Consider the following 227,817-nt stretch of genomic DNA (forward strand, 5'->3'; position numbering starts at 1 on the left):
GCGAAAACGCCTGATTAATCAACGAATGGTTTCAATTCCTCACGCTCTCGAATTTGCGGGAAAAAGCGCGAAATTGAAACTTGCTTATCAGAACTCCTCGTCAACTCCGCGAGATATTAACTTTGATCGACGCATCCGCTGCTGCCAGCCTAGCGGCTGGACCGGGACAGACTGCTCCCGGCGACTTCTGGATCGGCTGGAGACGGCAGATCGATGCGCTCGCTTCCGCCGGATTCCGGGTCATCGTTCCCGACCAGAGGGGCTACAACACCAGTGACAAGCCGAAAGCCATCCGTGAACACGCTCCCGAAGCTCGTCGGCGATGTCGTTGCCATCGCCGACGCGCTCGGCATCGGAAGGTTTCACCTCCTCGGTCATGACTGGGGCGGTATCGTCGCCTGGGCGGCAGGCGCAAAGCTGCCGCACCGCCTGGAAAGGCTCGTCATCCTGAACGCGCCCCATCCCGAGGTGCTGCTTGCCCATTCCTTGCGATCTCCGACCCAGTTCCTGCGGAGCAGCTATGCGGCCTTTCTTCCAGTTCCCCTTGCTGCCGGAGGCTTTTCTGGGGGCGGGGCGCTCGGCTCTGCTGGCACGGGCGCTCATCAAATCCAGCCGAACAGATGCCTTCACGGCGGAGGAAATCGCAGAGTATCGGCAGGCCTGGGAACGGCCGGGGGCGCTGACAGGCATGCTCAACTGGTATCGGGCGCTGCGCTTCCGCCCAAGCCTGAAGGAGGATCACGACGCCGACCCTTGTACTGTGGGGGATGCAGGACCAAGCTCTGGAATATGGCCTGGCCGAGCGCAGTCTGGCCCTTTGCAACGATCGGGGCCTGCAGACGTTCGAGAAGGCGACGCATTGGGTACAGCGCGAAGAGGCCAGCGCGGTGAATGCCGCGCTTCTGGCGTTCCTGGACGGCTGAGATGCCGTTCCGTTCTGCAGGTGGCCTGACTCGCCGTGATCTCCTGACCGTGCTCGCTGCCGCGGTCACAACCCACCACCTTACCTCCTCTGCTGATGCAGCATTGGCAGAGGCCTCAACGGAGCATCCGATGCCACACGTCGTCCTTCTCGGGGATTCGATCTTTGACAACGCTGCCTATGTCGCGCGCGGGCCCGACGTAGTGCGGCAGCTGCGGGAGCGCTTGCCGGAGGGGTGGCGTGCAACGCTAAACGCCGTCGACGGCGCCGTCACAAGCGGCGTCGAGCGGCAGCTTGAACGGCTCCCCCAGGATGCTAGCCATCTTGTCGTCAGCGTCGGTGGCAATGATGCTCTTCGTCATGCAGGGATTCTGGAGCAGGGGGCCTGTTCGGTGGCCGAGGTTCTGGACAGGATCAGCGATATCCGGGAGGAATTCGAGCACGACTACTGTACGATGCTCGAGGGGGCGCTGGGCCAAAACCTACCCACCGCTGTCTGCACGATCTACGAGGCGCGCTTTCCCGACCCACAGCGTCGTAGACTTGCCGCAACTGCCCTGACGGTCCTCAACGACGTCATCACCCGGGCGGCGTTCTCGCGCGGTTTGCCGCTCGTCGACCTGCGCTTGGTATCGAATGAGGACGCGGACTTCGCCAATCCTATCGAACCGTCAGTGCAAGGCGGCGCGAAGATCGCGGCAGCCATCGCGGCACTTGTAGTCGAGCACGATTCAGCCGGACGTCGGTCGGTGGTCTTCGTCGGCTAAACGGCGTAATCGCGCCCGATCGTCTGCACTCCCGATGGTCGGTCGGACTGAAAGCAACAATTCAGACGGCCAGCACGATCTTGCCTTGAATACTGCCGTCGGCGGCGCGCTCATGTGCGCGCGATGCCTCGGCCAGCGGGAATGTGCTGTCGATGACGACACGCACAAGGCCGTCGTCGAGCAGGCGGGCGGCTTTTGCCAACTGCGCGCCATTGGATCGAACCTGTGTGGATGAGACCGTGATCCCCAGCCTCTCTGTCTCTTCGTGACCAGCGAAGCCCAGTGGGTTGACCAGGAACAGCGCGCCGCCCGGCTTCAGAACATGGAAGAAGCGCTCCATGTCCGCGCCGCCCACCGCGTCGAGGACAAGGTCGACGTCTCGAACGACATCTTCCGCCGCGGTTGTCTTGTAGTCGATGAATTGATCCACGCCGAGATCGCGCATCAGCGCCTCGTTCTTGGCCGATGTCACCGCGATGACGCGCGCGCCCCGCCATTTCGCCAACTGGACGGCCAGATGCCCGACACCGCCTCCGGCACCATTGATGAGCACCGTCTTGCCGTCGAGGGGCACCGGCTCATGCGGTAAGGGCTGGAACGGATTCGGCTCGTCGTGGCCAAGTTCGATCAAGAACTGCCATGCCGTCAGAAGCGACATCGGCGCACCAGCCGCATGAATATGGTCGATGCCGGCTGGTTTCAATGCAACATGCGATGCCGGCACACTGACATAATGCGCGTAGGCATTGCTACCCGTCATCAAGTTATCGGGGAAGCGAACCATTGCGTAGACCTCGTCACCGATGCTGAACTCAGCGACGTCAGCGCCAACCGCTTCAATGACGCCCGACACGTCCGTGCCGAGAATCAGTGGGAAGGACGCGTTGGGTCGCCATTCTGGCGGCAGTGCGCGATAGCCATCCCGCAGATACCAGTCGGGCGGATTAAGCCCGGCCGCCTGGACTCGGACAAGCACCTCGCCGGGCTTCACACCCGGCCTAGGCGCGTCTTCGTACACCAGCATCTCGGGACCACCGAATGCGTGCAGACGGACTGCCTTCATCTTATCGCTCATTGGTGAAATCTCCGCTCATCCATGTCATTGGAGCGAATCTAGCGGCATGACCGCCGGTTGATAATCGGTGCCGATGGCGGTTAAGTAATGCCATGGCGGAACATATCACTTTGGATCGGCTCACTGGCATCATCGCCTTCGCGCGTGCGGGATCGCTGGGCAGCTACACGGCAGCGGCGCGCGCGCTGTCGATTTCCCCTTCGGCGGTCAGCAAGAGCGTCCAGCGGCTCGAGCGGCATTTAGGAGTGTCGCTGTTTACCCGTACAACGCGCTCGCTCACCTTCACGCCCGAAGGGCGCGACCTGCATGAGCGCGCGCTGCGTCTGCTACGCGAGGCGGAGGAAATAGAGCAGGCGGCAATGACCGCGCGCTCCGAACCATCGGGCACGTTGCGCGTGGCCGCGTCGCTGCCGATCGGACTGCATCTGATCGCTCCGGCTTTACCGGCTTTCCGTCGGCTCCATCCGAACCTGATCGTCGATCTCAGGCTGGGTGACCAGATGGTGGACATGATCGAGGAAGGGATCGATGTCGCCATACGCATCGGTGATCTGGCTGATACCCGGCTACTATCACGCAAGATCGCACCCCATCGGCTTTGCTGCTTCGCCTCGCCAGCCTATCTCGAGGAACGCGGCACACCGACCCATCCCGATCACCTGGAAGGGCACGACACCGTCAACCTTCGATATCAGAGCACAGGCCAGGCCTTTCGCTGGCCCTTCCGGATTGGCGACCGTGAAATCGAGATCGTGCCCAATTCCGGTGTGGTCGCCGATGCCAGCGATGCCGTGCTCATCATGCTGGCAGCCGGCGGTGGGATAGGCATAGGCGCCTCCTTCATGGCGGCTCCCTATGTGAAGCGCGGCGAACTGGTCCCAGTGCTGTCCACGTTCGCGGTCGAGCGAAACAATGTCACCGTGCTCTGGCCGGCAAGCCGACGCGCCAACCCCGCCGTGCGCGCCTTTCTGACCATGCTCGACGCCGCTTTCACTCTGCGAATGGCAGCTTCAAGCATCGACTGATCTGGCGCGGAAGGGTCGCTAAAGGGCGAAAGCGGTCAATCCTGCTGATTGGCTGAACGGCAGCTATTCCGGGCACAACGTCCAAAAGCTGCTATTCCGTTTCGGCCCCACTACAGGCCGCCCCTCCTCGTCGAATAGCATTAGACTAGTTGATCGGCTACAACGACCTAGATTGCTAGCAACGGGGAGGGCACATGTCGGCGAGTGCTTACGCATTGACTGGCTTCATCTCGTGGGCGCTGGCCCTGCTGATCGTGATGGAAGTTATCCGGAGCTACCTGGTGATCTCTGGGCAAGTCCCGGCAAACGGCTTTACGCCAGATAACGGAGCCCTCTCCCCGTTTATGCGGAGGTTAGCCCGTGCCCACGCCAACTGCATTGAAGGGCTTCCAATCTTCGGAGGTCTGCTCGGAGTCGCGATCATCATTTCAAAGACAGATGTCACGGATCCCTTGGCCTCCACGATGTTAGGCGCACGTATAGTGCAGTCGGTGATCCACCTCGTCTCAACCAGCCAACTCGCGGTCAGTCTCAGGTTCACCGCGTTCGCTGTGCAAATGGTGATTGGTGCGTATTGGTGCTGGTTGCTGTTGATCTGAAGAGTGGCGGAGCCCCGACGCAAAAGTGGGCCACCTAACGCGCACGTCAGTCTAGTTATCTTTCGAGTCGCCGGGTCATGTGACCGCCAGGCTGGATTATGCTCAACAAATCTTGATAGGCTGCCGTTCTGGGGGTCGCACGATGAACGAGGTTGAAAAGATGGCCGTCGAGGTTGTCGCGACCGGCCTTGGCTGGCCCGAGGGCCCGACGGTGCTGCCCGATGGCCGAATTGTCATCGTCGAAAGCTATCGAAGCCAGCTGACGGCCATAGATCGCGACGGAAGTGCTCGCCAATTAGCGTATGTTGCCGGAGCGCCCAACGCCTGTGTTCTTGGATCGGATGACCTGCTCTATGTCTGCCAAAACGGCGGCACGACCGGACCTTGGCGGGCCGCGGAGATGACGACACCATCCATCCAGCGGGTTGCCGAAGGCGGAAAGCCGGAAATCCTGCTAAGCGAAGTCGCAGGCATTCGGCTCAATGGTCCAAACGATCTTGTATTTGCTGCTGACGGCCGGCTTATCTTTAGCGATCCCGGCACATACAACCCGGGGAACCCGGACCCCAGCTACATCTTTGCCGTCAACCCCGACGGCAGTGCGTACCTTGCTCTCGGTTTCGACAAGCCGACGTTCCCCAATGGTGTGGCGATCGAAGCCGACGGCTCGATCATTTGGGGGGAGTCCTATACGGGTCGCGTCAAGCGGCAGCGTCCGGATGGTTGCGTCGAAGACCTGGGCCGCTTGCCTGGGGCCAATCCGATCCCGGACGGGCTGAAGGTCGGAGCCGATGGCCGCCTTTATGTCACGGATATTGCCGCCAACGGCATTCACGTTCTGAAGCCCAACGGGACAGCGGAGGGTTTCTTCGTCTGCGGCAAGGCAACGACCAACTGCGTCTTCTCGGGCGAGATGCTTTGGGTGACAAATGCCGGCGTGCTGGCGACCGGCAGCGATCCCTCCTTTGAGGGAACACTCTCCTGCGTGCGTGTTCCGGGAGGCGGTGGACCGACGCATCATGGTCGCATCGGCGGAAAGCAACCGTGAGTAGCTCCTCGTCCGCCTCAAACACAGGCGATGACCGCGGTGCCGGCGGTGCGGCATCGTCTGCTTCGATGGCGGCGTTGAAGTGCCTGTACAGCGTGGCCGCGGTCCGCGTCGCCGCGCGGCGGACTTTGCCACGCCCGGTGTTCGACTTCGCCGATGGCGGTGCCGAGGATGAGCGAACGCTGCGCCGGAACGAGCAAGCTTTTAACGAGGTTGCCATTCTGCCGCGACCACTCAACGGTGCAACGACGCGAGACCTTTCCCTTGACCTCTTCGGCGCGAAACTTGCCATCCCGCTGGGCATCGCGCCAACCGGCCTGGCTGGGCTGTTCTGGCCCGACGGCGAGCGCGCAGCCGCCCGAGCCGCAGCGGCCGCAGGGACATTCTACTGCGCCAGCCACGGATCCGTCTGCACGCTGGAGGATATAGCAGCCACCGGAAGTAGCCCACGGTGGATGCAGGTGTTCGTCTATACCGATCGCGGCTTCACCCGAGAAATGGTGGATCGGGCGCGTGCCTCAAGCTACGACGCGCTGGTGCTCACCATCGACAACCAGATGCTTGGCAACCGTGAACGCGACATCCGCAACGGTTTTGCCATCCCGCCGCGCTTCGGTTTGGCCGGAACCCTCGCGGCCGCCACCAAGGCGGCGTGGCTTCTTCGTATGCGCACCCGACTCCCGAAACTGACCTTCGGCAACTACGCGCGCCCCGGGGATACGGCGACGGTCGGTGCATTGGCGGGCCGCATGGCCGCAATGCTCGATCCCGGACTCTCCTGGGCCGATGTCGACTGGCTGCGGACGCGGCGCCTTGCATTATGCGATCAAGCCACTGTCGCCAGCTACTGCGACGATGGTCGGCGTCGCCGTGACCTGTCACTGCGGCCCCGCCGACAACCTCGCCCTGTTTGGAGCACTGGATGCCGCAGCAAGTGGCGACGTCATCGTCGCTTCCACCGACAGCTTTGCCGGTACGGCGGTAACTGGCGATCTCGTGCTCGGCATGGCGCGCAACAAGGGCGTCGCCGGCTTCATCACTGATGGCCTCGTGCGCGACGTTGTCGGGATCGAGGCTGTCGGGTTGCCGGTCTACTGTGCCGGGGTCATTGCGAATTCGCCTGCGCGCAATGGTCCAGGCACGGTCGGATTCCCGGTGGTGCTTGGAGGAGTGACTATCTCGCCGGGAGACATACTGGTCGGCGACCGGGACGGTATCGCCGTGGTCCCCCGCCTGGAGGCTGAGACTGTGCTGGCGCGGCTCGCCGCCATCAGGGCGTCCGAGCAGGCACTTGATGCGCTCGTGCGCCAAGGTCTTGAAGTGCCCGACTTTGCCAAGGTCGTCCTCAAATCGAACAGGGCGCGCTTCGTTGACTGAGATGTGAGCTTCTCTAGCTGCGGGACATATGAAGCGCAACACGATTTCGTCCTTCCGATTTGGCACGAAACAGAGCCAAATCGGCGGCATTGACGAAATCGTTTGGCGTCTCGTTCTCGGTGGGCACCGCTGTTGCGACGCCGACGCTGATGGTCACGCGATCCGGGCCGTGGGGTATGTTCAACTCCCGCACGCTCTGGACGAGCCGCTCGGCGATCGCACTGGATTGTTCCAGTATAGTGTCGACCAACACGATGACGAACTCTTCGCCTCCGTACCGCGCAGCGAGATCGGTGGAGCGGCCGGAACCGCTCTGGATTACGCGGGCGATTTGCTTGAGCACATCGTCGCCGGCCATATGGCCATAGGTATCGTTGTATCGTTTGAAGTTGTCGGCATCGATCATCAACAGCGACAGTGGGGACTGTGCGCGAAAAGCGCGTTTCCATTCAGCCGCCAGATATTCGTCAAAATAGCGCCTGTTGCCGAGACCCGTCAGGCCATCGATCCGCGTCAGACGTTCAAGCTCTAGATTTGCACTGATCAGCTGTCGCTGGCTTTCCCTCAGCGCTCGGTGTGCCGAGTCTCGCTGGACGTGATCCAGATAGGCCCGCGTGTGATATCGAATGCGTGCAATCAACTCGATACGATCCGGCAGTTTGACGAGATAGTCGTTCGCGCCCGCAGCGAAGGCTTCGCCCTTGGTGGCTGGATCTTCCTTGCTCGACAGCACAATGACTGGCACCGCGCGTGTCGACGCATGCTTCCTGTATTCTCGCACCAGATGCAGCCCATCGACCCCTGGCATCACGAGATCCTGCAGGATAACGGTTGGCTTTACCTCATCCGCGACCGTCATCGCTCTCAACGGGTCGGTGCAGAAGTGTAAGGAAATATCGGGCTCGTTGGCTAGAGCGCGCCTGACCGCCTCGCAAACCATGATCTGATCATCGATGAGCAGGACCATGGATGAATAGTTATCTGCGAGTGGCGGGACCAACTCTGGTTCTTGCGTCATCGGAAGGGGCCTTTCACGTGGAGCGCTCGCAGGCTTCGATTATACGTGAGCCGATCGCACCCAAAGGAAGAATATCAACGGCCGCGCCGATGTCGGCGGCGGCCTTCGGCATGCCATAGACGGCACTGGTTGCTCTATCCTGCGCGATTGTGAGATGTCCCTTGTCACGGAGCTGTCTCAGCCCGCGCGCACCATCCCTGCCCATGCCTGTGAGCAGAACACCAATCACCGAGCCAGGCCACCATTGCGCCGCACTTTCGAAGAACACATCTACCGACGGCCGATAAACATTGTCCTTGGGGCTGGGCGTATAGCCAAGTTGCTGAGCTGACTTGAAAACCAGATGATCCGCAGAACTGGCAACGAGAACGGTGCCCGCTTGTGGACTATCCCTTTCCCCCGCCGGACGGATCGGGAGACGCGTATGCTGCCCTAGCCAATCAACAAGGCCTGGAACGAACTGAGCATCGAGATGCTGGACGAGCACAATCGCGCCGCCAAAATCAACGGGAAACGCGCTCAGGACTGCGGCAACGGCAGCCGGCCCGCCCGCAGAGGCGCCGATTGCTATCAGGCGTCGAGTTGACGGCTCAGCCGCACGTGACATCCGCCTTTTTGCCTGGGTAGGCGCATCACCGATCAACTTGCCTATCGTTCGTATCTTGTTCGTCAAAAGCCGGGCGGATTGCGAGGACGCGTTGCCTTCGATGCCCACCGACGGAATATCGACTGCGTCAAGCGCGCCATGACCCATTGCTTCGTAGACGCCGGCGAGGTTGGCTTCGATACTGGCGGTCACCAGCAAGATTGAGCACGGGGTTTCCGCCATGATTCTGCGCGTCGCTTCCACGCCGTCCATCTCTGGCATCGCTAGATCCATGAGTATCAGATCCGGCAGATCACGTCTGCAGACCTCGACCGCCTCACGCCCATTGGTCGCGATCCACGCGACCTGATGTTCGCCGGTCGACAGGACCAGTCGACGCAGAAGTTCAACCGCCATCGGCATGTCGTTGACTACGCCGATTCTCATTCGCTGGCTTCCAATCTCGATCTCATTCAGCCGCCTCGCCAATCATGTCCACGACGGCATGGATCAGCGCCTCGTCCTGAAAACTACTCTTGGTCAGATAATAGTCCGCACCTGCGTCGAGCCCGCGCGCGCGATCTTCTTCCCGATCCTTGTATGAAACGATCATAATGGGTGTGTTCTTGAGATCAGCGTCCTTTCTGATCAAACTCACCAGCTCGATGCCATCCATGCGAGGCATGTCGATGTCGGTGACGACGAGATCGAAAGGACCAGACCGGACGGCATTCCACCCGTCCATGCCGTCTACCGCCACTTCGACCTCATAACCGTAATTGCCGAGCATCTTGCGCTGGAGTTCGCGAACCGTCAGTGAATCGTCAATCACGAGCACGCGCTTGCGCCTGCTCGCTTCGGGACCGCCCGCGGCGCGCCGAAGAGCTCGAAATCCGCTGGACGATGCAAGCTTTTCCACCGATCGGATCAGATCGTCGACATCGAAGATCAGAACGGGCGAACCATCTTCCATCAGGGCCGCTGCGCTGATGTCCTTGATCTTGGCAAACCGTGGATCGAGAGGTCTGATCACTAACTCGCGTTCCCCGAGAAAACGGTCAACGATCAGGCCGTACGCATCGCCCCGACCCGCATCTACGACGACGACCGATAGTTCGTTCGGTTCCGATCCGGGCTCACCTCGATCGAGCACCTCGCGAGCGGTGACCAGCCCGATCTGTCGATCGTTCAATCGAAAATGCGGCCGGCCCTGCAGGACGTTGATCTCCGTCCGCTGCAGTTTCAAAGTCTTGGAAATGGCAGCGAGTGGAAAAGCATAGGGCTCTCCATCGACATCGACGAGCAGCGTGCGCAGGACCGACAGTGTCAGCGGCAATTGCAGTTGAAATCGGGTTCCGTGGCCAAATTCTGAGGAGACGCTTGCGACTCCCCGGACTTCCTTCGTCATGGCTTGCACTGCATCGAGCCCCACACCGCGACCTGAGACGTCGGTAAGGCCCGCTTTCATGGAAAAGCCTGGCAGAAACAGAAACGCGAGCAATTCGCTTTCGCTGAGTGTTTCAGCACTTTCCCTGGTTGCAAGTTGCCGGGCGACGACGGTCTCGCGCAGCTTCGAGAGCTCTATCCCCCTGCCGTCGTCCACCACGGCTATCTGCAGCAGCCCGGCATTGTGCCTCGCTTCGAGCCTGATGAGCCCCTCTTCGGGTTTGCCCATCGCGAGGCGCTCCTCAGGCGGTTCAAGCCCATGGTCTACAGCGTTGCGCAGAAGGTGCCCCAAAGGGGCATCGAGCTGCTCGAGGATATCGCGGTCGATGCCGGTCGAGCCGCCTACGATCTCCAGTCGCACCCGCTTGCCAAGGGTACGACCGAGGTCGCGGATCATTCTCGCATAGTGTCGCACGCCGTCCTCAAAAGGCCGCATCCGGCTCGCCAACGTTTCGTCGTACAATCTGTTGGCAAGATCGGTCGCTTTCCGATCCACTGAATCCAACTCATCGAAACGCTCCGCCAGGAACGCTTGGCTCAACCGAAGCTTTCGCTGCGCTTCAGCCAGCGCCTCCACCACCGCCGCATCGTTTGAAACCGGCGGCAGCACTGCATGAAGATTGTCGAACGCACTTGCGAGGTCCGATTGAAGTCGCTTCAGCCGTAGCAGCCCGTCAGCGAATGGCCTGAGCCGCCGAGCTTCCATCAGCGACTCGCCAGCCAGCCCGAGCAATCGGTTCAGGCTGTCTGCCGTCACCCGAACCATTCTATCAGAGCCGATGCTGCCGTGGGCTTGCGGTACCGCCCCAACGAGGAGGTTCGCTGAAGAGGTCGTCGCCAGTTGCTCCTGGGCATGATCTGGAGTTGCGAAATCAGCTGCAGAATCTTGGGGACCGGGCTTTGCCTGGGGGAGGGACAACCCCTCGAACTTCGCGAGAAAGGTTTCGACTTCTGAGTTGGCGCTCTCGCTCGATGATCCCGATGCGATCAATTTCAAAAGGTCAGAACCTTGCAGAAGCGCGTCTATATGCTCCCGTCGCACCCTCAGATGCCCGCGTTGCGCTGCGACCAGGCAGTCTTCCATCGCATTTGCAACTTTGACTGCGGGCATCAGGTCGATGATGCGGGCAGCTCCTTTCAGGGAATGCGCGGCACGCATGCATGCTTCCAGGGCGTCGGCGGCGATAGGATCGCGTTCGAGTGCCAGAAGTCCAGAGGTCAGAGCCCGTGACTGCGTCTCCAGTTCGGCCTGGAAGAGGCTGAGCATCGAAACCTGGCTGAAGTCTTCATCTGTCATGCGATGCTCCGATCCAGCATCGTGAGCAGTTGTCGTGGATCGAGACAGCCAACGGCTCGTCCTTGCCATGGCAGCACGGCAACCGTAGCGGCAGACAGTGCCTTCCCAATCATGGCCGGAACAGCGAGAGTGTCGCGTTCCTGGTACCGATGTAAGCCGTGGATCTCATCAACCATAAAAGCAACCCGCTTGTCGCGCTCGCCTACCACGACAAGGCGGCGAAATACCTTGGTTCGTGTGCCTTGTTCCCCTTCCTTGCGCTCGTCTATCCCGAGCAATTCGGCCAGGGAAAGGCAAATGAGCAATTCACCACGGACATTCGCAATGCCGAGCAGTGCACTGTTCCTGCGATGTGGAAGTGAATGAACGCGACGAGATTCAGCCACTTCATGAAAAATACCGACCGGAAGTGCCAGCCATTCCTCCCCCAAACGGAAGAGAACGGCCGTCTGCAGCGCGTCGCTGTCTGCCGAATCGATCCCTGCACGACCAGCGTTGTCAGGCCATTCGTCGCGAGATGCCGAGGGAGCTGCACGGTCGAGGAGGCGTCGTGCGATCTTCTTGTAGGTCGGGCAATTGCGGCAGTGGAGATGCTGCTCTAGTAGCGGACATGACTTGTCACCCCGTACGCCTATTTGCCGCCAGCAGTCGTTGATTTCGATCTCCTCCACCGGCTGAGCGATCCTTGTCGAAGCCGCCATCAACTGCCGCTCCTTTTCTGGACCCGACCCAGCCGGCCGGCCAGCGCCTCGGCGCCGTTATGGTCGCCTTGCTTGCTAAGCAGCAAGGCCAGATGGACAAGAGCTTCTCGATGATTTGGCGCGAGATAGAGCGCCTTGCGATAACTTTGCGCGGCTTCGGGTGCAGAACCATCCGCATCCTGGACGAGGCCCAGCAGGTAGAAGATTTCTGCGGAAGGACCGAACTCCTTGAGATGCGCCAGGGCGACCTCCTGTGCCTCCTTTACGCGTCCTGCATTGGCGATCCGTTCAACCGCGATGAGGCTTTCCGAGGCGCGTGCAAGCGGCTTGGCCGGAGCCTGCCCGCGGCCTTCATTGCCAATTGTCGGTCGGAACGGACGAAGAGGCTCGCTCTTGTTGACCTTAGGGCTTGGCGTCCGCACCGGGACGGCGGCCGAAACTTTCGGCGCCGTGGTCTTGACGGGCTCCGATTTCAGAAAGGCGAAGGCCAATGGCCATTCAGCGGAAATAAAGCCATGCACCCTTGGAAGAGCTGCTTCCGCCGGACCGACCAGAAGAAGTCCGTCTTTGGCCAGCAGGTCCTTCAGGCAGATCAATGCGCGATCCTGCAGCTCTCGATTGAAATAGATCAGCAAATTGCGGCAAAGCAGGATGTCATAGACCTCTTGCCCGAAAGGCGCGTGAGAACCGAACAAGTTTCCTACCATGAACCGAACCTGTTTCAGCACCCCAGCAACAGGCCGCAACCCGCCCTCGGCCGCTTCGAAATAGCGATCCTTGAATTCTAAATGGCTGCCGCGAAACGAATTGCGGCCATAGATGGCGTGTTCAGCCGTCGCGATATTGCGGCTGCTGACGTCCACGCCATCGATCTTGAACTCATGTGCCTCAAAGCCGGCATCGAACATGGCCATGGCGACCGAGTAAGCCTCTTCGCCGGTTGAACATGGCAGGCTCAGGATTCTTATCGGCTGAGCAGGCTTGTGCGCGCGCGCATGCCGCGCCAGCATCGTGAACGCTTCTCGGTCGCGAAAGAACCAGGTCTCTGGGATCACCACCGCATTGATCAGCTCCTGCAGCTCCTGCGAGGAACCGGCCAAGTGTTGCCTATAGGCCTGAGGGTTGGTTATCCGGCATGCTTCCATCCGTTCTCTGACCGCCTGACGAACCACTGTCGGACCAACGCTGGCACTGTCCAGTCCAATGGTTTCCGTCAGGAGCTTTTCTATTGCTCCGGTCATTGATCACCTATTGCCGCCTGGCGGAGCAAAGCGGTACGAATCTCTTCCGAAAGCAGCGCTTCCACTTTGACCCACTGAATGATCTCCAAACCATCGGAAGCCACCGGCCCAAGATATGGCGGGGTTCCTGGTTCCAGTCCGAACGGCGCGAAATCGGCCGGGTCTCGCTCGATCGTATCCGTCACCCGTTCCGCGATCAGCCCCAGCAGGCGTCGCTCGCCATCATCCGCCGGATAGCGCGTCACAACGATCCGGGTGCTCAACAGGCGCTCCGATGGTCGGCCAAGCGCAAGAAGGGTGACATCGATCAGGGGGATGGGTATTCCGTTATAGCTGACCAAACCCACCACACCAGTTGGCGCACCCGGAAGAACTTTCACGTCGATATAGGGCAGCACCTCTTCAATTTTGTGGACATCGATCAAGTAGCGATCCGGACCCATGCTGAAGGCGAGGAATAGCATTGTCACCTCCTACTGCCGGCTCGCTATGCTCGTAGCTTGAACCTCGATATGCTACTTCGCATGCCGCCTGAGACTTGATTGAGCTCGTCGATCGCGAGCGTCGATTGCTGAAGGGACTCGACTGTTTGCTGAGCTGCCTCGCTTAGCTGGGTTAGCGTGTCGCTGATCTGCCCCGCGCCGGTCGCCTGTGCTTGCATGCCTTCATTGGCGACTTCGAAACGTGGCACCAGCCCCTGAACCTGCTGAATGATCTCGAAGAGTTGCCCGCCGACCTGCTGGATGTCCTGCATACCCCGACGGACCTGCTCGGAAAACTTGTCCATGCCCATCACCCCGGCCGCGACTGCCGACTGGATGTCCTTGACCATTTGCTCGATATCGTAGGTGGAGACAGCTGTCTGGTCCGCGAGCCTTCGGATTTCCGTCGCCACCACTGCAAAACCCCGGCCATATTGGCCTGCCTTCTCCGCCTCGATGGAAGCGTTGAGCGACAACAGGTTCGTCTGATCGGCCACTTTGGTGATGGTCGTCACCACCTGATTGATGCTGCCGGCTTTCTCGCTCAGGATCGCCAGTTTGGAATTGATCGCGCCAGCCGCTTCCATGACCTGCTGCATGGTTTCTTCCATACGGGTCAGCCCCGCTTGCCCCCCGCCAGCCACGGCAGCGGTTTGTTCGGCAACTGTGGAGACCTCGTTCATCGTGCGGACCAGTTCGTTTGATGTGGCGGAGATTTCCTTGGCTGTCGCTCGGATTTCTGTTGTGGTCGCTGCGATTTCAGTCGCAGTTGCCTGCTGTTGCTTGGAGGTGGCGGCGATCTCAGTTATCGACGTGCCGACCTGTATGCTGGACCTTTGAACCTGACCAATGAGGGTTGTGAGATCGTCCGCCATTGCGTTGAAGCCGTCGGCAAGCACGCTGAATTCGTCTCGGCGCCTCAGATCGAGCCGTTCGCTGAAGTCGCCTTGCCGCATCAATTGAACCGCGTCGACCAAACGGGTGAGCGGACCTGTAATGGCGCGAAACAGCTGGTAACCCAAAAGAAGGGCTAGCCCGAGGGCTATCAACAAGCCAACGCTCAAACCGACTTCGGCCGTTCTGACGATCGAGCTGATCCGCTGCGTCGCGCTGTTTGCCTCGCCTCTGTGATCCTCAACCATGGCCTGCAGAGCGGACTGCAATTTTACAAAGATCGGCTCTACTTCGTTCTTGATAGCTGGGCTTTCATTGGGAGTTTCACCTTTCGACAAGGCAGCCCGGCTTGTTTCCAGCACAGCAGTTTCAGCCAGACGGAATTGGTTGGCGAGTTGTTTGACGGCTGCATAATTCTGCTTGTCGATATCGGAGACGATCGTTGCCTCATAGTCGTCCATCGACCGCTGCACCTGGTTGCGATTGGTCGTGATCGCGTTTGCAACCGTGCTTCTGTCTGACGGGTTGTCCTGAAGGGCATATTCCTGAAGCAGACTATGGGCCGCCATCTGGCCCGTCATGATCTCGGTACTGTGATAAAGGTCCGGAAGGATGCCCTTCTCGACCTCAGTCGCCTCCTCCCCCGCCTGAAGAAACCAGGCGTACGCGATGAGGGCTATCACGGACATGACCACCAGAACGGCTGCGAAACTGACGAGGATGCGGTGGCGTATTGTCAGACTCTTCATGGAACCGGTTCACCAATGGGGGGCATCGTGGGCTGCGCGACAAGCGCTCGTTCCGACATATTCGAAAAGGTGCGTCGAAAAGCGGTAGTCTGATGCTGAATGGTTTCTTTTCCGTTCCATAGCTAATGATGGCGAGGCGGCTCGCCAATCGGCGCCGCCAGAAGCGGTGGTCAAAGGACGACTGCCGTCCACGCACATCAGCCCGAGATCGGCTGGATGGCACGCCGCGTCAGGAGGAGCGTGGACGAGCTGCTTGAGGCCACGAATTGAATGACTGCTTAGGCCAGGTCGAGGCAAGAAAGCCGACGTCCTGCTTGCTGCCCCTAAGCTGCCAGGCGGGAACGCGCCTCATATCAGCCGTCCAGCATGATCGTCGCACTGAAAGCGGATCGCCGAAACCACATGTCGCAAACTGGCCAGCGCGTAGATTGGCGCCGAGTACGGGTTCGACATGCGCAGGTGACGATAACTAAATGGCAAGCGCCCCCGCCTGAGGCCCCTCAGGACTAAAATGATCTTGAGACAGTTTCAAATGCGCATCCTCAAGCGGCGGCCGCCAACCGCACAAGGATGAGCACAACGTGACGAGCGCAGATGGAGCAGGCGTATTGCCAAAGGGGTCCAGCAGCGAGAGTTCGCGTTTTCCGCCTCGGCTGTGAACCCGCTTCCATTCGCTGATCTTGCTCAGGTCGAGGTCTACTTGCCATCGAGGGCTCATGTCCCAGCTCATAAGCAGGCGGTTGGGTAGGTCTCGGCCAGCACACGGCCCGGTGGCACTCCTGGGGTCCACACCGCAGGTTCAAACTGACCACCGACCCAGGGTTCGAAGACCGTTCCCGATCGGAACACCGAGCAGATTGTGCTCGCTCTCCCTCAAGTTACTGAAATCTTCGTGAAGACATTGAAGGCGTCGCAAAGGACGCCTCGACAACGACGGAGTCGCTTTAAGGGCCCGGCCACCGGATGCTTAGATCTCGTTGACAAGGGGTGCTATGGGATCATAACGTACCTGATTGGTATAATAGGTATGCCACATGATCGGAGTTCTGATCAAACAGCGGAAGCTTTCGGACGAGGTGGCAGCGCACCTCGAGCGGATGATCCGAGAGGGAGAGTTGGCCGAAGCCGACCGTCTCCCATCTGAACGGGAACTCATGCGGCAGTTCGGGGTAGGGCGGCCTTCCATCCGTGAGGCGCTGCTGCATCTGAGCAAAATGGGCCTTGTCGAGGTAAAATCGGGGGAGCGTGCCCGCGTCACTCGACCCACTCCTCAATTCGTGATCGACGCCCTTTCAGGGCCGGCTCGGCACATGATTTCGGCGCCGGGAGGGGTTCACGACTTCCAGAGCGCGCGGTTGTTTTTCGAGGTCGGCCTTGCCCGCAACGCCGCTGTGCATGCTACCCCGGAAGACATTGAGAGCCTCAAGGAGGCGCTCGAACTCAACCGTCAATCAATCGGCGACCTGGCGCGCTTCGAGCGCACGGACGTAGACTTCCATTACGTGCTGGCGGTAATCACCCGCAATCGGATCTTTACAGCTATTCACGCGGCGTTGGCTGAATGGTTGCTCGAACAGCGTCGCACCACATTGGCCAAGGGTGAAGACCGCAAGGCTTACCAGGCTCATCGCGAAATCTTCGAGGCCGTCGCCGCGCGCGATCCAGACGCGTCAGAGACGGCCATGCGCAGCCATCTCGAATATGTGGCCAAGCGGTATCTGCAACTTGCGAGGCCCAAGTGATGACCGGATTTGTCGTCTGGGTCGATTTCCGCCTGAGGCCTGGTGCCCGGGACAGGTTCCGAGAACTTGTCGACGCCAATGCAACCGCGTCGATGCGCACCGAGGCCGGCTGCCGCCGCTTTGACGTGACGGAGGCGCGTGGCGAACCGGATCGGGTCCTGCTCTATGAAATTTACGATAGCGAGGCCGCATTCGAGGACCATTGCCGCACCGCTCATTTCGACGAATTCAATACGCGGAGCGCGCCGCTCGTCGTGACCAAGTTGGTGACGACCTGCGACCTCGTTCTTGAGGCCACGCATTGAAGAGAACGTAGGCGGATTGCCCCATTGGGGCGAACGGGAGGAAGTGCATGTCAGAGCCAAGTCTCAGGGCGTTAGCTTCTCACAGGCGGGTCAAGCTCGGTACGCTCGTCGCCGAGTTCGCCACGCCGGGAATCGGTCACATCCTGAAGTCCGCTGGCTGCGATTTCGTCTTTTTCGACATGGAGCATTCGGGATTTAGCTTGGAGACGCTGAAGAGTGCGATTCGCTATTTCGAGGCGGCTGACCTGCCGGTCATGGTGCGTGTGCCATCGCAGGACTACCACTTCCTTGCCCGCGCCATGGATATGGGCGCCGAAGGCCTGATCGCGCCGATGGTGAGCAGCGTCGAACAGGCGCAGCACATCATCAATTCCATGAAGTACCACCCTGCCGGCGCCCGCGGCGTGGCGCTGCAGATCGCTCATGACCGCTACCGGCCAGGCTCGGTCGCTGATAAATTCGAGGCCGCCAACAAGCGCTCGACGTTCATCTGCCTGATCGAGACCGCCGACGGCGTCAAGAACATTGACGGCATCGCGGGACTGGACGGGGTCGATTGTCTGTGGGTCGGACATTTCGATCTGTCCGTCTCGCTCGGCATTCCTGGCGACTTCGCCCACCCCACTTTCACTGCTGCAATGGCCAAAATCGTTGCCGCCGCCAAGAAGCACAACAAATCGCTTGGACGCTTGGTGCCCAACGTCGCCCAGGGACACGAGTTCTACGCACAGGGCTTCGATTTCATTTGTTATTCAGGCGACGTTTGGGTCCTGCACGACGCGATCGCCGACGCGGTTTCCAAGATCCGGGCCGGGTGCCAATAGGAGCGGAGGAGACGATGGACAGCGTGAAATTCAGGGTGGCGCTTTCCGGTGATTTCCGCAGGCCGGACGGCTCGCCGACCTACCCAGATTTCGATCTGGAGCCGCTGCGCAATGCGACAGGTGTCGAGATGGTGTTCCTGGAGTCAAACAGTCCGCTTCGCGCCGACCAACTTGAGGATTTCGATGCGCTGATCCTCCTCGCCCATCGTTTCGATGCCACGAGTGTCCCCAGGAGCCGCCGCCTGGCCGTCATTGCCCGCTTCGGGGTCGGCTACGACACTGTCGACCTTGAGGCATGCACCGCAGCCGGTATTGCCTTGGTCATCACGCCCGATGGCGTGCGACGGCCCGTCGCCGTATCCGTCATCACCTTCATGCTGGCGCTGACCGGCAAGCTGCTGACAAAGGACGCGCTCACCCGCAAAGGGTCTGTTGGTTTTGAGAAGCGCTCCGAACATATGGGGGTCGGCCTCGTCGGGCGTACGCTTGGGTCGCTGGGCATCGGCAATATCGGTGCCGAGGTCTTCCGCTTGGCGAAGCCCTTTGACATGCAATTCATTGCCCATGACCCGTTTGCCGACACGAGGGTCGCTGCCGACCTGGGTGTCGAGCTGGTCGGGCTGGAGGATCTGTTTCGCCGCGCCGACGTGCTGTCGGTGAGTTGCCCCCTGTCGCCCCAGACCCACCACATCGTCAATGCCGAGCGGATCGCCCTGATGAAGCCGACAGCTTACCTGATCAACACCGCGCGCGGCCCGATCGTCGACCAGAAAGCGCTGACGCAAGCGCTGCAGGAGCGCCGCATCGCCGGCGCCGGTCTCGACGTGCTGGAACAAGAGCCTCCCGAGGCAGACGATGCGATCCTCAAACTCGACAATGTCATCCTGGCGCCGCACGCGCTTTGCTGGACCGACCAGTGCTTTGCCGGCAACGGTGCCGCCGACGTCAAAGCGGTAATGGAGGTGCAGCGTGGTCGCGAGCCGCGCGGCGTGGTCAATCGCGAGGTGCTTTCGAGCGAGCTATGGAAGACCAGGCTGTCTGGGCTCGCCGCCCGCTTTGGAACCTAGGAGGACACTGATTTTCGGCGCGCCGCCGCGGCCTCTTTGCGGCGACCTTACGGCAGGAAATGCTTGACCGCTGCGCCGGCGGACGAGTGAAGCAAAAGGAAAATGGGAGGACCAAGCACTATGAACGATCGTGAAAAACGTGACTTTCAGGCAGGTCTCGAAGCAGAGGTCGACGCCTTCATGCGCGGCGAAACCACCCGCCGAACTTTCATCACCCGCTTCGGTCAGATGACCGGCATGTTGGCCGTGTCCGGCCCGCTGCTGGGGATGATGACCGATTGGGCGCTGGCGCAGCAAACATTGGAATTGGCGGACGCCACGTCGCCGCTCGGCCAGGCGCAGGCCGCAGCCCTGAAAGCATCGAAGGAAGGGCCTGCGGACGGTTCCGCCTTTCGCGCGGCGGAGGCGGCCAAGGCGCATTCGGGCGGCACCCTCAACATGACCTACGAGGCTGGCCTGCAGGCACTCGACCCGCGCAATTTCAGTGGGCCGATGTGGGAGCAGCTTACCGGGATGAAGTCGAATGTCGTCGAGCTGTCGAACCCGGACCAGTACTCCAAGGCAGTCGCCGAGCACATCGCAGGCTCGGGTGCCTATGACGTCCTCGACATCTCGCCGGCCTGGACGCCGTCGCTTGCCGATGGCGGCGTCATCGCCCCTCTAGACGACTACATCGCCAAATACATGAATCCGGCAGACCTCGAGGACTATCATCCCCTGTACAAGGCGCTGCCGACCTACAAGGGCAAGATCTGGGGGTTCTTCGACGACGGCGACATGTTCGCTCTCTACTACCGCAAGGACATTTTCGAGGATCCTAAAATGGTGGAGGCTTACCAGGCGAAGTTCAACGCCAAGCTTGGACCGCCCAAGACATGGGAAGAATATGCCCAGATCGCCCAGTTCATCACCGACCAGATGGCGCCAAAGGTCTATGGCGCGGGACATTTCCGCAAGGCGGGCAGCCCCGGCAATCAGTTCGACTTTCTGCAGCAGTACCGGGCCAACGGCGGAAAACTCTTCGGCGACGACATGAAGGCAGGTTTGGTTTCGGATGCCGGCGTGAAGACGCTGACAAACATGCTCGCCGCAAACAAGGCCTCGATCCCCGGCAACAACGAACTCGACGCCGTCTCCTTGTGGGCGGCTTTCCTGACCGGCAAAGTCGCGATGATCTATTCCTGGCCTCCTAGCGGCCGTATGGCGGCGAACTATTCGCAGTCGGCCACGGCAATCAACTTCATTCCGCAGTCCCAGATCGCCGGCAAGGTCGGCTATGCCGTGGTTCCGGGAAATCCGGAACATGCCACCGGCTACAACAAGGCACTGTCGGCCGACTCGCCCAACCCTGAGGCGGCGTATCTGTTCATGCAGTGGGTATGCTCGCCACCCGTCTCGCTGGCACGTTGCATGCTGCCCTACGCTCTACGCGACCCGTACCGCATCTCGCACTTCAAGTCCGAGCTCTACGGCGCGCTCTTCCCGAGTGCCAAGGAGTACCTTGCCAACCTCAACAACTCGGCAAATGTCGGTCTGCTCGACCCGATCATGCCAGGCGCGCAGGACTACTTCTTGAGCATCGATCGCATGTGCACGGCGGTGTGGGCTGGTGCGGATCCGAAGGCGTCGCTTGAAACGGCGGCCGCCGAGTGGAACGAGACGACCGACCGACTGGGTGTGGATTCGCAGAAGGGCTTCTACACCGAGTTCTTGAAACTGCCTGGCGCCACCGCCGACAACACGGTGGAAAAACTTGGCATGGCGGTCACCCTCTGAGGGCAGGCGGACTTCTCTGGAGCAATCGGTGTTGCGGGCGCTTGGCTCGCAACACCTCCCCGCTAAGCGGCGATTTTGGATAAGCCTATGCAGCCCACCGCCACGATCCGTCGTTTGAAGGCAGCCGGCGCACCGCCCCGGCTGTCTGCCTTTGCTCAATGGGCAGACCGTCATTTCAAGTGGCTGCTGGTCGGCCCCGCTGTGCTGCTGATATTGGCACTGTCGATCTATCCGCTTCTGTTCTCGCTGGTGGTATCCTTCATCAACTACGACTTCCAGGTGCCGGGCCACGCCTTTGTCGGATTGAAGAACTTCGAGCGGGTCGTGTTCGATCCCGTAGCACGTTGGTCCCTGTTGCTGACAGCATCGCTGTCGGGCATCAGCGTCGCTATAGAATTCGTTCTCGGCCTCTTGGTGGCGCTGACAATGGTGCGCAGCTTTCCGGGCCGCGGTGTGATCATGTCGATCCTGATCGTGCCGCTGTTCATCAGCCCGGTCATCGTCGGCCAAGCCTGGACGCTGCTTTTACAGCGGCCTTTCGGACCGACGAACTATATCCTGACGCAACTATTGGGGCAGGAGGTTACGATCGGCTGGATGACGGAGCGCCCGTGGCTCTACGTCTCGCTGATCATCGCCGATGTCTGGCAGTGGACGCCGTTCATGTTCGTCATCCTGCTCGCCGGGCTGACCGCAATCCCACCCAATCTCTATGAGGCGGCAGAACTCGACGGCGTCAACGCCTGGCAGGTTTTTTGGGCGATCACGCTCCCGCATCTCGGGCCGATGATGCTGCTGGCGCTGACCTTCCGTCTGCTCGACGCAATCCGTATGTTCGATACCATTTTCATCATGACAGGGGGTGGCCCGGGAACACAAACCTACACGGCCTCCTATTATCTTTATACCATCGGCTTCACACAGTTTCATCTGTCGCAGGCAACAGCAGGAAGTTGGCTGTTCCTGATCTTTACGGCGCTCATCGTGACGTTGCTGGTGCGTCGGCTCTTGAAGGTAGAACCGGTCTGATGGCCGCCCTCGCGCCCGCCCGCCCCAGGAAACGCCGGTCGTTGCCGATCGGCCGAATTGTGCTGCTGGGGTTCTTCCTGGTGTTCGTGCTGTGGCCGCTCTACTGGATGTTCAACACCTCCATCAAGCCCAGCGACGACTACCTCACCGTACCGCCTGTCTGGTTCCCCGCCGCTCCGACGCTTGTCCACTACAAAGCTGCGCTGTTCGCCTATCGTGGTCTCGACGGGCTCATCAACAGCCTGATTATTTCGCTTTCGGCCACGGTGCTTTCGGCGCTGCTCGGCACGCTGATGGCCTATAGCCTGGCGCGCTACGACACCGGCGGCAAGCATCTGTCTTTCTGGGTGCTGTCGCAGCGCTTTTTGCCGCCGATCGGGATCGTGCTGCCGGTGTTCCTGATCTATCGCCAGGTCGGGCTCTACGACACTCATGTCGGCCTGATCATCGCCTATACGGTCTTCACGCTGCCGGTGTCCGTTTGGATGATGTTTGCTTATTTCCGCGGCATGCCGAAGTCGATGGAGGAGGCGGCCCTCGTCGATGGCTGCACGAGATGGGAGGCGTTCTGGCGCGTTGCCGTGCCGCTCGCAGCACCAGGCATTGTCGCGGCGGCTGTCTTCGCCTTCATTGCATGCTGGACGGAGTTCTTCTTCGCTCTGATCTTGACCAGCCGAACTGCCTTTACGCTGCCAACGGTCTTCCGCGCCTTCATCGGCTTCCAGGGCGCGCAATATGGCGAAGCCGCGGCCCTTGCCATCGTCTCCCTTGTGCCGTCGATCGCCCTTGGAGTGCTTGCTCAGCGACATCTTGTGCGCGGGCTGACGCTCGGCGCCGTTCGCGGATAGGAAGGGAAGGCATGGCCGAAGTCAGAATTACCGGCTTGCACAAGCGCTACGGCGCATTCCATGCCGTGCGCGGCATTGACCTCCACATCCGCGACGGCGAGTTCACGGTCCTGGTTGGGCCCTCCGGTTGCGGCAAGAGCACTCTGCTGAGGACCATCGCAGGACTGGAGGAGAGCTCACAAGGCACGATCGAGATTGGCGGCGAGGTGGTTAATGATTTCCGGCCGCGCGATCGCGACGTGGCAATGGTGTTTCAAGATTATGCGCTCTATCCGCATATGAGCGTGGCCAAGAACATTGGCTTTGGCCTCAAGGCTCGCAAGATGCCGAAGCCAGAGGTCGAGGTGCGCGTGGCCGAGGCGGCACGCATGCTTGGCATCACCCCCTTGCTGGGGCGTTTTCCGCGCCAATTATCCGGCGGCCAGCGCCAGCGCGTCGCCATCGGCCGCGCCATAGTCCGCAACCCCCGCATCTTTTTGTTCGACGAGCCGCTGTCCAACCTCGACGCACAGCTTCGCGACGAAATGCGCGGCGAAATCAAACGCCTTCACCAGGACATTGCGACAACGATGATCTACGTCACCCATGACCAGATCGAAGCGATGACGTTGGCTGACCGCATCGTGCTGATGCGCGACGGGTTGATAGAGCAGCAGGGCGCGCCACTCGAGTTGTTCGAGCACCCGGCCTCAACGTTCGTCGCTGGGTTCCTGGGTTCGCCGCGGATGAGCTTCCTGCCAGGTACCCTTGCCTTGGACGCAGGCGCCGCTGCCATCCGGCTCGCGGATGCACTGCTGCCTTTAGCGCGCGGCAGGGGGCTGAAGGGCGTCGCGGACGGACAGCAGGTGCTGCTCGGGTTGAGGCCAGAACACCTCACTCGTGCGCACACTGCAACGCCGGAGCAGGGCACGTTTCGCTATGAGGCAACGATCGACCTGCTGCAGCCGACCGGCTCGCGCAGTTACGCGACATTCCGACTGGCCGGCGCGCCGGTGATGGCTGAGCTGCAGGCGCACGATGTCAGCCGTCCGGGCGAGAAGCTTGCGATCGACATCAACATGAACCGGGCCTCGATCTTCGACGCCACGACGGAGCGCGCAATTTGACCTCGGCAGCTTCCCTGGCAGTCCGCTTGTGTGGCACCGAAGAGCTCGAGGCACCGCTGCGCACACTGCGCGCCGGATCCTTGTCGGTCGCGTTCGACAATGGGGCGTTGCGTTACATCCACGTCGGGACGATCGAGATCTTGCGCGGAATCTCGTTTCTTGTACGGGACGAAAACTGGGGAACATGTACCACCGTTCTCGATGATCTCCGGATCGACGAGAGGCCGGATGCGTTCGCCATTGCATACCGTGCAACATGTGCCGCAACATCCGGCCGCCTGATTTACCGGGCGCGCGTCTCAGGCAGTGGCGATGGTGCGCTGTCGTTTGTGGCGGAGGCAGAGCCCGAGACTGACGTTTTGACGAATCGGACCGGCTTCGTCGTCCTTCATCCGATCGAGGGCTTCGCCGGCAAGCCGATAAAGGTGCTGCATGAGGATGGTCACGACGAGCTATCGTTCTTTCCGGACCACATCGATCCAAAATGTCCGTTCACCGACATCCGGGCGTTGTCGCACGAGATCGCGCCTGGGATCTGGGCGACATGCACCATGGAGGGTGATGCCTTTGAGATGGAGGACCAACGCAATTGGTCTGACGCCTCGTATAAAACATATGTCCGCCCTCTGCGTCGCCCGTGGCCTTACAGACTGCCCAAGGGCCAGAAATTCACGCAGGCCGTCCGGCTTCACGTGTCAGGAACGCTCCCTGCCGGGACGTCTGAAAATCGCAATCCACTCATCAACCTGACGATCGGCGGACCGGTCGGCCGAGTGCCCCGCACTGGCGTCGGCGTCGCCGCCGACGAGGCAAAGCACGCGCTCGAAACCCCCGAGCTCCTACGACGAATGGCTCCTCAGTGGATGGTCTGCCAAGTCGATCTCCGGATCGCACACGGCCAGGACGAACTAGAAAGCTACGCCGCGCTCGCACGGCTGACCGGCGCTGGAGTGGTCCTCGAGATTATCACCAAGGGCACGCGCGATCCATTCGGCGAATTGGCGCCGGTCGCGGATGCTGTCCACTCACTCGGCCTCAAACTAGAAGCTGTCTCCGTCTTTCCGGCGCAGGACATGACATCCGTACAGCCGGGAGCACCGTGGCCGACTATGCCCAGCTTCCACGAAAGCTACTCCGCCGCTCGCCGGGCTTTCCCGGGCATCGCGCTGGGCGGCGGCATGGCCGCTTACTTCACCGAACTCAACCGCAAGCGTCCGCCAGCCGAAGCGCTCGACTACGTGACCTTCACCACCTGTCCAAGCGTGCACGCCGCAGATGATGTCTCGGTGATGGAGACACTTCAGGCAATCCCCCATCTAATCCGCTCCGCGCATGCTTTCATGGGGGAACGCTTGCCACTGCGTATCGGTCCCATCCAGCTCGGCTGCCGTGAGAACCCATACGGAAAATCCACTGCGCCGAATGAAGCGAACGCTCGCGTCTGTCTATCGCGCATTGATCCTCGTCAGCGCGGGCTGTTCAATGCGGCTTGGACTGTCGGATATTTCGCGGCCTGCGCTCGCGAAGGAATCGAGGCCGTCGCGTTCGGTGACTTCGCCGGCCCCTTTGGCCAAATCCATAGGAAGGCTGATTTCGTGCAGCCATGGTATGATCAGCAGGATGGCCCAACGGTCTATCCCGCTTTCCATGTCTTGGCTGGTCTCTCAAAGCTCGGCGGAGCCACCTTGCTGTCCGTAGGAACTTCCGGCGCTGACGGCGTCGCCACGATCGCGGCTGAAAAAGATCGCCGCGTGACCCTGTGGGTCGCTAACCTTACCGCCAAGACGCAATCTGTGCGGCTTTCGGATTTGCCGAGCAGCGCCCGCATTGCTCTTCTCGGCGCCGAGCAGTTCGAGCGGGCGGCAACCGATCCCGACTTCATGGAAAGTTCCGCAAGACCGCTGGATGATCAAAGCATCTCGCTTGGCGCCTACGCCGTCGCGCGAGTCGACCTCGATCGATCGTCTTAGGCCTAGCCGATGTTCGCTGTTTGGCCAAACCCCCGTCAAAGATGAGGGTGGTAGTTCCATACTCTAAGGCAGCGCGTGGAATCCATCTCGCTTATACGTTGTACTATCGCGACGGCGACCAGGCTCGCTAGGTTCCGCCTGCCGAGACGCCAAGTTTTGAGGCCGCTCGCGCCGAAGCGATCCGTTGCGTAATTGGCCTGTTGGCTGATCTGGGCGATGACGATATGACCGGATGGTTAGTGCGCATGCGCGATCAGGCAGGCAACGAGCTTTGCACGATCAACGTCTGCGAGGCCGAAGCCGCACCGTAAACGGAAACAAGCCGGTTAGGCAGCACCGCTCACGTCTGTGTCGATACGCCAGCCCTTATTCAATTAGATCGTCGCCAGTCGGAACTTTTGTGATGTTGAGCCCTTGTCCATTGAACAGTGGAGGTACCAATGGCTAACCTGGGAAAATTGGCGATCGCGATGCTCGGCGTCTTGGCATACCAAAATCGCGACAAGATCGGCGACATGATCCGTGGAGCGGGTGATCGCAACCCAAATGATCCGCAAGGCGGGATTCTGGATCAGCTTTCAAAAGGCGTTTCGGGGACCGCGCTTGGCGATATTCTCGACCGGTTCAGAGGGGCAGGCGCCGGATCGAAGGTCGATTCGTGGGTAGGCACCGGGCCGAACGAGCCGATCCAGCCGAGCGATGTGGAAGCAGCCATAGACGAAGACACCCTGACTTCCCTCTCGATGCAGACCGGCCTTTCGCGCGAGGAGCTCATAAGCCGGATCACGCGAGATTTGCCTGAGGCCGTCAGCAAAATGACGCCTACTGGTGAATTGCCCGTTGAGGCGCCGAAAAGCTCCGGTGAGACGACCTTGCTCGACGACGTGCCATCGCACAGGACGCAAGCGAATTCAGGCGGTCAAAGCGATATCTAAGGTGACGGCTATCCATCAGGGAGAGATACCAAATCGTACTGGCGCGCGAGTTGGCATGATCGGGCAGGGCGGTCACGGTGGTGATACAGCAAACGTACTTGCCGAGTTGGATCTATTGGCCGCGCTACTCGATTCCCGCTGGCGCATTCCAGGCACATCAATTCGTTTTGGACTGGATGCGCTCGTAGGTCTGGTCCCCGTACTCGGAGATGCGGCGACGGGCATTGTCTCGGCCTACATCGTCTTGCGAGCTCGAAACGTCGGTGCCGGAAATGGGTTGGTCGCCCGCATGCTAGGCAACGTGCTGCTGGATACGCTCGTAGGAAGTGTCCCAATTCTCGGCTCGATCTTCGACGTCTATTTTAAGGCGAACAATCGCAACATCACTCTGCTGCGCCGCCACATCAACAAGTGAGGCGGATAACCAATCGTCGCGATGCAATTCTTCTAAAAGGCTCGGAACCGACAGGGGCGCTGGGGCTTGAGTCGCGATTCCTGGAGTCGCGAGCATATGACCAGTGCCATTGACCGGCTTTCGTTCATCGAGTTCCAATCGCCCACACTGGTCGAGAAAGCTCCCGAAGGCGGAGATTGGCTTCACGAGATCAAATATGACGGCTACAGGACGCAGCTGGTCGTTGAAGGCGGAAAGGCGCGAGCATTCACGCGTCGCGGCTACGATTGGTCCCACCGTTACAAGAGGATTGTTCAGGCCGCGGCAAGCCTGCCGGTCAAATCCGCTATCATCGATGGTGAAGCTGTCGTCCTGGGCGACACCGGCCTGCCGGACTATCAAGCCCTGGAACGTGAGCTGGGCAACCCAAGTTCGCTGCGGATGACTCTCTACGCTTTCGACCTCCTGTACCTCGATGGCCGTGATCTACGGGAACAACCGTTAGTGAAGCGCAAGGCTGCGCTGAAGAAGCTGCTGACCGAAACCGAGCCAACCCTGACTTATGCCGAGCATCTGGAGGTGAACGGCAAGGATATGCTCGACCATGCCTGCCGGATGGGCATAGAGGGAATCGTATCGAAGCGAGCGGATGCTCACTACCGCTCGGGCGTCCAGACCAGTTGGGTCAAGGTCAAATGTGTCAAGAGCGACACTTTTCCAATCGTGGCTTTCGTCGAGAAACTTGGCGCGCAGCCGCGCCGCATCGCATCGTTGTACATCGGCAGGCGAGAGGGCGACCGGCTGCTTTATGCCGGGAAGGCCCAGACCGGCTATACGCTGGACGCAGCCCGGCGCGTTAGGGAGCGGCTTAATCCGCTTGTTGTCGCCAAGTCACCGCTGTCGGAGCCGATCAAGAAGCCCAAGGCGACATGGGTCAAACCAGACGTTCTTGCCGAGGTACAATTCAGTGGCGTGTCTGACCGCGGCATCTTGCGGGAGGCGGTCTTCAAGGGACTACGCGAGGATCTTAAGGCAATCCCGCCCAAGCCTCCATCGCCCTCCAAGCGGAGGTCGGAAGGACAACACGGCGTCCCGCGCGAGAACATTCTCCAGCTGCTACCCGATGCGGTTGCACCTTCCAAGGAAGAGCTGGCAGACTATTGGCGGCGGGTCGCTGATCAAGTTCTAGTTCATCTGGTTCGGCGACCGCTGAAGCTGGTCCGCCACGCCTCTGGCGCAACCTTCTATCACAAGGGACCGCTACCTCGGATACCGGCGTCCGTGCACCAGCTCCGCGTTCAAAAGCGCGAAGGCGGCGAAGGCATTCGGGTATGGATAGATGACATGGATGGTCTGCTTGGCTTGGTCGAGATGGATGCCGTTGAGCTTCATCCTTGGAACGCGACGATTGAAGACATCGAACATGCGGACCGGCTCGTCCTCGACCTCGATCCCGGAGAAGGCGTGCCATGGGACGCTGTGATCGAGGCCACGCTGGCGCTACGGGGCATCTTGGAAGCGGCAGGCTTGGAGAGCTGGCCAAAGGTCACTGGCGGCAAAGGCATCCACTTGATGGCCCCGCTCGTTGCGAAGATGACCCATGACAGCGCCCGGAAACTGGCCAAGTCGCTCGCCCACCGTCTGGTTGATACCGATCCTGACCGATACCTGTTGTCAGCTGACCCCGCAGCCCGAGGAGGCCGGATCTTTCTCGACTATCTCCGCAACGGACGGGGCAATACCGCAATAGGCGCTTTTTCCCCGCGAGCGCGGCCCGGCTTCCCAATTGCCCACCCGGTCACATGGAAGCAAGTCGAGGCGGGCATCCGGCCAGACGTTTTCACGCTCGCGCAGCCTTTCAGACCCGCTCGTCGAAAAGCCGCGTGATGCGTCGCGACCATCAGCCGATATCAGCCCGTTTTCTTGCCTCGCGTTCGAGCCTCTTCCGGTCGTTGCCGTGTTCTCTGATTAGCTCGCGGACCTGTTCTGGCGTGATACGATGCTGTTTGGCGAAATAGCGAACCTCATAATCTTCATCGACTGATACACGATTGCGATCTCGAAAATCACGCTTGCTCTTATCGTCTGCCATTATCTTTCCTCCTGATCAGAGAAACAACGACCGACGTTGTATGTTCCCGGCGCCTCACTTCGGCCGCCAGAGGCGCGGGCTGTCTGACCGTACTGGGGCCGCAGGCATTGCGAAGGTGATCTGGCGAAAGTTGGTTGGCCAAAGGCGAGGGTGATTTCGTTTGCTGTTCGGGATAGCTGACCGTCGATCGAGCCTGCCTGCGGGCCTCTTGGTTTTTTACGACGCCAGTCGGAACCCCGACGGGTCGCAGATGATTCAGATGCGCATCCGGGCTATCAACGAGGATCGTGATCAAAATGGCGGGGGGTGACCACGAAGGCGACAAAGCTGCGCTCCGGGAGCCCAAAGTTTCGTCTAGGACGCATGACCCGGGTCACAGCGCCGCGGCACGAGTTCGACTTCATCACCAAGGTCGGCCGCATAGACCACGCCGGAGCTCTCGCAATGTTGCAGAGGCATATGGGAGATATAGAGGCGGTCTTTTTCGGAACTGATGTTTTGGCTAAAGCGCTAGACCAGCCTGCCGAGTGACGCTCAGTTAATGCCGATCGCGGTGCCCAGCCTGCCTCTCCGTTGCCGCTCAGTAGGCCGGCACAAGGCGCGTGTTTCGCAACGGCAAGGCCATGGTGAACTGCAAGCCGTCACGATGGTAGTTCAATTCGATCTTGGCGTTGCATTGCACGGTCACGACTTTTTCCAGAAGTGTCGTGCCAAACCCGCGGCGACTGGGCTGCTCGACTTTCGGCCCATCTCGTTCCCGCCAGTCAAGATTGACGATCTGTGTGTCGCCGGACCCGCCTAACGACCAGCGGACATCAAGGCGGCCTCCCGTTTGCGAAAGCGCGCCAAACTTCGACGAATTGGAGGCCAGTTCGTGGAAAGCCATCCCAACGGGGATCGCAATGTCGGCGACTAGCGCTACGTTCGGGCCTTCCAGAACGATACGCGGCCTGTCGCGCGTCTCATAGTGGTCAAGCTCGCTTTCGAGCAGCTTGTGCAGGGAGGCAGTCTGCCAATAATCGTCGGTAAGCATCGAATGGGTCTCGGCCAGGGAAACGAGCCTTGCTGAAAAATCGCGTACGAAATCGTCGATGTTGCCGCTCGACCTGGCCGTCGCGCCCATCATGGCGCGAACGTTGGCCAGCGTGTTCTTGACGCGGTGATGCAGCTCGCGGATGAGCAATTTCTGCCGATCGGCGACCTCCCGCTTCTGTTCGATGTAGGACTGGACCTCACGCTGGCGGGCGCGGGCACGCAAGGCGGAGCGCACCGAGTTGGCGAGGCTCGAAGCCAGAAATGGCCGTTCAAGCACGATCAGATAGCGGTCCAGAAATGCCATCCGCGTGTCGACTTCGTTCCCCCGCATCGTCAGAAGCACGATCGGAAAATCCGACCATGCGGGTTGGGCTTCAAGCCAGGCCGCAAACTGCGTTCGATCGGAACTGAGCAGGGCCTCCTCGGCCACGACAAGGCACTGAGCCTCGTCGAGAAGCGGCACTGCCTCTTCCAAGCTGCCGCACACACGCGAGGCAATCTGGTTTGTAGCCAGGATGGAGGCCGCGATCCTCGCGTCACGGCCAAGCGGCGCCAGCACGAGAACGGCGGGGCTGGACGACATCACAGCGCCTTATCCCTCAGAAGGTCTGTCGGCTTGCCTTCAAATTCCGGAGATCCCATCAGGATGCCGCGGAATTGTTCCAGTGGCTCACCTACGGCCACGCCGTTACCGCCGATTTTAAACTCACGAATCGTCTCTTCGTGGGGGCCGACACGTTTCTTGACAACCGAAATCGCGCGTCTCAACTGACCTGCGTTCTCGAAGAAGCGCAGAAGCATGATGGAATCGCAGAGATAGGTCATGTCGACCGGCGCTGCCGTTTGCCCAAACAGCCCGTGATTGGCCAACAGCAGGATCGTCGCCACTGCCTTCTGATTGAGATAGGTGAGGATCTCGTGCATCTGAAGCACCAGATGTTGTTCTTCGGACATGGCATTGAGATAGCCAGTTAGGCTGTCGATCACGACGATCCGCACATTGGATTCTTCGACGGCCGCTTGGATGCGCGAAGACAATTCGCCTGGTGAAAGCTCAGCCGGATTGACAGATTCAAGCATCAGCGTGCCGTCCTCGGCAAACGGCTCCAGGTGCATGCCGAGCCCGGCGGCGCGCGCCAAGAAAATGCGCCTTGTCTCGTCAAACAACAGCACCAGCACACGCTCGCCACGCTCGAGTGCGGCATAGCAATAGGTGCAGGCAATGGTAGACTTGCCAACGCCAGACGGCCCCATCAGCATCGTGCTGGTACCACGGGCCAGCCCGCCGCCAAGCAGGGTGTCGATCCGGTTGTTGCTCATGGCCGGCGTATCATGCTCGGCCACCTCATGCTCGGCTGCAACGAGCCTCGGATAGGCGATAACGCCGCCTGGGCGAATTACGAAATCGTGAAAGCCGCCCCGGATCTGCACGCCACGCATTTTGATCACGCGTAGCCGCCGGCGCTCTCCACCATAGACGGGCGACAGCTGCTCCATCCGTATGACGCCGTGACTGATCGAATGCAAATTGAGGTCATCCTGCTCAGCGGTCAGGTCGTCGAGCATAAGCACCGTCACATTGTTGAGCATGAAGAAGCTCTTCAATGCCAACACCTGGCGCCGATACCGCAATGACCCTTGCGATAAAAGTCGAATTTCAGAGAGCGAATCGAACACCACGCGATCGGGTCTGACGCGTCCGATCTCGGCCATGGCAGACTGCACGGTTTCGCCGAGTTCCAATTCCGAGGAATGGATCAATGTCTGTAGCTGCGCCGGATCGAAACTGAGCTCTGGCGGCACAAGTTCAAGAATTTGCACCCCCTTCAGGTCCCAGCCGTGACGGCCAGCAACCGAGAGCAGTTCGCGCTTGCTTTCTGACAAAGTGATGTAAAGGCATGTCTCGCCTTTCTTGGCGCCCTCGATCAAAAACTGGAGGCCAAGAGTGGTTTTTCCAGAACCTGGTTTCCCTTCGATAAGATGGGAGCGGTTCCTGGCGTAGCCGCCACGAAGAATGTAGTCGAGCCCACTAACTCCAGTTGCGATCGCTGAGGCGTCGTCTCTGTCCAACTAATCCCCCAATGTAATTTCGAGAACCAGATAACGACGGGCACCTTTGGCGGTTCCACGTCTCTCGGTGAGCGCTATTGTCGTGAGACGAAAAGGCGACAGGAAGCGCGGCAAAAAAGGGCGCCGTACCTCTCGGAGCCCTTTTTCAAGTTCAGTTTGGAACCGGCGACCTACCAGCCTTGCCGGCCGTACCAGTCATCGATGTCGCGCTGAGCGCGGTCCTTCTCAATGCCGTAGCGCTCCTGAATCTTGCCTTCCAACTGATCGCGGTTACCGGCAATACGGTCCAGATCATCGTCTGTGAGTTTGCCCCACTGTTCCTTGACCTTGCCCTTTACCTGCTTCCAATTGCCTTCGACACGGTTCCAGTCCATGGCACCTATCCTTGTTTGTTTCGGACTGAGAAAAACGCCGTAACGCTACCGGAGTTCCCGTCAAGTTTGAGCAGATCGACCGATCGAAGCGTGGCGAGGTAGGCGGCCCCGAAGCAACCCGCTCTGGAACGCGATGATGGCTTGCCGCGCCGGCTGTGTTCTCCACAGTCTTGGCCACAGTCGCTCGCGAGACCAGCTTCGTTGGACAAACAGCGACAGGGATAACGTGAAGCCAACTATGCTGCGTTGGTCATCCAAGCCTGGCGTCAGATACTAATTCTTGCTGTTGGGAGCCATGTTCCCTGCGGTTTTTGCCCTGAAGCGCCTTACCCGGCTGCGTGTGCCGCAGCTCTCATCCGAGCACCACCGCCTGCGCCCGCCACGCGAGGTGTCGATGAAAAGCCAACCGCAGTTCGGCCCGGTGCACTCGCGCACGCGGCGGCGGTCATTCCTGGACACCAAAAACTCGGCTGTCTCAAAGGCCACGCGGTGGCCGATCGTGTTCAGACTGGCTGCGTCGGTCCACTGCCAAGCGAGGCGGTCGCCGGACGGGAAAAGCGAGCGCTTCGGCAGGGCTAGGGCGACTGTATCGCGCACGATTTGCAAGGCATCGTCCGGCACCCGGGCGCCTGCCGCCTCGGCCTGGAGAGCCGCGTAAACGGCCTCGCGCAAAATCTTGGCCTTTTCCAATGCCGCCTCCGCAAGGAGCGGGCGGGCGGAAGCCTCCGCGAGCAGTGCTCGCGCCTCATCGACGTCGATCAAATCGGCACGTCCAGCCCAGACGACCAGGTCGGCATAGGTCTGCAAGAGGTCTGGCCCCCACACATCGCGTCGCGCGTCGACCGTGTTGACGAAGTCCAAGCAGGGGTGACCGCCAACCATGCGCATGTCGACGATAGTCTTCGCACCATCCATCCCGGAAACATCGGTTGGCGGAACCGTATTGGCAAGAGGCCGTTGTAACGAAATAAACGTCCTTTGGCCGTTACGACGAACCAACAACGCCCAGCGAAGGCTGCTTCCGATGAACCGCAACACAGCGACATTTCTGGTTTTATGTGTGATCTGGGGCACCACGTGGATCGGTATCAAGGCAGGGATCGCCACCGTGCCGCCTCTGATGTTCGCAGGCACGCGTTTTACAGTAGCCGGCTTGCTGATCCTCAGCGCGACGCGCCTAAGGGGCGCTGCTCTACCACGGGTGGCGAAAAGGAGTTGGCCGCGTCTTTTCGTTGTTACGTTGTTCATGATTCCGCTTTGCTATGGCCCACTCTTTTGGGGCATGCTCTATGTCGATACGGGCACCGCGGCTGTTCTTGAGCTTTCGCTGACCCCTGTCACGCTGCTTGGATTTGCGTTGCTTCTGGGGGACGAACGCTATGACGGCCGCAGGCTCTTTGCGATTTTGCTCGGTGCGGCCGGTCTGTGCATCCTGTTCGGGCCCGAGGCCTATGCTAGTTGGACACACGCAGACCAGCAGGGCAGGGGGCTCCGGCTGCTGGCGATGACAGCGGTGGCGTCGGCAGCTGTAATCTATGCATGGGGTTCGGTGCTCGCGCGGCCGCTTCTTGAGGTATATTCATCGGACTTCATCGCCGGCTTCACCACCCTTTTCGGGGGCGCATTCCTAATTCTCATCTCACTCGTTGTGGAGCCAGGCGCGGCCGCGGCTCTAAAAGGCGATTGGGGCTGGCCGGCCTGGGTCGGGTGGCTGTTCCTCGTGCTGTTTGGTTCGTTCATAGGCTACACACTCTTTATCCGGCTCCTGCACGAAATCGGCGCCTCGCGCGCCGGAGCATTTGCCTTCGTCTCACCCGTGATTGCCGTCGTGCTTGGCATCATCACCTACGGCGAGGAGGTTAGCCTGATCGACATCATCGGCATGGCTATCATGCTCTTCGCAGCGTTTCTTGCGCTACGCGAGCGCAAACAGGAAACATCATCCGCTTCCCCGCCGTTGATTCCACGCTCCGCGCGGGCCGATGGCAGAACATGAAAGACGGCGCGCGCATCCAGCCGCCAATCAGCCTTGAGATGGAAAAGAACAAGGTTCGCGTCTATGCGAAAAGAGGGCTTTCCCGGCAGCGTATCCCGCCTATACCGGCGGCGAGGAAAGCTCCAGCTCATATGAAAACACTAGTCGGCGAGGGATTTTGCCGAGTTGCTGTCAAGATTGTAGGCGGGATTTGATGGAAAAATCGCGAGGCTGCAATCAGCGACCTATTCGTTCCGATCGCGATGCAGGCTATCCGCCAACGCGTCGACAAAGTGTCAGCCGCATCGCTTCAGTTCCGCCACCTGAACGCCGAGACGGAATGCCTGACCATCGGCATAAGAACGTGCATAGCTTTCTGCTTCGAACGGAAACGTCAGGGTGCTGCCGTAGGCGGTGACGCGGACCGTCCACTTCTTGTCGCGAACGAGTTCGACCGAATTGTCGGGCGACGTCATGATTTCCTCCGGCACCAGCAAGGCGAAGGCACGGATAACGTCGCAAAGGTCGTTTGAATGCAAACAATCCGACACGCTCATGTCGCTTGTTCTATACGCCCAGACTTTCTCTCGATTAGAGCAGCGCCCGGCTGCAATGTCGGTGGCGTTAAGTCCCCTAGCTGCCAAGACCTTTCCCATTGGGTCGGTCCCCTTGCGGCCTCACGCAGCGACCTTTCTGAACCCAATCGCCGAGATCGTCAGCCCGCAGTGTCTTCGAGAGAATAGCCGGCAAGCCGCAGGGTGCGAATGGCAACTCTGCGACGACTGCTTCAACAACTTTCGCGACTGGCTCATGTGAACGTCGACCACCTGGGCGCTCACACTGGCTTTCTGCGACCAGCCAGCTGCGATGAATTCATCACGGCTGATCACCTTTCAGGATTCTCGAGCATGTGGCGCACCAACTTGAACTCGATCGGCCCAAGAGGAATCTCCCCGGTGCTGCAAATACGGTGGTATCGAGCTCCATCTCGAGGTCGCGATATGTCAGTGGTCTGCGCTTCTGCGCCAATTTCGTGACGGTAGCCCAATCGCGAGCCTTCGCAGGTGGTCGAGGAGCTATTGCGGCGCAAATGGTCTGATGAAGCGTTCGTCGAGGGAGATGCACCGGCCGCGGCTCCGTCGAACTCAACGAGGGAAACGGAAGTCAGACGTTCCTGGATTGGCCTTGGCACATTTGTGAACGGTCGATCCCAATGGCTGTCAAAGAGTACGGCGCGACATTGAGGGCGCCAGCGAACCAGCTCTAAACCGGTCGAGCTAGTAGCCGGGCCGGGTCAATCCGAGACAATTTCGTAGTGAAGAAGCTGGGCTTCGTCGAGTGCCGACTTCACTCCAGGCGAGATGACGCCGGAGCCGAAGAGGATAATATCTTCACGGCGTACGAATACTTCATGGCCCAGTCCCATGGACACAAACGTGCCCGAAGAGCTTCGTTCGAGAAGCCGAGCTCTGCCATTCAATATGGTGAAGGCGGCGTGGGACCTCGATACCCAGGGCCGCTCGACGATGATGTCGCATTCCGCCGATCTGCCGATTGTCACGGATTCGCCGTTTCGACAGGATCGCAGCTGATCTCTGTAGCGGATGACCAGATGAATCTGCCGCGGCAGGACCGAGCGTCTATCTGTAGTGGCGCCATGGCTGGTGATCTGCGTACCGGGGGCCCCATCGTCGCTCCACAGGGTATAGACATCGAAGAACTCTTGCTTCCCCTTCAAGGCCATTTTGTCGAGGAGCCGCAGGCCCTTGCGGCTTCTCGGGGAAAGGGCTTCGCAGAAGCTCTGGCTGATCAGCACCTCTCCGGGGTTCGCCGTGGTGGACAACCTTGCTGTGACATTGACAACGTCACCGAATATCGCCCCCCGCGCGCGAATGACCGCCCCGAAATGCAATCCGATACGGGCGCTCAACGGCCCTTTAGTCAGTTGATGGGTAATTTGGCAGACGGCCCTCAGCGCCATTTCCGGGCTCTCGAAGAGGCTGAGTATGTCATCGCCCTTCGAGTAAATGAAATCACCACGGTGCTTGGCGACAATCTCGCGCATTGTGTCCAGGCAATCCGAGACCTGCTGTAGAGCGGCATCGTCTCCGATCCGCTCATAGAGCGGCGTGCTGCCCACGACATCAGCTAAGAGGACTGCGGCAAGAAGCGTCTCCTGATCCATCGATCTCGTGTCCGACCCGAAAACTCAGCGTGCGTGTATAACACACGAGGTCGCCTGCAACATATCTGCTCGAGCGCCTTTGATCGGGGCGATGCTTCAGGTGATCGTCGCGGACGGACGGGCGTATGCCGGCGACATCCAGAACCTCTTCGCCCCAATCGTTCGCGACCTCGGTGCTATGAGTGGACTTGGTCTTTTTAGGTTCGGAAAGGCTGAACGAGTTGCAACGGGCGACGGCCTTCTCATGCACCATCAACCACGACCCGATCTCGTCCCTCCGACTTCGCGCGGAATAGTGCCAGATCGGCGGCTTTGACGAGATCATTCGGGCTCTCGTTCGTATTTGGGACCGGTGGCGACGCCAACGCTGTGCTTTGCGATAAGATCACGGATCCATTGATCAGATTTCAGGTATATTCTCTTTGAAGATCACCTGAAGTCGTGGTTGATGCGGTTCATAGTTCAGGTGCCTGACAGAGTGGCTTAAAATGTTGAGCGCTTCCCGCGCCTCGACGCGCGGATTTTGATCTATGACCGCATCGAGCGTCCCATCCAACAAAAGTTCCTTGGTGCCGTCTGTCACCTCGTGGCCGAGAAAGAGAATGTCTTTCGCGCGTCCACGCTCCTTGAGCGCCCGAGCGATGCCGGTGTTGCCGGCGCCGACATTGTAGATCGCGGCAAGATCGGGGTGCCGGTCCAGAAGCGCTGATGCTTCCGAATAAGCCTTCTCTCGGTCATCCAGCATTTCGCGCATCTCGACGATCTTGAGATTGGGCGACTCCTCGGTCAAGATGTGCCGGAATCCCATCTCGCGTTCCTCATGGCCGCGATAGGACAGCGAACCGGCGAACAGCGCCACCTTGCTTGGGCGTTCCGATCCCATGAAGCGGTTGAGCAGATAGCCGGCCAGCCGCCCCGCGGCGCGGTTGTCGATGCCGATATAGGCCACTCTCGGAACATGCAGGATGTCGGAGGCGATGGTCACCACCTTGACGTCATTGGCCGACAGCGAGCGGATCGCCTCGCGCACCGTCGGATGATCGAGCGCGATCACGCCGACGCCTTGTGTCTGTCCACGCAATTCTTGCAGCAGGCGGGCGAGCCGGTCGGGGTTGAAGCCCTCTATGGTGGCGATGTGGACGTCGAGATCGGGGCGCGCCAAGGCCTGCGCCTCGATGTGTCGATGCAGCATCTTGATGAAGGAATTGGTGCCGGCCGGCAGAGCGAAGTCCAGACGGATGACCTCTCCAGGTGAGGGCCTGGGCGGCGCTCCGTTCGGGCCCTCGGCGATGTAGCCGAGGCGCTGCGCCATTTCGAGCACGATCTCACGCGTGCGCGCCCGCACACCTGGCCTGTTGTTCAGCACGCGGTCGACGGTGGCGGCGGAAACGCCGGCTTCCCGGGCTATGTCAGTCAAGGTGGAACGCACCGTCTTCATCTCCTCAATGCATCAGATCGCACAATGCCGCTAGCCCGTCCGACGGCCACAGCTGCCAGCCATCAGCGATTCTGATGGGAAATGATGTATCGAGCCTTAGCCGATGCGCAAGGAGGTTGGGCTAAATCGCGTCGCCCGGCGTGATAGTCGCGTGCCAGAAAAGGCAGATTTCCCATCAAATCGAGGCATTGAGCCCGTGTGTCGACCTTTGCATCACGTATTTTCTCCGCAGTTGCGGTGTTACGATGTATTTTGAGTATTTATGATGTTGACAGCCTTCCGGTGCTGCCGTCAATATCCCTCAACGGGCTTGTGGAGGAAACATTGGCCCTGAGGGAGGAATTCCTATGTCTGATCTGATCCGCATATCGCGACGCGGCTTGTTGGCGTCCGGAGGAAAGGCGGCGGCGTTCGTGGCTGCGGCCGGTATCGCCCCGCAATTCATCCGTCCCGGCCGTGCCCTTGCGGCCGACGCGCTGGCGCCAGGCATGGTCGGCGGCCCCACCGGTTTCGAGGGCGCCGAGCGCTATCAATATGGCGCCGACACGCCGGAAGGCCGTGCCGTTGAGGCGGCCAAGGCCTTGAAGGGAGCTGGCAAGGCACCGGCCAAGATCGTACTTGGCCTGTCGGATGGCTCGATTGGCCAACTCACACAGCCTTTCCCAGCGGGTGCGCCGTCGATCAAGGAGCTGTGGGAAAAGGAAACCGGCATCCAGATCGAGATCGTCGGCCTGCCGAACGGCCAGGAATTCACCAAGACGATGCAGGACATCTCCACCAAGGGTGGGGCCTATGACATCTACTCGACGGAATGGAACCGCCTCGGCGACCTTGCCGAGACCGGCGGCATCGCCAAGCTCGACGACTTCGTCGCCCAGTACAAGCCCGAATGGGACGATCCCAAGACCGGCTATGTCGACGGCGCCAAGGGCGTGTCGCTGCTCAACAAATATCGCGGGTCCAACTATGGCGTGTCGCTGGACGGCGACTTCCAGACCTGGGTCTACCGCAGCGACCTGTTCGGCGACGCCGCCGAGCAGAAGGCGTTCAAGGACAAATTCGGCTACGATCTGGCGCCGCCGAAGACCTGGAAGCAGCACAGTGACATCGCGGGCTTCTTCCAGCGCCCCGACAAGGGCCTGTTCGGCTCCACCGACCTGCGCAACCAGGGCTGGGGCTACACCAACTGGTATCAGCGCTATGTCTCGATGGCATCGCCCAACCAGTTCCTGTTCGGCGACGACGGCAAGCCGCTGATCAATTCCGAGCACGGCATTGCCGCCACCAACGAATATGTCGGCTCGCTCGTTCATCACTCGCCGGACGCGATCTCCTGGGGCTGGCCGGAGCAGTATGGAAATTTCGCCAAGGGCGGCGCGGCGATGACCTGCGCCTTCTCGAACCTGCCGAAATTCCTCGACAATGCCGGCAACAAGGATTCCGCCGTCACCGGCAAGATCGGCTCGATGCTGCCGCCCGGCCGCGAAGTCGACGGCAAGCTGATCAGCCGTTCCGTGCTGTGGTTCTCGCTGACCGGCATGGTCTCGTCTCAGTCGAAAAACCAGGAGGTCGCCTACCTCCTGCTGCAGTGGCTGGGCTCCGCCCGCATCTATGCCTGGATGAGCGCCAATCCGGGCGGCTATCTCGATCCGTTCCGGCTCTCGGATTTCTCCGATCCGCTGGTGCGCCAGACCTACCACGCCTACCACATCGACGTGGTGCGCGAGACCGTCGCCCGCACGGTGCCGACGATCAACTATCCCGGCGCCACCGCCTTCCACAACGCATTGGACGAAAATCTGATGGCGTCGCTGACCAAGGCCAAGACAGCGGAACAGGCGATGGCCGACACGGAAGCGGAGTGGAAGAAGATCGCCCGCCGCATCGGCGAGGACAAATTGCTCGAAGCCATCAGGACGAACAAGGAGGCCTGGCCGACGGTTCTCGACCCGATCAGCTGATCCGTCTCCCTGGATCAGCGCTGGAGGGGAGGAGCATCTGTTCCTCCCCGCCGCAGTCAACGCCACCAGCAAAGCAGCCAGATGAAGCGTTCCGTCCCCTTCGAGATATTCCGCTACGCCGCGATCTTCGCGGCGATGGCGGTGACGCTGGTACCGATCCTGTGGATGGTGTCGATGGCCTTCAAGCCGATCGCCGAATGGTCGGCGACCGGCGCCGACCTGACATGGTGGCCGAAGAACCCGACGCTCGGCAATTTCCAGTTCGTCTTCGGCGAGTCCAACAACAATCTGATCGTGGCGCTCGACCGCACCGCGCTGAAGCCGATCCTGTCGTCGCTGCTGTCTTCGGTGTTCGGCACGGCGATCGCAATGTCGGCGGGCACGGCTGCGGCCTACGGGCTGTCGCGTTTCGGCTCCGGCCAGAACCTGCCGCTGGCGCTGATCCAGCTCAGGCTGTTTCCGCCAATGGCGGTGATGATCCCGGTCATGATCATGTGGGCCTTCCTGAACTTCACCGACAGCTGGTTTGGCCTGGCCCTGATCTACGGCATCGTCACCCTGCCGTTCGCTTTCTGGCTCATGAAGACCTTCTTCGACGACATGCCGCGCGAGATCGAGGAAGCGGCGCTTGTCGAAGGTTGTTCGCGGCTGCGCGTCTTCACGCGCATCACGCTGCCGATGATGCGCGCACCGCTGGCCAGCGCCGCCCTCTTCGTCTTCATCCTCAACTGGTCGGACTATCTGATCGCGCTGCTGCTGACGACGCGTGAATGGGTGACGATCCCGGTCTACATGGCCTCGCTGTCCTCCTCGATGACCGGGCAGCTCTATGGCGCCAAGGCCGCGCTCGGTCTTATCGCCGCGGTGCCGCCGGTCATCATGGGCATCGCCATCCAGCGCCATCTGGTGCGCGGACTGACGTTCGGCGCGCTCAAGCAATGAGCGCGGTGACCGTGACTGTCTCAAAGGACGCAAAGGCCGCGCTTGGCAAGCCCGCGCTGCGGGACGAGGGAGCGCGGCTGGGATTCCGGCTGACGCTGCCGGCGCAGGTTTTGGTGCTCTTCATCTCCGTCTTCCCGCTGCTGATGCAGCTCTACATCAGCGTCACCGACTGGTCGCCGCTCTCCGGCCTCGGCTGGTGGAACGCATGGGAGATGTGGAACAGCTTCGCCAACTACACCGACCTTGCCGCCGATGCGCGCTTCTGGAGCGCGCTGAGGCGCACGGCCATCGTCATGGTCGTGTGCGTGCCCGTCGAATTCCTGCTTGGCCTGGCATTGGCGACGCTGTTCGCGGACGATTTTCCGGGCAAGCGGGTCTTCTATTCGATCCTGCTGATGCCGATGATGGTGGTTCCGGCGGTGGCCGGCTACATGTTCTTCATGCTGTTCCAGTCGGGCGGGCCGCTGAACGACATCCTGTCGGCACTCAGCGGTTCCCGCGTCACCATCGCCTGGCTGTCTGACCCCACACTGGCGCTGATCGCGGTGATCATCGCCGATATCTGGCAGTGGACGCCGCTGATGTTCGTGATCCTGCTTGCCGGCCTGGTCGGCGTGCCGCAGGACCAGATCAAGGCGGCGACCCTGCTCGGCGCCAACCCGTGGCAGCGCTTCGTCACCATCGTGCTGCCGAAGATGAAGACGATCGTCATCATCGCGCTGGCGATCCGCGTCATCGAGAACTTCAAGATCTTCGAAACGCTCTACATCATGACCGGCGGCGGCCCCGGCGTCGCCACGGAGACGATCTCCGTCTACATCTACAAGGTCACGACGCAGGACCTGATCTGGGGCTATGTGGCGGCGATCGCGCTGGCCATCCTGGTCGTGCTTTCGATCGTTGCCGTATTCGCCATGAAGCGCATGGCGCGCGCAAGGCTGGTGCCGGCATGAGCGCGATCCAGCTGCGCAACCTGGTCAAGACCTTTGGCGAGTTCACGGCGCTGAAGACCATGGACCTCGACATCGCCGATGGCGAGTTCATGGCGCTGCTCGGGCCTTCGGGCTGCGGCAAGTCGACGACGATGAACATGATCGCCGGCATGGAAGAGCCGACCAGCGGCAAGATCCTGTTTGGCGAGCGCGACATGGCCGGCGTGCCCATGGGCCGCCGCGGCGTCGGCTTCGTTTTCCAGAACTACGCCATCTTCACCCACATGACGGTGCGCCAGAACCTTGCCTACGGGCCGCGGATGCGCGGTGCGGCGACAGCCGAGATCGACCGCCGCGTCGGCGCCGTCGCCGAGCTGCTGCAGTTGACGCCGCTGCTCGACCGCAAGGCCGACCGGCTCTCGGTCAACATCCTGCAGCGGGTGGCAATCGGACGCTCGGCGATCATGGAGCCGGCGATCTTCCTGCTCGACGAGCCGCTGTCCAATGTAGACGCCGCCTTCCGGGCGGTAATGCGGACCGAGCTCAAGCAGCTGCAGCGCCAGTTCAGGCAGACGATGGTCTACGTCACCCATGACCAGCTCGAGGCCATGACCATGGCCGACCGCATTGCCGTCATGGATCACGGCGTGCTGCAGCAGGTGGGAACGCCCCTGGAAGTCTACAACAATCCAGCCAATGTCTTCGTCGCCCGCTTCATCGGCGCTCCGGGCATGAACCTGCTGAAGGGAAGGCCGGCGGAGAGCGACCGGGGCCTGGTGGTCGATCTCGGGCCACTGGGGGTCACGCCGACGCTGCCGGATGCGCTGGCCGCCACCTTGCGCGGATCGCGCTCTGAGGTGCTTTACGGCTTCCGGCCCGAACAGGTGTCGCTGGTGCAGAGCGGGCAGGGCCTCGCCATGCCGGTGAGCTTCGTCGAGCGGATCGGCGCGAGGACCATCGTCCATCTCGGCGATGGCGAGACCGCCGTGAAGGCGGTGTTCGACAATGCTGTCGGACTGTCGATCGGCGAGCTTGCCGTCGTCGCCCCCGTGGCATCGTCCGTGCGTGTCTTCGATGCCCGCAGCGGCATTGCGATGAAGGCAGGTTGACATGGCCGATATCGTCTTTCGCAATGTCAGCAAGCGTTACGGCACGACGCTCGCCGTCGACGACGCCTCGTTCACCGTCAATGACAACGAATTCTTCTGCTTCTTCGGGCCGCCGCTGGCGGGCAAATCGACAATCCTGCGCCTGGTGCTCGGGCTGGAGACGCCTGACGCCGGAGAGATCCTGATCGGCGGCAAACCGGTCAACACCGTCTCGCCGGCCGAGCGCAATGTCGCCATGGTGTTCCAGAACCTGGCGCTGTTCCCGCATATGAGCGCGCGCGAAAATGTGCGTTTCCCGCTGGTCGAGCGCAAGGTCGCCGAGGCCCAGATCGAAACGCGTGTCGCCGATGTGGCCGCCAAGCTCCACATCGGCCATATTCTGCACAAGCCGCCGGCGCAGCTTTCCGGTGGCGAGCGGCAACGCGTGGCGATAGCCCGCGCCCTGGTGCGCGACCCGAACGCCTATCTGATGGACGACCCGATCTCTGCGCTCGATGCGCGGCTGCGCGAGGAAACGCGCGTCGAGCTCAAGCGCATCCAGCGCGAACTCGGCAAGACGCTGATCTACGTCACCCATGACCAGGAAGAGGCGATGTCGATCGCCGACCGCATCGCGATTCTGGAGAATGGCAGGATCCGACAGATCGGCGCCCCGTCCGAGATCTACGACCGCCCGGCGAACACCTATGTGGCGCGACTGCTTGGTTCGCCGATGATGAACATCCTCAAATCCGTTCGCGGCGAAGATGGCCTCGAGGCCGCCGAAGGCACGGTCAGCATCGACGATCGCGCTGCTCCGGCCGACGCGATCGAAATCGGGCTCAGGCCGGAGGACATCAAGGTCGGGCCCTGGGTCGAAGGGGGCGCTGGCCGCCCGGCGCGCGTATTCGAGGTCGAGCCCCTTGGCGGCTACACGGTGGTAACGCTCGCCGCCGGAGAGGCGCGGCTGAAGGCGCTGCTGCGCGGCCAGCCCGACATCAGGCCGGATGCGGTGGTAGCGATATCCTGCGAGCCGGCCCGGGTGCATTATTTCGGGCAGGACGGAGGCGCGTTGGCGAGATGATCGCGGCTGCGAAAACAGAATTGCGGGAGGAAGACATGGCGAGCGAAGGCTTCGAGCCGGACGTGAAGGTCCGCACGAAAGAATACCGTATCGGCTGCATCGGCGCCGGCATGATCATGGCCGAATGCCATCTTGCCGCCTATGCGCAGGCCGGTTTCCCAGTCGTCGCCATCGCTTCGCGCACCAAGGCCAGTGCCGAGAAGGTAGCTGCACGCTGGAGCATTCCGACCGTCCACGACACACCGGAACAGCTGATCGAGGATTCTGAGGTCGAGATCGTCGACCTTGCCTTTCCACCCGACCAGCAGCCGGCATTGATCCGCCATGCGCTGAAGCAGCCTCACATCAAGGCGATCCTGGCGCAGAAGCCGCTGGCGCTGTCGGTCGATGAAGCCGTGAAACTGCGCGACGAAGCCGCAAAGTCCGGCAAGATCCTCTCGGTCAACCAGAACATGCGCTACGACCAGTCGATGCTCGTCCTGAAGCAGATCATCGACAGCGGCGCACTGGGCGACATCGTCTTTGCGCAGATCGACATGCATGCGATCCCGCACTGGCAGACTTTCCTTCAGGACTACGACCGGCTGACGCTGGCCAATATGAGCGTGCATCATCTCGACGTGCTGCGCTTCCTGTTCGGCGATCCCTCGGAAATCACCACCCTGACACGCAAGGACCCGCGCACGACATTCGAGCATTCAGACGGCATCACCGTCTCGACGCTGCGCTTTCCCTCCGGCGTGCTCGCCGTGTCGCTGGAGGATGTCTGGTCCGGACCGCGCCAGGAGGGCTATCTGGACGACCAGCACATCAACTGGCGCGTCGACGGCACCAAGGGTGTCGCCAAAGGCACGATCGGCTGGCCGAAAGGCGTGGCCTCGACGCTGACCTATGCCTCGACCGAGACGACCGGCGGCGAATGGGTCAGCCCGAGCTGGGACACGATGTGGTTCCCGCATGCCTTCATCGGCGTGATGGAGCAATTGCAGCATGCGGTGAAGACAGGCGCGCCGCCGGCATTATCGGTGGCCGACAACGTCAAGACGATGGCGCTGGTCGAAGCCGGCTATCGCTCGATCGACGAGGGCCGCACCGTCAAGCTTTCCGAAATCTCGATAAAATCAGCCAACTGAATCGCTTACAGGGAGGAGTTCACATCATGATGCAGGCAGGTATTTTCACGGGCTATTTCCCGTACGGGCTCGAAGAGACGGCAAAGAAGATCCGCGGGCTCGGTTTCAACACGGTGCAGCTCGACCTGCATTTCAGGGATATCGATCTGTCGGCCGGGCAGATCACTGAGGAAAAGGCCAAGCAGGTGCGCGACGTCTTCCGCGACAACAACCTGCCGATCTGCTGCGTGTCGGGCTACACCAACATTATCCACCCCGATAAAGTCGAGCGCGACAAGCGCGTCGGCTATCTCAAGGAAATCATCCGCAATGCGCGCGCCTTCGGCTCGCCCTACGTGATCTCGGAGACCGGCACCTACAACACCGAATCCGACTGGGTGCATCACCCCAAGAACAAGACCGAGGAAGGATTCGAGGAATGCCGCAAGGTGATCTCGGAGCTTGCCCAGACGGCTTACGACCATGGGGCGGTGTTCCTGCTCGAAACCTATGTCAACAATGTCGTCGGTTCGGTCGAGGAGACGGTGAAGATGTTCGCCCAGGTCGACCATCCGGGCCTCGGCCTGCTGATGGATCCGACCAACTATTTCGAAACCCACAACATCGACCGGATGGACCAGATCCTGAATCAGGTGTTCGATACGCTGACCGACAAGATCAAGATCGCGCATGCCAAGGACGTCAAGCGTTCGGGCAGCGACAAGTCGGAAAAGCATGCCGACATCGGCGACGAGGATGCGATGGAGAGCCACACGTTCCGCGGCGTCGGCGAGATCGAGCTGCCGGCGCCCGGGCTGGGCTCGCTGAATTACGATCTCTATCTCCAGCGGCTGGCGGAAAAGCACCCAAACATCCCGGTCATCATCGAGCATCTCTCGGAAGACGACGTGCCGCGCGCGAAGAAATTCCTCGACGGGAAGTTCCGCGCCAACGGGCTGTGAGCGCCGGTTGCGCCGCCGGCGCATGGCGGCGCAACTCCAACCAAGGGAGGAATGAATGTTGAAATTCGCATTGAAAGTGGCTGCCGCGGCAACGCTGGTAGCCGGGGTCTCCTTGAGCCTGCCGGCATTCGCGCAGGACGGCCAGAAGACCTTCTATCTGCTGTCGCATGGTGGCCCTTCGGACGCGTTCTGGATCGACTGGAATGCCGGCGCGACCAAGGCCTGCGACCAGCTCAAGGTGACCTGCAAGATCTCGTTCAGCGGCGGCGACATGGCGGCGCAGAAGGAGGCTTTCAACTCGGCGCTCGCCGCCAAGCCGGACGGCATCGCTACCACCTCGGCTCAGCCCGGCCTGTGGACGGAGGAGGTGAAGGCCGCCAAGGCCGCCGGCATACCGATCGTGTTCTTCAACACCGATGATCCGGCGACCGGGCGGCAGGCCTATGTCGGGGCCGACCTCAGGGAAGCGGGCGTCATCTGGGCCAAGTATCTCGTCGACCACAAGATGGTGAAGCAGGGTGACAAGGTGTTCCTGCCGGTCGAAGTGCCGGGCGCCAGCTACCAGCAGCTCGAGACCGAGGGCATCGCCAGCGTCTTCGATCCGCTCGGCATCAAGTACGACGTGGTCGATTGCGGCACCGACCCGGCCGGCATCATCGCCAAGATGACCGACTACATGGTCGCCAACAATCCGCCGGCAATCATTGCACTGGGCAATTCCGTGGCAGCAAGCATCAAACGCGTCTTCGACGGGGCCGGTGTGTCGGCCGGCAAGGTCCCGGTCGTCGGCTGGGGCAACTCAAAGGAGACGGCCGAGGCGGTCAAGTCCGGCTTCGTCAATGCTGCGGCCTGGCAGTACCCGTCGGCGCAGGGCTTCATGCCGGTGGCGCTGCTCGGGCTTGCGGCCTCTGGCGAGCCGGTCGGCTACGACATTCACACATTCAGCCTCTACGACGCCTCGAGCGTCGAGCCGATCCTGAAACTCTACAACAAGTGACGACAATTGGCGCCCGCCCCGAAACGGCGGGCGCCGGACGAAACGCATGGTCCTGACAGATATGGCAATCACAGCAGACGACGACACGCAGCGAGCGAAGGGCAGGTCTGCGCTGCTGCGTTCGCCGCAATTCTCCTCGCTCATCATCCTCATCGTGCTGCTCGTGGTGTTCGCCATCGCCGACGGCAACTTCCTGTCGCCGCTCAACATATCCAACATGATGGCGTTCCTGCCCGAGCTCGGCATCATCGCTCTCGGCATGACGCTGCTGCTGACGGCGGGCGAGTTCGATCTGTCGGTCGGCGCCGTGTTCGGCCTTGCGCCCGTCGTGGTGATGCTGCTGGTGCAGAATGGCGGTATCGACATCGGCGTCGCCCTCCTGGCCGGGCTTGTGCTGTGCATCGCGATCGGCGCCATCAACGGGCTGATCGTCACCAAGATCGGCATTTCCTCGTTCCTGGTCACGCTGTCGATGCTGCTCGTCGTGCGCGGCGCGGCGCTCTACATCACGCAGGGATTCCCCCTGAAGTCGTGGGACCAGCCCGGCTTCTTCGTCACGCTGCTTGCCGGCAGCTTCAATGTAGGCTCGTTCCGGTTCTACACCTCGCTCTGGTGGTTCATCGGCCTGTCGCTGCTGGCGATTTACATCCTGCGCTACGCGAAGCTCGGCAACTGGATCAGCGCCATCGGCAGCAACCGCAACGCAGCGGTGGCGCGCGGCGTGCCGGCCGACGCGGTCAAGATCTGGCTGTTCATCCTGACCTCGGTGGTGGCCGGGCTGGCCGGCATGATCAGCGCGTTCCGGATCTCGGCCGCCTCGCCGGTGGCCGGCACCGGCTACGAACTCGAAGTGATCGCCATGGTGGTGGTCGGCGGCACGGCGCTCACTGGCGGGCGCGGCACCATCCTCGGCACCATCGTCGGCGCGCTGATGCTGCGCGCCATCCGCAACGGCATCGTGCTGATCGGCGTGCCGGGCTTGGCATACAACATCTTCGTCGGCGTCATCATCCTCGCCATGCTCATCCTGCACGCTTTGCTGCAGAAGAACGCCGCAAGGAGCTGACGATGGAAGTGCTGCGTCTGCAAGACCTGCAAAAGTCCTTCGGCAACGTGCGTGCGCTGAAGAACGCCTCGTTCACCCTCAACGAAGGCGAGGTGGTTGCCCTGCTCGGCGACAATGGCGCCGGGAAATCGACGCTGATCAAAGCGATCTCCGGCGTCTTCACGGCCGACCACGGCGACATCTTCGTGCGCGGCGAGAAGGCATCGATCCGCTCGACGCGCGACGCGATGGACCTCGGCATCGAGACCATCCATCAGGACACATCGCTCGCGCCGGACCTCAGCATCGCGCGCAATCTTTTCCTGGGCCGCGAGCCGGTCAATTTCGGTTGGCTCGGCGTGTTCGCGCCGCTCGATCTCGCCAAGCTTCGCAACGCCGCCTCGGCGCTGCTGAAGCGGGTCGGCATTTCGAAAAAGCTCGATGCAGATGCGCTGGTGAGCACGCTCTCGGGCGGTGAGCGGCAATCGATCGCGATCTCGCGCGCCATGCAGTTCGCCGCCAAGGTGATCATACTCGACGAGCCGACCAACAATCTTGGCGTCGAGGAAACCCACGGCGTGCTGCGCTTCGTCAAGGAGGTGCGCGACGCCGGCCACTCGGTGCTGCTCATCACCCACAACATCCACCACGTGTTCCAGGTCGCCGACCGCATCATCGTCATGCGCCGCGGCGAAATCGTCGCGGAACAGACGGTCGCCGACACCGACCTGTTGACGGTGGAAAGCATCATCACCGGCGCCGACATGTCGGCCTTGCTCAAGGAGGCGAGGGCAAAGTGAAGGACGTCGCATGGTAGAGCTTTACGGCAAGACGCTGTCGCGAAGGCAGGTGGCTGAGCGGTCCGGCATGCTGTCGCAGTTTGCCGGTGTGCGGCTGATGACGCTCGGCGACGGCGTGGAGCGCGGCATCCGGATGCTCGAGTTCCGCACCGGCTCCGGCCTGCGCTTCACGGCGCTGGTCGACCGGGCGCTTGATATCGCCGATTGCGACTTCCGGGGCCAGGCGATCGGCTGGCATTCGCCGAGCGGCTTTCGCCACCCCGGACTGCACGAGCATGAAGGGGAGGACGGTTTCGCCTTTGGCCGGTCGTTCTCGGGGCTGCTCGTCACCTGCGGCCTCGATCATATACTGGGCCGGCAAGACGTGCCGGCCGAAAGCTACAATTATCCTGGGCGCAAGCGGGTATTGCACTCGCTGCATGGCCGCATCGGCACCGTGCCGGCGCGGCTGACCGGCTACGGCGAGGCCTGGGACGGCGACCGCTGCGTGCTGTGGGCGGAAGGCATTGTCCAGCAGGCAACCGTGTTCGGCGAGGATCTCCATTTGCTGCGCCGCATCGAGGCCGATGTCGGCGGCAGCGAGATCCGGCTGTCGGACCGCGTCGTCAATCATGGTTTCAGCCGCACGCCGCACATGTATTTCTATCACGTCAATGTCAGCCATCCCTTGCTCGACGAGGGTTCGCGCTACCTGGCGCCGATCCGGGATGTCGTCTGGGCGGCGCACGCCGGCGATCGTTACGAGGCGCAGAAGGTCGGCTACCGAACCGTGCCGGCGCCGCAGCTGGGATTCAGCGAGCAGGTCTGGGAGCACGAGCTTGGCGCCGATGCGGCGGGCGAGGTGCCGGTGGCCGTCGTCAATGACCAACTGGGGCTCGGCTTCGAGGTCGTTACCCGCAAGGATCAGCTGCCCTGCACCTATCAGTGGCAGAACTTCCAGGCCGGCCTATATGCGTTGGGGATCGAACCCTCGACGCATCATGTTCTGGGCAATCTCGCCGCGCGCGAACGGGGCGAGATGATCTGGCTGGACCATGGCGAAAGCCGCTCCTATGACGCCGTGTTCCGGGTGCTCGACGGTGCCGGCCAGATCGCCGAAGCGGAAGCGAGGATAGGGTCGATCGCCCGGCAGCCGCAACAGGATTACCCTGCGCCGTCGGGCGCTTTTGCGAGACTGCAGGCGTGACCGGCTTGAAACACACGATCGGTTGCCGCGGCGGGCGGGAAGTGCGCCGGAATACGGAAGCAGGCGCGGCCCGGCCGACCCCAAGCGGCCCTTGCGGAGCGCAGGCGGGAAAGCGGAGATGACGATGACGGCAAGCAGGAAGCGTGACTACAGCCTGGTCGGTGAAAGCACCAAGCGCGCCATCGAGACCGGATTGGCTTCGGCCGAATGGTATCACACCGATGTCCCGCGCAAGGCGATCAAGGAGTTGATGCAACGCTCCGACGGGCCGGCGATCCGCGACACGATCATCTGGGTCGCGGCGATCCTGCTGTCGGCCGCCGGCATCGTATGGTTCTGGGGCACTTGGTGGGTGGTGCCGTTCCTGTTCGTCTATGGCGTGCTTTACGGCTCGTCGAGCGACTCGCGCTGGCACGAATGCGGCCACGGCACCGCGTTCCGGACGCGCTGGATGAACGATGTCGTCTACCAGATCTCAAGCTTCATGCTGATGCGCAACCCCGTGCAATGGCGCTGGAGCCATGCCCGCCATCACACCGATACTATCATCGTCGGCCGCGATGCCGAAATCGCCGTCATGCGCCCCCCAGATCTGCTGCGGGCGGCGCTCGCCTTCACCGGTATTCTCGATTTCCGCTATTCGCTGCCGGCGCTGGTGCGCCAGGCGTTCGGCAAGCTGTCCGATGAAGAGAAGAGCTATATCCCCGAGATGGAGCAGCACAAGGCGGTGATCGCTGCGCGCTGGCATGTGGCCATCTATGCGGCGACAGTCGGGCTGGCGTTGTTCACCTGGTCGCTGCTGCCGCTGGTGGTGATCGGCCTGCCGCGCCTCTATGGCAGCTGGCACATGGTCCTGACAGGGTTGCTGCAGCATATCGGCCTGGCCGACAATGTCGTCGACCACCGGCTGAACACGCGCACCGTCTACATGAACCCGGTCAGCCGCTTCATCTACTGGAACATGAACTATCACGTCGAACACCATATGTTCCCGATGGTACCCTATCATGCGCTGCCGGGGCTGCACGAGCTGATCAAGCACGACCTGCCGGTGCCGAACCCGTCGATGTGGCATGCCTATCGCGAGGTCTGGCCGGTGCTGCTTCGACAGCTGAAATATGAGGATTTTTATCTCAAGCGGAGATTGCCGCCGACAGCCAGACCCTATCGCGGCGAATTTCACCAGGTCGATATGTCGGCGGCGGCCGAATAGCGATCGCGAATTTTGCCGGACCGGAGATGGCCGACTGGATTGAAGCGTGCGCGGTGGACGACATCTCGGAAGAGGATGTCATCCGCTTCCATCTTCGCGGCCGCACCTTCGCGGTTTGCCGCTCGCCCGATGACGAGTTCTTCGCCACCGACGGATATTGTACGCATGAGAAGGCGCATCCGGCCGAAGCGCTGGTGATCGACGACGTCATCCAATGCCTTGAAGCATATTGGCCGCTTCAATTGCGGCCGGCCAGGCCAAGGGCGCGCCGGTCTGCGTCAATCTCGCGATCTATCCGGCGACAATCGAGGCCGGCAAGGTGATGATCCAAATCTGACGCGTGGTAACCCGGTCCAGCACCGCGTTTAGCAAAGCAGAGTGACGTTTTCATGAGCCGAAAGAGACCGACCGTCGCGATCTGCGCGCGATGAAGCGCCAGCTGACCATGCTGCGCGTGCTGACCATGGACGTAGCCGGGGCCGTCGAGCGGGAGTGGGTCGATCGACGTGGTGCCGCCGGAGCTGTGCTGAACCCTATATCGCGATGCGGCCCCCAGCCTGTTCACCGTGCCGGGCTAGAATTTTCTTCGAGATCGGCACCGCCGACGATTTTCTTAGTTGGGCTTTCCGGCTCCGGGCGCCGACGCCATCATTGCAGCGCCGGCTATGCCACGGTCACCGTGCCCAGACATATGTGCTCGGCCCTTTGGACCCTGATCGACAAGATCCTGATTCGCTGCTCCTTCTGCTGATCAGCTTTGAGGTGCTGATTGTGCGGTTTGATCCGCCAGCGTTGATACTGGGCGCTGCCGCGATCGAAGCGGAAGGACAGCGCCTGCCAGCGGCAAAACGACCGCCTGCGCAAGATCAGTTTGAGGGAAGGAGATGGAAATTATTGGTGCGCAGCGAGCGCGGCAAAGCTGCGCAGGTGATCGTGGGCTGGAAAGCGTCGCTACAAAGGCGGTGCGTTTGTCAGTTTGGAAGCCGACACGCGTCCGGCAGACGACGGTGATCTCGCTGGCTGACTGCGGCGCGGGATTATTATTGAACGACGGCAGGAAGTAGGCTCGGTGCTACGCCGTGCGTCCAGGACTCGGGTTGGAGTGGACTATGGTTCGGGGTCACGATAGGAGATCTGCGCAGCCTCCAACCTCCAGCGCTTTCCGCATGTTGGGCAGGGTAGAACAGCTGCGGCAACGTCCGCTACTGCCGATCAGCCGATCTGATGATCGTCTATGGCGGCGGTGTCGATCCGATGATGGATAGGGAAGATAGATCAACAAAATCAAATATTTATGAGGGTTCGTGTGCAAATACTGCACACGCAAGTTCCGCTTCTCTTCTTTTTTCGTTCCTACGAGGGAGCTGCTTTTCGGACCCTCTTTTGCCGACGATACTATCCGCTCCAATGCGAATGCTCACCAGGATGTCCGTGAACCTGATTGTTGTCTGCGGCGTCCAGTTTGCGTCGTTTGCGTCGTCCAGTTTGCCTGGGGAACCTGGATTCGAACCAGGACTACTCTAACAGAGTCAGAGACAGATTTTACCGTCCCTAGCAAAATTCGCCTCGTGTTGCAGTCGTGTTGCAATCTCCCGCTACAACAGCACGCGGGCCTCGATCTCGGCAACTGCCGTCTGATCGGCGGCATCTTCTTCGAACAAATCGCCGTTGTCGAACGTCACCGTGATCGAGCTATGCCCCATAATGGTCTGGACACGCTTCGGCGATAGCTTCTGTTCGATGAACAGGCTGGCCGCTGCATGACGCAGGCCATGGAAGTCGTACTTGGCGATTTTGAGAGGATCGCCTTCGGGATCGAGCCTTGTGGGGTGGAGCCGGAATATGCCGGCACCGACGAGCATCGGCGTCCAGACGCGCGCAAGGATGTTGTGATGGTCGAGCGGCGTTCCTTCGTCGGAGGGGAACACCAAGCCATCGGGACCGTTCGCAATGGCTAGGCGCTGCTGCTTCAGGGCGTTGATTGCCATGGGCGCCAGCGGCACGTCGCGCTCGCGGCCGAAGTCTTCGGAAACCCGAAATCACCCCATGCGTCCACGCGGCCTTTCACCGTGAGGACGCCGCGCTTCAGGTCGGCGGCGTTCCATCTGAGGCACGCAGTTCGGAGGCGCGCAAGCCGCTAAATAGCGCCGTGACTATCAGGGCGCGGTGCTTGCCTTGGGCGGCGTCCAGTAACGTCCGCAACTCGGGTTTGGTCGGATCTCGGGCCGCTTCAACTTTCGCCGATCGTTCGTCTTCACCTTGGCGTTCGACAGCGGATTGTCGCCGCCAAGCCACGCCGCCTTGCTTCAACGAAGATCGCGCCGAGCGAACGCACAACGCGCTTGACCATGGCAAGCGATCGATCCTTCGCCAGTTCGTCAGCGAAGGCGTGGGCGTGCGGCGTGTTGAACTGCGAGAGCTTTCTGGCGCCGATCAGCGGCACGATGTGGATGTTGACGTGTTGGGCGTAGGCATCGCGCGTAGAGCGCTCCAAGCCTTCGGCGTCGCATCTTTCCAGCCACAGCTTCGATGCCTCTTTGATCGTGATCGAGGTGCTGTCTGCGACATGAACGCCGAGCTGCAGGTCACGTCGCACCTTTACCAGATAGGCGTCGGCATCCTTGCGCTTGTCGAACTGCTTGGCGCGGCGATTGCCGCCGGCATCGAAGTAGTCTGCCAGCCAGCGAACTCACCGGAGGGCAGGGTGCGCTTGCGGACCTGAGCCATTCCTATTCCTCGCGGTACTTTGGATGCCGTTGCGTGGTGTGGGAGCGAGCTTGCCAGACCGGATAGCATTCCGCCTCTTTCGCCAACTCTCTATCATTTCTTTCCGCGACGCTCCGATGGCGTCGAAAACCTCTTGGCCAATGGGGACGTCTCCGGAGGCGTATTCATTCGCAAGCTTGATTGCTTCGCCCAAATTTGGATTGTTGGCGAATGGCGCAAGTTCAACCAAAAGATTGAACAGGTTATCCAGACCAGAACATTAGTGCCGACTAACGGTTAATGTCGGCAGTGTCCCGAATCATGATTGGCTGGAGCGATGGCGGTACCGGCGTTCGATCTTGTCTATTTTTCCCGCCTGACCCTAGGCGACCTGCTGGGCAGCGTCATTTCGTTGCTGGCGTGTTTGGTGCTCTACAACGCTTTGGCTACGGACCGCCCGAACCGATAGGTCGGGTCTAACCCGCGATTGCGATTCCAAAGCCAAGGCCCAGGCCAATTACGACGTCAAGGAACAGCTTGCCGGCCATGTCGATGCGAAGGCGCATACAGGGCGCCATGCGTCTGTGCGGGCGCTCTGAGGCCGTTGCCCATGTCATCGAAGATCGTTTCCATCGGTCGAGTCTCCGAATCTGTGAATCCCCTGTTTGATCCGTCAAAGTCTAACGATCAGGGAAGCGCCATGGAAAGCACGTGCAGTAACGGTTGATTCAACCATTGCTGGTATAAGTGTGGGGTGGGTGGCGGCTCCGACAGCTCGGGGGTGGAACTGAGTGCCGAAGCCGCCTGCGCAGCCAAGGTTGGGGTTTGACCGCGCCGTCCTATTCTGGGACAGCGCGGTCAACGATTCGTTAAAATGATCCGGACATAATTAAGTCGGTGCTAATTGCGCCCTTCGGCCTTTTTGCGTCAGCCGGGAACATCCTCGCTCCGAGGCTGTTCGGTCACACCCGGCTCGCGTTCTCAGCGGTCCTGCCGGTGACCAAGATGGCCCCTCACTCATCATGGTCGGCCCGCGCTCGGAAGCAGGCGCGGGCCATCCCTGAACAAGCCCGGCGTCTCCAGATGTCAGCGCCCTGGCGCGAGCCGGACTGCATAACGATTGCGGATGTGGCTGTTAAAATAGACGCCCTTGGCAAAGGCAGCTTTGAACGCAGCAACGGCCTCAGCAGGTACGTCCAAAAACTCGTAATGCTTCCCGCTCGCTACAAACCAAACCGAGAGAACCCTAGTGTTGGGGTCATAGTCGAACTTGCGTATCGAGGTCGACGGCATGGTATGCCATTCAAAAAACTCAGCTAGCCGAGTTGGCTAAAACTGTATTCGAATATGTGGCCGCGCTTTTCGTCGGCAACCCTGATCCAGATGGGCTCGCTGGTGCGCAGAGTGATGTCGCGCTCTGTCGCTTCCCGCGCCGCCCTGATCGGCGTTGTCGCGTGGACGATGTGGGTAGCCGTCACCGTATCGCCATTTCCTCAACGTGGTATTTCGGCACTTTTGGTCCTAAGCGTCCAGTTCGAGCGGCTCGTGCTCCGGATCGGCATGATAAGCGACCTGGCGAAAATCGCGCATGTCGATCTGTTGACCGCAAACAGGGCAAGGGAGGAAATGCGCGAGTTCGCTCGCGGGCGGGCCTTTATGTCGGTGCCCGACTAGTGGTCTGCCGAGATCAGATAGCCTGGTCATTATTTCCGCAGCGCCTTGGCTACCCGCTCCAAAGTCTCGCGTTGGTTGCCGTGCTTCGCGATCAGCTCTTTGACCTGCTGGGGTGTGATGCCGGTCTTTGTTGCGAAATATTCAACTTCATAATCCTCGTCGGCTGAGACACGGTCCCGATCGCGAAAACCCCGCTTGCTCTTGTCATCGGCCATATCGTTTTCTCCTTCCTCATCCCGCAACGCCGAGTTGACGTGTTTGTTGCACCAAAAGGCTGATTTCCGGTTTCGGAACTATTTTAGCTTAATCTTATTGCATCGCCGGAGGGTGGGTCAGTGCATGCGTTTGAAGTTCATCGAGCCGTTGATGCCGACCCTTGTGGAGAAGCCTCCCGAAGGGTGAAGGCTGGACCCACGAGGTCAAGTTCGACGGCTACCGATCGCAGATGATCATTGATGAAGTCGGCACACGCATTTATACGCGCAACGGCCACGACTGGACTGCGAAATATCGCGACCTGGTGAGAGAGGCCAAGCGCCTTGGTGCCGAAAGCGCCATTGTCGAGGGCGAGATCCTCGTTCTGAACGACAAGGGCCTTTCGGACTTCGCAGCGCTGCGCAAAGCCATCACCCGCCGGCAACACGACTTGTATTTTGTTGCCTTTGATCTGCTTCATCTTAACGGCCACGATCTGCGCGATAAGGCGCTAGAGGAGCGGCGCGAGATCCTGGCCAGCATGATCAAGCCGGGCGGGCGCATTCAATTTCGGCGAGCCCCTGCCGGGCGAAGCGAAGGCCATCTTTCACTTGCTCGACAAGGCCGGACTTGAAGGCATGGTGTCGAAGCGGAAGGACAGCAAATACCGAAGCGGTCCGTCGACCAACTGGCTGAAGGCCAAGTGCTATGCGATCGACGAGTTCGATCTGCTCGGCGTCGAGCGTGAAGCGGGCAAGCCGGCTTTCGCTCTGATGGCTCAGCGCGGCACCGGGCGTTATGTCGGAAGCGCATTCGTCACCTTGAACCGGGAAATGCGCGAGAGGCTATGGAAACGCGTCCAGGAGCACTCAGGCACGGCGCCCAAGGGCATCATGAAGCGGCCGGCCACGCAATGGGTAAAGCCGGGAGTCATTGGACGCGTGAAGCATCTGCGCGGCGAGGATGACCTGCGGCATGCATCGCTGCAGGATTTCCGCGAGGATGAGGATCAATAGGAATTTGCTTTTTTGGCGGAACTGAGGGTTTGATTCCGCGTTCCTGCAGACTTAAGTTCCTATCTGGGTAGGACCTTAGTCTGATTCGATGATTTCAAGAAACCTTGCCGCCAGTGCCAAAACCGTCTCCGCCTTTCTCAACTTGATGGGAAATGAGAAGCGGCTTTTGATCATGAACCACCTGGCCGGCGGCGAACTTTCGGCCGGTGTCCTCGCCGAGAAAGTTCAACTCAGCCAGTCGGCTTTGTCGCAGCATCTTGCCAAGCTCCGCGCCTTCGGCCTTGTCGGCACCCGACGCGACGGTCAAGTAATCTACTACTACTGCTCATCCGGCGCAGCGCGCGAATTGCTAGCTATGCTGGACGGCTTCCTGATGACCGGACGACCGCTCGCGGGGCCAGGTCCGCACTACGTCGCCCATAGACTTCGCCGGCTGCGAATGGCCTGAGAAGGCAAATCTAAGACCTAAACGGGGGCGACCCGAACCAGGTGGATCGCTAAGTTCGATGGACCTAACGGGGCACGAGCGGCCCGCGCCAGCCTGTAAAGCACAGCACGGGCCTCAACCGTCGACATCGGTTGGCAGCGGGAGACGCTGCAACCACCCAACTCACCCGCCTGACGCCTGTTCCCCGGACAGACAAAAAGCCCGCCGCCTATGCGTTTTGCGCGCAATTAGTTCGCGCAGTTCACTGGCGCTAGTTGACCATCTCGCGCAGCGGCTTTTTTCGCCTCGGCAGTACATAGGGCGGCCCAGCAGCTTGTTGCGGGGGGGCGCTAACGGGCGGCCACTGGGCCTGACCGGTGATACTTAGCGCCGGCTGGCAAACATATGGGCACTGCTACCAATGCCCACGAAACATACAAACGAAGGAAGGACGCGATCTAACCCACGATCGCCATTCCAAAGCCAACACCAAGGCCGACTGCGAGGCCCAGGAACAGCGTGGCGGCAACATCGAAGGCGAAGGCGCGGACGGGCGCCACAAGTCCGGCGGGGCTCCCTGAGGCCTGGCCGGTATCATCGGAAACCGTGTCCATGCCTTCATAGAAACGCCCGCACTGTGAATCCCCCTGGAACATTGTAGGCTCGAAACACTTGGGGCGATCGCACTGTTCCCATATCAGTGTCTCCCAAAACTGCCCACTACCTGAACGGTGGTGGGCTTTTTTGTACATTAGCGGAACCTGAAATTTGGGGGCATGTTGATAGAACGGCAGCGAGTGGGTGTTCGCTGCTGGTCGAGGTCGCGCAAGACTCGGCCGGGCTCGCATCACACCTGCCCCGGTACGGTGCGAGCCCACCGTCGCGACCAAGCGAGATCCCGTGTGTCGGTCTCTATTTGATACTCGGGGACGGCGGTTCATCATCACGATGGTTTATGGCACGTTGTTCGACATGCCGAGCGCCGGGCTCGGGCTGCAGCAAGTGCTGGTCGATAGCGGCGGCCTTGAACGCCGCAAATGCTACGGCCGGACTGCAGCTTCCATCCTTGGCCTCCGCGATCAATCGGCACGCATCCCTATAGGCCGCCGCACCCTTATTTGGCCACTGCCCCTGGAGCGCTTGCTCGGCCTCACAAATAGAGGAAACCGTCATTGATTTCCGGTCTACCAGCTTAACGAATAGCGGTAAAAAGGTGCCCATGGGCACAACCTCCCGGTCTTTAGTGCGCCGAACGCAACAAGAGCTTTTTGGTTTCCATGCCTATTTGATTTTTGACCCCATTTCAGCACAAGCCAATTGAATCGACGGATTGGGACGACCCAGCCATAGGGAATGGCTTTCTAAAATTGTATGGAACGTAGCGAGAACCGCACATTTCCTAATCTGAGCGGTCGATTCTTCGGATGTAGCCGTGACTATGGAAACCCGCTGTTGCGCGCGGATGGCGGGTTTTCTTGGCGTTGATCCGCTACCGGTAAGAGAGGCTAAGTCCCATGAAAGACCGGTGGGAACCTGACCACCAGTTCATTGAAAGCGCCCGCCGTGGCCAGCGCCGAGCGGAGAGCCAGCTGGAATCCCTACAATCGACCATCCAAGAGACACGCCGCGTACTAGAGGCTTCACGGAAGCTCTTGGAAAAGATTGCCGAACGCAAAGACCATCCCCAGCCATAAGGGAATGGCCGGTGCAGTTGGGCAAGCTTGTGGGGGGCTTAACTGCACCGGCCACTGCGGGAAGACAGGAAGCCCCGCGCTGCCGAAGATATATGCGTATTAGGAACCGAGCGAATTATCTCGCAATGCCATCTTGAAGGCTCAACCGCGAAGCCAACTTAGTTCCGAGAGAATGGGCGGATTGGTGAACGCAATGTCGCACCCGGTAGCAGTGAGCATCTTTGGGCTTTGGACCTTGCCGACCTGCGCAAGGCGTTTGGAAAGTTCGCTCAAGAGCACGGGACAACGCCTCTTGAGCGGAACGAGCACACCAAGCTGTTCCTTGAAGAACGCAGGGAACGCTGCCAGGAACCGGACCCTACGGGCATTAGGACAATCATTAGATCGTCAAGAGATGGAAGCCGAGGGCGACGAAGCCGCCGTCGAGCGCCCCTGAGAAATAGCCATTTTGCCGTATGAATCCGTTTTTGATTGAAGGAAGGGTTTCGACGCCTATAAAGATTGTGGTTACCATTGCCTTTTGGGAGGATGCGATGGTTGCAACGCCCATAGATATCGCTCAAGCGGCCACTGCGACTACCGCCACCTTGCTAAAGTGGCAGAAGTCCATGGAGGAACGCGCCACGTGCCAGAACATGGATCAATCGCGCAGGGCGATCCAAGCCTCTCGCGAACTGCTGAAGCGCCTTCGTCAACATCATCGCGATGACATGGCGCAAAGTTGGGAAGATGCCGACCCATCGTCGGCAGCTAGCGCGAGGCGACCAGAGCCGATGTGAAGGGAAAAGTTTCAGTGGCCTGTGCTTTGGGTCGGCTGTGCCGTTAGGCTTTGTCAACAAGCCGCGTTTTCCCCTTCGGCGCCACATAGCTCTCAACCAGCCGCACATACTCGGCGTCCACAGTCACCAATGGCCGGAGGCTCACGGTCACCTTGTCTCCATCGACGCGCGTGACCGTGCCGGTGACCTCCATATTCTGGCCGATCACGGCTTTCAAAGTCGAATCGACAACCGAATGCGGGAAGTTATAGGACGGGATCGTCACGCTTACGCGATCGGGCGTCACCCGGCCGCGCACAACCGCAGTGACGGCGACCTCATCGCCAACTTTGATATTGCCTCGAGCCATGTGCAAGACTCTGGGGTGGGCGGCTGCGGCGTCAAGATGAGAGGTTGCTAATAAACGAGCACACGCGGCATGAAGTTTCTCGACAAGTGGGTGGCCAAGCAGCTGCCCATTGTGGCGCTGGGGGATCCGATCACCATCGGTGACTTGAAAGATCAGTTGATGACAGCTGCCGAGAAGGCCGGCATCGGCGCCGACGAAATCAACGGCGAGGTTGAAACCGTCTTTGAACTGCTTGTGGAGGTGATGCGGCGGCGAGAGGTGCGCGAGGCTGGGCATTAGCCCGGAGGCTTCTCCCAAGCCTGTGCCGGTCCTGTCCCGTTCCATTTTATGAACTGCGTCTTCCTGCCGGTGATGGTCTCGATCGACTTCAACAAGGGCCGCTGGACCTCACGAAGAGCTTTGTAGTGCTCGCTGTGGTACGCCAGGAGCGGCCGACGATGCTCTTGTGCAGCGCCTCGGCTGCCGCCAGGAAGCGGTCAATTTCCGCCTGTGAAAGCTGTTCGGAAGGTTTGGTTCTGGCCATTGGCGATCTCAGGTCATGGAGCTTCGCCGCAACAAGGACTATAATCCTACATGCCGAGCCGGCTCGCAAGCGCGTCGCTGGCTTACCCGGAAGGAAGAGGTAGGACCACGGCGCCAAGCGCAGCCATCAGGAGCAACCACCCGAGCAACGGCAGGCCCGGCGACCTCCTTTAGACACACACACTGGGAACGAAAAGAAGGGCGCCGAGCCTTACCGGCGCTGCTTTGTGAGGGAGACGACGCCGGATGAGATGAGAGTATGCGATCATGCCAATCTCCGCGAACCATGCGAATGAACGAAAGCCGTGTGACAGCGCGGTTGAGACCAAGGTAGGCGGTGCGATCAGCTACGGTGCTGAAGGGCGGGTGCGGCTTCAGTCGCAATCTCTGCCGGTGGAGTTATAGCCGGACTTGATGACGCGCTCTGATCTTGTGATTTCATCCCGCAAGTTTGGCAGAGCCGATTTTCTGTTATGACTTCAGACGACAATAGTCGTGCCCAGCGTGTGATCGCGGATTTGGCCAGGGCGCAGACGTCATCAATACCCGCTTACGGCCGCTACGACCTCGGCGACAATGCCGCCCGGATCAGTGGGGTTCCTCGCCGAACTGCACCACGATGTAGTGGGGCAGGTGGGTGCGGCGCCGGCTGAGTGAAGGGTGATGCCAGGCACCGTTGCGGGCGTTGGCGCCGCTTGCGCTGGCGGTTCTCTAGGTGACGGCGGCGTGCCGCCGGAAGCCGCGTCGGCGCCGCTCTGGCCATAACCCATTCTTCAAACAGTTCCATCTTGCGTGCAGAGTGCGGTGATCTGGCTGACGAGCACCAGGCAGCGGCATCGGGACAGCGAACGGTGCCACCGACGTCCGGTACGGTCCGGTGCACTAGCCTGGCAGCTCGCGCACAAGGGCCAATGATGAATCGGCCGTCGTTGGTGAAAATCCAACAGAAGGATGCTACCAGCCAAATAGAAATAGCTAGAACCGCATGCGCCGGCCGACAGTTCCTTCAGGTCCGGCGAAGCTAAAGCAGCTGATTCGTTGCGTCAGGGGAGCTGGCGCGGCCAAGTATTCTAGTTGGATCTCATTGCCAGACGGCTCGCAAGCACCTCAAGTTCATCAAGCGTCAACTCAATCTGGTACCGGTATTGCGAACCGCTTGCATAAATGCCGCCGGCATCTATCGACATGATGACCGCCCCCGTTTCGGATCTGATATCGGCATCGCCCAACGGTCGATGGAAAATCGTTCGAGAAACACCTTCTCGTTTAGCAGGTCCCACTAGGATGCGCATTGCCTACCTCGCCCTGTTGCTTCGCCAACCAGGAAGCAGCGCCCTCGCGCCACGACAAAGCTTTAGAAGCAATTGCGGTGCCAAACCAAGGGTGTCCCAATATGAGCCAAAGATAGACGGCGCCATTCGGCGTTGGGGGACTGCGGCTTGGCTTCCGCTTTCGCACGCAGCTCAACAAGACCGACGCGTCGGCGTCGCCAAAATCCTGCGCACTTGCTGGTCCCGCTGGGGCTATATCAAGTCGGAAAGGTGCAACCGAACGCACCTGCTGCTAACGCACCGGCGAAGCTGAAAGCCAAGCTGCTCTATCTGGAGAACGCCGTCCGCCACTCGTTAAAGTCGTTCGGCATCCGCATGGGGCAAGGTCGGAGGCGGCGCCTTCGCGCAGGCGGTGCGCAGGCTGCGGCCGAGTTGATAGACGACATGCTCACCGGCCCGCGCGCGCTGTGGCGACAGTACTGCCGGCTGCATGATCTGGTCATGAGGACCGTCGCGCGCTGCGAGGCATGCTGGCGCTTTATGGCGATCCGCGGCGTCAGCCCGGTGACGGCAACTTCTTCATGACAGCGATCGAGGACCCGACGCGCATTCGTCCCTCAGGCGACTCGCCGCCTACTTCGGCCTAGTCTCGCGGCCCAGGCACTCGGGCGCTTCGATCGATGTTCGAGGTCCCTATCTCAAAGGCTGGCGACGCCGACGTGCGGCGCGCGCTCTCCGAGGCGGGTGTCGGGACGGATGACGCGCTTCAAGGCAAGGACAAGATCAAGAGCTGGGGCCTGGAGATCGGCAACGCTCTTGCCATCGCTAGGCCTGCGATAGCGCGCAAGCTGGCTGCGTTCATTTACGCCATGTGGAGCGACTGCACATTCTACGTCGCGATGGGCGGCGGGTGAGGGTGACGCCGCGGGGCGCGCCCATGTCAAGGATCGCACGCTTCTGCCATGTAGGGGCAAGCCTACCAGGAAAGATTTCGTCGTCGCGCGAGCGGTTCGTCAGGTCACCTGCCCGCGTGTGGCTCGCCACCAGTCGACCAGGCGGGTGAGGCCCTCATCGAGGTCGATGCTCGCCTTGAAGCCCAGCATCTTTTCCGCCTTGCACGTGTCGGCAAGGCGCCGCGAGACGGGGTTCACTTTGCGCTCGGGCCCGTACTCCGGCTGAAGGTCGGAGTCCATCACGCGCAGGAGTGAGGCGGCCAGTTCGTTCAGGCTGGTCTCCACGCCGCTGGCGACGTTGAACACATCGTCCTCCACGTCAGAAAGCAGGGACAGGATGTTCGCTCGGGCGATGTCCTCGATATAGACGAAGTCCATGGTGGTGGAACCGTCGCCGAGAATCAGCGGCGGCTGGCCGGCGTCGATGCGGTCCATCCAGCGGATTAGAACCTCGGTATACTTACCATGCAGGTCCATGCGCGGGCCGTACACGTTAAAATAGCGCAAAGCCACGTAGGGAAGGCCGTACATGTCATTGAACGAGCGCAACAGGCCTTCCAGCATGACCTTGCTGGCGCCGTACCAGGTGCGGTTGTTGTACGGGTGGTGGCTCTCTTCTGTCGGGAAGAGGTCGGCCAGGCCGTAGACCGAGGCCGAGGAGGCCGCGCAGATCTTCTTCACGCCCTTAGCCTGGGCGGCCTCAATGACGTTGTAGCTGCCGTCGCACATGACGCCCAGGGCTTCGCGCGGCTCGGCGGCGCAGGCGATGACCCTCAGGGTTGCCATGTGGATGACGGCGTCCATGCCGTCGGTGGCCCTGTGGACAGTTGCCACGTCGCGAATGTCGCCTTCGACGAGTTCGATGCGCGGGTCTTGCAGGGCGTCCTTGACGTTTTGCAGGCTGCCGCGGACCAGGTTGTCGAGGATCACTATCTTTTCCGGCGCGTGCTCCTTAAGCAGCAGGTCGATGGTGGTCGAGCCGACCAGACCGCAGCCGCCGGTCACCAGGATGCGAGAGCCTTCAAGTTTCATCGTATTCCCTGTCATCGGTTCGAGGCGTGTTTCCGGTTGAGTGGGGCCCGCTCAACGCTTGCTTGCAATTCGATGACCGCGGCCACGACCGCGTCCTGCTGCTGCTCCGTCAACTCCGGGAACATAGGTAGGGAGAGAACCTCGGCGGCGGCCTTTTCGGCGTGCGGGAACTGGCCCTGCTTGTAGCCGAGATCGCCGTAGGCGGGCAGCAGGTGAACCGGAATGGGATAGTGGATACCCGACTGGATGCCTTGAGCGTTCAGCGCCTCCCCCCAGCGCGCGCGGTCGGGCGTACGCACGGCGTAGATGTGGTAGACGTGGCGCACATCGTCGCGGACGAACGGGGTCGACAGGCCGATGCCGGCGAACATGGCGTCATAGCGGGCGGCCGTGGCGCGTCGCTGCTCGGTCCATCGGTCCAGATGTTTGAGCTTCACACGCAGGACAGCGCCCTGAAGGCCTTCCAGGCGATAATTATAGCCTTTGACTTCGTGATGGTACTTCCGCTCGGCGCCCCAGTCTCGCAGCATGCGAACCGCACGGTTGTGGTCGGCGATGTTGGTCGTCAGCATCCCGCCCTCGCCATAGGCGCCGAGGTTCTTGCCGGGATAGAAGCTGAAAGCTGCCATGTCGCCAATGGCCCCGACGCGCTTGCCCTTGTATTCCGCGCCGTGGGCCTGGCAAGCGTCCTCCAGCACCATCAGGCCGTGCTTCCGGGCGATGGCCATGATCGGATCCATGTCGGCGGGCTGGCCGTAGAGGTGGATCGGGATGATCGCCTTGGTGGCCGGCGTGACCGCGGCTTCGATCTGGGCCGGGTCGATGGTGTAGGTCGCAGGATCGATATCGACGAGCACGGGGGTCGCGCCTGTGTAGTAAATGGCCGCAACCGTCGCCACGAAGGTGAAGGGGGAGGTGATCACCTCGTCGCCCGGTCCAATCCCGGCGGCCAGCAGGCCCAGGTGCAGGGCGCTGGTGCCGGTATTGACGCCGACGCCGAAGGCCGCTTGCGAATAGGCGGCGAATTCCTTTTCGAATTCAGCGACGTCAGCGCCCAGGGTAAACTGACAGCTCTCCAAAGTGCGCTGAATGGCGGCATCTACCTCGAGCTTGATCGTGGTGTACTGGGCTTTCAGATCTACGAACGGGATCATATTAGGCTGCATCTTTGCGTCGCAGGTGCACGGTTTCGCCACGCCCGCGCATGGAACTGGTGGCGGCTTCGATGATCTCCACCACGCGCAGGCCAAGCCGGCCATCTGCGATGGGAACCCTCTTTTCGACGATGCAGTCGATCCACTCCTGGCCGGCGATACGCAGGGCCTCGGTGGAGTCGAGCTTGGGCGCCCACATGTCGCCCGTCCGGTAGCCGACGCGCATCTCGTGGATCTTGGCCGGGTCGTCGGTGAAGGAGACGCCCTTGTCGTAAACCTTGACCTTCTCGGACGGCTCCAGATCGTCGTAGGTGATCATCTTGTTGGAGCCGCCGACCAGTATGTTACGCACCTTCACCGGAGCTAGCCAACTCACGTTGATGTGCGCCATCATGCCAGAGTCGTAAAACAGCGAAATGTAGGCCAAATTTTCCGGGGTGCCGGGGAAGTGGTTGATACCGCTGGCCGAAACGGCGGTCGGATGTTCTTCGAACAGACGGTCGATGATCGCGAAGTCGTGGACCGCCAGGTCGGATATGACGTTTACGTCCCTCTGAAAGAGGCCCAGGTTCACCCGGGTGGCGTCGTAATAATAGATCTGGCCGAGGTCGCCGGCGGCGACGATGTCGCGCATCTTCCGGACTGCACCGGTATAGATGAAGGTGTGATCGACAATCAGGGTCAACCCGCGCTTGTCCGCTTCATTAACCAGCATCCTGGCCTGTAGCGAGGTTTCGGTCATAGGCTTCTCGAGCCAGAGATGCTTGCCGGCCTTCAGCGCAGACATGCCCAGTTCGAAGTGGCTATTGACCGGCGTCGCCACGGCGATGGCGTCGATCTCGGGATCTTGGAACAGGGCCTGGACGTCCCTGGTGGACTGCACACCCGGATAGCGACGGTTCACCAACTCGCGCTTCTTGGGGTCCAGGTCGGCGACCACGCGGACCCGGGCATCGGGGATCTCCATGAAGTTGCGCAGGAGGTTCGGCCCCCAATAGCCGTACCCGATGATGCCGATATTGATCATATTGACTACCCTTCACTCCGCCCCCGCCCACCGGAGTCTTGGAGGCTTGTTGGAGCCTGTCGTTGGTTGAGAAGGGATGCGCCGATCGCTCAATGCCGTGCCACCTCGACCTCTTCACAATGCAGTTTGAAGCTGCGAAGCGGTGCGGTCACTATGGCCGTTGGGTCATCAAGACCCCCTCAGGATCATCCAGCCAGGCGAGGGCAGGGCGCCGGATCTACCTCAAATGATCTCTCCGAATACACCAAAGGATCGCAATTCGGTGTACGAAGCCGTGCCGAGAGGGGCCGAGGGGGGTCAGCCAGTCTTTGCGGTCCTTACGTCTCCGACCACACGGGCTGGCACGCCGGCAGCGATGGCGAAGTCGGGGATGTCACGGGTGACGACGGCGCCAGCGCCGATCAGGGCCCGTTCTCCGATGGTCACGCCCGGGGTGATGGTGACGTTGGAGCCGATGGAGGCGCCCTTCTTGACCAGGGTCGGCTCAATTTTCCAGTCGGCTTCATTCTGCGCGCTCCCGTCCGGGTTGGTGGCTCGGGGAAGACGGTCGTTGGTGAACATCACCCCATGGCCGATGAAGACCTCGTCCTTGATGGTTACGCCCTCGCAGATGAAGGTGTGCGAGGAGATCTTGCAGCGCTCGCCGACTGAGGAATTCTTCTGGATTTCGACGAAAGCGCCGATGCGCGAGCCGTTACCGACCTCGCAGCCGTAGAGGTTCACCATACTGGGGTGGTGGATGACGACCTCGCCACGCAGCACCACACTGTCCGAAATAGGCATCGCTTCCCCCTGGAACTGTCTGTCACGTGCCATCGCCTGCAAATCGGATATGATCCTTGGTGCGCCGCTGAAGCGATAGCAGCGGTCGGCTACAGTTCTATGTAACCTGCTTTGTCGCTTGGCAAGCCTTCACCACTAGGTATAACAAGTTCTAGGGCAGGCCGCGACCGTGGGGGGAAGGATGCCGGAGACGATGCGATTTGAAGCCGTGCGCTCCGATTCCGAGGTGGCGCGTATGCGTCACAACTATGAAGAGTTTCAAAGCCTTCGGTGTGAGGCGGAGCGCTGTCTGGAGGCTGACGACCTCAACTCCGCGGCGGCCTATGTAGAGGCGGCGGTCACGCTTGCACGCAAGCGGCATTGCGGCTTTTATCGGTCCGAGCCGCTTGAGCAAATCCTGATCGAGATCGCGCGACGGACACTCGCCCCGAAGGCCGAAACTGCGCGACCGACGCGAACGAAGATCGGCCGCGTGCTGCATGTGGCCACCGCCTTGAGCGAAGTCGGCGGCTTGACGCGGATGATGCGCCGCTGGATCGTCGCCGACGAGAGCCGTCATCACTCCCTGGCCCTGTTGCGCCATCCGGGGAAGCCGCCGGCCTCGGTGCGCCAGGCCGTGGAGGCTCGTGGCGGACATATCCACGTAATCGGCGCAACACGCGGCGGACCGGTGGAATGGGCCAGCGCGCTCCGCAAGTTGTCGCTCAATTTCGACCTGGTCGTCCTGCACGTCAGCAACGAGGACCCGACGCCCAGTATAGCCTTCGCCGACGAGCGCAACCGACCGCCCGTGGTGCTGGTCAACCATGCCGACCATGCCTTCTGGGTCGGGCTCTGTGTGTGCGACCTGATCGCCAGTTCGCGCGTCTCGGGCGAGCGTCTGGTGGTGGAACGGCGTGGGATCTCGGCTAAGCGTCACGCCATCCTGCCGATCCAAATCGATCCGCCGATCCGCAAGCACAGCCGGGCCGAGGCGCGCCAGAAGCTCGGCATCCCGGTCGACGGACCGCTTCTGGTTTCGGTCGCGCGCGGCGTGAAATACCGGACGATGGGCGGGGTGTCGTTCGCCGACATGCATGTCGAGGCACTGCTGGCCCGATCCGATGCGCGGTTGTTGGTCGTCGGGCCGGGCGAGCCGGCCGATTGGCAAGACGCCATAGCGGCGACCGGCGGGCGGATCATTGGGCGGCCGGAGACGCCCGATCCTTCGCTCAGCTTCGAGGCGGCGGACATCTATCTCGACTCTTACCCCTTTGTATCGATTACCTCGATGCTGGAAGCCGGCGGGCTGGGCGCGCCCTGCGCGACGCTGTTTCCCTATCCGTTGGATGCTAACGTCATGAGCACCGATATGCCTGGGCTGGCGCCTACCATTGGCTTCGCCACCTCGATGGCGGAGTATAACCGCATCCTGGCGGACTGGCTCGCCGACCCGCAGGCGCTGCGTCGGCGGGGCGATGAGACGGCGGCCAATGTCAAGCGGCTGCACACCACGCCGAATTGGATCGAAAGCCTGGAGGTTCTCTACGCCAGAGCCGTCGCGATCCCGCCAGTCACACCGCTGCGTGGGAATGGCGCGCCCGCGAACGAGGAATTCTACGAAGGATATCCCGACATCCTGCTCAACGAGGTGTTCGGCGAGTTCGACAGCGCCGAGGCGATCCTGAAGCGTTCCCTGCGCCTGATGGCGCTGCCGGAGCGGCTACGGGTATGGCGGCGCCTGGCGCGGACCAAGAGCTTCGACGGGCCTTGGGACGCAGTCCGCAACCTGCTTCCCGAATGGCTGCCGCGGTCGGCGAGCCGGCTGAGGGGCGACAGCTGGATGTGAGTTTTAACGGCATGGTTTGCCCGGCGTCCCTTCGTCGGGCGCGTCTGCGACGCGAGATCGATCTTCAGATGCGACCCGCACACCTTATTCCCAGTACCCCTATAGCCTGAAGGGCTGTCAGTCAGGCAGCCATCGCGAATTACACTTTTGATTTAGCAGGCTGACAAAAACATACCGGGATACCCTTTTTGACTCTGGTCTGTTCAGCACCTCATTCTGATACGTTCGACGGAACAGAGCCTGTTGAGGCCTTGCTTTCCTTCTGGTGAGGATTGCGTTTGACGGGATGGGTATGGGTGCCTCGGGTTTCGACATGGTGGCGTTGGCGTCAGAAGTCATACTTGCCATGGGGCCTGCAATTCGACACCGACAGAAAGAACTGAGGCGAAGGTGAATATGATTGGGCGACCGCCGAAGATTCTGAAGCGGGCTGTCCGCGCCTTCGGTGTCGAAAGGCGTCATCTGGTCGGCGCACGCATGGTCCTCGAACGAGAGGGCATGTCCGTCCTTGGCCGACGCGTAAGCCGTTCGGGCGGCCGTATCCTGGCCTACCACTCGGTCGGCCAGCCGCTGATGGATCACAACGACGTGCCGCCGAAGCTGTTCCGTCGCCAGTTGGAGTGGGCCGCGGCGCGAGGCTACCGGTTCGTCCCGGCCTCGAAGATCGCTCGGACGGGGGGCGACCCGATGGACCTTGCCATCACCTTCGACGACGGTCTGCGCAGCGTGATGACCGAGGCCGCGTCAATCCTGAAAGACTTCGCGGTTCCCTGGAGCCTTTTCGTCGTCACCGACTGGAGCGAAGGCGGGTCTCCCTGGCCGACCGACGAGGTTCTAGGCTGGCGCGATCTGGAGCGCCTGGCCGCCGACGGCGCCGAAATCGGCAGCCACTCCGCAAGCCATCCCGATTTTGGACAGCTGGACGGCGCCGCCGCCCGTGAGGAATTGGACCGCTCGCGCACTATGATCGAGGCCCGGCTCGGCTTTGCGCCGACCTCGTTCGCAATTCCGCTCGGCCAATCGACCAACTGGACCCCGATCGCCATGCGGGAGGCCAAGGCAGCAGGTTATGAGCTGGTGTACGCCCAGGCAGAGGAGACGCGTTCGGCTGGCACCATCGCGCGGACCTTCATCACGCGCTTCGACAACATGCGGGTATTTTCGGCGGCCCTGGCGGGCGTCTTTGATCGGTGGGAGGAATGGGGGTGAGTCAGGCGCGCATCGTCTCGGTAGTCGTCCCGACCCGCGACCGTCCGCAGTACCTGGACCAGTCGCTGGCGAGCATTCGCGCGCTCGAAGGCCCGGATCTGACGTTTGAGATCCTTGTTGGCGACAACGGCTCCAACCACGACGCCACCGGCGCAGTGACACAGGCCCATGGCGCGCAGCACCTCATCGTGACGACCGCGGGCGCTGGCGCCGCGCGCAACGCCGCGATGCAAGCGGCCTCGGGGGAGTTCCTGGCGTTCCTGGACGACGACGACGTGTGGACCGAGCAACATGTGCGGCCGCATTTGCAACTCTTCGATCGCCAGCCGGAGGTGGAGGCGGTCTTCGGTCAGGTTGTGATGGCCGATCCTAGTCTGCGGCCGATCGCGCCTCCCATCCCCAATGACGTGCGCCCCGACGGCGATCATCTGAAGATGATGCTGGACGGCTACTTCCCGCAGATCGGCGCCACGATGGCGCGTATCGCGGTACGCGACGCCTACGGTTATTTCGACGAGACCCTGCTGGCCGACCAGGACTGGGACTGGCATATGCGCGTCGCCAGCGGTGGGCATGTGGAGCATGTGGCCGTGCCATGCGTCTTGTTCCGCCAGCGTCCGTCGGGATCCTACGACGCCTTGGTCCTGAGCCGGATTCCCTATACGCGCAGGGTGTTTATGCGGCACGCCATACCCGTCTGGCGCAAGTGGCGCTCACCGAAGGAGTGGCTGCATTCCTATTTCGCCACGCTCTTGGGATTCTACACCTATTTCGCCGATGCGGCGGTGGAGCGGGCGGCCAAGGGGGATGCGAAGGGCGTGCGGTTCGCGGTGCGTCATGCGCTGTTGGTGTTTCCGTTCCGGGCGGTTAGGCAGCTCGTGAGGCCGACGCCGTTGCGCGCGGCGTTCTTCTGGTCGATCGGCCTAGGCGCGCGCCCGCCGGCCGTCGAGGACGCGGCGCTGGACTGAACGCGCGTGGAGCTTAAGGATCGGATGGGCATGCACGACGCCAAGGACGCGCCGAAGATCAGCACAGGTGCCCCGGCCATTAGCATCGTCATCGCCACACACAACCGCAGCCACGACGTCCTCGAAAACGTCGACGCCCTGCTGCCGCAATGCGTCGGCCAGGCGGTGGAGGTCATCGTCATCGACAGCGCCTCGGCGCCGGCGCACGCCGATGTGCTGGAGACCCTGAAGGCGCGCCCGGGACTGAGCTTCATACGGCTCGACGAGCCCGGCGTTGCCCGGGCCCGTAACGCGGGTTTCGAGGCAGGCAAAGGCGATTGGATTGCATTGCTGGACGATGACGCGGTGCCGCGGCCCGGCTGGGTACAAGCGGCGATCACCTACGCGGCCCGCTGTGACGCCCAGACCGCCATCCTGGCGGGGCGGGTGGTCGCACACTGGCCCGACGACGCCAGCAGTCTTGAAATACCGCCGAGCCAGCTCGGACCGCGAGCGCGCTTGTTGTTGTCGGTGGTCGATGAGGACGGCTTCCGCGACACGACCGATCATCCCATCGGCGTCGGCGCCAACTTGTTGTTCCGCCGCAGCGCGCTTCAAGCTCATGGTGGGTTCGACGTAAAGACCGGTCGGGTCGGCTCGAACCTAGCCAGCGGGGAAGAGGCCCAGATGATGACCGATCTGATTGGAGCAGGTTATCGCTGTTGGTACGCGGATGCCTTCGTCGTGGACCACAAGGTCGATGCTGGCCGTCTTACGCGCGCGTGGCTCACAGAGCGCGCGCGCAAGGAAGGCGAGGTGGAACTGAGGGGTTTGAAAACGCCAGGCCAGAAGATCGCGCGAGCAATCAAGATGATCGTCGCCACCCCGGTGCTGGCCGCGTTCCAGATGCTCGACCGGCCCGAACGCGAATATTACCTGCGCCTGAACCACAACATTGGTCTGCTGCGGAAGCTGTTCGGTCTGGCAAGCTGAGGGGGGCTCAGGCGATGGCCGGCGCGGCTTTCGGTGTCGCCCGATGGGCCCAGGCCATGATTGGTCGTTCAAAGAATCGCCAGGAGACGGTCGCCAAGCCGATGGTCAACACAAGTTCGATGGGGGCCGAGATCCAGTCCGGCGCTTCGAATGCGACGCCGAACTTCCGGGCCGCTGCCTCGACGTTGTAGAAATGAATGAACTCGTGGAAAACGTAACAGCCGTAGCTTATGCGTCCCAGGTTGCGCAGGGGCCTTGTGTCCAGAAGGGCGACGAAACGCGAGGCCTGGTTCCTCGCGATCTGGAAGACCAGAAGCGCGGCTGTAGCCGCGACTGCCGGCGCATAGACGCGCCAGACGATCTCGTCCTTGAGGACTGTCAGGGGCAAGATGAGAAGCGCCAGGGCGGCAATGCTCTGGGCCGCCGTGGAAACCAGCCATGCCGGTACCCGCCGGTCGAGGTTCAGTCCTGCCAGACCACCCAAGGCGAGATAGCCAAAGCCGATCATGGGATTCAAGCCGATGACCTTGGACGATGCTCCGGCCCATTCGAGGCCCGCCTGAGTGATGAGACCCACAACCACGAAAGCAACGCAGATCTGACCGGCGGCCTTGCTGTGGGTGAACAGCAGCAAGGGTGCAAACAGCACATAGAATTGCTCTTCGATCGCCAGCGTCCAGAAGTGGTTGAAATGGCCTACCCAGTGGCCGGTCGTGAACACATAAATGTTCGTGGCGTAGAGCAGCATGGCCTGGGGCGCGCCGCCTTCGAAGCCATCGAAGTGAACGTACAGCGAGGCGATCAGGAAAACGCCGATGGTCGCGTAATAGACGGGGAATATCCTGGCCGTGCGTCGAAGATAGAATCGCCCCAGACCCGCAAGCGTTGTCGTCTCGCCAGCCTCGACTGCCACCCGCGTGCGAGCCAGGATACGGGTGATCAAGAGGCCGCTGAGCCCGAAGAAGAGCATCACCCCGTCGCCGCCAAGGGATCCATACGTCCCTTGATGAAACTTGTGGCTAATGAATACGAAGACGAAGGCGATCGCGCGCAAGCCATCAAAACCCTTGATGCGGCGTTCGTCGTCGAGTCGCATTGGTCGTAGCTCCGCCCGCATCTACGTGGCTCTTTGCCGGCCAGGGGACAAGGCAGCGGTTGCGCTGCTGGCCTCGGTGCCCTCCCGCGCCGTCAATCTGGCGCCCAACCGCAGAAGCGGCCGCTCGAAGAAGTGCCAGGAGAGCGTCGCCAGCGCGATGGTGATGAAAAGCTCCAGGGCCAGTTGAACGTTAGCCGGCGCGTCGATCTCCAGATGCAGCTTATGGAGCACCGCCGTGAGGTCGTAGAAATGGACGAACTGGTGCAGGATATAGAAGGCATAGCTCACCCGGCCGAGCGAGCGCAGCGGCCACAGGTTGAGGAAAGCCACGACCGGGGTCTGTTGGTTGCGGGCGATCTGGAATAGGAACAAACCGGCCACAGTGCAGGTCAGCGGTCCGAAGACGTTCCATGCGTCCCGGAAATATCCGAAGACCAGTGGGATCGCGATCAACGCCAGGCCAGCCGCCGCCTGGGATTGCGCACTCACCAGCCATGCGGGCGGCTTGAAGTTTTTCAATGAGGCGAGAAAGCCGCCGACGCCGAGCATGCCGAAGGCGATCAGCGGATCGACGTGAATGGCGTTCGGGTGGGTGTTCACCGATACGAGCCAAGCCAGCCTTGCCGCGCCGGCGAGCATGAAGCCGATGCAAATCCGAAGCAGGTATTTGCGCGGGGTGAACAGGAGGATCGGCGCCAGGAGCAGGTAGAACTGCTCCTCCGCCGACAGCGACCAGAGGTGACCGAAATGACCGTGGGCCCCGGTCGGCGTCATCTCGATATAGATGTTGGTGCCGTAGAGGGCGTAGATCGTCGCTTCCACGCGCGAGAAGCCGACGAATGAGGTGAACAGCGAACCCAGTGCGAAAACACCGAGACAGGCGTAATAGAGTGGGAAAATGCGCAGGCTGCGGCGCAGATAGAAGTCACCCATCGACCGCCAGGTCGACTGGACCCCCGCTTCGACCTTTGCGCGCATCTCCGACAGTATCGAGGAGATGAGCATGCCGCTTAGCACGAGAAAGAGCCAGACGCCGACGGAACCATAGGAATCGTGGTGCGGCAGGGTCGTTTTGTGGCTGATGAAGACCATCAGGACGGCGATCGCGCGCACGCCGTCGAAGCCGGCGATACGATCTTCCGCCGGCCGGGCGACGGCCTTGGCCGACCGGACGGCGAAAATCGCGCCTTGATCAATGGTTGCCATGGGTCAATACTCGAGCCGATGCTCCGCAACCGAGACATGGTTCGGCCCCGGGGGCCGTCAGACTTTCTTGGTTATAAACGCCTAACTCTTTGTCACATCAATTCGGCCAGAAGGCGTAGGCTCTGAGCGTGACGGTGCAGGCGTACGTCTCGCCAAATTGAGATCCTGAAAAATGTTGTTTGCGCGCCGGTCGGTCTATAGGTGGGTTACTCGTCTCTTCCAGACGATGGATAAATGAAAAGAAGCGTAAATACGTTTTCCTCCCAGGCCCAGCTTATCTCGGAGCACAACATACGCTTCGGCTTGACTGGATGCTAAGCTGCATTGTCACACTGCCACAACTGGTGACTCAAGGTAGATGAATCTGCTGTAGGCCACGGCCGGAAATCCCTATATTGAATTCAATATTTAAGTGTTAGCGTATATTGTCGAATGGCGGGTGCGACACATTTTGGCGTTTCCCCGCCGAAAATGTCGGGCCACACATTGCGTGCCCCATTGCAATGGGGCCGGAAGGTTGTTTCAGAACCTGTCCGCTGACCGAAAGCGGTATCCATATGTAGGAAACCCAACTGTCCCAATACACCAGGCACGCCGGCCGTCGGTATCTGCATCCCACAATAGGACAAGGTGAGCCACCGGCTTTGTCGTGATACGACCACTGCAACTTCTCGCACCGAGTAGGTCTTTCGTTCTGAGGATCTGACATGATTCCGATCATCAAGCCCACCATGGATAGGGCCGAGGCAGAGGCGGCGCGCCGCGTCATCCTGTCCGGCTGGGTCACGCAAGGCCCCGAGGTGGCGGCCTTCGAGACGGAATTCGCCACCTTCACGGGCGCGCCGCACGCTGCGGCCGTTTCGAACTGCACCACGGCCCTGCACCTGGCCTTGCTGGCGGCGGGGGTGAAGCCCGGCGACGAGGTGGTCACGGTCAGTCACTCCTACATCGCCACAGCCAATTCGGTGGCCTATTGTGGCGCGATCCCCGTCTTCGTCGACATCGATCCGACCACCTACAACATTGATCCAGCTCTGATCCAGCACGCGTTTTCGGCCAAAACCAGCGCGATCCTGGTGGTCCACCAAATGGGCTTGCCCTGCGACATGGCTGCTGTGGTCGACATCGCCAAGGCTAGGGGCTTGCCCCTAATCGAGGACGCGGCCTGCGCCAGCGGCAGCGAGATCTTCTGGAACGGTCGATGGGAGAAGGTCGGCAAGGCGCACGGCGACGTGGCCTGCTTCTCCTTCCACCCACGCAAGATTATGAGCACCGGCGATGGCGGTATGCTGACCACCAAGCACGCTGACTGGGTCGCCAAATTCAAGTCGTTGCGCCAGCACGGCATGAGCGTGCCCGACACGGTCCGCCACGGCTCGACCCAGGTGATCTTCGAGACGCACCCAGTGCTCGGCTACAACTATCGCATGACCGACATCCAGGCCGCTGTGGGCCGCGAGCAGCTCAAGCGCCTGCCCGGCATCGTGGCCCGCCGCCGCGCGCTTGCCGCCCGCTACGCCGAATTGCTCGGCGAGGCGCAATGGCTGGGCCTGGTGCGCGAGCCGGCCTACGCGCGCACCAACTGGCAGAGCTTCTGTGTCCGTCTGCCGGACTCCGCCGACCAGCGCACTGTCATGCAGGCTATGCTGGATGCCGATATCGCCACCCGCCGCGGTATCATGTGCGCTCACCGCGAGGACGTCTATGCCTCCCGGCCCCTGCGCATGTCCTTGCTGGAATCGGAGGCAGCCCAGGACCATACCATCGTCCTTCCCCTCTATCCCCAGATGACCGATGAGGATCAACAGAAGGTCGCCTCGACCCTGATCAAGGCTACCCGGGTTCCAAGGCCCATGACTCCAATTCTGGAATTCAAGCGAGATGTGATGGAGGTCCCACATCGGGGCCGGTCTGTGCGAAAGTGAGAGATAGGAATGGCGAGCATCCGGCGCGCGGTGGTCGCGGTCTATTTCGAGAAGTACGCGACCCTCATCCTGAATTTGGCGACGCTGTATGTTTCGTCGCGGTTTTTGACACCCAACGAAATCGGTGCTGCCTTCCTTGGCGCCAGCCTCGTCGCGCTCGCCGAGGGTATGCGGGACTTCGGCGTCACCAACTACATCGTCAACGCCGAAAAACTCTCGAAGGGGGAAATACGCACTGCCTTCACCTTGATGCTGGCGGTCGCCGTCGTCCTTACGACCGCCTTCGTCGCGACGGCGGGCCTCTATGCCGCCTTCGCCCACGAACCGCGTCTGGAGAACTTTGTCCGCACCGTGGCATTCGGCTATCTGTTCTCCAGCATCGGTTCGCCGATCGTGGCTCTGCTTCGCCGCGACCTGAAGTTCTGGAGCATCGCGGCCATCAACCTGGGCTCCGCTCTCGTCGGCAACATCACCACAACTGGCCTGGTGATGATGGGCTTCGGCTATATGAGCTTCGCCTGGGGCTCGCTTAGCTATCCGCTCTCCACCTTTGTCTTTGCCGTCCTCATGCGCCCGGACCTGTCCATCTTCCGGATCGAGCTCACAAAATGGCGCGAGATTCTGGCGTTCGGCGGCTTGAACACCGCGACCGGCCTTCTGACCACCCTTGGGGAGGTCATTCCAACCTTCATGCTGGGGCGGGCCAGCGGCAGCACCGATGTAGGTCTCTACAGCCGAGCCCAACAGGTCACACAGACGCCCAGCCGCCTAGTCATATCGGCTATCTCCGCGGTGGCCCTGCCAGGGTTCGCCGCCCATGCGCGCACGGGGCGTCCCCTCAAGGCCCCCTATCTCAAAGCCGCCGCCAGCCTGACCGCATTCCACTGGCCGGGCCTGGCGATGGTCATCCTCTTCGCCTATCCCCTGGTGCACACCCTACTGGGACCAGGATGGGAGACCTCCATCCCGCTGGTGCAAGTGATGGCGGCCGCCACCATGCTCTGCTTCCCCGTCCCCCTTATGTTTCCGGCCTTGGTAGCCGTCGGCGGCATCCGAGACACGGCCAAGGCCTGGATCATTTCCCTGCCGATCACCAGCCTGATCATGATCCTGGCGGCCCAGCATGGCCCATTTATGCTAGCGCTCTCGATCTTCGCCACCACGCCGATCCAGGTGGGCGTCGGCCTCTGGTTCCTGATGCGGCGGCTGAAATTGAGCGTCGGCGAATATCTGCGCGCCCTACTGCCCAGCGCCGTCGCCACCCTCGCGACGGCGCTGGGCCCGCTCGTCGTCATCGGACTGAACGGCCTCGACATGAACCTGTCGGTCTTACAGACTGTCCTGGGCGGCGGGCTTGGCGCAGTGTTCTGGTTCCTGGCCATGGGCTGGACCCGTCATCCGTTTGCCGCCGAACTGGCTTATCTGCTGGGCAGGATCCAGGCCTTGGCGCCTGTGCGCCTGCGCGCGCCCTTTGCCCACCTCCGGCGCTTCCTGGGTGAGGACACCGAACAGGGGCAGGCGCCTGCGCCGGCCGACGCGAACACCGGCGGACCGCTTCTTCGAAGGATTGCCTGGATGGCAGACAAGCACTGACTGCAGGGGGAACCGGTGATGAATCACTCTGACGCCATGGATTCTGCCGGCGCGAAAGCCGCCGGCTCGGATTTCAAGCGTGCGTTGGGCCATCTCGCCGCGCCCGCCGTGATCTCCGCTGCCCGCATCGTCACCCCCTTAACCTCGCGGGGCGTTAAAATCGCCTGGTTTGATGTCTGGAACTCGACCCTCGACCAGGTCTTAGACGACCTACCGGCAATTCCCGGCTGCGACCGCGATCTCTATCGTGAACTCACCCAGCCTACGAGCGTCCAGAAGCGCCACGCCCTGGCGACGGAGAACGGCCGGCCGACCGCGCTCATCTCGCTGCGTCGCCGCCGCCGGTACTGGGAGCCCGTCGCCTATCAATCGCTTTCCGGCGTAATCGCGCCCACGTCCTCTCCCGCCGCTCTTGGTCGGGCGCTACACGCCCTGGGTGTCGAGGTCCGGGTCGAGGCGGGGCTCGACAAGAGCGTCGTGGATCTCAAGCCGCGATCCTACTGGTCTCCAGACAACTACCGCGTCGACCTGCAGGGCGACTATGAGGCACTCTGGAGCCGCAATCACCGCAAGAATGTGCGCAAGGCCCGCCAACGTTGCGACGAGTTCATGCGCCTTCGCGTCGACGATGTGGGCGACCTGGAATGGTGCTGCACCCAGTGGAGCCGCGTGTGGGAAAGCAACGACGCCGAGGAGACGGTCGCCGCGGAGGATCGTCTGCGGTTCTGGCGCGCCTTCATGAAACGGCAGACCGCCGACAGTCCGATCCAGTTCCACACCTTGCACCTGCTCGACGGCGGTCGGCGCACGGCCGGCACCGTCCTGATGTGTCAGGACGGTGCCGTGCTCGGCCAATGCATCGTTCGCGACCCCGAATACGACGGCTTTTGGGTCGGTGTCCGCATAATGCAGGCTTCGATCGAATGGGCGGCAAGCGCTGCGTATCGCCAGTTCGATCTCGGTTCCGGGCAAGACTACAAGCAGAGTTGGGGTCAGCCCGTAGCCGGGCGTTATGGTGCGATCTTCCGCCCACTTGCGGTCAGCGCGCTCTATCGGTTCGGACTTCTGTGACGACGCAGCGACATTAGCCGATTGAGCAAACGGATCGAGCTCTGCATTGCTGAGGACGACCGACCCGCCCCCAGTGCTAGCCCAGAAGCCAAGCAGAACTTCACCGGGTGCCACAAAGCCGGGGAAAACGGCTCTGAAAGGTGTTACTTCGAAGGTCCTAATATTACCATCGTTCCAGCCGGCAACGCCACCCAGGGAGCCGGTGAGGCCCGATGGTCAGACAAGTTGCACCCCAACAGGCTGTCGGGCCGCTTGCGCGGATTCCGCTCCCGGCCAAATGAGCGCGTGCGGCCCGAAGTCTGCGGGGTAGCGGCAACCGCCGCCGGACCTGACCGGCAGGATCCACTTCGCGCCCGGTGACAACGATTATGTGCTATTGATTATATAAGAAGAATTCATCCAAACGAATAATGAAGGAGTAGAGGCGAAGCGTGACTGGTATCAGGCGTACTCCGAATAAACGGCAAATGTGGGACCTGCAGGCCATATTGCCAGCTAATCCAGGCTGACGCAGCTTTATGCCCGATCTTACTTGCTAGGCTCAAGAAACACGCAAAAGCTTGCCTAAGCGGAGCGGCAGGTTCGGACTGGTTTGTAGCTCGGCGCAACTCTCTTTCCATCGCTGCAGCTATTCACCAATGGGAATTCCGTTGCGGCCAGTCCAGCGCTCGAGCGCGCTTTACCAAAGCGAGGGTTCCAAAGGCTAAGGCGCCCGGCGCTCAACTCTTGATGTATTCGCCGTCGAATCCAGCGAACTTCGCCAGACCGCGGTAATCGAGCAGGCGGACATGGCCCTGCCGGAATTCGAGAAACTTCCGCTCGCGAAGTTCCCGCAGCATTCGATTGACGTGGATCGGAGTAAGGCCAAGGGCGTCAGCGAGGTCGTATTGGGTGAGCGGGCAGTCGAAGCCGTTGCGGTCAACTGCGCCTACTCGTTGCAGACGCGCTGTCAGCTCGAGCAGCAAATGTGCTGTCCGCTCTAATGCGTTGCGTCGTCCTGCGCTGGCAAGGTGCTGAGCCATAACCGCCCCATTGCGCAAGAGGGCTCCAACGATGAACGCGAACAGACGAGGCGATTTCATAGCGGCAAGCGTCAATGTCTTGGTGGGTGCCACCAGCAATGAAAGTTCAGTTTGAGCTACGAATGTCCCAATAGAGCCGCTTCCAGGTGATTGAGACAGAACGACATCGCCAGTCAGGGCAAAATCGAGAATTTGTCGCTGCCCGTCCGGAAGCTCATGGGAAATGCACCCCCAACCCGACTCGACGACGTAAATACGATCGTTGTCGTCACCTTGGCTGAAGATTACCGCGTCGACTAGATACCGCTTCGCGGCGAAGCCGAGGGTCTTGATCAGAGCGGCGTCGTCATCGTTAAGTCCAACGTATGACAAACTGTGCTCATCTCCTCTCGAAAAAAAACGTGAAGCCTGTGTCATCCCTAACCCTACCCAATTCCTATGTACCCTCCTGAAACTCATCATGCATATTAAATTTTAGCTTATGAGCGTTCTTTCAGATCTCGCCAAAGGAAGGTGCCACGACATCAATCTCCTGTCGAAACCTGGATCGGAATAGGCCACGGGTCGATTGATGCCGCCTAGAGCTTGTATTATCTATGACTTACTCCTCTTAAAATTCTCCCTCATTGACTCAACGATCTCACTGGCAACGAGACAGCTCCGATTGTCCGCCTGGTCGGCGGCATTGCGCAACGTCAGGGACGCATCCCGCAGCAGGCCCCTGATCTGCGCCGGAGATAACAACTCCGATGCTTCAAGTTCCAAGAGGACCGATTCACTCACATGCAGCGCTGCAAGCGCAACTACCCGAGGTCTTGTTGCAAGCAGCTTCAAGAGATCACCACTGCGCCTGTCCCGCGATTTCTTTTTTGCCATCGTCGCCCTTCAGCTGCCCGGACAAAAAGCTTCTACTTCCCACACTTTGATAAGTTTACGCCGCCAGAAGCCGGGAAACCCTCGTGTTTGTGGGCGCGGCCTCTGCTTAAGGTACCGCAGTTTGCCATGGTGACACAGAGGCAAGAAGATACCGAATTAGCGGTACCTCCCACCGCATCAGCGCGAACGGTGAGAAGACTCCCTGTTTGGAGTAAGATCTGCCGCGTCGTGACGCGATGAGCAGTCGCTTTCTTCAACCATAATTCTGCTTCGCAACAAGGCTGTCCGCTTTCAGAGAAAGTCCCGGAAACGCCTGAACCTGCCCCTCAGTCTTGTCGAGATATTGCATCAATGCCGTCACCAAATGGTAGAAGATGCTGGCAGGAACCTCCGTCGCCAGCGACCGACCGCGCTCGTCGATCCTGTCCATCCACAGGCCAAGCGGCGCGGGATCGATATGCCATCTGAAAAGGCGCGCGACGCGAGCTTCGATCTCGGGTTTCAGATCAGGCCCACCGATGTTGTCCAACGCGATCGCCGCCTTGATGGCTTCGCATTGAGGCCAGCTGCGCGAGAGCCTGTCGAGAGGCATCCCTTGTCTCGAAACGGCCGCATAAGCCAGCCCTGTGGCTCGATTCAGTCCGCTGGCGACCGCCGACGAATAGAGTTTCCTCGCGTAAGCAGCCAGATCTTTCTGTCCGGTTGCCCGCGCGAAGTCGACGAGCAGGGAGGCCCATTCGAAATGGTGCCCAGGCTCGGTCCACTGTCCCTTGTCTCCGGGCAACGGCAGCCAGTCGGCATCGAAATATTCGCCGAGCGTCCAACTTTCCTGGTCGAAGAAATGGCTGCGGAATAGATCGATGATGCGAGCCGCTCGACGCAGATATGCGCGATCGCCGGTTGCGGTGTACCAGGCAAGGAATGATTCGAGCATGTGCATGTGTGGGTTCGAGGACCGAACCCCGTTCCAGCCTGGTGTCTCGAGGAAGCCATTTAAGCTCCCATCCTCAAGGTGCGAATCGATGAAATGAAATGTCTCCTGTGCAAGCTGAAGGGCAGGTTGGTGGCCGCAGCGATAGGCATGAGCAAGTGCCAGGAGCACGCAGGAATGGTCGTAGGCATCCTCCGCCGGATCGGCCACGCTTCCATTGGAATTGAGGGTGCGTACCCAGCCTCCACGATCTGTGCGGCCGTATTTTGCGATGAAGTCTATACCATGATCGATGAGCTTGTCGGCGGCCCCCGTCCAGCCACGTTCCTTGGCCACAGCGAAAGCATAGATCTGGCGAGCCATCGTGCGCATCCGCTTGGGTTTGCCCAATGGCCTGGCATCGAAACCGAGCGCTTCGTGGAAGCCGCCATGCGCGTTGTCGACGCCTGCGTCTGACCAAAGCGGAAGGGTCTCGTTGAAGAGCCAGTGCTCGACGCGCTTGCGCCATGATCCGCTGACAATGACCCGGTCTTCCGACGCTGTGAATTTCGTCTCGAGGCGCCCGCTCTTCTCAAGTTGCTCGACGACCTTCTTCACATTCTGACTATGGCTGACCGGGGCGATGAATATGGCGTCCGGCGTTGCGACCACCGCCACATCCTTCATTCCTATGACGGTGAGCAGCCGACCTTGGCTTCTGAGGTAGGAGTTGTCGCAGTCCATGGCGACGACATCGCCCATTACGACGTTGCCGTTTCCGTCCACGGGGCTGGCCTCCAGCAAGGATTGCCACGACCCAAGATCGTTCCAGCGGAACGAAGCCGTCACCATCGCGATGCCCCGCGCATGTTCCATGACTGCATAGTCGATCGATGTGGAGGGGACAGCCGAGTAGAAGCCTTGCGGCAGGTAAACGCCCGACACATCCACCTTGGCAGTGCTGAAGGCGCGTTCGGCGGTTTCCCAGATCTCCGGGTGAAACTCGAGCAAAGCCCTCCGCATCGTGTCGGCACGAAAAAGGAAGATACCAGCATTCCAGTAAAACCTCCCCGACGACAGATATTTTTGCGCCGTCTCGATGTTCGGCTTTTCGACAAAGCGTGAGACCGCGGCTGCGCCGTCACCATTGGCCGCAACCTCAATGTATCCGTACCCGGTCTCTGGATGAGTGGGCTTGATGCCGAACACGACAATGCTTCCCGAGCCGGCGGCGGGCATACCCGCTTCAACGGTCTCCCAGAACTGCGTCTCGGTCGATATCTCATGGTCGGAGGGAACCACGAGCACAAGCGCTTCGTTGCCGTGCTCCGAAATCGTCTGCAGTGTCGCAATGGCGACCGCTGCGGCCGTATTGCGGCCCAGCGGTTCGAAAATTGGCTTTCCCCCGTTCAGACCGAGCGAACTAATGTCGGAGATGACGCGTTCGGCATGGCGTTCGGATGCTATCAGATAGATCGGCGTTTCGTTGTCCGGCCACGCCTTCAGGCGCCGAACCGTCTTCGCCAGCATAGAGCCATCCCCCGAGAGATCGTGGAATTGCTTAGGATTGTCTTCGCGCGAGAGCGGCCACAGCCGGGACCCGACCCCGCCGCTCATAACAAAACTTACGATCCGGTGTGCCATGCTTCGGTTCCTCTCAGAATGTCTGGTTGTAGGCTCCGACCTCTGGATTGCGGCGCAGGACGGCGTCGATCGCCTCGAACATCTGTCGACGTCGCTCCGACGAGACGGGGCTTTCGACGACGACGACAATTTCGGGCTTGTTCGACGAAGCCCTGACCAGACCCCAGGTGCCGTCTTGAGCCACGACACGCACCCCATTGACGGTAACCAGATCAACAAGCGGCTGCCCCGCAAACTCGGTCCCGTCCCCCTTCATTTTCATGAAGTCGCCCAGGACCTTGTCGACGACGCCATATTTGACTTCGTCGGGACAGTGGGGGGACATTGTTGGGGTGCCGAAGGTCACGGGCAGGGCGCGGTAGAGTTCGGCCAGCGTCCTTCCCGGATTACGGTCGAGCATCTCGCAGACAGCAATCGCCGTGATAAGGCCGTCATCATAGCCACGCCCGATCGGCGGGTTGAAGAAGAAGTGTCCCGATTTCTCGAAGCCGGCGATTGCGTTAAGCTCGGCTACCCGCCGCTTGATGTAGGAATGTCCCGTTTTCCAATAGTCCGTGCGCGCGCCGTTTCGCGCCAGAACTGGATCCGTCATGAAAAGCGCGGTTGATTTCACGTCCACGACAAAGGTGCATTGCGAATGCAGGCTGGAAATGTCTCGCGCCAGCATGACGCCGACCTTGTCAGCGAAGATCTCGGTGCCCTCATTGTCGACGACGCCACAGCGGTCGCCGTCGCCGTCGAAGCCGAGACCCAAATCGGCACCGGTCTCCAGAATCTTGTCCCGGATGGCATGCAGCATCTGCATGTCTTCGGGATTGGGGTTGTAATGCGGGAAGGTGTAATCGAGCTCCACGTCCAGTGGGATCACGTCACAGCCGATGGTCTTCAGCACCTGTGGCGCAAATGCGCCAGCCGTCCCGTTGCCGCAGGCCACGACCACGCGCGGCTTGCGTCGAGCCGTCCTTCCGGCAGTCAAGTCGTCGATGTATTTCTCACGAAATCCGGACACGAATTCGTAGCCGCCGCCACCGACAAGATCGAAGTCGCCGTTCAGTACGAGCGCTTTGAGGGCTGTCATCTGGTCAGGACCGAATGTTAGCGGTCTCTGTGCGCCCATTTTAACTCCGGCCCAGCCGTTCTCATTGTGGGAAGCCGTGACCATCGCAACAGACGGAGCGTTGAGTGCGAACTGGGCGAAATAGGCGGTCGGGGAAAGCGCCAGGCCGATGTCCTTGACATGTGCGCCAGCCGCCATCAGCCCTGAGACCAACGCCATCTTTATGGACATTGAATAACTGCGAAAGTCGTGACCCGTGACGATCTCCGGGCCGACCCCCATTCGGCGGATCAGAGTGGCGAGACCCATTCCCAGTGCTTGGGCGCCCATCAAATTGAGCTCGGGCTCTTTCTCCGAGCCAGGGTGGCCGAACCACCACCGCGCATCATATTCCCGGAAGCCAGTGGCTTTGATGAGAGCATTGTTCTCGAACGCGAATGTGTTTGGCCTGGCTTGGGCGACTATCGTTAAGGTCACGGCTACCGCTCCGGGATTGCGCCAATATTCCTAGCATGGCCGCGAACCTCGGCCCCTTCATGAATTCGGGTAGCGCTACCCCGCGGCTCGTGCCGCTTCATCCAATAGGTGGTGCCGATCGATGATCGAAAGGATATCTCGTCCAGGCATGGGGGTCGCGTATCGTGGGGGTAGGCCCGCATCGGGCGCCAACATCAATTGTGGCTCTGTAGTGCCGCTGACATCATTCGGATTCTCCTTTCACAAGAACGTCGATGATAGGCGTTTCCAGGCTTTGGCGCGTGCCCTCGACCTCATTCAGCCGGAGATCGAAAGGGAATCGGAACGACTTCGCCAAGCTCGGAAACGAATGACAGATTGTGCCGCATTTTGCCTGGAGGCGACGGAAAACGGGGATAGGGGCGAACGTCTTTCAGCCAAACTGGTTATCCTCTCGCACGATCTTGCGGCAAACCAAGCACGAGAGTTGCTGCTGGAACAGCAGAAGTCATTTCTAGCCAAGATAAGGGCCGGTCTGCCGCGCATTCTTCATTCGCAAAGGATGTAGGTCTACGCCAATTGGCGGCGTTTACCTTCCCCCACGTCGGCGTAGTCTTTCTGCAAAAGCCGGGATCGCGGGCCCCGGCTCTTATGAGAACATCGGGCGGACGCCATGAAGCTCTGTATCGGGCGGCGTGCACGAAGGACTCTCCCATGCCCGCCGGAGACGTTTGAATGAACCGCTTGTTCGCCAACCAATGGCCTTTGGCAACCAATCAGCAGGCCAATGTCGGACAGGAATTCGTCGGCCTCTCGGACATAACCGGGTTTTTGAGACATTATGTCGGAACAATTACGGCCTGCCTTGCCGCGGCACTCCTGGTCGCATGGTTCTACGATTTGACCACCGATCCGGTTTTTACAGCCAGCGCCCAGATATTGATCGAACCGAAGCTACCGCAACATTTGCAGGAGGGCGGTGAAGTAAATCTGTCATTGGACACCGCACAAATTGAAAGTCAGATCGCAGTACTGCAATCTGAAAAGATTGCTTCGATGGTAATTGATCAGTTGAAATTGATTGAGGATACGAGTTTCAATCGCCCCGAGACACCGATGTTGCAGGAAAGAATCAGGAAACTCAAAGATATAATGGTGCAGGCTTTAGGGCTTGAGAAAAGCGCACGGCTGAACTCACTCTGGGGGCATATCGGCTTAGGCGCTCCGGAGTCGACCGCAAAGCTGACCGATTACCAGAAGTCCCGTCTCAGCATGCTGATTTTCCTCAGTGGCCTCGATGTGCGAAGGGTAGGTGTCTCCTACGCGATAGACATATCCTTCACCTCCGCCGATCCGGAGGGCGCCGCCAAGATTGCGAATGCAACGGCTGACGCCTTCGTGCATGAACAGATCGACACCAAGGCCGATTCGGCAAGAGAAGGTGGAGCATGGTTGGAAAAACGCCTTCAGCAGCTGCGCACCCAGATGAACGAGGCCATGGCAAGGGCGCAGGCATTTCGCTCTCGGCACGATTATAGCGTAGGAGGTGGTGCAAGTGCCGGTGGCGGCGTTAATTCTGAACCTACTCTCGAAGAACTCGAGGTAACTGCTGACACCTATCAGAAAATGTATGAGAGCTTTCTGCAGGCTTACACCAATTCGGTAAGCCAGCAATCCTACCCGGTTGCAGATGCAAGAGTGATCACTGCCGCGACGCCGCCGCTTTTTCCAAGCGCTCCAAAACCGAAGCTGGTGTTGGTCTTCGCTGGCGTCGCAGGGCTCATTCTCGGCATTGGCCTTTCCTTCGCGCGGCATTCGTTCGACTGGACCATACGATTGCCACGTCATGTCCGCGATAATCTGGGAATAGAGTGCGTCGGAGAACTACCGCCCACGAGCAGGCGCAGGGAATTCGGAAATGTCGACGAAGTGACCAAGCATCCGTGGTCGCGATACAGCCAGAGCCTAAGGAAAGCGCGAACCGAAATCAGCTTGGCGGAAACGAACCATCCGGTGAAGTTTCTTGGACTAACCGCTGTTTCGAACAACAGTCAGAAGACTTCCGTAGTCAGCAACCTCGCCACGCTCTATTCGATGTCCGGTCTAAAGACGTTGGTGATTGACGCTGATGTTCGCAGGTCGACGATTACCACAAGACTGATTGGGCACTCAAACGTCCAGAGCAACGAGTGCCTGGATCCCGCTCGACACAATATCATACGCGCTCTGGGGCGGCGGTTCGACGTTCTTTCAAGTTCCGTCGTGGATGCAAAGAACCTGCTCGTGCCAAGGAACATGCAGGTTTTCCTTTCTGAAGTTACTGCTGGGGACGCGGCAGGCTACGAGTTGGCCGCTTATGATATCGTCATCGTTGACCTGCCATCGCTTGAATCCGGGGCGGATGACCTGGTCGTTGGATCCGTGCTCGACGGTGTCGTGGTGGTTGCGGAGTGGGGAAAGACGCACGTCGACGCACTGCGGGAACTCGTGAGAACACTTCAGGCCTCCAGGACGCCTATACTTGGCGTGCTTCTCGCGAACGCGAGGGTAATGACGTCCAAGCACCGTCGGGTTGCCGCTAAGCAGAGCGCTTTCGGAAGCCGGCAAAGCGTGTAGAGCAATCATATGTGAGGATAGGGGGTAGCCCCTGGAGTATCGCGCTACCTCCTTTGCATTTCTTGCCGGCACGTTCCGTCCTTGGAAGACTGTCGAAGTTAATCAACGAGAAACAGCGACCGTCACATGACAAACGCCTTCGAAAAGCAGCACCAGGGTGAGGCGCTTTGGAGCCAACCCGTTGTGCCGGCCGCGATCGAAAGCAGGGCGATCCTGCATGTTGTTTCTGCGCGTGACTACGCCAGCACCGGAACGGTGTTGAATGAGCTGCCGGGTGTCCTCACCGGAAAGACGAACCCTCCGATTGGAGGCCTCCTCAAACGGATCATGGATCTGGCCATAGCCGGCGCAGCGCTCGTTTTGGCCGCGCCCGTCATGATTGTCGTCGGTCTGTTGATCAAGGTTACGGCCGGCGGTCCAGCTGTATTCTCGCATAGGCGAGTAGGCTTGGGTGGAAGCTCATTCAATTGCTATAAATTTCGCTCGATGGTCGCCAATTCGGACGAGGTTCTGAAGGCATATCTCGAGTCCAACGCCCACGCACGCAAGGAGTGGGAAGAGACCCACAAGATCAGGAACGATCCCCGCGTTACGCTTTTCGGGCGACTGCTGCGCAAGTCCAGCCTGGATGAGCTTCCCCAACTCATCAACATACTGCGCGGTGACATGAGTTGCGTGGGCCCAAGGCCGATCGTCGAGGACGAACTCAGGCGTTATGGCGAGCATCAGGCAGAGTACCTCGCAGCAAGGCCGGGGCTCACCGGTCTTTGGCAGGTGAGTGGAAGAAGCAGCATGGACTATAATAACCGCGTTGCGCTGGACAGCCACTATGTGCGGAACTGGTCGATCTGGCTTGATATCGTGATCTTGCTCAGGACCATCGTCGCGGTCATGCGGGTCGGCAGGGCCTCCTGAAACGTCGAACGATCACTTCTCGTTTCGATTGCAGTAGTGCGACAGAGACAAGCCTGCGAGGTAGGCGCAAGCCAAAAGAAATATCAAAACCAGAGATTTGCCACCAGTCACATGGCCCCACAGGCCTAGGCTATTCCAGGCAAGGATTGCGATCAGAAGCACTGCAGTCGCTGCCAGCAGCGCGGCAGCCTTGAAGCGTAGACCCAGAAGTATCCCTGCCACCGATACGGCCAGTATGCTTGTGAGCACCGATATCTCCAGTGGCACCCGCAGAAGGAGTTGGCTTTCCGCGGCGGGGAGTTCCGTCAGGGGCCGAGACCCACCGTGCGCCAACTGATAGGCGGCCTAGGAGTGCAAGGCAAGTGCTAGATACGGTGCTTCGGAATGCTGTTTGCGGTATTGCAAAGGGGTACTTGTAGAGCCACATATTTTTGGGTCGCAGCCCCATGCCTAACGCCCCAGCCATCCAACCCCACCTGCAACAGGTGGCGGTCCTGGTGAGCATCGACGGAGCCAGGATGCTGGCCTGGTTCGCGCCAAGCGGATCTGGTCAGTTCGTAGTTCCAACAGCAGTGGTGTCCGCCTGGACGCTTGCATCCGCTGCAGGCAAGCTGTCCAAGCCAGACTGCGGCAGGGGGATTTCGACCTTGATGGTATCGCCCGGCTCGACAAGGGTTGTCTCTTGGGCAGCAAGTTCTTCCGTGCCGGTGTCTTTCGGCCTCACAATGGTGAAGATCGGCTTGGCCCTCGCCGCACTCTGCCTTAGCGCCAGCAGAGCGGGCACAGCGACCTGCGTCTCGCTCAGCAACTGCACTGCGGTGTCGGATTTGCTGGTCACCTCGTTGAGCTGCTGCTGTGTTTCGCGCAAGCCCTCGGCGACCTCGCTGGAACGCTGATTGCTAAGGTTGAGTATTTCGATGTCTGTCTTGCTCATCTCCTGCCTGACACGCAGCATCGAGGTCTCGGCCGCTAATCTGTCGCTCTGCATCTGGGCGACAGTCCCCTCCAGCGCAAGTTCCCGTGGTGCAACCGCAAGGCCCTTCTGCACGAGATTCGAGACACCCGCGAGCTCCTTTTGGATGAGCTCGATCTGTTTGTCATGGAAAGTCAGCTGTTGCTCGAGCGAGGCCAGCTCCTGTTGCAGGAAGTCCTTGAGGTCTCGCAGTGAACGGAGCTGGGTCGCCAGTGCATCCTTTCGGATATCGAAAATCTTGCGTTCCTGGTTCATTGCAAGGGCAACGGTTTCGTTTGAAACCCTGTCCCTCAGTTCAGGGGGGAAAGCGATGTCGTCACTGCCGGCCAGCTCTGACTGCAACCGCGCTTTGCGTGCGAGCAGGCTGACATTGTTCAGAGCCAGCAGCCCGACATCGCCCCGGGCCGTGATGAACTCTCGTCCAAGCCGAGACACATCATCCTCGCGTATCGGCAACCCGCCGGCGACCCCAAGCGCCTGCAGCACTGTCAGGCCGGGCCTGTAGGGAAACTCTCCGGATTGCTTGACGTTGCCGACCACATAGAACGGCCTGTACTGGGCAATCTCCACGGCGACATCCGGCTGGCGGCCGAGTCCCATCTGCTGCATCAGCCGATCGCCTATGGCGCGGGCGAGAGTCCCAGGAGCGGTGCCCTCCGCGCGTATCTGCCCGACAAATGGCAGGAAGAGAGTCCCGTCGGCACCGACAGTGAAACTGTCGTTGAGAGCCGCCCACTCGAAGATCACATCACGCGATGCGCGCCATTCGTAGACTTTGAGCCTGACCTTGTCCTGCGGCCCAAGCAGGTACTCCGCGGCTGATGCCGGATACGGACAGACAGAGGCTGCCGCCAATGAAATCCCTGCCGCTGTTGAAAGCCATTTCCGCATTGTCTTCACCGTCGTCAGATCTTCAGGATGTATTCGGGTTCGATGCGCCCCATGGCGATATGCAGGATCGCGAGCGCGTTGCCGCTGAGACGACCTCTGCGATCGACATATGGCTCGGGCCAAAGGCTCTTTGCGAGGTTGGCCGCAATGTTCCTGAACATAAGGGGCAGTGCGAAAGAGGCTGGAACTGACCCCTTCTTTATCAGGTAGATCGCATTGACGACCTGGGAGTAGCCGAACCGCTTTCCGCTGACGCGGCCCGTTTTGATTCCGAGATGAACGCCCGTGATCGACGTCACGCATACGACGCGGCCTCTGGATCGCATTTGACTTGTGAAGTCGATGTCTTCTTGCCAGCCGTAGAGGACCAGGCGCTCGTCAAAGCGCAAATCGCCAACCAGCGAGGAGCGGAGCGACATATTGCATCCGTAGGCACCGACATGGTCGACCACGGACGCTCCATTCGGTTTTAGGCCCTCGGCTTCCCTCAGCGCAGCCTCTGCATCGTCCCAGGTGAGACCAGCATTGGTGGCGCCGTCTCTGACGACCCTGCCCATCACAACCGCCCATCCGCGATTTCCGGCAAAAGCCTGCTCGATCTGCTCCAGGTACTGGGTGGATGGAACGAAATCGTCGTCGAAGAATGTTATGATGTCGAAGCGCCGCAATGAAGGCACGAGAGCGGCGTTGCGTTGCGCAGCCAATCCTTTTGGACCGAACACATTCGACACAGGGAAGGGGCAGCCGTCCGGCAGGTCGATGTGTGTGGCGTCGGGTGCCGACAATATGACTTCGTCGGGAAGTCTTCTCTGGCTGCCCAAATATCCGAGCAGGCGAGCTACTTGCTCGCTGCGGCCGAGGGTTGGGATAATCACCGCAAGTTTCATGTTTCGTCCAGGCGTCGCTCCCCCTGACCATATTATGACGCGATGGCTCAAACAGCTTGAATAAAAGTGGGCGCGACCAACGCGGCCTACCTCATCGAGTACCAGCTTTTGACGTACTTCCTGCAAGCGGGTCACGACCATAAGCGGTAGGCGCATACGCGCCGGCAGCGGTCGGTGATCGATCGGACAACTTGCGATGGTCCCCGCACAAAACGGAAACTCGGGCTTAAAAGAAAGGGGAGAACCATGCTCCATGAACGTTCTTCCGACCTGGCCATCGCGGCCAAGGTCGAAATGCCGATTGAGGAGTTTCCGGCTGCCCCGGCGCCCGACTTCGACAGATATGCCAGGATAGCGGTCGTTCACGACTGGTGCCCAAATTTCCGGGGCGGCGAGCGAGTTCTGGCGCAAATCTGCAAGCAGCTTCCCAATGCAGAGGTATTCACACTTTTCGATTTCCTCCCGGCCGAGGTGAAGGAGCAATACTTCCGCGACGTGCAATTTCATGCCTCTCCGGCCAACCGGATCCCTCTGGTGCGGAAATTCTACCGGTCTCTCTTCTTCTTTTGCCCGTTTCTGATCGAGCAGTTCGACGTGACCGGCTATGACGCTGTGATCTCGTCGTCGGCCGCATTTTCTCGTGGCGTGATCACAAGGCCTGATCAGCCGCATCTGTGTTATGTGCACAGCCCTGTCCGCTATGCTTGGGACGAGCAATTCTCGTATCTTGAGCAGGGCAAGCTCGGTTTCGGTCCGAAGGGAATACTCTACCGCTATATGCTGCACCGTCTGAGGACCTGGGATACGAGAACCGCGCACGGTCCAGACCTGATGCTGGCGAATTCCAACTATGTGCGTTCTCGGATCCGCCACATCTACGGACGTGACGCAAAGGTTGTTTTCCCGCCGGTCTCGCTGAAGGAACTGCCCTGTGTCGAGGACAAGGACGATTACTACGTCTCGGCGTCCTTCCTGGCCCCCTACAAGCGCACCGACCTCGTGATCAGGGCCTTCAACGAGATGCCGTCGCGACGGCTGGTCATAGTGGGCGAAGGACAGCAATCGGCCAGCCTGCGGGCGCTGGCAGGTCCTAACGTCACATTCTCGGGATTCCTTCCTCGCAGGGACTATATCGATACGCTTGCCCGAGCGAAGGCGATGGTCTTTGCGGGTTGCGAGGACTTCGGCATCGCGCTCGCCGAGGCGCAGGCCTGCGGGACGCCGCTGATCGCTTTCGGGAGAGGCGGCGCGGTCGATATTGCACGCAGCCTGGGGTCAAATTCCGAGCCGACGGGGGTGCTGTTCAAGGCTCAGACCATCGATCACCTCAAGGAAGCGGTCAAACGGTTCGAGGAAAACAGCCACCTCATCACCCCGCGGGCCTGCGCTCGGAACGCGCAGCGCTTTTCCGAAGAGAATTTCGACCGCGCCATGCTGGACTCGATCGGAGCGGTCCAGGCACTTCACACGATCACGTGAGTTCACGTAACCTGACTATCCTGGTCTCTGGATCGATACCGTCGGCAAGAGCCATCGCCTGCAGGTAGCGCAAGGCGCTCGCTCTCCAGCTATATGCCAAGGCTCGGGCTTTTCCCTTCCTCATGAACTGCACGCGTAGCGCCTTGGAATTGCGCAGCCCCATGAAACGGTCGAACCACGCCTGCGGGTCGTTGGCAGCGGCATAAAGAGCTGCGTTCCTACAGACCTCGGGCAGGCTGGCGCGTTCGGACACGACGACCGGACAGCCCAGCGCCATTGCCTCGACAACCGGAAGACCAAAGCCTTCAGTTAGCGAAGGAAAGGCCAGGCAAAGCGAGTCCATCAGCAAAGCAGCCAACTCGTTGTCGGAAATGCGTCCGAGCCAATGGATATTTTGGGCTTCAGCTCTGGCTGATCCTGTTTTGAAAATGTCCGAATCCGACATGCCGACGACCGCGATCTTCAGTCCGGCCTTGCCAAGGCGCTCGGCCATATCGAGAATGAGCTTCACATTCTTGTGAGGTGCGGCGCCGCCGATCATGACGATTGTTTCACGCGAGGCCGCCAATCGTGTCGCCGCCGAATGTTCAGGCTTCCATCGGAGGACATGTTCATGACCGTTGGGGGCAACGAAGGCCCTCTGCTCCGCAACGATGCCCAGCCGAACCAGCTCGCCTAGCGAAAAATTGGAAACGGTCGAAATGCTGCATGCAGTCTTGCCGAGGCAGGGTAGCAGCGCTTTGTAGGAGGTCCTGAAGCGAAGTGAATAGCTCTCTGGGGCATTCCAGACATTTGCATCATGAATGCAGACAATGTGCTTGCGCGACAGAAGCGGGCCGGTATTGCACAGGCTGAGGAGCCCGCCACCCCGAAGAGAGGCGGCTAGCCGGGTCTGCTCCCATAGGTGCCCACCCCTGCTGCCTATCTCGCAACGTTCGATGGAATTGATCGCGATGTCTGAGCTGCCAGGTGGGCAGTGAAGCCTGAGTTCCAGCCCACGGGTGAGCGGCGCCTGCTCGGCGAACAGGGCATCCAGCGCACGCACGATCTCTCCGGCATAACGCTGGACGCCCGTTGTCGGTTGGGAAAGGAAACGCCCGTTGATCGTCCACTGCCGTGCCATGTCACCCTCTCCATGTCCCTAGTTTGAAACCGTCAGCGCGTGGGGTCACCACAGCCGTTGGGTCGTGCGGACGCGCGCAGCATCATCCAGGCAGGCGAGGGCGAGCGTTGGAGCTACCTCAAACGTTTGAGGGTCGCTGCGGTTCAGAGAGTGTTAGTCTGGATGTTGGGGCGGCAAGGCGGGGGACGTGATGATCGGCAAATCTGAGTTCGATGCGGCGCCGGCGGTGCAATCGGGGAATTTGAACGGACACAGCGTTGCCGCCGTGGTGGCAAGATCGCTTCCCGGAGGCTCGCAGTACCTGATTGGCCATCCGGGCCGGACATTGGCGGACTTAGTGCCGCCAAAGCGCCGGTGGACGATAAACGGTGATTTCACCACGCTTCGACGCAATGGGATAGCGCGTTATGCCCACGAGGTGACGATGGCTCTCGACGCCCTTATTTCCGAAGGGCATCCCTTGGGTCGCGACCTTGAGATCGATCTCGTGGTGCCGCGCCAGCCTGCCGAGCCTCTTCATCTGAAGGCAATCGCGGTGCGGGTCGTCCCCGAATTCAACAGGCCTCGACTTCCCCAGTTCTGGGTACAGGCGCAGTTGCCCTGGCATGTGCCGGGAGGGTTGGTGAGCTTTTGCAACCTCGCACCGGTCGTGCTGAGACGCCAGATCGCATGCATCCACGACATGCATACAAGGTTGATGCCGTCGAGCTACGGGCGAGGGTTCCGTTGGGCTCACCGCCTGATCCTTCCGCTGCTGGGCAGGCGGGCTGCACGGATCACTACGGTTTCGCAACTCTCCCGCAGTCATTTGGTCGCGTTCGGCATAGCGCGCGAGGAGAACATTGTCGTTACTTACAACGGCAGCGACCATGCTAAGAAGTGGGACGCGACGATATCATCCTTGGCTGTCAATCGGGGCAGGCCATATGTCGTTTGCCTCGGCCGGCGGGATCAAGAATACAAGAACATGGGGCTTCTCGCTAAGCTCGCATCGTTTCTAGATGAGATGGGCCTCGATCTGTGGATGCCGGGTGACATCGACGAAACCACGGTCTTGCGGCACGTCCCGAAAATGCCGGCGAACATCATCCTTCTTGGGCGCATAAGCGATCACGACTTCAAAAAGGCGCTTGAAGGCGCCCTCTGCTTCCTGTTTCCATCACGGATCGAAGGCTTTGGGTTGCCCGCTATCGAGGCTATGGCGTCGGGTTGCCCGGTCATAGCCTCGACTTCGCCCTGTTTGCCTGAAATCTGCGGAGATTCCGCACTCTATGCCGATCCGGACGACGTCCAATCATGGATCGAAAACGTTCGCCAGCTAGCGGTCGACCCAGATATGCGCAAGCGAATGGTTGGCAAGGGCCATACCAGGGCGAGCAGCTATTCCTGGCGCTGGATCGCTTGGAAATATCTCGAGCTTATGATCCAGGTCGACGCCGATTTCGGGGAAGTCTACGGGTAATTGACCGCGAGCGCAGTTACCCCGTTGGTTAGCGCACATCGCAATCAATTTGAGTCATCCTCGGCAGTCACCCCCCGCTCATCCGGGTGCTGAATCGGGGCAGCGGCACTCCAATGGTCATGCCGCTTGATGGCTAGGTTGTAGCCTCCAAAGGAGGTAACGCGAAGCTTCCCATATCCATTTTGACCAATTGCTCCCGTGTCCCGCAGTTCCGACAATCCCAATATTGATCGTCGTGCAGGGAGGCATGATCGCCATGTCGTTTCGTTTCGCAGCCGCGACTGCTTTGTTGCTGATAGCATCGGCGCCCGCATCCGCCGATTTGCTCTGGGGCGTGAACGGCCATCCGGTGATTTCCTACCCGGATGTTCCGATCGAAAAACAACTCGATTTCGTCAAGAACCTCGGTCTCAAATCATACCGGGTCAACATCACCGCCGCAGATCAACTAGATACCCTTGCTCGGGTCGTGAAGGCCGGTAAAGAAAGAGGGATCGAAATACTCCCCGTGATCACGCCGGGACTAGACCTGGACAAGCACGATCCGGAAGAACTCTATAGTCAGGCCCGGCAATTGGCGGTCGTCCTTGGGGGCAGGTTCAAGAACGATATCCGCGTTTGGGAACTCGGCAATGAGATGGAAATCTATGCCATCATAAAGCCCTGCGAGAAACGCGATGACGGATCACAATATCCATGCAGCTGGGGGCCTGCAGGTGGAACCGGAGCGCTCGACTACTACGGTCCGCGTTGGGTGAAGGTGAGCGCTGCCCTCAAGGGCCTGTCCGACGGCATGACAGCAGTTGACCCGAGCATCAAAAAGGCAATGGGTACGGCTGGATGGGGCCATACCGGCGCCTTCGCGCGGATGAAACAGGACGGAATCGCCTGGGACATCTCGGTCTGGCACATGTACGGGGAAGATCCGGAATGGGCTTTCCACGAGATTTCCGGCTACGGCAAACCCATCTGGGTCACCGAATTCAACAACCCCTACGGAAGTCAGCACAGCGAGCGGCAGCAGGCCGACGGCGTCAAACAGGCAATGACACGGCTTCGCGAACTCCAGGATACGTACAAAGTCGAAGCGGCGCACATCTACGAGTTGCTGGATGAGACCTACTGGGCGCCGAGCTTCGAAGCCAATATGGGGCTGGTTCGACTTAGCAAGAACAACAACGGCAAATGGATAGCCGGTGAACCAAAGCCTGCCTACATGGCTGTTCGCGACATTACCCGTGGCCCGCAGCCGTTGCCCAAGCCACACCGAGATTGCGCCCCTGAAGCAAAGTTTGCCGGCCGGTTCACCTATGTCCATCAGATAAATTTTGCCTATTGCCTCGTCCTTGGCCATGATGGCGATGCCGCAGGGTTGGATCGGTGGTCGCCAGCCCTCGAGAACGGAGACGCCACGCTCACTGCCGTGATCATGGAAATGTTCCGCTCCGACGAATTCGAGGCCAAATATGCCACGATTGGCCTTACCGACCGAGCCTATATCGGCTTTCTTTACCTGATGCTGCTGGATCGCCCCGCAGACAGTTACGGCATCGAAACCTATTCCCGTCAGTTGCGGGCAGGATCAATGACGCGTGATAGCATTGCCCTTGGCATCGTCAGCTCGAGCGAATTCAAGTCCCGACATGCTGCCCTGCGCAACGCCTCGGATGTGCCCGCGCCCTACTAAGCAGGACAAGACGCTGGTTATGGCGGCGGCATTTGCAAGTCCATTGCTCCGCCTCCGGCCACAAAAAGCGCCGGCAAGTCGATTGCCGCGATCGACATGCCAGGCCGAGATCATCAGACAGATGCATCACGTCGCGGACTTGGACCCGAAATTGCTTGTTGCGGTGGCCGCGACACACGCATTGTTACTAATGGAACCGATGTGTACCGCTCTTTAGACGGTCGGCCAGGCGTGCACGAAGCCCCGAGGGAACGATATTCGTCCATAGGTGCAATCATTGGCAGCCTTTTTGGTAATCGCGGAATCTTGAGTGGACATGGAGGATTTTCGTTGAGGCTGGAGTGTCCTGCACCCAGCAGAGCCTCGTCCTGGCAAAACTATCATTTGCAGCATCGGGCATGACAACTGATTCCAGGTGGTTCCCACCCACCGCCAAGGGGAGGAAAACCATCGGTGCGCCGAGGGTTGACCTCGGCGCACCGCCTGAAACCACTCACTCTTGCGCGAGAGCGCCTTCCCCGAAAAGATCGTTGACCTTATAGGCGACTTCCGTCCTATTCGTCGCCTTCAGTTTTTTCATGATATTTCGGATGTGCACCTTCACCGTGCTTTCGCGCAGGTTCAATTCGTAGGCTATGATCTTGTTCGCCTTGCCGCGCCGAAGCGCCTGAGCCACTTCAGCTTGCCGATGCGTGAACATAGTCGTCAACGGACGCGTGTCGCGGCCGCCTGAATCGATCAGATGGCGCATGGACAAAACGCTGCTGGCCGGTACAAAGATGCCGCCAGCCGCTGCAAGATTGACGGCTTCGACACAGACATCAATACCAACTGAAGTCGGGATGTACCCACGTGCACCGCATTCAAGCGCTGTTAGTATTTGCCCGAGATCATCTGTGTCAGACAAAATTATTACCGGAACAGAGCTGAACTCTGAAGAGATTAATCTAATCTCATCTGCAATGCCGCGGTCGGCTAATTTACGCCCGCCAAGGTTGAATAGAATGGCAGCCAGAGAAGGGTAAGACTCCTTCTTTATGCGCCATTCTTCGATCGCACCCATGGCGGCAATGGCCATACCGAGATCATGGTCTTTAAGGGCTGATGCCAGACATTCCCGGTCCAGGGCCCTTCCGTCCAGGATAAGTAGGCACTCTTTGTCGGCTTGTTCGTTACCCCTTCCCGTACTGTTCAAAGCAGCTTCTCGTTGACTTGCCGAATCGAAACTATGCAGTCCGATTGCAGAAACCATACTAGTACCCCAACTTTGCCTATACACAAAGCGACCCTCTGGCGGTCGCCATAACCCCCTCACAATTCCTGGATTTTTTGAAGTGTTCTACCCGTGAAGGCTTAGCCGGATCTCTCCAGCTTAGACGCTCATCATTTCCCCCTATGCCACCTGGAATTGTGTAGATTATGCTATACAAGCGGGTGCTAATCTAAGTTAATTTTCGGTGAACTTTTTTCTCACCTCATAGAACTCGCTGATGCGCGGCCAACAGGGGCTGGTCGACACGCTCACTTCATTGAATAACAGTTCGAGATTGGCAGAGCTGTCATGCTCATCCGATAGGCGGAAGCTGGGCAGACACTCCTCGGTGGCAAACTACCCCAAAGGCTTCGTTGACGAGATACGTTGCCAAGACGAACATGGATTTGCCGGCGTCTGCCCGGGCTTACGCGGTCTGTCTGCGGATATAGCGAAGACAGGATAGGGGAGCCACTCGCCCGCCCCAGTGGCTCCCCTATCGTTTTATGGGAGCGGCGCGCCGGGACAGCAAACAAGAATCCGCCTGCCAGCTTGGCTGGCAGGCGGATAGATGCTCCTGGACTTAACGCTTGGACCTCAGGCGTTTCCCTGGGGATCCGTCTCACTCAGACACCGCCCACCCCTTGCATCGCTGGAGGTCACGGTTTCGAAGGCATCGATCAACTTCTTGGCGGCTTTGTTGGCAACGTGGGATTCGGGATACTGGGCGGTCACAGCCCGCGCCCGTTCGTAAATCTCCCTGAGTTGCATCATCTGCTTAGGGCCAAATGGGCCATGTATAACACGGGCGGTCATACCGCTTATCCTCCTCATGGAACTCTCGAGAACCCACCCCGTCACCAAGAGCACCCAATAATCTCCAACTTAACACGTCATTTCACGATTGTAAGCACAACCTGCCCGCTGGCCTGTGTATAAGAGTGACGTTTCGCGCCGTCGAGGCGTTCTTTAGGGTGCGTTTGCCAATTATCCGTTTGCAGGAAGGGGTAGGCCGGAATCGGAACGGCCGGCGGGTCGAAGGGTCCCGGACGTGTCGGCCTATGCCGCGCTTTGCTTCTCCAGCTGCAGGCAACCAACACGACATTTGGGCACCAGGCTGGCAGCCATTTTATCAGGCTCACCGGCAAAATAACTTTGCGCCGTGGGATCTGCCGCTGCTCGGGGCTACGGCTTCCTGCGGAAAGCAGGACTACGCCGTTTGGCTCTCTTGCCCAAGCTATGCACCTGTCGAATGATGCACTCATCGGATAGCGTCTTTCGAACGCTAGAATGACCAACAGGGAGAGAGGCTCAGTCAGCAATGCAGGTTTCTCTGCCGGGTCTTCTGGTGTGCGCGGCCATTCTGATCATTGCATACTATTCCCGAGGAATGCTGATAGTTGGGCTGATTGCTTCCCAGGCATTCGGCGCTACCGCCGTTATGACCCTGACTTTTTTGGGTGGGTCTTCTCCGCTCATCTACACCATGTTCGAGGCTCTGCTCGTCGCTGCCGTCGCTGCCAGACGACATATATGGATCGACTTAGGAAAGGTGTTTGGGAGCATCCGCGCGGTCTGGGTTCTTGCGGGCGCTATGGTTTACGCAGTTATTGGAGCGTGGCTGTTTCCAAGGTTCTTCGCCGGGCAGACGGCTGTCTTTGTCCAGTCGAAAATCCGCGGCACCGTCGTGGAAGCTTCGCTGGCTCCGGTTTCAGGCAATACCTCTCAGACAGGCTATTTCATTCTCGGTGGGCTCACGACCATCGCGCTTTGCACCCTGTTGCTGCACTCTGACAGGATAGACCAGCTACGCCGTGGGTTCTTTTTGTGGTGCGGCCTGCATGCTGGCATGGGGCTGATTGATTTCGTCAGCAAAAATGCCGGCGTGGGCGACGTACTCGCCCCGATCAGAACCGCCAACTATGCGATCATAAGTGACGCCTACGAGGCCGGTTTCGCACGCATCACAGGACCTTTTTCCGAGGCCTCTTCGTTTGCCGGCGCCTCCCTGGCCTGCTTGGCATTCTCCTATACATACTGGAGAATGACCAGGTCCCGTCTCGCCCAGTGGCTGTCGGCCATCCTGCTTTTCCTGACCATCCTGTCGACGTCCTCGACCGCCTATGTTGGCCTCACTCTGCTGTGCATTCCGGTCGCCCTCTCAATGTTGGCATCAGTTCTCAGGGGACGAGTCGAGCGGGAGGAGATATTGATCACCGTCCTGATGGTGCTGGGCGTGGCCCTTGTTATGGGCGTGAGCCTCTACCGGGCCGACGCGCTGGATCCCTTCGTCAGGCTCATCAACAGCACCATCATCAACAAGGCAGCTTCCGCCTCGGGCAACGAGCGCACCTATTGGAACCTCAAGAGCCTGCAGTCGTTCGTTGACACCAGTGGCCTTGGCGTGGGCTTCGGCAGTTCCAGGGCATCGAGCTGGCCGATCGCGGTTCTGTCCCAGCTTGGCTTCTTTGGGTCTCTGATGATGGCCATGCTGCTCGGTGTCCTGACCAGGGGATTGGGCGGGGTACAACAATGGGTGACGCCTGAGACGGCTGCAGTCGCAATGAGCATCAGGAACGCCGCCTTCGCCGCCATAATTGCCAACTCGGTGTCAGGCGGCAGCGCTGACCCAGGCCCCATCTTCTGCATCGCAATCGCCGTCGTCTCCGCCACCAGGGTCAGCGCCTTACGCATGGCAGCAGGATTTGAAAGACACAATTGCTATCAGGCGGCACAGCCCATGCCTGCTATCGATGCCGCTTAGGCGACCGGAACGCTACGCGACGCCCAGTGCCACTCGAGTTGTTTTGCCAGCGATGCCGGAAAATTGGACTACTGCTTTCGTAGCCATTCACTGCTTCGCCGACTCCTTGTGATATTTGCGCGATCTCAGCAGCCGTATGCAGTGCCATGTGTCTTTGGCTCTAGGACGAGCTGATAAATGTAGGCTTGCGTTGGCAGCGGGCAATTTGCGATTGTGATATCGCGAGGCCTGCCCTTTTGGCAGCTACTCCAGAGGCGAGGTACGCCCACGCCTAAACGAAACGTCCGGCCTGCTTTATCCGCCCAGCAGCAGGCTTCGCCAGCCCTGCAGGAAGCGCTGTTTAGAAGCGCGCGAGGCAACGTCCCGCAGTTCGCGGCTGGCCTGTGCCTTTTCGCTCGAACTGCGTGAAAGCGCTTGCCGCATCGCCTGTCCGATTGCAGTCGTGTCGTGTGGAGGAACTTGCACGCAGACTCCTTCCACCGCTTCCACCAATGCACTTCTCTCGGAGACGATCGGTAAGAGGCCCATATGGGCCGCCTCCAAGGCGGGCATTCCAAACCCTTCCAGAAGGCTCGGCAGAACGAATGCCTCAGCGTTCGCGTAGAGCCATCGCAACTGGCTGTCCGGCACATATCCCGGCAGCACCGTCCCTGGTATCGATTTCGCAAGATCGATGATCTTCTCGCGGCCGTCGCCTCGCGAGCCGCAAAGCACGTATTTGATACCTTGCTTGTAGAACCCGCCGTTTCGATATGCCTCAAGCGCCGTGATCTGGTTCTTGCGTGTTTCAAAGGCGCCGACAGTCAAGAAGAATGGCCCTTTGACAGCAGGAAGGGATTCCAGGGATCCATCAAACAGGCCCGTACGCACGTACAGCGGAATGGTGATCAGGAATCGGAAATTTGACCCATAGATGGAGACGAAATTATCCTTCGACCAATCGCTGACGAAAACAATCCCGGGCCTGTGTCTGCGGATTTTTTCATATGCGACACGGTAATTCTCAACGGTTCCAGGGTCATAGAGGAAGCTGTGGCTCAAAGGGCCGACGTCATGGCAGAGCACGACATCTTTTTCAGCCAGCTCTGACCTCAGCACAAAGAGCGGATCGAGAAAAACCCGGCTGTAGCCATCAGCGGCTTTGCTGCCGATCAAGCAATATTGGCTATCCTTAAGCCAATTGATTTCCAGCATCATCAGCCTTGCCGCGATCTTGCGCGCCAGCCCTCCGGGAGCCACCGCGCCAAGTCTCCAATATCGAACCCGTGCGTGCTGTGGTACGAACTCCTGGCAAAGGTCCTTTGCGATATGCCAAGCACCAGTCCGGTTCAATATCGATAACGAGTTTTCAAAGAGTGGACGACCAACGGCGAGAGCCCCGAAGGGTTCGGAACAAGTCGATCCAACTCTTCCCGCCGCCCTCCGTGGACCTTGCCGCTTTTCAATATCCAACGACCGTTCTCCAGATAGGGGTATCGAACCCATTGACGGCATTCATCCAATGCCACGGAAAAAATCGTCGTAAGTTTCAGTATGGTCGTGAAAAGGTATCGGGTAGTGGCTTTTTGTCAACGGAACCAGAGGACAAGAGGCTCCTTTAAAGGAGCAAGTTGGGTCTAACCTTATTGATAATAGTTGCCGCAGCGGGAATTCAGCCCAGCAGACTCCGGGCGTTCTTGCGCTCGCGATCATCCGCAGGCATCAGGCTGACTGTGCGTCATCGCTGGCGGCGCGCTATCACATCTGTTGCCGTGCTGGCCCATGTGGGTGGTACCGTCTCAGATGTGCTCGCGCGCGCCGATACGGCCACTCGGCGCCAGGGATGAGGGCAGGGATGAGGTGCACTCCTTTCCCTGCCTTCAGCATCGCGAAAGTCGTAAGCCCAGCCAGATAAGCATACACTGAAAGGCAGCGGCGCGGACGGCCCCAAAATCGAGACCTTCATCGTGGTCGAACACGGAGGCTGTCGGCCTTCTTCGACATCCTCGATCCGAGCCCGCGTCCATTCAGCTCCGATGCAGACTGCGCCAGGCTGCCGGCCTCAGCGCGATAAGGCACGATCTGTAAGTCGGCGATAGAGCGCTCTGCCGCCCCCGGCTCCTTCCATCATTCAAAAACAACTTAGATGGATGGGTGTTTGGTGTGGATAAGCCTTCAACGGTCATTGGTCCCGCGAGGCAGGCCGAGCACTCTTGCCGTATGAAGGCGGAGTACGTTGAACTAGTCTTACTGGAGCAATCTCTTGCCAACGCTGGCGGGATGACCCGTCCGTTTTTCGATCGAGTGAGTGATGTCGCCGAGAAAACGGACGGTTCCATCCTGTTCGATGTTCGCGTCGATGGCGACATGCGAATCCAGAGGTTGGCGGCAATTGGGTATGGTGCAAATGGCACCGTCGCAATCATTATGGACAAGCAAGGGCAACTTAGCTCCGCTCCGATAGACGGCGACGAGGACAAAATTGTCGAACTAACCGTGTGGTGTTCTCTGCCGATGGCTGAGCAAGCCCGCGTTAGCTACACGGGCGCCATCGCGCTTTTGCTTACGAAGCTTCGTCAGGCGGGATTCCTTGAATGAAATGGCCGCTTAAAGGGCCGCCGTTCAGCAAATCGAGCAGAGATGGTATGGGGAAGCGACTCGCCTTTGCCGAGGTTGGCGCCGTCAGCACGGTCACCCAGGCGCGCATTGCGGACCAGAACTCGACGGCACGACCCAGTTGATCGGCAACCAGATGAAGGAAAACGGAGCACGGATATATGACCGCCAGGGGGGCAATTGGCTTCCGCACCAAACCTAGAATCCGCTGGATTCTCATTCGTGGCTGACATGCGTTTGGCGCGCTCGCACTATGCGGGTCTCAACCCGGGGCGAGTTCGGCAAGTTCGTCGGCCGCTTCACTAATACCGAGTGCTGCTGCGCGCTCCCGGCTGCCGGGTCGCGCTCCCCAGCGATACCCCTTGAGAAATAACGCCCGAGCATGAGTTGGGCTTGGCCGTGCCCACGTCCAGCAGCGGCGGAGTACCATTTCTGCGCCGCCGTTTGGCTGACCCGCACGCCCTGGCCAGTTCCATACATCGCGCCAAGTGCAAACATCGCTCCAGCGTGACCGTCGAGCGCGGCCCGCTCGAACAGCTGCATAGCTACCTTTGGCTCACGCGCGCCACCGCGGCCATTGAGCAGCATCTCGGCAAGCGCCACCTGGGCGTCGAGCAGGCCGGCATTGGCCGCCCGAGCAAACCAGAGGCGGGCCTGCGATAGGTCGGTCACCACGCCGCGTCCATCTTGCAGGAGACGGGCGTACATATATTGCGCCTCGGCGACACCTTCAGCCGCGCGCCTTAGCCATTGCGCCGCTTGGCCCTCGTCCTGGCGGACGCCAACGCCATTGGCGAAGCAGAGCCCAAGATTGAACGCGGCGATCAGGTCCCCCGATGAAGCGGCCGCTTCGAACCATCCGGCAACGCTTGCACGATCATCCGGCTCGCCGGCTCCTTCGAGAACAAGATTGGCGAGATCGACCTGTGCTTCCTGATTGCCGCCAAGTGCAGCGGCGCGTAGCCAGCGTGCCCCTTCTTCGAGATCCTGAGCCACGCCGTTGCCCGTCAAATAAAGCGAGGCCAAAGCGCGGGCGGCGGCCTGATGGCCCGCTTCGGCCGCCCGCCGATACCAGTTTGCGGATTCTGCAAAATCCGGCCGCTGCGTCTTTACATAGCGATCGCCAAGGAGATAGGCAGCCTCAATATTGCCCGCCAATGCAGCGCGCCGCATCCACGCCTCTCCAGCAGATATGTCCTGGTCGACAAATGCACCATCAATCAGTGCCAGTCCCAACCGGAACTGAGCGGAGGGAAGGCCTTTTTCTGCAGCAGCCTGATAGAGTTGAACGGCTGCGTTGATGTCGCGCACGACGCCGAGCCCGTGCTCGGTAAGGACCGCGAGAAGGTAGATTGCGGTCGGCAGACCGGCGTCGGCGGCGCGTCTTACCTCGTTTGCAATCCTGACCCTGTTTTCACGTTTGCCACTACGGGCGAGCGACAGGGCAAAGCCGAGACACCCCTCGGCGCAGCCGGCAGAAGCCGACTTCTCGTACCATCGGTGCGCCGCATCTGCATTGCGCATTGCTTTGGGACCGCTGGTAAGTATATAGCCGAGGATCGCCTGTCCGGTGGCCGAGCCCGCCTCAGCCGCCTTGGTGGCAAAATCGAACGCCGCTGTGACGTCCGGTTTGCCCGAGGAATCCGCCATGAACAATTGGTCGGATTCGGAGCCCTTGCCGTCGCCTTCCTTAGCCACCAGCCCGGTCAGGTAGAGAGCAGCGAGCAGCGCTTGCGCATCGGCGCTCCCGTGGTTGGCTGCCCGCAGCAGCCATCGCGCCCCTTCCATACGGCTTGGCGGCACACCCGAGCCTTCGAGATAGCAACGCGCGACCCGGTACTCGGCCTCGACGATCCCCGCGCGCGCCGCGGTCGCCATCAGCGGAAAGGCTTCTGCGGGCTTGCCGCTGTCAGAGAGCTGGATCGCTCGGCGCAACGCTGCCGCCGGGGACGCCAAGACAGTCAGCCGATCCAGGATTGTCATCGATCCGAGCCTCCGAAAACACCCTGCGCTATGGCTCCCGCATGGCTTCCTGGCCGATCGGGAGCATCACACCGAGAATATATTTGAGCACTGTGCGGCGGCCGACCTTAACGTCGGCGGTCACCGGCATGCCAGGGCTCACGGTGAAACCGGTAGGCACGCCGTGGAGGGCGACTTGGTCGATGGAAATCCGCGTGCGATAGAACGGTTCGGCGTCCGAAGGCAGCATGGCCAGTGAGCTGTTCGGATCGCGCGCCTGATCCTGCGCAGAGAAGGAATCAGGGCTGAGCGTCCGCACGGTGCCATGAGCAAGGCCGTATTGCGAATAGGGGAAGGTATCGAACTTGATGACCACCGGGTCGCCGATATGCACAAAGCCGCTGCTGCGGCCGACGATGTTTGTCTCGATTTCAAGCTGCGCGTTGGCCGGCACCAGCGTAATCAAGCGCTCGCCGGACTGCAGGACCGAACCGACCGAGACCTTGGCCACGGATTGAACGATCGCGTCTGCTTCGCTCTTCAGCTCGACCAATTGCTTACGCAGCTTTGCCTTGTTGTGAAGTTCACGGGCGTCCGACATGCGCGAACTGGCTTCGGACAGGCTCTGTGAAACATCCGCTCGCCAGCCCTGAATATAGCCGTCGCGCTCGGCGGCCACCGCCGCCTGCTGGAGCTTTGCGGCTTGCGCGGTCTGCTCGGCATTGCCGAGCGCCCGGGACATTTCCGCGCGATTATCTTCGGCGAGCAGCGTGTTGAGGCGGCTGCCCACCTGCCTTGCTTCGAGCTGCTTGCGCATCTCTTCGATCGAGCCCGCGACCGCGAGCCGCTGGCGGTAGCCATCTGCATCCGATAGCGACCGCGAGATTACGGAACTGAGTTCGTCGCGCTGCCGGTCGAAATTCTCGACCTTGGCGTCATAGACCGCCTTGCGGCGCTCAAAAATCGATGCCTGCAAGGTCCAGCTTGGGTCGAGACCGTCATAGTTGAAGGTCTGGCCGTCCGCTTCGGCTTTCAACCGCGCGACTTCAGCTTCAAGTGTCGAAACCTGCATCCCGAGCGCCGCCAGATCGGCAGAAGCAAAAGTCGCATCGAGGCGAGCAAGCACCTGACCGGCCTGCACGTGCTGTCCCTCACGAACGTCGATCGAGCGCACGATCGCCGTCTCCAGCGGCTGCACGACCATATTGGGCGATTTTGACACCACGAGTCCTCTGGCCGTTACAACCTGATCGACCGGTATCAGTCCGGCCACGGCGATCAGCGCGATGACCAGGCTCGCGATGATCCAGACGATGCGCCGCGCCGCCTGCGGAATAGGAGCATTGGCGACAGCCGTCGACGGCCACTGGAATTCGAGTATGGCTGGCGTCGTCAGATCCCTCGTTTCCATCCGATGCCGCCGAGAGGGGAGGGTGATGAGAGAGGTGCTACTCATGGGTTACCGGACCTGAAGCGCATCTGAGTCGTGGCATCGTCAAACCAACCGCGGTGGGATGGCGACCGGGCGGCCATGACGGCCGTCGAGGTGCCGGTTTTGCTGCGACCACAGCTGACGATACAGCGCGCAGCGCTCGAGCAGTGTCGAGTGCGGCGCGACGTCAAGGACCTTACCTTGATCCATAACCAGGATGTTGTCGCATTCTGTTAGCGAGGACAGCCGGTGCGAAACGATGATCATCGTGCGGCCGCTGGCGATGCGCATAAGATTGGCGCTTACCACTGCCTCGCTCTCCGGGTCGAGCGCGCTGGTCGCTTCGTCGAGGATGAGAATGGTCGGGTCGTGGATGAGGGCGCGTGCGATCGCCAGCCGCTGCTTTTGACCGCCTGACAAATTGGGCGAACCTTCCTCGATATAGGTGTCATAGCCATTGGGCATGCGCTCGATGAATTCCTGGGCGCCGGCGAGGTGCGCGGCGCGCATGGCATCGGAAAGCGTCAAGCCTGGACGCCCGGCGATGATGTTATCGCGGATCGACCCGCGAAAGAGAAAATTGTCCTGCAGGACCACGCCGAGCCCTTGGCGAAGATGGCGTAGGTTGATCTCCTTGAGGTCGACGCCATCAAGTTTGAGGAAGCCACTGTAGTCGCGGTTGATTCCCTGTAGGAGGCGCGCGATCGTTGATTTTCCCGAACCGCTACGCCCAACAATGCCAAACATGCTGCCGGCGGGAATGTGGAAGCTGACCCGGTCAAGCGCCGGTGTCTTTGTAGCGATGTAGCTGAATGTCAGGTCGCTGAAAGTGACCTCGCCCACAAGCCTGGGTCTCAGGCCGGTGGAATTCGAACTGCTCTCCAGCGGCCGGTTGAGAACCGAGGCCGCCTCGCCAATAGCTGCACCGACCTCCTCGTAGTCTTCAACCAGCCGGGCCAGGCCGACCAGCGGCTGCGCTACGCGCTGGGAGATCATCATGAAGGCAAACAGGCTGCCAACCATATAGCCCGAGCGGTCGTTCAATGCGAGATAGGCGCCGATCAGCATGGTGCCGAGCACCATGACGCGTTCGATCGGCGTGACCAGCGTCTGCGGCCAGCTTGCAAGCTGCCCGAAGGCGAGGCGAGCCTTTCCGGCTTCCGCTACGCGCTCATCCCAGAGCGCCTTGCGCTGCGGCTCGAGGCCGAGCGCCTTCACTGTCTTGATGCCGACGACAGTCTCGCCAAGCGCTGCCGACTTCCAGGTCTCGGCTTCGACCACTCGCTGGTATCTGCGGCGCAGCGGTCTGAGAAAGGCAAGGATGATCAGCATGATCACGGCCGCGCACGCCATTACCACCCAGGCGAGCGTGGCGTTGATGTAGAACATGACCGGTATCAGCACGCACAATGTGATCAGATCCAGGAACGTGCTGAGAAGTTTTCCGGTCAGGAACTCTCTAATACGATAGACTTGGGCCAGATGATACATCGTCTCGCCGGCCGGATGACGCTCGAAATAGTCGAGCGGCAGGCGCAAGAGCCGGCTAAAGACGTGCAACTGCAGCTTGGTGTCCAGACGGGCGCCGACGACGTTGATGATCAGTCGCCGCGCATGGCCAAGAAGTGTCTCATAGGCGAAGACCACGGCAATCACCGCAGACAAGAGCAGCAACGTCGAGATGCTGTTGAACTGCAGCACCTTGTTGACCAGCGTCATTACGATGAGTGGCGGCAGGATGGTCAGAATGCTCAGCGTGAACGAGGCAATGGCTATGTCGCGCAGGGGCTGGCTTTCTAGCCGCACCAGTTGGGTGAGCCAGTGAAGGGTGAAAGGCGCATCCGCCGCCACGTGCGACCGTGTCGCGCGCAGCAGCACCGCCTCGCCCGTCCACACCCGCGACAGCCGAAGCTCGTCGATCGGGGTGGCCTCACCGTCGTCCGGCGCGTCGGCACTTTTGAGGAAGACGACATTGCGCTCCGCACTCGCTCCGGTCAGGAGGGCCGCGCCGCCATCGCTGAACAACAGCACGATCGGTCCGGTATCCTGGAAGCGCAAAAGATGTGACCAGCGGATACGCAGGGCACGCGCCCACATGCCGGCGGTCTGCGCCCATTCGGAGAGATCGGTAGCGGTCGGAACCGCGCTCGCTGCCCCGAGTTCGTTGGGGTCGAGTTCGACGCCATGATAACGCGCGGCCTGCAGTACTGCCTTGATGCGTGGCCCGATCTGGTCGCGCTCGGCGGGACCGCCGGGGGTCCGCGCCGCCGCGTTGTGGCCGCCCGCTTGGCGCGCTGCGACGTCGCCTTCGGCGTCGGCACGGATCGAGGCCGGCTGGTTTTCGGCGTTTACGGGCACGTTTACCATGGACTTCTCATCCGGTACGCAGGGCGAGGGTTCGAAAATGCCCAAGCCGAGGTATTTGCCGAGGTTTCCGGCAACGCCGCATTATACTTCGAACCGACCGGCCACGCGACTCTGATGCCAATCCCTGTTTGGAAATGATGAACGCGCGAATTCCGCTCTCCCGCGAAGTCCGCGCGTACGTTTCGTCCTGTGTGGTCATGGTGGCTGACCATGGTCGGGAACCTAATAACCTGGAATGATCAGCGCGCGGGTCCGCTTTCCAGCGAAGCCCGCGCGCCTGGTTTAATCTGGACCATTTCCTGTCCAGGTTCACTCACTGCTCACTCATGCGGCTTCAGAATATCCTTCAGAGCCTTCTTCACTGTGTCGTCGGTGTTGGCGTAGCCGGCGCCCTGCTTGGTCTTGTCCGAGATCAGGTCGGTGCTCGCACCTAACGGCTTGTTCTGGTTCTGACCAAATCCACTGATCGTATTGAGGACATTCAGGAGGTCGGTCGTCACCGAACTGGCCGCCAGGCCAACAAGCTGCCGGAACGACGCATGGCTGACGGCACCACTGTCGGTCGAGCCGGATCGCAGGAACTGCGTCGAGTCCTTTAGGCCCAGCGTATTGGTCGTGACGTTGGCTTTGTGACCAGGACCGTTTTCGGCATTGTTATGGTTCCCGGAATTACCAGGTGCATCCTGATCTCCGTTGCCAAAGCCGTTATTGCCATGGTGGTGGTCACCTGTGTCACCGCCCGGGCCGGTCGCTCCGGTCGCTCCCGTCGATCCGGCTGAGCCAGTCGCTCCGGTCGAGCCAGTAGAGCCTGTTGCACCAGTCGAGCCAGTAGCTCCGGTCGAACCGGTTGCTCCCGTGGAGCCCGTTGCACCAGTCGAACCTGTGGCTCCCGTGTCGCCAGTTGCACCTGTGGCGCCGGTCGCACCAGTCGCGCCGGTAGAGCCCGTTGCACCAGTCGAGCCTGTCGCCCCGGTATCACCTGTAGCTCCGGTAGCACCAGTCGAGCCAGTAGCTCCGGTCGAACCGGTTGCTCCCGTGGAGCCCGTTGCACCAGTCGAACCTGTCGCTCCCGTATCGCCAGTTGCACCTGTGGCGCCGGTCGCACCAGTAGATCCGGTAGAGCCCGTTGCACCAGTCGAGCCTGTCGCCCCGGTATTACCTGTGGCTCCGGTAGCACCAGTCGAGCCAGTCGAGCCCGTTGCACCGGTCGCGCCGGTATCACCGGTTGCTCCGGTAGAGCCCGTTGCACCAGTCGAGCCTGTCGCCCCGGTATCACCTGTGGCTCCGGTAGCACCAGTCGAGCCAGTCGAGCCCGTTGCACCGGTCGCGCCGGTATCACCGGTTGCTCCGGTCGAGCCAGTCGCTCCGGTCGAGCCAGTCGCTCCGGTCGAGCCAGTCGCTCCAGTAGAGCCGGTTGCACCAGTCGCGCCGGTATCACCGGTTGCTCCGGTCGAGCCTGTCGCACCAGTAGAGCCGGTGGCGCCGGTCGAACCTGTCGCTCCCGTATCGCCGGTCGCACCTGTGGCTCCGGTGGCACCAGTCGAGCCAGTCGAGCCCGTTGCACCGGTCGCGCCGGTATCACCGGTTGCTCCGGTCGAGCCAGTCGCCCCGGTGGAACCGGTTGCACCAGTCGCGCCGGTCGAGCCCGTTGCACCGGTATCACCGGTATCACCGGTTGCTCCGGTCGAGCCCGTGGCTCCGGTAGCACCAGTCGCGCCGGTCGAGCCCGTTGCACCGGTCGCGCCGGTATCACCGGTTGCTCCGGTCGAGCCTGTCGCACCAGTAGAGCCGGTTGCTCCGGTCGAGCCAGTCGCCCCCGTATCGCCGGTCGCACCTGTTGCACCAGTCGAGCCAGTCGCTCCGGTCGAGCCAGTCGCTCCAGTAGAGCCGGTTGCTCCGGTCGAGCCGGTGGCGCCGGTCGAACCTGTCGCTCCCGTATCGCCGGTCGCACCTGTGGCTCCGGTAGCACCAGTCGAGCCCGTTGCACCGGTCGCGCCGGTAGCACCGGTTGCTCCGGTCGAGCCTGTCGCACCAGTAGAGCCGGTGGCGCCGGTCGAACCTGTCGCTCCCGTATTGCCGGTCGCACCTGTGGCTCCGGTAGCACCAGTCGAGCCAGTCGAGCCCGTTGCACCGGTCGCGCCGGTATCACCGGTTGCTCCGGTCGAGCCAGTCGCTCCGGTCGAGCCAGTCGCTCCGGTCGAGCCAGTCGCTCCAGTCGAGCCCGTCGCTCCAGTGGAGCCAGTCGCGCCGGTATCACCGGTTGCTCCGGTCGAGCCTGTCGCACCAGTAGGGCCGGTGGCGCCGGTCGAACCTGTCGCTCCCGTATCGCCGGTCGCACCTGTGGCTCCGGTTGCACCAGTCGAGCCAGTCGAGCCCGTTGCACCGGTCGCGCCGGTATCACCGGTTGCTCCGGTCGAGCCAGTCGCTCCGGTCGAGCCAGTCGCTCCAGTAGAGCCGGTTGCTCCGGTCGAGCCAGTCGCCCCGGTGGAACCGGTTGCACCAGTCGAACCTGTCGCTCCCGTGTCGCCAGTTGCCCCTGTGGCTCCGGTGGAGCCTGTTGCTCCAGTCGAGCCCGTCGCTCCAGTGGAGCCAGTCGCCCCGGTATCACCTGTTGCTCCGGTCGAGCCTGTCGCACCAGTAGAGCCAGTCGCTCCAGTAGAGCCGGTTGCTCCGGTCGAGCCAGTCGCCCCGGTGGAACCGGTAGCACCAGTCGCGCCGGTCGAGCCCGTTGCACCGGTCGCGCCGGTATCACCGGTTGCTCCGGTCGAGCCTGTCGCACCAGTAGAGCCGGTTGCTCCGGTCGAGCCAGTCGCCCCCGTATCGCCGGTCGCACCTGTGGCTCCGGTTCCACCAGTCGCGCCGGTCGAGCCCGTTGCACCGGTCGCGCCGGTATCACCGGTTGCTCCGGTCGAGCCTGTCGCACCAGTAGAGCCGGTGGCACCAGTCGAACCTGTCGCTCCCGTATCGCCGGTCGCACCTGTGGCTCCGGTTCCACCAGTCGAGCCAGTCGAGCCCGTTGCACCGGTCGCGCCGGTAGCACCGGTTGCTCCGGTCGAGCCTGTCGCACCAGTAGAGCCGGTGGCGCCGGTCGAACCTGTCGCTCCCGTATTGCCGGTCGCACCTGTGGCTCCGGTAGCACCAGTCGAGCCAGTCGAGCCCGTTGCACCGGTCGCGCCGGTATCACCGGTTGCTCCGGTCGAGCCAGTCGCTCCGGTCGAGCCAGTCGCTCCGGTCGAGCCAGTCGCTCCAGTCGAGCCCGTCGCTCCAGTGGAGCCAGTCGCGCCGGTATCACCGGTTGCTCCGGTCGAGCCTGTCGCACCAGTAGGGCCGGTGGCGCCGGTCGAACCTGTCGCTCCCGTATCGCCGGTCGCACCTGTGGCTCCGGTTGCACCAGTCGAGCCAGTCGAGCCCGTTGCACCGGTCGCGCCGGTATCACCGGTTGCTCCGGTCGAGCCAGTCGCTCCGGTCGAGCCAGTCGCTCCAGTAGAGCCGGTTGCTCCGGTCGAGCCAGTCGCCCCGGTGGAACCGGTTGCACCAGTCGAACCTGTCGCTCCCGTGTCGCCAGTTGCCCCTGTGGCTCCGGTGGAGCCTGTTGCTCCAGTCGAGCCCGTCGCTCCAGTGGAGCCAGTCGCCCCGGTATCACCTGTTGCTCCGGTCGAGCCTGTCGCACCAGTAGAGCCAGTCGCTCCAGTAGAGCCGGTTGCTCCGGTCGAGCCAGTCGCCCCGGTGGAACCGGTAGCACCAGTCGCGCCGGTCGAGCCCGTTGCACCGGTCGCGCCGGTATCACCGGTTGCTCCGGTCGAGCCTGTCGCACCAGTAGAGCCGGTTGCTCCGGTCGAGCCAGTCGCCCCCGTATCGCCGGTCGCACCTGTGGCTCCGGTTCCACCAGTCGCGCCGGTCGAGCCCGTTGCACCGGTCGCGCCGGTATCACCGGTTGCTCCGGTCGAGCCTGTCGCACCTGTGGCTCCGGTATCACCAGTCGAGCCAGTCGAGCCCGTTGCACCGGTCGCGCCGGTATCACCGGTTGCCCCGGTCGAGCCTGTCGCACCAGTAGAGCCGGTGGCGCCGGTCGAACCAGAAGCACCCGTCGCGCCAGTCCCACCAGAAGCGCCCGTGGCGCCGGTCGCGCCAGTTGCACCGGTCCCACCCGAAGCACCTGTCGCGCCCGTCGCACCGGTCACACCTGAAGCACCCGTGGCGCCCGTTGCACCGGTCCCGCCTGAAGCACCCGTGGCACCTGTCGCGCCAGTCGCACCCGCGCCTGTGGCGCCCGTCGCGCCGGTCGCACCCGTTGCACCCGCGCCGGTCGCGCCTGTGGCTCCGGTCGGACCGGTGGGGCCTGCCGGGCCTGTCGCGCCTTGGCTCGTAACAGCCAGGTTGCCGCCAACAAATGTATCACCGTTTTTGCCGTTGTTGGTAGAATCGGGGCTGAACGCGAACGCAGTTCCGCCAGCGCTGTGTATAAGCGTGCCATATATGTTAAAGCCGCTGTCATATATTGCATAGTCATGCAAAGTATCTGGGATCGAAATCGTTATAGCAAAATTTGGGGCAACAGTATTAGCGGAGGATGGAAGAACGAAGCTGCCGACAACGGTGTTGGTTGTTGTATCGATAATGTAAAATGTATTGATGCTTTTACTGCTTCCGGACGAGACAGTACCAGTGAGCGTCAAATTGCCCCCTGCCAGGACCCCAGTGTAGGCCGCCACGCCAACCGATGTCATCGGCGGCAAGCGCGAGCCGGCCAAGTTTTCGGGCATCTCCCATGAGCCGCCCAGCTTGGCTGCGCCAACCAGCGACCTGGATGCGCAAACGTCCGCGCCGATGGCTTCTTGCAGCGCCGTTACGAAGGTCTCGCCCGCAACCCCCGATGCCGTCTCGCAGCTCCACAGCCGCAGTTCACCGTCCGCGGCAAGCGCCCTGCCGATTGCGGCAAGATCCTCAGCATCTTCCTTCAGTGTGGCGGCCGACCACTCTCCGGCTGTGAAGCTAACCCGGCCAGGCGCGCCATGCGCCATAATATGGATCGCGTCGAGCCCTTCATGCCCTGCGAGCGCCGCAGCGATCTGCCGCGCCGCCGGCCAGCGGCCGTCGAGCACAATCGCTTGAACCTCGGGGCGCACGTTGCCGAGAACCGTCTGCAGGTCGGAGACTGAAGGATCGACAAAAAGAATTTCAGAGGCACGGGCCATGACTGGCTCCTGTTGGCTTCGAACTCAGTTCAAGCGGAAACCGCCCACCGGCCTGGCTGGCGAGCGCTCGGGATCAGCGGCTTGAGAGGCCTCATCTTCCGGACGGTCCGACGGCGCCGTCGGGATGTTCGACAGCGGGGCTCTCTACGCGGAGGAAGCTGCAGGCCTGGAAATTCCCGCCATCGTCAAACGTGCCAATCGCCAATGAACCGGCTGCGGCCGGAACCTTGACGGTGACAGCGACGGCGAGGCTTCGCTTGACGGCCTTGGGAAGAATGACCTGACCGACGACGGCGCTCTTGGCCGTGTCCAGGATAAAATATGGCACATTTTCGGTCGTGTCGCCGATGGGCAAGACGCCTCTCACGGCAACTTCCATGACCGCAAACCCCGTTATATAGCTCATGATTTCCTCCTCGGTCGGCAGCGGCTGCGCCGCCGTTTGTCTTGTTTCGTGCCTAGGTTTCTATCGCTGCCGAGCGCCCGCGCCAGCTGGGGCCTGTCGCAGCTTCTACGGGCGCTCGAGCCGCGTGCATTGAGCAGCCAGCAGCTCCGCACACCAACGGGCGCCGTGCAGGGCGACGAGCAATACTCATCAAGCGCCATGCAATCTTTGCTGGCGGCCAGGTGCAGATAATTGGGGGATTGATCGAAGCAGAAACCTGCGTTCGTTTCGCACTTGGTGTCACACCGACCACAGCCAACTCCCAACACGCGTGTCAACTTGCGAGGGAAATCGACTACTTGCGAGGGAACATCAGGTTGGGAAAACGTTGGATGACGTCTTCCTTGCGCCAAACACTTTCTGCGCCCTCACGCACGAAGTGGCACTTGCTCCAGATACTCTCCTGGCTTCGCAGACAGCGCGAACCGACAGGCCTACTGCCCGGTCCACGGAAACCCTCCCATACATAAGGCATTAGTAAATTATAAAATTAGCAACTTGTAAATAACCTGTTTACAATTTGTTAATTGCCCAACCACGATTTACTACCTTGGAAAACATCGAGATGGCGCGGATACGGCCAAATGCATCGAAAAATCCGGGGCTTAAGATACACCACCTTCGTTATCGACGAACGCTTGATATCGCGGCGGGGGTGTACGTAGCGATCGAGCCTACAGGGCAATTCGCAAAGCCTCGCCCAAGGTGACCGCGAGACCCTTGCTGCGGCGGAAGGTGCTGGCTAACAATGGATCACGCTGAGGTAGCATCCAGATGGCCGAGGCAGGGGAAAATGTGCATGGGACATGAAGGCCGGATAAGTCCGCACTGGAACGGATCCCTGTCCCCGACGGCACCATGGCACAAATGTAACCGCTTCAGCCCGCAGTCATGGGGGTCGAAAGTCAGCATATGACAAGCGGTAAGCGCCTCTGCCTTAACATGATCGTCAAGAACGAGATGGCGAACCTTCAACGCTGTCTCGGGGCGGTTGTCGACCACATCGACTGCTGGGTCATCGGCGACACCGGCTCGAACGACGGAACCCAGGATTTCATCAAGGCGTTCTTTGCCGTCCACAACCTGCCTGGCGAGCTGCATGAGTTCCCGTTCCACAATTTCGAGCAGGCCCGCAACGCCGCGCTCGATCACGCCTATGCCTCGCCGCTCGCCTATGACTATCTGCTGTTCGACGATGCCGACATGGAGCTGATGGTTGAGGATACGGGGTTCCGCGAGGGGCTCGACGGCCCGGGCTACCGGCTGTTGCAGCGGTCGGATTCCGGCCTGGCCTATTGGAACACGCGCATTGTCAAACGCGACGCCGGTGCCCGCTACCATGGCGTGACCCACGAATATCTCGACGTGCCCGGTGGCGTGCAGGAACTGAGGGGTGCCTGGTACAAGGACCACGCCAGCGGCTCGAACCGGGTGGACAAGTTCGAGCGTGATGCCAGGCTTTTGCTGGACGCCCTTGAGAACGATCCGGAAAATCAGCGCTACTGGTTCTACCTGGCGCAGTCCTACCGCGACGCTGGGCGGACGGCGGAGGCGGCGGTGGCCTACGCCAAGCGTGCCGCGATGGGCGGCTGGGACGAGGAGGCGTGGAATGCCCGCCTGCAGGAGGCGCGCTGCCTGCGCAAACTCGGCGACGAGGCTGGCTTTGTTCAACAGGCGCTTGCCGCCTTCAATCAACGGCCGCAACGCGCCGAGCCACTTTATGACCTGGCACGGTTTTACCGCGAGAAGGGGATGAACGACGCCAGCGTGTTGTTCTCCGAAGCAGGGCTGGCGATCAAGCGGCCGGAGCAGGACATCCTGTTCCTCGAGGATTTCGTGTACACGACAGGCCTGCGCGAAGAGTATGCGATCGCGGCGAATTATGCGCGCGACCCGGTGCGCAAGGATCGCGGTTTCGCGACTTGCAACTGGTTAGCGCTGGACCGTAGTATCGGCGATGGACCCAGGGATCTCGCGTGGTCCAACCTGTTCTTCTATGTGCAGCCAGCCAAGACAACGATGCCGTCGTTCAGCGCTCATCCGATCGTTTTCGCTGCGCCCGAGGGCTACAGGCCGTCAAGCCCCTCGGTGGCGCGCCTGGGCAAGGAGATTGTGCTTGCTCAGGCAGCGGTGAACTACACCACAAGCGAAGACGGCGTCCATCTCCGGACGAAAGGCGGCGAGGCGATCCTCGCTCGGAATTTCCTTCTGCGGTTGACCAATGGGCTCGCCGTCCGATCGACAACCGAGATGCTGCCGCCGACAAACATGCGCGAGGCCGGCGTCGAGGACCTGCGTCTGTTCGCCTGGAAAGGTAAGCTGTGGGGCTCGGCCTCCGTCCGCGATCTGGCGGACAGCGAGGGCAAGCAGGTCATCATGCGCGTCGACGACAGCGAAACCGGCCACCACCGGATGACCGACCTGCGCGTGCTGCCCGCGACGGGGCCGAGTGCGCACGACAGGAAATGGATGACGCAGGTCACATCAGGCGAAGCCGGCGAGGAGCGGCTGCAGTTGGTTTGTTTCGGCGATCCAATTCGGGTGGCGGATGAGCGAGCTGAAACGATCAGCGAGACCTCTCCTGGAATTGCGGCCCAACGATTCGGCGGCGTAAGCCAACAGGTCGCTTTCGCCGGCGGTTGGCTAATGTTGATTCACGAGGTGCAATGGAGACCCTCCGAGAACAGGCGATACTGCCTGCATCGGTTTGTTTGGTTCGACGCAATGAACCTGCTGCAAAAGGTGAGCCGTCCCTTTTACTTCAACGAGAAGGGCGCCGAGTTCGCTGCCGGCTTGGCTTGGCATCCCGATGAGAAGCGCTTGCTGATTTCCTACAGCGTTGCCGACAGCGAGTGCTGGATCGCGACCGTCGATGATGCGGATGTGGGAGGGATGCTAGAGGATGTGGATCGCCTGTCGTCGGTGGCTGATCCAGGGACGAAACAGACACTGTCGACGCCGGCCTTGCGCGCCCCTCCAACGAAAGCCGGGATCAAGCCTGGCCGCGCCGACGGTGGGGCCATGGGTGATGCAAACCGGGCGCCGTTGGAAGGTAAGGACTTCGGCACCGGCAGCATGAAATCGACAGAAGAGATCTTTCATGAGCTCGCGCCGTTTCTGCGCGACGCCGATTCTCCGCTGGAACGACTGCAACGATCGCGCCAGTTCGACGCGCGGATTTATCCCTTCCTTGGCAGCGACGACACCGCACTTCCGCAGATCAACTGCTTCTATGAAGTGATGTCCGACAAAGCTGAGCATCGTACCTTGATTGGCGCCACAACGTCGATGCGAGCGGCTGGCCATCCGGTGCGGGTGTGGAGCTATGCGCCAGAGAAGCTCGAATTCCTCGTCCCGCACGGGATCGAGGTCCGCAATGCCGACGACGTCATGCCGCGGGCCCTGTTCGAGCGCATCGTCGCCGGCTCCGAGATCAGATATTTCAGCGATATTTTCCGCTACGCCCTGCTCTACGAACATGGCGGCCTGTGGATGGATTCCGACGTGATCCTGCTGCGGCCGTTCCCCTTTCGCGGCGATCACTTTTTCAATCTGCAATGGCGGGGAGCACACAAGGGCCACTTCATCTGCGGCAACGTCATATACGCCAAGCCCTACAGCCGCCACCTCAGGGCGCTATACGAATTGTCGCTCGAGCGTTTCCAAGAAGCGCGCGGCAAGGAGTTCGGTGACATCGGCCCGAAGCTGCTCTCCGACTACATCGCGACCGCAGCCGGCGCCGAGCTGCGCGACCAGGTATTCAGCCCGATGTTCTTCAACGCGATCGATTGGACCGAGATCGACAGGTTCGATAGGCCGTTATCGGAATTGACCGATTATCTGAACGATGCCCGCGTGTTCGGTATCCACCTGTGGACGGCCCGCAACGACGCCCGGCCGGGCGGCGAGGGGGCACCGTTGATCTCGCAGCTGATCAACCCACTCGATAGTTTCCCGGCATTCACAACTCTCGCCGACCGCTTCAATACCGACAAGAACCGGCATACGGGCAACCGTCATGCCTATGCCAGGGTCTACGATCGCCTGCTGTCGGGCAGAAGGCTTGCCATGCGGCGGCTCATGGAAATCGGGCTTTGCCGCAGGCTGGCGGACAACCAGAGCGAGACACCTTCGGTCGCGCTATGGCAGAGCTACTTTCCGTTTTGCCAGGTGGTCGGCGTCGACCTGACGGACTTTTCCCGCCTGAACAATGAACGTTTCAAGTCGTTCGTCGGCGATCAATCCAAGCTGGATGATCTGCGCGGAGTCGCGGCGAAACTCGAGCCGCGCTCGTTCGACGCGATCATCGACGACGGCAGCCACGCCTCGTTCGACGAGCAGCTCACCCTGCGCGAGTTCTTCCCGCTGCTCGCGGAGGGCGGCTGGTATTTCATCGAAGACCTCGACTGGCAGCCGCCGGGCGAGGATCTTGGCAAGATCACGCTGACGAAGAACTTGCTGCGGGAAATCCAGCAGTACGGCAGCGCGCGGTCGGTCGATCCGCTGGGCGTGAGCGCGCTTGCCGGTCAGTTCGCCGAGATCCTGTTCTTCGACAGCCACTACGAGTTGAATCGGGCGAAACTGCTGGGAGGCCTGGTGGCTATCCGCAAGGGCGCGTCGGGCATGTCCGCCAGGCGAAATCTTGCACCAGCGCGTGAGTGAGCAGAGCGCCGTGAAAGTCGCTGTCTACACCATCGCCTTGAACGAAGCCGCAAACGCGGAGCGCTGGGCCAATTCGGCCGTCGACGCCGACTATCGCATTGTCGCCGACACGGGCAGCACCGACGATACGGTGGAACGGCTGACCGCTGCCGGCGTTACCGTGCACAGGATAGCGGTCCGCCCATGGCGTTTCGACGATGCCCGCAACGCCGCGATGGCACTGATCCCGCACGACGTCGATGTGTGCTGCACAATGGACATGGACCGGTTCCTTGAACCTGGCTGGCGGGCAAAGCTCGAGGCTGTCTGGACTCGCGAGACGACAGCCCTTTATTGTCAGACAGTGTACAGAGCGAGCGTCGACGACCCGACCCCACTTCGCAACTGGCCAGCGAAAAACTTTCATCATCGCTGGGGATATCGTTTCAAGAGGCCTGTTCACGAAGCCCTGGTCTTCACGGGAGAGAGGGAGGTCACGGCCAGCAGCAGCGACATTGTCATGTTCGAGGTGCAGGACCTTACCAAGCCAACAAGGAGCAGTTACCTGCCGCTGATGGAAGTGGCGCACAAGGAAGACCCCGCCGACGCACAAATCTGCTTCTGGCTCGGGCGAGACCTGATGTGGGCCAACCAGAAGGATCGGGCTGTCGAGTTGCTTGAGCGCTATCTTGCCTTGCCGACAAGCACGTGGGGCGAAGAACGAGCCGAGGCCATGCGTTATATCGCGCGTATGCGCCCGGAACAGAGCTTGTCCTGGCTGGACAAGGCGCGGATGGAAGCGCCGCACCGCCGCGAGATCTGGGCCGACCTGGCCGAAGAGCTCCACGGCAAAGCGGACTGGTTGAATCTGTTTTGGGCTTGCACCAACGGTATCGAGAGGACGCACCGCACCGGAAGCTATCTGGACGATCAGAACTGCTGGGGATTTCGGCTGTTTGACCTCGGCGCCATCGCGTCATGGCATCTCAATGCGATGGACCGTGCGGTAGAATGGGGGCAAAGGGCACTTGAACTCGACTCAGTTAACCAGAGACTCAAGAACAATCTAGAGTTTTTCGTTCGGCTGCGGGAGGAGGAGCGGACCGGAGATATCGAGACACGAGCACCCACAGATGCCGCAGCCACGCAACGCGGCTGAGCCGCAAATGCAGATCTACTGCGAAGGGCTAATCTGGTTCATGCGACTCTGCGTGGGCGCCTGCTTCGCAGGATGTCACTTCATGTGTTGATCCGAACCGATTCCTCGGGTCGTTCATCGCTGATCGCCAGAGGTGGAAGGCACACATACGCTTTCAGCGACGGCATTACCCCATTCATGATGCAGTCAATTCCAGCATTGTTCAGCCTCAGGCCGAATCCCGCGAAATCGATGATCATCGGCCGTATTGGAAGGCACCAGTCGAGCAGCGCGCGTGCCCCGTTTGGAGAAACTGAATAACATACAAGACCCAAAAGATGGTGTGCTCGCAGAAGAACGGGTTCCGTTTCGGCCTCTTGAAAATCCTGGACATGTGTCATCACCTCTCCAGAAAAGAACTCAAGCCTCGCGCCAGTTCCGCCTGGGAGGGCATCCAGCCAAGCGTAACACCGCAGGCTTGCGCTCCAAAGGATGAAGTCCCAGTCACGAATGTTAGCCAACAGTGAATGCATGTGCGGTTCGAAATGACGAGAAAAGATGGCATCGTCTTCGGCCACGGTTATTGCCTCACTCCGTCGAACAGCTTCTTTCCAGAGCGCGACGTGAGAAACGGCGCAGCCCAAACTTCCAGCCGCGTAATCTAGATCCGGCGAGATGATTTTGTCCTGTACAAGCCGATCACGGTCCACAAGTCGACCATCAGTTCCAGGAAATCTCCGAATACTTCTAAGATGATCGTTCGTCTTACGAAATCTCTCGAGACGATCAACGCTGCGATCAAGGTTGATTACGTGAACGTGATCTATCATTCGTCTCACCGTATCCTCGCCAGGCAGTGATTTCGTTCTCACATGTAACGGACTGAGCGCGACCAATTCAAAAATCGTTGACTGGACGACGCAGGCATCTCCGTCAAAAGTATGGATCAATCTCCAAGACCTCGGTAATTGTGGCAAACTTTCGCGTTGCCGACTCGGAAAAAGCGATAGCCCTGTCGCGCCGTTTCGTAAAAAGAGCGTCAAACTCAACGGCGTCGCCGTCGAAATGCGGAATTTGCTTGATGTGCCGTAGGGAAAATCCGAAAAGTCCAAGCATATCGATGATATCACCAAGTAGTTTCTGACCTTTGTATATAGGGACTACGTGCGTCTCCAGTTCGATGGCCAGGCAATTTTCCAGAAGGTGCCCAAAGCCCAGCAGAACTTCGTATTCAAGACCTTGAACATCTATCTTCATCACGTCCGGTGACGGAGCGGCGTGCCTTCGGAACAAATCGTCATATCGAACGCATTCGACGTCTTGCGTGCCGACCACGACAAAAATTGGCGCTACCGAATACTGCTGCAGCACGTCGAAGTTTGGCTCCCTCAAGGAGGAGCAGCTTGTATCCGCTGTAATGTGGAGCTTCTGAACGCCTGTGGTGTGGGCCAGCGCCTTTTCTATTACCTGAGCGCCGGGGATTCGGCCAAGGGTTTGCCTTAGCACTGCAGCCTCCGACGGTATGGGTTCGAAAACCACCGGCGTAATCTGATCGGCTCTCAGCATCCACTTGAGTTGCAGGCCCCCTTGGCCACCGACATCGACAAGCGTAATGCGCTCCTCTGCTGGCGTACGGGACAATTCAGGATACGCGTCAAACGTCTCAACCAGAACGCTGACGAGGACGAACTGTTCGCGTCCAGTGCCAGCATAGAAGGGGTGGCGGTTTTTGGAGCAGCCGATGGACAGGGTTGAATGGCAGCTCAGGAATGTCGCCTCTACCTCAAGTAGCCCCTCGGAACTCTTTTCAACCGCTATGCTCCTGCAAATGCCATCATTGACTATGGACCCGTCCGCAGAAATTTCCGCTACATCGATGGAGCCATAGTGATGGATGTAGAAATTGGCGGTAGCGTCAGGGCGAAATTTCAGCAAACATTTCAGTCTGATAGTTCTAAATAGAAAAGCTGAATGATGGAGGCGCAACAGGTGCCAGTTGTGCCGCTCCGTATCCGAGACGACAAGGGATCCGTCTTCAAGGCGAACTGACATTTCATTCGCCACCTGCCAACTTGAAAAAGCATCCCCTGTGTATGTTCGCGAAAAAATGGCCTCGCCCACTCCTCATCCCCCATTTCCCGAGCCTTCGCCTTTATGGACTGACATGGTATTTTAAAACGTGGCGGTCGGATATTGGGAATCGAAGCGCGGCGCGGGATATCGTTACACTGTTTGGGGGCGACAGCTTGATTTCCGCTGCGCTGACCGGATCGGACCCGCCAGCAATAACTATGCCGCCATGACGCGGCCGACCAGTGTACCCCCGAAGTTGCTTTGCGCTCCAATCGACTATCAGCCGCACCTTGCTGATCCTCGAAAGCGAATTTTGCCAACATAGACAAGAAAGGGTTCGGTCGGCGACCCGGTCTAGAACTCCCCCTTAACTTGTTGCCTCATATCGGATGCCATTTCAACGGAGCGTACGCCATGTTGATGGCACAATCGACATCGTCATGCGGCTTTGACGCCGAAACACGAAAGTCGATAAGGTCAATTAACCGTGGATAACGAACTGGGTACCGAGCCCTTGGGTTATCGAATCGTAGAGATCTGGTTCTTCTTTGCTCAAAATTGGACACAGTCGTGCTAATGTACGGGCTGCGCGCCGATCGGTCGCACAGGATGTCAAGTCGTCGTCCGGCATCGGCAGTTGATTCTACGCACACATCGATAAGTGACCAAATACAAAGGCCGTGGCGGGGGCAAGTTCGATGGGTGTCGATATATACGTTATGGATTTTCTCTTGAAATTCCGCGGGCGGTCTCTTGGCGAAACCTTGTGGTTAGGACGTCAAGGTTACCACATTCACGACAGCACCTTGGGAAATTCCGTCCTTCGTTCATATGACAGACGAGTATCGATCGAAAATATCAAGGGAGAAACGGGATATTGCGAGGAATTATTCAAGTATCTGGGAAGCAAGGCGATAAGGTCACTCGATTATTCTGATTTCGAAGGAGCCGACATCACTCACGACCTGAACGATCCGATTCCTGATGAACTTGCAAATCAATTCGACTGTATTTTCGACGGCGGGACGATTGAGCATGTGTTTGATACGCGCATGGCATTTTCGAACGTAAAGAGGATGCTAAGAGTCGGCGGCATATTCTTGATGGTGGACGGCGCAAATAACTTTCTTGGACATGGCCTTTACCAGTTTAGTCCTGACTTGTTATGGCGAACATTTTCTCGCGAAAACGGATTCGAGATAGAGCTGATGCAATTGGTCGACGACGTGGGGAAGCCCAATCCACGAGACGTTCCCGACCCGGCTGTTCTCGGACAGCGCTCAAACATGACAATGAGCACTGCTAGAACATACGTCCTCATGGCAGCCAGGAAGACATTCGAGATTTCTGACGGCGAGCAGAAAGTTTACCAAAGTGATTACCTTGCGGCGTGGCAAAGGTCAGGAAAGGATGATTGAGCGCGCAGCCAGCAAAGGCGTTCGCAAACCGCGGTCAAAAGCTTGTTTGAAACGCACCATGCGTCCCGACCCTTTGCCTTACGGATCAGGTATTCTAAGTTCGAGCGGTCGGACATCAGGAACCCAATTGCGGCGACGAGATTTCGTTACACTGTTTGCGGGCGCAGCGATCCGCAACTTGATCCCAGCGGCATTGACGCAGCCGGGAAGAGCAGGCACAAGCTACGCGGTGTCCGTGCCGCCCCTTGCCGTTCCCTCCACCCTACTAACCGCCCCGATCGAACTCGCCGGCGACTGGGGTCACATGCTTCCGCGCTCCGCAGATCAGGTCGTCGAGCGCACGCGGCACGCCTGCCTGGATGGCGTCCGCCTGCTCTCCGATGGCCAGCCTACGCGACTTCGTGTCGACGAGCACACTTCGGGGCAGCCGGCGATCTGGCTGCACCCCGACGGTAGCAGCATGGCGTGGATCATTGTCGACATTGGCGAACGGGATTGGTCAAAGCTCGCCTACCAATTCGGCCATGAGCTCGGCCACGTCATGGCCAACAGCTGGCAGGCGGACGCCAAGCCGGCGCCGCCCTGCCAGTGGCTGGAGGAAGCGTTGGTCGAGGCCTTCTCGCTGCGCGGTCTTGGTCGCTTGGCGAAGGACTGGAAAGAGAGTCCGCCATTTGCCGGCGACAACGCGTTCGGCGATGCCATAGCGGCGTATCGCGACAACATCGTCCGCGGCTACGCCGCGCTCGCCGACAGCCAGGGGCTGAGCCGCGACCCGGCCGCCTGGTTCGCCGATCATCGCAGCGAAATCGAAATACCCGGTCTCAATCCGTTTGCCCAAGCAATCTCCCAGACCATCCTCACTGAGTACGAGGCGGCGCCCGACTGTGTCGAGGCGCTGGGCGCACTGAACCGATGGCCCGGCCGCACAGGTGTACCGATCGCCGAGTATCTGAATCGATGGGAGGCGAGTTGCGCCGAACTGCAAGCCTCGCCCCGACTGCCGGTCCGGCTGCGCGAACTCCTGCACATCGCTTGACCGGTAAGGGGTGAGGAACAAACCAACTCTGATCTTCGGAACTGCACCGAAGGAGGCAATTGCGAAGCGTTGACGCGCACGAGACAGCATCCTTCTGCGTAGCCTTGCACGGGCCGCGGCAGAATCCACTCCGCTAGAGCCAGCGGGGGAGGAGGAGATGGCGCCGCTCGCCGCCTGTAGTATGCTGCGGTTGGGCAAAGGGATCGCCCGGCCAGGCCCGATCTCTATTATAGATCGGGCGCACGGCGAACTCGACCTCGCAGAGTATATGCAGGCTGTTCTCCGATCGACCATGTGGAAGGGCATGATACGACCGGGAACGTGGACGATCAGCTGCGGAATGTCTGGTATGCGCCTTATGATCGGCGCCTGCGCGCCAATGTCGGCCGTTGAGGCTTCCTTGGTCGTCTCCCGAAAGAAGACGTTCGACTTGGCGGCATGATCACCGGATTGATCCGAAGCAGGCACTCCCCCCTTTGCGAGCGTACTGCTTTAGAATGATCTAATATAGTCGATTGCATGGCAGTCGTCGTTCCCGGAGCGGTATATGGTGTGTAATCGTTGGTTGCCAAACCATTAATTCAAAGTGGTGCGCCGGGAGAGCTTGTCATGAAACTATCGAACCTGATCAAACGTTACGACAATGTGGAAAGAGCCGCCGAGGAACTCGAGACAGAGCTAGTCGAGGCTTTGAACATCTCCCTGAGCCTTGACGAGGTGTCACCATCAGACGACGGCAGTGCCTCGAAAGACAGCCTCGCAAAAGGGACCGATGCCCTGCAACCCGAGGGCACTCCCAATGAAACCCCTCGCCAGCTAACTTCGCATACGCAGAGCCGGCTGGCTGCTTTGAGCTCATTTGAGATGCTCATTCAGGATGCGGAAGGCCATTTGGAGGATGTCAAAGCCAAGCTAATGGAGGTTGCAACTTCGCACCACTACACACGCGATTTTTTTCAGATCCTTCAAGCGGACTTCTTTCGTGCCAACGAACTGGAAGTGGCAAATGCCAACCTGACGAGAGAACACATGGTCCTGTCCGAACAGCTGCACGATGCGATGAGGAAGCAACGTGAGCACGACAGCGCGTTCGGAGCCATACAGCAGCGCGAAGTAAGCTTGGCCCAGGACAGGGACGCTCTTCGTAGTGCGCTCGCCGCCGTAAGGCTGGAACTTGTAGAAGCGGCCACTACCATCGCAATAAGGGAGGCGGACTTCGGCGAGGCGGCCAAAGCTCTTTCGGCCAGAACAGCCGAGGCCGATAGACGGGCGCGCGAAAACGATACCTTGCGAGAAAAGCATGTCAGACTCTCGATCGACCTCGACAAGTCGCAAAAGCGGGAAGCTGAGGCGAGGCGGAGGCTTGATGAGCTGTCGACGATCCACGCCAACGATGCGGTGCGGCATTCCGAACTGCTGGCTGCGCTCGGCAAGAGCGAGAAGGACGAAACGCGGTTGCAGAAGTCGCTTGAGATCGCGCAGGCGAAACTGTCGGAAATGGCAGAGGCCGCACGCATCATGGAAGATGACACGGGAGCCGAACGTGCATGCAGTCTCGCAGAGATGCGAGGTTTGCGATCTGAAATTCAAAGTCTTCAATCGCGACTGGATGCGGCAACGAACGAGGCAAGCGTAGCATCCAGTGAAATCGCCAGGCTGACGGCTCAATGGAGCGATACCATGGCCGAAAAGCAGGTTGCGGATGAAAGGTATTCTGATCTCTTGAAAGAGAGCGAAGCCGACATGACGAGCCTTTCGAAGCTGACTGCGGACCTCTCGCACATCTCGGCGCAATACGCCTCCGAGCAGATGCAGCACGAAGTCCAGAGGCAGGAATGCGAAGATTTGCGGGCAGAAATTGTTGCGCTTGGTACGCGGGTCAAGGAGTTGCTGCCCTATGAGCGTTTGCACAAAGTAACGAGTGCAAGGGAGCGTGAGGGCGTTGTTGGTGTTGGCAGCATGGCAGTGGAACCAACCCGCTCCACAACCAGACGACGTTCCCGCCCGAGCTTGCGTGCAGCGTCGTAGGGAGCGACGGCGGTACTGATGCTGGTGGTCACAAAGTGATCCTTTTGGGCGCGCAATCCAGCGCCAGGCGTCCCGTTCACACTTGGCTCTAGTAGAACCGAAGACAGCAAAGCAGGCGTGCGAACTTTGTCTGGCCCGCTCGTTTTTCCGGCCTCAAGGAAGCAGCGACGCAACCGCCGCATTATAGTTCCGCAGCGCAGCAAGCGCGGGTAGTTGAAGTCGATCTTGCCTTCGAGAAGTTTGGCAGCGACACATCTGCTTCACCACCAGCAGAGATCACGAAGGTCACGGAGGAGGCCCTTCGAGCAGCAGGGCTGATGGGTTGACAATTGATCCGGTGTGATCGTGCTGCGGTGCTACAACAACCATGAACGCCCGACGGGCGCATCACCCATTCAACGCTTCGACTTTGTCAGGTCGCAACTTTGAGTGTGAGATCGTCGAGCCCGCGCCTGGGGATGGTCGAGAAGGAGGTCGAGGTCCTGCTCAATGGGACATTCTTGCCGATGTTTCATCTTTGACGAAACCCCGGCCGGCGTGGACGTCGGAACCAAACGCGAGGTCTACGGCCTTCTTTGCCGAGCTGTTGAGTGGCGCAGCGATCCTTTGATCTCGTCCTACCTGACGGAGGTCTATGAGTCAGCGATCGCCGTGTTGTCACCTGTCGCGGACGCGCTGCCTGAACTTTCGAAAACCCCGGTTCAATCAGCCAGGACGACGTCCTGGCTGCCGCCATTGACAACTAGAGGAGAACTCCATTTCTGACACGGGCCCCCGCAATCAGGTGCGGACTGCAGCGTCTCCGTTTTGGTCGCCTTACAGTCGGCTTCGCCTATCAAGTTTCGTGGATGGCCGGGGCGCGCGCGTGTGCCTGGCGTGGTCGCGAACCGTTATCCCGATGGCGACGCCCAGACCTACGGCAAGGCCCACGACAATCTTGGCGACCATATCGAGGGCGAAGGCGCGGACAAGGCGCCACGCGTTTTGCGGCTCGCTGCGAGCGGTTGGGGGAGAGATCGTCAAAGATTGTTTTCCGGCAGTTCCGCATACCTGACCTTCTGGCAACTGGGCTCGCTCGGCGGCGCGACCTGGCCGAAGATCGCTTCCGTCGGACCGATCATCGTTTTGGCGGTGGCGGCGATGCCGTTCCTGGCCAAGGGCTCAACGCGCTGGCGCTCGGCGAGGCGACGGCCGGCCATCTCGATATCCCGGTACCACGGCTGAAATACACCGCGATCGTCGGCGTCTCGGCAGCGGTCGGCGCCTCTGTCGCAGTCAGCGGAGGCATCGGTTTCGTCGGCATCGTCGTGCCGCATCTGCTGGGGCTGCTGATCGGCCCGGACAATCGCTATCTCTTGCCGGCATCGGCGCTGCTTGGCGCCTGCATGCTGCTGATCGCCGATGCCGTTGCCCGATTGGTCGTAGCGCCGGCCGAACTGCCGATCGGCATCGTCACGCGATCGCCGGCACGCCGTTCTTCCTCTGGATTCTGCTGCACAAGCGCGGCGTAATCGACTTGTGAGATTTGAAACCTATGAGGCCGGCATGATCGAAGCACGCGATGTCTGGGTAGCGATAAGCGGCAAGCGCATTGTTACCAATGTCGATTTCGTTGCGAGGCCGGGCGAGATCGCCGCCTTCGTCGGACCGAACGGCTCGGGCAAGACGACTTTCTTCAAGGCGTTGTCGGGCGATCTGGCGTTTACGGGGACAGTGGCCAACGACCGCGACCTCTCCGCGATGAAGCCAGTGGAGGCCGCGAGCGTGCGTGCCGTGCTGGCGCAGGCATGGTCCGATCCTGATCGAACCGTGTTCGATGTGAATCCCTCTTTTGTTCCCATGGCAGGCCGTTTGCACGCGCAGTAATAGTTGATTCAACCGTTGCTGGCATAATGTGGGATGTGGGTGGCGGCTCCGACAGTTCGGCGGGCGCTGAGTGCCGAAGCCCGCCTGCGCAGTCCGGTTGGGGTCCGACCGCGCCGTCCTATTCTGGGACAGCGCGGTCAACGTTTCGTTAAAATGTTATGAGGTAATTAAGTGCGTGCTAATTGAATCGCCGTTCGCGATTCGGTGCTGCATGCTTGTCCCAGCAGTTGGTTTCGCTGCGCTGGGTTGGTGGTCCTGTGAAAACTGATCCATTTCAGCGCTAACAAAGTGACACCGGTCTTGCATAGATATTTGCCGGCTGACCCCGGTCCTGATCCGATCATTGACCAGGTCAGGCTCGCCGGGCTCGAGGTGGTCGGGGTATCGCCCGGCGAGCTGTCTACCAAGCGCGGAACGATCTGGCCGCGGGGACGGCCCGGCTTTCTTTGGGGGTAGAGAGCAGCCGGGCCTAACCGGCTGGGGACTGGGGACATGGCCGGCTGCCAAGTTATATATGCTCATGCTAATATGAGCGCACCACACCTTTATGGTCTAAGCGAAGGTGGAGCATGCTCGACGAGTCGGTGGCGACCGCTCAACGGTGTTTCACCACAAAAGCCAAGACCAAGGCGCTGGCCTGGGCGAAAAAGATCGGCGACAGGTGAGGGTCGACGAGATCACCCCGAAGCGCCAATCGCCATTCTGGGCGGAAAAGTCTGGGGCCGGCGCCCTCCTTTTGAACCTGAACAAACCAGAAGGGCGCCGAGCCTTTTTACCAGACAGCGCTTTGAGGGAAGCGGCGCCGAGTAGCAGGAGTGTATCTCTCTCGTTAGAGTTGTTGGAACACAGCCTTTTGGACGATGGCCCGCAGCGAACGCTCGAGAAGCCGGCGCCAGGTGGGATCTGCTGGGCTGTGCGGCGGCGGCCAAGCAGACATCTGGTCCGCCGCAGCTGAAGTCATGACCTATTCGGTCGATCGGCGTTATGGCGTGATCACCTAGGAGGCCCCGCGCGCAAGCTGGCTGCCGCGGATCGCTTGACGACTTGGGATGGAGAGCGGTCAGCGGGAACGCGCGCCCGCAGAACCCTCCGAGTGAATTCGAGGACGACCGACCACACGCTGAGTTCGGAGCCCTGGACTAACATCGACGGTGGCCTAATCCACCTGTTGGATGAACTCGTGGGTGCTGAGTGTCTGAGTGGTGTTGTCGTCGGTGCAGCGCCGCCATTGACTAAGCCATGCTCTTTCGTTCTCGGCCTATCTGTCGGCCACTCATGGCGTCGAAGCCGACCATATTCTGGTATTCAACGACGGTATTCCTGTCCGCTGGTGCCACAGCATCTGTAGCGTCCAAGTTCCTGCGTCATTTGTCGTCCTATTCGGCCAGTCGCCGCGATCCCCAGGGCAGCATCGCCGATCATGTGCAAACGCAAGCCTCGGCCCGGCTACCCAATAACAGTGGGGAGATCGTTGCTTGCAAAGACAGCAATCGGGCGTGTGAGGCACCTGCGCCGCGAGGAAGGCTTGCTTCATTCCTCTGCAAGATTTCAGGGAGGCGCTTGCCGCCCAACGATGGCGCGATTTAAGACGGTCAACCTTCCCCGGCGGTTTGACGATGCTGCGTGGCCGGCTTGTGAGCGTCATCGGCCGCCTTTAGATGAGACACCGCCGTCTCGACGGGTAGGCTCGGCGGTGTTCGGTTTTTCTTCGGTTCTCTTCGTCCAAAGCGTGTGGAAAAGCGCGAATGAAAACAAGAAATATCCAACCTGGAATATGATCAAAATCAGCAAGGTCCATGCAAGCGACTTCCAGAACGAACCCGTTGCTAGGTAAATCCATAACGCCACCACGGTCGACGTGGCAAACATCCCGACCAGGAATCGCGGAAAAAACATTTATGTTCAATGCCGCCCCATAATTGGACCGACCGGTCTCTCGTCTACTCCCAGAAGCATTTAAGATTTCACTAAATTAGTTATTGCGCAAGCGCCACGCTGAGTTAATGAGTCCTGCGGCAATCTGGATGACGCCGGCCAGCACGTGCCAATAGTGAACAAAAAGAGAACGAAGAGTCCAGCATGCCCTTGACGAGGGAGAAATATGTTCCTTGTTTCTGCGTGATCTGGAGCAGCAAAGCGACCATGGCTTGGCGGCAATCGCCGTGGATGGCGAAGCAACGGCAAAAACCGCGGAACACAATTTTTGGGTCGAGGTCTGGGATCGCGAGGAGCAGGTTTTGTCCGAAACCATTTCTCGTTCCCCCGATTCAACTGTGAGTCAGGCAGCCTGGCAGGCCGCCATCCGACGCCGGCCGGGCATGTTGCTGATCCACTACAACAGTCGGCATGTGATGGAGAAAATTCTGACACCAGGCGAGGTCAAGATCCCATTGCAGGCCATCATCGATGGCAGCGTTCACGCTGCCCTGGATGTGGCGCTCGGCGATCTTCGCGAGTGGCATGTGCTGCGGGCCTGGTGCAGATCCTGTTCGCACCATGCAACGGTAAAGCCTGCCGGCCTCATTGAACGCTATGGAAAAGGCGCTCTATTGAGTTCGGTCGAGCGAGCGCTCTTTTGCACAAGTTGTGACAGGGGAGGGCCTGTCAGGCTGGAAATTCACAAGCTGCCACGCAATTGAGGGGTGAACGGATGCAAGACCTCATCGATTTCGTGTAGGCCAACTCGGCTCTGGCTTGGACACTCCGATCGCGATCAGCGGCCGAACTGTCGAAGCGGGAAATGCGCGATCTCCGCCGGTCGGCTTCGACGCAAAAATATGCGGACCACCGCGGACGGGGACAGTCGGTCCCGCGTCCCGTCCTGCGGCCGGCGCTATGCTGACGCTCCTACGGCTGTCCCGTTCACCGCCCGCGGCGGGGGCGAATTTCCTTCGTCCTGCGCGCGACAATTGTCCGCTGTTGCGGACGCAAGCAGGACTGCGGCTTATACGCCTTTCTTCCTTTGAGCGCCGACGGTCGCCGGCGCGGGATGCTTGGGCATGGAACCGAATCCCGGGCAGGGTATTGAGTCGGACTATGTATCCGAGTTCCGCATGTCGGCTGTAGACGGCACCCTCAGTAAAAGGCGCACACGGCCCAGAGACTCAGAATCTGTCCCTACAAATCGGCTCCCGCGGTTTCGACCCTTCCAGCTATGCACGCTGACAGACCACATACCGGTCGGCGGGGATTGGCTTTTCGAGATGAAGTTCGACGGCTATCGTGCCCAAATCGCCATCTCCGGCTCGAATGTCGTCGTTTATACGCGCAATGGCCACGACTGGACCCGACAGTTCAAGGTCATCCTGCCGCCGCTTCAAAGACTGACCGAAGGCGCGGTGCTGATCGATGGTGAGATCGTCGCGATCGACAGCCAGGGCCGCACGAACTTCTCCATGCTGAAAACCGGCATCGCCGCGGGTATGCCCCTCAAGTTCTACGCCTTCGATCTGCTTGAATTCGATGGTGAAGATTTGTCGAACCAGCCGCTCCTCGAGCGCAAGGCGCAACTTGAGTCCCTGCTGGGCGCGCGCCGCCCTGAGGACTGCCTGCAATTCTCCAGCCACACCGTCGACCAGGGCCAAAAGGTGTTCGACTCCATGTGCGAGGGCGCCCACGAAGGCGTCATCGCCAAACGCGCCGACAGCACCTACGTTGGCGACCGCACCTGGAGTTGGCTCAAGATCAAGTGCACGAAACGGCAGGAGTTCGTCGTCGGCGGCTACCGCCCAAGTGACACAGGTCGCGGCATGGCCTCGCTGATCCTCGGCATTTACGACAATGGCAAGCTCATCTATCGCGGCCGCGTCGGCACGGGGTTCACCGAGGCGGAGCGCAAGGACATCCTCGCGAAGCTCGAGAAACGCCGTATTGAGAAATCGGCTTTCGTGTCCGTCCCGAGAGACATTGCCCGACGTGCCAAATGGGTGAAGCCCGAACTTGTTGCCGAGGTTACCTATGCCGAAGTGACACCGGACGGCAGTTTGCGGCATCCAAGTTTTGAGGGCATGCGCGAAGACAAGCGAGCCGACCAGGTGGTGATGGAAATGCCGAAGACGCCGGCAACTCCTGGCTCCGCCAACCTCGATCCGGGAATAGGCAAGGAGATCGCCGCTGCTGTCGGCGTCAAGCTGACGCATCCGGACAAGATCATGTATCCGGCGACCAAGGTGACCAAGGCCACGCTCGCCGCCTACTACGCCGCGGTCGCCGAGAAGATGCTGCCGCACATCCAGGATCGGCCGCTGTCGCTGGTGCGCGATACCGATGGCGACTTGCAACAGACTTTTTTTCAGAAGCACAGACTGCCAGGCATGCCCAAGGCCATCCATGACGGCCAGTTGAAGAAGATGTCCGGTAAGGAAAGCCGCATCTTGTGGGTCGATGACCTGGCTGGGCTGATCGCAGGCGTCCAGATGAACGTGCTCGAATTCCACATCTGGGGTAGCCGTCGCCAGCAGCCGGATCTGCCGCACCGCATGATCTTCGACATCGACCCCGACGAGGGCCTTGGCTTCACTGCCGTCAAGCAGGCAGCCCTCGACATTCGCGGCATTCTGGAAGCGCTTGGGCTGGAGTCGTGGCCGTTGCTGTCCGGCGGCAAGGGCGTTCATGTGGTGGTGCCGCTCGTCCCGGAGGCAGACTGGGACGAGGTCAAGAGCTTCTGCCAAGACTTCGCCGAACTACTGGCCCGTACAGATCCGTCGCGCTTCGTCGCCAACATGAGCAAGGCGAAGCGCAAGGGCCGAATGTTTCTCGATTACCTGCGCAACGGCCAAGGCTCCACTGCAATCTGTCCCTGGTCCACTCGGGGACGCGCGGGAGCGGCGTGCGCGGTGCCCGTCAGTTGGACGGAGTTGCCCACCTGCGAAAGCGCCAACGCTTTCGATGTTTTCGCCGCTGCCGCGCGGGCTCAGTTGCCCGAGGCCTGGGAGGGCTATTTCGACGTCGAACAAACGCTTACCGACCGCATCCGCCACGCGGTCCCTAGCAATAGCCATACTTGATGGCTAGCGACATCTGCCGATTTGGCACGGACCGCCTTTGCCCCAGGTTCGGGAGCGTTCCCCTTCGAGGCCTGGTATGCCTCTAGAGCGAGAGTACGGATCGGTTTGCCGTGACGGGTTGAGAGCTGGAGGAGAGGCCTCCGGCGCCCGTCGCGGAGAAACCCGATGTCCAGACATTACGCTCGCGCCGGCGCCGACCGGACAAGCCTCTATGATGATATCACCAACAAGATCATCGCCGAGCTGGAAGCTGGGCGCTTTCCCTGGGTGCAGCCCTGGGGCACGGCGGCGGCGCAAGCACCTCTCGCCATGCCGGCCAATGCCGCCTCTGGCCGCGCCTATTCGGGGATCAACGTGCTGATCCTGTGGGGTGCGGTCGTTGAGCATGGCTTTCCCGTCCAGGGCTGGCTGACTTTCCGCCAGGCGCTATCGCTGGGCGGCCATGTCCGCAAGGGCGAACACGGGACCACCGTCGTCTATGCTGACCGCTTCATCCCTGACGACGAGAAGAAACGCGCGCGGGAAACCGGCGAGGCAGCACAGGCCATACAGTTTCTGAAGCGCTTCACCGTCTTCAACCTCGCGCAATGCGAAAATCTGCCCGACGATCTGGCGGTGTTTGCGCCCGCGCCAGACCCCGGACTGATCGAACCGGCCGTCGAGGCACTAATCAAGGCGACAGGGATCGATTTCCGCATCGGCGGCAATAGCGCCTATTATGTGCCGGCGCAGGACTACGTGCAGGTGCCGCCTCCGCAGGCGTATTTCGAGACCATTGACTGGCACCGCACCCCTGCACGAGCTTGGCCATGCGACCGGCCATCCCTCCCGCATCGGCCGTGACCTCGGCGGCGCGTTCGGCACAAAGCGATATGCTTTCGAGGAACTGGTCGCCGAAATGAACGCGGCCTTCTGCTGCGCCTCGCTAGGTATTGTGCCGACCGTGCGCCACGCCGATTACCTGGCCTCCTGGCTCGATGTCCTGCGCGAAGACAACCGCGCCATCGTGCGCGCCGCCTCCCAGGCCAGCAGGGCAGCCGACTGGTTGCTCGCCTTCCTTCCGCAACCTGACAACGGAACCAGGGCAGGGCCCGCCAACGTCGATGAGATCGAAACCGAGAAGTGGGCGGCATGATCGTTCTCACCGAGGAACTGCGCGTGCCTGCTCGCCAATAGCCGCGATCGCGACGCCGAACACGTACCGGTGGTGAAGCTCTTCAAATCAACTCGGCGAAGGAATTTGGCTCGCAACCGCGCTTGAGATGACGTCGATCCGGCTGCCTTTCGGCATCGGCATCGAGCGGGACATGCTCTTTGGCACCGACCTGCCGATTTCCGTCTGGGCAGAGGCGGTCCGCCGGGGCGGAAACCTTCGCGACGCCGAACGCAACTCGACCATGCCGGCCAATCTGGCCGAGACGGCGAGTGAGATCTCAGCTTGTAATCCGCAAGCCGCAGATGCGCAAAGTCGTGTCTGCGGCCCTGTTCCCACCTCGGGATCTTCGGTGCGGCGCGGTCCTCAGAGTGAGAGGGCTGCGCCCGTCTTTTTTGACGGGTTTGGAGGTCGAGAGAGTTTCGGCCGCCCGTCGCGGAGATAGTCCACATGGCTACGCCCAAGCAGAAGATCACCCTCAACGCTTCACGTGACATCCCCTTCAACAAGCTGATGCTGAGCCAGGCCAATGTCCGGCGCATCAAGCGCGGGAAAACGATCGAGGACCTCGCCGCGTCGATCGCACGGCGCGGCCTGCTCCAGAGCCTCAACGTCCGGCCAGTGTTGGATGGCGAGGGCGACGAGACCGGCATGTTTGAGGTGCCGGCTGGCGGGCGTCGCTATCGCGCGCTGGAACTGCTGGTCAAGCAGAAGCGCATGATCAAGACCGAGCCAGTTCCCTGCGTCGTCAGCGACGCCCACAGCGCGGTCCCGATCGAGGAGGATTCGCTGGCCGAGAATTTTCAGCGCGAAGATTTACATCCGCTCGACATGTTTCGCGCCTTCCAGACACTTCATGACCAGGGCGCGAGCCATGAGGAGATTGCCGCACGCTTCTTCGTCTCCGCAACATTCGTGCAGCAGCGCCTCAGGCTGGCCAGGGTTTCGGCCAAGCTGCAGGAGATTTACGAGCAGGATGGCATGAAGCTCGAGCAGCTCATGGCGTTCACCGTGACCGACGATCACGCCCGTCAGGAGCAGGTCTGGGAGGCGCTCGAAAACTCCTGGTCGAAGGAGCCGCAGCAGATCCGGCGCCTGCTGACGGAGACCACTGTGCGGGCAAGCGATCGCCGGGCGCTGTTCGTCGGTGTCGACGCGTATGTCGCTGCCGGCGGCGTGGTGCTGCGCGACCTGTTCGAGGCCGACAATGGCGGCTGGCTGCAGGACCCCCCTCTGCTCGACCGCTTGGTCGGCGATAGGCTGAAGTCGATCGCCGACGAGATCGCGGCGGAGGGCTGGAAGTGGATCGTGGTCGATGCCGATCTGCCCTACGGGTACAATCACGGTCTGCGGGCAATCGCTGGCACCCCCGTCGGTCTGACCGACGCGGAGCGGGCGGAACGCGAAGCCCTGCGGGCGGAGTACGACCGGCTGGAAGCCGAGTATGGCGAATCCGACGAACTCCCCGACGATGTCGATCAGCGCCTCGGTCAAATCGAGACCGCGCTTGAGGCCTTCGAGAGCCGGCCGATGCACTACGATGGGGCCGAGATCGCCCGCGCCGGTGTGTTCATCAGCATCGATCGTGATGGCGATCTCGTCGTCGATCGGGCCCATGTGCGCCCCGAGGACGAAGCGATGCAGGCGGTCGACGGCCACTCGGCCGAGCCAGGTTGCGCCACCGAGAACGAAGACAGCAGACACAATCCTTCGGCCCGCGCGATTATCACCATCGGCGCGCAGGCGTCCGAGCCTGAGGAGGATGACGGCGACACCATCAAGCCGCTACCCGAGCGCCTGGTCATCGAACTTACTGCCCATCGCACGTTGGCGCTGCGCAACGCACTGGCCGAGAACCAGCATGTGGCCATCACGGCGCTCTTGCACCGGCTCGTCCTCGACACCTTCGGTCAGCGTTCCGCCATCGGCTGCGTCGAGGCCTTCGTCCGACATGTCCACTTGCCGTGGCAGGACGTCGGTCTCAAGGACAGCCCTGCGGCCAAGGCCGTTGATGAGCGCCATGAGGCATGGAAGAGCGTCATTCCACTGGATGACGACGAGGCCCTATGGGCGTGGCTCGACAGACTCGATGAAGCCAGCCGGCAGACGCTGCTGGCGCATTGCGTCAGCTATGGGATCAACGCCCTGTTCGAACGACCCAATCCCTACGGCAGCGGCGTTTCCCAGCACGGGCTCGATCAGCGCCTGCGTGAAGCCGATCGGTTGTCCCGTGCCACCGGGCTTGACATGATAGATGCCGGCTGGCGGCCGACGGTGGATAACTATCTCGGTCGCGTCACCAAGTCCCGCATTCTCGAAGCCGTGCGCGAAGGCGCCGGCGACCAGGCCGCCCAGCTTATCGACCATCTCAAGAAGGCCGACATGGCCAAAGAGGCCGAGCGCCTCCTGGCCGATAGTGGCTGGCTACCCGAACCGCTCCGCCCTAGCGGCAATGACGCCGCCCGGCCGAATGTGGGCGAGGAAGCTGACCTCCCCGAATTCCTGGCCGGTGATGACGAGGACGGCTCGGCCACCCATGAGACTGCCGCACACGCGGTCGCCGCCGGATAGCACCGTCGGCGGAGTGGCGCGGGTCGCTCGGCCCTTTCTTCTTCACTACGAGTTCACGCCGTTCGCTCATCTCGCCGACGGCAATCCCTATGATGCCTACCTGCCGCCCGATCCCGACAGCGCCAATGGTTTCCTACAGAAGTCGGGGCCTGACGGCGGAATATGATCGAGATCGGTTGATACCGGCAAGCGCTCCACCTCATGGCGGGGCGCTTGTTTCATTTTGGCTTCGGTGGAGGCCAGAGAGGGAGAGGCGAGCCGGGATGGGTTTGAATCCGCACGGTCCAGAGAGAGCGCCGCGCGGCTCGATCCTGTCCCCGCTCTCCCGAGGTTCACACCATGTACATGATCTCGCCCGCTGTGGCAGTTCCCGCAGCCGCGCCGCTCCCGCTCCCCCAAACCGGTGCAGCCGGCGCTATCTTCGCCGCCGCCGGCCTTCTGCTTCCCCATCTCGAGCGCGGCGACAGCATCGACGCGCCAAAGCTGCGCGCGGCGATGGAAGCCGCATTCGGCGCCTCCGACGCCGCCGGCGCCTGGGACTGGAAGCAGGCCTACGATGCCTGCGAGGCTGCGACGGTCCTTTTCCTGCGCAAGTACGGAAAGGCGTTGTTCCGCAAGGCCGCGTCTCCGGCTCTCCGGCTGTCAGCATTGTCGAAGATCGCAGGGCTCATGCCGACGCATACGCGCCGGTCCGAAGAAGCACAGACCTTCCAGCAGTTCTCGACGCCGATTCCGCTCGGCCTGGTCGCCGCAACGGCCGCCGCCATCACGCCCGGCGACCGTGTGCTGGAGCCTTCCGCCGGCACCGGGCTGCTCGCCATCCTGGCCGAGATAGCCGGCGCCTCGCTCATCCTCAACGAACTTGCCGAGACGCGCGCGGCACTTCTCTCGTGTCTCTTTCCGGGCGTCTCCGCCAGCCGCTTCGACGCCGCCCAGATCGATGACCATCTCGATCCCGGCGCCGTGCCGAGCGTGGTGCTGATGAACCCGCCCTTTTCGGTCATGGCCAACGTCGAGGGCCGCATGGCCGACGCGGCCTGGCGGCACATCGCCTCGGCCCTGGCGCGCCTCGCGCCCGGCGGGCGGCTGGTGACGATTACCGGTGCGAACTTCGCGCCCGACCACCCGGCCTGGACCGCCGCCTTTACTCACCTGCAGGAACGTGGCCGCATCGTCTTCTCCGCCGCCATCGACGGCTCGGCCTACGCCAAGCATGGCACGACCTTTCCGACACGCCTCACCGTCATCGACCGGGTGCCGGCGGACGATCCGGACGTGTTCCCGGCAGATCAGGGCGTTGCCCCGGATGCCGCGACGCTGATCGCATGGGTCGGCGAGCATGTGCCGGCACGGCTGCCGGTCACCATACCCGCAGGTGCAACTCCCACATCGTCGTCGGCCGCACCCCGCACAGTGCGCGGCTATCTTGGTCCCACGGCAAGAATAACACCGCGGCCACTGCTCACTGATCCCGATGCCGTTGAGCTCGCCTATCAGGTGCTCGACTGGAAGGCCGCCGAGGGCGGCCACATCAGCGACGCCATCTACGAGGACTACGCGCTTCAGGCGATCCGCATTCCCGGCGCGCAGCCGCACCCCACCCAACTCGTGCAATCGGCGGCCATGGCCTCGGTCGCGCCGCCCAAGCCGAGTTATCGGCCGCGCCTGCCGAAGAACGTCCTTGACCTGCTCTCGGACGCGCAGCTCGAGACCGTCATCTATGCGGGCGATGCTCACGCCGAGTATCTCGCCGGCGCCTGGACGCTCGACGATACCTTTGACGTAATTAGCGCGGCGGCAGATGACGCGGCGCGGGCCGTGCGCTTCCGGCAAGGCTTCATGATCGGCGACGGTACCGGTGTAGGCAAGGGCCGCGAGTCCGCCGCCGTAATCCTAGACAATTGGATGCAGGGCCGTCGCAAGGCCGTCTGGATCTCCAAGTCAGACAAGCTCATCGAGGATGCGCAGCGCGACTGGTCCGCGCTCGGCATGGAGCGCTTGCTGGTCACCCCGCTCTCCCGCTTCCCGCAGGGCAGGCCGATCACGCTGGCGGACGGCATCCTGTTCACCACCTATGCCACGCTGCGGTCCGACGATCGCGGCGAGAGGCTTTCGCGGGTCAAGCAGATCGTCGAATGGTTGGGTCCGGATTTCGATGGGGTCATCATCTTCGACGAGGCGCACGCCATGCAAAATGCCGGTGGCGGCAAGAGCGAACGCGGCGACGCCGCTCCCTCCCAGCAAGGCCGTGCCGGCCTGAGGCTACAGCACGCCCTGCCGTATGCCCGCATCGTCTATGTGTCGGCGACTGGCGCCACCACCGTGCACAATCTCGCCTATGCCCAGCGGCTCGGCCTCTGGGGCGGCGAGCATTTTCCATTCTCGACCCGCGCCGAGTTCGTCGAGGCGATCGAGGCTGGCGGCGTGGCGGCGATGGAAGTACTGGCACGCGACCTCAGGGCACTTGGCCTCTATACCGCCCGCTCGCTCTCTTTCAACGGTGTCGAATACGAACTGCTCGAGCATGAGCTGACGCCCGAACAGGTCCGCATCTATGACGCGTACGCTGGGGCCTTCGGCGTCATCCACAACAATCTCGATGCTGCGATGCAGGCGGCCAACATCACCGGCAGCACCGGCACGCTCAATGCCCAGGCCAAGTCGACCGCGCGCAGCGCCTTTGAAAGCGCCAAGCAGCGCTTCTTCGGCCATTTGTTGACCAGCATGAAGACACCGACCCTGATCAAATCCATCACCGGCGATCTGGAGGAGGGCCATGCGGCCGTTGTCCAGATCGTCTCGACGGGTGAGGCGCTCATGGAGCGGCGGCTGGCCGAGTTGCCGACCGAGGAGTGGAACGATGTTCGCGTCGACATCACGCCGCGCGAATATGTCCTTGACTACCTGGCCCATTCCTTCCCGGTGCAGCTCTACGAGCCGTTCACCGACAGCGAGGGCAATCTGTCGTCGCGCCCGGTCTACCGCGATGGCCAGCCCGTCGAGAGCCGCGAGGCGGTCGCCCGGCGCGACGAGCTGATCGCGAAACTCGCCAGCTTGACGCCTGTCCCCGGCGCGCTCGACCAGATCGTCCAACATTTCGGCGCGGACCTCGTCGCCGAAGTCACTGGCCGCTCGCGCCGCATCGTGCGCAAGCGCGACCGCCTGGTCGTCGAGCACCGAGCAGGGTCGGCAAATCTGGCCGAGGCGCAGTCCTTCATGGACGATCAGAAGCGCGTTCTGGTGTTTTCCGACGCCGGCGGGACGGGTCGTTCCTACCATGCCGAACTCTTGGCACGGAACACGCGGCTGCGTGTGCATTATCTGCTCGAAGCCGGGTGGAAGGCCGACACCGCCATCCAGGGCCTGGGCCGCACGCATCGGACCAATCAGGCGCAGCCGCCGCTGTTCCGGCCGATCTCGACCAATGTGAAGGCGGAAAAGCGCTTCCTCTCGACGATCGCCCGCCGTCTCGACACGTTGGGCGCAATCACGCGCGGCCAGCGCCAGACCGGTGGCCAAGGGCTGTTCCGGCCAGAGGACAATCTTGAAAGCCACTATGCCGGCGATGCCTTGCGGCAGCTCTATCTCCTGATCGTACGCGGCAAGGTCGAGGGTTGCACACTCCAGCGTTTCGAGGCGGCGACCGGTCTCAAGCTGATGGACAACAACGGCATCAAGGACGAGTTGCCGCCGATCACCACCTTCCTCAATCGCCTGTTGGCGCTGACCATCGAAGTGCAGGGCGTGCTGTTCGGCGCCTTCGAGCAGCTTCTGGCCGCTCGGATCGGTGGCGCCATCGCCTCGGGCACCTATGACACCGGGCTGGAGACCCTGCGGGCCGAGAGCTTCGTCATCACCGACCGGCAGGTCATCTACGCCCATCCGCGCACCGGCGCCGAAACGCGGCTGCTGACGATCACCCAGCGCAAGCGCAATCGGCCCGTCATGCTCGATGCGGCGCTCCATCACCTTCGCGATTTGCGCGCCATCCTACTGATCAACGAGCAATCTGGCCGCGCCGCCGTGCAGATCCCAACCACCAGCATCATGCTCGACGACGGCGAGATCGAGCCGCGGGTCCGCCTGATCCGGCCAATGGAAGGCCAGAACATGCCGCTCAAGGCTATGGGCGAAACCCGCTGGGTCGAGGCCCACCGTGAAGCTTTCGCTGCAGCATGGAATGCGGAGGTCGCCGAGACTCCCGAGTTTGCCGATGCCGTGCTGCACATGGTGACGGGCCTGTTGTTGCCGATCTGGAAGCGTCTGCCAAACGAGTCGACCCGCGTTTTTCGACTTCAGACCGACGAGGGCGAGCGCATAATTGGTCGCCTTGTCACGCCGGCCTGGGCCGCCAACGCCACGGTGACAGGCGTCGCATCGCTATCGCCCGAGCAGGCGCTCGCGGCGCTGATCGACGGGCGGACGATCCTTGATCTCGCCGAGGGTCTCCAGCTTCGCCGCAGCCGCGTCATGGGCGCGTGGCGCATCGAACTGTCGGGCTTCACCGACATGATGCGGGAGCGCCTCACCGCCTACGGTCTCTTCCACGAGATCATTTCGTGGAAGCTCAGGATGTTCGTGCCGATCGACGCCAACGGGCTCGCCGTGCTGGAGCGCGTGCTCGACCGCTTCCCAATCGAGCGGGTCAGTGAGCGGGAGGCTGCATGATTCCGCGTCACGCTGCATCCGACCTCGCACACCGCCTCGCCGAACATGCCGAGGCGGTGTGCCGCCACTACCTCTCCAATGGCCGTCGCCAGGGCAACTATTGGAGCGTCGGCGACGTCCGCAATGCGCCGGGCCGCTCGACGTTCGTGCGTCTGCAGCCATCCCCGAAGGGACCGCCAGGCAAATGGACCGACGCCGCTACCGGCGAGCATGGCGACCTGCTCGACGTCATCCGCGAATCCCTCGGACTGGTCAACTTCCGGGACGTCGCCGATGAGGCGCGCCTGTTTCTCGCTATGCCAGATGCCATGCCACCCCGACCGGCCGCGCCGATCACGCAGGTCCCCATTGGATCTCCGGAAGCGGCTCGCCGACCGAAGCCCATTATCGGCACCCTCGTGGAAACCTATTTGCGTGGACGTGGCATTGCGACTTTGTCCGGCACCGGATCGCTGCGGTTCCATCCGCGCTGCTACTACCGGCCCGGCGATCATGGACCGACCGAGACCTTGCCGGCAATGATCGCTGCTGTCACCGACCTTGATGGACATTTGACCGGCGCGCACCGCACCTGGCTCGCACCGGACGGCACCGGCAAGGCGCTCGTCGACACGCCGCGTCGCGCAATGGGTGACCTTCTGGGTCACGCCGTCCGCTTCGGTGCACCCGGCAGCGTCATGGCGGCAGGCGAGGGCATTGAGACGACGCTGTCGCTCAGATGCGCCTTGCCCGATATGGCGATGGCTGCGGCACTCTCGGCAGCCCATCTAGCCGCCATCCTGTTCCCGCCAACCCTGCGCCGGCTCTATGTCATCCGCGACAACGATCCGGCCGGTGACGGTGCCCGCGACAGCCTGCTCGAGCGCGCGACGGACGCCGGAATCGATGCAATCGTGCTGTCGCCAGCGATGCAAGACTTCAACGAAGACCTCAGCCGCTTCGGACTTGCGGCCTTCCGGGCCTCGATTGCAGACCAGCTCATGCGCAAAGATCGCATCCGATATCTGACACAGGCGGCATGAGCCGGGAGGGGAAGCGCGCGGCGCACGGTGCCGGTGCGGCGCATGGATGAGTGACCCGCCGGCAGAGACCCGAGACCCGGCCTTCGAGAGGGCGATCGGCCCACGAACTGGCCGGCCAGGCAATGGCGGCGGCCGACTATTTTCCGGCGCGCGCGACTGGTCGCGAATGGCAGCGATCGGGCGCGACGCCTTTCCATCGCGAGGCAAAATAGTCGGCCGCCGCCATCCTCCGCTGCGCTCCGGCCCTCCGCATCGCTGCGGGTGTCGGACCGTCCCGCCCGTGGGCTCTCGTCGCCATGAAGGCCGCGAGGGTCGCGGTCAAACCGACGGGAGCATCCCCATGAGAGAGCACGACGACACTGAACCGCACCACGCCGCTTCTGCGACCGATCACATCCTCACCGAACTCCAGCTCTATGGCTGGCGACCATTTGCGGACGAGCCCGATCCGCGACCGCTCCCCGGTGGCGACCAAGTGGCCGGAGCCGTGGCCGACATCTTTGACGCCCTCATCGTCACCCTGGCTGACACGCGCCTCGAACCCGACCTCGATGACTTGCTCTGGTCCCTCACCAATGTCTTCCACCGAGCTGTACAACGGATCGAGCGGCAACTGGAAGACAACGAGCAGGCCCAGCGCTGTCTGCAGCGCGAACAGGATGGCAGCGAGATCAAGGCGGTTGAACTCGAGACACTCACCGCCCAGGGCCAGACCATGATCGAACGGCGGGGCGCCTTCGAGCTCATGCGTGACCAGGCCGCCGAACACTACGATCAGCACACCGGTTCTGCCTGGCGACCGCGCACGGGGTCGATGGTAAACCACCACCATCTCACCGCCGCAATGATCGATAGCCGCGACTTCCTCGCGGCCAGGCGGCGCGCGGAAACCGAGGTCATGTTGCCGGCCGGCCCCAAGATCGCCTTCTCCGGCGGCGATACCGCCGATCACGAGATGATCTGGGCAAAGCTCGACCAAATCCGCGCCAAGCACCCCGACATGGTGCTGATGCACGGCGGATCACGCAAAGGCGCTGAAAAGATCGCCGCCCGCTGGGCCGATCATCGCAAGGTGCCGCAGGTCGCCTTCAAGCCCGACTGGAGCAGACACGCCAAGGCCGCTCCCTTTAAGCGCAACGACCAGATGTTGGCGGTCATGCCGATCGGCGTCATCATCTTTCCCGGCACCGGCATTCAGGAGAACCTCGCCGACAAGGCCCGCAAGCTCGGCATCCCGGTCTATCGATTAGGCGGCTCGTGAGCGCCCCCTTTGACCCTAGATCTTAGTCCAGGTTGGTCACCGCTATTCCACAATCTCACCGATGTGGAGGTATGTCTTTCACGACGCGAACGGCGGCTTCGCGCCTCATGACAGTCGGTTCCCCGGTTCAGTCCATTCACCAAAAGCGGGCGTCGCCAAACGGCCAGCCCTCAGGCTGTTATGTTCGCGGCAAATGCTCAGCTGGGCCGAATGGATGAGGCGCGACGATACCAGGCAAAATTCTGGGCACTCCGCCGGACTGTCACGAGTCCTCGAAGCGCAGGCCGATCTTTCCCGCTGCATGTTCCTGCACGCGTTCGGAAACGCAGATCCTGCCAGGCTCGGCGATCCTCTCCAGACGCGCGGCGATGTTGACCCCCGCGCCCAAGACGTGACCGTCCTGTTCGATGATGTCGCCGACGATCTTGCCGCGATGCGTGGCAATACAGGGATCGAGGTGGTCACGTTGATGGCTGTTCAAGCGCTCGAGGGCACCTTCTTCGTCAGCGCCCATCAGTTGACTGTACCCGGCGAGGTCAGCCGCAAGGATCGCCGAGAGCTTGCGCTCGACCCGACCGATTTCCATCCAGTCCCTCTGCAAGGCGTCAGGATCATATTTGCCCAGGTCAAGCGATCCAAGTCCGCTCTTCCGGTTTTCTTTGGGATCGCGTCAACCATGTCGGGCGCACCCGTTCGTACGGAGCAACTGGCGCTCCGCACGAGGGACAGGGCAACTCACTGGTGACTGGGTGCGTGCCTGACGAAGCTCTTCGTTTCGGCTGAGATAAATGCTCTCACTTACGGAACATCGCAGGTTCGTCGAAGTTGGAAAGCTACGGAGGACGTGCACATGAACAGTGTCATCTATCTTATCGGCCTTATCGTTGTCGTGCTCGCGGTCCTCTCCTTCCTCGGTTTTCACTAGGTGGCCTCATGCAGCATGAGAACGATCAGGGCGGACAGCCCACCGATTTCGACAAGGCGAAAAGCGACGTCTCCGACAGACTTCGCCAGGAAAATGAGCGTGCCAGCGAGTTGCTTCACGACGCGCGGGACGAGGTGACCCGTAAGGCTGGCGACTATGCATCTGAAGCCACGCAGGTCATCTCCGACAAGGCGGAGGAGGCGCAGCGCGACATCGGATCGAGCTTGGCGGCGTTGGGTGGTGCACTGCGAGCCGCCAGCGATCACCTTGCCAGCAACGATGAAAGGAACGCATCGAAGTTCGCTTTGGATGCTGCCAGTGGCCTTGAGCGGCTTTCATCGTCCTTGAAACAGAAGCCCTTTAGCCAAGTCCTTGATGACGTGCAGTCCTTCGGCCGGCAAAATCCCGGTGTCCTGCTTGCGGGATCGGTGTTGGCCGGATTGGCTCTCGGGCGGTTCATCAAGGCTTCTCCGCCGGCAACGCCCGATTCTGAGGCCGCTCCGGGAGGCCTCAGATCACACACCGATCAGCCACAGGGTTGGTCCGCTGATCGTCCACAAGATTTTGGCGTGGTCGGCGATGATGGGGCCACGCAGATCGCGGAGCAGGACAGATGAACAACCAGGACAATCCCAGCCTTGCCGGGCTAGTCACCGATTTGGCCCAGAATGTCACCACTCTGGTGCAAACCGAGGCGAGGCTGTTTCGGGCCGAGCTCTCTGAAAAGCTTACCAAAGCCGGAGCAGGTGCCGCGGAAGTGCTGGGCGGCGCGATTTGCCTGCTCGCCGCGCTCTTGGTGTTGCTGCAGGCGCTCATTATCGCGGTGACGCGGGCAGGGCTTGGCGCGGGGTGGTCTTCCCTGCTGGTCGGTGTGGTCGTGGCGGTCCTCGGCGTCATCCTGCTGCGGACCGGGACGGCCAGCATGGCGCCTTCGGAACTTACCCCCGACCGGACCCAGGGACAGCTCAAGCGCGACGCGAGCGCGATTAAGGAACAGGTGAGATGAACGAGAAATCCGCAGGCGAACTTGAACGCGAGGCCGAGGCTGCTCGCGCTCGGGTGATGGAGACCGCCGAATCCATTCGAGGCAAGATGACGCCTGGACAATTGCTGGATGAGTTCACCGGGCTGTTCTCGGGAGGGGAGAGCGCGGCCATGCTCAGCAATCTCAGAACGCAGGTCCGAGACAATCCTTTGCCGGTCACCATGGTGGGCGCAGGTCTGGCCTGGCTGATGTTCGGCAGCGGTACCTCAAACACCGCCCACCGTTCGGCTGGCTATCCATTGCCTTCAGCGCCGGGACGACATGATGTAGCAGGGGAGCGCGGCGGCTTGGGCGGCACGCTCTCCGACGCCGCGGAATCGCTCTCCTCGAGCGCTGCCAGCGTCGGCGACACCATATCGAGCACCGCAAGAGCCGCTGCGGCGGGTCTGACGGGAAGCGCTGCCAATGCAAGCTCGACGACTGGGGACATGGCGGCGAAAGCCAGCCGCTCCGCGCAAGATCTGTTGGAGGATCAACCCTTGGCCGTTGCGGCCGTCGGTCTCGCCATCGGCGCCGCTATAGGTGCAATTCTGCCCCATACCGCAACGGAGGACGAGCAACTAGGCGCCTATTCGCGATTCCGCCGAAACTTTGCTCGACAGGGGCCTCGATGAGGCCAAGCAGGTCGCCGCCGACGCCTATGAGACCATCAAGCAGGAAGCTGGCCGGCAAGATATGGAAGCAGACACGATAGCCGATCAGCTCGGCAAGATCGTGAAGTCCACAGCAGACAAGACCGAGCATGCCGTGCGCGAACGTATTTCCGATACGCCTCAGCGTCAAACCTAGCCTGATGGTCCTGGATCAGCGATAGACGGTTCCAGAAGGCGTGCATAATAGTCGCGCTGATCGCTGCGCGTGGAGCTCGATCATGCCCTTCAAAGCACGTGGAAGATGGGCGGACGGGGACTTAATTCCTGACCACCTTGCAACCTGTCAGATTTTCCGACTGGCCAGCAATCTTGTCAGCCAGTCAGGATCCATTTCGGGAACAGAGGACAAAAGCCGTTCGGTGTAAGCGGCATGCGGAGGTGTGAGAACCACGCTCTTCAATCCCTGCTCGACGACTTTGCCGCCGTGCATGACGACAATCTCGTCTGCTATCGCGCGCACCGTGGCGATGTCATGGGTAATGAAGATGTAGCTCATCCCGAGTTCACGCTGTAGGCGCATCAGAAGCTTGAGGATCTCCTCCTGCACAATTTGGTCGAGCGCGGATGTGATCTCGTCGCAGATGATAAGCTCCGGTTCGGCAGCCAATGCCCGCGCAATGCAGACGCGTTGTTTTTGGCCACCTGATAGCTCGCCAGGTAGACGTTCCAGAAAATCCTCGCTCATCTCGACCATGTGCATAAGTTCGCTTATCCGGCGATCTCTCTGCGCGCCTTTGAGGCCGAGGTAGAATTCGAGTGGCCGCTCTAAGACTTCTTCGACCGTTTGGCGCGGATTAAGGGCGTTGTCGGGCATTTGATAAATCATCTGGACGCGACGCAGGACCTCCTTGGGCCGCGCCTTCAGGCTCTTGGAAAGGAGCTGGCCTGCGAAAGAAATCGAACCCGAACTTGGCGGCAAGAGTCCGGTAACGACTCGAGCGAGCGTCGATTTCCCAGAACCGGATTCGCCGACCACAGCGACTGTTCTTCCGCGCGGAACCTTGATGGAGACATCCTGGAGGACCTTGACCCCTCCGGCATAAGCCGCGGTGACGTTGTCTATCGTCAAGAGATAGTCATCGGCTGGAACTTCGGGCTTGGCGAGCTTGCGGACTGCCCAGAGCGTCCTCGTATATTCCTGGCTGGGGGAGGCCAGCATCTGGCGTGTGTCAGCCACCTCCACGGTAACTCCGTGTCGCAGAACCATGATGCGATCCGCCATTTGCGCCACCACCGCCAGGTCATGCGTTACGTAGATTGCAGCAGTACTGAATTCCTCAACGATGTTGCGAATGGAGGCAAGGACTTCAACCTGCGTGGTCACATCGAGCGCCGTTGTTGGCTCGTCGAATATTATGAGGTCCGGTCGACAAGCCATTGCCATCGCTGTCATGGCCCGTTGCAACTGCCCGCCTGAGACCTGATGAGGATAGCGAAAGCCTATGCTCTCGGGTTCTGGGAGCTGAAGACGCCGATAAAGATCCACGGCGCTCCGGTTCGCCTCTTCCCGGCTGACGATTCCATGCGCCACCGCGGTTTCGATGGTTTGTTCCAAAAGTCGATGTGCCGGATTGAAGGAGGCCGCCGCGCTTTGCGCGACATAGGCAATGCGGGAGCCCCGGAGACGACGGCGCCCCTTTTCATTGACTGCCAGGAGATCAATCCCGTCGAACAGGACCGAGCCCTGTGTGATCCGGCAGCCCGGTTTGGCATAGCCCATTGCGGCAAGGCCAATGGTGGACTTGCCGGCGCCTGACTCGCCGATTAGGCCAAGAACCTCCCCCCGCTTCAGCGTAAGATCGATCCCGCGGACGATGGGATGCCACTGTTCGTCCGAGGATCCCTCCACATGCAGATTGCGGATTTGCAGTAGATCCTTTCCTTTTTCGCGTGAGCCTGGATCGCTACTTTTCATCCCGCAACCCGCTTGTTGCGTGCAGGTACCAGTCCACAACGAAATTTACGGATACGGTAAGAAGAGCTATCGCGCCGGCCGGAAGCAGCGGCGTGACATCGCCGTAAGTGATCAGGGTTGCGTTCTCGCGCACCATTGATCCCCAATCGGCCGTCGGCGGCTGAATACCGACTCCGAGGAACGACAGCGCCGCGACTGTCAGGAACACGAAGCAGAATCGCAAGCCGAACTCGGCGACCAGTGGAGGCATGACATTGGGAAGGATTTCATTGGCGATGATCCATCTCGGTCCCTCGCCGCGCAATCGCGCCACCTCGACATATTCCATCACGGCCACGTTAAGCCCAACGGCGCGAGAAAGCCGAAAGACACGGGTGGAATCGAGAAGCGCAATGATAACAATCAGGCTGGTGATCGACGAGCCGAAGATCGACAGAAGCACCAGCGCGAAGATCAGACTCGGGATCGACATCAGCACGTCCACCGCACGCGACAAGATCTGGTCGAGCCACCCCCTATACAATGCGGCAAGGAGGCCGAGCGACACGCCTACCGCGAAGGAGAGCAATGTAGTCGCGACCGCGATAGCGATGGTGTTGCGCGCACCGTAGATCAAGCGGGTGAGCATGTCGCGGCCGAGCTGGTCGGTTCCCAATTTGAATTCCTGATTCCACGGCGCGAAGGCTTCGCTGAAGACCTGCGTCTCGCCATATGGGGCTATCCAGTGCGCGAAGACCGCAACAAGGACGTAGCCAACGATCACCACGATGCCGAACCATGCACTAAGCGGGTGCCTTCTTCAGCGCTGTTGTCGCCCGGCTGGCACGCGAGCGCCTCAGCCTCTGAACCGCCGCGATAGATTGGGATCTGGTCATCGTGGGTGCAAGAGCCTGGGGTTGGTGGCGATGGAAATAATGTCGGCCAGCAGGTTGAGAAGGATGTAGGTCGCGGCGAAAATCAGGGCACAGGCCTGGACAACCGGAACATCCCTGGATTTTACCGCATCAACCATCAGTTGGCCGATCCCGGGATAGACGAAAACGACCTCGACCACGACCACTCCGACGATGAGATATGCCATATTGAACGCCACGACAGTGACGATGGGAGCCCAGGCATTGGGCAGGGCATGCCTCAGCACGATCACCATCGGGGACATTCCCTTGAGGCGCGCCATATCGATGTAGGGGCTTGCGAGCATGTTGATGATGGCCGCTCGGGTCATGCGCATCATGTGGGCCACGATCACGAGTGTAAGGGTGATTGCCGGCAGCGCCACTTTCCAGAGGTGCTCCCAAAATGGGGTCTGATCGTTCACATTCGACAATGTCGGAAATTTGGGAACCGCATTGAGTGCCCAGGTCAGTGAGATACTGAGCCAATGGGGCAGGGATTGAGCGAAATCGGATGCAATGAACGTGTCGCGCGAGATCACCAGGTAGGCGAGCATATAGGCGACGAAAAACTCCGGGAACGAAATAGTTGTCAGTGTCACGGCATTCACCAGCCGGTCGAACCAGCCGTTGCGGTACAGCGCGGCGAGAATGCCAAGCCCAAGCGCCAGCGGAACCGCTATCAGCGCGGTCACCGCTGCAAGAAACATCGTATTGTAGAGGCGTGGCGCGATGATCTCGGCCACGGTACGCCGATATCCGGTGCGGCTCGCGAACGAAGAGCCGAAGTCGCCGTGAAGCATTTGCGCGACCCAGACGAAATAGCGCTCGACAGGCGGACGATCGATGCCGATTTCCCGCTGAAAGGCGGCGACCGTTTCGGGCGTCGCCGACTGCCCGAGCGTGGCCTTGGCGAAGTCGCCCGGAAGCATCGCGATGGCAGAGAAGATGATGATGGACACGATGAACAAAGTGACCAGGCCGAGGCCAAGGCGCTGCAGAACCGTTCTTGCGACGGGGTTCATGTGAGTGCCGTCTCCCTTTGGGCGGCAGTCCTGCACTCGGAGCAAGCCGACCGGAGCCTCACAACCATCGTGGCCCCGGCCGCCTTTTCATGCCGTGGCGATCCACCAGCGTTCGGCCATTTTCAGTCCATCGTTCTCCCAGTTGGGCGCCACTTCGCCATGTGCGAGCTTTTTGGATTGGGCGCTGACGAAATTGTTGAAGACCAGCACGATGCTGCCGCCATCGTCGTGGGTTAGTTGCTGCATCTCGGCATACATCGCCGCTCGCTTGGCCTCGTCCGTCTCGGCCCGCGCCTTAACAAGCAATTCGTTGAAATGGGGATTTTTCCAGAACGACTCATTCCAGCTGGAGTCCGCGGCGAAGGCTTGCGTGAACATCCAGTCGGCCGTCGCTCGACCGCTCCAATAGGATGCGCACCAGGGTTTCTTGAGCCAGATATTGTCCCAATAAGCGTCCTCGGCCTCCCGCACGACATTGACGTCGATGCCGCATTGGGCTGCCGTCTCGCGAATGAGCGAAGCCGCATCCACCGCGCCTGCAAAAGCGGCATCGGCGACCGAGAGATCCACCTTCAGGTTCTCCATTCCGGCCTTTTTCAGGTAGTGCTTGGCTTTTTCCGGATCGAAGTTGTGTTGCGGTTGCGGATCCTTGGCGAATTTGATCGCTGGCGCGATCGGGTTGTCGTTAGCCACGGTGGCGTGGCCGAGAAAGATCTTGTCGACGATTTCTTGGCGATTGATCGCCCATTTCAATGCCGTTCGCACGTCTGGATTATCAAACGGCGCCATCGCGGCATTCATCGGCAAGGTATAATGTCCGTAGCCGGTGACCTCGACGATTTCCACCTTCGGATTGCGTTTCAACATGCCGAGGGTCTTGAGGTCGGCGCGGCCGATATAGTCCACCTCGCCCGTCGACAAGGCCGCCATGCGAGCGGCAAGATCAGTGATGGCGATGAATTCCACCTCGTCGAGATAGGGCTTGCCGTTTTTGAAGTAGTTTGGATTGCGCTTGAGTTTCGCCGAAACGCCGGGCTGGAAATTCTCAAGGAGGAAAGCGCCGGTGCGAACCCCTGAAGCCCAGTCCGCCTTGCCGTCCTTGGCTGGCATGATGACCAGATGGTAGTCACTCATGATGTAAGGGAAATCGGCGTTGCCGCTCTTGAGCGTGAAGACCACCGTTTCCGGGCCGTCGGCCTTGATCCCGGCGACGGACTCCAACAGCGACTTCGCCGCCGATTTTGTGTCCTTGCCCATGTGATATTGCAATGACGTCACGACGTCATCCGCCGTCACAGTCTTGCCGTTGTGGAAGGTTGCGCCTTTGCGCAGCTTGAAGGCCCAGGTCTTGGCCCCATCCGAAGATTCGAAGCTCTCGGCGAGGTCCGGTTGGACATTGCCTTTGGCGTCGACCTCAGTGAGGCTGTTGGATAGCGAGCCCGAAAACGCGGTTTGTGTGAACGTATCGGGGTAGCCGGCCGGATCGATTGAATCCGTCGTCGCGCCATGAGCCATGCCGAGCTTGGCGAAGCCGCCGTGCATCGGTTCGGCACGCGCCCTGGCGACGAAGAGCGTGTCGGCGGCGGCGACCGTCAGGCCTGCGGCTATCCCAAGATGAATGAAGTCGCGGCGGGAAACTTTGCCGCCACCGACCAGGCTTTGCGCGAGACCAAGCTTGTATTCAGATTCTGACATTTGACTCTCCCATTGCGGAGTTCTCCGCGTTATTTCTTTCAAGCACCTGCGAACAAATCTGCTAGTTGGCTTCGGCCATCTTTCTTCGAATTTTTCCAATCCCAATCGGCTTTTGGGCCAATCAGGCCGTCACATAGATGCTGCCGGCTTCGACGGTGACTGGAAATGTGCGAGCGCGAATGGACGGATCGACCAAGGCTTCACCTGACTTGATGTCGAATTCCCAGCCATGCCAGGCGCATCGAACGATCTCGTTTTCGCGATGATAGATGAATTGCGCTTGTTCAACGGGCGCGGTTGTCCCGCATTGCGGTCCCTCGCAAAGTGGAGCGCCGCGGTGCGGACAGACATTCAGCAGCGCGTGGAATGAATCTCCGATGCGGAAAATCCCGACCGAAAGGCTGCGGATCTTGGCGATAAACGGAGATCCTGTTTCGATCTCGTCGACGCGGCAGATATATGTCTTCTCGGGCATCGTATGCTTCCTCAGGCAGCATTCGCGGCTTGCGCACGGGGGATGCGTTTGTAGACTTCCAACGCATTCAGTCCCATGATCTTGCTCTTCCAGGCAGGAGGGATTTGCAGCGTGTTGGCATCGTCGTAATCCCAGTGCGGATAGTCCGACGCAAACATCAGCGTGTTTTCCCCGTCCATCGCTTCGAGCGTGGACCAGAGATGTTGGATGTTTGCAGGTTGCTCCAGCGGCTGCGTGGAAAAGCGGATGTTGCGCCGGCAATATTCCGATGGCAGCATCTTCAGCCATGGCGTCTCTTTACGCAGCGCTTTGTAGTCGGCATCCAGGCGCCACAGGACCGACGGAACCCAGGCGACACCGCACTCGATGATCACGAAGTAGAGGTCCGGCCACTTCTCGAAGACGCCATGGGCGATCATGCTTGCCACGTGCGACATCGCGGACATGTGCAAAATGGCATGCGTTTCCCAGAAGAATGTCGTGGGCGCAGGCGCAATGGCAGTTGAATTCACGCCGCCATGCCCGCCCAGATGTATGGCGAACGGCAACCCTACTTCAGCGCAAGCTTCGTAGATCGGATGGTAGAACGGGTCTCCATACGGCTTGACGGACCCTTGGGAAGCGAGAACCTGGACCATACGCGGATGACTGCCCAGACGGCGTATCTCGGCGGCAGCGAGCTTCGGATCCTGTGGTGCGATGATGATCGAACCCATGAAACGATCGTCTTTCGGCAGCCATTGGTTGATCTGATAGTCATTGTAGGCGCTGACCAGGGCGCTGGCATAGTAAGGATTGGCGAGGGTCGACGCCTCGATCGGCTCATCGCCGGTGAGGATCGCCACGTCGACTTTGTACTTGTCGAGGTGCTTCTCTTTCATGATGAGATAATTGTCGGCTTCCGTCTTCGGACGGACGTCCTTGCGGGAGAAGTCCTGCGGATGAAACCAGGGGCGATGGCCATGCGGAAATGCGCCGACTGGACCTGTTTTCTCGCCCTCGGTGAACATGTCTTTCCACAAGCCGGAAAGGTATGGCGTCAACACGGTGGCGCTTGACCAGTAATTGTGACAGTCGCAATCAACTATGAACACTTTGTTCCGCTCCGTGGCCCGTCCCGGCGGTGCGCCGGCCGATGATCTGGTGCAGCTTCCCCCTTGAGTATTGTTTGATCAAGCTTATGGTAGGCAGGAACATGATCGAATTTTTCGATTGGGATTTCCATGCAGCTTGATCACATCGAAACCTTTCTCGACATCATCGAATCGAGAAATTTCAATCGCACCGCAGATCGGTTGGGCTTAACCCAATCGACAATCAGCACCCGCATCAAGAACCTGGAGAGCGCAATCGGATCTGAACTGTTCCAACGCGGACGCGCCGGGGCAGAGCCGACTGCCGCAGGGCGCCGGTTCGAAGCCTACGCAAGATCTCTGGTATCCACTTGGTCGCAGGCTCGCCACGATGTCCGGGCCTTCAACCGTTTCGAAGGCACCTTGCGCGTTGCCGCCCAAGTGGGCATGACCCGCTCAGTCCTGCCCGGGTGGGTCGAAACCCTGTGCCAAGCACTTCCGAAGTCCTCAATCCATGTCGAGTCGGATTATTCGAACCAGATGGTCAGCGACCTCAGCATGGGAAACCTGGATATCGCGGTGCTTTATGCCCCCCGCTACTTGCCTGAGATCGCATACGAGCACCTGATGGTCGAGGAATATGTAATGGTTTCGACTGCCGCCAGAAACCTGTCGGACGTCGATCCCGACACCTACATCCGCCCAGGCTACACCGTCGTGCTGGAGAAAACGCACGCAGAGATGCTGGCTCAATTGGCGATCTGCCGACTTTCGACTGGATCGGAAGCTCTGGCGGAGATCATGCTCCGGCGAACGGGCGGCACTTGCTACATGCGCAGCGATGATGCGCGCAGGTTTACCGGTGAGCTTCCATCGTTCCTGGTCGAAGGAGCGCCGACCTTGCACCAGCCAGTCCATACGGCGATACTGGCACGCCGCAAACACGAACCGATCATTCGCAAAGGCATCCGTGCTCTCCATCTCGCCGTTATGTCGCTGGAGGTTTAATCGATATTCCCGATCATAACGCTGGAATAATATTGCTGTTCAGCGGGGTAAGAACTGGCATGTTCGCTCGACCTAACGCCGAGCCGCACGATGAATGCATACGCCTCCATCCAAGCCTCAGATGTCGTGCCCACCATGCGTCAGCGGCGATGGGCACAAAAGACGCGAGATATAGTGCTCTGCCGTCGCGTGATAGACGAGACGCACGATGTGAAAACATTTGTTCTCACATCTGCCGCTGGTCGGATGTTCTGCTTCAGCGCGGGCCAGTATGTTCTCGTGCACCTCAGGATCAACGGCGCCACAATAACGCGCGCCTACTCGGTATCGTCACCGCCGACGCGACCGCTTGATCTTCAGATCACCGTGAAGCGAACGCAGGGCGGGCTCACTTCCAACTGGATCCATGACCATTTGACGCCGGGCAGCGAGATCGAGATCGAAGGGCCGCTCGGTTCGTTCAATCTGGATAAATTGCCGTCGGAGAAACCTGTTTTCCTTTCGGGCGGGAGCGGCGTGACTCCGACCATGTCAATGCTGCGTGCGCTTACAGACCGCGCAGACGACAGGGAGATCCGCTTCATTCACAGCGCGAAAACCCCAGGCGACATCATCTTCCGAGCGGAACTGGAAGCACTTGCCGCTCGCTTTCCCAATGTTCAAGTGACTTTGGTTTGCGGCCAGGGAGGTCCCGCTTGGACGGGTTCAACCGGCCGAATTGATGGTCGGATGCTGCTGAGCCTGGTTCCCGATCTTCAAAAGCGCACTGTTTTTGCCTGTGGGCCCGAAGGGTACATGAAGACGGCACGCGCCTGCCTTGATGCAATAGGCTTCCCGCCAGCGCAGTATCACGAGGAGAGTTTCGGAGGCAGCAATGGTTCTCGGTCGGAATTGGGCTTGGCGATTTCGTCTTCGGTCCGTTTTGTCCGCTCGGGTGTGGAGCATCGCTGCGCGCCCGGAGAGACCCTGCTGGACGCGGCGCGGAACTGTGGCATCTACATCCCAACCGCCTGCCAGCAGGGCGTTTGCGGAACGTGCCGAATAGCCAAACTATCCGGCGAGGTTACCATGGACGATTTAGGCGGACTGAATGCTAAAGAGAAATCTGCCGGCTATGTCCTGGCATGTTGCAGCCGCCCGCGAGGGACGGTTTTGCTCGACGCTTAGCTCGGCGTTGTTGACTGTTGGAAGATTCCGTCGGCGCACGCATCGGCGTCAGGGTCTAACCCAACGGCTCGACGCTCGAAGCTGTCAGTCCGTTATCGGCCCCCAAATGAGACGTTGGAAGCATTGAGGGCAGGGGACAGTTCGTGGCGCAAACGAGATAGCAGCTCCGAGTAGTCATCGCTGTTCGCGAAACGGTCGATTTCTGGACATCGCAATGTCGGGTATGGACTAACGCGCTATCTCGGCTCGAGGACCAATTCAGGTACGCGCCTGACATTAGGTATTGAGCATAGATCCGTGCGTCCCGGAAAGCGGACGCGGCACGATCCGGGTTAGGCGAGTAAGATACGCTCGATGACGGCGGCGCGCGCGGGAACGTCGCAACCAAGGATGAAGCTGTTGCTGGAGTCGAGCGGGCATTCACGCGGCCATGCCGGAGCAGATCGGCGCTACGACGGCCCAGCAGCCTTTGTCGCGGGGGGTTGTGTGCGTCAAGTTCTGCAAAATGGGGCAGCCATGATGCTGGTCATGCGGCTTGGCGCAGAGCGAGCTTCTTGTGCTCGCGCAGATCATCCATGTTGATATAGCGGTTGGCCTCCATCCAGTTTTCGTTGGTTTCGACGGCCAGCGCCCTGACCAGGCGCAGGCAGCTTTCGGCGTTCGGGAAGATGCGCACGACATAGGTGCGCCGGCGGATTTCCTCGTTGAGCCGCTCCAGCATGTTGGTGGATTTGAGATGCTTGTGGTGCTGTCTCGGCAGCCTGAAGAAGGTCAGGGTTTGTTCGATGGCATCCTCGGCCCAGCCTGTCAGGCGCGGATAGCGTGCCGACATTTGGCAAGCCATGCGGCAAGATCAGCCCTGGCCTCTGCGAGATCGCGCCGGTCGTAGAGCCAGCGCAATTCCTGCAGGCAGTCGTCGCCGTGCTTCCTCGGCAGATGATCGAGCGCGTTCCTGAGGAAGTGCACGTAGCAGCGTTGCCAGGCGGCTTCGGGGATCACCTCGCCGATCGCTGCCACCAGGCCGGCGTGATCGTCGGACACAACCAACTCGACGCCCTTGAGGCCGCGCGCCTTGAGGCCGACGAGGAAGTCCCTCCAGGCCGAGCGGCTCTCGCGATTGGCCATCTCCACGGCCAGGATCTGGCGCCTTCCGTCCCAGTCGATACCGACCGCGATCAGCACCGCCTGGCTCATGACAACACCGGCTTCACGCACCTTCTCGTAGCGCGCATCGAGGATGAGGTAAGGAAACGGCTCTTGAAGGGGGCGCCTGGCAAAGGCAGCGAGGCTCTCGTCCAGCCGCTTGTTGATGGCCGAGATCGACGAGGCCGAGAAGGCATGGCCGCACAGTTCTTCCGTGATCGCCTTCACCTTGCGGGTCGACACGCCCTGCACATACATCTCCGCCAGCGTCGCCACCAAGGCCCGCTCGGAACGCTGGTAGCGCTCGAACAGCTCGGTGGAGAAGCGCCCGGCCCGGTCCTGCGGAACCCGCAGCTCGAGCTTGCCGACCCGGGTCACAAGGGTGCGGCCGTAGTAACCCGAGCGATAGCCAAGCCGTTCGGGCGTGCGTTCGCCCTTCGAAGCACCCAGCGCCTCCTCCATCTCGGCCTCGAGAACCTCCTGCATCACCGCAGGATCACTTCGTGCAGCCCCTCCGGGTTCGAAAGCAGAATGTCTTTGACGGCAGCGCTGGCGGTCTTAACTTCAGTCTTGGTCATGGTGGCGTTCCTTCGCGGGAATCAGGTGACGTGAACAATCACCAGCCTGCCATGACCGCCCCCTCTCAGCGAATTTGCAGAACTCTCAGCACACTACCTCGCGGGGGGACACCTTGCGGCGGGCGGGCCGCTGGGCCCGACCGGTGAGACTCAGCGCCCGCCGGCAAACAATATCGCACGCCTGCCAATGCCCACGAATCATACAAGGAAGAAAGATCTAACCAGCTATCGCCATTTCCGATGCGAACGCCTAAGCCTTTTATGAGACCTAAGCGCAGCTTGCAGGCCGCAGCATGGTCCCAATTTGGGACGAATAGTTTGGCACCCATATTGCACCCACATCTTTCGCCGGCTGATCCCCGGTCCTGATCGCGTACTCTGATCAGGTGTAAGGCTCGCCGGGCTCGAGGTAGTTGGGGTCTTCGCCCGGCGAGTTGTCTACCAATGCGCAGTCACAGCCACACGGTGACGCCATACTCCGAAATGCCGCAAGCATTCCGCGGTTGTGCATCGCCCGACCAAGGTCCGATCGGTATGGGACTTCAGTCGCGCAAAGGGCGATACGGTCCGCGACTCCGGATTTTTTGCTAGATTTCAGAGGGTTACAAAGCGCTTCGCAGTCGTCAGTCGCTCATTGCAACAAGCATTTATCTAAAGTTCATTCAGTCGAATTAGGAAACTCTTATAAGCCGCTCTATAACGAATCGGCGAGGTGGCTATTCGACTGAGGAGGTACCATGACATCCCGAAAAACGCTGTTGGTAGCGCTTGCCGCGCTTGCGCTAGTGACCGCTCCTGCTTTCGCTGGCGCGGGTGGAAACGGAGGTGGTCACGGCAATGGTGGTGGTCACGGCAATGGCGGTGGTCACGGCAGTGGCGGTGGTCACGGCAATGGCGGTGGTCACGGCAATAGCGGCAAGTCCGGCAACAGCGGCGGGAAGTCCGGCAACAGCGCTTCGCACGGCAAGTCGGCATCGGCTCACGCCGGAAAGAAGGCCTCGGCCGACGACCAGGTCGCCGTCGACGACATTGAGGTCGCCGCGACGCCTAAGGACAAGAACATTCACGCCAAGCTTGGCCGGCTGAACTCGCTGCAGCGCAACATCAACGCATATATGAACTCCAAGAGCAAGAAATTCGCCGGCATTCAGGCTTATGTGACAGCGTCGGCGGCCGCGAAGAGCGCCCAAGCCGCGGTGGATGCCGCCCAAGCCGAAGTCGACGCTTTGAACGCCAAATTGAACGACCCGAATACTCCGGCCGACCAAGTCCCGACCCAGGAGCAGATCGATGCAGCGCAGGCAGCGCTCGATACGGCCAATATAGCGGCGGCCGATGCTGCTGCCGCCGTCCCATCGCTGGATGACGCGCTCGCCGATATGGCCAACAAGCCGGTCGACGCCAAGGTCACCGAATGGGCCAACGGCGTGCTTGCCGAGAAGATCGACGAGATGGCTGCCAAGCAGACTCCCGCGGCAACGCCGTAAGGCGGTCACAGCCGAGCGATCCTAGCCGAACGTCCAAGCCGCCGGGTCACACCCCCGGCGGCAGGGCGACGACGAGCTTGCCACCTTATTCTCCTCTTTGAGGGCGACCCTAAACAAGCGGAGTCGCTACCGACGCGTAGGAACAAAAGTGCCGAAATACCGTGTTGAGGATATCGCAGCCGATGCCGTGACGGCCACCCACACCGTCAACGCGAAAACTCCGATCAGGGCGGCGCGCGAAGCGGCGGAACGCGACGTCATTCTACGCCCGGCCACATCTTCGAATACAGCTCAGCCTGTAGGGCGGTCCATACCCGGCTGGCCGCGGCTCACGCTGGTTTCTTGAAACGCACCATGCCGCCGACCTCGATGAGTTCGACTATTGACCCGGACCAGGGTTCTCTCGGTCTGGTTTTGAGCGAGCGGGGGAAGCAATACGATTTCCTGGACGTGCCGCTTGAGGCGTTTGTCGCGTTCAAATCTGCCTTCCCCAAGGGCCGCTATTCAACAATCACATCCGCAACCAACTATGCATTCCGGCTCGCCCAAGAAAAGGCTGCAGGCTCCTTGGACGATTAAGGGAGGTTCTTTCAGAAAAACGGCCCGCGCTGATCGAAGGGCGCGGGCCGGTCCGTTGCCGCCGGTCGGCAGCGGGAGGCATCCATTCCGGCCGGTGCAAACCGGCCCCTCCCGCCACAATTAGCAACCTTCGGCAGTCGTTTTCATCTGTCCAGGGGCTGCGGACTTGGCACTGGTGTCATCCTGTTGACCAGGAGCGGCCTGCTTAGCACTGCCACTCTGCTGGCCCGGCGCACAGTCCTTCGCTGAGTTCGAATTGGTCGACTTCGTTGTGGTCGAATCCGTGTTGTTATCTGTCGTCGGCATCGTTGTGGTAGTGGAGGAGCCACTCGACGTCGTCCCTGTTGTCCCTGTCGTCCCCGCGAACGCAAGCCCGCTGGATCGTGATAACCTGTCGGCCATGAAATCGGTGGCTTGAGAGAAACGTGGGCGGGCCCCAGGAGACTAATTTCTGCCCATGGGGAAGGCGTGTGTCTGAAGGTGGAGAAGCTGATCGTCGCCCCTTGGTTGTGCAGCCCTTCAGCCGTGGGCCAACCTCCGAACACCCTTGAAAAAGGACTTGAAGTCGTCCCGCACCAGAGCGAACGTCTTCGGATGATCGGGATAACACGGCGGTCACGAGACACCTGTTCCCGCGTCTTTTGCTCGCTCGCCGGCGCAGCGGCAAATTGATCATAGAGTGTACTAAGTGGTCTTGCTGCTCCGGCATCTCGCCGTGAAGAAGAAATGACGCTGAGGATGCCCAACTGTCGTCGGGTCCGCTGGCCGCGCTTATGGGTCACGCCGCAGGCGTTGCAATCCCTTCTAAAGCGATGATCCTGGTGTTAGCGGAACGTTTGCGGATCTCGATCAGCCGGGCGTATTCCGGCGAATTATACCAGCCCATCAATGACGACCGAACCCTGCCGAGCCTACCTGTCGAGACGGCGGTGTCTCATCTGAAGGGCGCTCGATGACGCTTTGAGGGAGACCGCCAGACACGAGAGCAGCGATCATGCTAATCTTTGCGAACTATGCGAAAGAAGGAAAGCCGTGGCAGCGCCAACAATCATCGAAAAGCGCGCTGGCGCTGGATGTCGCACGGAGATCGTCCACAGGGTGCGGACCGACGACGCCGAAGCCGAGGAGCGCGAGGTAGGTCTAAGGAGGAAACACAGATGGCTGCCTATCTGATAGCGGATGTAGACGTAAAAGACGCTGCCTTGTTCGAGGAATATCGGCGGGACGTTCCCGCTACCGAAGAGCGGTACGGTGGGCGGTACCTGGGCCGCGGTGGCGCCACCAAGGTTTTGGAAGGTGATTGGGATCCACACCGACTGGTCATTGTCGAATTCCCCGACATGGCGTTTTCTTCGGTTCTTTTCAACCAAAGCTTGTCGAAAAGCGCGAATGAAAATAGGAAATATGCAACCTGAAAGATGATAAAAATCAGCAAGGTCCATGCAAGGGACTTCCAGAACGAATCGGTTGCTAGGTAAGTCCAGGTCGCTACCACGGTCGACGTGGCAAACATCCCAATCAGTAATCGCGGAAAAAACATCATGTTCAATGCCGCCCCATAGCTGGACCGACCGGTCTCACGTCTACTCCCCAGAAGAACGTAAGGTTTCACTAAATTAGTAATTGCGCGAGATATGTGTCTTCATCAACGTCCTCGAGGCAGGGAGCTTTGCCGGCGCGGCGCGCCGTCTCGGCATGCCTGCAACGACAGTGAGCGCCAAGGTCGCGGCCCTGGAGCGACGGCTCGGGCTCTCGTTGATCCAGCGCACGACCAGAAAGCTGCGCGCTACGCCCGAGGGCCAAGCCTATTTCGAGCGGTGTCGCATCGCGCTGCGAGAAATCGAGACCGTCGAAGCTGAGCTTCGCGCAGAGTCGGCGGGGATGGACGGACAGCTTCGGCTGACGGCGTCAGTGGATATCGCGCAGACGCTTCTACCGCCTGTTATTGCAGCGTTCCGTAAGGCTTATCCGGCGGTCGCCGTTGATCTCTTCGTCACCGACCGCGTTGCCGATCTCGTCGCCGACGGCATCGACCTCGCCGTGCGCGTCGGCCCGTTGCGCGATTCCAGCCTGATCTCACGCGCTTTCGTGACGGGTCCTTCAGGACACTTCCAAGGCCTACCTCGGCCGCCGGGGCACACCTGTCTCACTGGAGCAACTCGAACATCACGATCTAATCGCCCTCAGCAAGGCATGGGCGCGACCGCTGCCGATGCTGGCGGGCGACCGGAAGATCGGTGTTGACCTGACAGGGGGCCTCACCTGCGATGATCTGCTAACGGTGAGGGCGCTCGTGGCGATAGGATTGGGCATCAGCTTTCTTCCAGGCTATCTCGCCCATCAGCTCGATCTGGTGCGGGTACTCCCCGAACTGCGTTCACCGTTTACCGGCCTATTCTTTGCTTATCCGGCACAGAAGTGGGCGCAACGACACCGGTATTGGTTTGAGAGGAATCCGGTGTGATTCATAGATTGCCGACTGATTCTGGAGGTCGGCAATGTCTACGAAGATGACGGAGATGGATTGGTCGGCGGCGCTGGAGGTGTTCCGCGGATCGCTGCCACGGCGCGGAGCCAAGGGTCGGGACGACCCTGCTATTCGTGGAGGCTCTGCACTATTCTCAGTCCACAACATTACATGGCGAGCGCTGCCGGAGCGTTTCGGCAAATGGAACAGCGTTTGGAAACGCTTCGACCGGCTGAGCAAGGCGGGCGTGTTCGAAACGTTCTTTGATCATCTCGCTGCGCTCTCGTCGTCGGCGCACCTGGTGCAGATGTTCGACAGCTCCGTGGTGCGCGGTCATGTCTCGGCGGTAGGGGCAAAAGGGCCTAGGCGATAAGATAGGTATTGCCCTGCGGAATCGGGTGGGATTCTAACTGCGATGACACACGAATTGCTTGCAGACGACGGTTGGGCCGAGACGATTGAGCTTCTCGGCGGCGAAGATTTGCTTACGCGGAGCGCCCGCGAGACGAAGGCGTTCCTGCGTCCGCAGGGCGTTCAATCGGCGCCCGATTTGTTGCGCCTGACGCGCGGCGGCTTCTCGACCAAAATCCATCTGAAGACACCTAACGCGTTCATTGGACAGCGACGCATTACTTGGCCCGCCGGCTCATGTTGGCGGGCTTTTTTGCGTCAGTCGGGAACAACCTCGCTCTGAGGCTGTTCGGTCACACCCGGCTCGTTCTTCAGCGATTCCTGCCGGTGACCAAGATGTCCTCTCCACTCGTCATGGTCGGCCCGCGCAGCCTCGGAAGCAGGCGCGGGCCTCATTCGCCGTCGTCATTGCTGTGTTCTCGGTGCGCAACCGCTTCTTTGAATGCGCGTGCTGCTGCATCGCAAGCGACACGTGAGGAGCCGTTCACGGACAGGATGATTTCGGCTGCCTTCACGGTCAAACCGTGTTTTTCGGCGAACTCTGCGGCTGTGTATGCGAGTTTTGTTTTTTCGCTACTCCGCATTTCTGACTCCATAGATCTCTTGCGCCTCGTGCAAGCTCTGTCGGGCCTGTTGCAGTGATCGATGCAAGTTCGCCAGCAATTCGTCGGCGTCGGCCGTCGGACTGCCTTCGTGATCCAGTAAGCCGACGATAATATCCTGCTTGGAAACGATGCTCTCGTTGTGAACGAGTTGGCCCATAAAATACATGAGCCGGCTCTGTGCCGGTGTGGGCATGGGCCTTCTCCCTGGTCGGGCGAAAGCCTGATGATCGCTCCCAAGCGCCTCGTGCCTGTTTGTTTTTGATTTTTCGAGGCGACCGCAGCAGTGTGCGCTCGTTAGCAGGCCATGGCAACCGGCCAGGCAATTGCAGCATCCACGCTGCGCACGCCGCCCTGACCGCGCGTGCCGGCCCCTGGCGTCGCTCGGCCGCTACTTCAGTGTTTCCGGTTGACAATCGTGGTCGGCGCACCGCATTTTCGCATTGAGGGACAAACGTGGGGAACCCTGCATGAAGAAGCCTTATCAGAAGCCGGAACTAAAGAAGCGCGAGAAGCTCTCGGCCGTAACGGCTGTGTGCACGCCATCAACCTGCACCGATGAGTGAGAACCTTTAGGCCCAAGGCGCTTTGCCGAAATTCGCTAGAGAGGGACTGCAGTGAAGAAAGAATACAGCAAGCCAGTACTGACCAAACGTGGGCGTCTCAGCGCAGTGACGGCGCAATTGGCACCCAGTGTTGAACCCAGAGGAGCCTAGGCAAACCCCTGCAACAAAGCCAGTTGGCTTCGGCGGCGGGCTTTTCCGCTTCCAGGCGCCGAAACTTATCTTCGCGTGCCTGTCACAACGAGCCATGCGGTTTCCGTGCTCGGTCTCCGCACTTCAGGGTCGCTGAACCCTGCATCTCGCAAGGCAGCAATGACCTCATCCGGCTCGCGAGGTGTAAAAATGTCGGCCGGCATGTTCATCCTGTCCATATGCGCCTTCGGGAGGAAGCCAAGCACGACGCGACCGCCTGGTTTGACGCGAGCGAGCTCTGCGGATCCAGCTCTAAGGCTTTGCCAGAAGTACACTGTGTGGACGCTGAGAGCCTTGTCGAATGTGCTATCCGGCAAGGGCAAGTCCTCGACTAGCCCGATTCGGAACTCGGCTCGTCCGCCGCGCACTGCATCGGCGAACCGGCGGCAGGCAGCGTTCACGACATCTGCGAGCGGTCAACCCCGCAAACGAATGCTGCCTCACGGGAGAAGTTGCGGCAGTAAAACTGCGCCGCCGAAACCGACCTCCACGGCGCGATCTTCCGGGACCAGGTGCACTTGATCGAGAGCGTAGCCGTTGAGCCGGGCATTGCCCCGGTTCATTCCGGCCCGGACCAGCCAGCCGCCGGTTCGGTCGGCCAGGACAGTGGTTTCGCTATAAATCGTGGCGCCATCCGATCCCACCCATATTCGGGTCATCTAGCCACCATGCGCCTAGAAGCGGCCGCCCCGCAAACGCTGCTTCGATAGCGACGACCAGTTGGGTTGTGCTGCGCTCTTACGCGTCGCATTCCAGCGGCTGGTGGTCCGGTTGCTCGTGCCACATCACCTGGCGGAAGTCGCGACGGTCTACCTTTTGCGCGCAAATGGGGCGCGCATAGAAATGCTCTTCCCAGTCAGGTCATGTGGCTTGCCGGGGATGGGCGGTCCGAGGTTGGCTATTCTGGCCGTGCCCGACCGAACCCGTCGTAGCGGCAAAACTTCTGCAAGGCGTGCCCGTTGTCCGATCGCCCGCTCGCATTTTTTGTACCATATATTCGCGGCTTCCATTAGCATCCCCTCATGGCAACTCTGCGGTACGGCGTAAGGCGGGAACCGGATGGGACGTGGACGGTGTTCGACGTGTTCACCGGGCTGCCGGCTATTGTAGCGGGCCACCCATCTGTCGACCTTCCCGACATGGAGTATGCCGAAGAGCTGGCGGCCATCCTGAATGCCAACGACCTGAAGCAGACGCTATCTCAAGGGAGGTTCCCCGGAGGGTTCGCCTGACTGAAGTGGCATTAGCCCCCGTTGTATGCCCATCCAGGATGGTTCGTCCGATCCGAGCAAGCATTTGTTATTGATCTACCGACTACGACGGTCTTAAATCGACTTGCCATTGCGTTTCGTAGGGAGGATGTGATGAGCAACGTGGTGTCAATTCGCAAGGCCACGCCTCGCGTGGAAGTGGTCGGAGCCAGTGGCGAATGGGTCGTCCGCATCATAGAGACCGACCAGGAAATTACACGCTCATTCGGCCTGGAATCGTTTGCGCTGTCCTTCGCTGAAGGCCAGCGGATACGGCTACATCTCGACAAGCTTGTGCGGCTTCAGGACCCTCCTGCGGCTAGGTAACCTCAGTACCTGGACGGTGTTGGACGATTCCATGGCTGGTGAGATGCTTGCGGTGTGACGTCTCTCGTCCGCCGGACGCAAGGGCGGCGGGCACCTTTTGAATTGACAAGGCGCGGGCTGATTGACAACCTTTGGCTGTAAATGCGCTTTGCCTCAAATTTCCACTGGAGGGACTGCATGAAGAAAGAATACAGCAAGCCAGTACTGACCAAACGTGGGCGTCTCAGCGCAGTGACGGCGCAATTGGCACCCAGTGTTGAACCGCGATCCACATCCTAAGCAAACCACGGCCCTGCAACAAAAGCCCGCTGGCTTCGGTCGGCGGGTTTTGTTCTGACGCGTGGTAGGAACCGGCGATGAGGCTGTTCCTCGTCGCACTCGTTGTTTTGTCTTTGATGGCCGTCGGCTTCTGGCTGGCGGCCCAGTTGTTCCTGCCTCACTGATCGAGCTCCAGCGGCTCATGATCTGGTTGCTCGTGCCACATGACCTGGCGGAAGTCGCGCTTGTCGACCTGCTGGCCGCAGATCGGGCATGGGTGAAATCGATCGTGCCCGTCCTGCGGTTGGTGTGGCTTGCCGGGCTTAGGCGGTCCAAGGTCGGCTATTCTGGTCATGCTCGAACGAACACGATTTCGCGGCAAAAGTTCCGTCAGTTGCTCTTCTCAGTTGGTGAAAGACATCGCACCAAAAGCGATAGTCATCTGGTCGACCGTCGAAATGAGCCTCCAAAGCGCACTGCGCCACGGCGGTCGCCGCTTCCAACCCGTAGAGATCGACCGCAGATTGAGCGGCCTGATCTCGGTACATGCGAGGCGAGGAGGAATTGCAGCGCACCTATTTCGTCTGGCAGGTCGGACTTCATCGAATCGGAATGGAGTTTTTAGACATTCGTTTATCTATTCATGGTTTCTAATACATATGGCATCCAACGCGTTCACCCGGATTTGGTTTGCTTTGAGCCGCCTAAGGCGCGCCACGAACGGTAACGTTGCCGTCATCGTTGCCTTCACCTTGCCGGTCGTGGTTGGCGGCGCCGGCCTCGGTGTGGAGACATCCTTTTGGTATTACAGCAGCCTCAAGCTGCAGGCCGTTGCCGATGCCGCGGCCTATGCCGGTGCGCTCGAGAAAGTCGCGGGTTCCGATAACCCGACCATCATCGCCGCCGCCACGCAGTCCGCGACCTCGAACAATTTTGCCACGCCGGGCACGATCCAGGTCAACACGCCGCCATTGTCCGGCCCGAACACCGCGAAGAAGGCAGTGGAGGTCATCGTCAAGCAGAATCTCGATCGCTACTTCACGGCGATTTTCAACCAGGCGCCCGTTGCCGAACAGGCAAGGGCGGTGGCGCTGATCAATGACGCCTCCAAGGCTTGTGTGCTGGCGCTCAGTCCGTCGGCCTCCCAGGCTGCGCTCTTTTCCGGCAACACCACCGTCAACCTCACCGGCTGTTCGGTCATGTCGGACTCGATTGCCTCGGACGCCATAAAGACGCAGGGCTCGGCGGTGCTCAAGGCCGACTGCCTGATCACGGTCGGCGGCATGGTGCTGAACAATCCAGCGACCACGGTCTGCAAGTCCAACATCACCCGAGCCTTGCCGGCAGCCGATCCTTTCTCCGGCTTGGCGACGCCGACAGCAGGCAACCCTTGCAAGAATGTCAACGGCAACAAGACGTCGCAAACACTCCAGCCTGGCACCTACTGTAGCGGCATGAGCCTCAGCGGCAACGTCACCCTGCAGCCCGGCGTCTACGTCGTGCAGGGCGGTATGAAGGTCAACGCCAACGCGGTCGTCGCCGGCAGCGGGGTAACCATCTTCATGGCAGGCAGCAACACCGTCAGCATGAACGGCAACGCCAAGGTGACGCTGAGCGCGCCTACCTCCGGAGCCTATTCCGGCGTGCTGTTCTACGGCGACAGGACCGGGACCGCGGCGCAGAGCACCTTCAACGGCACAGCGGACTCGCTTTTGACCGGCGCCATCTATTTTCCCAGGCAGCAGGTCAACTACCTTGGCAACTTCTCGGGGAACGGTGGCTGCACTCAGGTCGTCGCCGACACTATCCAGTGGTCAGGCAGTACGACGATCAAGCAGAACTGCAAAGGCCTCGGGATGGACGACATTCCGGCGGCACTGTCCGTTCAGCTCGTCGAGTAGCGGGATGGGTGGGCGGACCTTGCGCATTGTCCTGGACAAATCCGGGATAGCCGCCGTGGAGTTTGCCATGTTGCTGCCCATCCTGTGCCTCGTCTGCCTCGGCATCGCCGATGGCTGGTCCTACGTAACGAGTTACCTGCAGATGCGCGCGGGCGTCAAAACCGCGGCCAATCTCGTGATGGCCGGCGCGTCCAATGACACCGGGACGCAGGCGGTCGCGCTTTCGAGCTGGAACGACAAGCCCGAGGACGCCGCGGTCGTGCTGGTCCGCTCCTATTTGTGCGGCGCCACGGTCGTGGATGAGACCACCATTTGCGGCGGAAAGAAGCTGCCGACCGTCTTCGTCCAGATAACGGCGACGGGCACCTGGGTGCCCCCGTTTAACTTCGGTGTCTTCCCGGACCCGCGCGCGATCAGTCATCAGCAGGTGATCCGTGTCCGCTGAAAGGATCGGATCCAGGTGGCGCCGTGACTGCTCCGGCGCAGCCGGGCTGGAATTCGCCTTGATCGCGCCTTTCCTGGTGATGCTTTTGTTCGGAATCTTCGCCTTCGGCTGGGCCATGAATGCCGTGTCGACCGTCCGCTATACACTGGAAACCTCTTCTCGGGCGCTGCAGCTGAACAACACGCTTTCGCAGAGCGACATCCAGGCTATCGCCACGCAGAAATTGGTGAACCTGGGTCTGAAGAACGTCATTGTGACGATCGCGACCGACCCTGCCAGCGGCGGTTTCAAGATGGCGCATCTGACCGCCAGCTATGCCTTCGTCATCGCTTTCCCGTATTTCGACCAGTATCCGATAAATTACGCCACGACCGTCACGGTGCCCCTGGTTGCTAGCTAGGCGTACGACCGGCTTTCATTGAGTTGGCGGCCCTGTATTCAGCTTCCCAAGGCAATGCGTCGAAGTCGGGCTTGTGCCCCGCTTCACGGTAGGCGGCCTGAGTGAGGAAACCTGCTTTGTCCCGCTCCACAACGCAAACAAATGGCGGAGTGCCCGGGCACCTATAAACGCTACAGCTTTTTCCATGCAACAGGTGTGCTACGGGTGCTCGGAGATGTCGTCCTTCATTACGATGACAGAACAAGAGCGAGGACAGCAGCGGCCCGGCATCACTGAAAGGGTGCGGGTTGGTAAAATTCGTACAACTCTTTTCATTGCGGAGAGAGTTTCGGCGAGCTTATTAATGTGTCGTTTGCCATTGCCTTTTCTGGGAGGCTGCGATGGTTGCAACGCCCATAGATATCGCTCGAGCGGCCACTACGGCCACCTTGCTGATGCGCCAGAAGTCCATGGCGGAACCCGCCACATTTCGCCGGGACATGGATCAATCGCGCAGGGCCATCCGAGCCTCACGCGAGCTTCTGAAGCGCCTTGGTCACGTCGTCGCGACGTGGCGCTAGGCTGGGAAGATGCCGACCCGTCTACTGTTGCCGTCTCCGCCTTTCAAGCCGACGTTCTCCGCTCTGCATTCCGAGCCCTAGTAGGGGAAACGGGCACGCCTGAGTGTCAATGGCGCGATTTAGCCAAGGCCCTGGTGCGCGATTTCACTGGGTGCGAGCTGATCGAAACTGGCTTGGTGGATTGGATCGTCAGCAAGTAGCCGCTGCCCGCCAGCGGCCCAGCAGCGGTCTGCGGGGACTTTGCAGCGGACGCGCTGGGCCTGACCGGTGGGGCGGTGTGGTATCCGCCGGCTGGCGAACATATGCGCCTCCTGCCAACGCCAGCGAAACATCCAAACGAACGAGGCGATCTAACCGCGATCTCGCCATCCAAGGCCAACACATAGGCCGATAGCAAAGGCCTATAATCGCTGAGAGAACGAAAATGGCCGACGCCATGGTTGGGGAACCCGGGTGGGTAGGCGCCGGCCACAAGTGGAACAAGCCCGCCGCGCCACACACATGGCTGATTTGTCATCACGTGGTTATGGTGTGATCGCGCAGGGCTGCACCAGCGGAACTTAGTAAACGCCGCTTGGTAAGCGATCCTCGACGCGATCGTTCATCGCCACGACGACTTGGGAAACTTGACGGCTGCAGCCTTCTGCCATGTCAAGCTCAAGTCGTTAACAGCGGCCGCCCGGTCATGAGCAGGCATGCGCCCATCCTAGCATATCGCGCTGCCGGTATCGCAAGGCGCCGGCAGCAAGGGGAGGCGACCAGAGCCGATGTGAAGGGACTAGGCAGCTAATATTCGCTTGCGCTAATTTAAAAGTGCCGTAACGTCATGCTCAGCCTTTTGCGGAGGCGCAACGGTGGGGAAGTATGATGAGAGTTGCTGCGTTTTGTGCGGCGATCGTGATCGCTGGGACTGGTGTCGCTGTTGCCAAGGAGAAGAAGGTGGTGGTGAGTGACGCCACGGACCTTTGCTCTACGAAGCAGTCGGCCAAGAAGCAGGTGCTCGAGCTGGACTGCAGGCCGACCGGAACCGCCAAATTGCCGGCCGATGGAACGCCGGAAAAGCCGCGCCTCGGATACGACACCGATCCGTGGCTGGTTAAAGGCCTTTAGAGACTAGCCGATGGCAATACAGCGCGGCTAAGGGGAATGTGCGCTGGCGGTGAAGCCTTCTTTGTTCTCTCATCGGTGGAACATTGTCGCCTGGAAACGCTTCGGACGGTGCACTGCCCCATCAGTGCAACGTGCCCTTCCTTGTTTGCACTGGCCGGCTGCCGAAAGGTGGCCGGCTTTTTTGTATATAACCGCGACCTGATGTTTGGGATTGTTGATGGACGGCCGCGAGTGGCCGCTGCTGGCCTAGCGTCTAGGATTGGAATACGTAGAGGCGAGATCACCAAGGCAGGAATGGCCAGACTAAACAGCGGTTTCGTCTGTTAGCCGCGACGCCGGCGATAATTGAATTCAGAAGGGCGTCGGCCCGGCTGCACAGCCGGGCCAAGGCTGGAAGAGTTCCGCTCCCGCCCAGCACGATACGCATCGCACCTGGCCGCAAGCGGTACCAATGGCTCGCCTATTCCGCCGCGTCTTTTCGGCAGGAAACCCTCGGCCTCATCACAATGGAGGGCGACATTCGCAGCGCCCTATGGAACCATCCAGAGTGACATAGGCTGTTTCATGCAACTTCCTGATGACATCAGGAGGCCTGTTAAGCATGCCAGTTGTTCGCGCTCGTAGCTCAGATGCAGGTTGGAGCTCTGCCTAGTGCACCAGTATCGGAAGCGAGAACTAGGAACCGGGAGTGCTGCGGATAGATTGCCGCAGTGGAGCTTTTATCAGCGCATGGCAAGGGCTGCCTTTCTCTCCACGTTGGCGGTCGTCCTGTTGCTCGCGCTATTGCCAGACCACTTGCTGCACGCCCTCGGATTGGCCCTTACGTCTCATCACGACAAGCTCAACCACGCCGCCGCGTTCGCCACCTTGTCGGCTTTGGGTAGCCTCGGCTGGCCCCAACAGGTGGTCCGGCTGGCGGTTCTACTTGCTTTAACGGGCGCAGCGATCGAAATCCTTCAATGCGTCACAGGCCGTGACATGAGTGTCTTCGACTGGTTTGCCGACTGCGCCGGAATGGCATACGGGCTGAGAACTATGAGCTGGGTGAACGAGATTCTGGGCGAACCAGTTATTTGATCGCCACAGGCTCCGCTTTACCGCCGCTGTCTTGGCCCCACTTGCCAGCCTCACGCCCGGGGCCGCCTTCGATCACCCTCGCTATTTCAATTTCCGACGCAAAGGCCGATAGCAAGGCGAATGGGTTTCAGGCCGCTCACCATTTAGACTTAGGTCCGATTCTTTCGCGCAAATGGCCGAAGCCGGAAACATTTCTCCTTCTACTTTGTTGCAGTGGCCGTGCCGCTGAGGAGAACATGCACAGTGCCTCTATCAAACGAACTGCGCGACGTACCTTTAGAATTCCAATGCCCCTCCTGTTCACGCCCTATGGTGAGAAGGGGATCCTGGCTGAAAACGATTGCCGGTTTCAAATGCGATAGCTGCAGGTCCAGAGTGCGGCTCGGCTACGAAGAGAAGCTGGCCATATTCGACCGGCACCTTAAGCGAGGCGCGCCGGATCTGGGCCGACGACCAATGGAGTGCGATCCCGGCAACGGTTCCTGAGAGTGTGTCGGCAATTCAAGCTCCAACTGCTTGCGGTCTGCCGCAAGTCCAAGCTTTCATCTGGTCGCAGGGTCAGGCGGCTCTTTCGTCCGTACGGAACCGATGATGGCGAGAGGTTTCGATGCGTCGGAGCACCGAGCAGGTCTACACGTTTTTCGTAGCGACCACCAATCTCTAGCTGACCACTTCAACGCTTTGACGAGGTGCGAGCAACTTGATTTTCAATAGTCTTTTTCGGGCCAACATGCGCGCCGCCTCTGCGATGCGGCCTCCGTAAGCATCGGCGACGAATGATAGCGTCGACAGGTCAATAATGAGGTCACCGACCGCGCCCGCCAAGACATTGGACCCGGGGCCAAATTGATGCACCAGCGCCCGCACTTCCTTAAGTGCCGTCGAGGCTTCACCCGCATCCAGCAGCGCCTCGATGTGATCGAAAATCTGCATCCCGACCCTCCCGCTTGCGCCTCACACGCTGAGCCCCCTCGAATGGAAAGGAAAACGATGGCAATATCGCGCGAAAAGAAAGCGCCTGCCAAGGTGCTCGCGGACGAGGCGGCCCGCGACATCGTATCGCATCGCCGCAGGGAGGCGGTGCTGAAGGATATCGTAGCACTTGCCGACCGCTTGGCGTCGAAATCGAGACCGCCATCCGCAGCCGCGTCGCCGCCGCCGATGCCATTCCCCGCCAGGCGGGCAGGGGAGCGGCACTGATCGTCATGGGCGTGGCGCGGCGCACCGGCGAGGAGCTCTTCTTCGGCGAGACGGCCACCGGCCTGCTGCAGCGCTGCCCGTGCCCGGTGGTGCTGATCTCCGATTCCAGGCTGCGCCGTGATGACGAGGGCAGGGAAGAGCTGCGGTCGGGAACGGGTGGAGCTTGATCTCCCGGCCCTTGAGGGGGTTGAGGAGTGGTCCGCGTAGGGGACAGAAAGCCAATTGCTCGGCTTTCTGAATGACGAAAGCCGGCAGGCCAGAGGGAGTCGCCGCGTGTCAAGCGCTGGCCTCTTCTCGGCAATAAACTCTCGATATGTGACCGATCTCGTGATGCGACAAAGTCCCACTAGGGAGGAAAGAGACGAAGCCTTCTGTCCGCCTTGGGAAGCCAACCGGAAGGTCTGCTTTGTGCCTCATATCGGCCGATAGGGCGTTCCTATCCGTGCCGATAAGCGGACGTAAATGGAGGACACGCCACGAACGGCTTGCGCCCTCACCCGAGGCGGTTTGCGGGCGCCGACCGTGCGGGCGGGTTGTATGATGCCCGGCGTGTTGGCCGGTTTAGAATGGAAGCTTGATTTCGCCCACCGAGAGAGGCCTACCGGCCGCTATGAGCGCCGCAACCGTCTCTCTGTTCTGTTGCCGGCGCTTCACGAGGCCGTTCAGCACCCTGTCGAGAGATATCGCGCCGGCGCCGGCTACGGCCAGGACGAACATGCCGCCCGTTATGGCGAGATCCTTTTCGAAATGCAGCAATTCGTTCTGGTTGGCGAAATTGGTGTGGAACAAAGCTGCCGTTGCCAAACAGAACAGTCCGAGCGCCACCGCGCCCAGACGCGTCAGCAGACCAAGGCCGACCGAAAAGCCAGCTCCCAGCTGCAGCGCTATGGTGGCTATTAAAAGCGGCAGGCTGACGCCGAGCGCCGTCATCGCCTTGGCTGCACCGGCGAAATGCGTCGCCAGCTCCAGGCCTTCATGCACGAAGAGCAATGAGAGCAGCAGGCGACCCGTCAGCAGGGTCAAGTCGGTGAGATCTGGTTTCCAGGCGGTTTGTGTCGTTGTCACGATGGGCTCCATGGGAAAGGAGCAGGCGCCTTGCAGCGCCTGCCTGGTTTTACTTGGTCACCTTGGTGTCGATGGCCTTGTGGAGGTCTTCGAGTTCTTCACAGCCGGCGGGACACAGCTTCTGCAGCGACGCCAACTGCTCGTTGGCCTTGGCCATGTCGCCGGTCTCTACATAGAGTTCGCCCAGATATTCGCGGGCGGCCTTGTGGTCGGGCTTCAGCTCGAGCGCCTTGTTGTAGTAGGTCAGCGCGGTGGTGAAATCGCCGGTCTTGCGCAACGTGAAGCCGAGCAGGTTGTAGACGTCGGCCTGCTGGTTGTCCTGCGCGAGATCACGCAGATCGGCCAGCGCGCCCTTGTAGTCCTTGACGGCGATCTTGGCCTGGACGGCGGTGAGGTCGGGTGCATCGGTGCCCTCGATGTCGTCGACCGCATAGGCCGGCATGATAGTGGCCACGGGAACGATGGTCAGCACGGCAATGGCGCCAAGCAGGCCAAACAGGGCGTGCTTGCCCAGATAGGATTGTTTCATCATCTTTCTCGCTTGGGTTGGGAGCTCGCGCTCAAATCTGAACTGGGGTGAAACCATAGGCATTGCCGTCTTTCACGAAGACGCCGGTGCCGGGGAACGGGAAGTGCGAACCCGAAACACGGATTTTGTCGGCGATCACCCGGTCGATGATCTTGTGGCGGGTGGCGACAGCGGTCGGCCCGTCCTGGTCGTAACTGCCCTGCCACTCCGGATGCGGCGCCAGAAGGGCGGGCACATACATGGTGTCGGCCGAGATCATCAGCTGTTCCTTGCCGGAGTTGGCGAGGTAGACCGAATGTCCCGGCGTGTGGCCGGGCGCAGCGATGATCTGGATGCCGGGTGCGACTTCGGCGCCGTCATTGACCAGCTTCCAGTTCTTCCATTTCGGAAAATTTTCGGCGATGCGCTTGCCCGCCGGCTTGCGGCCTTCCGGCAGCTTGGCCAGCCGGCTGGGGTCGGTCCACCAATTGTATTCCGTGGCGTTGACGATCAGCTCGGCATTGGGGAACACCGGTGCATCGGTCCCCTTTTCCATCAGGCCCCAGACATGGTCGGGGTGGAAATGCGAGATCATGATGGTGTCGATCGTCTTATAGTCGATGCCGGCGGCGGCCATGTTGGCCGGCAGATGGGTGGCATTGGTCTGCCATTGGCCGACGCCCGATCCGGCATCCATCATGATCAGCCTGCCGTTCATCTTGAGGACGATGACGGTGAGCGGGATGGGCATGAAGTCTGTCGTCAGGCCGGCCTTGGCAAGCGCTGCCTTGGTGTCCTCGACGGAAACATCCTTGATGAAGGCCGGGTCGTGCGGCTTGCGCCAGATGCCGTCATAGATGGCGGTGACCTCGATATCACCGACCTTGTATTTGTAGAAGCCGACGGTCGGCTCGACCGACGTTTCGGCGAAGGCGGGACGGGTGAATTCCAGCTTGCCGGCCAGACCGAAGGCGGTCGCGGCGAGCGTGGTTCCAAGCAACGTGCGACGTGTCATCATGAACATAGGTGATCTCCTGCAGCCTTATGGGGTGATGATGGAGAGCCAAAGGTTTGGCTCTCCATCGTGAGTGGTAAGAGAAGATGTTCGGAAGGGTGTCTTCAGCGGCCCCAGATGCCGTCGTTGTTGTGCCTGGTGATGATGTCCTGAACCGACCCCTGGCGCGGCCCGGTCGTCACCATGGTGTCGACGCCGGCTTGGCGCGGGGAGGGGGAAATGGAAGCAGTGGCATTGGTGTCAACGGTAGCGACCGGCTGATTGGAGTTGTTGCCGCCATGGTCGCTGCCGGCAAAGGCAGCGGTTGAGGCAAGCAGCATGGCAGCCACGCTGAGAGCGAGCTTGGTCATTTCGGTAGATCCTTTTTTGGTTTCTTGGGCGCGTGCCGGGAAATTGGCCCCGCTAACAACAAGACCCATCAGGACATCCCTTTATTCCCGGGCGGCGCGAAATTCTTTTGAGATTTCCCGAAAACAGGGGCCGGCGTCCGCCCCGAACTGGAGCCGACGCTGCACGAGGACGCGTTCGACGTCGGCGCCATGCTGCTGCCGTGGTCTGTCACCCGGGCAGGAACGTCACGGCTAGCGCAGGTCGGCACTCGATATCGGTTGGAGTGCCGACGGTCGGTTATCAGCCGGGGACGACCGCGGCGCGGAAGCGCGCCACGAAGTCGTCGAGCTCCGGCCGCTCCATGTCGGAAATCGCCCAGTATGAGAAGGCGCCGTCGCTCCAATGCACAAGCGAAAAACCGCCCTCCGAGAGATCGACAGGGTCGCTCACAGCTCCGGCATTTTGAGGCTGGGCCACAAGGGTGATCAGATGTTCGCGGTGGCGATAGACCAGCGCTGGCACCGCCCGGCCGCCGATGACCTCGACCCTGCCACCGATGAGCGCAAATCCGTCTTTCACCATATCAGGAGCCGGCGGCGAAAGGCCGAGCCTTGCATCGAGCCATGGCTTTATGGTGTGTCGGTCCGACGAGACGACATCGACGGGGCTGGTCGCCAGCAGACTGCGCTGGTGGCCGCTGGCCACGCCTGCGGCAAAGCTGTCGGCTACGCTAGGCTGCATCGCCCATTGCGTCGCGCCGCTGGCCAGAACTGCGCTGATCATGATCGAGGCCGCCATGGCGCGCCAGTCGAATGATCCGAAGTTGCGCGCCGACCACCACGTTCGAGCGGACTTCGCCTGTGTCGGCGCTCTGGGCCGCAGCACCTCGACGCGGCTGGACGCTGCCATGGCTGCAATGCGCGCGCTGAACTCGTCGCTCACCTGGGGCTTCGGAAGCCTGGCCACAGCCCCTTGCAAGACCACGATGCGGGCATGTTCGGCCGCCAGCTTGGGATCGGCCGCGATGCGCCGCTCGACAGCCATGGCCGCGGCGGCGTCAAGCTCGCCATCTATCAGCGCGTGCAGCATCAGGTTCATGCCTGCGGCGTCCTCGGGCAATCCATCGTTGTGCGCACTCATTGCGCCCTCCCAAGGTCAGAGATCAGCAGGCCACGCGCCCGCGCCAGCCGCGACATCACCGTGCCCATCGGCACGCCCAGCATGGCTGCGATATCGCGGTAAGCGAGGCCATTCACGTCGCGCAGCACGAGCGTTTCTCGAAAGGGTTGCGGCAGAGCGGCGATCGCCGCCTCCAGGGCCGCCACGTCTGTCTTGGCGATCAGGCTCGCCTCCGGGCTTTCGCTCTCAGTCAGATCGACTGCGTGAGCGGCGCTCACCTCGTCGAGATCACCGAGGTCGCCCACCGAGACGATGCTGCGCGGGCGATTGCGCGCCAGCCATGTGTAACACGAGTTGCGAACGATGGTGAGCAGCCAGGCACGTGCATTGCCGCCGGCATAGCTTGCGATGTTGGCGTGTGCCTTCATGCAGGCGTCCTGCACGACATCCTCGGCGTCGGTGGCATTGCCGGTCAGCCAGCGGGCCAGCGAAAGCGCGTCGGCGAGATGGGGCATTACCACTTCGCCGAAGCGGTCCTGCGCATTGCTGCTCAGCATCGGTACACCGTCACATGCGCCTCGCCTGGAGCTCGTGTCCTCATTTGGCGAGAATGGTTCTGCCTTGCGATGGAACCCAGCGCAAACATCCCGGGTCGCCAACTGCGTTGAATGTGAGGGCAAACGTCGCATCGGTGTCAATCACACACTGGACCGCAAACATGCATCCAGATGGATGCTTCTCGAGCACAAGCATTGCCGAATTCACGACCCATTTCGCATCCGCGGCACCTGAGCTTTCCCGATCCCGACCGCGGCAGCACCTTCGGCAGACAGGTGAGCCAGCCGGCCGCAGGCGGCCGACCTATCGCCTTCCAGAGGTCCTGGAACGCGTCGACCGATACCGTCGTGCTCGGCAATGTGTGGGTTTGCAGTGCGGCGTTCCTTCAAGGTCAATCAGCAGCGTATGCATGGAAGACCAGGGCGGGCGGCGTTTTATTCCCGGACAGCGAAAAAAGATGACTGGAGGCCATGCGACAGACGGCACCAGCGGCGCACAGACATTGTCCATCTGGCGTTAGCCGAGAGGGAAGGGAACTCGCAGCTAACCCTCTCCAAGTTCGGAAGGCAATTCCAGAGTCTCGGCATTACTCCTAGCGAGGGCGTTCAGGCACTTGTCGCCCGGCTAACGCGAAGTTCTGACACCTATCACCGACCGACTTCAGCGCCGAAATTGCTACCAAGCCAAAGCGATGTCGGGGCCTTCAAGGCCTCTTCTTATTTCGGCCAAGCCGGCCCGGAGCCCGCATTCAGTCACATCCCTTGGACTTGGGTGCAGAGCTGCTGCATCGAAGCCATTTGAGCAGCGAGTTCGCGCCCGAACCAGTGCTGTTGCTGGCCGTGGTGTTACTGCCGGTCGAACCAGAGCTGCTGAAGTGCCGGTGGCTTTGCCAGAGCCGGTGCCGATACTCGCCGTTGTATCACTGCTGGGTCGAAGCCGAGCTACCTGACGTGCCGGTCATTGTGCCAGAGCCAGTGCCGTTACTGGCCGTCATTCTCGAGCAGTCGGAGCGAACCTGTGCCTGCTGTTCAGAGCTCAGGGACGACCAGTTCTTGCGGATCTCATCCTGCGACAGAAGTCTTCCCGAATTGGCGTCGCTGAAGAATGAGCCCGAGAGCTTGCTGTCCCAGCCGCTCGGGATACCGCTTTGGCCTGAGCTGGACGTAGAGCTCATACCCGACCTTTCCGCTTCGCGGCCGTCGTGCTCGTGGTGCTGCCGCAGCGCTTTGGCCGGAAGAGCGGCGCTCGAGACATCAACCGCCGCGCTAGTGGATTGACGCTGCTGATTTCGCCTCCTCTCAGAACGGGGGTGCGGACTCCTGCCGTTGTTAGCGGTGAACGGTGTCGTACTCCCCCAGATCAAGATCGATCTGCCGGCATCTGGGTTCAGGCTCGCGTGGCCGCCTTGACTCCGCAGATTACTTTACCAACTATAGGGCTATGTGCGCCGCTGCCAAAATCCGTCGGGATTTCCTTTTCCGGGTTTGCCCCATAGCGGGATCGTAACCCTCGGCTCGGCTGCCATGCGCGCCCCGAGCCGAGGGGTGAACATGTAAAATCGACATGTGACATTGGCGCAGGGCCGCATCGGCCCTGCAACATCGGCGCGTTCAGGATAGATTTCCGTCGCACTGACAATCGTTGGCGATCCCTTGGCAGGTCCGACGCCAGGCAGAAACATGAGTATTCAAATGCAAGTCACCAAGAAAATCCGGCGCAAGCCGAACATCCGAATCACGCAGTCGGATCACGCACGTTTGTCGGCCCTCGCGAACACCGTTGCCGGACGAACCCCGGAGGCGTCGGATGAATTGCTCGCCGAACTAGAGCGGGCTCGCATCGTGCCCGACGGCTGGGTCTCCGCCGGCGCGGTCCGGATGGGCTCGACTGTAACGTTCAAGCCCGACACCAGCGATCCGAAAACGGTGACGCTGGTTTTTCCTGGCGATGCGGACATCTCCGAAGGGAAGGTTTCGATACTCACGCCGATCGGCACGGCTCTGATCGGCCTTTCGGCTGGGCAGTCCATCATGTGGACCGCCCGGGACGGGCGTCGGCACGAATTGCTGGTGCTTGAGGTGGGCCAGCCCCCTCCGGAAGTCGATGTAGCCGATCGGCGCGCGCCGGCGCCTTCGACCATTGCGGCCGGCTAGACATGGGCGTTTCGATCCGTCTGCTCACTCACGCGGGCAGCCCGGTCGCGGGAGTGTAACCCTGTGCCGGGTGTCCTTGCCCGGCGCAGGGTAGGTTTCCCGCCCGCTCAACTGCTTGACGCCGGATTGTTTCAGAGGCCGGCTGGAAACGTGCCGTGCCCACTTTCGATCGTTGCCAATTGACCACTAAGGACTGCACCATTCTCGAGGCCTTTGCAGGAGCGCCACCACGCCCGCAGTGACACATTCTCGGATTTACCTGACCGAAAGATTACGAGCCCGGTTGTGATGTTTCGGGAAGACATCCCCGAACGTGGTGACCCTCAGCACCCGCGTCGCCTCTCGGGTAAATGACGGCCCTGCTGAAACCCGTATCGTGGCACATGACGAGATGCGCGGTCTTGTTGGCATGCTTTTCTCGAAGCCGCGACAGCAAATACCGCAGCGGTCCGTCGACCAACTGGCTGAAGGCAAAGTGCTATGCGATCGACGAGTTCGATCTGCTCGGCGTCGAGCGTGAAGCGGGCAAGCCGGCCTTCGCTCTGATAGCTGAGCGCGGCACCGGGCGTTATGTAGGAAGCGCATTCGTCACCTTGAACCGGGAATGCGCGAGAGGCTATGGAAACGCGTCCAGGAGCACTCAGGCACGGCGCCCAAGGGCATCATGAAGCGGCCGGCCACGCAATGGGTAAAGCCGGGAGTCATTGGACGCGTGAAGCACCTGCGCGGCGAGGATGACCTGCGTCATGCCTCACTGCAGGATTTCCGCGAGGAAGATTGAACGCTATCGGAGCCATGCCAGCAGCAGATCGCCTTACCGTCCGCTTCGCCTATCAACGCGGCTTTCAGGTCCTCGATGGCAGCGCGACCTCCAGACGTTCGAGAAGCAGGACGAGGCGTTCAAGTTCGTGCTCGGCCGGGGTGCTCGCGTTTGGCTGGCACGGTCGCGGACCGTCATAGGCCGCATCACTGACGTTGCCTGCTCCCCCTGAGGGCATTAGTAGCCCGCAACCGGAACATCACATGTGCTGGTGCATTGCTAGTGAACGCCAATTCGACTGGGGCGCAAAATGCATCGCGCGATCACAAATGCATGGGCAATGGTCCGAGAAGCCATCGTTGGGTTCGTCAACGACAATGCTCTCAGCCATGGCGCGGCAATCGCTTTTTATGCCACAACATCGTTGGCGCCAATTCTGCTCATCGTGGTTGCAATTGCGGGTCTCGCATTCGGTCACGAGGCAGCCCAAGCGGCATTGTCCGCCCAAATCACAGGGATGATGGGTACAGAAAGCGCAAATATCCTGCAAACCGCACTGAAGAGCGCATCCGAAAAACCATCCGGCGGCACCTGGGCGGCGGTGATTGGCATCATCACCTTGCTTGTGAGCGCTTCCGGGGTCTTCGGCGAAATACAGCAGTCTTTGAACATAATATGGAAGGTCGAAGCGCAGGGCAGTTCGTTGTCGCGCCTGGTGCGCGCACGTGCGGTAAGTCTGGGACTGGTCACCGCACTTGGCTTCATGTTGCTCGTCTCTCTAGTCGCGAGCACGGCGATTTCGGCCCTAGGCAACCTCATCAACGCACAGTTGCCGTTCGGGACACTTGTCCTGGCCGTTATCAACGTGGTCGTTTCTTTTGTCCTCCTCGCAGCTATTTTCGCCGCTATCTTCAAGGTCTTGCCTGATCGAACCCTGGAATGGCGGGATGTCTGGATTGGCGCTGTTGTGACCGCTGCCCTGTTCACCTTCGGGAAATCGCTTATCGGTTGGTATATAGGCTCCAGCGCGGTCGCGGCCTCATATGGGGCCGCCGGTGGGCTCCTCGTCATCCTGTTGTGGGCTTACTACTCGGCGGAAATTTTTCTTTTTGGTGCGGAAATCACTCGCGCCTATTCCATTCGACACGGCAGCAGGTCCGATCTGGATGCCGTGCTTCACAGTGCTTGACTTGCAACACACGCCACTAACGACGAAATCGACTAGGCGCGCGGCGCGCCGGCGGGCTGCCTTCGCGACGCCACCCGAATCATCACCCGTTGGCGCCGACCGCATCACCGAGCAGGGCACGCGAGCTGGATACGGTCGACACCATATGATGAGTGCAAGTGCGCTGGTTGGTCAAACCATGAGGGTCACAGTTTGAGTTGCGAAAGACGCGGTTCAGCGGCGACGCGGACGGCGCTTGCGTATCGGCTTTGTACTCGCGCGCCTGCCGTCCGGCGCCTTCTTGGCGGCAGCGGAGCGGTACAGGTTCATGAGGTCAATCAGGAGCCGAACAATGGCAATCGCAGTTGCAGCATCGAGCCAGCCCGCAATGCTTTTGAGCATCGGGATTGTTCTCCAAGCTTACGACGTGAAAGCGCGGCAGTGCTCCTTCGCCTAGTTTAGGCGAGGACTGCCACCCATTCGTTGTGGCACTCAGTTGCCAAGCAACATGACATGAAAAAGGCCTCCGAAGGAGGCCTTTGGATGGTGTGAGCGAGAATCTCCACCTAACAAATTATCCCACATTTTGTGCATGCAGCGCAAGCCGTTCGCTTGACCAAGGCGCGCTTGGCGCCTTGATGCTGCTTGGCAGCGTGACCGTCACCCCGGCTCTTCGGCCGCAGCCGATGGTCGCTGTCGGCACTTTCAGCTGCGGCAATGCGATGTCACTGTTGGCGCCAAGAAACCACCGCTTCACGTCGCTTCCGCGAAATGGGATCCTTGCAAGCACCGAGCGCAAGCTCATGAGGCAGAGGGTGTAAATGGACTGAGCGGGCGTTCTCATATTGTGAAACGCCGAACGGATCCCGGGTCCCTGGAAGGGCGGCAGCAAAGGTAAGAGAGCCGCACTTCCAGGGAGGCTGGATCAATAGTCGTTGTTGTAATAGCGATCATCGCAAGGCGCCGTGTAGATCCGGCCGCGGCGGTCCTGGTAGCGGCAAAGCTGTTCGCCGCGGCGCTGCGGCGTGGTCGACTGGCCGATGACTGCGCCGAGCAAGGCGCCGCCGGCGGCACCCACGACCGTGCTTTCGGTGTTGCCGCCCAGTGCCTGGCCGGCGAGGGCGCCGACACCGCCGCCGATGAGTGCGCCTGTGGTTGCCCTCTGCTGCTGTTCGGTCTGAGTCGCGCAGCCTGCAAGTGCTGCAGTCATGAGCACGGCGGCAATGGTTTGTCTGATGATCATCTTGGAACTCCTTTGGAGCCCCAAACGCGGATCGGGGCGAATGGTTGCCAGTTGCTGGCGCATTGCGGCCAAACGGCGGCACGCCCGCTCACGAAATGAGACGTGGTTTCTCGGGCCTTGAAGACAATGGTTGCCAAAGCGGAAACGGCCTGCGCGAACAGGTCAATAGCGCATCGGTTTGAATCCGTTGATGAGCAGCTAGGCTGGCTCGTCGCGTATCGCCTTTTTCGCGGCGGCGGTTAGGAATCCGGACCGGCTGTAGCCATGCCGTTCCGCATATTGATCGATCTGGTTGAGGACATCTTCCGGGATGGTGACGTTGACGCGCACGACCTTTGTGGTCTCGGCTTTGAGCGCTACCAGGACGGCGACCCGGCTGAAATTGTCATTGTTCGACACGACATCTTCCAGGGATGATGGCTCGGGAATGGCTTCGCCATCCTCGACAAGGCCTTCGAGATGGAAGGCCAGGGCCTCTTCGGCCATGGCGCGGGCGTCGTCCAGGCTGGTGCCGGCGGTGACCACGCCCGGAAAATCGGGAAAGGATACGCCGAAGTCGCTGTCCGCTTGCTTGTGGATCAGTCCGATATAGTGACGCACGGGTCGGTTCCCCCAAGGAGCGGCTTCGAGGCTCGATCAGACTATCGAGCCATTCGACACAAACTGTCGAGGTATTCCTAATGGGACCGTAGGAAGCTGCCTAGTAAGTTGGGCATGCCCCAGGCAGACATTGCCTGGGCAACGGTCGAGAGTGTGGGGAAAGTGCCAAAGTTAGATGGCGGGAACCAGACTGTGCCTAGAATTCGCGCCGCGCAGTACGTGCGCATGTCGACGGAACACCAGACCTACTCGATCGACAACCAAGCGGATGCCATTCGCGACTATGCCGATCTCATGGCTTACGAGATTGTCGCCACTTACGAGGACCTCGGTCGCAGCGGCTTAAACCTTGGAGGGCGCCCCGGTCTTCAGAAGCTGTTGGCCGATGTCGAAAGTGGGCGAGCCGATTTTGAGACGGTTGTGGTCTATGATGTAAGCCGTTGGGGGCGTTTTCAGAACATTGATGAAAGCGCAGCCTACGAATACCGGTGCCAGATGGCCGGCGTCCGTATCGAATTTTGCGCCGAGCAATTCGCAAACGACGGCAGCATCGGGTCAGACGTCCTCAAAGCCATCAAACGGAGCATGGCTGCCGAGCAGAGCAGAATGCTCTCGCAAAAAGTCTTCATCGGCCAGGCTAGGTTGATCCGGCTGGGCTTCCGGCAGGGCGGGAAGGCCGCCTTTGGCCTGCGGCGCCTGCTTGTCGATCAACACGGCCGTTCAAAAGGCATCCTTTCATCCCACGAATACAAGAGCCAGCAGACGGATCGAATAGTTCTGGTGCTCGGCCCGCCTGACGAGGTTGCGACAGTGAAGTGGATCTTCAGTCACTTTGTCAGAACACGCAAGACAGAGCTGGAGATGGCAAGACTGCTGAACAAGCGCGGGGTGCTCAGCGATTTGCGGCGACCATGGACGCGGGAATCCGTCCACTCGGTGCTGACCAACGAAAACTACATTGGCAACAGCGTCTGGAACAAGCATTCGGCCCGGCTGAGAAGCCATCAAGTCCGAAATCCCCCGGAACAGTGGGTGCGGGTGGAAAACGTCCTGGAGCCGATCGTCGACCGCAAACTGTTCGACCGGGCGCAGATCGTGCTCAAGACCATCTATCGCCACATGACCAACGACGAGATGCTGGCCGCTCTTAGGGCACTTCTGGCTCGCCGTGGCGCCTTGTCGTTGGCCATGATCGACGCGGATCCCGGGTGCCCGCCGGCCCAACGCTACCAGTGGCGTTTTGGAACCATTGTCAAAGCCTATGAACTGATCGGATACGAGCCATCCAAAAACTACCGCTTCATCGGCGTGAACCGGCACCTGGAATCAATGAGGCTGCAGATTATCCGGGATATTGTGGGCGTGATTGATAAGCAGGGCGGGGTTGCTGCCCATGACATGGCGATGGACCTCCTGCGGATAAACGAGGAGATCACGGTGGCGATTACCATGGGCCGATGCAGGGTTTCCGGCTTCGGCTATCCACGCTGGTTTTCCAAGGCCGATAAACGGCCACTACCCGACATTTTCGTCCTGATCCGTATGAATCCCGGCGACCTGACCATTCGGGACTATTTGATTGCGCCTGCCCACGAGATCGCGGGTAAATCGGAACTGCATGCCATCAATGGGATACCGCTGGACAGCTATATTTTTCCCACGCTCGACCCCATTATCAGGTTGGCAGAGCGAGAGCCTGTCGGAGGCGTGGCTTGGTAGTCAAGCGCTTAGCCAAGGACGCCGCCTACCGTGCGTTGGAAAACGGTGGCGACAGACATGCGAGCAATATTGTTGCTGGCGCATTAGGGTCCAAGAAGAGGCTTCGTTCACACGAATTTTTGGCGACCTACGATACGGAATGCAAACGCATGCGCGATTTCGTCACGCAAGCGGCAAAGTCTGAACAGAGCCTAGACCGGATAGTAGCGGCGCTCCACCTGATGATGCGCGACAAGCAATTCTGCGCCACGCTGGTGTCCGAGGGCTTCAGGACAATGCCAAGCCTACTGGCACATAGGTTGCGTGGCGCGACCCGCGAGCCGCAAATGTTCTGCTCTCCCGGAAAACCCGCTTCCGAGACAGGCGAGAACCGGAAAGCCGTTAACGGAATTTGCCCTGATGTCCTCGACCTGCTTCGGGACGCGCCGGTAAAAACAAAAATCTTCGGGTTGCTCCAGAAGGTGCTGCCAGCCAGGCAAATGGAGATTGCCCGGCTGATGGTGGCGATGGACCGGGTCAGGATCACCTACGTGAGACTACTCGTCGCTCTGACACCGCAAGCCCTGCTGGTCGAGGGTTTTAATCTCTCAACGATCACCACACAAGCGGAAGACCAGCGCGGCGCGATGGTGCTCGATGTCGGCGCGGTAAGCCTTGCGGTTCTCAGCGCCGCGGAACGTCATGGCCAGGTGGGCCTGGAGCTTGTCGCAGCCAACCGCTTTTTCGACCGGTTGATGGATAATTCCAGAGTGGTGCGGTATCTCGCCCGGACCTTTCCGGGGCATTTTGAAGAGTTTCACAGCTTCTCGATGCCATGCCTCGAACAGGGGCGCTAGATGGTCGGACGTCAACTCCTATAGAAACCGATCGCCGTCGCCGGGATGCAAACAACAGAACCAATGTGACTTCTCTCCAGGCCTCGAAAAGCCAAACCCGCCGAGCTTGCCGCAGCCAGAATGCTCGCAAGCGATTTTCGATCGGCTCTCGGCCGCGCGGAATCGCTGTTATCCCTTCGGCAAGCCGGCTCGGTTCGTCGCTCATAACGGGTTGATCGGCCCGACCAGGCCGGGATGGTCGTTGGGCAACTTGTTGACGGCGCTCGTGTTCACCTCACGTCCAACGCGGTTGAACTGCAGCTGACCGTCGATGTCGTGGCTGAGAACGTCCTTGAGGCTGTCCTTGGGCGTCGCCGGGTCCAGCCAGGCGTCATAGTAGGCCGGGTCGAGAATGAGAGGCTGCCGATCATGCAACTGCTTCATCGGTTCTGCGGCAGGCTCGGTGATGATGGTGCAGCTGGTTATGTCGAGATTGGAATTGTAAGCCCAAAGCCCGGCGAACGAGAAAGGCGCGTGGCCTGCCTGGTAGATGTGCCAAGGGTCTTTCTTGCCGTCGGCTGGCGATATCGTCCACTCGTAGAAGCCATCGGCAGGGATCAGGCAGCGCTTGGACTTGTAGGCGTCGCGGAAGGCGGGCGCTGTATCGATGCCCTCAATCCTCGCATTGAACATAGCCGCCTTGGGCATTTCCTTTGCCCAGAAAGGGACCAGCCACCAGCGCCCTTCACGGAGCCAGTGATTGCCATCTTCACCGGCAGTGACGAATGGGACATCCTGAGTCGGCGCGATGTTGTACCGGGGCTCGTCGTTGCGGCCTATCTCCGCAGGCCCCGTCAGTCTGTAGAGCCGGTGGATTTCCGACCACGACAGTTATTTGGTGTAGCGTCCACCCATGGGTCTGCCTCAGTTGCGCAGGAGTTCAGGCACGCTGAGCGGGCCAAGGTCGGAATTCTCCTATACTCGTCGCTGCGGCGCCAGACGCCGCGTATCTTGGCGGCGGTGACCGATTGATTGCCTTCGCCAGTAGCCTTGCGGAAGGCTCTGGGCGACCACAGAGTTCCCCTTGGTGTGCGCTGTGGAGGCAAAAAGGGCAAAGTCGACGACGATCATCCCATGTCCCCTCTCACTGCGGACTAGCAAAGGCTCTCGCAAGGAATGCCGTCCTTGTCGCGGTCGAGCTTGCCGCCCCAAGAGCAGTTGGCCAAATACCAGTTCGCCTCGTTGCATGAGCTGATCTGGGGACAGGTTCGACGTGGCTGACAAGAATAGCTCTGCGCCACCTGCCCATTACGCATGATGCCGAGTGGTTGTCTTGCTGACGGCCTGGTGGTGCCGTTCGCATGCTCTGCGCGCCAATCCCATGGCGCCTGAAATGCCCCAGCCCACAGACCGACCTTCGCCGCCTGGGCCTTCGCCTGCTGTCTTGCGTAGGCTCCGTGGCTGTAGCGCGGCCAATCTAGCGCCAAGCCCCGCTCGACAAGCCAGCTCTGGACGTTGCGACCGTCGGCGCGATCGCAATCCCCAACAAGCCGGCCGTACCGGTCTCGGTTAACAAAGCTGCAATGCAACGGACGCGATGCAGCCAGGAACTCGTCCAAGGCTTGGGCAGCATGGCGCCCGCAGGCGTATTCGAAGGCCTTAGCGTCTTCGCAATATTGCTTACTCTCGGGCGCATCGATGCCGTTGAAGCGGATGCGCTGTCCGTGGATCTCGATCGTGTCGCCGTCGATCGCAGACGCGACACCGGCGATCGGCGCCGGCTTCGAGCCGAACCAATTCGATGCATTGATCTCTGGCAAACTTTCGCTGTGCTGGATGGCGGTTTGCGCGACCAGAGCGCCAGCCGCTACCGCAGTCACCAAGATCAGGCGGCGCGGCACATTCGCCCATCGGTGCGCACGGCTATGCTTGGCACCGGTTCGCTTTCGCCAGCGATCAGATCGATTGTCGTATCGGTATTTGTCCATCCCGCAGAGAGGATGCGACTGTTTCAACGAAGAGTCCAGAAGACGGGACGCGTGGAATGCTAGCCCGGAAGCCGATGCGTGCCGACGCCCTCGACTTCGATCTCGGTTAAGGGGGTTCGATGACCTGTTGGGGTGCATTCGGCTGTCGGGCCTGACCGGCGCGCTCCCGAAGGTGCGTTCACGCGGGAAAGCCGGCCTTTCTGAAGCCTGACGTGAAAAGCTCGAGGTCGACTTGGTGGGCGAACGGGAGACGTGAAATCAGCCGGATAGTCAGGTCGTGTTTCCTCATCAGTGCTTCCTGAACTTCAGCACGCGCCTTCTGCGTCTCGCCCAAATGAGCGTACGCCGCTGCGAGAAAGGCATGAATGAAGAATTGGTCGCCGGCCTTCTGATACGAACCGACGGCCTCCGAGTACCTTCTTAGCAGGAAGAGGGAGCTGCCCTTCACCTCCCAGAACCATATTGGAGGTAACGGGTCGCGCAGCAGCGCAGATTCAAGCACGTTCAGCGCGCTCTCGGCCCGGCCGCCGTAGTTGAGCCAGCTTGCGTAGTCCCCCGCTATGTTCACGTCCAACGGGTTTAATGAGCGCGCTTGCTCGAAATGCACTCCCGCGTCGCTGTGCTGGCGCATGTGCGTAAGCACCAGGCCCATGCTCTGGTGACAGACGCCATCGCTCCTGTCGAGAGCGAGCGCCGTTCGTGCCGAGTCCCAGGCGTTCTGTAGCGTCCGCGGATCGTTGTCGTACCAAAATCTGCCGACGAGCGCCTGCGCGAGGAAGGCGTGGCCTTGAGCGAACATCGCATCGAGCTCGACACACCGGACGAATAGGGGCTCGGCCATGTCCAGTTCATACCGGTAGAACTGTGCGCGCCCCTGCAGGTAGCAGTCGTATGCATCCCAATCGGCCGGAGGCTTGCGTCTGGTCCTGCTCGTCGAATCGGCCTCCGCTTGGCCTTCGACCATCGAGGCGATGAGAGCCGCAACCTCGTCTTGCAATGCGAAGATGTCGTCGAGGGCCCTGTCGTACCGTTGGGCCCACAGGTGGGTACCGGTGGTAGCGTCAATCAACTGTGTGGTGATCCGAATGCGATCACCGAGCTTTCGTATGCTGCCTTCGACGAGGTAGCGAACTCCGAGTTTGCGATGGACTTCGGCAATGTCCAATGCCGGATAGCGAAACTGAAAAGATGAATTCCGCGCGATGACAAGGAGGGAGCGGAACCTGGCCAGCTCCGTAATTATGTCCTCGGTTATGCCATCGCTGAGATACTGCTGGTCCTGATCGCCGCTCAAATTGGCAAAAGGCAGGACCGCAATCGACGGCTTGCCGGACCCTGGTATCGGTCTGCGGGATGCGCTCGCCACCGGCTCGACAGTCCCGGTGAAGCGGTAGCCGACGCGAGGCACCGTGGCGATCCACTCGCCGCCGTTGTCAGCCGGACCGAGTGCCTTTCTCAGTGTCGCTATTTGGACCGTAAGGTTGCCTTCCTCAACGGCGGTTCCCGGCCAGGCAGCGTCCATAAGTTCGGCCTTGGTCAGGATCTCGCCAGGCCGGGCCGTAAGCGCAGCAAGCAGCGTCAGCCCACGATGCCCAACAACGATCGGGATCTGCTCTTTCAGGAGCGTCCCGATGTCGGGATCGAGTACGAACGGACCAAAAGCGATGCGTGTCCCCTGCATCTGGGCATATTAGACGTTCCGGCGGTTTTCGGAACAGTGTCGGCACCGCTTTAATCCCCGGGTCGCTTTCGAGGCCTATGCCCAGAACGCGGCCACCTGTCCATCGATTAGAAGATAGCGATCGGGCGCTGGCCGCTGCGCGCGAATGTCCGGAGTGGCTATCCCGACTGCGTATTGGCCTGCGCCGCTGATCAGAGATAGCGAACCGCAGAACTGACCGGAGCAAGGCTGGCGCTAAAGCATTGATATTGCTGTGCCGGCTGGCTTGGCGCGATCCTCGTCGGTAGCCTCGCGGCCGGGTTGACGCTCGGCGTCGACCAATCCTCCTCGGCGTTGTCAGCCCCATGGGGGCCAAGCTGGCGATCACGTTGGTCTTCACCGCCTGCGATCATTGCCGGCTACCATGCCGCCCATGGCATCGCGAAGCACATGATGCCTATGGAAACCTGGCAGATCGTCCTTTCCGTTATTGGCGCGACCGCCATCGGCGTCACGGCATATCTACGGGTCGCGGGCATGACAGCCGCTGACCAAACCGGCAGGGACGTGGTTCGAGCCTAGACCCGCGCGGGCGAGGCGGATGAACCATACCGACGAAGGCCTAGCCTCCTCCTTATCGGTGCTTGGAACAATCGGGTTCCATGCCAGGATCGAGCAACGGCCACGTGCCGGCGCGACCTCGTGTGTGGACTTGAACTTTCTTCGGTCAATGCCCATCGCAGGCCGACCAGTCGGTGGCAGGACGACAGCAGGGCCGTGGCTGCGGCGTTGGAGGTGCGTGAGGTCCCCCACCTGGAATGCGTGGACGGCGCTAGCGAACTCGGAGCGATCTGCCGGAGGCGCGTTGCGCGCCAACGTCTCCGTTGGCAATCTGTACCAAGAGCGCTCCAAACGGCCTCTTCAATGGGCTGATCTGGCCGAAGGACGGCTGAAGCCTCGACCGCCTAGCCGCAACGGCGCGTCTCGACTTTCTTCCCCTGCCGGCGCCCACCCCATGCGGCAAGCGCCTGGGACCCCGGGCGCCGCCATTCCTCGCGAGACAAGAAAGTCGTTCTTGCGCCGTCCTCCGCTTTGCTCCGGTCGCAAGCGATGCGTCGTCGGTCGCCTCCGGCCAACCGATCGCCATCGAGGCCGCATGGTGCGGGCTCGGAACAGAAAACGGAGACTTACAATGGCTACCATCGGCACCTTCAAGAAGTCCGCCTCGAACGAATTCACCGGTGAAATCGTCACCCTCAGCGTCCAGGCCAAGAACGTGCGCATCGTCCCAGACACACGCGCCACTGGCGAGAACGCTCCCAGCCACCGAGTGCTGGTCGGCCGCGCCGAGATCGGCGCCGCATGGTCGAAGACCTCCAACGAGGGCCGCGACTACCTGGGCCTCAAGCTCGACGATCCAAGCTTCAACGCCCCGATCTACGCCAACCTCTTCGACGACGAGGAAGGTGAGGGTTTCTCGCTCATCTGGTCCCGCCCGAACGCGCGGCGGAGCGACTGAGGACCCGCGCAGGCCCCGGCCGGAAGGCCGGGGCCTCTTCCGCGGACGGTCCGGTTCGGTTCACTCAAGCCGAGAGCGATGCCGAACCCGCATCGCCTGATGCTGATCAACCGGCCTCCGTTGGCAGAATTGTTCTGTAAAATGCAGGCTTTCACTCTGGGAAGACGAGGCAAGCGATGATCGAGCCGTTTGACGAAACCGCGCCGACCAGTGACGAACTCACCGAATACGATCGGGAACACGTCAAGCTCTATATGCGCCTGCTTGACGCCGCCGATGACGGCGCGGACTGGCGCGAGGTGGTCGAAATTCTCTTCGGCATTGATCTGACGAAGGAGCCGCAACGTGCCCGGCGCATCCATGACAGCCATCTGGCGCGAGCGCGCTGGATGGCGCGTGCAGGCTACCGTCATCTCTTGCGTCGGCCCGGCAACTAGCACCACAGCGCCTGCGGTTCCCGGGTGATGCCGGAACGGCATCACCCGATGCCCGGCGAGGGTCTTCCGCCAATCGCTACAACCCGGAATCGTTTGCAGGCGGGGTCTACGCGTTGTTTGCGAGGAGCTCTTTGGATGAGGCCGGATACGTTGCATTGGCGAGACAATGACAGCTATGATTATTTCGATACGTTGCCCATCGAGGGGCTCGCCTGGGAGTGTCTGCGGCGTCACGAATCCTATCAACGGCACTACCGAGCGCTCCTGACCACAAGAGCCGAAAAAGCACCCTTCCAGCCTGAGACACAGCGGCTGTGGGGGTTACGATTTCCCGGCCAGGCCGGATTTGTCCGCCTTGGCGCAAGACATTCTGTGGTCGCCTGACGTCGATCCAGCTGTGGTTTCTCTCGTGCCGGCGCCGGAATTCCTGTCTTCCTTGCGATCGGCGCCGTTGACCGGCCTGGGCGTGCTCCGCGACAGCCCGGAAGGACGTCACACTGTCCACAGTGCAGGTGTCGCGACCCAACTTCTCCTTCTGCCCGGCAGTGACCCGCACGGCCACCTGGCGGCGCTGATCCCATTGGATGCAGAAACGTTGGGACGGATCGAAGCACTCACCCGTTTCTGGCGCTCCTTGCAGGGGCGCCCCACACCTTCGGATACCCGTATGACCCCACAGCAGCGCCGCCGGTTTCGTTTGATGATGCAGGCCGCTGACGCCCGTGCCAACGGCGCGAGCTACCGCGACATTGGCGTCGCCCTTTACGGGTCTGAGCGCGTCGCCGCTGATCCCTGGAAGACCTCCGCGCTGCGCGATGCGGTGATCGGTCTCGTCGAAGGCGCCACCGCCATGATCGGCGGCGGCTATTTGCAAATCCTGCGTCATCGCCGCCGATCGTAGCGGTTGTGACAATGGACAGGGGGGTGGGATTTTAGCCTCCCTCAACTTCCCCATCCCTTGCGAAGCCCATTCTGCGCCAGCGTGGTCGCCGTCCACCGCTGAACGCCAGCGGCTGCCCAAAACCCCACGGAGGTCCGACCAATGCGACCCGACATCGCCGTTTTGCCGCCGCGCTTCCTGCGCACAAAGGAAGCCGCGGATTTCCTCAGCCTGTCCGCCCGCACGCTCGAAAAGCACCGGACCTATGGCACTGGTCCTTCCTACCGAAAGCTCGGCGGCCGCGTCGTCTATGCCGTCGACGACCTTCAGGCCTGGGCCGAACGCGGCGCCGTCACCTCTACATCCGATCCGCGTGGGTCGGTCCTGCCCGCCAAGCGTCACACACCGACGCCGCCGGTGCATGGCGGACGATACGCACGCTGACCGCGCGCGGATTTCCAGATGGTGGCGCGAAACCAATCCCTTTCGGACCGCGGGCAGCTCGACCTTTTCCGGGCGCTGCCTGGCGACTTCGCCCCACGAGACGCGCAGGATCTCATGGCCTATCCGTTCTTCTCCCTTTCCAAGACCCATCGCATCACCCCGATCGATTTTGCCGCCGGCGACGTCACGATCCGGGTCGAGGCCGTACCCGATCATGGCATGGCGACCATCTGGGACGCCGACATCCTGATCTGGGCCGCGAGCCAGATCGTCGAGGCGCGTGACAGCGGGCTTCGCACCTCGCGCCTTATGGCCGCAACGCCCTATGAGATCCTTACCTTCGTCGGCCGCGGCAAGAGCCTGCGCGACTATCAGCGCCTGAAGGCGGGGCTTGATCGACTTCAGTCGACCACCGTCTCGACGACAATTCGTCAGCCCGCCGAGGGCCGGCGTCACCGCTTCTCTTGGATCAATGAGTGGCAGGAGCGCATCGACCGCCATGGCAAGCCCGCGGGGATCGAGTTGATCGTCCCCGACTGGTTCTACCGGGCGGTCCTCGATGACGCGCTCGTGCTGACGATCAATCGGGCCTATTTCGACCTGACTGGGGGGCTGGAGCGCTGGCTCTATCGGCTGGTGCGCAAGCATGGCGGACGCCAGCGCGACGGCTGGCGCTTCGACTTCCGTCACCTTCACCAGAAATCCGGCAGCCTGTCGCCCTACAAGCGCTTTGCCTTCGAGCTGCGCGACATCATCCGCCGCCAGCCGCTGCCCGGCTACACCCTTGCGCTGGAAGTGGAGATTGGCGGCCGGGTTCTGCTTGCCTTCGAGCGGATCGGCTCCTGTGGAAGGCCTGTGGACGGCCTCGTGCTATCGGGAACCGGACCTATCGTGCCATCGGGAACCGCAGGCTCGTGCTATCAGGAACCGAAACGGGGCCTAACCCTAGGAAGGCAAAGCCGAAATCGCGCCCTTAACTTAGACTCTAACCCAGATTCTAACTTTGAAGAGCGCGCGCGCAATGTGCAGAGGCTGATCCGCCGAACCAGCGACGCACTCGGGATCGAGACCGACAAGACCTCCAATGCGCCATCGGTTTCTGGCGGTCGCATCACGGCAACCAGCGCTTCCGAAGGTCCGACTCCGCCGCTTGATCCGCGCTCGGGAGCCACCCGATGAGCGCCGCACCCCTAAATCGAAAGAGCCGTGTCGGCAAGGCAACTTTGACGCTGCATCTCGCCGGTGAATTGACCTCCAAGGGAAATAGGTTGGCGACCTTCGTCGTGCGCCCGACCACCGAGCTGACGACTCAGGAGCGCGACCGCATCGCCGCTCTCCAGCACGACATCATCGTCGCCGACACGCTGCGCGCGAGGCTCGCGCGCGAATTTCCCACCGCATCAGGAGAACCGAAATGACTGGCATCGCGGCTCCCCGCATGCGCGACGCGTTCCCGGCCACGCACCACGCTCGCGACGATCTCGTCCATGTCGAACTGACCTGGGTCGAGAAGAGACAGGAGAACTGGATCCGTTTCGGCACGCCCGCCCGCGAACAGATCGTTGATCGTCGCCGGCGCATCCTGTCCTTTCGCCCCGGCACGGTCTTCGCGTTCGTGCGCTGGGCCGCGAACGACTTCGGAACGATCTTCTCACGCATCGATATCGTGCGTGCGGTCGCGTCTGGCCAAGCCTATCAGACGCTGCCCTTCGTGCGACCCGGCGGCGACATCCTGCTGAAGGTCGAGAGCTGGCCCAAGGTCGAACGCGTGCTGCAGGCGATTGACGCCATCGAGCGCCTCGGCATCGAGCCTGAGTCGGTGTCGCCTGATCATTGGCGGCACATCCACAACCGTATAACCGCCGGCCATGCGCCGCGCAGCTACACACTCGACCAACATCGTGCCTTCCTGCTGCGCAAGAGGACCGAGCCGTGACGCGCGCGGGGATCATCTTAGCCAGCGTTATCGCAACCATGGGCGTCGGTTATCTCGGCCTCACTTCGATGCCCGCGAAGCTCATCTGGAATGCGTCAGCCAGCGCACCGATCGGCTTCTACACGATCGACTTCGACGGACCCTTCGAGGTCACCGATCTTGTGGCCGTCGACGCGCCTGAGCCGCTCGCGGCGTTCCTCGCCGATCGCGGCTATCTGCCGAGGGGCGTGCCACTCCTGAAGCGCATCCTTGGTGTATCCGGGCAATGGGTCTGTCGCTTGAACCTCACCATCACGGTCGATGGTATCGAGGCGGGGATAGCGTTGACGCGTGACCGGGCCGGCCGTGACCTGCCGGTCTGGCAGGGTTGCCGCCGCATCGCGAGCGGCGAAGTCTTCCTGATGAACCGGCATGTCCGCGACAGCTTCGACGGCCGCTACTTCGGCCCCACCTCCACCGCCCAGATCATCGGCCGCGCCGTCCCGCTGTGGACCGACGAGGACGGCAACGGCCGCTTCGAATGGTGCGCGCCAACGCGGTGAGCGCGCGACCAGCGGCGCGCGTCGTGCCGCCAGTCTTCATCACCGCACCACTCGAAAACAGGAGCCAGACATGCAACAGATCGGGGAATTCACGCGCCAGAAGACTGGCTATCGCGGGCGCATCCACACGCTCAGTCTCAACCTGGATATCGCCATTGTGGCGGCAGAGGCGAGCGAAACGGAGAATGCGCCTGACTATCGCGTTCACGCCGCAAGCGAGGACGGCCCCGAGATCGGCGCCGGCTGGAAACGCTCCAGCGAAAAGGCCGGAGACTATGTCTCGATCCAGCTCGACGACCCGACCTTCGCGCAGCCAATACGCGCGAACCTCTTTCGCAATGGAGACGACAAGACGTCCTGGTCGCTGCACTGGGCGCGGCCGCGCGACCGCAGCGAGAAGGATTGAACGATGCGCGCTCGCCGTCCGTCGACGAGCCATGCGCCCGGGCGGCTTCGTGCTGCCCGGCGCATGGCTCTGCTCCTCCTTTGCGGCCTGTCCGTCGCGACCGTCATGCCGGCGGCGGCAGCGGCGCAGGACCTGGCCGTTGCCCGGTCGTCCCAACGCGATCCGTTCGGCGCGCATATCGCAGAAGCCTCGCACCGCTTCGGCGTTCCGACCGCGCTGATCCGCGCCATCATGCGCAAGGAGAGTGCGGGCGATATGCGTGCCGTCTCCAGCGCAGGCGCCCGCGGCTTGATGCAGATCATGCCCCGTACATGGGACTATCTGCGCGCCCGCTGGTCGCTTGGCCGCGATCCATTCGATCCCCGGGACAACATCCTGGCTGGAACGGCGTATCTTCGCGAACTGCACGATCGCTTCGGCTCGCCCGGGTTCCTGGCCGCCTACAACGCGGGACCTGCACGCTACCAAGCCTACCTCACTGGGCGTCGGTTACCGGCCGAGACCCGCGCCTATGTCGCAGCACTTGCTCCGCTTTTCGGAGGTCGCGCAACCATCCGCCCTTTCGCCGTTACGTCTGTCGAGGCCATTCCCTGGAAGCGCGGCTCGCTGTTCGTCGGTCAGCCGGATCGCAAACAAGCTGTCGCTCGGGTGCCAACTGAGCGACCACCAAATGACGCGAGCTCTGCGCCCGCCGTGCGCGATGTGTCCGCCATCGTGCCGCTGTCCGAAGGCCTCTTCGTGGCGCGAGGGGGCGAAAGGATCCAGCCATGAGCGCACATGGGCGTCTTCGCGCAACCGCGAGCCCCAGCGCACCGTGGCGTGGATGGAGGCGGAAGGTGGGCAGAACAACCGGAAGATGGCGAGATAAAAGGCCGCGAGGTGCGGCGTCGATCGGTTGTGGTGTTTCAATAGGTTATGCAGCATTTCCGCGAGGTGCGAATATCTGGCGCACGGCGCTCGAACAATGATTTGCATGTGATTTCCATGCCTTGAGACGATGTGCGGATCTTCACGATGACTGACGAGGATGGTTTCCGGATCCGGCCCGGCCGTATCCGCTCGCCCAGTGCCCAGCGCGCCAGGCCCTTCATCGCGCAGGCGCTTGCCGCCGCCCAGAAGGCCGGCGCCCGCATCTCCCGCTCCGGCCGGATCAGTCCGGGCAATCGCTCGACGTTCGGGCGCGGACGCTCGGCGAGCGTGCGCGCCAATCGTCTCCTCACCGGCCGCTCGCGAACAGTGATCATCAAGACGCGGCTGGTGCGTCATCACGCGCGCGCCACGCCGCTTGCCGCTCATCTCACCTATCTGCGCCGCGAGGGCGTCACCCGTGACGGGGAGAAGGCCAGGCTGTTCGGGCCGCAGACCGGGGAGGTGGATGGCGGTGCTTTTGCCGAGCGGTGCGGCGATGATCGGCACCACTTCCGCTTCATCGTCTCGCCGGAAGATGCCGTCGACATGGCGGACCTCAAATCCTTCGCCCGCGATCTGATGGGGCAGATCGAAAAGGACCTCGGCACGAAACTGGAATGGGCTGGTGTCGATCACTGGAACACCGACAACCCGCACCTTCACATCATCCTGCGCGGCCGCACTGATGACGGGCAGGATCTCGTGATCTCCCGCGATTACATCAAGGAGGGAATGCGCGCCCGCGCCGCCGACCTCGTTACCCAGGAGCTCGGCCCGCGCACCGATCTCGACATCCGCCGCAATCTGGAGCGCCAGGTCGAAGCCGAACGCTGGACCCAGCTTGACCGGCAACTTGTTCGCGATGGCCGCGACACCGGCGTTCTCGATCTTGCGTCCCCGGCGAACGCTCAGCCCGACGAGTATCACGTGCTGAAGGTCGGGCGGGCGCGCAAGCTCGAAACCCTTGGCCTTGCCGAACAGGTCGGCCCAGGCCAATGGATGATCGACGAAAAGGCCGAGGCGACGCTGCGCGAGCTTGGCGAACGCGGTGACATCATCAAGCGGATGCACCGCGCCCTAACAGAACAGGGCATCGAGCGCGGCGCGGCGAGTTATGTGCTGGCGGCGGAGCGCCTCGACACGCCGATCGTCGGTCGGCTGGTCGACCGCGGCCTCGATGATGAACTAAAAGGCAGCGCCTACGCCGTGGTCGATGGCATCGACGGCCGTACGCATCACATCAAGCTGTACGATCTCGACGCAGCCGGCGACAGCGCTCCGGGTTCCATCGTCGAACTGCGCAAGTTCAATGACGCGCAGGGACATGGGCGCGCAGCACTCGCTGTCCGTTCCGATCTCGATATTGAGCGGCAGGTTACCGCCGCCGGCGCGACCTGGCTTGACCGCCAGAACATCGCCCGCGAACCGATTGCGTTGTCTGAAGGCGGCTTCGGTGCCGAGGTACGGCAGGCAATGGAGCGCCGTACCGACCACCTCGTCCAACAGGGCCTCGGTGAGCGGCAGGGCCAACGCACAACCTTCACCCGCGGCCTGGTCGACACGCTGCGTCGCCGCGAACTGGAAGCGCTCGGCCAAAAGCTCTCGGCCGAAACCGGCCAGCCTTTCAACCGCGCCCGCGGCGGCGAATATGTCACCGGTTCCTACCGGCAGCGCTTCATGCTCGCGTCGGGCCGCTTCGCCATGATCGATGACGGCCTCGGTTTCCAACTGGTGCCTTGGACGCCGTCCCTGGAAAAACATCTTGGCAGCCACGTCTCTGGCGTCGCTCGCAATGACGACGGCATCGACTGGAGTTTTGGCCGCAAGCGAGGCCTCGGCATCTAGTCTCAATTTGAAGAAAGGACTGCAGCATGTCCGCCACCAAAATTCTCTGGGGCCAGATCCTCGCCCTCTTGATGATCGTACTGTTCACGACCTGGGGCGCGACGGAGTGGGTGGCCTGGCGCCTGGCATTCCAGCCCGAGCTGGGCAGGCCATGGTTCCGTGTCCTGGGCTTTCCGTTCTACCTTCCGCCGTCATTCTTCTGGTGGTGGTATGGCTTCGATGCCTACGCGCCGTCGATCTTCGTAGAGGGAGCCTTTATCGCGGCTTTCGGCGGTTTCGCCTGCGTCGCCGTCGCCATCGGCATGTCGGTCTGGCGGGCTCGAGAGGCCAAGAAGGTCGAGACCTACGGCTCCGCCCGCTGGGCCGACAAGCAGGAGGTCAAGGCAACGGGCCTTCTCGGCTCCGATGGGGTGGTGCTTGGGCGCTTTGACGGCGCCTATCTGCGCCACGATGGACCGGAGCATGTGCTGTGCTTTGCGCCCACACGTTCGGGCAAGGGTGTCGGCCTGGTCGTCCCGTCGCTGCTGACCTGGCCGAGCTCCGCCGTCGTCCACGATATCAAGGGCGAAAACTGGCAACTCACCGCGGGCTTCCGCGCCATGCATGGGCGGGTCCTGCTGTTCGATCCCACCAATCCCAAATCCTCATCCTACAACCCGCTGCTCGAGGTGCGTCGCGGCGAATGGGAAGTCCGCGACGTTCAAAACATCGCCGACATCCTGGTCGATCCCGAAGGCTCGCTCGAGAGGCGAAACCATTGGGAGAAGACCAGCCACGCCCTGCTGGTCGGCGCGATCTTGCATGTCCTCTACGCCGAGCCGGACAAGACGCTTGCCGGCGTGGCCGGTTTCCTTTCCGATCCGAAGCGTCCGATCGAATCGACGCTGTCAGCGATGATGAAAACCGCGCATCTGGGGCAGGCTGGTCCGCACCCGGTCATCGCCAGCGCCGCGCGAGAGCTCTTGAACAAATCAGACAACGAACGCTCCGGCGTGCTGTCCACCGCCATGTCATTTCTTGGCCTCTATCGCGATCCTGTCGTGGCAGAGGTCACGCGCCGCTGCGACTGGCGCATCAGCGACCTTATCGACGACGAGCATCCGACGACACTCTACCTCGTCGTGCCGCCGTCCGACATCAATCGGACCAAGCCGCTCATTCGCCTGATCCTCAATCAGATCGGCCGCCGCTTGACTGAAGATCTGCAGGTCAGGGCGAAAGGGCACCGGCTGCTCCTGATGCTCGACGAGTTCCCGGCGCTTGGCCGCCTCGATTTTTTCGAATCGGCGCTCGCCTTCATGGCCGGCTACGGGCTGAAAAGCTTCCTGATCGCTCAATCCCTCAACCAGATCGAGAGGGCGTACGGCGCCAACAACTCGATCCTCGACAACTGTCATGTCCGGGTAAGCTTTGCCACCAATGACGAGCGCACCGCCAAGCGCGTGTCCGATGCGCTGGGAACAGCGACCGAGATGAGGGCCATGAGGAACTATGCCGGCCACCGGCTGTCTCCGTGGCTCGGTCATCTCATGGTCTCCCGCTCGGAGACGGCTCGCCCGCTGCTCACGCCGGGTGAAGTCATGCAGCTGCCGGCGACCGACGAGATCGTCATGGTCGCGGGTGCTCCGCCGATCCGCGCCAAAAAGGCGCGCTATCATGAGGATGCTCGCTTCCGGGAACGTATCCTGCCGCCGCCGCTGCTGAGGGCGGCGGCGGAGGAGGGGAGGCCGGACGACTGGACGAACCTGCCTCTGCCTTCTCGTCCGCAGATTGCTGAAGCCATGTCGGCGCCGTTGGCCACGGATGACGACACAACTGATTCCGAGCGTCGTCGGCAACCCGAGCTCAGTCGCGTCGAGCAGGTCGTGAAGCCTTCGACCGAGAACGAATTCGAGATCGATCACCTGGATGACGTGGAGGACGAGGTTGCCCGCAACCGTCGACTGACGCGCCTGATGCAAGGCGTTGCGCGGCAGGCGTCGCTCGACCCCGGCGACGGCGTGGATATGTGAGGCTCCCATGGTAAAGCCACCTCGCAAGCAACGCCTGTCCGTCTATCTCGATCCGAAGGTCATGAGCAGGCTGGCCGAACATGCGGCGCGCCATGATTTTTCACGGTCGCTCGTCGCGGAGGCGGCAATCGAGTCGTTCCTCTCACCCGATGCCGCCGAGCGGCAGGAGGCGGCGATCACCAAGCGGCTTGACCAGCTGGACCGCCGTATGACGCGCCAGGAGCGCGATGTCGCGATTGCCGTGGAGACGCTCGCTGTTTTCGTCCGCTTCTGGCTGGCGACAACACCAGCGTTGCCCGAGCCCGCGGCACAGGCAGCCCACTCCAAGGCTGGCGAGCGCTATGATGCCTTCGTCACCGCGCTCGGCCGGCGCCTGGCGAGAGGTCCAAAGCTTCGGCAGGAGATCTCCGAGGACATCGATGGCGGTCTGGACACACACCAGCCCGGCACGCCCGCGCGCTGAACGGACTGGCGGACCGAGATTTTGCAAGCATCGATATGTCAAGCATATCAAAGTATTGTAACACATATGTTGTCATGGAACTCGCGTTGCCAACCTGTCGGGTTTGGCAGACAAGAGCTAGACAGCCGCAGGGCAGGGTCGCTGATATGGGAACCATGTTGGGCGCGAAATCCGCAATTCAAGATCCGTGATTGCATGAGGGACCACGCCTTTATGAGCTTCTAGAAAAAGCAGCCGTCTGAGCCGAATCAGTTATTTTCAGTGGCTAGGCGGTGTCAGGATCTTTTCGTTGAAAATTATAGTCTGTATGCTATAAGGCAAAGGGCGAATGAAAAACCAAAAGCTCACGGTATGGATGGGATCGTCGAAGGATGACCTGCGCGAGTTTCCGGTCGATGTTCGCCGGTTGATGGGTGTCGCAATCAACGACGCCCAGAATGGTGAGGAGCACCCGGCTGTCAAAGCCCTGAAAGGGTTTGGGGGCCGCAGCATCCTCGAGGTGGTCGACGACTTCGACGGAGATACCTACCGCGCCGTCTACACCGTCCGCTCTACGTCCTTCATTGCTTCCAGAAGAAGTCGAAGAGGGGCAGGGAGACACCCAAGCATGAAATCGATCTCGTCACAGTACGATTGAAGGCGGCCGAGGCGCACTATCGTGAAAACTATGGGAAAGGAACAAAGTCATGACGGAAGACATCACCGCCGAAGTGAGCAGCGGCAACGTGTTTGCGGACCTCGGCTTTGACAATCCCGAAGAGGAATTGCTCAAGGCCAAGCTGGCCCGCGAGATCCGCGCCATTATCAAGCGCCGGCGCCTGACCCAGGCGAAGTCGGCTGAACTGCTCGGAATGAAACAGCCCGACGTCTCCGCGATCGCCACAGGGCGAACGGGTAAGTTTTCAATAGACAGGCTGGTTCGCTGTCTGGACCGGCTCGACTACAAGGTCGACGTGGTGGTTCGCCACAAGCCTCGACGGTCAACTCGTGCTGAAGCCGCGTGATCTGACGGCTTTACCGACGAGCGCACAATTGACGGCGAGCGCCGCCCTTGCCTGAAGATCGCCGGCCTTGATCACAGGTCGGCACCGCCAATCTCCTGTATTTGCACGCTACGCCACTACGCCTCGATATAGGTGTTGAAACCACTCGAGATGCGGCTCTCTTAATCATCCCCGTCCAGGGGCCGTCCATGTTCCCCCGGATCGAAACGGGGACAGGATGGCAGCTTCGCCTCACAATTCAGAAGGTCTGGCGCGCGGCGCACGCATGCTGCGCACAGCGCTCGGACCTGCGATCGCGCGCTATCTCGACGACGCCGGCATCGTCGAAGTGATGCTTAATCCCGATGGACGTTTGTGGATCGACCGCCTGTCCGAGGGGTTGTCCGACACAGGAGAGCGTTTGTCAGCAGCGGACGGCGAGCGCATCGTTCGCCTCGTCGCTCATCATGTCGGTGCCGAAGTCCATGCCGGCGCCCCACGTGTCTCGGCCGAGCTGCCCGAGACGGGGGAGCGGTTCGAAGGGCTTCTTCCTCCCGTCGTCGCGGCGCCCGCCTTCGCGATCCGCAAGCCCGCCGTCGCCATCTTCACCCTCGAAGATTATGTCGCGACCGGAATCATGTCGGCGCAGCAGGTGGACGCGCTGCGCCAGGGCGTTGCCAACCGCGCGAACATCCTCGTTGCAGGCGGCACATCCACGGGCAAGACCACGCTGATCAACGCACTGCTGGCCGAGGTGGCCAAGACCTTCGATCGCGTCGTCATCATCGAGGATACGCGCGAGCTGCAATGCGCCGCGCCCAATCTCGTGGCGATGCGCACGAAAGACGGCGTCGCGTCGCTCTCCGATCTTGTTCGCTCATCGCTTCGCCTGCGCCCCGACCGCATTCCGGTCGGCGAAGTGCGCGGGGCCGAGGCGCTCGAACTGCTCAAGGCCTGGGGCACTGGCCACCCCGGCGGCCTCGGGACGATCCACGCGGGCAGCGCCATTGGCGCGCTCCGCCGCTTGGAGCAACTTATCCAGGAAGCCGTCGTCACCGTCCCGCGCGCGCTGATCGCCGAGACGATCGACCTCGTTGCCGTCCTTTCCGGCCGCGGTTCCGCGCGCCGGTTGTCCGAACTCGCCCGTGTCGAAGGCCTTTGCCCGGACGGAGATTACCGGGTCGCGCCAGCCGTCCTCGAGGGCGACGAGAGCCCGCCCTTGCTCATCCAAAGCCCTGAAGGAGAAAATCCGTGATCCAACGCCTGCGCCTCGGGCGCCATCGTCTTGCCATGACTGTTTCCGTTGCCACGCTCTTCCTGGTGATGGCCGCGCCCGCTTATGCCTCCGGCTCGTCGATGCCGTGGGAACAGCCGCTGCAACAGATCCTCCAGTCGATCGAAGGCCCGGTCGCCAAGATCATGGCGGTGATCATCATCATCGTCACCGGCCTGACGCTCGCCTTCGGCGACACGTCGGGCGGCTTCCGCCGGCTCATCCAGATCGTGTTCGGCCTGTCCATCGCTTTCGCGGCGTCGAGCTTCTTCCTGTCGTTCTTCTCGTTCGGCGGCGGAGCGCTGGTCTGATGGTGGGCGCTGTCGAACAGGGCGGCCCAATGCCGGATTATACAGTACCGGGTTATACGGTCCTCGTGCACCGCGCGCTGACCGAGCCGATCCTGCTCGGCGGCGCCCCGCGCGCCATCGCCATCATGAACGGGACGCTCGCGGGCGCCGTGGGGCTGGGGCTGCGTCTGTGGCTCGTCGGTATCGCCATCTGGGCGATCGGCCATGTTGCCGCCGTCTGGGCCGCCAAGCGCGATCCGCTCTTCGTCGATGTTGTTCGCCGGCATCTGCGCATCCCTGCGCATCTCACGGTCTAAGCGAGGTCGCACAGATGATGAACCTTGCCGAATATCGCAACCGCAGCAGCCGGCTCGCTGACTTCCTGCCCTGGGTGGCATTGGTCGGCGCCGGCGTCGTCCTCAACAAGGATGGCAGCTTCCAGCGCACCGCGCGCTTTCGCGGCCCCGATCTCGACAGCGCCGTGCCGGCAGAACTGGTCGCCGTCGCCGGCCGGCTCAACAATGCCTTCCGCCGGCTTGGCACCGGCTGGGCGATCTTCGTGGAGGCGCAGCGCCATGCCTCGACCCGCTATCCCGACAGCAGCTTTCCGGATGCGGCCTCCACGCTGGTCGATGCGGAGCGAAAGGCGGGCTTCGAGGAGGCCGGCGCGCATTTCGAGTCCAGCTACTTTCTGACGCTCACCTACCTTGCGCCCGCCGAAGACACCGCCCGTGCCGAAAGCTGGCTCTACGAAGGGCGTGAGAAGAAGGGCCTCGACCCCAACGCGGTGCTGACCGGGTTCACTGACCGCAGCGACCGCGTCCTGCGCCTTGTCGAAGCCTTTATGCCGGAGTGCCGTTGGCTCGATGACGCCGAGACGCTGACCTATCTGCATGGCTGCGTCTCGACCAATCGCCACCGTGTCCGCGTTCCCGAAACGCCGATGTATCTCGATGTCCTGCTGGCCGACCAGCCGCTGACCGGCGGGCTTGAGCCGCGGCTTGGCGCGTTGCATCTGCGCATTCTCACGGTCACGGGGTTCCCGACCGCGACCACGCCGGGTCTGCTCGACGAACTGAACCGGCTGGCCTTCCCGTATCGCTGGTCGACACGCGCGATCCTGCTCGACAAGACCGATGCCACCAGGCTGCTGACAAAGATCCGGCGTCAATGGTTCGCCAAGCGCAAATCGGTCGCCGCGATCCTCAAGGAAGTGATGACCAACGAAGCGTCCGTCCTCGTGGACACCGACGCCGCAAACAAGGCCGCTGATGCCGACATGGCGCTCCAGGAGCTCGGCGCCGACTATGCGGGCATGGCTTATGTCACCGCGACGGTGACTGTTTGGGACGATGATCCTGGCATCGCCGACGAAAAACTGCGCCTGGTCGAAAAGGTCATCCAGGGCCGCGATTTCACGGCGATCATCGAAACCATCAATGCCGTCGACGCCTGGCTCGGCAGCCTGCCGGGTCATGTCTACGCCAACGTCCGCCAGCCTCCCATCTCCACGCTCAATCTCGCCCACATCATACCGCTTTCAGCGGTGTGGGCGGGCGCGGTGCGGGACGAGCATTTTGCAGCGCCCCCTCTGCTCTTCGGCAAGACCGAAGGCTCGACCCCGTTCCGGCTTTCGCTTCACGTCGGTGACGTCGGCCATACGCTGATCGTCGGCCCGACCGGCGCGGGCAAGTCCGTGCTCTTGGCACTGATGGCGCTGCAATTCCGCCGGTATGAAGGCTCGCAGGTTTTCGCCTTCGATTTCGGCGGTTCGATCCGCGCGGCGGCACTCGCCATGGGCGGCGACTGGCATGATCTCGGCGGCGATCTCAGCGATGGAGCGTCCGATAGCGTCAGTCTTCAGCCGTTCGCGCGCATTCACGATGTCCCGGAGCGCGCCTGGGCCGCCGACTGGATCGTGGCGATCCTGACGCGTGAGAATGTGACGATCACGCCTGAGATCAAGGAGCATATCTGGACGGCGTTGAGTTCTCTGGCGTCCGCGCCTGTCGAGGAGCGCACCATCACCGGCCTGGTCGTGCTGCTGCAATCAAACGATCTCAAGCAGGCATTGCGCCCCTATTGCGTCGGAGGTCCCTATGGCCGCCTGCTCGATGCCGAGCACGAGCATATCGGATCGGCGTCGGTCCAGGCATTCGAAACCGAGGGGCTGATCGGAACAGGTGCCGCGCCCGCCGTCCTGTCCTATCTCTTCCATCGCATCGAGGACCGGCTCGATGGCTCGCCAACCCTTCTCATCATCGACGAAGGCTGGCTTGTGCTGGACGATGAGGGCTTTGCCGGCCAGCTCCGCGAATGGCTAAAGACGCTGCGCAAGAAGAACGCCAGCGTCATCTTCGCCACGCAGTCGCTCAGCGACATTGACGGCTCGGCAATCGCGCCCGCGATCATCGAGAGCTGCCAGACCCGGCTTCTGCTGCCAAACGAGCGCGCAATCGAGCCGCAGATCACGGCGATCTATCGTCGATTCGGCCTCAACGATCGGCAGATCGAGATCATCGCGCGGGCGATGCCAAAGCGCGACTATTACTGCCAGTCCCGACGCGGCAACCGGCTGTTCGAGCTCGGTCTGTCCGATGTGGCGCTCGCGCTCTGCGCTGTGTCCTCGAAGACCGACCAGGCCGCGATCGCCCGCATCTTCGCCGAGCACGGCCGCGACGGATTCCTCGCAGCCTGGCTTAGCCACCGTGGCGTCGGCTGGGCCGCTGAACTCGTTCCCGCCCTAACCAGCCCCGCCCTCACCAACAAGGAGAAGTCCCCATGAAACAACGCCGTTCCCTTGGCATGCGGTTCGCCGCCGCACTGCTTGTCGCTCCTGCCGCGCTCTCGCCTTTCCTGACGACACCGGCACAGGCCTTGATCGTTTTCGATCCCTCGAACTATTCGCAAAACGTCCTGACGGCAGCGCGCTCGCTCGAACAGATCACCAACCAGATCACCTCGCTTCAGAACCAGGCGCAGATGCTCATCAACCAGGCGCGCAATCTCGCAAGCCTGCCGTTCTCCTCGCTGCAACAGCTTCAGCAGTCCGTGCAGCGCACGCAGCAACTGCTCGGTCAGGCGCAGAACGTTGCCTATGATGTGCAGCAGATCGATCAGGCCTTCCAGCAGAAATACGGCAACGTCTCGCTATCGGCTTCGGATCAGCAACTCGTCGCCGACGCGCGCTCGCGCTGGGGCAACACGGTTGGTGGCCTTCAGGATGCCATGCGTGTGCAGGCGGGCGTCGTCGGCAACATTGACACCAATCGCAGTGAGATGTCGGCACTGGTCGGCCAAAGCCAGGGTGCGACCGGCGCGCTTCAGGCAACACAGGCCGGCAACCAGCTCCTCGGGCTTCAGGCGCAGCAGCTTGCCGATCTCACCGCTGTCGTCGCCGCGAATGGTCGGGCGCAAGCGTTGCAATCGGCCGAGCAGGCCACCGCCGCCGACCAGGGCCGGGAGCAGCGCCGCCGCTTCCTGACGCAGGGCTCGGGCTACCAACCCGGCAGTGCGCAGATGTTCTATGGCAAGAACTGAGGCCGGAGCGATGGATGGCAAGATCCTCGCTCGTGTCAGTGCGGTCGTCTTCATCGCGGTCGCTTTGACACTGACCGCGATCGAGATGAGCACCAAGGACGATGAGCCTGACGCCCTTGGGGCACGGGACCGTTCCATCACGTCACAAGACCCGCTCGCGTTCGAATTGCGCCGCTGTTCCGAGATCGGCGAGGCCGGCCCCCGCGATCCCGGTTGTCTGAAAGCCTGGGCAGAGAGCCGGCGCCGGTTTTTCGGTCAAAGTAACGCGGCAACCGCGCCTGCTCCGGTAGCGCCGGCAACGCTGTTTCCGAATGTGCCGGCGTCAGGCGACCGGCAAGAACGGGAGCGGACGGATGTGACCGCTCCTGCGATGCAGGTCGAGCCGCCCCGGCAGGAGGCTCGCTGATATGGGCGGCATGGGCGTCATCGACCATTTCCTCGAAGTCTTCACGCGCTACATCGACAGCGGCTTCGGCCTGCTCGGCGGCGAGGTCGGCTTCATCGCCACGACCCTGATCGTCATCGACGTGACGCTGGCGGCGCTCTTCTGGTCCTGGGGGGCGGACGACGACATCATGGCGCGCCTCGTCAAGAAGACGCTGTTCGTCGGCGTCTTTGCCTATCTCATCTCCAACTGGAACAATCTCGCCCGCATCGTCTTCGAAAGCTTCGCCGGGCTTGGCCTGAAGGCCTCGGGTACGGGCTTTACCGTGAACGATCTCATGCGCCCGGGCAAGGTGGCGCAGACCGGGCTCGACGCCGGCCGGCCGTTGCTGGACTCGATCTCGAACCTGATGGGCTATTGGTCCTTCTTCGAGAACTTCATCCAGATCGCCTGCATGTTCTTCGCCTGGGCGCTGGTGCTGCTGGCCTTCTTCATCCTGGCGATCCAGCTCTTCGTCACCCTGATCGAGTTCAAGCTGACGACGCTCGCCGGTTTCGTGCTGATCCCCTTCGGTCTGTTTGGCAAATCCGCCTTCATGGCCGAGCGGGTGCTTGGCAACGTCATCTCGTCCGGCATCAAGGTGCTCGTGCTCGCCGTCATCATCGGCATCGGCTCGACCCTCTTTTCCGAGTTCACCTCGGGATTCGGCGGGACCACGCCGTCGATCGACGACGCCATGGCGATCGTCCTGGCCGCGCTGTCGCTGCTCGGCCTTGGGATCTTTGGACCGGGCATTGCCAACGGTCTCGTCTCCGGCGGCCCGCAGCTCGGCGCGGGTGCGGCGGTCGGCACCGGGCTCGCCGCTGGCGGCATGGGAGCAGTGGGCGCAGCGGCCGCCGGCGCCGTCGTGTCCGGAGTCGCGGCTGTAAGCGGCGGTGCTGCAGCCGCGGCTCGTGGTGGCGCCGCAACGGCGGGCAGGGCATCCACAGCCTACGGCCTCGGCGCGGCGGGACAGTCAGGCTTTTCCGGCGTCGCATCCGGGCTCGGCGGTGTCATCAGCGCCGGCGCGCAGGGCGCCATCTCACCGCTGAAGCCAGCGGCAAATAATGCGGCAGGCAGCATGAAGCAGAGCTTCCAGTCCGGCGCTCGCGCTGCCTTCCAGACGACAGGCGGATCCTCCACGGCTGGCACAATCGGCGCGAACGCGCCCGAAGCCAGCTCCGCTCCCGTTGCGTCCTCCGCCACTGAAAGTCAGCCTGCCTGGGCGAAGCGCATGAAGCGCTCGCAACAGATGTCCCATGGCGTCCAGGCCGCCGCCCACGCTGTTCGCAGTGGCGACAGCCATGGCGGCGGCTCCTCGATCAACCTCTCTGAAAGTGACTGAGCATGTTCAAACGACCGTCCACGCACTACGGCGAGTCCCCACAACCCGAGACGCCCTACCAGCGCGCTGCCCAGGTCTGGGACGAGCGCATCGGTTCCGCTCGCGTGCAGGCGCGCAACTGGCGGTATATGGCTTTCGGTTGCCTGGCGCTCGCCGCGGGCTTCTCCGCAGCGCTCATCTGGCAATCCGCGAAAGGCTCGATCGTGCCTTGGGTGGTGCAGGTCGATCGTCTCGGCCAGGCGCAGGCCGTGGGACCCGCGATCGGCGACTATCAGCCGAGCGATCCGCAGATTGCCTTCTACCTGGCACACTTCCTCGAACAGGTGAGGTCGATCCCCGCCGATCCGGTCATCGTGCGGCAGAACTGGCTGCGCGCCTATGACTTCGCGACGAAGGGCGGGGCGCTGGCCCTCAACGACTATGCGCGCGCCAATGACCCGTTCACCAAGGTCGGCAAACAGCAGGTCGCCGTCGACGTGTCGTCGGTCATCCGCGCATCGCCGGCGAGCTTCCGCATCGCCTGGATCGAACGCCGCTATCAGGATGGATCACTCGCTTCCACGGAGCGCTGGTCGGCCATTCTCACCATTGTCATGCAGCCCCCGCGCGACGCCGACACGCTGAGGAAGAATCCGCTCGGCATCTACATCAACGCCATCAACTGGTCGAAGGAGCTTGGACAATGATGCCCGCACTCTGCAACACCGCCCCCCGGGGGTGTCCGGCTTTCCTCGTTCGCGCAATGCCGGCCTTACGCAAAATGGCCTTTCCAGCACTTCTGCTTTTGACCTCGGCGCTTGCGGGCTGTGCCACCAGGCAGAAGCCGCCGGAGATTTCCTATGACGATCCGGTCCCGGCCGTGCAGGCGGTCGATCCGCCCCCGCCCGTCAAGGTGGTGGAGCTGTCCAAGCCGCTGCCGCTTCCAGGCCAGTTGAAGCCGGTCGGCAAGGCCGCAAAGCCCGACCCGGAACCGACCGATCCGGCCGCGCGCGTGAACCTGGCCAATGCGGCCGCGCGCGTCCAGCCTGTCCGCAACGGCTTCATCAACTCGATGCAGGTCTATCCGTTCGTCGATGGCGCGCTCTATCAGGTTTATGCCTCGCCGGGGCAGATCACCGACATCGCGCTGCAGCCCGGCGAGCAGCTCGTCGGCTCCGGTCCCGTCGCCGCCGGCGACACCGTGCGCTGGATCATCGGCGATACCGAGAGCGGTACGGGCGGCGCCAAGCAGGTCCACATCCTCGTCAAGCCGACGCGCGCCGACCTTCTCACCAATCTCGTCATCAACACCGATCGGCGGACCTATCACATGGAACTGCGCTCGACGCCGTCGACCTATATGGCATCGGTTTCCTGGCAATATCCGCAGGACCAACTCATCGCTTTGCGGCGTCAGAACCAAGAGGCTGAAGCTGTGCAGCCGGTCTCGACGGGCATCGATCTTTCTCGCGTCAATTTCCGATACCAGGTGACAGGCGATCGCGCACCATGGCGGCCGTTGCGCGCCTTCGACGATGGCAAGCAGGTGTTCATCGAGTTCCCGCGCGGCATCGGCCAGGGTGAGATGCCGCCACTGTTCGTGGTCGGGCCGGAAGGTGACACGTCCGAGCTGGTCAACTATCGCGTGCGCGGCAACTACATGATCGTCGACCGGCTGTTTGCCGCCGCCGAGTTGCGCTTCGGCGCCGGCAAGAACCAGCAGCGCATCCGCATCTCCCGCACCGATGGGGTGAAGAGCAGTCGATTTTCATGGATGCGTGGCCCTGGTGAGACCCCCAAAGCGACGTCCCTCCGAACAGGCAGGGGAGGGTCGTCATCATGAGCGACAGATTGGATCCCGGGAAGAAAGAGGGCCGGGGGCAGGCGGATGACGCCCGGCCGGAGGCGTCGGTCGAGGATGACGCCCGGCCGCTGACAGGCGAGCCGGCCGCGGCCATGCGGCTGCGCGCCGAGCCGCCGCGCGTAACACGTCTGTCCCGCAAGGCGCTGGCCGCATTGGGCCTCGCCGCAAGCCTCGGTGTCGGCGGTGCGCTGATTTATGCGCTGCAGAACCGTCAGCAACGCCAGGGTCACGAGCTCTATTCAACCGACAATCGTTCTACGCCCGATGGGCTTGCCGGCCTGCCAAAGGACTATGCAGGCGTTCCGAAGCTTGGCCCACCGCTTCCCGGCGATCTTGGCCGCCCGATCCTCGCCGCGCAGAATGGCGTCCCCGCGCCATCGACAGGTCCCGTTGGACCGGACCCGGGAGAGCAGCGCCGCGAGCAGGAACTGGAAGCGGCAAGAACCGCGCGTCTGTTTGCATCGACTCAAACGCGGCCCGCAAGTGAGGCGACTGTCGCGCAGCCGACAACAGGCATATTGCCACAGCCCGACCTTTCCAGCCTGGGCCTCGCGCCGCAGCCGGCCACACCCTCGGCGCAGGACCGGCAGCGCGCGTTCCTTGATCAGCCGCCGGACAAGCGAACCGTCTCGCCTGATCGCGTCGCGGCGTCGGCGTCGAAAAACGTGCTGCAGGCGGGCGCCGTCATCGCCGCCGCCCTCATCACCGGCATTCGCTCCGACCTGCCGGGTCAGATTACCGCGCAGGTGACGGAGAATGTCTATGACAGCCCCACAGGACACGTCCGTCTCATTCCGCAGGGGACGCGTCTCATCGGCCAGTATGACAATGGTGTCGGCTTTGGCCAGCGTCGGGTGTTGCTCGTCTGGACCAGGCTGATTTTTCCTAACGGCCGCTCCATCGTTCTGGAACGTGAGCCTGGCGCGGACGCGGAAGGCTATGCTGGGCTCGAGGACGGCGTCGACTATCACTGGGGCGAGCTCTTCAAGGCTGCAGCACTCTCCACGGTTCTGAGCATCGGCGCGCAGGCAGGCTCATCGGGCGAGGAGAGCAACATCATGCGCGCTCTTCGCCAGGGCGCCTCGGACAGCATCAGCCAGACAGGCCAACAGATCGTCCAGCGGCAGCTCAACATAGCGCCGACACTCACCATCCGACCGGGATACCCGGTGCGCGTGATCGTCACGCGCGATCTCGTGCTTGAACCTTATGGAGACTGAAATGGCCAAGCTGAAACTGGGGCCAATTGCTGACGACAAACCCGTCAAGGTCATGGTGGAACTCCCCGCGTCACTGCATCGCGACCTGGCCGCTTATGCCGAGATACTCGGCCGCGAAGCGGGGCAACGGCCCGCCGATGCGCCGCGCCTCATCGTTGCGATGTTGGAGCGGTTCATTGCGACGGATCGGGGCTTTGCGAGGGCAAAGCGCTCGGAGGGTGATTGAAGGCCGGACGACTGAAGTCGAACCGCGTTAGTCGCGCCTCCGAGTCATGGCGTGACTGCAGAAATCGCGCCGCGTCCTTCGGAACTTCCTGCATTGACAGGGGTAGGCCCGGGTCGCGTTGCTGCCACCATGTTTCTTGCGGTCCCAACCAGCCGCAAAAGCGCGCGCTTTGGGTTCGATTCCAGCCACACTGCCTTGATCGAACTGACGCTGTGCTGCCCACGGATCGGTTTCCACACCGTGGCGTCGATGGCGACTGTCCTGGCAAAACCCTCGCCCGCCAGAGCCACGCCTTGACCGAGTTGCACCTTGAGGATGACCGTTGCTTCGCTGGCGCGACATATCTGGACACTGGGGCCACCATTCGCAGCGATGTGCTCCAGCAAACGCAGATCCCGGGAGGATCCGCCTGAAACCAGCAGACACGTATCTGCAAGATCTGCCCATGTGACCGCAGGCTTTCTAGCAAGCGGATGGTAGCAGGGCAGGAGAACGAACAAGCGCTCGTGCGCAAATATCTCGCTACGGCATAAAGCGGCGTTCTCAAGCCCGTGTGTGAAGACGATGTCGAGGCGCCGGCGGCGTATAGCCGCCAGGCACTGTTCGAGTGGAACGTCTTCGATCGCGACGCACACGTCCGGATGCAAATGGGCAAAACGATCGATGAGACGTGTCACGAACGTGCGCCCCATCTGGGCGCATAACCCTATTCTGATCGTTTTGGAATCCTGGTGACCGCCACTACCTCCAGCCAATGCATCCTGCAAGCCTTCATAGTGGGCCCGGACAAGATCGACCCAGGCCCGGCCGGCCTCGGTCAGCCGGACGCCATGGACGTCGCGGTCAAACAACTGCATGTCGAGCAATTGTTCGAGAGCAACGATGTTGCGGCTGACACAGGATTCCCTCACTCTGAGGACTCTTGCGGCCTGCCTGAAGCTACCATGATCGACAGCTGCGAAGACATGGTCCAAACGGCGGAGCGTGTTGTCGACCTGTCCCAAGGCGCAGGAGCCTATTCCTGCGCGGCGGGGACGCTAACGGGCGGGGGCGGACACAAGCTCGTTTCGTAGACGTACTCGTGCGGAATGGCCGGAGTGGCCATCTGAGAAAGGTACCGGTTCAGGTTTTCCTCGCTGTTGCTCGCCGCAAGGCTACAGAAATTTCCGCTGTTCCACGTCAATGAGCAGTACCTGAAATGCTGGCGTATGGCGTCGGCCATCTGTGCCAAAGTCACCTCATTGCCGAACATCGTATCCAGAACGAGGGTTTGCTTCTTCTCGATTTCATCTGGGGGAAAATAGCGCGCCTTGAACCCAAAATCCTTCTGGTATTCGCGACGCCTGTAGTCCGGCTCCTCGGTTGCCCGGAACTTTTCGACGAAGACGAAGATTCCGTCCTGCTTGAGGTGCTGGGTCACGAATTCGATCTGGCTTGCTCTGTTGGGCGAGTACATCTGAAAGGTCGTATCTTCGAGAATGATGTCGAACCCGTGGGCAAAATTAGCCAGTCGCGGATCTGAACGCAGGACGTCCTTTGTCAAATGATGAAACGGGCCGACGAAGAAGTCAGCGTGCGGCGGTTCGCCATAAGCCATGAAGCAATTGTAATTCTCCGCGTTCGGGCTGCACGACAGTGTGCGTATCTGTCCCTCCGACAGTTCGGACAGTGTCCTCGCCATCGTGCCTTCCGCTGTTCCAAGGCTGTATAGCGAATGCGGACCACCACGATCCCATGCGTATTTCAGCATTGCGTAGGCCATCCGGCACTCCTCCTCCAATCTGTAGGGAATGCTGCCGTGATAATGCTGGTCAAAAAAGCCTTGTCGTGCCGCATGCAGGCTGACCAGGCCGCGCAGCAGTTCATCGCTCGGCAGAAGGCGGGCGTCGGCGACGGGCTTGCGGATTGGCATCCCGCTCGTGCCGGCGGCGGTCGCGGCGAAAAAGCCGGCTAGTCCGTTGATCCGTGGGCCATGGTCGCACTCAGCCAGGAAGTCGTCGAGTCCACGCATCGCAGTATGCCTCCAGCACCGTTCCGTTGGTGAGATGCCGATACGTCGATGGGGGAAATTCCACTAAGATAAGTGGGGTCTAATATTTCACCGGGCTCAAGTATTGGCTGAGCCAACTGGTAGGGCTGCCGGATACAGGCGGCTTTCACTCGTTTGCCATTTTTTCGCTAAAGTCACATCTTCTACCAATCCAGAGTTATTTGCGTGTTGTTCAGCAACCCATGGTTCGCCACATCATGCGACGACTGGCCGCTCGCCAGTAAGGAGGCTGCGGATACGTGAATACTCTTGCGCTCGACCCGACCCAGAATCGCCGTTCCCGGCACCAGTCGCTTACACACAAATATGAGAATTGGGGGAGCGTGCGGGCGGACGTGGTCAAAAGAACCGGGCTTGAGCGCCAGGAAACAAGAATCCTGCAGCCAAACCATTTGTTCCTGATGAACCTGAAGGGCACGGCGTGCCGCGGAGAAGACATCGTGGATGGGCGCCGGATTGCCTTTTTGCCGCGCCGGGCCGGTTCGATAATCTTCATGCCCGCCGGCAGTGATTGGAATGGGTGGGACGAGGGGGACGCGACCGCTTCCTACCTCCTAGTCTCGATTGCAAAAGAGTTCGCCGACGATGTGTTTGCGGGAACGGCTCGCCATCGCCCGGCAGTGCTGCCGCCGTCGATCGGGTTTCGGGACGGCACTGTAGAGTTGGCGTTGCAGAGGATTGCCTTGGAGCTCAAGCAGCCTGACCCCATCAGCGCAACGATGGTGGAGTGCCACGCCACGCAATTGCTCGGCCAAATGTTGAGGTTGAACGGCTTCCATCAGGAGCCGGCAAAAGGCGGTTTGTCATCGTTCGATCTCAAGCGGGCGGTGGACATGATCGAGACGTTGTCGGACGGCAGACCTACGCTCGCCGATCTGGCGAAAGAAATTGGGGTTAGCCGGTTCCATTTCTGGAGGGCCTTCAAGCAGTCGACAGGCATGACGCCGCACGCATTCATTGCGCAGCGCCGGCTGGAGCAATCCGCGGACATGCTGCGATCGACCAATTTGTCGGCGACGGAAATCGCGATGGAATGTGGTTTCGGCAGTTCGAGCCATTTCACGACTGCCTTCAAGCGGGCCTTCGGCGCGGTCCCGACGGAGTTTCGCCGTCAATGCAGAATTTAGGCCGCCGCCTGTCGGTTCTCAGCAAGTATCGGAAAACCCCAACATCACAGTAAAGCAGGCTTGGCGGAAGAAGGTATCCATCGGCGGTCAGCCGGATACGCCGCTCATGTCAAACCTGGTTCGAGTTCATCATGGCAAAGGACGGGCCGGCCGGTCCAGTCCCTGCCTCGGATTCCTGGCCAGCACGCTATCGGCGGCCGTTGCCCGAAACGGCTACTACATCGCATCCGCCTGGATTCTCGTCGAGCGAGGGTACGGAACCGCCGGCGTGGCGACGTTCCTTGCGATCGTCAGCGTTGTCGAATTCATCGCGAGCCCTCTGGCCGGTGTAGCGGCGGATCGATTTGACAGGCGATGCTTGAACGTTGCGGCAGACCTCAGCCGCTTCGTCGTTATGCTGGCTACCGCTTGCGCGCTTCTCGACATGGACGTGTTTGTGATTATCTGTCTGTCAGCGGCCCTCTTTTCGTTTTGCGACCGTCTCGCGCTTACAAGCTCTCAATCGTTGATCCCCGTGATAGCTGACGGCAGCGATCTTGTAGCCTCGAATTCCGCCGTCTTCTTCGTCATGCAGGTCGGCAATCTCGGCGCAGCTTTGCTTGCAGGGCCTTTGCTGCATGATCGCTCCCCAGCCCTGCCATTCACCGTTCTTGCTGCCTTCTTCCTGTTTTCAGCCGGCTGCCTGGCCTTGATGCGGCTGCAACCGGTTTCGCTCGATGTCCGCACCGCCAAAATCTCGGCAGCCCAAATCGATCTGAGCCTGCGTCGTCTCATTGTCGTCTACGCGCTTCTCTATACAAGCGCGGTGCTAGTCAGCGTCGTGGGATCTAGCTTCGTCTTCCAGGAGCAGAAGGGTACTGCCGCGGATTTCGGCTACCTTGAGGCTGCATGGTCGGCGGGCTCACTGATCGGTGCGGTCTCTCTATTCCGGATTGAAAGAGCGATGAGTACCCACGTGCGGCATCTCATGCTTTTGGGCTTAACGGCGCTGGTACTCATGGCGCTGGCATCTCTGCCCACGCCCTGGACAGTGATCCTTTTTGTCGCGCTCGGATTTCTATACAATCTTGGACGCGTCAGCGTTGAAGTCACATTGCAGTCGCATGTATCCATTTATCTTTTGGGCCGGGCCAAAGGCATTATGCATAGTGTGGCCGTGGTGCTCGGGTTACTCATCTTCGGCATCGCCGCCGCTGTCGGAGATCGAGCATTTCCTTCGACGATTTTCTTGAGCTTTGGCGTGGCGCTCCTCGTCAGTATTTTGTGTTTGAGCGTGGGTGTAATTCAGACACGAGAAAAAGGTGAAACGTGAGGTGGAAGAGCTAACAGCAGGCGTAGATGCGAAACAGGCAGTCCTGGGGTCGCTGACGGCACTCTACCCCTGGATGAGCCCATACCATTCCCGGCCGATCCGTGATTATGCGTTTCGCCTGTTTACGGCGCCGGCTTCGGTTCCCATGCCAGAAATCCGGCTCCGAGCCTTCACCAAACTACTCGACATCATCAGGAAGGCAGCGACACGAAACGGGTTGTCTGCCGATACCGCCTTGGAAATCTGCAGGGATTTCCAAAGGCGCCGCGTGTTGCAGACAGGCCCTCATTTGTTTCTCCTCCTGGAGCCGGAAGCCTATTATACGCATATCTTCAGCCTCCTTGGTCTCTCGGCGCATGGCTGTTCGACCTACGTTTCCTACGCCGTTTCGACGGTGAATCTCGTCGAAAAGCCACGCAAGGGACCAGGCTGGATCACCGTTGACGGCAAGCCGGTCAACGTCTTTGGCCTGAGCCGAAGCCGGATGATCGGATACAGCCTGCTAGCCGGGCCGGGACCTTACAGGTTCGAGTTGTTACCGAGGGAGCCAAATACTGGGGGAGACGCGCTCACGCTGCTTCGTAGCCTTCTGCCGAAAACGCAATTCGACCGGCCGGCGCATGCCATCAAGGCAGCCAATCTCATCCTTTGGCCAAGAATGTTCGGAGACCGCTTTGCCTTCCTGCAGATCGACGACGAGGATATCGCCGACCTGGTGGCCGACCATCTGTCGGACGAAAATTCCTGGCTACGCATGAGACTGCTGGAAGACCCGAAGTTCGCCTCCAATATCCTTGCCGGCATCGATGGGCTCGCGTCCGGCCCCTGGAGTGGCTGGCTCGCGCGCGGTACCGACTTCTTCTGGCTCTACGAAAATGGCAAACGCCTTCCGCTGCGTCTGGTTGCCGGAGAGCTCATCGATCCCGCGACCGGTATGAAGGTGGCGTGCTTCACAGCCCCCGATATCCTTGAGCGGCTGGCAAATCGCAGCCTTGTCCCGAATCTCCTGCTGATGTTTCTGGTTTTGTCGATCCTGCCCGGCGTGCGCGCGCTTGGAGGCAGCTATCAGCCGATCTATTACCCCCTGATGCGCTATGTCGTCTCCCGGGCGCTTGAGGCCACAGGCGTGGATGAAAATCTTCAGCAGGCTCTCGCAAGCGACGACGTACCGGGTGCTTGGGGACATCGGGTAATTGAGTGTGATGATGATCCGCTCGAGCTATTCCTGAAGGGCAGGAACGGCGCGATGAGTGATCTCATCGGCCGTTTGGGCGACATTTCCTTCGCCGAGGCTTGTGGAAGCATGAAAGGCTTCGTGACAGACCCGTCGTGGAATGAACTTCACAGCCGACTGCGGCAGGGGTTGGTCACGCCGTCCGATGCGGAATGGGCCTTTTCCTGAAATGTCCTATGCACTTCCCATGTGTACGACGGTTACGAATGGCAGCTTTGCGCCCCATGTCGGGTCATTGAGCAAGCCATAGTTGCATCCGAAAGCGGACACTTCCGCCAACGGCCACCTTTGCGCTTACCGGCTATCCCAACGGAGCAACAGGCGGTTACGCTCGACGCCGCTCGGCGCCTCGGTAATCGACGCTCTTCAAAATTCAGACTGGACCGGTGCCCTACTGACGAAGCCAGTAGCACTAACGCCTTCCCGCCCTGGGCCGCGTTCGCTATGTCTGGCCGCGCCGTCCGCCTTGGATCCACCTGATGTGCCCAGGACAGCTTGTATGACCACAAGCTAATATGATACCTTGCACAATGCGCGGATTGCTGGCACTTGGAATGCTGGTTTTGGCGGCTACAACAGCAGCCGCAGGTGAGCAGTTGTTCGACTCCATCGCCGCCGGCGACAAGGGTGCCGTGGAGCAAGCCCTGGCAGGCGGTGCCGACGTCGACAGCCGGGCGCGCGACCAGGCAACGCTGCTCATCGCTGCAGCGCTCGATAACCAGCCGGAAATCGCCGACTTCTTGCTGGCCAAGGGTGCCGACATCATGGCGCGTAACTCGGGCGGCTTTACCCCGCTTCATGCGGCGGCCTTCTCGGGCAGCCTGCCGATCGCCAAGCTGCTGCTGGAAAAAGGCGCGGTGCTCGACGATGCCGCCAACAAGGCGGGTGCTACGCCGTTGCTGGTGGCCGGCGAGGAAAACCACGTTGAACTGGCCGAGTTCCTCATTGCGAAAGGTGCCAATGTGAACCATGCCGAGGGGCATGGCTACATGCCGATAACGCGCGCATTCTGGAAGGGCAACACGGATATCATACGGCTTTTCAAACGCCATGGTGCTACCTGCCAAGCCAAAATTCTTGGCGAGGCGAACGCGGCGAAGTGCGCCGAGATCCACGATTAACGGAGGATACAGATGAGCACGATGATCAAGCCACGACTGGTTCGGAGTTTGGGGACGGCTGCCCTGGTCGCGGTAGCTGTGGTCGCCGGCGCGGGATCGGCATGTGCCGACGATTCGGTAAACACCGGCTATTTTGGTGGTGTGGCGATCATGGGCTACGACACGGTCGCTTACTTCACTGACGGCAAGGCCGTGAAGGGCTCCGAAGAGTTCACTTATGAATGGCTGGGGACACCTTGGCATTTCGCCAGCAAGAAACACCAGGAAATGTTCATGAGCGAACCGGTCAAGTACGCTCCTCAATATGGCGGGTACTGCGCCGGCGAAGTCGTGGGCGGGGGGGTCACGGTCAATGTCGATCCTGAGGCATTCAAGATTATCGACGGCAAGCTCTACCTGATCTACGACGTCGACAATGCGGATGATTTCGCCGCGCATGCAGCTGAAAATATCCCGAAAGCCGATGCCAACTGGCCGAAGGTCGCGGCCAATTTGGAACTCGATCACTATCATTGAGACGCGCGTGTGCGTCTACCGAACCACGGTGAAGTGAAACACCTTGCTTGTATTGGCATAGGAGTAGCTTTTGCCGGCTGCGTCGTTGCGTCTGTAGACGGGACCACAGTCGGGGCGACCGAACAGGTTCTCGCTCTGCTCGCACAACAGATCGCCATTGACGTAGACGGTCTCGGTGACTAGCCGCGTCGTAGAGCGGAAGGCCGCCTTGCCGTCGCTTCCGATCTGAAGGAAGGCTGGTTGGAGACCGGGTTCGATCTGGCCTTGCAGTGTATGGCCAATGACGAGGGACGCGATCTCGGCACCCTGTAACTGGTCCTGTTCGGCCGGGGTAAAGCCGAAGCGCCATTGGGGGAGGCCCGCCTGGCGCAGTGCGGCGACGAGTATCGCCAGATCCTGCGGATTCCGAAAATGTGCATGAGTCATCTCCCACCCAGCCAAAGAGTCCACGTAGCTGGACCCTGCTACGAGGCGGAGCCCCTCGGCGATTGCGGCTTTCGCATTCGGTAGGCGGCCGCCGCGGACATACGCCGCAGCGAGCGTAAACCGAAAGTTGCCAACCGTGGACGCATCGTCGCGTGTGTGCTCGAGAGTCTCGATCGCTTTCTCGACATTGCCCTGGAGCAGAAAAACCAGCCCAGCAGTTTCCCGGTTGATCGCTGAGAGGTCGGGGTCGAGCCTGAGCGCCGTCTCGACCGCAGTGGCTGCCTCGGCATGATTGCCGGCGTATAACTGAACATATCCAAGGGCTGCTTGCGCCTCTGCATCGCCCGGACCGATTGAAACAGCCTTCTTGGCAGAGGCAATCGCATCTTCGTAGCGGCGATTCACGACCTGCATGATCCCAAGAATTGCATAGGGCGACGAAAGGTCAGGGTCGAGTTCCAAAGCTCGGCTCGCCTTCTCATATGCTCTCTTTCGTGCTGGCGCGCTCTGGATCACGTCGTTGAAGGCCTCCCGCCAGATATAGATTGTGGTGCGCGCGTCGGCCGCGAAGGCTTCGGCAAAGGCGGGGTCAAGCTCCTCCGCCTTGTCGTAGAGCGTGAGCGCCTCCCGCAGGCCGGCCTGCAGGACGCTGCGTGACGCCGTCTCGGCTTGTAGATAGTAATCATAGGCCTCGAGATTGCTCGTCGGCGGCCGCGCCATGCGCTCGCTTTCCGCTGCCGAAGGTTGCATGCCAAGCGCCTTGGCGATCTCGCCGCTCATCTCGTGCTGGACGGCAAACACGCCGGCCATGCCACGGTCGAACCGGTTGGCCCACAGATTGTCGCCCGTTGCCGTATCGATGAGCTGGGCATTGAGGCGGATCTGCTCGCCGGTGCGGCGGACGCTCCCCTCGACAACGAAGCGGACGCCAAGGTCGCGCGCGACGTCCGCCAGCGCTGCAGGCTTGTTCTTGTAGGCGAACACCGAGTTGCGCGCGATGACGTCCAGACCGGACAGCTTGGTGAGGTCGGTGATCAGATCCTCGGTGATGCCGTCAGCGAAATAGTCCTGGCCTGGATCGCCGCCGAGGTTTGCAAACGGCAGCACGGCAACCGATGGCCGCGATGGCACTGAGAACTTCTGCCATGCGAAAATGCCGGCAATCGCGGCGATCGCCAAGACGGCGGCGCCTGCCAGGATGATGACGCGCGAGCTCGGCCGGTGTGGCGCGGCCGTGACCTTTCCCGATGCTGCGGGATCCAGCAGCAATCGATAGGCGCGAACCGGATCGGCGATGTTCTTGAGGCGCTGCTCGCCAAGACTGGCAAAGCCGACATCAACCTTGTGAACGGCATGATCAAATGCGGTTCCGGAGATACATACACCCCCCGGCTCGGCCATAGCCTCGAGGCGCGCGGCGATGTTGACGCCATCGCCGTAGATGTCATTTTCCTCTACGATGACATCACCGAGATTGACGCCGATGCGAAACCGGATGTGGCGGGGGTCGGAGGTGCCCGGGTCTCGGACAGCCATCCGGCGCTGAATCGCGGCAGCGCATTGGACGGCATCAACGACGCTGGCGAATTCGACCAGCGCCCCGTCTCCCATGAGCTTGATAATCCGACCGTGGAATTCCTTGATCGCGGGGTCGACCAGTTCTCGACGGCAACCCTTCAGTCGTTCGAGCGTGCCGACCTCATCCTCGCCCATGAGCGTGCTGTAGCCGACCACGTCGGCAGCAAGGATCGCGGTAAGCCTTCGCTCCATACCTGCCTGCGCCCTCCTTGGTCGATCAAGCGGCTTCGCGCAGCCTATTCTAGTCCCGCATCGGACGCGAGTGTGTGCGTCCGTTATGACGCGCGTGTGCTTCTACTGAACAACCGTAAAGTGAAACACCTTGCTTGAGTTGACGAAGGAATAGCCGCCGCCTCCATCGTCGCGGCGTTTATAGACGGGTCCACAGTCGGGGCGCCCGAACATATTCTCGCTCAGCTCGCACAATAAGTCGCCATCGACACGGACGGTCTCGGTGACCAGCCGCGTCGTGGAGCGGAAGGCTGCCTTGCCGTCGCTCCCGATCTGGAGGAAGGCTGGTTGGAGACCGGGCTCAAGCTGACCCTGCAGAGTATGGCCCAGCACCAGCGAGGCGATCTCCTTGCCCTTCAAGCGGTTGTGCTCATCGCCGGTGAAACCGAACGGCCATTCGGGCAAGCCCGCCTGCTGCAACGCGTCGACGATGAGAGCCAAATCCTGCGGGTTACGATATTGGGCACCGTTGAGTCGGTATGCGGACAATGAATCGAAACCTGGTGTGGATATGGCACCTAGCCCCTCGGCCACTGCCGCCCTGGCATCCTGCAGGCGGCCGGCGCGGGCGTAGGCGGCACCAAGCGTGATCGTGAAATCTCCGACTGACGGCGCATCGTCGCGGGTGCGTTCGAGGGCCTCGATCGCCCTGTCGTTGCTCCCTTGAATTAGAAAGACCAGACCGGCAATTTGCCGGTTTACAGGTGAAAGGTTGGGATCGAGCCTGAGCGCCGTCTCGACCGCTTCGGCAGCCTCAGCATGACTGCCGGCGAACAGTTGCACGTATCCCAGGGCTATTTGCGTCTCAGCATCGCCGGGGCCGAGTGCGACGGCTCGCTCGACCGAAGCGATGGCTTCCTCGTAGCGGCGATCCACGACCTGCATGATCCCAAGAATAGCATAGGGCGACGAAAGGTCAGGGTCGAGTTGCAAAGCTCGGCTCGCCTTCTCATATGCTCTCTTTCGTGCTGGCGCGCTCTGCATGATGTCATTGAACGATTCACGCCAGATATACACCGTCGTGCTTGCATCCGCCGCGAAGGCTTCCGCAAAAGCGGGGTCGAGCTGCTCGGCCTTGTCGTAGAGCGTGAGCGCCTCCCGCAGGCCGTCGCGCCGACCGGTCCGTGCTGTCTGCTCGGCACGAAGATAGAAGTCGTAGGCTTCGAGGTTTTCGGTCGGCGGCCGCGCCATGCGTTCGCTTTCCGCTGCCGAAGGTTGCATGCCAAGCGCCTTGGCGATCTCGCCGCTCATCTCGTGCTGGACGGCAAACACGCCGGCCATGCCACGGTCGAACCGGTTGGCCCACAGATTGTCGCCCGTTGCCGTATCGATGAGCTGGGCATTGAGGCGGATCTGCTCGCCGGTGCGGCGGACGCTCCCCTCGACAACGAAGCGGACGCCAAGGTCGCGCGCGACGTCCGCCAGCGCTGCAGGCTTGTTCTTGTAGGCGAACACCGAGTTGCGCGCGATGACGTCCAGACCGGACAGCTTGGTGAGGTCGGTGATCAGATCCTCGGTGATGCCGTCAGCGAAATAGTCCTGGCCTGGATCGCCGCCGAGGTTTGCAAACGGCAGCACGGCAACCGATGGCCGCGATGGCACTGAGAACTTCTGCCATGCGAAAATGCCGGCAATCGCGGCGATCGCCAAGACGGCGGCGCCTGCCAGGATGATGACGCGCGAGCTCGGCCGGTGTGGCGCGGCCGTGACCTTTCCCGATGCTGCGGGATCCAGCAGCAATCGATAGGCGCGAACCGGATCGGCGATGTTCTTGAGGCGCTGCTCGCCAAGACTGGCAAAGCCGACATCAACCTTGTGAACGGCATGATCAAATGCGGTTCCGGAGATACATACACCCCCCGGCTCGGCCATAGCCTCGAGGCGCGCGGCGATGTTGACGCCATCGCCGTAGATGTCATTTTCCTCTACGATGACATCACCGAGATTGACGCCGATGCGAAACCGGATGTGGCGGGGGTCGGAGGTGCCCGGGTCTCGGACAGCCATCCGGCGCTGAATCGCGGCAGCGCATTGGACGGCATCAACGACGCTGGCGAATTCGACCAGCGCCCCGTCTCCCATGAGCTTGATAATCCGACCGTGGAATTCCTTGATCGCGGGGTCGACCAGTTCTCGACGGCAACCCTTCAGTCGTTCGAGCGTGCCGACCTCATCCTCGCCCATGAGCGTGCTGTAGCCGACCACGTCGGCAGCAAGGATCGCGGTAAGCCTTCGCTCCATGTGCGGTTGTCCTGCCTCCCTAGGTCAAAGCTTCGCTGAGCGTATTCGACTGGCGTTTCGAATGCGAGCATGCTTGGCCTACTGGACAGCGATAATGCAACCACGTCGTTTTGAAGACATTGCCCTCATGGCTTAGCCTTGTGCGAAACCGGATGTTGCCGCATGGCTGATGTGGGTCGAGATCGGCCTCTGTCGTTCTTAACTGACCACAAGCGGACTTACTGGTCCCGGCCCCAAGGCTGCCGGACCGCAATGCGCCTGATCTCGGCCGTTGCAGCCACCTTTGATACCTTCTGAAAGCAGACGTTGACGGCGACCACGCTGGAGTTCGCAGTGCGCACTGTGCGTCACGACGAGTATGAGGTGACCGGCCTAACCGCGTGGTCGGGCGGTCGAGCCGCGGACCAAGAGTTCGACCGGTATGATCACCTGGCTCGGGGCGCCGTTTGCAAACACCGTCGTGGCGGCAAGTCTCCCCTTCCCGACAATGTCTTGAGCCACTGTCGTGAGCGGGGGCGTGGTGCGCGAAGACTCCGCAGTGCCATCGAAGCCGACGACAGACATGTGTTCGGGTATCTTGATATTTCGCCGACGCGCTTCGTCCAGGACGGTGATTGCCTGCCAGTCCGACATAGTCAAGATCGCCGTTGCTTGCGGAGCCCGGTCGAATACGACCGCTCCGGCCGAAGGCTCACCTGGGGTCGTCTCGATGATCGGGACATTGTCGATTGACAGACCGAGCTCAGCCAAACCCTGGGCGAAGCCGAAAAGTCTCTCCTGATCGAGTTGAAAACCGGCAGAGATAGCGCGCGGGGAATTGCCAGGCAAATGGACGATGGGTGACCCCGATGTGCGCCGAATGGAAAGGATTGCAAAACGCCGATGTCCAAGAGCAGCCAGATGCCTGATGGCCGCCAGCGCCCCGCTCCTGCCGTCTATCCGGATAGAATTGACGTCCGGACCGGCATCGCTCTCGAGGATGACGAAGGGCAGCCGCCGGCGCCGTAAAGACGCGATCAACTCGATGTCCGCGCTGTGGCCCAGAATGAAGCCGTCAACCAAGGCCTCTCGAATGGTGGAGGTGCGTGTCTCGTCCGTACCATTGACCAAACTCAATGTCGCTCCAGCCTCGTCACAAGCAAGCGAAACGCCAAGCACCAGCTCGCGCAGATATGGGCTCCTGATCATATCGGCAATGGCGTATGCGCCCGGGGGGATCAGGCCTATGGCGTTGAACTTGCCGTCGCGCAGCACGCGTCCCCTCGGGTCGGGGCCATCATAACCAAGCTGACGCGCCGCGGCCTCGACGCGCTGGCGCAGATCGGATCGCACCAGATCCGGATGGTTGAATACGTTGGAGACGGTGCCGCGGGAGACTCCAGCGAGCCGGCCGACATCGGCGAGCGTAGGCATTTTAGAAGCGTTCATTTCCCTCAATTAGACAATTTCTTGGAGCGCTCCAAGTTTTTTCTTGACGCTAGGTCCAAAATGTTGGAACTTGCACTTGGAGCGCTCCAAAAATTGAAAGTAGCAGTTCGGCATCTGTCCCGAGCATCGGCCGAGCTGATTTCGAAAATCATCAAGGAGGATTAGGATGGCTACGACCAATGGTGCTCCGACCTCGCTCGTCGGAAAGACTTTTGATTGCTCATTCGGACAGTTCGTACCGAGGTTGACGGTCCTGTCGCCGACCGAATTGCGGGTGCAGGCGACGATCGGCGCTACCGAGATCGACGAGGTGGTTCAGAGCAATCTGACCGGCGTTCGACCCGGACTTTTCATCATGAGTTGGACCGAGCAAGGCGGCAACTTCGTCGTGCAGGTTCAAGATCACGAGAACCAGATCGTTCATAACTATGCGCGACTGGCGGACGGGCAGCAGTTCTGCGCCCAAGGCACAATTCAACCAGTGACGACGGCGTGAGGGCCGCCTGTCTATCTGAGAGGAGAATTACGCCATGACTACCAAGGTGATCGACCATACCGATCCTACGCAGTGGGATCCAAAGCTTGACGCCGTTATCGCGGCTCCCGGAAACCATAAGGTGTTGTTTGAGAATGACCGGCTACGTGTGCTTGAGGTAATCCTCAAGCCCGACGAGGAAGAGCCGACACATCACCACCGCTGGCCTTCAGTATTCGTGTTCGATGAGGTGGAAGGCCCTATCCACGACTTCGCGCCGGATGGAACCATGATGCCGCCCAATCGAGATGTCATCCAGGCGGTTCAGGCATGGGACGGTCAAGGCTGTCTCGTGGTGCATATGGCCGCCCAACCAGCGGGTCGCGTGCTCAACGCTTCGAGCAAGACCCTGCATGGTATCCGTGTCGAGATGAAGTCATAAAGCAGACGTGATCCTGGCCACCGGAACTCGCGCACGCTGAACGTCCACTTCTGACGGATTGAAGCCTTAAAGCTGCCAGTTGGCTTGCGCTCCCCAAGGTTGCCCGACAGCTTTGCGCTTCATCTCAGCCGTTGCGGACAGATTTGCCACTGATTGAAAGCGGGCATCGCGGCGACCACGCTGGTCGTCGCTCGCGACTCAGCGCGATCAAAGCTCCCACGGCGAGACGAGGGTCGCACCGTACACCCGATTTTGATTGTGCGTCAGCGCATTGGCAGGATGTTCTGGTTGAGGCGGAACAGATTGTCCGGATCGTATCTGTGCTTGATCTTGGCGAGCCGCGCGTAAGCCTCAGCGCCGAAGGCGTCGCGGACGAGATCCGATCCTTCGCCATGGCCGGGGAAGTTCAGATAGAGGCGGCCGGTCGAGTAGCGCTGCATGTCCTGCCAGAAGCTGCGAACCCAGCCGATGTTCGCATCGTCCTCGTTAGCGCCTGGCCAGATGGCGTCGAGGCTGAGCATGAAGGGCATGGAGCGGTCGCCGAAGGCAGTCTCATCGGCTGCAACGCGCTGGACGAAACCGCCGAACTTCCAGATCGAGGCGAAGGTCATTTCGGAGGGGCGCTTCGCCATCCAAGCAGTGGTCTCCCCGACGACCTCGTCGTCGAGGCGCGAGAGGTAAGTGGATTTCCAGTAGCAGCGGTCGCGGCCTTTCGGGAACAGCCCGTCATAGAGCGACTGGATGGTGCGATATGGCATGCGGCCGCTGAAATCGACGAGCGGTTCCCCAAAACTGCGCAACGGCGCCACGACCCGTTCGCCCTCGTCGGCCGGTCCGTCATAGACATGCGCGAGCGCCAGGACGCGCCGGCCCCTTGCATGCTCGGCAATCGAGGGGTCGTCGGGCAGGGTGGAGAACT

General features: G+C 60.9%; 202 protein-coding genes and 14 pseudogenes (1 of these 216 only partly in view). 134 read left to right on the forward strand and 82 right to left on the reverse strand.

Going from position 1 to position 227,817, the window contains the following annotated elements:
* The first annotated feature begins 122 nt into the window (after window positions 1-122).
* The 4 genes and pseudogenes from AC3CCE_RS00005 (at window position 123) to AC3CCE_RS00020 (ending at window position 1,689) form a co-directional block, all read left to right on the forward strand.
* Complete coding sequence (locus tag AC3CCE_RS00005) at window positions 123-380, forward strand: alpha/beta fold hydrolase (RefSeq protein WP_488377062.1); 258 nt, start codon at window positions 123-125, stop codon at window positions 378-380.
* A pseudogene (locus tag AC3CCE_RS00010) lies at window positions 295-492 on the forward strand (alpha/beta fold hydrolase); the annotation flags it as partial. The gene AC3CCE_RS00005 and the pseudogene AC3CCE_RS00010, both read left to right, overlap by 86 nt.
* A gap of 275 nt (window positions 493-767) precedes the next feature.
* Window positions 768-923, forward strand: coding sequence for an alpha/beta fold hydrolase family protein (locus tag AC3CCE_RS00015; protein WP_023742813.1), 156 nt, complete (start codon window positions 768-770; stop codon window positions 921-923).
* 130 nt (window positions 924-1,053) lie between these two features.
* A complete protein-coding gene (locus AC3CCE_RS00020; RefSeq protein ID WP_352625279.1) occupies window positions 1,054-1,689 on the forward strand; it encodes an SGNH/GDSL hydrolase family protein in 636 nt (211 codons plus the stop codon).
* Between the two features lie 61 nt (window positions 1,690-1,750).
* On the opposite strand, the gene AC3CCE_RS00025 is transcribed toward AC3CCE_RS00020, so the two are convergent.
* The gene (locus AC3CCE_RS00025) at window positions 1,751-2,764 is read right to left on the reverse strand and encodes an NADP-dependent oxidoreductase (protein ID WP_023700514.1); all 1,014 of its coding nucleotides are present in this window, start codon (window positions 2,762-2,764) and stop codon (window positions 1,751-1,753) included.
* Between the two features lie 92 nt (window positions 2,765-2,856).
* Between AC3CCE_RS00025 and AC3CCE_RS00030 the strand changes: the two genes are divergently transcribed.
* From AC3CCE_RS00030 to AC3CCE_RS00050, 5 genes and pseudogenes are all read left to right on the forward strand, one after another.
* Entirely contained in the window at window positions 2,857-3,789 is a 933-nt protein-coding gene (locus tag AC3CCE_RS00030; RefSeq protein ID WP_023742812.1) for a LysR family transcriptional regulator, read from the forward strand.
* A gap of 194 nt (window positions 3,790-3,983) precedes the next feature.
* On the forward strand, window positions 3,984-4,388 hold the full coding sequence (locus tag AC3CCE_RS00035) for an MAPEG family protein (protein WP_023682292.1): 405 nt from the start codon (window positions 3,984-3,986) through the stop codon (window positions 4,386-4,388).
* A 142-nt stretch (window positions 4,389-4,530) separates the two neighbouring features.
* Window positions 4,531-5,436, forward strand: a complete 906-nt coding sequence (locus AC3CCE_RS00040) for an SMP-30/gluconolactonase/LRE family protein (protein ID WP_023748842.1) — start codon at window positions 4,531-4,533, stop codon at window positions 5,434-5,436.
* A gap of 68 nt (window positions 5,437-5,504) precedes the next feature.
* Window positions 5,505-6,233: pseudogene (locus tag AC3CCE_RS00045) on the forward strand (alpha-hydroxy acid oxidase); the annotation flags it as partial.
* Window positions 6,234-6,291: 58 nt separating this feature from the next.
* Window positions 6,292-6,813: an RraA family protein gene (locus AC3CCE_RS00050; protein WP_488377063.1), complete on the forward strand. Its 522-nt coding sequence runs from the start codon at window positions 6,292-6,294 to the stop codon at window positions 6,811-6,813.
* Between the two features lie 13 nt (window positions 6,814-6,826).
* Here AC3CCE_RS00050 and AC3CCE_RS00055 read toward each other — a convergent pair whose 3' ends face one another.
* From AC3CCE_RS00055 to AC3CCE_RS00085, 7 genes are all read right to left on the reverse strand, one after another.
* Window positions 6,827-7,780 (reverse strand): response regulator, encoded by a 954-nt coding sequence (locus tag AC3CCE_RS00055; RefSeq protein WP_023669440.1) that lies wholly within the window; start codon window positions 7,778-7,780, stop codon window positions 6,827-6,829.
* Between the two features lie 64 nt (window positions 7,781-7,844).
* Window positions 7,845-8,864, reverse strand: coding sequence for a chemotaxis response regulator protein-glutamate methylesterase (gene cheB / locus AC3CCE_RS00060; protein WP_023693323.1), 1,020 nt, complete (start codon window positions 8,862-8,864; stop codon window positions 7,845-7,847).
* 22 nt (window positions 8,865-8,886) lie between these two features.
* Window positions 8,887-11,160 (reverse strand): hybrid sensor histidine kinase/response regulator, encoded by a 2,274-nt coding sequence (locus tag AC3CCE_RS00065; protein WP_023713485.1) that lies wholly within the window; start codon window positions 11,158-11,160, stop codon window positions 8,887-8,889.
* On the reverse strand, window positions 11,157-11,861 hold the full coding sequence (locus AC3CCE_RS00070) for a chemotaxis protein CheW (protein ID WP_023819373.1): 705 nt from the start codon (window positions 11,859-11,861) through the stop codon (window positions 11,157-11,159). The genes AC3CCE_RS00065 and AC3CCE_RS00070 overlap by 4 nt, the downstream gene beginning before the upstream one ends.
* Entirely contained in the window at window positions 11,861-13,102 is a 1,242-nt protein-coding gene (locus AC3CCE_RS00075; RefSeq protein WP_352625274.1) for a CheR family methyltransferase, read from the reverse strand. The genes AC3CCE_RS00070 and AC3CCE_RS00075 overlap by 1 nt, the downstream gene beginning before the upstream one ends.
* Entirely contained in the window at window positions 13,099-13,566 is a 468-nt protein-coding gene (locus AC3CCE_RS00080) for a chemotaxis protein CheW (protein WP_023700505.1), read from the reverse strand. The genes AC3CCE_RS00075 and AC3CCE_RS00080 overlap by 4 nt, the downstream gene beginning before the upstream one ends.
* A gap of 23 nt (window positions 13,567-13,589) precedes the next feature.
* Window positions 13,590-15,227: a methyl-accepting chemotaxis protein gene (locus tag AC3CCE_RS00085; RefSeq protein WP_023705668.1), complete on the reverse strand. Its 1,638-nt coding sequence runs from the start codon at window positions 15,225-15,227 to the stop codon at window positions 13,590-13,592.
* A gap of 1,034 nt (window positions 15,228-16,261) precedes the next feature.
* Between AC3CCE_RS00085 and nanR the strand changes: the two genes are divergently transcribed.
* The 13 genes and pseudogenes from nanR (at window position 16,262) to ligD (AC3CCE_RS00150) (ending at window position 29,110) form a co-directional block, all read left to right on the forward strand.
* Window positions 16,262-16,969 (forward strand): transcriptional regulator NanR, encoded by a 708-nt coding sequence (gene nanR / locus AC3CCE_RS00090; protein ID WP_023689446.1) that lies wholly within the window; start codon window positions 16,262-16,264, stop codon window positions 16,967-16,969.
* Complete coding sequence (locus tag AC3CCE_RS00095) at window positions 16,969-17,274, forward strand: putative quinol monooxygenase (protein ID WP_023742807.1); 306 nt, start codon at window positions 16,969-16,971, stop codon at window positions 17,272-17,274. Before nanR ends, AC3CCE_RS00095 begins: the two co-directional genes overlap by 1 nt.
* 47 nt (window positions 17,275-17,321) lie before the next feature.
* Window positions 17,322-18,098, forward strand: a complete 777-nt coding sequence (locus tag AC3CCE_RS00100) for an HpcH/HpaI aldolase family protein (RefSeq protein ID WP_023726880.1) — start codon at window positions 17,322-17,324, stop codon at window positions 18,096-18,098.
* A 14-nt stretch (window positions 18,099-18,112) separates the two neighbouring features.
* Complete coding sequence (locus tag AC3CCE_RS00105; protein ID WP_352625271.1) at window positions 18,113-19,165, forward strand: NAD(P)-dependent oxidoreductase; 1,053 nt, start codon at window positions 18,113-18,115, stop codon at window positions 19,163-19,165.
* A gap of 120 nt (window positions 19,166-19,285) precedes the next feature.
* Window positions 19,286-20,941 carry an extracellular solute-binding protein gene (locus AC3CCE_RS00110; RefSeq protein WP_352625269.1) on the forward strand — a complete coding sequence of 552 codons (1,656 nt, stop codon included), beginning with the start codon at window positions 19,286-19,288 and terminating at the stop codon, window positions 20,939-20,941.
* An 87-nt stretch (window positions 20,942-21,028) separates the two neighbouring features.
* Window positions 21,029-21,970 (forward strand): carbohydrate ABC transporter permease, encoded by a 942-nt coding sequence (locus AC3CCE_RS00115; RefSeq protein WP_023705662.1) that lies wholly within the window; start codon window positions 21,029-21,031, stop codon window positions 21,968-21,970.
* Window positions 21,971-22,011: 41 nt separating this feature from the next.
* Complete coding sequence (locus AC3CCE_RS00120; protein ID WP_352625267.1) at window positions 22,012-22,818, forward strand: carbohydrate ABC transporter permease; 807 nt, start codon at window positions 22,012-22,014, stop codon at window positions 22,816-22,818.
* Window positions 22,819-22,829: 11 nt separating this feature from the next.
* The gene (locus tag AC3CCE_RS00125; protein WP_352625265.1) at window positions 22,830-23,924 is read left to right on the forward strand and encodes an ABC transporter ATP-binding protein; all 1,095 of its coding nucleotides are present in this window, start codon (window positions 22,830-22,832) and stop codon (window positions 23,922-23,924) included.
* Entirely contained in the window at window positions 23,921-25,894 is a 1,974-nt protein-coding gene (locus AC3CCE_RS00130) for a D-apionate lactonase family protein (protein ID WP_352625263.1), read from the forward strand. Before AC3CCE_RS00125 ends, AC3CCE_RS00130 begins: the two co-directional genes overlap by 4 nt.
* Window positions 25,895-26,049: 155 nt before the next feature.
* Window positions 26,050-26,205: pseudogene (locus AC3CCE_RS00135) on the forward strand (DUF6894 family protein); the annotation flags it as partial.
* Window positions 26,206-26,334: 129 nt separating this feature from the next.
* Window positions 26,335-26,829 carry a YidB family protein gene (locus tag AC3CCE_RS00140; protein WP_352625261.1) on the forward strand — a complete coding sequence of 165 codons (495 nt, stop codon included), beginning with the start codon at window positions 26,335-26,337 and terminating at the stop codon, window positions 26,827-26,829.
* A 55-nt stretch (window positions 26,830-26,884) separates the two neighbouring features.
* The gene (locus AC3CCE_RS00145; protein WP_032911339.1) at window positions 26,885-27,244 is read left to right on the forward strand and encodes a DUF4112 domain-containing protein; all 360 of its coding nucleotides are present in this window, start codon (window positions 26,885-26,887) and stop codon (window positions 27,242-27,244) included.
* A gap of 96 nt (window positions 27,245-27,340) precedes the next feature.
* Window positions 27,341-29,110 carry a DNA ligase D gene (ligD, locus tag AC3CCE_RS00150; RefSeq protein WP_352625259.1) on the forward strand — a complete coding sequence of 590 codons (1,770 nt, stop codon included), beginning with the start codon at window positions 27,341-27,343 and terminating at the stop codon, window positions 29,108-29,110.
* Between the two features lie 13 nt (window positions 29,111-29,123).
* Here the strand turns inward: ligD (AC3CCE_RS00150) and AC3CCE_RS00155 are convergent, their stop codons facing one another.
* The 5 genes from AC3CCE_RS00155 to AC3CCE_RS00175 all read right to left on the reverse strand — a co-directional run bounded on the left by AC3CCE_RS00155 (window position 29,124) and on the right by AC3CCE_RS00175 (window position 33,832).
* Window positions 29,124-29,315, reverse strand: coding sequence for a DUF3606 domain-containing protein (locus AC3CCE_RS00155; RefSeq protein WP_023715431.1), 192 nt, complete (start codon window positions 29,313-29,315; stop codon window positions 29,124-29,126).
* Window positions 29,316-29,895: 580 nt separating this feature from the next.
* Complete coding sequence (locus AC3CCE_RS00160) at window positions 29,896-30,933, reverse strand: sensor histidine kinase (protein WP_352625257.1); 1,038 nt, start codon at window positions 30,931-30,933, stop codon at window positions 29,896-29,898.
* Complete coding sequence (locus tag AC3CCE_RS00165) at window positions 30,933-32,420, reverse strand: ATPase domain-containing protein (RefSeq protein WP_352625255.1); 1,488 nt, start codon at window positions 32,418-32,420, stop codon at window positions 30,933-30,935. Before AC3CCE_RS00165 ends, AC3CCE_RS00160 begins: the two co-directional genes overlap by 1 nt.
* Before the next feature lie 170 nt (window positions 32,421-32,590).
* Window positions 32,591-32,794 carry a CsbD family protein gene (locus AC3CCE_RS00170; protein WP_023682266.1) on the reverse strand — a complete coding sequence of 68 codons (204 nt, stop codon included), beginning with the start codon at window positions 32,792-32,794 and terminating at the stop codon, window positions 32,591-32,593.
* A 273-nt stretch (window positions 32,795-33,067) separates the two neighbouring features.
* The gene (locus AC3CCE_RS00175; protein ID WP_352625253.1) at window positions 33,068-33,832 is read right to left on the reverse strand and encodes a CGNR zinc finger domain-containing protein; all 765 of its coding nucleotides are present in this window, start codon (window positions 33,830-33,832) and stop codon (window positions 33,068-33,070) included.
* On the opposite strand from AC3CCE_RS00175, the gene AC3CCE_RS00180 reads away from it, so the two are divergent.
* Window positions 33,819-34,790 carry a DMT family transporter gene (locus AC3CCE_RS00180; protein WP_352625251.1) on the forward strand — a complete coding sequence of 324 codons (972 nt, stop codon included), beginning with the start codon at window positions 33,819-33,821 and terminating at the stop codon, window positions 34,788-34,790. The two genes, AC3CCE_RS00175 and AC3CCE_RS00180, sit on opposite strands and share 14 nt — an antisense overlap.
* A gap of 275 nt (window positions 34,791-35,065) precedes the next feature.
* On the opposite strand, the gene AC3CCE_RS00185 is transcribed toward AC3CCE_RS00180, so the two are convergent.
* From AC3CCE_RS00185 to AC3CCE_RS00195, 3 genes are all read right to left on the reverse strand, one after another.
* Window positions 35,066-35,425, reverse strand: coding sequence for a hypothetical protein (locus AC3CCE_RS00185; RefSeq protein ID WP_245260695.1), 360 nt, complete (start codon window positions 35,423-35,425; stop codon window positions 35,066-35,068).
* Between the two features lie 638 nt (window positions 35,426-36,063).
* A complete protein-coding gene (locus tag AC3CCE_RS00190) occupies window positions 36,064-36,954 on the reverse strand; it encodes an adenylate/guanylate cyclase domain-containing protein (protein WP_352625248.1) in 891 nt (296 codons plus the stop codon).
* A gap of 400 nt (window positions 36,955-37,354) precedes the next feature.
* Window positions 37,355-38,383 carry a LacI family DNA-binding transcriptional regulator gene (locus AC3CCE_RS00195; RefSeq protein WP_023669472.1) on the reverse strand — a complete coding sequence of 343 codons (1,029 nt, stop codon included), beginning with the start codon at window positions 38,381-38,383 and terminating at the stop codon, window positions 37,355-37,357.
* A gap of 356 nt (window positions 38,384-38,739) precedes the next feature.
* Between AC3CCE_RS00195 and AC3CCE_RS00200 the strand changes: the two genes are divergently transcribed.
* The 13 genes and pseudogenes from AC3CCE_RS00200 (at window position 38,740) to AC3CCE_RS00260 (ending at window position 52,051) form a co-directional block, all read left to right on the forward strand.
* Complete coding sequence (locus tag AC3CCE_RS00200; protein WP_352625246.1) at window positions 38,740-40,353, forward strand: extracellular solute-binding protein; 1,614 nt, start codon at window positions 38,740-38,742, stop codon at window positions 40,351-40,353.
* Between the two features lie 81 nt (window positions 40,354-40,434).
* Window positions 40,435-41,295 (forward strand): carbohydrate ABC transporter permease, encoded by an 861-nt coding sequence (locus AC3CCE_RS00205; protein ID WP_023669474.1) that lies wholly within the window; start codon window positions 40,435-40,437, stop codon window positions 41,293-41,295.
* Entirely contained in the window at window positions 41,292-42,248 is a 957-nt protein-coding gene (locus AC3CCE_RS00210) for a carbohydrate ABC transporter permease (protein WP_352625244.1), read from the forward strand. The genes AC3CCE_RS00205 and AC3CCE_RS00210 overlap by 4 nt, the downstream gene beginning before the upstream one ends.
* The gene (locus tag AC3CCE_RS00215) at window positions 42,245-43,336 is read left to right on the forward strand and encodes an ABC transporter ATP-binding protein (protein ID WP_023669476.1); all 1,092 of its coding nucleotides are present in this window, start codon (window positions 42,245-42,247) and stop codon (window positions 43,334-43,336) included. Before AC3CCE_RS00210 ends, AC3CCE_RS00215 begins: the two co-directional genes overlap by 4 nt.
* Window position 43,337: 1 nt before the next feature.
* The gene (locus AC3CCE_RS00220) at window positions 43,338-44,399 is read left to right on the forward strand and encodes an ABC transporter ATP-binding protein (RefSeq protein ID WP_023700491.1); all 1,062 of its coding nucleotides are present in this window, start codon (window positions 43,338-43,340) and stop codon (window positions 44,397-44,399) included.
* A 35-nt stretch (window positions 44,400-44,434) separates the two neighbouring features.
* Window positions 44,435-45,532 carry a Gfo/Idh/MocA family protein gene (locus tag AC3CCE_RS00225; RefSeq protein WP_352625242.1) on the forward strand — a complete coding sequence of 366 codons (1,098 nt, stop codon included), beginning with the start codon at window positions 44,435-44,437 and terminating at the stop codon, window positions 45,530-45,532.
* A 26-nt stretch (window positions 45,533-45,558) separates the two neighbouring features.
* Window positions 45,559-46,473, forward strand: a complete 915-nt coding sequence (locus tag AC3CCE_RS00230; RefSeq protein ID WP_023673174.1) for a sugar phosphate isomerase/epimerase family protein — start codon at window positions 45,559-45,561, stop codon at window positions 46,471-46,473.
* A gap of 55 nt (window positions 46,474-46,528) precedes the next feature.
* Window positions 46,529-47,470, forward strand: a complete 942-nt coding sequence (locus tag AC3CCE_RS00235) for a sugar ABC transporter substrate-binding protein (RefSeq protein WP_488377064.1) — start codon at window positions 46,529-46,531, stop codon at window positions 47,468-47,470.
* Between the two features lie 61 nt (window positions 47,471-47,531).
* Entirely contained in the window at window positions 47,532-48,536 is a 1,005-nt protein-coding gene (locus tag AC3CCE_RS00240; RefSeq protein ID WP_050586906.1) for an ABC transporter permease, read from the forward strand.
* Window positions 48,533-49,315, forward strand: coding sequence for an ATP-binding cassette domain-containing protein (locus tag AC3CCE_RS00245; RefSeq protein ID WP_352625416.1), 783 nt, complete (start codon window positions 48,533-48,535; stop codon window positions 49,313-49,315). The genes AC3CCE_RS00240 and AC3CCE_RS00245 overlap by 4 nt, the downstream gene beginning before the upstream one ends.
* Window positions 49,316-49,325: 10 nt before the next feature.
* Window positions 49,326-50,501 (forward strand): aldose 1-epimerase family protein, encoded by a 1,176-nt coding sequence (locus AC3CCE_RS00250; protein ID WP_352625239.1) that lies wholly within the window; start codon window positions 49,326-49,328, stop codon window positions 50,499-50,501.
* Window positions 50,502-50,619: 118 nt separating this feature from the next.
* Window positions 50,620-51,714 carry a fatty acid desaturase family protein gene (locus AC3CCE_RS00255; protein ID WP_352625237.1) on the forward strand — a complete coding sequence of 365 codons (1,095 nt, stop codon included), beginning with the start codon at window positions 50,620-50,622 and terminating at the stop codon, window positions 51,712-51,714.
* Between the two features lie 26 nt (window positions 51,715-51,740).
* Window positions 51,741-52,051 (forward strand): annotated as a pseudogene (locus AC3CCE_RS00260) (Rieske 2Fe-2S domain-containing protein).
* A 1,258-nt stretch (window positions 52,052-53,309) separates the two neighbouring features.
* On the opposite strand, the pseudogene AC3CCE_RS00265 reads toward AC3CCE_RS00260, so the two are convergent.
* From AC3CCE_RS00265 to AC3CCE_RS00285, 5 genes and pseudogenes are all read right to left on the reverse strand, one after another.
* Window positions 53,310-53,720: pseudogene (locus AC3CCE_RS00265) on the reverse strand (tyrosine-type recombinase/integrase); the annotation flags it as partial.
* A gap of 248 nt (window positions 53,721-53,968) precedes the next feature.
* A complete protein-coding gene (locus AC3CCE_RS00270; protein WP_023824840.1) occupies window positions 53,969-54,310 on the reverse strand; it encodes a tyrosine-type recombinase/integrase in 342 nt (113 codons plus the stop codon).
* A 1,196-nt stretch (window positions 54,311-55,506) separates the two neighbouring features.
* Window positions 55,507-55,713, reverse strand: a complete 207-nt coding sequence (locus AC3CCE_RS00275) for a KTSC domain-containing protein (RefSeq protein ID WP_023697380.1) — start codon at window positions 55,711-55,713, stop codon at window positions 55,507-55,509.
* Between the two features lie 23 nt (window positions 55,714-55,736).
* Complete coding sequence (locus AC3CCE_RS00280; protein WP_156940762.1) at window positions 55,737-55,898, reverse strand: hypothetical protein; 162 nt, start codon at window positions 55,896-55,898, stop codon at window positions 55,737-55,739.
* A 225-nt stretch (window positions 55,899-56,123) separates the two neighbouring features.
* Window positions 56,124-56,309, reverse strand: coding sequence for a DUF3606 domain-containing protein (locus AC3CCE_RS00285; RefSeq protein ID WP_023697378.1), 186 nt, complete (start codon window positions 56,307-56,309; stop codon window positions 56,124-56,126).
* A gap of 124 nt (window positions 56,310-56,433) precedes the next feature.
* Between AC3CCE_RS00285 and AC3CCE_RS00290 the strand changes: the two are divergent.
* A pseudogene (locus AC3CCE_RS00290) lies at window positions 56,434-57,305 on the forward strand (ATP-dependent DNA ligase).
* An 88-nt stretch (window positions 57,306-57,393) separates the two neighbouring features.
* Window positions 57,394-57,753, forward strand: a complete 360-nt coding sequence (locus AC3CCE_RS00295; protein WP_023697377.1) for an ArsR/SmtB family transcription factor — start codon at window positions 57,394-57,396, stop codon at window positions 57,751-57,753.
* A 437-nt stretch (window positions 57,754-58,190) separates the two neighbouring features.
* Here the strand turns inward: AC3CCE_RS00295 and AC3CCE_RS00300 are convergent, their stop codons facing one another.
* The 3 genes from AC3CCE_RS00300 to AC3CCE_RS00310 form a co-directional block, all read right to left on the reverse strand.
* The gene (locus tag AC3CCE_RS00300) at window positions 58,191-58,388 is read right to left on the reverse strand and encodes a hypothetical protein (RefSeq protein WP_023715452.1); all 198 of its coding nucleotides are present in this window, start codon (window positions 58,386-58,388) and stop codon (window positions 58,191-58,193) included.
* A 256-nt stretch (window positions 58,389-58,644) separates the two neighbouring features.
* Window positions 58,645-58,953 carry a DUF982 domain-containing protein gene (locus AC3CCE_RS00305; RefSeq protein WP_023715453.1) on the reverse strand — a complete coding sequence of 103 codons (309 nt, stop codon included), beginning with the start codon at window positions 58,951-58,953 and terminating at the stop codon, window positions 58,645-58,647.
* A 1,295-nt stretch (window positions 58,954-60,248) separates the two neighbouring features.
* Window positions 60,249-60,554 carry a hypothetical protein gene (locus AC3CCE_RS00310; protein ID WP_023697371.1) on the reverse strand — a complete coding sequence of 102 codons (306 nt, stop codon included), beginning with the start codon at window positions 60,552-60,554 and terminating at the stop codon, window positions 60,249-60,251.
* Window positions 60,555-60,623: 69 nt separating this feature from the next.
* On the opposite strand from AC3CCE_RS00310, the gene AC3CCE_RS00315 reads away from it, so the two are divergent.
* From AC3CCE_RS00315 to AC3CCE_RS00325, 3 genes are all read left to right on the forward strand, one after another.
* On the forward strand, window positions 60,624-60,833 hold the full coding sequence (locus AC3CCE_RS00315; RefSeq protein WP_023697370.1) for a DUF768 domain-containing protein: 210 nt from the start codon (window positions 60,624-60,626) through the stop codon (window positions 60,831-60,833).
* A gap of 1,748 nt (window positions 60,834-62,581) precedes the next feature.
* Window positions 62,582-62,932: a hypothetical protein gene (locus tag AC3CCE_RS00320; RefSeq protein ID WP_023825208.1), complete on the forward strand. Its 351-nt coding sequence runs from the start codon at window positions 62,582-62,584 to the stop codon at window positions 62,930-62,932.
* Between the two features lie 95 nt (window positions 62,933-63,027).
* Complete coding sequence (locus AC3CCE_RS00325; RefSeq protein ID WP_023697367.1) at window positions 63,028-63,261, forward strand: hypothetical protein; 234 nt, start codon at window positions 63,028-63,030, stop codon at window positions 63,259-63,261.
* Between the two features lie 99 nt (window positions 63,262-63,360).
* Here the strand turns inward: AC3CCE_RS00325 and AC3CCE_RS00330 are convergent, their stop codons facing one another.
* The 4 genes from AC3CCE_RS00330 to AC3CCE_RS00345 all read right to left on the reverse strand — a co-directional run bounded on the left by AC3CCE_RS00330 (window position 63,361) and on the right by AC3CCE_RS00345 (window position 67,296).
* On the reverse strand, window positions 63,361-64,332 hold the full coding sequence (locus AC3CCE_RS00330) for an NAD-dependent epimerase/dehydratase family protein (RefSeq protein ID WP_023697366.1): 972 nt from the start codon (window positions 64,330-64,332) through the stop codon (window positions 63,361-63,363).
* An 11-nt stretch (window positions 64,333-64,343) separates the two neighbouring features.
* On the reverse strand, window positions 64,344-65,486 hold the full coding sequence (locus AC3CCE_RS00335) for a DegT/DnrJ/EryC1/StrS family aminotransferase (protein WP_352625232.1): 1,143 nt from the start codon (window positions 65,484-65,486) through the stop codon (window positions 64,344-64,346).
* Between the two features lies 1 nt (window position 65,487).
* Window positions 65,488-66,513: a Gfo/Idh/MocA family protein gene (locus AC3CCE_RS00340; protein ID WP_023697364.1), complete on the reverse strand. Its 1,026-nt coding sequence runs from the start codon at window positions 66,511-66,513 to the stop codon at window positions 65,488-65,490.
* A gap of 297 nt (window positions 66,514-66,810) precedes the next feature.
* Window positions 66,811-67,296, reverse strand: a complete 486-nt coding sequence (locus AC3CCE_RS00345; RefSeq protein WP_023697363.1) for an acyltransferase — start codon at window positions 67,294-67,296, stop codon at window positions 66,811-66,813.
* A gap of 193 nt (window positions 67,297-67,489) precedes the next feature.
* Between AC3CCE_RS00345 and AC3CCE_RS00350 the strand changes: the two genes are divergently transcribed.
* The 4 genes from AC3CCE_RS00350 (at window position 67,490) to AC3CCE_RS00365 (ending at window position 72,273) form a co-directional block, all read left to right on the forward strand.
* Complete coding sequence (locus AC3CCE_RS00350; RefSeq protein ID WP_031201966.1) at window positions 67,490-69,124, forward strand: glycosyltransferase family protein; 1,635 nt, start codon at window positions 67,490-67,492, stop codon at window positions 69,122-69,124.
* 396 nt (window positions 69,125-69,520) lie between these two features.
* A complete protein-coding gene (locus AC3CCE_RS00355; RefSeq protein WP_023697361.1) occupies window positions 69,521-70,333 on the forward strand; it encodes a polysaccharide deacetylase family protein in 813 nt (270 codons plus the stop codon).
* The gene (locus tag AC3CCE_RS00360; RefSeq protein WP_196813648.1) at window positions 70,330-71,301 is read left to right on the forward strand and encodes a glycosyltransferase family 2 protein; all 972 of its coding nucleotides are present in this window, start codon (window positions 70,330-70,332) and stop codon (window positions 71,299-71,301) included. Before AC3CCE_RS00355 ends, AC3CCE_RS00360 begins: the two co-directional genes overlap by 4 nt.
* A 30-nt stretch (window positions 71,302-71,331) precedes the next feature.
* Complete coding sequence (locus AC3CCE_RS00365; RefSeq protein WP_198026963.1) at window positions 71,332-72,273, forward strand: glycosyltransferase family 2 protein; 942 nt, start codon at window positions 71,332-71,334, stop codon at window positions 72,271-72,273.
* Window positions 72,274-72,280: 7 nt separating this feature from the next.
* On the opposite strand, the gene AC3CCE_RS00370 is transcribed toward AC3CCE_RS00365, so the two are convergent.
* Window positions 72,281-73,369 (reverse strand): acyltransferase family protein, encoded by a 1,089-nt coding sequence (locus AC3CCE_RS00370; protein ID WP_023697358.1) that lies wholly within the window; start codon window positions 73,367-73,369, stop codon window positions 72,281-72,283.
* Window positions 73,370-73,390: 21 nt separating this feature from the next.
* On the reverse strand, window positions 73,391-74,575 hold the full coding sequence (locus AC3CCE_RS00375; protein ID WP_023715458.1) for an acyltransferase family protein: 1,185 nt from the start codon (window positions 74,573-74,575) through the stop codon (window positions 73,391-73,393).
* A gap of 707 nt (window positions 74,576-75,282) precedes the next feature.
* On the opposite strand from AC3CCE_RS00375, the gene AC3CCE_RS00380 reads away from it, so the two are divergent.
* Genes AC3CCE_RS00380 through AC3CCE_RS00390 form a run of 3 tightly spaced genes read left to right on the forward strand, consistent with a single transcriptional unit; the run spans window position 75,283 to window position 79,164 of the window.
* On the forward strand, window positions 75,283-76,500 hold the full coding sequence (locus AC3CCE_RS00380) for a DegT/DnrJ/EryC1/StrS family aminotransferase (RefSeq protein WP_023697356.1): 1,218 nt from the start codon (window positions 75,283-75,285) through the stop codon (window positions 76,498-76,500).
* Window positions 76,501-76,509: 9 nt separating this feature from the next.
* Complete coding sequence (locus AC3CCE_RS00385) at window positions 76,510-78,093, forward strand: oligosaccharide flippase family protein (RefSeq protein WP_488377065.1); 1,584 nt, start codon at window positions 76,510-76,512, stop codon at window positions 78,091-78,093.
* A gap of 18 nt (window positions 78,094-78,111) precedes the next feature.
* On the forward strand, window positions 78,112-79,164 hold the full coding sequence (locus AC3CCE_RS00390) for a GNAT family N-acetyltransferase (protein ID WP_084624839.1): 1,053 nt from the start codon (window positions 78,112-78,114) through the stop codon (window positions 79,162-79,164).
* 719 nt (window positions 79,165-79,883) lie between these two features.
* On the opposite strand, the gene AC3CCE_RS00395 is transcribed toward AC3CCE_RS00390, so the two are convergent.
* The 3 genes from AC3CCE_RS00395 to AC3CCE_RS00405 form a co-directional block, all read right to left on the reverse strand.
* Window positions 79,884-80,603 (reverse strand): Crp/Fnr family transcriptional regulator, encoded by a 720-nt coding sequence (locus tag AC3CCE_RS00395; protein WP_023697353.1) that lies wholly within the window; start codon window positions 80,601-80,603, stop codon window positions 79,884-79,886.
* Window positions 80,604-81,315: 712 nt separating this feature from the next.
* The gene (locus AC3CCE_RS00400) at window positions 81,316-83,616 is read right to left on the reverse strand and encodes a mannose-1-phosphate guanylyltransferase/mannose-6-phosphate isomerase (RefSeq protein WP_023715461.1); all 2,301 of its coding nucleotides are present in this window, start codon (window positions 83,614-83,616) and stop codon (window positions 81,316-81,318) included.
* 13 nt (window positions 83,617-83,629) lie between these two features.
* Window positions 83,630-85,150 carry a phosphomannomutase/phosphoglucomutase gene (locus AC3CCE_RS00405; RefSeq protein WP_352625225.1) on the reverse strand — a complete coding sequence of 507 codons (1,521 nt, stop codon included), beginning with the start codon at window positions 85,148-85,150 and terminating at the stop codon, window positions 83,630-83,632.
* Between the two features lie 121 nt (window positions 85,151-85,271).
* On the opposite strand from AC3CCE_RS00405, the gene AC3CCE_RS00410 reads away from it, so the two are divergent.
* The 3 genes from AC3CCE_RS00410 to AC3CCE_RS00420 all read left to right on the forward strand — a co-directional run bounded on the left by AC3CCE_RS00410 (window position 85,272) and on the right by AC3CCE_RS00420 (window position 88,660).
* Window positions 85,272-85,697, forward strand: coding sequence for a hypothetical protein (locus AC3CCE_RS00410; protein ID WP_156940760.1), 426 nt, complete (start codon window positions 85,272-85,274; stop codon window positions 85,695-85,697).
* Between the two features lie 167 nt (window positions 85,698-85,864).
* Window positions 85,865-87,745: a GumC family protein gene (locus AC3CCE_RS00415; protein WP_023697348.1), complete on the forward strand. Its 1,881-nt coding sequence runs from the start codon at window positions 85,865-85,867 to the stop codon at window positions 87,743-87,745.
* Window positions 87,746-87,871: 126 nt separating this feature from the next.
* Window positions 87,872-88,660 carry a sugar transferase gene (locus tag AC3CCE_RS00420; protein ID WP_023697347.1) on the forward strand — a complete coding sequence of 263 codons (789 nt, stop codon included), beginning with the start codon at window positions 87,872-87,874 and terminating at the stop codon, window positions 88,658-88,660.
* A 550-nt stretch (window positions 88,661-89,210) separates the two neighbouring features.
* On the opposite strand, the gene AC3CCE_RS00425 is transcribed toward AC3CCE_RS00420, so the two are convergent.
* Window positions 89,211-90,524: a polysaccharide biosynthesis/export family protein gene (locus AC3CCE_RS00425; RefSeq protein ID WP_023697345.1), complete on the reverse strand. Its 1,314-nt coding sequence runs from the start codon at window positions 90,522-90,524 to the stop codon at window positions 89,211-89,213.
* 14 nt (window positions 90,525-90,538) lie between these two features.
* Window positions 90,539-91,411, reverse strand: a complete 873-nt coding sequence (locus AC3CCE_RS00430) for a glycosyltransferase family 2 protein (RefSeq protein ID WP_023697344.1) — start codon at window positions 91,409-91,411, stop codon at window positions 90,539-90,541.
* Window positions 91,412-91,657: 246 nt separating this feature from the next.
* Here AC3CCE_RS00430 and AC3CCE_RS00435 point away from each other — a divergent pair, with 246 nt between their 5' ends.
* Window positions 91,658-92,890 (forward strand): glycosyltransferase, encoded by a 1,233-nt coding sequence (locus AC3CCE_RS00435; RefSeq protein WP_023697343.1) that lies wholly within the window; start codon window positions 91,658-91,660, stop codon window positions 92,888-92,890.
* Here AC3CCE_RS00435 and AC3CCE_RS00440 read toward each other — a convergent pair.
* Window positions 92,883-94,013 carry a glycosyltransferase family 4 protein gene (locus AC3CCE_RS00440; RefSeq protein WP_023697342.1) on the reverse strand — a complete coding sequence of 377 codons (1,131 nt, stop codon included), beginning with the start codon at window positions 94,011-94,013 and terminating at the stop codon, window positions 92,883-92,885. The two genes, AC3CCE_RS00435 and AC3CCE_RS00440, sit on opposite strands and share 8 nt — an antisense overlap.
* Window positions 94,014-94,203: 190 nt before the next feature.
* On the opposite strand from AC3CCE_RS00440, the gene AC3CCE_RS00445 reads away from it, so the two are divergent.
* Together AC3CCE_RS00445 and AC3CCE_RS00450 are read left to right on the forward strand one after the other, a co-directional pair.
* A complete protein-coding gene (locus AC3CCE_RS00445) occupies window positions 94,204-95,475 on the forward strand; it encodes a glycosyltransferase family 4 protein (protein WP_023697341.1) in 1,272 nt (423 codons plus the stop codon).
* A gap of 247 nt (window positions 95,476-95,722) precedes the next feature.
* Window positions 95,723-97,162: a DUF4214 domain-containing protein gene (locus tag AC3CCE_RS00450; protein WP_488377066.1), complete on the forward strand. Its 1,440-nt coding sequence runs from the start codon at window positions 95,723-95,725 to the stop codon at window positions 97,160-97,162.
* A gap of 493 nt (window positions 97,163-97,655) precedes the next feature.
* Here AC3CCE_RS00450 and AC3CCE_RS00455 read toward each other — a convergent pair whose 3' ends face one another.
* Both AC3CCE_RS00455 and AC3CCE_RS00460 read right to left on the reverse strand, forming a co-directional pair.
* Window positions 97,656-98,414, reverse strand: a complete 759-nt coding sequence (locus tag AC3CCE_RS00455; RefSeq protein ID WP_023715467.1) for a response regulator transcription factor — start codon at window positions 98,412-98,414, stop codon at window positions 97,656-97,658.
* A 597-nt stretch (window positions 98,415-99,011) separates the two neighbouring features.
* On the reverse strand, window positions 99,012-99,230 hold the full coding sequence (locus AC3CCE_RS00460; RefSeq protein ID WP_023833439.1) for a hypothetical protein: 219 nt from the start codon (window positions 99,228-99,230) through the stop codon (window positions 99,012-99,014).
* Between the two features lie 505 nt (window positions 99,231-99,735).
* Between AC3CCE_RS00460 and AC3CCE_RS00465 the strand changes: the two genes are divergently transcribed.
* Complete coding sequence (locus AC3CCE_RS00465) at window positions 99,736-101,178, forward strand: hypothetical protein (protein WP_023697337.1); 1,443 nt, start codon at window positions 99,736-99,738, stop codon at window positions 101,176-101,178.
* A 294-nt stretch (window positions 101,179-101,472) separates the two neighbouring features.
* Here AC3CCE_RS00465 and AC3CCE_RS00470 read toward each other — a convergent pair whose 3' ends face one another.
* A complete protein-coding gene (locus AC3CCE_RS00470; protein ID WP_245265588.1) occupies window positions 101,473-102,375 on the reverse strand; it encodes a glycosyltransferase in 903 nt (300 codons plus the stop codon).
* 945 nt (window positions 102,376-103,320) lie between these two features.
* Between AC3CCE_RS00470 and AC3CCE_RS00475 the strand changes: the two genes are divergently transcribed.
* Window positions 103,321-103,755, forward strand: coding sequence for a hypothetical protein (locus tag AC3CCE_RS00475; protein ID WP_245260159.1), 435 nt, complete (start codon window positions 103,321-103,323; stop codon window positions 103,753-103,755).
* Window positions 103,756-103,989: 234 nt separating this feature from the next.
* Here AC3CCE_RS00475 and AC3CCE_RS00480 read toward each other — a convergent pair whose 3' ends face one another.
* The 6 genes and pseudogenes from AC3CCE_RS00480 to AC3CCE_RS00505 form a co-directional block, all read right to left on the reverse strand.
* A complete protein-coding gene (locus AC3CCE_RS00480) occupies window positions 103,990-105,756 on the reverse strand; it encodes a tetratricopeptide repeat protein (RefSeq protein ID WP_352625220.1) in 1,767 nt (588 codons plus the stop codon).
* A gap of 28 nt (window positions 105,757-105,784) precedes the next feature.
* Window positions 105,785-107,191 (reverse strand): HlyD family type I secretion periplasmic adaptor subunit, encoded by a 1,407-nt coding sequence (locus AC3CCE_RS00485; protein WP_023697333.1) that lies wholly within the window; start codon window positions 107,189-107,191, stop codon window positions 105,785-105,787.
* A gap of 39 nt (window positions 107,192-107,230) precedes the next feature.
* Window positions 107,231-109,534 (reverse strand): peptidase domain-containing ABC transporter, encoded by a 2,304-nt coding sequence (locus AC3CCE_RS00490; protein WP_023697332.1) that lies wholly within the window; start codon window positions 109,532-109,534, stop codon window positions 107,231-107,233.
* A 320-nt stretch (window positions 109,535-109,854) separates the two neighbouring features.
* Window positions 109,855-110,034 (reverse strand): hypothetical protein, encoded by a 180-nt coding sequence (locus AC3CCE_RS00495; RefSeq protein ID WP_023715472.1) that lies wholly within the window; start codon window positions 110,032-110,034, stop codon window positions 109,855-109,857.
* 4,200 nt (window positions 110,035-114,234) lie between these two features.
* Window positions 114,235-114,729 (reverse strand): annotated as a pseudogene (locus tag AC3CCE_RS00500) (DUF4347 domain-containing protein); the annotation flags it as partial.
* Between the two features lie 91 nt (window positions 114,730-114,820).
* Window positions 114,821-115,135 (reverse strand): hypothetical protein, encoded by a 315-nt coding sequence (locus AC3CCE_RS00505; protein WP_155923361.1) that lies wholly within the window; start codon window positions 115,133-115,135, stop codon window positions 114,821-114,823.
* Window positions 115,136-116,116: 981 nt separating this feature from the next.
* Between AC3CCE_RS00505 and AC3CCE_RS00510 the strand changes: the two genes are divergently transcribed.
* Window positions 116,117-119,836, forward strand: a complete 3,720-nt coding sequence (locus AC3CCE_RS00510; RefSeq protein ID WP_352625217.1) for a glycosyltransferase — start codon at window positions 116,117-116,119, stop codon at window positions 119,834-119,836.
* 10 nt (window positions 119,837-119,846) lie between these two features.
* The gene (locus tag AC3CCE_RS00515) at window positions 119,847-120,974 is read left to right on the forward strand and encodes a tetratricopeptide repeat-containing glycosyltransferase (protein WP_023730056.1); all 1,128 of its coding nucleotides are present in this window, start codon (window positions 119,847-119,849) and stop codon (window positions 120,972-120,974) included.
* A gap of 80 nt (window positions 120,975-121,054) precedes the next feature.
* Here the strand turns inward: AC3CCE_RS00515 and AC3CCE_RS00520 are convergent, their stop codons facing one another.
* Both AC3CCE_RS00520 and AC3CCE_RS00525 read right to left on the reverse strand, forming a co-directional pair.
* Entirely contained in the window at window positions 121,055-121,783 is a 729-nt protein-coding gene (locus AC3CCE_RS00520) for a glycosyltransferase family 25 protein (protein WP_081726976.1), read from the reverse strand.
* 103 nt (window positions 121,784-121,886) lie between these two features.
* Entirely contained in the window at window positions 121,887-123,074 is a 1,188-nt protein-coding gene (locus AC3CCE_RS00525; protein ID WP_155923363.1) for an FkbM family methyltransferase, read from the reverse strand.
* A gap of 650 nt (window positions 123,075-123,724) precedes the next feature.
* On the opposite strand from AC3CCE_RS00525, the gene AC3CCE_RS00530 reads away from it, so the two are divergent.
* The 5 genes and pseudogenes from AC3CCE_RS00530 (at window position 123,725) to AC3CCE_RS00550 (ending at window position 129,374) form a co-directional block, all read left to right on the forward strand.
* Window positions 123,725-124,444, forward strand: coding sequence for a class I SAM-dependent methyltransferase (locus tag AC3CCE_RS00530; RefSeq protein WP_156940827.1), 720 nt, complete (start codon window positions 123,725-123,727; stop codon window positions 124,442-124,444).
* 127 nt (window positions 124,445-124,571) lie between these two features.
* Complete coding sequence (locus AC3CCE_RS00535) at window positions 124,572-125,480, forward strand: hypothetical protein (protein WP_352445336.1); 909 nt, start codon at window positions 124,572-124,574, stop codon at window positions 125,478-125,480.
* A gap of 609 nt (window positions 125,481-126,089) precedes the next feature.
* Window positions 126,090-127,508: a coiled-coil domain-containing protein gene (locus AC3CCE_RS00540; protein ID WP_023699089.1), complete on the forward strand. Its 1,419-nt coding sequence runs from the start codon at window positions 126,090-126,092 to the stop codon at window positions 127,506-127,508.
* A 1,050-nt stretch (window positions 127,509-128,558) separates the two neighbouring features.
* Window positions 128,559-129,030: pseudogene (locus AC3CCE_RS00545) on the forward strand (FecCD family ABC transporter permease); the annotation flags it as partial.
* A gap of 23 nt (window positions 129,031-129,053) precedes the next feature.
* The gene (locus tag AC3CCE_RS00550) at window positions 129,054-129,374 is read left to right on the forward strand and encodes an ATP-binding cassette domain-containing protein (protein WP_023825271.1); all 321 of its coding nucleotides are present in this window, start codon (window positions 129,054-129,056) and stop codon (window positions 129,372-129,374) included.
* A 1,641-nt stretch (window positions 129,375-131,015) separates the two neighbouring features.
* Here AC3CCE_RS00550 and AC3CCE_RS00555 read toward each other — a convergent pair.
* Window positions 131,016-131,270: an exopolysaccharide production repressor protein gene (locus tag AC3CCE_RS00555; RefSeq protein ID WP_023699083.1), complete on the reverse strand. Its 255-nt coding sequence runs from the start codon at window positions 131,268-131,270 to the stop codon at window positions 131,016-131,018.
* A 212-nt stretch (window positions 131,271-131,482) separates the two neighbouring features.
* Here AC3CCE_RS00555 and AC3CCE_RS00560 point away from each other — a divergent pair, with 212 nt between their 5' ends.
* The 9 genes and pseudogenes from AC3CCE_RS00560 to AC3CCE_RS00600 all read left to right on the forward strand — a co-directional run bounded on the left by AC3CCE_RS00560 (window position 131,483) and on the right by AC3CCE_RS00600 (window position 145,055).
* Window positions 131,483-132,013, forward strand: a complete 531-nt coding sequence (locus tag AC3CCE_RS00560; protein ID WP_023699082.1) for a hypothetical protein — start codon at window positions 131,483-131,485, stop codon at window positions 132,011-132,013.
* Window positions 132,014-132,373: 360 nt separating this feature from the next.
* Window positions 132,374-134,380 carry a DNA ligase D gene (gene ligD / locus AC3CCE_RS00565; RefSeq protein ID WP_352625213.1) on the forward strand — a complete coding sequence of 669 codons (2,007 nt, stop codon included), beginning with the start codon at window positions 132,374-132,376 and terminating at the stop codon, window positions 134,378-134,380.
* Between the two features lie 165 nt (window positions 134,381-134,545).
* A pseudogene (locus tag AC3CCE_RS00570) lies at window positions 134,546-135,515 on the forward strand (ArdC family protein).
* Window positions 135,512-135,768 (forward strand): annotated as a pseudogene (locus tag AC3CCE_RS00575) (DUF2958 domain-containing protein); the annotation flags it as partial. The pseudogenes AC3CCE_RS00570 and AC3CCE_RS00575, both read left to right, overlap by 4 nt.
* A 215-nt stretch (window positions 135,769-135,983) precedes the next feature.
* Window positions 135,984-138,104 (forward strand): ParB/RepB/Spo0J family partition protein, encoded by a 2,121-nt coding sequence (locus tag AC3CCE_RS00580; protein ID WP_352625211.1) that lies wholly within the window; start codon window positions 135,984-135,986, stop codon window positions 138,102-138,104.
* Window positions 138,105-138,150: 46 nt separating this feature from the next.
* Window positions 138,151-138,270: pseudogene (locus tag AC3CCE_RS00585) on the forward strand (DUF6117 family protein); the annotation flags it as partial.
* A 173-nt stretch (window positions 138,271-138,443) separates the two neighbouring features.
* A complete protein-coding gene (locus AC3CCE_RS00590; RefSeq protein ID WP_352625209.1) occupies window positions 138,444-142,772 on the forward strand; it encodes a strawberry notch-like NTP hydrolase domain-containing protein in 4,329 nt (1,442 codons plus the stop codon).
* Window positions 142,769-143,794: a DUF7146 domain-containing protein gene (locus AC3CCE_RS00595; protein ID WP_352625207.1), complete on the forward strand. Its 1,026-nt coding sequence runs from the start codon at window positions 142,769-142,771 to the stop codon at window positions 143,792-143,794. The genes AC3CCE_RS00590 and AC3CCE_RS00595 overlap by 4 nt, the downstream gene beginning before the upstream one ends.
* Window positions 143,795-144,134: 340 nt before the next feature.
* A complete protein-coding gene (locus tag AC3CCE_RS00600; protein WP_352625205.1) occupies window positions 144,135-145,055 on the forward strand; it encodes a DUF2493 domain-containing protein in 921 nt (306 codons plus the stop codon).
* A 262-nt stretch (window positions 145,056-145,317) separates the two neighbouring features.
* On the opposite strand, the gene AC3CCE_RS00605 is transcribed toward AC3CCE_RS00600, so the two are convergent.
* Window positions 145,318-145,641: a nucleotidyl cyclase domain-containing protein gene (locus AC3CCE_RS00605; RefSeq protein WP_023690440.1), complete on the reverse strand. Its 324-nt coding sequence runs from the start codon at window positions 145,639-145,641 to the stop codon at window positions 145,318-145,320.
* 347 nt (window positions 145,642-145,988) lie between these two features.
* Between AC3CCE_RS00605 and AC3CCE_RS00610 the strand changes: the two genes are divergently transcribed.
* The 4 genes from AC3CCE_RS00610 to AC3CCE_RS00625 are packed head-to-tail and all read left to right on the forward strand — an operon-like array spanning window position 145,989 to window position 147,814.
* Entirely contained in the window at window positions 145,989-146,597 is a 609-nt protein-coding gene (locus AC3CCE_RS00610) for a hypothetical protein (protein WP_023696785.1), read from the forward strand.
* Window positions 146,594-146,986 (forward strand): phage holin family protein, encoded by a 393-nt coding sequence (locus AC3CCE_RS00615; protein ID WP_023696784.1) that lies wholly within the window; start codon window positions 146,594-146,596, stop codon window positions 146,984-146,986. The genes AC3CCE_RS00610 and AC3CCE_RS00615 overlap by 4 nt, the downstream gene beginning before the upstream one ends.
* On the forward strand, window positions 146,983-147,639 hold the full coding sequence (locus tag AC3CCE_RS00620) for a hypothetical protein (RefSeq protein WP_352625202.1): 657 nt from the start codon (window positions 146,983-146,985) through the stop codon (window positions 147,637-147,639). The genes AC3CCE_RS00615 and AC3CCE_RS00620 overlap by 4 nt, the downstream gene beginning before the upstream one ends.
* Entirely contained in the window at window positions 147,617-147,814 is a 198-nt protein-coding gene (locus AC3CCE_RS00625; RefSeq protein ID WP_352625200.1) for a hypothetical protein, read from the forward strand. Before AC3CCE_RS00620 ends, AC3CCE_RS00625 begins: the two co-directional genes overlap by 23 nt.
* A 147-nt stretch (window positions 147,815-147,961) precedes the next feature.
* Here the strand turns inward: AC3CCE_RS00625 and AC3CCE_RS00630 are convergent, their stop codons facing one another.
* The 6 genes from AC3CCE_RS00630 to AC3CCE_RS00655 all read right to left on the reverse strand — a co-directional run bounded on the left by AC3CCE_RS00630 (window position 147,962) and on the right by AC3CCE_RS00655 (window position 154,775).
* Entirely contained in the window at window positions 147,962-149,593 is a 1,632-nt protein-coding gene (locus AC3CCE_RS00630) for an ABC transporter ATP-binding protein (RefSeq protein WP_023686074.1), read from the reverse strand.
* Entirely contained in the window at window positions 149,583-150,359 is a 777-nt protein-coding gene (locus AC3CCE_RS00635; protein WP_352625198.1) for an ABC transporter permease, read from the reverse strand. The genes AC3CCE_RS00630 and AC3CCE_RS00635 overlap by 11 nt, the downstream gene beginning before the upstream one ends.
* A 105-nt stretch (window positions 150,360-150,464) precedes the next feature.
* Entirely contained in the window at window positions 150,465-151,511 is a 1,047-nt protein-coding gene (locus AC3CCE_RS00640) for an ABC transporter permease (protein WP_023673826.1), read from the reverse strand.
* A gap of 87 nt (window positions 151,512-151,598) precedes the next feature.
* A complete protein-coding gene (locus AC3CCE_RS00645) occupies window positions 151,599-153,206 on the reverse strand; it encodes an ABC transporter substrate-binding protein (RefSeq protein ID WP_023673825.1) in 1,608 nt (535 codons plus the stop codon).
* Window positions 153,207-153,327: 121 nt separating this feature from the next.
* On the reverse strand, window positions 153,328-153,681 hold the full coding sequence (locus AC3CCE_RS00650) for a Rieske (2Fe-2S) protein (protein WP_023673824.1): 354 nt from the start codon (window positions 153,679-153,681) through the stop codon (window positions 153,328-153,330).
* An 11-nt stretch (window positions 153,682-153,692) separates the two neighbouring features.
* Window positions 153,693-154,775 carry an amidohydrolase family protein gene (locus AC3CCE_RS00655; RefSeq protein WP_031194312.1) on the reverse strand — a complete coding sequence of 361 codons (1,083 nt, stop codon included), beginning with the start codon at window positions 154,773-154,775 and terminating at the stop codon, window positions 153,693-153,695.
* Window positions 154,776-154,904: 129 nt separating this feature from the next.
* Between AC3CCE_RS00655 and AC3CCE_RS00660 the strand changes: the two genes are divergently transcribed.
* Both AC3CCE_RS00660 and AC3CCE_RS00665 read left to right on the forward strand, forming a co-directional pair.
* The gene (locus AC3CCE_RS00660) at window positions 154,905-155,762 is read left to right on the forward strand and encodes a LysR family transcriptional regulator (protein WP_023673822.1); all 858 of its coding nucleotides are present in this window, start codon (window positions 154,905-154,907) and stop codon (window positions 155,760-155,762) included.
* A 90-nt stretch (window positions 155,763-155,852) separates the two neighbouring features.
* Window positions 155,853-156,929, forward strand: a complete 1,077-nt coding sequence (locus AC3CCE_RS00665) for an FAD-binding oxidoreductase (protein ID WP_031204576.1) — start codon at window positions 155,853-155,855, stop codon at window positions 156,927-156,929.
* A gap of 526 nt (window positions 156,930-157,455) precedes the next feature.
* Here the strand turns inward: AC3CCE_RS00665 and AC3CCE_RS00670 are convergent.
* Window positions 157,456-158,650: pseudogene (locus AC3CCE_RS00670) on the reverse strand (IS256 family transposase).
* A 737-nt stretch (window positions 158,651-159,387) separates the two neighbouring features.
* On the opposite strand from AC3CCE_RS00670, the gene AC3CCE_RS00675 reads away from it, so the two are divergent.
* Complete coding sequence (locus tag AC3CCE_RS00675; protein WP_352624352.1) at window positions 159,388-160,137, forward strand: hypothetical protein; 750 nt, start codon at window positions 159,388-159,390, stop codon at window positions 160,135-160,137.
* Between the two features lie 354 nt (window positions 160,138-160,491).
* Window positions 160,492-160,716, forward strand: coding sequence for a hypothetical protein (locus tag AC3CCE_RS00680; protein WP_352624354.1), 225 nt, complete (start codon window positions 160,492-160,494; stop codon window positions 160,714-160,716).
* Window positions 160,717-161,494: 778 nt separating this feature from the next.
* Here the strand turns inward: AC3CCE_RS00680 and AC3CCE_RS00685 are convergent.
* Entirely contained in the window at window positions 161,495-161,602 is a 108-nt protein-coding gene (locus tag AC3CCE_RS00685) for a DUF1330 domain-containing protein (RefSeq protein ID WP_352624355.1), read from the reverse strand.
* A gap of 271 nt (window positions 161,603-161,873) precedes the next feature.
* On the opposite strand from AC3CCE_RS00685, the gene AC3CCE_RS00690 reads away from it, so the two are divergent.
* Entirely contained in the window at window positions 161,874-162,131 is a 258-nt protein-coding gene (locus tag AC3CCE_RS00690) for a DUF1330 domain-containing protein (protein ID WP_352624357.1), read from the forward strand.
* A 23-nt stretch (window positions 162,132-162,154) separates the two neighbouring features.
* Here the strand turns inward: AC3CCE_RS00690 and AC3CCE_RS00695 are convergent.
* Window positions 162,155-162,259 (reverse strand): annotated as a pseudogene (locus AC3CCE_RS00695) (hypothetical protein); the annotation flags it as partial.
* An 80-nt stretch (window positions 162,260-162,339) separates the two neighbouring features.
* Between AC3CCE_RS00695 and AC3CCE_RS00700 the strand changes: the two are divergent.
* From AC3CCE_RS00700 to AC3CCE_RS00715, 4 genes are read left to right on the forward strand one after another with little or no spacing between them, the layout of a single operon-like run.
* Window positions 162,340-162,960, forward strand: coding sequence for a LysR family transcriptional regulator (locus AC3CCE_RS00700; RefSeq protein ID WP_352624359.1), 621 nt, complete (start codon window positions 162,340-162,342; stop codon window positions 162,958-162,960).
* Window positions 162,866-163,180 carry a LysR substrate-binding domain-containing protein gene (locus AC3CCE_RS00705; RefSeq protein ID WP_084630787.1) on the forward strand — a complete coding sequence of 105 codons (315 nt, stop codon included), beginning with the start codon at window positions 162,866-162,868 and terminating at the stop codon, window positions 163,178-163,180. Before AC3CCE_RS00700 ends, AC3CCE_RS00705 begins: the two co-directional genes overlap by 95 nt.
* Window positions 163,181-163,214: 34 nt before the next feature.
* A complete protein-coding gene (locus AC3CCE_RS00710; protein ID WP_352446947.1) occupies window positions 163,215-163,556 on the forward strand; it encodes a transposase in 342 nt (113 codons plus the stop codon).
* A 42-nt stretch (window positions 163,557-163,598) separates the two neighbouring features.
* Window positions 163,599-163,877 carry a hypothetical protein gene (locus AC3CCE_RS00715; protein WP_352624360.1) on the forward strand — a complete coding sequence of 93 codons (279 nt, stop codon included), beginning with the start codon at window positions 163,599-163,601 and terminating at the stop codon, window positions 163,875-163,877.
* Window positions 163,878-163,986: 109 nt separating this feature from the next.
* On the opposite strand, the gene AC3CCE_RS00720 is transcribed toward AC3CCE_RS00715, so the two are convergent.
* The 4 genes from AC3CCE_RS00720 to AC3CCE_RS00735 all read right to left on the reverse strand — a co-directional run bounded on the left by AC3CCE_RS00720 (window position 163,987) and on the right by AC3CCE_RS00735 (window position 165,610).
* Entirely contained in the window at window positions 163,987-164,178 is a 192-nt protein-coding gene (locus AC3CCE_RS00720; RefSeq protein ID WP_352624362.1) for a hypothetical protein, read from the reverse strand.
* Complete coding sequence (locus tag AC3CCE_RS00725) at window positions 164,168-164,392, reverse strand: hypothetical protein (RefSeq protein ID WP_023670653.1); 225 nt, start codon at window positions 164,390-164,392, stop codon at window positions 164,168-164,170. Before AC3CCE_RS00725 ends, AC3CCE_RS00720 begins: the two co-directional genes overlap by 11 nt.
* A gap of 585 nt (window positions 164,393-164,977) precedes the next feature.
* Window positions 164,978-165,352: a class I SAM-dependent methyltransferase gene (locus AC3CCE_RS00730; RefSeq protein ID WP_023815939.1), complete on the reverse strand. Its 375-nt coding sequence runs from the start codon at window positions 165,350-165,352 to the stop codon at window positions 164,978-164,980.
* Window positions 165,353-165,391: 39 nt separating this feature from the next.
* On the reverse strand, window positions 165,392-165,610 hold the full coding sequence (locus AC3CCE_RS00735) for a hypothetical protein (protein ID WP_023685378.1): 219 nt from the start codon (window positions 165,608-165,610) through the stop codon (window positions 165,392-165,394).
* 363 nt (window positions 165,611-165,973) lie between these two features.
* Here AC3CCE_RS00735 and AC3CCE_RS00740 point away from each other — a divergent pair, with 363 nt between their 5' ends.
* Window positions 165,974-166,183: a hypothetical protein gene (locus tag AC3CCE_RS00740; protein ID WP_023670655.1), complete on the forward strand. Its 210-nt coding sequence runs from the start codon at window positions 165,974-165,976 to the stop codon at window positions 166,181-166,183.
* A gap of 132 nt (window positions 166,184-166,315) precedes the next feature.
* Window positions 166,316-166,528: a hypothetical protein gene (locus tag AC3CCE_RS00745; RefSeq protein ID WP_023815941.1), complete on the forward strand. Its 213-nt coding sequence runs from the start codon at window positions 166,316-166,318 to the stop codon at window positions 166,526-166,528.
* Between the two features lie 581 nt (window positions 166,529-167,109).
* On the opposite strand, the gene AC3CCE_RS00750 is transcribed toward AC3CCE_RS00745, so the two are convergent.
* Window positions 167,110-167,334, reverse strand: coding sequence for a hypothetical protein (locus AC3CCE_RS00750; protein ID WP_081725497.1), 225 nt, complete (start codon window positions 167,332-167,334; stop codon window positions 167,110-167,112).
* A 111-nt stretch (window positions 167,335-167,445) separates the two neighbouring features.
* Between AC3CCE_RS00750 and AC3CCE_RS00755 the strand changes: the two genes are divergently transcribed.
* From AC3CCE_RS00755 to AC3CCE_RS00780, 6 genes are all read left to right on the forward strand, one after another.
* A complete protein-coding gene (locus tag AC3CCE_RS00755) occupies window positions 167,446-168,687 on the forward strand; it encodes a pilus assembly protein TadG-related protein (protein WP_023828393.1) in 1,242 nt (413 codons plus the stop codon).
* A gap of 4 nt (window positions 168,688-168,691) precedes the next feature.
* Window positions 168,692-169,132: a TadE/TadG family type IV pilus assembly protein gene (locus AC3CCE_RS00760; protein ID WP_352624367.1), complete on the forward strand. Its 441-nt coding sequence runs from the start codon at window positions 168,692-168,694 to the stop codon at window positions 169,130-169,132.
* Window positions 169,122-169,532: a TadE/TadG family type IV pilus assembly protein gene (locus tag AC3CCE_RS00765; protein WP_023708223.1), complete on the forward strand. Its 411-nt coding sequence runs from the start codon at window positions 169,122-169,124 to the stop codon at window positions 169,530-169,532. The genes AC3CCE_RS00760 and AC3CCE_RS00765 overlap by 11 nt, the downstream gene beginning before the upstream one ends.
* Window positions 169,533-169,746: 214 nt before the next feature.
* Window positions 169,747-170,292 carry a hypothetical protein gene (locus AC3CCE_RS00770; RefSeq protein ID WP_352624369.1) on the forward strand — a complete coding sequence of 182 codons (546 nt, stop codon included), beginning with the start codon at window positions 169,747-169,749 and terminating at the stop codon, window positions 170,290-170,292.
* A 664-nt stretch (window positions 170,293-170,956) separates the two neighbouring features.
* Complete coding sequence (locus AC3CCE_RS00775; RefSeq protein WP_023686078.1) at window positions 170,957-171,202, forward strand: hypothetical protein; 246 nt, start codon at window positions 170,957-170,959, stop codon at window positions 171,200-171,202.
* Window positions 171,203-171,931: 729 nt separating this feature from the next.
* A complete protein-coding gene (locus tag AC3CCE_RS00780; protein WP_023686079.1) occupies window positions 171,932-172,279 on the forward strand; it encodes a VanZ family protein in 348 nt (115 codons plus the stop codon).
* Between the two features lie 660 nt (window positions 172,280-172,939).
* Here AC3CCE_RS00780 and AC3CCE_RS00785 read toward each other — a convergent pair.
* Window positions 172,940-173,212 carry a hypothetical protein gene (locus tag AC3CCE_RS00785; RefSeq protein ID WP_023807793.1) on the reverse strand — a complete coding sequence of 91 codons (273 nt, stop codon included), beginning with the start codon at window positions 173,210-173,212 and terminating at the stop codon, window positions 172,940-172,942.
* 57 nt (window positions 173,213-173,269) lie between these two features.
* Here AC3CCE_RS00785 and AC3CCE_RS00790 point away from each other — a divergent pair, with 57 nt between their 5' ends.
* Entirely contained in the window at window positions 173,270-173,479 is a 210-nt protein-coding gene (locus tag AC3CCE_RS00790; RefSeq protein WP_352597793.1) for a hypothetical protein, read from the forward strand.
* Complete coding sequence (locus AC3CCE_RS00795) at window positions 173,446-173,646, forward strand: universal stress protein (protein ID WP_245270445.1); 201 nt, start codon at window positions 173,446-173,448, stop codon at window positions 173,644-173,646. The genes AC3CCE_RS00790 and AC3CCE_RS00795 overlap by 34 nt, the downstream gene beginning before the upstream one ends.
* Window positions 173,647-174,040: 394 nt before the next feature.
* Here AC3CCE_RS00795 and AC3CCE_RS00800 read toward each other — a convergent pair whose 3' ends face one another.
* From AC3CCE_RS00800 to AC3CCE_RS00825, 6 genes are all read right to left on the reverse strand, one after another.
* A complete protein-coding gene (locus tag AC3CCE_RS00800; RefSeq protein ID WP_488377067.1) occupies window positions 174,041-174,556 on the reverse strand; it encodes a DoxX family protein in 516 nt (171 codons plus the stop codon).
* A 37-nt stretch (window positions 174,557-174,593) separates the two neighbouring features.
* Window positions 174,594-175,073 (reverse strand): tetratricopeptide repeat protein, encoded by a 480-nt coding sequence (locus AC3CCE_RS00805; protein ID WP_023707900.1) that lies wholly within the window; start codon window positions 175,071-175,073, stop codon window positions 174,594-174,596.
* Between the two features lie 31 nt (window positions 175,074-175,104).
* Window positions 175,105-176,076 carry an MBL fold metallo-hydrolase gene (locus tag AC3CCE_RS00810; protein WP_352624374.1) on the reverse strand — a complete coding sequence of 324 codons (972 nt, stop codon included), beginning with the start codon at window positions 176,074-176,076 and terminating at the stop codon, window positions 175,105-175,107.
* A gap of 95 nt (window positions 176,077-176,171) precedes the next feature.
* Window positions 176,172-176,417 carry a DUF680 domain-containing protein gene (locus tag AC3CCE_RS00815; RefSeq protein WP_023670610.1) on the reverse strand — a complete coding sequence of 82 codons (246 nt, stop codon included), beginning with the start codon at window positions 176,415-176,417 and terminating at the stop codon, window positions 176,172-176,174.
* A 280-nt stretch (window positions 176,418-176,697) separates the two neighbouring features.
* The gene (locus AC3CCE_RS00820; protein WP_352624376.1) at window positions 176,698-177,537 is read right to left on the reverse strand and encodes an anti-sigma factor family protein; all 840 of its coding nucleotides are present in this window, start codon (window positions 177,535-177,537) and stop codon (window positions 176,698-176,700) included.
* Window positions 177,534-178,073: a sigma-70 family RNA polymerase sigma factor gene (locus AC3CCE_RS00825; RefSeq protein ID WP_352597785.1), complete on the reverse strand. Its 540-nt coding sequence runs from the start codon at window positions 178,071-178,073 to the stop codon at window positions 177,534-177,536. The genes AC3CCE_RS00820 and AC3CCE_RS00825 overlap by 4 nt, the downstream gene beginning before the upstream one ends.
* A 1,692-nt stretch (window positions 178,074-179,765) precedes the next feature.
* On the opposite strand from AC3CCE_RS00825, the gene rnk reads away from it, so the two are divergent.
* The 3 genes from rnk (at window position 179,766) to AC3CCE_RS00840 (ending at window position 182,176) form a co-directional block, all read left to right on the forward strand.
* Complete coding sequence (gene rnk, locus AC3CCE_RS00830; protein ID WP_352624378.1) at window positions 179,766-180,227, forward strand: nucleoside diphosphate kinase regulator; 462 nt, start codon at window positions 179,766-179,768, stop codon at window positions 180,225-180,227.
* 604 nt (window positions 180,228-180,831) lie between these two features.
* The gene (locus AC3CCE_RS00835) at window positions 180,832-181,008 is read left to right on the forward strand and encodes a hypothetical protein (RefSeq protein ID WP_352597782.1); all 177 of its coding nucleotides are present in this window, start codon (window positions 180,832-180,834) and stop codon (window positions 181,006-181,008) included.
* Between the two features lie 289 nt (window positions 181,009-181,297).
* Window positions 181,298-182,176: a YihY/virulence factor BrkB family protein gene (locus AC3CCE_RS00840; protein WP_352624381.1), complete on the forward strand. Its 879-nt coding sequence runs from the start codon at window positions 181,298-181,300 to the stop codon at window positions 182,174-182,176.
* Window positions 182,177-182,389: 213 nt separating this feature from the next.
* Here the strand turns inward: AC3CCE_RS00840 and AC3CCE_RS00845 are convergent, their stop codons facing one another.
* The 3 genes from AC3CCE_RS00845 to AC3CCE_RS00855 form a co-directional block, all read right to left on the reverse strand.
* The gene (locus AC3CCE_RS00845) at window positions 182,390-182,557 is read right to left on the reverse strand and encodes a hypothetical protein (protein WP_023834013.1); all 168 of its coding nucleotides are present in this window, start codon (window positions 182,555-182,557) and stop codon (window positions 182,390-182,392) included.
* Window positions 182,558-183,080: 523 nt separating this feature from the next.
* Window positions 183,081-183,398, reverse strand: coding sequence for a YMGG-like glycine zipper-containing protein (locus tag AC3CCE_RS00850; protein ID WP_023690487.1), 318 nt, complete (start codon window positions 183,396-183,398; stop codon window positions 183,081-183,083).
* A 198-nt stretch (window positions 183,399-183,596) separates the two neighbouring features.
* Entirely contained in the window at window positions 183,597-183,998 is a 402-nt protein-coding gene (locus tag AC3CCE_RS00855; RefSeq protein ID WP_352624383.1) for a type II toxin-antitoxin system HicB family antitoxin, read from the reverse strand.
* 114 nt (window positions 183,999-184,112) lie between these two features.
* On the opposite strand from AC3CCE_RS00855, the gene AC3CCE_RS00860 reads away from it, so the two are divergent.
* The gene (locus AC3CCE_RS00860) at window positions 184,113-185,717 is read left to right on the forward strand and encodes a recombinase family protein (protein ID WP_352624385.1); all 1,605 of its coding nucleotides are present in this window, start codon (window positions 184,113-184,115) and stop codon (window positions 185,715-185,717) included.
* Entirely contained in the window at window positions 185,711-186,553 is an 843-nt protein-coding gene (locus AC3CCE_RS00865) for a plasmid partitioning protein RepB C-terminal domain-containing protein (protein ID WP_352624387.1), read from the forward strand. Before AC3CCE_RS00860 ends, AC3CCE_RS00865 begins: the two co-directional genes overlap by 7 nt.
* 201 nt (window positions 186,554-186,754) lie before the next feature.
* Here the strand turns inward: AC3CCE_RS00865 and AC3CCE_RS00870 are convergent, their stop codons facing one another.
* From AC3CCE_RS00870 to AC3CCE_RS00880, 3 genes are all read right to left on the reverse strand, one after another.
* Window positions 186,755-187,423, reverse strand: coding sequence for an SOS response-associated peptidase (locus tag AC3CCE_RS00870; RefSeq protein WP_352624696.1), 669 nt, complete (start codon window positions 187,421-187,423; stop codon window positions 186,755-186,757).
* A 263-nt stretch (window positions 187,424-187,686) separates the two neighbouring features.
* The gene (locus tag AC3CCE_RS00875) at window positions 187,687-188,547 is read right to left on the reverse strand and encodes a thermonuclease family protein (RefSeq protein WP_352597769.1); all 861 of its coding nucleotides are present in this window, start codon (window positions 188,545-188,547) and stop codon (window positions 187,687-187,689) included.
* 151 nt (window positions 188,548-188,698) lie between these two features.
* The gene (locus AC3CCE_RS00880) at window positions 188,699-190,201 is read right to left on the reverse strand and encodes a winged helix-turn-helix domain-containing tetratricopeptide repeat protein (protein ID WP_023723956.1); all 1,503 of its coding nucleotides are present in this window, start codon (window positions 190,199-190,201) and stop codon (window positions 188,699-188,701) included.
* Window positions 190,202-191,372: 1,171 nt separating this feature from the next.
* Between AC3CCE_RS00880 and AC3CCE_RS00885 the strand changes: the two genes are divergently transcribed.
* From AC3CCE_RS00885 to AC3CCE_RS01015, 27 genes and pseudogenes are all read left to right on the forward strand, one after another.
* A complete protein-coding gene (locus AC3CCE_RS00885; protein ID WP_023816712.1) occupies window positions 191,373-191,699 on the forward strand; it encodes a DUF736 domain-containing protein in 327 nt (108 codons plus the stop codon).
* A 176-nt stretch (window positions 191,700-191,875) separates the two neighbouring features.
* Window positions 191,876-192,136, forward strand: coding sequence for a DNA -binding domain-containing protein (locus AC3CCE_RS00890; protein WP_023715497.1), 261 nt, complete (start codon window positions 191,876-191,878; stop codon window positions 192,134-192,136).
* A 135-nt stretch (window positions 192,137-192,271) separates the two neighbouring features.
* The gene (locus AC3CCE_RS00895) at window positions 192,272-192,520 is read left to right on the forward strand and encodes a transcriptional regulator domain-containing protein (protein WP_352624390.1); all 249 of its coding nucleotides are present in this window, start codon (window positions 192,272-192,274) and stop codon (window positions 192,518-192,520) included.
* Window positions 192,492-193,037 carry a DUF2285 domain-containing protein gene (locus AC3CCE_RS00900; protein ID WP_352624391.1) on the forward strand — a complete coding sequence of 182 codons (546 nt, stop codon included), beginning with the start codon at window positions 192,492-192,494 and terminating at the stop codon, window positions 193,035-193,037. The genes AC3CCE_RS00895 and AC3CCE_RS00900 overlap by 29 nt, the downstream gene beginning before the upstream one ends.
* A 141-nt stretch (window positions 193,038-193,178) precedes the next feature.
* Window positions 193,179-193,460, forward strand: coding sequence for a helix-turn-helix transcriptional regulator (locus AC3CCE_RS00905; RefSeq protein WP_352624394.1), 282 nt, complete (start codon window positions 193,179-193,181; stop codon window positions 193,458-193,460).
* 18 nt (window positions 193,461-193,478) lie between these two features.
* A complete protein-coding gene (locus tag AC3CCE_RS00910; RefSeq protein WP_352624395.1) occupies window positions 193,479-194,639 on the forward strand; it encodes a replication initiator protein A in 1,161 nt (386 codons plus the stop codon).
* Entirely contained in the window at window positions 194,636-194,878 is a 243-nt protein-coding gene (locus AC3CCE_RS00915; protein ID WP_155929825.1) for a hypothetical protein, read from the forward strand. The genes AC3CCE_RS00910 and AC3CCE_RS00915 overlap by 4 nt, the downstream gene beginning before the upstream one ends.
* The gene (locus AC3CCE_RS00920; RefSeq protein WP_352624398.1) at window positions 194,875-195,396 is read left to right on the forward strand and encodes a DUF2840 domain-containing protein; all 522 of its coding nucleotides are present in this window, start codon (window positions 194,875-194,877) and stop codon (window positions 195,394-195,396) included. The genes AC3CCE_RS00915 and AC3CCE_RS00920 overlap by 4 nt, the downstream gene beginning before the upstream one ends.
* Window positions 195,393-195,938, forward strand: a complete 546-nt coding sequence (locus AC3CCE_RS00925; RefSeq protein ID WP_352624400.1) for a S26 family signal peptidase — start codon at window positions 195,393-195,395, stop codon at window positions 195,936-195,938. The genes AC3CCE_RS00920 and AC3CCE_RS00925 overlap by 4 nt, the downstream gene beginning before the upstream one ends.
* A 70-nt stretch (window positions 195,939-196,008) precedes the next feature.
* Window positions 196,009-196,344 (forward strand): DUF736 domain-containing protein, encoded by a 336-nt coding sequence (locus tag AC3CCE_RS00930; protein WP_023715504.1) that lies wholly within the window; start codon window positions 196,009-196,011, stop codon window positions 196,342-196,344.
* A 3-nt stretch (window positions 196,345-196,347) separates the two neighbouring features.
* Window positions 196,348-197,115 (forward strand): lytic transglycosylase domain-containing protein, encoded by a 768-nt coding sequence (locus AC3CCE_RS00935; protein ID WP_352624402.1) that lies wholly within the window; start codon window positions 196,348-196,350, stop codon window positions 197,113-197,115.
* A 243-nt stretch (window positions 197,116-197,358) separates the two neighbouring features.
* Window positions 197,359-199,098 (forward strand): relaxase/mobilization nuclease domain-containing protein, encoded by a 1,740-nt coding sequence (locus tag AC3CCE_RS00940; protein ID WP_352624404.1) that lies wholly within the window; start codon window positions 197,359-197,361, stop codon window positions 199,096-199,098.
* A 26-nt stretch (window positions 199,099-199,124) separates the two neighbouring features.
* The gene (locus AC3CCE_RS00945) at window positions 199,125-201,110 is read left to right on the forward strand and encodes a conjugal transfer protein TraG (protein WP_352624406.1); all 1,986 of its coding nucleotides are present in this window, start codon (window positions 199,125-199,127) and stop codon (window positions 201,108-201,110) included.
* 7 nt (window positions 201,111-201,117) lie between these two features.
* The gene (locus tag AC3CCE_RS00950) at window positions 201,118-201,573 is read left to right on the forward strand and encodes a ribbon-helix-helix domain-containing protein (RefSeq protein WP_352624408.1); all 456 of its coding nucleotides are present in this window, start codon (window positions 201,118-201,120) and stop codon (window positions 201,571-201,573) included.
* Between the two features lie 409 nt (window positions 201,574-201,982).
* Window positions 201,983-202,263, forward strand: a pseudogene (locus AC3CCE_RS00955) (type II toxin-antitoxin system RelE/ParE family toxin).
* The gene (locus tag AC3CCE_RS00960) at window positions 202,260-202,577 is read left to right on the forward strand and encodes a helix-turn-helix domain-containing protein (protein ID WP_006338687.1); all 318 of its coding nucleotides are present in this window, start codon (window positions 202,260-202,262) and stop codon (window positions 202,575-202,577) included. Before AC3CCE_RS00955 ends, AC3CCE_RS00960 begins: the two are co-directional and overlap by 4 nt.
* A 217-nt stretch (window positions 202,578-202,794) precedes the next feature.
* Complete coding sequence (trbB, locus tag AC3CCE_RS00965) at window positions 202,795-203,811, forward strand: P-type conjugative transfer ATPase TrbB (protein WP_352460843.1); 1,017 nt, start codon at window positions 202,795-202,797, stop codon at window positions 203,809-203,811.
* Window positions 203,812-203,846: 35 nt separating this feature from the next.
* Window positions 203,847-204,140 (forward strand): TrbC/VirB2 family type IV secretion system protein, encoded by a 294-nt coding sequence (locus tag AC3CCE_RS00970; protein WP_023816724.1) that lies wholly within the window; start codon window positions 203,847-203,849, stop codon window positions 204,138-204,140.
* 29 nt (window positions 204,141-204,169) lie between these two features.
* Window positions 204,170-204,436: a VirB3 family type IV secretion system protein gene (locus tag AC3CCE_RS00975; RefSeq protein ID WP_245261998.1), complete on the forward strand. Its 267-nt coding sequence runs from the start codon at window positions 204,170-204,172 to the stop codon at window positions 204,434-204,436.
* Between the two features lie 14 nt (window positions 204,437-204,450).
* Window positions 204,451-206,904 carry a conjugal transfer protein TrbE gene (gene trbE, locus AC3CCE_RS00980; RefSeq protein ID WP_352624411.1) on the forward strand — a complete coding sequence of 818 codons (2,454 nt, stop codon included), beginning with the start codon at window positions 204,451-204,453 and terminating at the stop codon, window positions 206,902-206,904.
* The gene (trbJ, locus tag AC3CCE_RS00985) at window positions 206,901-207,659 is read left to right on the forward strand and encodes a P-type conjugative transfer protein TrbJ (RefSeq protein ID WP_031206118.1); all 759 of its coding nucleotides are present in this window, start codon (window positions 206,901-206,903) and stop codon (window positions 207,657-207,659) included. The genes trbE and trbJ overlap by 4 nt, the downstream gene beginning before the upstream one ends.
* 10 nt (window positions 207,660-207,669) lie before the next feature.
* Window positions 207,670-208,065, forward strand: coding sequence for a putative entry exclusion protein TrbK-alt (gene trbK-alt / locus AC3CCE_RS00990; protein WP_352624414.1), 396 nt, complete (start codon window positions 207,670-207,672; stop codon window positions 208,063-208,065).
* A 1-nt stretch (window position 208,066) separates the two neighbouring features.
* Window positions 208,067-209,428 (forward strand): P-type conjugative transfer protein TrbL, encoded by a 1,362-nt coding sequence (gene trbL, locus AC3CCE_RS00995; RefSeq protein WP_352624415.1) that lies wholly within the window; start codon window positions 208,067-208,069, stop codon window positions 209,426-209,428.
* A 2-nt stretch (window positions 209,429-209,430) separates the two neighbouring features.
* A complete protein-coding gene (gene trbF / locus AC3CCE_RS01000; protein WP_352624417.1) occupies window positions 209,431-210,114 on the forward strand; it encodes a conjugal transfer protein TrbF in 684 nt (227 codons plus the stop codon).
* The gene (trbG, locus tag AC3CCE_RS01005) at window positions 210,111-211,250 is read left to right on the forward strand and encodes a P-type conjugative transfer protein TrbG (protein WP_352624419.1); all 1,140 of its coding nucleotides are present in this window, start codon (window positions 210,111-210,113) and stop codon (window positions 211,248-211,250) included. The genes trbF and trbG overlap by 4 nt, the downstream gene beginning before the upstream one ends.
* The gene (locus AC3CCE_RS01010) at window positions 211,247-212,491 is read left to right on the forward strand and encodes a TraB/TrbI/VirB10 family type IV secretion system protein (protein ID WP_352624421.1); all 1,245 of its coding nucleotides are present in this window, start codon (window positions 211,247-211,249) and stop codon (window positions 212,489-212,491) included. Before trbG ends, AC3CCE_RS01010 begins: the two co-directional genes overlap by 4 nt.
* 1 nt (window position 212,492) lies before the next feature.
* Complete coding sequence (locus tag AC3CCE_RS01015; protein WP_031206124.1) at window positions 212,493-212,717, forward strand: DUF2274 domain-containing protein; 225 nt, start codon at window positions 212,493-212,495, stop codon at window positions 212,715-212,717.
* A 44-nt stretch (window positions 212,718-212,761) separates the two neighbouring features.
* Here the strand turns inward: AC3CCE_RS01015 and AC3CCE_RS01020 are convergent, their stop codons facing one another.
* Window positions 212,762-213,721 (reverse strand): LysR family transcriptional regulator, encoded by a 960-nt coding sequence (locus AC3CCE_RS01020; RefSeq protein WP_352624423.1) that lies wholly within the window; start codon window positions 213,719-213,721, stop codon window positions 212,762-212,764.
* Window positions 213,722-213,732: 11 nt separating this feature from the next.
* Window positions 213,733-214,728 carry a class I SAM-dependent methyltransferase gene (locus AC3CCE_RS01025; protein WP_352624425.1) on the reverse strand — a complete coding sequence of 332 codons (996 nt, stop codon included), beginning with the start codon at window positions 214,726-214,728 and terminating at the stop codon, window positions 213,733-213,735.
* 278 nt (window positions 214,729-215,006) lie between these two features.
* Between AC3CCE_RS01025 and AC3CCE_RS01030 the strand changes: the two genes are divergently transcribed.
* The 5 genes from AC3CCE_RS01030 (at window position 215,007) to AC3CCE_RS01050 (ending at window position 220,077) form a co-directional block, all read left to right on the forward strand.
* Window positions 215,007-215,894 carry a helix-turn-helix transcriptional regulator gene (locus AC3CCE_RS01030; RefSeq protein WP_352624427.1) on the forward strand — a complete coding sequence of 296 codons (888 nt, stop codon included), beginning with the start codon at window positions 215,007-215,009 and terminating at the stop codon, window positions 215,892-215,894.
* A 106-nt stretch (window positions 215,895-216,000) separates the two neighbouring features.
* A complete protein-coding gene (locus AC3CCE_RS01035; RefSeq protein ID WP_352624429.1) occupies window positions 216,001-217,206 on the forward strand; it encodes an MFS transporter in 1,206 nt (401 codons plus the stop codon).
* Window positions 217,196-218,608 carry a hypothetical protein gene (locus AC3CCE_RS01040; RefSeq protein ID WP_352624431.1) on the forward strand — a complete coding sequence of 471 codons (1,413 nt, stop codon included), beginning with the start codon at window positions 217,196-217,198 and terminating at the stop codon, window positions 218,606-218,608. The genes AC3CCE_RS01035 and AC3CCE_RS01040 overlap by 11 nt, the downstream gene beginning before the upstream one ends.
* A 362-nt stretch (window positions 218,609-218,970) precedes the next feature.
* Window positions 218,971-219,561, forward strand: coding sequence for an ankyrin repeat domain-containing protein (locus tag AC3CCE_RS01045; protein WP_031200008.1), 591 nt, complete (start codon window positions 218,971-218,973; stop codon window positions 219,559-219,561).
* 12 nt (window positions 219,562-219,573) lie between these two features.
* A complete protein-coding gene (locus tag AC3CCE_RS01050) occupies window positions 219,574-220,077 on the forward strand; it encodes a YHS domain-containing (seleno)protein (RefSeq protein WP_023707420.1) in 504 nt (167 codons plus the stop codon).
* A gap of 15 nt (window positions 220,078-220,092) precedes the next feature.
* Here the strand turns inward: AC3CCE_RS01050 and AC3CCE_RS01055 are convergent, their stop codons facing one another.
* From AC3CCE_RS01055 to AC3CCE_RS01065, 3 genes are all read right to left on the reverse strand, one after another.
* Window positions 220,093-222,273: an adenylate/guanylate cyclase domain-containing protein gene (locus AC3CCE_RS01055; protein ID WP_352624433.1), complete on the reverse strand. Its 2,181-nt coding sequence runs from the start codon at window positions 222,271-222,273 to the stop codon at window positions 220,093-220,095.
* 102 nt (window positions 222,274-222,375) lie between these two features.
* Complete coding sequence (locus AC3CCE_RS01060) at window positions 222,376-224,553, reverse strand: tetratricopeptide repeat protein (protein ID WP_352624435.1); 2,178 nt, start codon at window positions 224,551-224,553, stop codon at window positions 222,376-222,378.
* A gap of 372 nt (window positions 224,554-224,925) precedes the next feature.
* Window positions 224,926-225,966 (reverse strand): LacI family DNA-binding transcriptional regulator, encoded by a 1,041-nt coding sequence (locus AC3CCE_RS01065; protein ID WP_023731945.1) that lies wholly within the window; start codon window positions 225,964-225,966, stop codon window positions 224,926-224,928.
* A gap of 181 nt (window positions 225,967-226,147) precedes the next feature.
* Here AC3CCE_RS01065 and AC3CCE_RS01070 point away from each other — a divergent pair, with 181 nt between their 5' ends.
* Window positions 226,148-226,477, forward strand: a complete 330-nt coding sequence (locus tag AC3CCE_RS01070; protein WP_023699226.1) for a MoaF-related domain-containing protein — start codon at window positions 226,148-226,150, stop codon at window positions 226,475-226,477.
* 34 nt (window positions 226,478-226,511) lie between these two features.
* Window positions 226,512-226,898, forward strand: coding sequence for a hypothetical protein (locus tag AC3CCE_RS01075; protein ID WP_023825155.1), 387 nt, complete (start codon window positions 226,512-226,514; stop codon window positions 226,896-226,898).
* A gap of 263 nt (window positions 226,899-227,161) precedes the next feature.
* Here AC3CCE_RS01075 and AC3CCE_RS01080 read toward each other — a convergent pair whose 3' ends face one another.
* Window positions 227,162-227,817 carry the final stretch of an FAD-binding oxidoreductase gene (locus AC3CCE_RS01080; protein ID WP_352624437.1) on the reverse strand. It continues 811 nt past the right edge of the window, so 656 of the gene's 1,467 nt are visible here — the last part of the coding sequence; its start codon lies off the right edge, out of view — the gene reads right to left on this strand; the stop codon is at window positions 227,162-227,164.

It is taken from the genome of Mesorhizobium sp. P160187 (assembly GCF_057766425.1).

Excerpts from the sequence above, each read along its gene's own strand:
- AC3CCE_RS00015 (WP_023742813.1), top strand. The coding sequence starts at position 768 with ATGCAGGACCAAGCTCTGGAATATGGCCTGGCCGAGCGCAGTCTGGCC.
- AC3CCE_RS00020 (WP_352625279.1), top strand. The coding sequence starts at position 1,054 with ATGCCACACGTCGTCCTTCTCGGGGATTCGATCTTTGACAACGCTGCC.
- AC3CCE_RS00025 (WP_023700514.1), bottom strand. The coding sequence starts at position 2,764 with ATGAGCGATAAGATGAAGGCAGTCCGTCTGCACGCATTCGGTGGTCCC.
- AC3CCE_RS00030 (WP_023742812.1), top strand. The coding sequence starts at position 2,857 with ATGGCGGAACATATCACTTTGGATCGGCTCACTGGCATCATCGCCTTC.
- AC3CCE_RS00035 (WP_023682292.1), top strand. The coding sequence starts at position 3,984 with ATGTCGGCGAGTGCTTACGCATTGACTGGCTTCATCTCGTGGGCGCTG.
- AC3CCE_RS00040 (WP_023748842.1), top strand. The coding sequence starts at position 4,531 with ATGAACGAGGTTGAAAAGATGGCCGTCGAGGTTGTCGCGACCGGCCTT.
- AC3CCE_RS00050 (WP_488377063.1), top strand. The coding sequence starts at position 6,292 with ATGGTCGGCGTCGCCGTGACCTGTCACTGCGGCCCCGCCGACAACCTC.
- AC3CCE_RS00055 (WP_023669440.1), bottom strand. The coding sequence starts at position 7,780 with ATGGTCCTGCTCATCGATGATCAGATCATGGTTTGCGAGGCGGTCAGG.
- cheB (WP_023693323.1), bottom strand. The coding sequence starts at position 8,864 with ATGAGAATCGGCGTAGTCAACGACATGCCGATGGCGGTTGAACTTCTG.
- AC3CCE_RS00065 (WP_023713485.1), bottom strand. The coding sequence starts at position 11,160 with ATGACAGATGAAGACTTCAGCCAGGTTTCGATGCTCAGCCTCTTCCAG.
- AC3CCE_RS00070 (WP_023819373.1), bottom strand. The coding sequence starts at position 11,861 with ATGGCGGCTTCGACAAGGATCGCTCAGCCGGTGGAGGAGATCGAAATC.
- AC3CCE_RS00075 (WP_352625274.1), bottom strand. The coding sequence starts at position 13,102 with ATGACCGGAGCAATAGAAAAGCTCCTGACGGAAACCATTGGACTGGAC.
- AC3CCE_RS00080 (WP_023700505.1), bottom strand. The coding sequence starts at position 13,566 with ATGCTATTCCTCGCCTTCAGCATGGGTCCGGATCGCTACTTGATCGAT.
- AC3CCE_RS00085 (WP_023705668.1), bottom strand. The coding sequence starts at position 15,227 with ATGAAGAGTCTGACAATACGCCACCGCATCCTCGTCAGTTTCGCAGCC.
- nanR (WP_023689446.1), top strand. The coding sequence starts at position 16,262 with ATGATCGGAGTTCTGATCAAACAGCGGAAGCTTTCGGACGAGGTGGCA.
- AC3CCE_RS00095 (WP_023742807.1), top strand. The coding sequence starts at position 16,969 with ATGACCGGATTTGTCGTCTGGGTCGATTTCCGCCTGAGGCCTGGTGCC.
- AC3CCE_RS00100 (WP_023726880.1), top strand. The coding sequence starts at position 17,322 with ATGTCAGAGCCAAGTCTCAGGGCGTTAGCTTCTCACAGGCGGGTCAAG.
- AC3CCE_RS00105 (WP_352625271.1), top strand. The coding sequence starts at position 18,113 with ATGGACAGCGTGAAATTCAGGGTGGCGCTTTCCGGTGATTTCCGCAGG.
- AC3CCE_RS00110 (WP_352625269.1), top strand. The coding sequence starts at position 19,286 with ATGAACGATCGTGAAAAACGTGACTTTCAGGCAGGTCTCGAAGCAGAG.
- AC3CCE_RS00115 (WP_023705662.1), top strand. The coding sequence starts at position 21,029 with ATGCAGCCCACCGCCACGATCCGTCGTTTGAAGGCAGCCGGCGCACCG.
- AC3CCE_RS00125 (WP_352625265.1), top strand. The coding sequence starts at position 22,830 with ATGGCCGAAGTCAGAATTACCGGCTTGCACAAGCGCTACGGCGCATTC.
- AC3CCE_RS00140 (WP_352625261.1), top strand. The coding sequence starts at position 26,335 with ATGGCTAACCTGGGAAAATTGGCGATCGCGATGCTCGGCGTCTTGGCA.
- AC3CCE_RS00145 (WP_032911339.1), top strand. The coding sequence starts at position 26,885 with ATGATCGGGCAGGGCGGTCACGGTGGTGATACAGCAAACGTACTTGCC.
- ligD (WP_352625259.1), top strand. The coding sequence starts at position 27,341 with ATGACCAGTGCCATTGACCGGCTTTCGTTCATCGAGTTCCAATCGCCC.
- AC3CCE_RS00155 (WP_023715431.1), bottom strand. The coding sequence starts at position 29,315 with ATGGCAGACGATAAGAGCAAGCGTGATTTTCGAGATCGCAATCGTGTA.
- AC3CCE_RS00160 (WP_352625257.1), bottom strand. The coding sequence starts at position 30,933 with ATGTCGTCCAGCCCCGCCGTTCTCGTGCTGGCGCCGCTTGGCCGTGAC.
- AC3CCE_RS00170 (WP_023682266.1), bottom strand. The coding sequence starts at position 32,794 with ATGGACTGGAACCGTGTCGAAGGCAATTGGAAGCAGGTAAAGGGCAAG.
- AC3CCE_RS00180 (WP_352625251.1), top strand. The coding sequence starts at position 33,819 with ATGAACCGCAACACAGCGACATTTCTGGTTTTATGTGTGATCTGGGGC.
- AC3CCE_RS00185 (WP_245260695.1), bottom strand. The coding sequence starts at position 35,425 with ATGGGAAAGGTCTTGGCAGCTAGGGGACTTAACGCCACCGACATTGCA.
- AC3CCE_RS00190 (WP_352625248.1), bottom strand. The coding sequence starts at position 36,954 with ATGGATCAGGAGACGCTTCTTGCCGCAGTCCTCTTAGCTGATGTCGTG.
- AC3CCE_RS00200 (WP_352625246.1), top strand. The coding sequence starts at position 38,740 with ATGTCTGATCTGATCCGCATATCGCGACGCGGCTTGTTGGCGTCCGGA.
- AC3CCE_RS00205 (WP_023669474.1), top strand. The coding sequence starts at position 40,435 with ATGAAGCGTTCCGTCCCCTTCGAGATATTCCGCTACGCCGCGATCTTC.
- AC3CCE_RS00210 (WP_352625244.1), top strand. The coding sequence starts at position 41,292 with ATGAGCGCGGTGACCGTGACTGTCTCAAAGGACGCAAAGGCCGCGCTT.
- AC3CCE_RS00215 (WP_023669476.1), top strand. The coding sequence starts at position 42,245 with ATGAGCGCGATCCAGCTGCGCAACCTGGTCAAGACCTTTGGCGAGTTC.
- AC3CCE_RS00220 (WP_023700491.1), top strand. The coding sequence starts at position 43,338 with ATGGCCGATATCGTCTTTCGCAATGTCAGCAAGCGTTACGGCACGACG.
- AC3CCE_RS00225 (WP_352625242.1), top strand. The coding sequence starts at position 44,435 with ATGGCGAGCGAAGGCTTCGAGCCGGACGTGAAGGTCCGCACGAAAGAA.
- AC3CCE_RS00230 (WP_023673174.1), top strand. The coding sequence starts at position 45,559 with ATGATGCAGGCAGGTATTTTCACGGGCTATTTCCCGTACGGGCTCGAA.
- AC3CCE_RS00235 (WP_488377064.1), top strand. The coding sequence starts at position 46,529 with ATGTTGAAATTCGCATTGAAAGTGGCTGCCGCGGCAACGCTGGTAGCC.
- AC3CCE_RS00240 (WP_050586906.1), top strand. The coding sequence starts at position 47,532 with ATGGCAATCACAGCAGACGACGACACGCAGCGAGCGAAGGGCAGGTCT.
- AC3CCE_RS00250 (WP_352625239.1), top strand. The coding sequence starts at position 49,326 with ATGGTAGAGCTTTACGGCAAGACGCTGTCGCGAAGGCAGGTGGCTGAG.
- AC3CCE_RS00255 (WP_352625237.1), top strand. The coding sequence starts at position 50,620 with ATGACGATGACGGCAAGCAGGAAGCGTGACTACAGCCTGGTCGGTGAA.
- AC3CCE_RS00275 (WP_023697380.1), bottom strand. The coding sequence starts at position 55,713 with ATGCCGTCGACCTCGATACGCAAGTTCGACTATGACCCCAACACTAGG.
- AC3CCE_RS00285 (WP_023697378.1), bottom strand. The coding sequence starts at position 56,309 with ATGGCCGATGACAAGAGCAAGCGGGGTTTTCGCGATCGGGACCGTGTC.
- AC3CCE_RS00295 (WP_023697377.1), top strand. The coding sequence starts at position 57,394 with ATGATTTCAAGAAACCTTGCCGCCAGTGCCAAAACCGTCTCCGCCTTT.
- AC3CCE_RS00300 (WP_023715452.1), bottom strand. The coding sequence starts at position 58,388 with ATGTTCCAGGGGGATTCACAGTGCGGGCGTTTCTATGAAGGCATGGAC.
- AC3CCE_RS00305 (WP_023715453.1), bottom strand. The coding sequence starts at position 58,953 with ATGGGCACCTTTTTACCGCTATTCGTTAAGCTGGTAGACCGGAAATCA.
- AC3CCE_RS00310 (WP_023697371.1), bottom strand. The coding sequence starts at position 60,554 with ATGGCTCGAGGCAATATCAAAGTTGGCGATGAGGTCGCCGTCACTGCG.
- AC3CCE_RS00315 (WP_023697370.1), top strand. The coding sequence starts at position 60,624 with ATGAAGTTTCTCGACAAGTGGGTGGCCAAGCAGCTGCCCATTGTGGCG.
- AC3CCE_RS00325 (WP_023697367.1), top strand. The coding sequence starts at position 63,028 with ATGTTCGAGGTCCCTATCTCAAAGGCTGGCGACGCCGACGTGCGGCGC.
- AC3CCE_RS00330 (WP_023697366.1), bottom strand. The coding sequence starts at position 64,332 with ATGAAACTTGAAGGCTCTCGCATCCTGGTGACCGGCGGCTGCGGTCTG.
- AC3CCE_RS00335 (WP_352625232.1), bottom strand. The coding sequence starts at position 65,486 with ATGATCCCGTTCGTAGATCTGAAAGCCCAGTACACCACGATCAAGCTC.
- AC3CCE_RS00340 (WP_023697364.1), bottom strand. The coding sequence starts at position 66,513 with ATGATCAATATCGGCATCATCGGGTACGGCTATTGGGGGCCGAACCTC.
- AC3CCE_RS00345 (WP_023697363.1), bottom strand. The coding sequence starts at position 67,296 with ATGCCTATTTCGGACAGTGTGGTGCTGCGTGGCGAGGTCGTCATCCAC.
- AC3CCE_RS00350 (WP_031201966.1), top strand. The coding sequence starts at position 67,490 with ATGCGATTTGAAGCCGTGCGCTCCGATTCCGAGGTGGCGCGTATGCGT.
- AC3CCE_RS00355 (WP_023697361.1), top strand. The coding sequence starts at position 69,521 with ATGATTGGGCGACCGCCGAAGATTCTGAAGCGGGCTGTCCGCGCCTTC.
- AC3CCE_RS00365 (WP_198026963.1), top strand. The coding sequence starts at position 71,332 with ATGCACGACGCCAAGGACGCGCCGAAGATCAGCACAGGTGCCCCGGCC.
- AC3CCE_RS00370 (WP_023697358.1), bottom strand. The coding sequence starts at position 73,369 with ATGCGACTCGACGACGAACGCCGCATCAAGGGTTTTGATGGCTTGCGC.
- AC3CCE_RS00375 (WP_023715458.1), bottom strand. The coding sequence starts at position 74,575 with ATGGCAACCATTGATCAAGGCGCGATTTTCGCCGTCCGGTCGGCCAAG.
- AC3CCE_RS00380 (WP_023697356.1), top strand. The coding sequence starts at position 75,283 with ATGATTCCGATCATCAAGCCCACCATGGATAGGGCCGAGGCAGAGGCG.
- AC3CCE_RS00385 (WP_488377065.1), top strand. The coding sequence starts at position 76,510 with ATGGCGAGCATCCGGCGCGCGGTGGTCGCGGTCTATTTCGAGAAGTAC.
- AC3CCE_RS00390 (WP_084624839.1), top strand. The coding sequence starts at position 78,112 with ATGAATCACTCTGACGCCATGGATTCTGCCGGCGCGAAAGCCGCCGGC.
- AC3CCE_RS00395 (WP_023697353.1), bottom strand. The coding sequence starts at position 80,603 with ATGACACAGGCTTCACGTTTTTTTTCGAGAGGAGATGAGCACAGTTTG.
- AC3CCE_RS00400 (WP_023715461.1), bottom strand. The coding sequence starts at position 83,616 with ATGGCACACCGGATCGTAAGTTTTGTTATGAGCGGCGGGGTCGGGTCC.
- AC3CCE_RS00410 (WP_156940760.1), top strand. The coding sequence starts at position 85,272 with ATGATCGAAAGGATATCTCGTCCAGGCATGGGGGTCGCGTATCGTGGG.
- AC3CCE_RS00415 (WP_023697348.1), top strand. The coding sequence starts at position 85,865 with ATGAACCGCTTGTTCGCCAACCAATGGCCTTTGGCAACCAATCAGCAG.
- AC3CCE_RS00420 (WP_023697347.1), top strand. The coding sequence starts at position 87,872 with ATGACAAACGCCTTCGAAAAGCAGCACCAGGGTGAGGCGCTTTGGAGC.
- AC3CCE_RS00425 (WP_023697345.1), bottom strand. The coding sequence starts at position 90,524 with ATGCGGAAATGGCTTTCAACAGCGGCAGGGATTTCATTGGCGGCAGCC.
- AC3CCE_RS00430 (WP_023697344.1), bottom strand. The coding sequence starts at position 91,411 with ATGAAACTTGCGGTGATTATCCCAACCCTCGGCCGCAGCGAGCAAGTA.
- AC3CCE_RS00435 (WP_023697343.1), top strand. The coding sequence starts at position 91,658 with ATGCTCCATGAACGTTCTTCCGACCTGGCCATCGCGGCCAAGGTCGAA.
- AC3CCE_RS00440 (WP_023697342.1), bottom strand. The coding sequence starts at position 94,013 with ATGGCACGGCAGTGGACGATCAACGGGCGTTTCCTTTCCCAACCGACA.
- AC3CCE_RS00445 (WP_023697341.1), top strand. The coding sequence starts at position 94,204 with ATGATCGGCAAATCTGAGTTCGATGCGGCGCCGGCGGTGCAATCGGGG.
- AC3CCE_RS00450 (WP_488377066.1), top strand. The coding sequence starts at position 95,723 with ATGATCGCCATGTCGTTTCGTTTCGCAGCCGCGACTGCTTTGTTGCTG.
- AC3CCE_RS00455 (WP_023715467.1), bottom strand. The coding sequence starts at position 98,414 with ATGGTTTCTGCAATCGGACTGCATAGTTTCGATTCGGCAAGTCAACGA.
- AC3CCE_RS00460 (WP_023833439.1), bottom strand. The coding sequence starts at position 99,230 with ATGACCGCCCGTGTTATACATGGCCCATTTGGCCCTAAGCAGATGATG.
- AC3CCE_RS00465 (WP_023697337.1), top strand. The coding sequence starts at position 99,736 with ATGCAGGTTTCTCTGCCGGGTCTTCTGGTGTGCGCGGCCATTCTGATC.
- AC3CCE_RS00470 (WP_245265588.1), bottom strand. The coding sequence starts at position 102,375 with ATGATGCTGGAAATCAATTGGCTTAAGGATAGCCAATATTGCTTGATC.
- AC3CCE_RS00480 (WP_352625220.1), bottom strand. The coding sequence starts at position 105,756 with ATGACAATCCTGGATCGGCTGACTGTCTTGGCGTCCCCGGCGGCAGCG.
- AC3CCE_RS00485 (WP_023697333.1), bottom strand. The coding sequence starts at position 107,191 with ATGAGTAGCACCTCTCTCATCACCCTCCCCTCTCGGCGGCATCGGATG.
- AC3CCE_RS00490 (WP_023697332.1), bottom strand. The coding sequence starts at position 109,534 with ATGGTAAACGTGCCCGTAAACGCCGAAAACCAGCCGGCCTCGATCCGT.
- AC3CCE_RS00505 (WP_155923361.1), bottom strand. The coding sequence starts at position 115,135 with ATGAGCTATATAACGGGGTTTGCGGTCATGGAAGTTGCCGTGAGAGGC.
- AC3CCE_RS00510 (WP_352625217.1), top strand. The coding sequence starts at position 116,117 with ATGATCGTCAAGAACGAGATGGCGAACCTTCAACGCTGTCTCGGGGCG.
- AC3CCE_RS00520 (WP_081726976.1), bottom strand. The coding sequence starts at position 121,783 with ATGATAGATCACGTTCACGTAATCAACCTTGATCGCAGCGTTGATCGT.
- AC3CCE_RS00530 (WP_156940827.1), top strand. The coding sequence starts at position 123,725 with ATGGGTGTCGATATATACGTTATGGATTTTCTCTTGAAATTCCGCGGG.
- AC3CCE_RS00540 (WP_023699089.1), top strand. The coding sequence starts at position 126,090 with ATGAAACTATCGAACCTGATCAAACGTTACGACAATGTGGAAAGAGCC.
- AC3CCE_RS00550 (WP_023825271.1), top strand. The coding sequence starts at position 129,054 with ATGATCGAAGCACGCGATGTCTGGGTAGCGATAAGCGGCAAGCGCATT.
- AC3CCE_RS00555 (WP_023699083.1), bottom strand. The coding sequence starts at position 131,270 with ATGTTTTTTCCGCGATTCCTGGTCGGGATGTTTGCCACGTCGACCGTG.
- ligD (WP_352625213.1), top strand. The coding sequence starts at position 132,374 with ATGGAACCGAATCCCGGGCAGGGTATTGAGTCGGACTATGTATCCGAG.
- AC3CCE_RS00580 (WP_352625211.1), top strand. The coding sequence starts at position 135,984 with ATGGCTACGCCCAAGCAGAAGATCACCCTCAACGCTTCACGTGACATC.
- AC3CCE_RS00590 (WP_352625209.1), top strand. The coding sequence starts at position 138,444 with ATGTACATGATCTCGCCCGCTGTGGCAGTTCCCGCAGCCGCGCCGCTC.
- AC3CCE_RS00595 (WP_352625207.1), top strand. The coding sequence starts at position 142,769 with ATGATTCCGCGTCACGCTGCATCCGACCTCGCACACCGCCTCGCCGAA.
- AC3CCE_RS00600 (WP_352625205.1), top strand. The coding sequence starts at position 144,135 with ATGAGAGAGCACGACGACACTGAACCGCACCACGCCGCTTCTGCGACC.
- AC3CCE_RS00605 (WP_023690440.1), bottom strand. The coding sequence starts at position 145,641 with ATGGAAATCGGTCGGGTCGAGCGCAAGCTCTCGGCGATCCTTGCGGCT.
- AC3CCE_RS00610 (WP_023696785.1), top strand. The coding sequence starts at position 145,989 with ATGCAGCATGAGAACGATCAGGGCGGACAGCCCACCGATTTCGACAAG.
- AC3CCE_RS00615 (WP_023696784.1), top strand. The coding sequence starts at position 146,594 with ATGAACAACCAGGACAATCCCAGCCTTGCCGGGCTAGTCACCGATTTG.
- AC3CCE_RS00620 (WP_352625202.1), top strand. The coding sequence starts at position 146,983 with ATGAACGAGAAATCCGCAGGCGAACTTGAACGCGAGGCCGAGGCTGCT.
- AC3CCE_RS00630 (WP_023686074.1), bottom strand. The coding sequence starts at position 149,593 with ATGAAAAGTAGCGATCCAGGCTCACGCGAAAAAGGAAAGGATCTACTG.
- AC3CCE_RS00640 (WP_023673826.1), bottom strand. The coding sequence starts at position 151,511 with ATGAACCCCGTCGCAAGAACGGTTCTGCAGCGCCTTGGCCTCGGCCTG.
- AC3CCE_RS00645 (WP_023673825.1), bottom strand. The coding sequence starts at position 153,206 with ATGTCAGAATCTGAATACAAGCTTGGTCTCGCGCAAAGCCTGGTCGGT.
- AC3CCE_RS00650 (WP_023673824.1), bottom strand. The coding sequence starts at position 153,681 with ATGCCCGAGAAGACATATATCTGCCGCGTCGACGAGATCGAAACAGGA.
- AC3CCE_RS00660 (WP_023673822.1), top strand. The coding sequence starts at position 154,905 with ATGCAGCTTGATCACATCGAAACCTTTCTCGACATCATCGAATCGAGA.
- AC3CCE_RS00665 (WP_031204576.1), top strand. The coding sequence starts at position 155,853 with ATGAATGCATACGCCTCCATCCAAGCCTCAGATGTCGTGCCCACCATG.
- AC3CCE_RS00675 (WP_352624352.1), top strand. The coding sequence starts at position 159,388 with ATGACATCCCGAAAAACGCTGTTGGTAGCGCTTGCCGCGCTTGCGCTA.
- AC3CCE_RS00680 (WP_352624354.1), top strand. The coding sequence starts at position 160,492 with ATGCCGCCGACCTCGATGAGTTCGACTATTGACCCGGACCAGGGTTCT.
- AC3CCE_RS00685 (WP_352624355.1), bottom strand. The coding sequence starts at position 161,602 with ATGGGCTGGTATAATTCGCCGGAATACGCCCGGCTGATCGAGATCCGC.
- AC3CCE_RS00690 (WP_352624357.1), top strand. The coding sequence starts at position 161,874 with ATGGCTGCCTATCTGATAGCGGATGTAGACGTAAAAGACGCTGCCTTG.
- AC3CCE_RS00710 (WP_352446947.1), top strand. The coding sequence starts at position 163,215 with ATGTCTACGAAGATGACGGAGATGGATTGGTCGGCGGCGCTGGAGGTG.
- AC3CCE_RS00715 (WP_352624360.1), top strand. The coding sequence starts at position 163,599 with ATGACACACGAATTGCTTGCAGACGACGGTTGGGCCGAGACGATTGAG.
- AC3CCE_RS00720 (WP_352624362.1), bottom strand. The coding sequence starts at position 164,178 with ATGCGGAGTAGCGAAAAAACAAAACTCGCATACACAGCCGCAGAGTTC.
- AC3CCE_RS00725 (WP_023670653.1), bottom strand. The coding sequence starts at position 164,392 with ATGCCCACACCGGCACAGAGCCGGCTCATGTATTTTATGGGCCAACTC.
- AC3CCE_RS00735 (WP_023685378.1), bottom strand. The coding sequence starts at position 165,610 with ATGACCCGAATATGGGTGGGATCGGATGGCGCCACGATTTATAGCGAA.
- AC3CCE_RS00740 (WP_023670655.1), top strand. The coding sequence starts at position 165,974 with ATGGCAACTCTGCGGTACGGCGTAAGGCGGGAACCGGATGGGACGTGG.
- AC3CCE_RS00745 (WP_023815941.1), top strand. The coding sequence starts at position 166,316 with ATGAGCAACGTGGTGTCAATTCGCAAGGCCACGCCTCGCGTGGAAGTG.
- AC3CCE_RS00750 (WP_081725497.1), bottom strand. The coding sequence starts at position 167,334 with ATGTACCGAGATCAGGCCGCTCAATCTGCGGTCGATCTCTACGGGTTG.
- AC3CCE_RS00755 (WP_023828393.1), top strand. The coding sequence starts at position 167,446 with ATGGCATCCAACGCGTTCACCCGGATTTGGTTTGCTTTGAGCCGCCTA.
- AC3CCE_RS00760 (WP_352624367.1), top strand. The coding sequence starts at position 168,692 with ATGGGTGGGCGGACCTTGCGCATTGTCCTGGACAAATCCGGGATAGCC.
- AC3CCE_RS00770 (WP_352624369.1), top strand. The coding sequence starts at position 169,747 with ATGTCGTCCTTCATTACGATGACAGAACAAGAGCGAGGACAGCAGCGG.
- AC3CCE_RS00775 (WP_023686078.1), top strand. The coding sequence starts at position 170,957 with ATGATGAGAGTTGCTGCGTTTTGTGCGGCGATCGTGATCGCTGGGACT.
- AC3CCE_RS00780 (WP_023686079.1), top strand. The coding sequence starts at position 171,932 with ATGGCAAGGGCTGCCTTTCTCTCCACGTTGGCGGTCGTCCTGTTGCTC.
- AC3CCE_RS00785 (WP_023807793.1), bottom strand. The coding sequence starts at position 173,212 with ATGCAGATTTTCGATCACATCGAGGCGCTGCTGGATGCGGGTGAAGCC.
- AC3CCE_RS00790 (WP_352597793.1), top strand. The coding sequence starts at position 173,270 with ATGGCAATATCGCGCGAAAAGAAAGCGCCTGCCAAGGTGCTCGCGGAC.
- AC3CCE_RS00800 (WP_488377067.1), bottom strand. The coding sequence starts at position 174,556 with ATGGAGCCCATCGTGACAACGACACAAACCGCCTGGAAACCAGATCTC.
- AC3CCE_RS00805 (WP_023707900.1), bottom strand. The coding sequence starts at position 175,073 with ATGAAACAATCCTATCTGGGCAAGCACGCCCTGTTTGGCCTGCTTGGC.
- AC3CCE_RS00810 (WP_352624374.1), bottom strand. The coding sequence starts at position 176,076 with ATGTTCATGATGACACGTCGCACGTTGCTTGGAACCACGCTCGCCGCG.
- AC3CCE_RS00815 (WP_023670610.1), bottom strand. The coding sequence starts at position 176,417 with ATGACCAAGCTCGCTCTCAGCGTGGCTGCCATGCTGCTTGCCTCAACC.
- AC3CCE_RS00820 (WP_352624376.1), bottom strand. The coding sequence starts at position 177,537 with ATGAGTGCGCACAACGATGGATTGCCCGAGGACGCCGCAGGCATGAAC.
- AC3CCE_RS00825 (WP_352597785.1), bottom strand. The coding sequence starts at position 178,073 with ATGCTGAGCAGCAATGCGCAGGACCGCTTCGGCGAAGTGGTAATGCCC.
- rnk (WP_352624378.1), top strand. The coding sequence starts at position 179,766 with ATGCAAGTCACCAAGAAAATCCGGCGCAAGCCGAACATCCGAATCACG.
- AC3CCE_RS00835 (WP_352597782.1), top strand. The coding sequence starts at position 180,832 with ATGCGCGAGAGGCTATGGAAACGCGTCCAGGAGCACTCAGGCACGGCG.
- AC3CCE_RS00840 (WP_352624381.1), top strand. The coding sequence starts at position 181,298 with ATGCATCGCGCGATCACAAATGCATGGGCAATGGTCCGAGAAGCCATC.
- AC3CCE_RS00845 (WP_023834013.1), bottom strand. The coding sequence starts at position 182,557 with ATGCTCAAAAGCATTGCGGGCTGGCTCGATGCTGCAACTGCGATTGCC.
- AC3CCE_RS00850 (WP_023690487.1), bottom strand. The coding sequence starts at position 183,398 with ATGATCATCAGACAAACCATTGCCGCCGTGCTCATGACTGCAGCACTT.
- AC3CCE_RS00860 (WP_352624385.1), top strand. The coding sequence starts at position 184,113 with ATGCCCCAGGCAGACATTGCCTGGGCAACGGTCGAGAGTGTGGGGAAA.
- AC3CCE_RS00880 (WP_023723956.1), bottom strand. The coding sequence starts at position 190,201 with ATGCAGGGGACACGCATCGCTTTTGGTCCGTTCGTACTCGATCCCGAC.
- AC3CCE_RS00885 (WP_023816712.1), top strand. The coding sequence starts at position 191,373 with ATGGCTACCATCGGCACCTTCAAGAAGTCCGCCTCGAACGAATTCACC.
- AC3CCE_RS00890 (WP_023715497.1), top strand. The coding sequence starts at position 191,876 with ATGATCGAGCCGTTTGACGAAACCGCGCCGACCAGTGACGAACTCACC.
- AC3CCE_RS00895 (WP_352624390.1), top strand. The coding sequence starts at position 192,272 with ATGAGGCCGGATACGTTGCATTGGCGAGACAATGACAGCTATGATTAT.
- AC3CCE_RS00905 (WP_352624394.1), top strand. The coding sequence starts at position 193,179 with ATGCGACCCGACATCGCCGTTTTGCCGCCGCGCTTCCTGCGCACAAAG.
- AC3CCE_RS00910 (WP_352624395.1), top strand. The coding sequence starts at position 193,479 with ATGGTGGCGCGAAACCAATCCCTTTCGGACCGCGGGCAGCTCGACCTT.
- AC3CCE_RS00915 (WP_155929825.1), top strand. The coding sequence starts at position 194,636 with ATGAGCGCCGCACCCCTAAATCGAAAGAGCCGTGTCGGCAAGGCAACT.
- AC3CCE_RS00920 (WP_352624398.1), top strand. The coding sequence starts at position 194,875 with ATGACTGGCATCGCGGCTCCCCGCATGCGCGACGCGTTCCCGGCCACG.
- AC3CCE_RS00930 (WP_023715504.1), top strand. The coding sequence starts at position 196,009 with ATGCAACAGATCGGGGAATTCACGCGCCAGAAGACTGGCTATCGCGGG.
- AC3CCE_RS00935 (WP_352624402.1), top strand. The coding sequence starts at position 196,348 with ATGCGCGCTCGCCGTCCGTCGACGAGCCATGCGCCCGGGCGGCTTCGT.
- AC3CCE_RS00940 (WP_352624404.1), top strand. The coding sequence starts at position 197,359 with ATGACTGACGAGGATGGTTTCCGGATCCGGCCCGGCCGTATCCGCTCG.
- AC3CCE_RS00945 (WP_352624406.1), top strand. The coding sequence starts at position 199,125 with ATGTCCGCCACCAAAATTCTCTGGGGCCAGATCCTCGCCCTCTTGATG.
- AC3CCE_RS00950 (WP_352624408.1), top strand. The coding sequence starts at position 201,118 with ATGGTAAAGCCACCTCGCAAGCAACGCCTGTCCGTCTATCTCGATCCG.
- AC3CCE_RS00960 (WP_006338687.1), top strand. The coding sequence starts at position 202,260 with ATGACGGAAGACATCACCGCCGAAGTGAGCAGCGGCAACGTGTTTGCG.
- trbB (WP_352460843.1), top strand. The coding sequence starts at position 202,795 with ATGGCAGCTTCGCCTCACAATTCAGAAGGTCTGGCGCGCGGCGCACGC.
- AC3CCE_RS00970 (WP_023816724.1), top strand. The coding sequence starts at position 203,847 with ATGACTGTTTCCGTTGCCACGCTCTTCCTGGTGATGGCCGCGCCCGCT.
- AC3CCE_RS00975 (WP_245261998.1), top strand. The coding sequence starts at position 204,170 with ATGCCGGATTATACAGTACCGGGTTATACGGTCCTCGTGCACCGCGCG.
- trbE (WP_352624411.1), top strand. The coding sequence starts at position 204,451 with ATGATGAACCTTGCCGAATATCGCAACCGCAGCAGCCGGCTCGCTGAC.
- trbJ (WP_031206118.1), top strand. The coding sequence starts at position 206,901 with ATGAAACAACGCCGTTCCCTTGGCATGCGGTTCGCCGCCGCACTGCTT.
- trbK-alt (WP_352624414.1), top strand. The coding sequence starts at position 207,670 with ATGGATGGCAAGATCCTCGCTCGTGTCAGTGCGGTCGTCTTCATCGCG.
- trbL (WP_352624415.1), top strand. The coding sequence starts at position 208,067 with ATGGGCGGCATGGGCGTCATCGACCATTTCCTCGAAGTCTTCACGCGC.
- trbF (WP_352624417.1), top strand. The coding sequence starts at position 209,431 with ATGTTCAAACGACCGTCCACGCACTACGGCGAGTCCCCACAACCCGAG.
- trbG (WP_352624419.1), top strand. The coding sequence starts at position 210,111 with ATGATGCCCGCACTCTGCAACACCGCCCCCCGGGGGTGTCCGGCTTTC.
- AC3CCE_RS01010 (WP_352624421.1), top strand. The coding sequence starts at position 211,247 with ATGAGCGACAGATTGGATCCCGGGAAGAAAGAGGGCCGGGGGCAGGCG.
- AC3CCE_RS01015 (WP_031206124.1), top strand. The coding sequence starts at position 212,493 with ATGGCCAAGCTGAAACTGGGGCCAATTGCTGACGACAAACCCGTCAAG.
- AC3CCE_RS01025 (WP_352624425.1), bottom strand. The coding sequence starts at position 214,728 with ATGCGTGGACTCGACGACTTCCTGGCTGAGTGCGACCATGGCCCACGG.
- AC3CCE_RS01035 (WP_352624429.1), top strand. The coding sequence starts at position 216,001 with ATGTCAAACCTGGTTCGAGTTCATCATGGCAAAGGACGGGCCGGCCGG.
- AC3CCE_RS01045 (WP_031200008.1), top strand. The coding sequence starts at position 218,971 with ATGCGCGGATTGCTGGCACTTGGAATGCTGGTTTTGGCGGCTACAACA.
- AC3CCE_RS01050 (WP_023707420.1), top strand. The coding sequence starts at position 219,574 with ATGAGCACGATGATCAAGCCACGACTGGTTCGGAGTTTGGGGACGGCT.
- AC3CCE_RS01055 (WP_352624433.1), bottom strand. The coding sequence starts at position 222,273 with ATGGAGCGAAGGCTTACCGCGATCCTTGCTGCCGACGTGGTCGGCTAC.
- AC3CCE_RS01060 (WP_352624435.1), bottom strand. The coding sequence starts at position 224,553 with ATGGAGCGAAGGCTTACCGCGATCCTTGCTGCCGACGTGGTCGGCTAC.
- AC3CCE_RS01065 (WP_023731945.1), bottom strand. The coding sequence starts at position 225,966 with ATGCCTACGCTCGCCGATGTCGGCCGGCTCGCTGGAGTCTCCCGCGGC.
- AC3CCE_RS01070 (WP_023699226.1), top strand. The coding sequence starts at position 226,148 with ATGGCTACGACCAATGGTGCTCCGACCTCGCTCGTCGGAAAGACTTTT.
- AC3CCE_RS01075 (WP_023825155.1), top strand. The coding sequence starts at position 226,512 with ATGACTACCAAGGTGATCGACCATACCGATCCTACGCAGTGGGATCCA.